Below are 230,686 nucleotides of genomic sequence, written 5' to 3'. Positions count from 1 at the left end.
CAACCGGAATTTTAACGACATCTAATCCCGGATAGTTAACATCAATAAATACTTCAATTCCTTCGGTTTCTTTTACCGGATAAACGATACCAGCGGGTGTGACCTTAACGTACTCAGTATTACTTGAAGTGTAAGTCACACCGGTTCCTCCGCCTGGTAACGGCGTTGGACCTCTAAACTCAAAATCAACAGTTGGTACTATGGCTGCCTTTTCCAGGGCATTACTAAACACAATATTGGATGGATTGGCAGTCAGGGATAGTGCACTTTCGGAAATGTTGTCGCCGGTAAAAGATATTTTGGAGATCGTTCGTTGATTACCAAACGGGTCCAATGCAAACGCGTCGACTAAAACAACGGCATCGCGAGCAATTGCAGCGGCGCTCAATTGGTTGTCTATTGGAATACTAATCTTGAAACGCTTCTGACCATTAGCACTCGGATAAACTAATTCTGTGTTTTCGGTACTTGCAAACGCCAAAGGTGTTGCTTTTTCAATAACACCGCCAACCTGTCTTAAGTCCGATGCTCTGATTCCGACAACTTTAAAACCCACGTGGCGAATGTCGGTATCATCTTCAGCCGAAATTTCAGCAACCAGGAACTGTTTAGACTGGTAGGTTTCGACGCCTACATTAACAAGTTCAACTTCAGGGGAATTTTTCTCGACAACGAAAGCTTCGCTGTGCACAACGCTGGTGCCGTCATTAAAATGAAAGGTAACCGCTGGATTAAACCGGTTAGCTGAAGTGTCTGTTATCTGAAATTGGCAACCGGCGGTGCTAGCCTGATTAACGACCTGATCTTTTGAGGAAAGCGAAATTACCTCACCTGAAGATTGATAGTCAGCTCTAACCAGCGACTGACAATTATTCAGACTGAGCGTATACGAGGTCCGACTGGCACTCTCGGTAAGTTTGTGATTGGCTCTTATATCGACACTGAGGTCCGCGGGCGCTGCAAAAGATGAGTGACAAGCCGCAACAAAAAGGAAAGTAATCGCGGTGCGCAAGAAATCTTTGACTTCCATGAAAAATGATACCTTCAAACTATAACTCAAAAAATGAGCCATATTCCCCAGAAAAAAACGCCGAATATCTCCAGCGCAAATATAATTTTATAAATTTATTGCGTTATTCTAACGCTCGGGATATTAAACGATTTATATCAATAGATCCACTTCAATATCACTCGGAGATATTAAATGTACTGAGTAAATATTACTCAATAATTATTGTGTCGGCGTTTTATTAATTTTGTTTCCGCTGACTCGTTTTTTTGGATGTTTTTCAACGTAAATTTGCAATGAACACAAAATAAACAAAAGATTTTTTTACAACAGTTTTAATCGCCTGATGGAAGCAATCGCCTGGATTAGTATTGGTTGTTTTTTGAACATATTATGACATTTGGTAAATCCTCCCCTGTTAACAAAACAACTGTCATCTCGAGCGCAGTCGAGAGATCTCCCAAAGGTTTAGACAGGTGTAAAAACGATTACTCATTTAAAAGGAGTGACTTTCCTAAATCAACATTGGATCAATTACTCAGTGAGTCGATGTCTGTAGGAGATCTCTCCACGCTAGTCGAGATGACATTTCAACCAAACCATAAAATGTTCTTGTTACCCCCCCCACTGTCATCTCGAGCGCAGTCGAGAGATCTCCCAAAGATTTAGCTGCACGTAAAACAATACACTTATTTAAAACCTTAGACTTTCTTAAAGAAACATCAAACACTGAATTTCTCTACTAATTTATCGCTAAGATAATTTTTATTTGCGATATCGCATTTCGACTAAAATTTTATTAAAAAAATATGAGCAATTATATCTATATCATATAGATCCAAAGAACTATTTTTTACTTTTAAGCCAACATAAAAATGATGATAAACGAACATCAAAAAATAATTTTATCACCAATCATTTCAAATATTTAGCCAATATCTTTTCCTGTTAAAAAATAAAAAAACAAAGCATTAAACACATAACAATTCGAGATTCTGACGACGTTGACTTTACCAATTATTTGGCTATTATAAAATTCTACTTATCTTTATTACGTCAAGCTTTACAAGCTAAAAATAAAGCGCCAGCACCGCCAGACAAAAGTTCAAAAAAAGCAAATCGATGAAAAAGTTTTCGCCGGTTTGCTTTTAGGCTGTTTTGTTCTTTTAGATTATTCAACAATTGAGATTGTATGATTTTTTAGACTAAGGAATTAAAACAGAATGATTGATAAGTGCATGGACATTCTCAAAAATCAAATCCATCAATACTTTAAATCAATCCCTGATCTCAATGTTACCAGTAACGAAACTGTTTCTGTTTCTCCTTTAGTCAAAGAAGATGGTTCAATCGTTATTCCTAAAGACCATCTAGGATTAACCTTGATCAACATTGAAGAAGAGAAGATTCATAAAGCACAAACAGCCGTTCATAAAACGGTTGACGGTCAAATTATGCATATGAACCCTGAGCTAAAAATTAACCTTTATATTTTGTTAGCATCCAACTTTAACACTTATGCAACAGGGTTAAAATTTCTATCAGCCTGCATCAGTTTTTTCCAATCAAAAAATGTTTTCACTGCCGCTAACACCCCTGACTTTGAACCTAAAATAGACAAAATCATTGTTGAGCTGCACACAATGGGGCTCGAACAACAAAACCACCTTTGGGGTTATCTGGGCGCGAAATATCTGCCATCAATTTGCTACAAAGTCCGTATGCTTATTGTTCAGGAAGGTCTCGCTCAGGATCAACAGCCAGGTATTAGCGAAACAAGTTTTGAAGGAATGGGAATAACAGCGGAGGTAAACGAAAGTTAATGAGGAACCTTAATTAATGGAAAGTGCTTATCGTCCTTTATTTACAGTGAAGTTCTTTCACGAGTTTTATAAAAATCAACTCGGGGAATACACTCATCTTGATGAGGATATCAGCATTGTTCCAACAGAAAAATGCCGGCGAGAAATGGCTAAGCAAGGGTTGCTATTTCGCTCAACTAGCGGAGGCTTTACAGTTTTATACACCGCTTATAAAGAAGATAATGTAGAAAAGCCTTTAGTGCCCTTAACCGACCCACGTCAGTTTAGTTTTCAATTATTTTCAAAATCGCCCTATATTATTCATTACTCCTCATTGCCGCTAGACGGAAAAAAGCCAGGCATTTACTACCTCAATAATTTGCAAAATAACACTCAGGAAATTGATGGCGAAGACGAATTATTATTGGTGGAGGATACAGTCGAACCCTATTTATCATCTCAGGATGAATTTATGTTGCGCCCTGCCCATTTTAGTTATGGATTTAAAAAGGCGGCAGACACCGCAACCCTCTCCATTGAAGATCGCAAGGGCAATGCCATTTATTCTAAATTACTTAACAAATTAGACGACGGCGAAGTCGCCGCAGAAAAAAACTTTAGCGCTAACCTTGACTTAACACCATTTGGTACTGGCTTATTTATCGCTAAAGTTGATGGAGTTGAGCAGCAAAAATTTTATCTCGACGGTACTTTAATAGCGCAAAAACCTTTCGGGTTAATCGATATTTTTTATCACAGTGATGTTCCTGCAACTTACCAGTTTGCCGACGCCCAAGGAAACGTGTCAGCAAAAACTTACACGGTGCGAATTGATTGCCGAGAAACCATCTGGAAATACCTGGTCGGGCTAAAATACCGCAAAGACCTTGATCCAACGGATCTTGAAGTAGTCTCGAATATTGTTTCTGCAACATTCACACGACAAAACAGTTACAAACTTGCAGATAATACCACTGTCATTCCTTTTGACTCGGGTAACACAACAATTCCCCTGAAAAAAGAGCCGATAAAAGGAATCAAATTAAAACGCACCATTGCCGGTCAAGGCGGCGGTGGTGGCGGTGGAAATACTTCGACGGAAGAAACGTCGTTGCCTAATCCTGAAATTACTAACATTAAAACCGATAACGGAAAAATTTATTCAGAAGTGTATATCTACCTTTAATTTAAGAAAAGGACGAAAAATATGCCAAGTTATAAAACGCCAGACGTCTACGTCGAAGAAATATCGATCTTCCCTCCCTCCGTTGCACAAGTTGAAACGGCTATTCCAGCTTTCATCGGGTATACGGAAAAAGCGCAAGAGTTTTCGCCGCAAGATTTACACCTGGTGCCGACGAGGGTTAAATCATTGTTGGAATACCAGGAATTGTTTGGCGATGCACCACCGGTCGCGGTTAACTCGGTTAAGCTAGACGAAAACAACGGCGTTTCGAGCACCGATGTGACCTCAAATTTTTATATGTATGACGCATTGCGCATGTTCTTTAAAAACGGCGGCGGTAAGTGTTACATCATTTCTGTCGGACTCTACAAAGATAACACAGGGTCAATCTCTAAAGATCACTTCAACAATGTTGATGGCGGATTGGCAGTTTTAAAGAAACAGGATGAGCCGACCATTATTTTATTTCCTGATGCTGTGTTATTAGAAAGTGATGATTTATATGACTTGCAACAACAAGCGCTAAAACAATGTAATACACTGCAAGACAGAGTCGCAGTGTTCGATCTGCTGGAATCCAAATCAACAGCGCCGACATTCGACTGGGAAGAAGGTTACAACGAGTTCCGCAATAAAATCGGCATTAATTACTTAAAATATGGTGCAGCCTATACCCCCTGGCTGAAAACAAATCTTTCGCTGGACGTTCGCTATCGAGATATCAAAGGAAAAGTCATGCGCGGCGGCGCAGTCGTCAGTATGGATGTGTTAACTGATGATGCCGAAGTCAAAACCACTGTCGCCAATATCGACAAAGCAGTCGCTGATGCAGACACCATTAGCGGCGACCTTGATACATTAAATGGCGCCGAAGAAACACTGAAAGCCAAATACACGACTTTGTTAGATGATTACAAAGGCGCACCTGATACCACTAAGTATAAAGCGCTGTTTACTTTTATTTATAGTGTTGTTGATCAGATTGACGCCTGGTCTGCGGGCGCTGCTGTTTTAACCAATGGTGAACTGGTTACGAATCTCGGCGATCTCATTACCAATTCTTTGAAAGCGACTGTCTCCGATTTAATTTCTTATGACCGAGCCGCAGATACTGCATTGACTGGTAGTTACAATCTTTACACCACTTATGATCCAACCGAATCGGCGAACTGGGGTGATATATTTGGCGCGAGTGCACCCGCCGCCAACGATATCTTTGGTGCAGGAACCAACACCGAAAAACAATTGAATGGCTTATCCAAAATTAATGATATTTTTGAAGCCGTTAACGCTGCGGTGGCTGAAATTGTTGAATCAGCAACGACTTATGAATCAACTTATGAAAATACTTTGTTAGATTCTCACCCTACTTTCAAAAATATTATTAAGAAACTCAGTACATCGTTAACCACCATGCCACCCAGCGGCGCAATCGCCGGTATTTATGCCATGGTCGATTCCACTCGTGGCGTCTGGAAAGCACCGGCCAATGTGAGTGTTAGCGGCGTTGTTGGTTTAACCGAAAATATTGACAGTATCGATCAGGAGGAACTGAATGTTGATGTCAACGGCGGTAAATCAATTAACTGCATTCGCGCATTTACCGGACGAGGAACTTTAGTTTGGGGTGCCAGAACATTAGCAGGCAACGACAACGAATGGCGTTACGTATCAGTTCGTCGATTCTTTAATATGGTTGAAGAATCTGTCAAAAAATCAACTTACTGGGCAGTGTTCGAGCCAAACGACGCCAACACCTGGATCAAAGTTAAAACCATGATTGAGAATTTCTTAACCCTACAATGGCGAGATGGCGCACTTCAGGGCGCGAAACCGAATCAGGCATTTTTCGTCAACGTGGGCCTGGGAACGACCATGACGCCGCAAGATATTCTCGAAGGCCGCATGAATGTAGAAATTGGTATGGCTGTTGTGAGACCGGCTGAATTTATCATCTTGAAGTTCTCTCACAAACTACCGGAAGCTTGATGGCACAGGGTAGCAAAATATAAGACAACGAAAGAATGAATATCTTCAGAAACTATTAACTAAAAGGTGATTTAAGTATGGCTAATTATCCATTACCGGCGTTTCACTACCAGGTTGAGTGGGGCGGCGAAAAAATGTCCTTCTCTGAAGTTTCCGGCTTAAACGTCGAAATACAAATGATTGAATATCGAGACGGCGACAGCAAACAATACGAAGCCTTGAAAATGCCCGGCATCCCAAAGTATGGCAACTTGACAATGAAGAAAGGTATTTTGGCCGCCGACAATAAATTCTTCGACTGGGTTGATACCACGGCGCTGAATACCGTTGAGCGAAAAGACATTATTATCTCGTTGCTCAACGAAGCCCACGAACCAGTCATGACCTGGAAAGCAATTAATGCGTTTCCGGTGAAAGTGGAAGGACCGGGGCTCAAATCCACCGGCAATGAAGTGGCGATTGAATCAATTGAGGTCGCTCATGAAAAACTGACGATTGAAAACGGATAGTCGCCATGGCCGGCTACTATCCGCCGGTGGGATTTCATTTTCGCGTTGAGTTTGGTTTTTTACCCAGCGACATTAACGATGTTCGTTTTCAGGAAGTTTCCGGGCTGGGTGCCGAAGTCAGTACCGAAGAAGTGACAGAAGGCGGTGAAAACCGCTTCACCCACCGACTTCCCACTCGGGCGAAATATTCAAACCTGGTATTGAAACGGGGGCTGTTGGTTGATTCTAAATTAGTTAAATGGATCACTAACGCCATCCAAAATATCGAAGCCAATCCGGGAACGCCGGAGGAATCGCCGACCACCGTTAACGTGACATTGCTTAACGAAGAGCACAAACCGTTAGCAGATACCTATAGTTTCGTGAATGCCTGGCCGATCAAGTGGTCTGTCTCCGATTTTAAAGCGATGGACAATTCAATTGTTGTCGAAACACTAGAGCTCAGCTATCAGTATTTCACCAAAATTAAACTGTGAAAAATGATGCGTTGTTGAAAACATGAGGGTAACAACATGCCTGTCGAAATAAGAGAATTATTAATCAAAGCCTATGTAGAAGACGCCCAGGGAGAAAACGCGAGTTCCTCGGGCGAGGTTTCAGATAAAGAAGAAATTATTGCCGACTGCATGGAACAGATTAGTGAGTTACTCAAAGATCAACTCGAACGGTAAACAGTGTCTGATTTTCGCAATCAAACATTCGGAATCAAAGACTCAGAATCAAACATTTAGAACCAGATAACAAGATAGAAATTATCGATAACCCGGAATTAAAATGACAGAAAACGGCCAGCTAAAAAAACTGAAAATCGAAGCCTACACTAAGCTCGACTACAGCTCAAAAGCAGACTGTGGCGATTTTATCGCAATGTTTAATCCCAATACTTACAAACAAAAGTATGAAGTCGAGTACCAGCCAGTTCAGGGACAAGGAACAACCGGTAGCGCACAAAAATTTGGTAAAATAAAACCCCAGGAATACACTTTCGAATTCTTATTTGATGGAACCGGCGTATCCTCAGAAAAGAAGGAAGTGGCCGACGAAATAGAGCACTTCCTGGTGGTTACCGGCAAGAACAACGGTGATATTCACCGCCCCCACTACTTAAAAATTTCCTGGGGTTCTCTAATTTCTAAATGTGTCTTAAAAAACGCAGAAATATCCTACAACCTTTTCAGACCGGACGGAAAACCTCTGCGCGCAAAAGTTAGCGCCACTTTTGCAGAAAATATCGACGATGCGCTTCGAGTGGCCGAAGAAGGAAATAATTCTCCAGATCTAACTCATATCAGAACCGTAAAAAGCGGTGACACTTTGCCTTTGATGACTTATCGAATTTATGGCGATTCAAAGTATTACCTTGAGGTGGCTAAAGCCAACAACCTTGCCAACTTTCGCAACCTGGAAGTTGGACAGTCGATTTTCTTTCCACCGCTTAATCAAAAAGCAGCCAATAAAGGGAAATCCGCGTGAGTGACGAACGTGTAATTCCCCTACCCGCGACCGGCGATCTGGCCACTTTCACCCTTGAAGTGGACGGCAGCGAAATCAGTCCCGAAACCAATGTCGGCAATATTATTATACGCAAGGAGTACAACAAAATTGCGTCGGCGACCATCATTTTATTGGACGGCGATGTGGCCGAACAAGATTTTGCGGTGAGTAACTCTGAAGTATTTGTTCCCGGAAATGAAGTAGAAGTTTTTGCCGGTTATCACTCGGAAGAGTCTTCAATATTCAAGGGAATCATTATCAGTCAGGGATTAAAAATTCGCAAAAATAAACCATCACAACTGGTAGTGGAATGTAAAGACAAAGCTGTTCATATGACAGGCACACGCAATAGTAGTTACTTTAGCGAAATGAGCGACAGCGACATTATCGACGAAATTGCCGGTACCTATTCCCTGGACACAGAAGTTGAAGCAACTGAAGTGACTCATCCGGAAATGGTCCAATATAATTGCACCGATTGGGATTTTATACTCACGCGCGCCGAAGCAAATAGTCAACTGGTTATCGCCGAAGATGGAACTTTAAAAGTTGGCGCAGCAGACCCAGGACAAGAGCCTGTTCTCAATTTAAATTACGGCTCAACTTTAATGGAGTTCGAAGCCTCAATGGACGCCCGCAATCAAATTCCTACCAGCAAAGGATTTTCATGGGACTATAGCGCGCAAGAAATTATCGAAGAAGAAGGTACTGATCCCGGGCTAGCAGAAGCCGGCAATTTATCAGCTTCCGATCTATCGCAAGTGATTGAGTATGAAGCTGATAACCTGAGGCATTCAGGCAAGGTTGTCGATCAAGAACTCAAGTCCTGGTCAGACGCAAAAATTTTTCGTAGCCGCCTGGCGAAAACTTTAGGCAGAGCTCGTTGCCAGGGATACGGAGAAGTAAAACCAGGCACAGTCGTTGGCTTTTCAGGCGTTGGCGACAGGTACAATGGCAACCACCTTATAACAGCAGTTCGCCACCAACTCGACGTAGAAAACTGGACTACCGATATTCGCTTCGGCATGCCGAAAAACTGGTTTGCAGATAAAGTCGATGTGATGGAACGCCCAGCCGCCGCATTATTACCTGGCGTCCGTGGTTTGCAAGTAGGTATCTGTAAACAAATTGGCGAGGATCCCGATGGAGAAGACCGCATTTTAGTGACGCTACCTATTATCGATCCCGATGGAGATGGCGTATGGGCACGAGTTGCCAGTCTGGACGCAGGAGAAAACCGCGGCGCCTTTTTTCGCCCGGAAATCGATGACGAAGTCTTAGTGGGGTTTCTAAATGATGACCCCAGAGATCCGATTGTTTTAGGCATGCTCAATAGCAGTGCAAAACCAGCTCCCATTACAGGCTCTGACGACAACCACGAAAAAGGCTTTGTTACCCGCAGTGAAATGAAAATGATTTTTAACGACGACGAAATCAGCTACACGCTCGAAACGCCGAACGGTAACAAAATTGTGTTAAGCGACGACAGTGGTTCGATTTTAATTGAAGATGAAAACAGCAATAAAATTGAAATGACCTCCGACGGGATCACCATTGAAAGTCCCGGTGATATTAATATTACCGCTGGTGGTGACACAAATATTGAGGGCACTAATTGCAGCGTGACCGCATCGGCCGAGTTTAAAGCTGAAGGTTCAGCTGGTGCAGAGGTTTCTTCTAGTGCAGTGGCGAAGGTGAAAGGGTCTTTGGTGCAGATAAATTAAAATTATGAATTATGAATTATGAATTATGAATTATGAATTATGAAAAAGGCTAGCATTTCGTAGGTTGGGTAGACGCAGGAAACCCAACTGTATGGTTAAATTAATTACCAAATTCAAAGGAAAAAAATATGCCACCAGCAGCCAGAGTCGGAGACGTTAGTAACCACGGTGGAACCATTGTGGGTCCCGGTGAAGCGACGGTACTCATTGGCAATATGCCAGCTTCCGTGATCGGCGATATGCACGTCTGCCCTATTCCGCCGCCGCCGCATATTCCATCCAGTCCGTTTCCGATGGGAAGTGCGACAGTTTTAATCGGTGGCAAACCGGCGGTTCGCGTTGGTGACGTTTGTATTTGTGGTGCGTCTGCCGCTGTCGGCGAGCCGACAGTTATTATTGGTTGACTGTTTTGTAGAAGTGACTGGTTTTGATCGAGTGACCGCTTTTTATCGAATCAACAACGTAAGAAAAGTAACGTAGGAAAAGTGATGAGCGAAGACAATCCATTTTTAGGAACCGGCTGGGGATTTCCACCGACATTTCAAAAAGAAACCCAATCAGTCGAAATGATCGCTGGACCGGAAGATATTCAGAGCAGCCTGGAAATCTTACTGTCGACATCCTTGGGCGAACGCGTTATGCAACCAACTTACGGCAGCAATTTAAAAGATTATATTTTTGAACCGCTAGACTCATCACTCGACGCGTTCCTCAAAGACTTGATCAAAACCGCCATTCTCTATTTTGAGCCGAGAATTTTGTTGGATAAAGTGAGCCTGGAATCAGTGCCACTAGAAGGAATGGTGACAATTAGTTTGGATTATCGAATTCGAAGTACGAACTCTCGCTACAATTTTGTGTTGCCTTTTTACCTTAACGAAGGTGCTAGCGCGATACCTTGAAATGATGAAGGCAAAAAATCAAGTTGCCTGATTAAGGGGCAATGATTACTTAAACCACTAACGCTGAGACATTGCATTAACAAATTATGAAAATTGAAATTTGCAATACAAAAAATCCGCTAATACGAGACGGTACCAGTCAGCCTCAGCGACGACTGTCCCAACTGCATCCTCACTATGCGCGTATTGACGAGCACTCACTTTCCGACTTGATGAATTATGCGGCCAGTTACGCAAAAGAGTTACAATACTATGATGGTCAAAATAAAGCTGCGGGCGACTGGCAAGATTTTTTCGACCGAGACATTGCTTCGATCATTTCGATTGTTGCGAACAAGGATAATCGCGACTACAAGAAAATATTTAATCAACTGAAAGCCCAGATCGATGAAGCCGAGACTGAGGATGCTCTGAAAAACTCAGGCGTTTTTGAAATTTTATTTAATTATATCTTTCAACTTTCTAGTGAATTCAACAGCTGGGTTTTAAAGATCTTATCAGACGATGGATTTAAACGGCATCTTTATCGACTGGTTTCATCGCAACTCAAAGATATTCTAGTAAGAACAATCGGCGCTTACCGTTACGCACAGGATTACGTATGGTTTGATGACAATGCAGTCATGCCGGAAGCATTAGGTTTTGATCAAGAAGCAGTATTCGCTCAACCTTATTCATCACTTTGGGACGACACAAACAGTGGTACTCTTTTTACGCTGGGTGATTGGATAAACGGAGCAGACAAAGACAACACTATTTTTGATTATGCGGGAAATGTGGCTCTGATCCGGTTTAAGAAAGCCGCCGAAACATTGCTCTCCTGGGCAGGTAGCTTCCTTCAGTCGCAAAATCAGCTAATCAATGACGCCCCGACTTATTTATGTGAAGCCATTCATCACTGGCCCAATCATAAACCACATATGGCGCTGTACATTGCTTTTATCCGACTATTTAAATTTGCGCAGATTCATCTCAATTCATTAACAGGGAAACATCTGGATCACTATTACCAAACCATACTGGGTTTTACCCCGCTCCCCAGCACCGAAGACAGGGTTCACGTGTTATTTGAACTTGCGAAACAGTCTAAGCATCACTTGTTAAATGAGGACACCTTGTTAAAAGCGGGCTTTGACCAATCAGGTCTCCCTGTTCAATATAAACTAAACCGCGAGCTTGTCGTTAACAAAGCAAAAATAAAAGACATCGGCGATATTAAATCTGTTTACATTGATCGAAACGAGGGACAGGGTTATCGAATCTACAGTGCACCGATTGCCAATTCCAAAGACGGCAAAGGCCTGGAATTTAGCGAAACAGAACCCAAATGGAAACCCTTCGCCGAAGATCAGTTAAACAATGGTTCGTTAATAGATCCAGAAAACAGAACAGCTGAATTGGCCGAAATTGGATTTGCAGTCAGCTCCGCATTACTCGATCTACGCGAAGGAAAAAGAACGATTACACTTAAAATTTACACCGATGCTAAGCCTGAAGAAAGCTTGAGTACCGATCAAATAGAGGTCAGGCTCAGCGGAGAAAAAGACTGGATTGATGCTGAAGTATTATCTTTCACTTACACGTCCAATTATGTCTTATTAAAAGTTGAGCTTAACTCAACACAACCGCCGGTGTTTCCTTTTTACGACGAAGTGCTCAATATCCAACCATTTACACCGAGAAATTTTTATACTCGCACAGGCACTCAAAGTTCAACTAGCCAAAGCACGCCGGTTATGCAAGTGATCCTGCTCCACGACCTGGAAAACAACCAGCCTTTTCCCTACAAAAACCTGAAAGATCTCACGGTTGACTCGATCGATTTAAAAGTGGAAGTCGAGGAACTAAAAAGTCTGGTTGTACAAAGTGACTTAGGTACATTGGATGCAAACAAACCTTTCCAGGCATTCGGACCGCGCCCGGTTTTAGGCAACACTTTTTACGTCGGTAGCGACGAAGCGTTTCGCAAACCTGTTACCAGCATGACGCTCACCGGTGAATGGTTAGACGCTCCCGCCGATTTCAATCAACACTATGAACACTACTTCGATTTTACCGAACTGGTTAAACTCAATGAATCCTTTTTAAAAGATGTGATTGACAAGTCGGGACGTAAAGATGTCACTATTGATGGGTTGAGTAAACTAGAGTCATTCGATCAGATATCAGCCACCTTCGGCACCAAGCTCATATTTGAAACACCGATTAACGAAGAGACATTGGTTGCCGACGTCAGTCTGCTCAACAAAAAAGCCTGGGAACCTCAGTCAACTGATCCGCTATTTAATGTGTCAGACTCACAACTGGAAATTAATTTTGAAACATCGACCGACAATTCTGGAAAGAATATCCCCTACTTCGACCTCAACAGCGAAATTTCTGAGTTAAAGCAATACAAAAATGACACACAGCAAGGCTTTATTAAATTAGAGTTATCTGGTCCGTCTGATGTGTTCGGTCACAAACTTTATTCCCAGGTTTACGCGAAAAAAATAGTACAGCTGATCAAGGCCCCTGATACGACTATTTTGCCGAACGAACCTTACACGCCAGTACTCAATAATCTTAGCTTAAGTTATACTGCTGAAGTAACGCTGAATCTATCGGAAGCAGCTGATCTGGCGGCAGGCGCTTTCCATCATATTTACCCATTTGGTACGCTAAATTTAAGCGCGGCTTCACAGTCAGTTTCAACTCCGACTAACAATCAAACGGTTACCTCTAGTTTAGCAGACAGTGGGACGCCAACAATACCGACGGTACCAGCAACAACATTGGTCCCGCCCGCTGTTAATATCAGCCAGATCAAAAAAACCAGTTTGCTTCCTCAGTTTAGGACTGATGTTGATGAAGTTTCTCAGGAAAACAACGGTGAACTTTATATTGGTTTAACCGATGCTACGCCACCACAGATGGTCACCCTATTTTTCCAGGTAGCAGAAGGTAGCGCTAATCCTGAACTCAACAAAGAAACTATTCATTGGTCTGTTCTTCAGGATAACCAATGGGTGACTCTAAATACCAAACAAATCAGCTATAACAGTACCAATGAACTCAATCAATCAGGAATTATCTCGATTACACTTGCAGATACCATTAACAACACCGCGTCTATGTTGCCCGATGGGAAAATCTGGTTAAAGGCATCTGTACTGAAAAATACTGATGCTGTATCCCAACTCATTGAGGTGGCAACACAAGTCGGCGAGGCCTCCTTCAAAAATGAAAGTAATGATGATCAGTTTCTAGCTAGTAGCCTGCCCGGCGGTTCGATAACAAAACTAACCGTTAAACAATCACAAATTAAGAAAATTAACCAGCCTTATGCTTCGGTTGATGGGAAAGCCGCCGAGTCCCCCTCAATTTTTAATACGCGGGTTAGTGAAAGATTACGTCATAAAGATCGCGCAATAACGATCTGGGATTACGAGAAAATTGTGTTGCAGGAGTTCCCTGATATTTTTAAAGTCAAATGCATCAATCACAGCACCTATCTTTATGAACGCGGCGAAAATGATTTTTTCACCTCTGAGTTTGCGCCGGGATACGTCACTGTCATAGTGATACCGGACCTGACCAACCAAAATGCCATCAACCCGCTAGAGCCGAAAACCAGTCTCGACAAACTCGATGTGATTAAAAGTTTTTTAAAAAAACGAATGACGCCATTTGCTGCGCGAAAACTAAGAGTGGTTAATCCTTTGTATGAAACGATTCAACTCGAATTTACCGTGGCGTTTCATCCCGAATTTGATCCGGCAATGTACCTTGAGATCCTTAACCAGGACATCATGGAATTTTTATCTCCTTGGGCATTCTTTAATACTAAGCACAAAGAAATCAATTTTGGCGGTAAGGTGCACCGATCAATTCTGGTTAACTTCGCCGAAGAGCGGGACTATGTCGATTACATTACTAACTTTAAAATGAATCAACTCACCATCACCAAAGATGAAAAAGGAGAAGAAAAAGAAACAGGTCAATATGATATTGAAGAAGCGACTCCTACATCGGCACGCTCTATATTCGTGTCGCATGCTCAGCACCTTATTAAAGCGGGAGACAATTGCTAATGTCAGTTCAAGCGTTCATCGAAAAATTCCCAGAATTTGTTCATAGCAAAGTCTATGAATATTTGAGAACCAAAGGCATTACCTACATACAACAACTCGCATCGGAAAAATGGACCGACCATAACATTCACGATCCTGGTATTACCTGCCTGGAAATGATTTGTTATGCGATTACCGATCTTGGCTATAAAACCGACTATGCGATAGAAGATATCTTAGCTGAAGCCTCAACACTAGATTTCAAAACACAAGATAATAAAAACATCGATACCATCGTTCAATCGCTCACAGGTTCTCAAACTAACTCTGACACTTTTTTCACCCCCAGGCAGATATTACCCTGTAATGCGCTCACTTTAGCAGACTGGCGAAAAGTCATTGTTGACGTGCATCAAGTCAGAAACGCCTGGTTATTAATGCTGGAGGAATCAGAGCCGCCCATTTATAGCGATCCGAAAGCGTCGGAATTAAGTTTCACTCCCAACAAAAGAACCAGACGTTTAAACTTGGATGGTCTTTACGAAGTTAACCTTGAATTTGAAGTTGATGAAACTTTAGGCGACCTCAATTCATGGGAGTACAGTTTCCCGCTGTCCAATAGCGGCTTGAAACTTCTCTCGCTATATTTCAAACCCCACTGGCAGGTATTCTTCGAAAACGATCTCGACCCAGGCACATTTGACCATTCCTATATGGGCAATTTTACATCTATCGAAGACACCGCAATTTATAGCGGCATATTTTATCTTAAGCGTGCTGGTTTAACCGTTCCCTTTGAAGTCAACATAGAGTCTCCGTTATCAAAAACAGATTCAAATAAAGCCTTTATCGATTCAAGAATTATTAATGAGCTGGACGAAATTGGTGCATTTCTTAAAGAGCGTATCAGCAAATGTGTTAAAACCGTCAAGCTTATCGAAAGTCGAGTCCACCAACAGCGTAACCTCTGCGAAGATTTTGTTCGCTTTAAACAATCAGAAGTTGAGGAAGTGGCAATTTGTACAGATATTGAAATCCGACCTGATTCCGACACCGAACAGGTCCTGGCCAATATTTATTATGCGCTTGAAAACTTCTTTTCTCCTCTTATCCCATTTTATTCCTTATTGGAAATGCAGGAAATGGGATACACATTAGATGCCATTTTTAATGGGCCAGCTCTCCAACATGGTTTTGTAAAAGAAGAAGACATAGAAGCTGCCGATTACCGACCAATGGTTCACGTTTCCGATATTATCCAGGTCTTAATGGATATTGACGGTATTGTGGCGATCAAAAATATTCAACTCAGTAAATATTTACGAGGACTAGTGTTAAATGAAGGTGAGGATTGGTGTTTGTCGATTACAGAAAACCGTGCGCTGAAGTTTAATACTAAGAATTCAAAAATAGTATTTTATAAAGGACTAATTCCCTACAAAGCGAGACAAAGTGAAACACTCGAAATTCTCGAAGATCTGCGCGCTCTGGACTATCGCTCTCGCTTACAAGCAGAAGAGTACGACCTAGAACCACCTCAGGGAAAGGATCATAAACTTCGCCATTACCATTCAATACAAAATGATTTCCCGCTAGTTTACGGCGTCGGCAGCGAAGGTTTGGCCCCCTCATCTACTGATTTGCGCAAGGCTCAAGCAAAACAACTAAAAGCATTTCTGAAATTAGTTGATCAAATTCTGGCGAATTATTGCGCTCAACTCGCCAATATTAAAAATTTATTCAGTTTAAATACAGAAATCAAACGAACTTATTTTTCTCAACTATTATTTTCGTTACCGGTGACATTTAAAATCACTCAATCAACCTTGGAACTGTTAGCGGAGGAAGGCTGGAGTGTTGGACAAATCAATTTACTGCAACCCTTATTAAACCAGCCCGGTATTGAAGAAGAAGCATTTACTATTGAGTTACAGAGTTTGCTTGGCAATAGTTTGTATCAGCAATACAAATCGCTACTGCTTGATATTTGCAAAATTCCAGAAATTGAGGTTCCCAACTTGCCGAATGGTTCAAACCTGGTGAGGGAATTTGTGGTTAAACACCAGGGAAAAGAAATCGAATGGGATAGGCCTTCGGGCTATCAAGCAGAATGGCAGCAATATTTACTCGACAAAAAAGAGAGTTACTGGAATCGCTTGTGTCAGCACGATGAATTACTGGAAAACAGTAAAACATATGAAGACCGAAAAAATCAATTTCTCGACCATCTACTCGCGCGATTCGGCGAGCAATTTACCGACTATGTGCTACTCAGCACTCACATGGACAGCGCCAAATCAAATGAAGATTTAATTATTGATAAAATCAATTTTCTGAAGGATTACCCTCGCCTCAGCAGAGACAGAGGCAAAGGATTCGACTGCAAAGTATACGGTGATCCGACTAACGTGAGCGGTCTTGAAATCAGAGGCTCTCGATTGGTTGGAATTGACAATTGGTATCGCAGTCGGTTGATTCCTGACTATACCAATATATTTGAGACCTTTGAGGAACTTGACACCGATGGCATTCCCGAATCACGATTTCGTTTACGGGATATGGAAGGTAATATTCTTTTCTCCAGCACACGGCACTACCTTGATGCAAACAGCTTACAAGTCGCCATGGAAACAGCGCTAGAGTGCGGAACGGATCGAGAACAATATGTAATAAAGGCTAATAAAAATGGTGAATATCACTTCATATTGCTCGATAAAGATAAGGAAATTATCACGCGTCGTCGCAAATATTTTCGCACTAAATTTGAAGTTGAGCAGGCGATTCAAAAAATCATCCATATTCTAAAATATAAAGCGACCCGTCTCGAAGGTTTTCACCTGGTAGAACATATTTTGCTACGACCGATTTCAGAGTTGAGTCACTTGTTTAAGGTGTCACTTAAAAGCGATTGTTCGCCGGGTTATCAAGATCCTTACTCGTTTCGCGCTACAGCGGTTGTCCCCTACTGGCCACAACGCTTCCAGGATATGGACTTTCGTCGTTTTTTCGAAGATACATTGCGTAAGGAAGTACCGGCCCATATTCATCTGAAAATTTGCTGGGTCGATCAGGAAGCGATGGACAATTTCGAAGATGTTTTTTTTCGTTGGTTGAAATTAAAAACCACAACACTTTACACGCACCCGATGTTTTTAGATAAAAACCAGGCATTGATTGATGAGCAGGATAAATTACTCCACTTGCTGGAAAACTTTAACAGTATTTATCCAGAAGCTCACTTGTTCGATTGCACTAAAGAAAGCGATTCTAAATCCATCTTGTTAAATCATTCCAAATTAGGTTCAAATAAAGGAAACTAAAATGGACATTTGCAGAGCATATCCAAAATTTGAAGCCGATCAGGTTTTAACCGCTGATCAACTCAACAAGTTATTTAGTTACCTGGATTTACAAAACCGGTGGACACGAAAGTGTTTTATCGGCGCGGGTATCGCCTGCGGATTACGCCTGGAAATAAATGAAGCGAATAGCACCGTTTTTATTTCTGCTGGTTGTGGATTAACCACTCACGGTTATCAGATTAGCTATCCAGACTCTATCTGTACTCACTATGCAGAATATACCGACCCGGTGCAATACAGCTATTTTCGTCGCAATGATGCACAAGTTAAGCTTTGGGAATTATTGCCTAAAGGCTCATTTGATACAGAGGATCCAGACAACAAACCCATTCCAATAAGTTTTCTTAAAGATAAAGTCGCCCTGCTTTATCTGGAAGTAAGAGATGTCGATCTGGATACCTGTACCGGCAGTGACTGCGATGAAAAAGGCATGGAGAGTACCTTATGTGTCAGATTTCTGCTCATCGAAAAGTCGGTTCTCGATTTACTCATTAAACAAAACAGTTCGACACAAGTAGAGCCGCTTTATGATATGTATCTGAAAAAGTACGACCTCCCCTGCTTGAATGTGGGTCGTCTGCATTGGCTTGGCGACGAAGATACTTTGTTGGAACTCGAAGATATTCAACTGTCATATGCTTACTTGCTCAGCAGCGGCACGCTACTTCAGATGGAACAAGCTTTCCGTGAGGCTTACCAGATTTATTTACCACTATTGCAAGATGATTACGCGGTTAATCCATTTAAAAGTTGGGTTCCCAAACTTAACCATCCCTTAGGTATTCAATATTTCTACGACCATATAAAAGACTTAATTCTCGCTTATCAGGAGTTTATTGAGTACGCTTTCGATGTTTTTGTCAGTTGCTGTGTACCTGAAAATGCTTTTCCCAAACATTTAATGGTACGAGAACTTTACCCTACCGAAGATTGCAAACCTAGCGCCTATCGTCACTACTTTATTACTGCAATGGAACCTACCGCCGGGGAATACAAAGTCAGAAAAGTGAAGTCGCTATTCAAGCGTCTGGTTTTACTCAGCCAGTCATTCAGGATTCCAGATTTAAAATCCAGCCTTATCAAGATCACGCCAAGTCACGAGAAAGAAACCCCACTTGGTCAACGAAGCATTCCCTATTATTACGACCTGAATAAATATCCTCAGCTCCGTTCTGTCTGGAATTTTGATTTAGCAGAAAGATGTTTGTCCGATAAAGTGTTGAGTTATCACGATAACGAATGTATTCCTGTTTGTGAATCAAAATTAAAAAGAAAGAGCTTTGGCTTTTTAAAAACCGTAAAATCAACGAAAAGTATTCGCAACTCTTATAAAGAGCTTGATTATTTTTATTCAAAACATGCGGAAGGGTTCCTACCAAAGAAATCGATAACAAACACACCGTTACTCGCTACGCTAATCGACAAGCACGCTCAGTACAAAAACTTCAGTCGCGTGCGCTTTCCGCTAGATGGTGATTTGAACGAATTTCCCTTTTATCGAATTGAAGGTCCACTAGGTAAGGATTACAACGAAGCATCCCTTGAGGTGTTACAGTGGATTAAGTGCTACAACCTTCCAATTAAGCTAATGGGTTTGAAAGTCGGTAAGATTTCTGACGACATTAACTTAACTATCGATTGTCGATTTGAAGATATTGAGCTTGTTTACCTGTCACAGCGAGAGAAAATCAATTGCTATTTTAATCAAACTTTAGAATTAGTTCGTTCGATTAAGTTTGATGCACCAGAAGATGACTTGGAGGAAAGTCCGGTTTCTAAAGTTGTTGGCCGATTTATTGATGGCAGAAGAAAAACACCGTTAGCCGGCGTCTATTACGGCATTCAAAAGTTGAAACTGGTTGGCGAAACGGATACTTCCGGCGTGATGGAGCTTTCAAATCTACCGCCAGGCAAATACTCTTTAGAAACCTTTTTTAAAGGCTATGGTTCAAAATCGGTCAAAATCTCTGTTAAACAGGGTAAGACACTAAAGCTTGGTGACATGGAATTATTTCAGGATGCTTTGCTTGATGAAAAAGAAATTTTCTACAAAGATAAAACCTCAGAAAAAGAGGCACGTAGAAAAGTAGAAGAACTAGAGTTTGAAGAAAAAGCACCATTTGAAGTAAAAGTCGAGTCTGGGCGTGAGAAAGAAGATTCTGGCAAATTTCCCATTTCTTACCGTTACGATGAATTCGCAGGAGAACGGGCGGGAGAGTCTAAATACCTGACAACCCGTTCAGCCGGAGAAAACATAAAGTTCACCGAAAAAGGTTACGCTGCAGAGGTTGCAGAAGAGTCCCCTTATGAAATCGGCACAATTTTCGAAGATTTTAAAATATCCGAATCAAAAGATATCTACACTTCAGCCAAACTTTATCTCTATCGAAATTTCGCCAAGACCAACGTCAAGGAAACCGACGACATATTAGATAAGATTTACCAACCACTGCAAATCGTCACAACTTTAAATACATTAATCAGCGAGTTAAAAAAGCCTTTATTACAATTTGATAAAACCTACTTCACCAGCAAATATGAGCAGCTTCTTTCGCAAGTAGAAAAATTTAAAGACATCATTACCGGCAATAAATACGGCGAGCTTTTTTCACAAACTGATAAAGAAAATATCATTCGTTATTTTAATTTGTTACGGCAGGAAAATTGTTTTAATCAATTTCAGTCCTTGATGGAAGCTTACGATGCCCGTACTAATAAAATTCAACTATTACATTTGTTGTCTGCTTATTCAGGAAAAACCCCCGGTATGTTTCACGTTGGAGGTTGTTGGGCCGGCGGCACCTACTTTCTGATTTATGATAACACACGGCGAATCGTGCTAGACTTTGCGTTACCGTTCATCTGTTGTTCAGATTGCCCTCCCATTCAGTTTTGTAGCGGTTATCCAGTCATATTCAAGTTACCCCAAACCCATTTCTGCAAAACCGATGCGCGTTTGTTTAAGTTTATTACTAACTACCCAGGCGGCCAGACAGTTGGTAAAGGTGTGATTACTGATGAGACAACCGGGGAGCATTTCTTCAAACCAAGCGCTGACGATGTGACCGCCGGAACAATTCTGTTCAGCTATTTCATTAATGAAGCCCGCTACGATTTTTCAGTGTCGGTGGCCGACCCACAAGTGGCAATCAACTATAACTTGATCGAAGTTGATAACGACGCGCAAACTGCAACGGTTCAATTTAGTTCTGATCCCAAAGAAGCACAAGAATATCTATGGGACTTTGGCGATGGTGATATTTCTGACAATAGCACCTCAAAAGAACCTTCGCCGGTTAAAACTTATGATCTGTCTCAAGTCACCGCTTATACCGTGACATTACAGGCAAAACAGGGACAATGCTTTGCTCACGCCTCTCATGAACTCACCTTCGAAATGTGTAATGCCACATTCACTTACCGAGAAATTGAGCGTTCACTAAATAGCATCACTTATCAATTTACTCATCCACAAGCCTCATTGACCCGTGTGTGGGAAATGGGCGACGGCAACACAGTGAACGAGCTGGAAACCTTTACTCATATTTATGAACTTGGAGAAGCTGAACAAGAAATTACTGTCACCTTAACCATGACTCAGGAAACCTGTTCTGATACCAAGTCAGTGACTTTTACCATTCCTGCTTATCGCGAAGTCACTATCTTTATGGATAGTTATTCCTTATGTCGCAACGGCACCCCGGCTAAAGTTACCTTCGATCCTAAAAATGGTACTTATACTGGCAATGGTCTGGTGGTTGAAGATGGTGAAGTTCACTTCCACCCTGGACATCCAGATGTCGTTGTCGGTAGTAACGAGATTACTTACGAATTTGAAGGAGAAAAAGTCAGTCAGATAGTTACCGTCAGTACCATCGAGGGAGAGTTTGCTGCAACAGTGAAGTTAATTAACGGTGAAGCAATGAAGGCCGATGTTCAGTTCTCTGCCCCTGAAAATCTTGACAGTTATTCTTATGATCTTGGCGATGGTAATTCGTCAACTGAGCCTTCCTTCTTACATACCTATGATCTGAATGCACAAACTAATTTCGACGTTCAGGTTAGACTCATCAACGGTGCTTGCGATGTAACCCAGTCAACTTCATTGGATCTTACACCTTGCAGTGCAGAGTTTACTTATCGCGAATTAACGAATGACGGCGAGACCATCGTTATTGAATATACAATGTTGGATAGAAATGGAAAACTCTATCAGCTTGAAGACGAACTCGGCGTAGTGAAATCGAGCGTTAATATTATCAGACGAACTTATAAATTGGGCGGCGCAGAACGAGAAATGCCCGTCACCATGCGGTTGAACAAACCACCTTGCATTAATTCATTCTCTAGCATGGTAACAATTCCAGCTTCGATACCACTCAACATTTCAATGGAAGTAACCCAGTTTGTCTGGTGCGACAAAAACCGATACCCAATTACCATCAGTCCGAAAGGAACCAAAGGCATTGCCAGCGGTCCGGGTGTGCGAACAGAAGGCAATGAAATCTTCTTTATTCCAGCACTGGCTAATATCGGCGGCGATGTCACTATCACTTTCACCGCAGAAAATCGTAGTGCGAGTTTAACGGTTAACGTCAAGAAACCAACTGCTTCCCTGGAAATTAAGTCGATTAAGAAAGTTGATAACGGAATTTACGATGTCGCAGTCATTAATAATTCGACCGATTATAATCTTTCAAAATGGGTATTTACACCCGGCGGAACCAGCCTTGAAAACGAGCCAACATTCAGGTTGGTAGAAGTTAAACCTAACCAACCAATAACGGTGACTGTAACTGTGAGCTGGGATGAGCAATGTCCGAATACATCTCCGGTAAAAACATTCCGAATACCTGTTGATATTATTGCTATTGATGACCTGGGTATCAGAGTCGATCGCGTTATCGATGATTTTAATGGCGTCAGAAATGATACAGGATTTATTAAAGTATTCCCTGAAGATAATACACTGACCAAAAATACTGCTAGCGTTTACGATAAACTCCGAACTGATTTGAGTGATCCTGATACGAGTAAAGAGTACGTTGCCGGCCTTCGCAATCAAGAAATCAGCGAAACCTTCGACCCTTTAATTACCAAAACCCGGGATCAATTATCAACCACGATATTAGAAGCCGATGCGGAAACAGCGCAAGCAGGATATCCAATGCTACTTTCCCAAATTTCACAGGTTACAGAATTAGTGAATGTGATGGAAAAAGACCTGAAAGATTCCGATCCTATGTCTAACACGCTGAATGTGATTACACAATCTTTAGCAGCACTGTCAGAGTCTGGAATTGAAATCAATCCAGACGATCAATTGAGAAAAGTCATTGATACAGCAATGGAGGCAAATGCCAATAAACCAAACACAGTGAAGTCACTTAGCAGGATTAATCAGCTACTAGGTTAAACAGTAAACCGGGAGTTATTTTATTAACAAAACACGAGACTAACGGCAATTATGCAACAACATATTATCGACAAAGTGACCATGGAGATTGGCCTGAAAAGGTCACGAGAGGCTTTTGACTTCCAGAATAAGTGTAGTCACCTCATGCATGAATCACTAATGACGGTAATAGAAAATATTTGTGATCAAATTTCAGATAATAATGAACATGTCACGATTGACAAACTCGAAGTGAGTCTTGGTGGATTATCCAGAAGTAATTTCGAGTGGGACTTGGTTGAAAAGTTTCAACAAGAGTTTAGTTCCACTTTGACTGAGCACGCAAAACGGACAGAGAGCAATGTGTTATCTGGCAATATTTTGTCCGACAGGGATTTATCAAATCACCGCTCAGAGTACCATAAAGATAGCTTGAATCACGAACAAAATAGCGTCGAAATACAAAACTATTACTGGCAAATTATTGAGCACTATTTGACTAGTGGAATGCTTCCCTGGTTTGCTAAAGTAGAAAACTTTCCAGGAATAGAAAAAGCACTGTCGGCGGTTTTAAATGATGATATTCTTCAGAATACGAGCACAAACGAAAAACTGACAACGCAAAATGTCGATCACAAAAACTCGTACAAGCCGTTAATCGATTTGAGTAAGGCTAAACTTTCACCGCGAAATATTGAGAAAAGGCTAAAACAACTATTACTCTCCTCTAATAATTTAAACCGCTTCCTGTCGCAAGTGAACGAAGCCTCTGTTAGTCAAATTTATTTAACATTATTTCGTTCTGATCTCGATTTAGTGGCACTTTTCGACCTTTTTGACAAAATTGATATGACAGCTTCTGGTTTGAAAAACGAACCACCAGAGTTGGCGTCAACCACCTCACCGATTTCTGGCATCTCCATTCGTATTCCTGCCAGAATAGATTTATGGAACATCGTCTGGCAACAAAGCCTGCAAACAACGGCTCAAAAAAACCACATTCAAGAAACCAGCACGCAAGAAATGCTCTTTGTTCAACTATGGCACTCACTCGTTAAACAAAACAACCTTCAGCCTTTACTTGTAATCAATGGACTGATTCAAAACCAGGCGGAATTCGCTAAAGTGAAAGGTGTCAATAAATCAGCGATGGAAAATAGCCTTGAGCAAGTTAAAGCGAACTATTTGGATGTCGGCACGACCTTAAAAAAACCTCCCTACTCTATTCTGGAGGACATGAGTTCTATCGAAAATCAGTCGACTCTATCAACTAACGGCGAAAAAGATAGTCACTTAAAAGAAAGACAAAACAGACAACTATCAGATAAATTTCTATCAGACAAACACCCACATCAAACTAACAATGACTTAAATAGACACCAGAAAGAAGAGAGAAAAGAATCAGAAATAGAAAATGATATTGAGTCAGACTCTAAAGTACCAAAATCAGGACAAATCTCTGAGGAGAAAGATAAGGAAAATAAACAACATTTACAAGGAGTCACTCAAGATCCAGAGAAGCAATATCTAGAGAGGCAAGATATAGAGAAGCGAGACATAGATAAGGTCAAAATCGTTTCTTCTCAACACTCAAAACCAAATCTCTCTAATCAAATTACCAGAGAAGAAAAGCCTATTGATGCAGAGACACATCAACTAAAAGACAAAGACGAAAAACCGCCTAAACTGAGTGCGACAGAAGATATTTCGCCAGAAATTTTCCTGGAACGAATACCAGTATCAAACGCTGGCCTGATTATTTTCTGGCCATACCTGCAAATTTACTTTAATGATCTCGGCCTGTTAGACAAGCAGTCATTTAAGAATGAGCAAGCTCAGCAAAAAGCTTTACATTTATTGCAATATCTTGCCACTGGTGAAGAACAAACAGAAGAGTTCAACTTTGTTTTAAATAAGTTGCTATGTAACTGGGATCTGACCAAACCGGTCAATCGTTTTATTTCGCTGAGTAAGCGAGATAAACAAGAATCAGACAAGTTGATTAATGCTGTCATTGAAAACTGGGCGATACTGGGAAAAACTTCGCCTCATAACCTGAGACAAACTTTTGTTTTGAGAAAAGGAATTTTACAGAAAGATGGTGGTGATTGGTTGTTGCGGGTGGAAAAAGGACCTTATGACGTTTTGATAGAACAAATCCCCTGGGGCTTATCGATGATCAAGCTATCCTGGATGGATACGTTGTTGCGAGTGGAGTGGTAAATGCAAAATAGACCGAAAATAGAGCCAGCAAATGATTTCATTACCCAGACGGCTGCAGTTCTCAACAAAGAGCTCGATTGGTTTTACCGAATTCTTGACACTCGCATTAAACTTCACTTCGGTCATGAATGTGAATATCAAGATATCTTCGAGATCGAACCGCCAAAACTAGAGACAGGAAATCAAATATTATACAACCAATTTATCGAGCATTATCAAATCAACTTTGCAGAAAGAGTCGTGCTCATACTGGCATTGATAAGCCACATTAAGCCACAAATGCTCGACGTATTCTTTACTAAAAATGCGACTTTCGATAAAGAGTTCACTGAATTTGGAGGAAGGACCGATCGACAGGGGAAAACATTCTCTCCTACTGGAGAAACCGCCTTATTCATACTGGCCGGTACCGATCTTGAAAAACGCTTTTTATTTTCCTATCTATTCGATGCTGAACATTTTTTTAATAAACACAACTTGATTACATTAGAATCAAATCAGCCTCAAGACCCTTATTTATCCAGAGTTTTAACATTATCTAATGAAGCATTAGATTTAATTACCCGCGGACATGCCAGAAAGCCAGCTTTTAGTTCGGAGTTCCCAGCGAAACTAATTGAAACTCAACTAGAGTGGGATGATTTAGTACTCGACCCCTACACGCTGGATCAGGTTTACGAAATTAAAGCCTGGATCGATCATGGCGAAACCTTGTTGAGTGACACAGAACTGGCGCGTAAGATAAAACCTGGTTATCGAAGTTTGTTTTTTGGCCCTTCCGGCACAGGCAAAACGCTGACCGCATCGCTACTCGGAAAAGTCACCGAGCGTGATGTTTATCATATTGATCTCTCCTTAGTCATCAGTAAATACATAGGGGAAACCGAAAAAAATCTCGAAAAGGTTTTTAAACAGGCAGAGAATAAAAACTGGATCCTGTTTTTCGATGAAGCTGACGCCCTATTCGGAAAACGCACCAATGTTAATGATGCCCATGATCGTTTTGCCAATCAGGAAGTTTCTTATTTGCTCCAACGAATGGAGGACTATGCTGGAGTGGTAATTCTGGCCTCGAATTTCAAAAGTAACTTAGACGACGCATTTACCAGGCGTTTTCAGTCGATTATCCACTTCCCTATTCCAAAACATTCAGAGCGGACTAAGCTTTGGACTTCCGCGTTTTCCAGCCAGTTTAAACTCGATGAAAATGTCGATCTGGACGCAGTTGCCGGTGAATATGAAATGTCCGGCGGCTCAATTATTAATGTAGTTCGATACGCCAGTTTAATGACGCTGGTTCAGCAAAAAAACAATATCGCGCTTCATCATATTAAAGAAGGTATCCGTAAAGAATTCCAGAAAGAAGGTAAAACTTTCTAAGGAGGTAACATGTCAGAGTTTTCACAAGGACGCCGTTATACACGACGTGCCAGGAAACTAAGAAACCGAAAAGGCCTTCAACTGCAGCGAGCCGAAGGACTCTATGACATTGAAGGTCTCTCTCAGACCATCAGCAATAGTCCTGGTGATAAGAAAGCTAACCTTATCAGCCAGAATATTCAAAAGAAGTTAACGATGGGTTCCCCTGACGACGCCTATGAAAAAGAGGCCGATCGAACTGCTGACAAGATTGTTGATGCGTCTGAAACTGAGACAGCCGGTCAAAAGGTTCAAAAACAAGAGGAAGAAGAAGCGCAGGCTAAACCGCTATTGCAGAAACAGGAAGAAGAAGAGGAAGAAGCGCAGGCTAAACCGCTGTTGCAGAAACAGGAAGAAGAAGAGGAAGAAGCGCAGGCTAAACCGCTGTTGCAGAAACAGGAAGAAGAAGAGGAAGAAGCGCAGGCTAAACCACTGTTGCAGAAACAGGAAGAAGAAGAGGAAGAAGCGCAAGCTAAACCGCTGTTGCAGAAACAGGAAGAAGAAGAGGAAGCGCAAGCTAAACCGCTGTTGCAGAAACAGGAAGAAGAAGAGGAAGAAGCTCAGGCAAAACCGCTATTGCAGAAACAGGAAGAAGAAGAGGAAGAAGCGCAGGCTAAACCGCTATTGCAGAGAAAGCAATCGTCTCAAAATAATACGGTTGCAGAGAGTACCACTACACGACTCAGCTCGCGCAAAGGAATGGGCCATTCCCTCCCCGGCAAAACTAAAAACTTTATGGAGTCTCATTTCAAAAAAGACTTTAGCGGTGTTCGAATTCACACAGACAATGAAGCCAACAATATTAGTCAAAAACTCAATGCTCAGGCTTTCACCCTGGGAAAACACATCTACTTTAACGCAGGAAAGTTCAACCCGGAAAGCAAACAAGGCAAGCATTTGTTAGCCCATGAGCTTACCCATGTTGTACAACAAAATCGCTCATTAAATAAAAAAGAAATCAATCAAACCATTCAGAGAAAGTGCAAGCCAGCGCCCAAAACAGTTAGTCCCAAAGTAAAGTTTAAATTGCGCGCGATAATTAAGAACAACTCTGGAATTAGTGGATGGGGTTCAACTCATAGCAATAAGGTTAAAGTGGTGGGCAATAGAATGCGTTTTTATGAACGCCGAATTTGCGGAATCTGCGGCCCTAAAAATCAAACCAAATCTTATGTCATCTACCCGAAGGCAGCGAAATTGAAAGCGACCATCCCGGTCAGCATCAATAAAACCAAAATTAATAAGCTGGGCGCCAAAGGAGAACGCTACTATATTGATAAGAAAGATGTCAGACACACTGGTTTCTACACAGCAGCAGACGCAAAAAAGTTGATGAAAGTCCCGGTAATAATCACCTACGGCATGACTAAGCGACACGAACTATTTCATGTTGCGCACATCGAAGGCTTGATCATGACAAACCTGAAATCAAGGCATTCTGATATCGGTCAGTTTTGCCCCTATAAAGTCGTCGATGGAAAAACCTGGAAAAAATTGATGAAAAGTAAATGGAGCGGCGCAGTGGTATTAGTGGCTACCAATGCGACCAATACATTGGCACATGAACTAGCGGCTCGACGACATGCATTTTAGTCAACAGCTCTACCTCCCCCTAACCTTCTCCTTGCAAATGAGAGGGAATAAACAACGGCGGAATACATAAGGTTTCTTCATGGCGATAAAAGCAATTGCTGAAGGCAACAAATCCCAAACTTCGAGGATTAATACCTCGAAGCCTAAGGGAACTCAGCCCCAATTGCAGGCCAAAGCCTCAGAAAAAACATCAAATTTAAGTTCGCTCATTACCGGTGCATTGACTGACGATGTTAACGCCGAATCTCCGGTGACTTCCGACAATAGATTTGATAGCAACTTAGCCACGCCCGATCACACAGTTGAAAGCAACGCAAATAAAAACTCAATTAGTCGGAAAAAAACCAATCACGAAGATATCAGTTCAGAATCACCGAAAAAAAATAACGACAACGGGAATATCAGTTCGTTAAGTCACCTTATTCGTTCATCGGGTGTTCAAGCAAAGCTAAAAATCGGCGCCCCAAACGACAAATTCGAACAAGAAGCCGATCGAGTTGCAGATAAAGTTGTCAGCATCTCTTCACAGTCTCCAGCTCAATCGCCTTCTCCCGCGGCCCCCCAAAACCAGGGAAAAGGAAACTCGGTACAAAGCCTGTCTCAAGGACAAGCGACTCAGTCTAAACAGAATTCTTCCGCCACGGCTGGCAAACCTTCAACACAAGCTCGAACAAAAATTCAAACATTACCTTCGTCGAAGCCGAACTTGTCAAAGTCGCCACAGCAACAGGGTAATCAAAACGCAGAACGTAACCAGGAACAAAACGATGAAGCAGAACCAACGCTGCAAACCAAATTAATGGTGCAACGTGGATTCATGGACTTAAATGACGAGCTCGGAAGCCAGTTTAGCGGTGGCCTGCTCACCAGGTTAATTCAATCGAAATCTAATCGAGGAGATTCAGACTCGTCCGCTGAGAATACTGCGAGCGCATCTTTTGAGTCCAGCTTATCTCAATCGAAAGGTGGAGGTTCACCACTGCCCGATAACACGCGATCTGAAATGGAATCTGGAATTGGGGCAGACTTTAGCAATGTGCGCGTGCACACTGACAGCAACGCCGCCCAGATGAGCCAAAATATTAATGCCAAGGCATTCACCCACGGTAGTGATATTTATTTTAATCAAGGACAGTACAATCCTTCGTCAACTGGTGGAAAACACCTACTCGCCCATGAATTGACTCATACCGTTCAACAAGGGGCATCGGCGCAAAAGTCACAACAGTCAAATCGGTCAAATCAATCAAACCAGTCGGGTGATATTCAGTCTAAACCCGACACGCACGCAGAAAAGGCAGAGCCAGAAGTTTTACCGGCGCAAACTTCTGCCGAGGCTAACAACCCACAAATAAGCACTCAAAGTGTCCAACCGAAAATTCAGCGTGGTTGGCTGGGTGATGCCTGGGATGCTGTTTCTGGCGCAGCAAGTGCAGCAGTGGATTGGGCCGCCGATCAATTGAATGCCGCTTTAGATTGGGCAAAAGAAAAGTTCGCTGACTTCGTTCAGGAAATTCCTGGCTATAAATTAGTGTCGGTGGTTTTGGGACAAGATCCAATTACCGGCACACCAGTGGCTAGAAACGGCCGCAACTTTATTGAAGCCGGTTTAGATATCATTCCCTTTGGCGATAAATTCCAGCGCAAACTGGAAGAAACCGGCGCGATGGAGGAAGCCGCAACATGGCTTGATGGGCAAATCGCGCTAGTTGATATTAGTCTAAGCTCGATCACAAATTCCATCAGCCGATTTTGGGACAGTTTGTCGATTACCGACTTAGGCAACGTGCCGGCGGTGCTCAATCGCGCCGCCAATATTGTGCGAGCGCCGGTTGCTCGGGTAGTTACTTTTGCTACCAATATTGCATCGAAGTTACTCGAAATCGTCAAGAACGCGGTGCTGGATGCGCTAGTCACTTTTGTAAAAGATCACACACGTGGTTATCCGCTTCTAACCGTCATTCTTGGTAAAGACCCAATTACCGAGGAAGTGGTTGAACGCAACGGTATGAACCTTATCAGAGGATTTATGCTGCTGTCCGAGTCGGGCGAAGAACAATTAAGACAAATGGAGGAAACCGGTTCTCTGCAAAGAGCTGCTGACTGGATTGATGGTGCGGTAGCGCGCCTCGATTTGAGTTGGGAAGCAATCCAGAATATGTTCAGCCGTGCCTGGGATTTAGTGAGTATTGAAAGCTTGATGAATCCTATTGCTGCATTTCAAGAGTTGGCTAATATTTTTCTCGAACCAGCCGGACGCATTCTCAGATTCCTGGTTGAAGTTGCCATCAAGATTTTACAGCTTATTAAGGACGCGCTGATTAGTCGATTGGTTGCTTACGCTCGCACTGTAAGAGGCTATCCGTTGCTGACCGTTATTCTTGGTAGAGATCCATTTTCTGGTGATCCGGTACTACGCAATACAGAAAATATTATTCATGGATTTATGAGTTTAATGGAAGGCGGCGAAGCGCAATTCCAGGAAATGAAATCTTCCGGGGCAATTGGTCGATTAAGCGCCCGTGTGGAAGCGGCAATGGGCCGACTAAACTTCACCTGGGAATATATCCGCGGACTATTCACCACTGCCTGGGAATCTTTCTCACTTGCCGATCTGGCAGCGCCGCTAGAAGCCTTCGCAAGATTACTCGGAATTTTTGGCGATCCTTTGATGCGGTTAATCGCATTTGTGTGGGAAATAATCAAAATTGTCGTCGAAGTCTTGCTCATTATGATGAATTTCCCCTTCGACTTAATCAACAATATTATCACTCGTGCCATGGAGGCGATTGAAGATATAAAAAGAGATCCTATCGGTTTCCTCAAAAACTTGATACGCGCAGTTAAGCAAGGCTTTGTACAATTTTTCGATAATATTTTAACCCATTTACTCAATGGGGTGACTGACTGGTTATTCGGCGAATTGGGAGACGCCGGTATCACACCGCCACCCGATTTAAGTTTCGGTTCCATTTTAGGATTAGTGCTGGAAATTCTCGGTATTACCGTTGATCGTATCTGGGCTAAATTAGCAGAGAGAATTGGTCAAGAAAGAGTTGATCGGGTTCGCTCAATGATTGATCGACTGACCGGAATTTGGACCTTTGTCAAAGACGTGATGGAACGTGGTGTGGTTGCAATTTGGGAATACATTCAAGAGCGGTTGTCCAACCTTTGGAACACGGTGCTTGACGCAATCAAAAACTGGATTGTTACTCGCATAATTCAACGGGTCACCGCAAAACTATTGAGTATGTTAGACCCCACCGGAATCATGGCTGTCATCAACGGCGCAATCGCATTTTATAACGCGGTGCAATCGTTTATTCGGTATTTGCGAGAACTGTTAGAAATCGTTAATTCTTTTGTCGTCGGTGTTGCGGAAATTGCCCGTGGCGATGTTAGTCGCGCTGCGAATTTCCTTGAAGGCGCGTTAGCGAGTGGTATTCCAGTAGCGATAGGCTTTCTCGCCAATCAAGTGGGACTAAGCGGACTCGGACGGCGTATCGGAGAGATGATCGAAACTGTGCGTGGCATGGTGGATACTGCGCTTGATTGGTTGATTGATCGGGCTGTCGCCGCGGGCACCGCGCTATTTGAAATGGGTAGAAATGCTGTGGGTGCAGTTAGAAGTGCGATATCAAACTGGTGGTCGGCCAGAGACGAATTTACCAGCGAAGACGGAGAAAGCCACTCCGTTTACATTACTGGTTCAGGATCTAATGCACGCTTAATGGTGGCAAGTGATCCAAAAACTTATCGAGAATTTCTTGATACCGTCACTGTTCCAGCCAATAAGCAGGCCGATAAAACTGAAGCTGAAGGCATAGCTGATGAGTTAGATACAGCCATACAACAAGCAGCAGTTGAAGGCTCATCCCCTGCTGCTGCGCCTGGTTCGAGTGCCGCCCCCGCAGCTGATCATGCAACTAACATTCAGACTCTGGTAACAAGACTCGGTGATGTTACTGCGCGATTTATGCCGGTTAGTGCAACCACTCAATCAACGCCGACAATCTACGGGGGACACGTGCATGGATTTGGTAGCTCTGCTTCAGTGATGCGCCTCACTTCGCTGCACCCAACCGGCAGCTCACCATCCAGCAGCCTTACCAACCCGCCTTGGAGCGCTTTGCGCAGACGAATGGACGGTGGTGGAACTTATTATGTTCGCGGCCATTTACTTAATGACAACCTCGGCGGACCGGGTAATACCTGGGACAACTTAACGCCGCTGACTCAAACAGCGAATAACCGTTCAAGTGCCTCTCACCTGCACGGCTTTGAAACTCCTGTAAAAGACGCCATCGATGCTGGCAAAATAGCAAACTTCGTGGTTCATGCTAACTATGGCAGACCATCCCGCTCGGCAGATGCGACTTATTTTAGGGCACAAGGTAACCCGGATGACGATGTCAGAGCAGATATTGTTGAAGCCGAGGAAAAAATACCGAACAACTTAGATTGCAGAGCCCATGAAGTTGATCCTACTACCGGCGCTACCGGCGCAGAGATCAAAGTATTCCAGGTGGACAACAGCATCGACACTAACCGTAATAACTATTCTCTCAGTCCAACGCCAAAAGAAACTGTTTATTTAAACGATATGAGTAAGTCAGAGTTAATGGGACTGAGTGGCATTGGTGATGCATTGGCGCAAGGTATTATCGATAATCGCCCATTCAGAACTAAAGCGCAACTGCAATCAAAAGTGCATATTGCAGAAGGAAGATGGGCACAAATGCAAAGAACGCCAGGAAAATCAGTTCGAATTTATCGTGCATAATTTTTCTTTAATTTGATCGTCATTTCGTTAACAATGTAACTAAATACGACTGTAAGAATAATCAAAAGATAGACAACAGGTAGGCTTATGAAAGGTATCGGTTTTGTTTTAGCTCTAATCGTTTTTATCGCAATTATATCTGGCGTCGGTTATGCGCTCTATGAAGGTTGGGGCTTTTTAAGTCACCAATGGACAATGTTAGATACCACTAGAAAACCTGTTGTAGCCCTACTGTCTTCAGCAATCGTCATCTCCGCTCTACTCGTTATTTTGTTTACTCATTCAAGTTTTAAAAAGTCACTAAATTCATCGAGTGGCAAAACCATGGCTTACAATAACTTTATGAATTGGTATGTCAACGCTCACGAAAATAAATACACCAATATTAATATTGAAACCATCAAAACCATTCGCAACGAGATTCTGTTATGGGCTGGAAACCATGTGGTCAAACAGTTTAATAAACTTTATGACGAATTAAAAAATCAGAACCAAAACTCAGAAAACATTGAAAAATATGCACGTCATATTTATATCGAAATTCAGCGAGATTTAGGGCGTAGAGGAAGTATGAAGTTGCGGCAAATTTAGATAATTCGAAATCACCTTCATCAATATAAAAACGACTGGAACCTTTATTCGTAACGGTTGTTTATTCTTAACTAAAGCGCGTAGGTTGGGTTGCAAAACCCAACATTTTGGTCGAGTCGAATGACGGCTTTTAATTTTATGGAGAAATTTAGAAAAATATTGAACTCATGTTTTTATTATTTTAGCCCAAATGCCGGGTTTCCTTCGTCTACCCAGCCTACAGAGCAACCCATAAGAGCCAATACCAAAAACTATTCACATAAACTTTGTCAATTTTTCAGACACACCACTCATAATCCTTTCAAATAAAAGGACCAACAATAAACTTACTCAAAACACTTCGCTTTTTCATAAAGCTTTACCAAACACTCTTTTAATTCATCCAAACGATAAGGTTTAGCCAGAAAATCGTGAATCAATCCGTTGTCCTTCATCCCTTCGAAATCCTGTAAAACATTGGCAGAGCAAAGAACAATCAACAAATGCTGCTCGAAATAATGTTGATTAATTTGTTCAACAAGACCTAATCCATCCAAATTGGGCATTTGTAAATCGGCAAATAACACGTCATAGCGTTTATTTGTAATAGCAATGAGAGCTTCTTTTCCATCTGAAACCGTGTCGACTTGGTAACCCAACTTGTTCATACACATTTGAAATACTTTCTGATTAACAACATTGTCTTCCGCGAGAAGAATTTTAAGCGGATGGGCTAAGCTGAATTGCTCATTCGACGCTGCTTTTTCTTCGGGTTGTTCATCATTTCCTCCAAACAGCGCTTCCAACCGTCTTATCATTTGGGCGAGTTTAATCGGTTTATAAGTGATCTGATTAAATTCAGTAAGGTGCTTATGCTGATAGTTCTTTGCGTAATTTGGCGAAGAAATTAAGACTTTGGGGCAACTCAACAAACGAGTTTCGGCATCTGACTGAATCCAATCTAAAAACTTATCGGCAGCAGTATTGTTGCTATTTTTTTCCAATAACAGCACATCTGGGTTTGAAGACAGTTCGCTTCCTTCCTTAACTTTTCCTTGACGAACGATTGAGCTGTCTCCGATTACCTGGTTGACACTCTTAAAGTAAACGCTCATTCCAACACTAATAGAAAGGTTAGAAATTATTTTTTTGGTGAACTCGTTACAACCAACAGCTAGCATCACTTTATTATTTAGAATCCCTGTATGAGTTACTGCGTAAATCCCTTGACTGTCCGTCGGCACGCCAACCTTAATTTCAAACGAAAATATTGTCCCTTTGCCCTGCTCGCTTTTAACGCTAATTTCTCCTCCCATCAATTTTACAATACGTTGACAAATGGATAGACCTAATCCTGTACCACCATACTTTCGTGAGGTGCTCGCCTTGGCTTGGGTGAATTCTTCAAAAATATGCACTTGCTCAAGCTTAGACATACCAACACCACTATCCTCAACCATAAACCGCAGATTCACATCGTCATCATTATGCCGTTCACCACATTGAATTACGACATTAACAAAACCATGTTGAGTGAACTTTATCCCATTACTTACCAGGTTTGTGACAACTTGTTTTAACCGCATTGCATCAGAAATAATTTCTCCGGGTATGTTTTCATCAACCACAAAACTTAATTCGATATTTTTCTCATCGACAGCACTAGTAAATAGGTCTAACGTGTTCTCTATGCACTCCCTCAAATTGAATTGGCGAGCTTCCAGCTCGAGCTTACCCGACTCAATTTTAGACAGATCCAGAATATCGTTAACCAACAACAGCAAACTCTCTGCACTATGCTTAATGACCTGAGAATAAGACTTTGACTCTTTTTCAAGCTTACATTCCGACAGTAAAGAAGCAGCACCTATCACACCATTTAACGGCGTCCGAATCTCATGACTCATTGACGCCAAGAATAGTGACTTCGCCTGGTTAGCAGTCTCTGCAAAGCGACGCCTTTCTATCGCTAGCGACGTTTTATACCTTTGGTTATAGAGCAGCGCGAGCAATATTAGAAAAGCAACAGCATACAAAGTATATGCCCACCAGGTTCTCCAGGGCGCCGGCAGAATTTCAACATTAATTTTAGTGATTTGGTTACTTAAATCATCATTCAAACCAATAGTGGTTACTTTAAAGGTATAATTCCCCGCATCAAGATTAGTATAAACCGCACGGCGATTAGAATAATTCGTGCGTGTCCATTCGTCGTCAAAACCTTCCATTTTGTAAGCAAAGCGTACGCGTTCTTTATAACGATGATCTAACGATGAAAATTCGAAACCGAATACAGACTCTTCATAATCGAGTTGAATCGCTTCTGCATAACTAACGTGATAATCCTGATCAATCTGTGCACCTTTCTGAGAAACTTTTGAACTTTTATTGGCAAGTAAAAAATCGGTTAAGACAACCTTCTCCAGATGTTTAGGCGCTTTAATCTTCAACGGGTCAAAATAAGTTACCCCGTGAGGACCACCGAAATAGATGATCCCCTGTTCATCCATATGGTGACTACCAATTGTATATCCCCTAAGTACACCTTCCGACAAGGCAAAGTTATAAAATGATTTGTTTGCATAGTCAAACCGGCTCACACCTCGTGTCGTACTCATCCATACTTTTCCATCGCTGGACTCATACACACCACCAATGGCGTCAGCAATTAATCCATCTTTGCTGTTAAAACTTTCTATTTTTAATTCATCTTTATTTTTCACGACTCGGTTAATACCACCACCTTGAGTACCCACCCACAATGCGCCTGATGGGCTGATTGAAACGCTGGTGACAGTTGCGTGGCTCAACTTAGTTTTTCCAGTTAATGGAATACGTTCAAATTGTTCGCTCCCCTTGGGTAAAAAATTTAATCCACCGCCGGAAGTCGCTATCCACAAATTATCCTCGCTATCGACTAACAAACCATTCATTGAAATCGCATTATAGGAAAGACTAGTCGCATCATCGGGCTTATTCTGAAATTGCTTAGCCTCTCCGGTTGAAGGGTTAAAACGAATAAGTCCTCGCCCCCGACTACCGAACCACAATGTGCCATCTGAAGATTCAGCAAAGCCGTTGATATGATATTTCTCTACATCGGTAATTTCATCGTTATATTGAAAAGTCTGCTTGTTCTGAATGCCTTCGATATGGGGAAATAATCCAAGTTTATAATGACTTATCCATATCTGATTTTTGCTATCGATAAATATTCGCTTCACCCGATCCATGTCGGCATTATCAAGCAATGACTGAGGTTTGGTGATTTCAATCGTTTTTTTCTTTTTATTAAATTTTGCTAGCCCGCCGAAACTATTGCCAAAGTAGATTAGATCACCCGATGACTTGATCATGGAGACACTTTGATCAGCAAGCGATATCTGATCAGTTTTTGATAATCTTAACTTATTAAATTGCCGACTTGATAAGTCAGTTTTTCCAATACCGAAACGCCAACTACCGGCCCACAAAATATCGTTATCCAACAACAGACTATAAAGACTAATTCCATGCAGGCTATTGCTGTCATCAGTTGTTTTTTGGTGCGCTCTGAAAACTTCAAGCTCTTTATCAAACTCATACAGCCCTTGGAATCCTGAGGCTATCCACAAGGTATTATTTTTGCCGGCAATGATTCTATGAATTAAACGAGGTTTTGTCTCACCATCGGTGTCATAGTCGTAATATCGCTTAAAAATTCCGGTGGCAGGGTCAAGTCGACTGAGACCTCGGCCATACGAACTAATCCAGATGTAACCAAGTTGATCAATATTAATCGCGTTAACATGATCACCGCTCAGACTAAAATTATCTGCTGGATCATATCGAAAGTGTTGAAAGGACTGTGTTTTAACATTAAATCGGTCTAATCCCGCGCTCGGAAAGTGTCTTAAAGGAGTGTGACTCAACCCTAACCAAAGATCACCGGATTGATCTTCGGTGATAACTTTTACTGCGTTACCGCCGATACTATTAATATCTTCAGGATCATGAAGATAACGCTTAAAAGTGTTTTGTTTGCGATCAAAAAGATTGAGTCCGCCGTTGGCAGTCCCCACCCAAAACTGATTACGGCTATCGATAAATAGAGCTGTCACCTGGTCAGAAGCAATACTGAGCTCATTATCCGGATCGTGTCGAAAAGTGGTGAAGGTTTCTGTCTTGGGGTCAAATTTATTGAGTCCTCCATTTCTAGTTCCTATCCAGATAAGACCGTCGCTGTCTTCAATTAATGCCCAGATGTAATTGTCGGATATTGAGGTTGCATCATTACTATCATGTTTAAAGACGGTAATATTATAACCATCGTAGCGGTTAAGTCCGTCCTGGGTTGCAAACCAAAGATAACCTTCTCTGTCCTTTAAAATATCAATCACAGAGTATTGAGACAAACCTTGGTCAACAGATATGCTTTCAAAATGCAGCGGAGCAGAATGATAAAAACTGTCATGACTCCCTGCGTTTGCTAATCTATGAGCGACCAGTGATGTCAATATGAGAACAACACAAGTATTAATAAAGTACTTCATAAACCTACGACAGGAAAACCTTTTACTTAATTGAGCATAGCTTATGAGTGCCCAACCTGCACTGAATATGCTTCGGTTAGCAAACTGTATCAGTCAATTAGGCCGTGCCAATTAATACTTTAAAAGGCCGCCGGCGTTTCGATAACGGGAGTTCAATCATGAATGTCAACACAGATAATAGTAATTTCTTTGAATCGCATTTTTTATCGGCGACAACGAGTCGGTATTTGTTATACTCTTTTATAAGCAACTAACAACTTTATTTCGATCTTTTCATTCCGCAAATTAACAGCCGAGTTTTCAATGAACAATAGTCAACAACTGGATCGTATTGACATCGCCATACTGGCCGAGCTTCAGCGCAATGGCCGAATTAAAAATGTTGATCTCGCTGAAAAAGTTGCTTTGTCTGCCAGCCCTTGCTTACAACGAGTTAAACGACTGGAAAAAATGGGCTTTATTACCCGCTACTGCGCCGAGATAGAAATTAACAAAATAACCGAGGTGGTTGAGGTTTTCACACAGATAACAATATCTAAACATACTCTTGAAGACCACAGCTATTTTGAAAGAGAAATTACTAAAATACCGGAAGTCATGGAGTGTTATCTGGTGAGTGGTGGCTATGATTACCTGGTTAAGTTTACTTGCCGCAGCATTATCCATTATCAAAATACTATTCAACAACTGCTAGACTCAGAGCTCGGTATTTTTAAATACCATAGCTATGTGGTGATGAAAACAATCGCTTCTAAAAGAGAATACCCTATTTCTCATTTAACCAAAAACCTCCCTGCCTCCAGCAGCTGACTGCGCCAAATAACCGGGATCAGTCAACGCTTGTTTACAAGTGTCCAGACCTTAGAATGTTGTTAAAATCTAAATTTTTTAGCGAAAGAAATTTTCTGCTTCTGCACTAAACCTGGACGGCATTTTCTGCTTTCGCAGGATCTAAATTCAAAAGCCTATTTTTCAACTTTGCGCGTATTATTTTCTTATTGAAGATTAATACGAGAGTTGAAAACGATGTTAAATTTAACCGACCAAAGTTTGCTAAAAACTGACGCCTATATTGATGGTGAGTGGGTAAGTTCAAGAAATACCATAAATGTGTTGAATCCCTGTAACCACGAGACCGTAGCCAAAGTCGCTAAACTCGGTGCTGAGCAAACCGAAGCAGCCATAGATGCCGCTCACAACGCCTTAAAATCCTGGCGTTCAATGCCAGCTAAGGAGCGTTCTCAATTATTGCGCCGATGGTATCAACTGGTCCTCGAAAACCAGGAAGATCTGGCGCAAATTCTGACTGCTGAACAAGGCAAAGTGCTGGCCGAAGCGCGTGCCGAAATCGCTTACGGTGCAAGTTACATCGAATGGTTTGCCGAGGAAGCCAAACGCGTTTATGGAGACACGATTCCGGCGCCTTCTGACGACAAACGTATTGTCTGCATTAAACAACCGGTTGGCGTGGTTGCTTGCATTACGCCATGGAACTTTCCGAACGCAATGCTCACTCGAAAAATCGGCCCGGCGCTTGCTGCCGGTTGCACCGTTGTGTGTAAGCCTGCTTCTGAAACACCACTATCGGCACTCGCGCTTGCTGAACTTGCTGATCGTAGCGGCATACCTAAAGGCGTCATTAACATCGTGACCGGTAATGCCCACGACATAGGTACTCGTTTATTGTCGAGTACACGAGTCAGAAAGCTTACCTTTACCGGGTCAACCGAAGTTGGCAAGAAACTGGTCTCACAATGTAGCGAAACACTTAAAAAAATGACTATGGAACTCGGCGGCAACGCACCTTTCATCGTTTTTCCCGATGCCGATCTTGATGCTGCAATTGACGGTGTAATGGCCTCAAAATTTCGTAACAGCGGGCAAACCTGTGTGTGCACCAATCGAGTTTTAGTTCACTCAGATATCTACCAGGAATTTGCAGACAAATTAGTGAGCGCCGTAAAACAACGACTGGTACTTGGCTCAGGAGATGATGAAAAAGCGACTAACGGCCCACTCATTACTAAGTCTGCCTGTGACGCCGTTGATCGATTGGTCCAAACTTCAATCGCCAAAGGTGCTGTGGTTAAGTTGGGCGGACAACCGAGCACTTTAGGTTCATGTTTTTACCCACCGACTGTATTAACCAATGTGACTAACGATATGCCTGTCGCGCGTGAAGAAGTATTCGGCCCTGTTGCTCCGCTAATCTCATTTGACAACGAAGAGCAGGCAATTGCGATTGCGAATGATACCAATGTTGGGCTGGCTGCCTATTTTTATACCCGCGATATCGGTCGAGTATGGCGTATTGCCGAAGAACTGGAATACGGCATTGTCGGCATCAACGAAGGGATCACCTCAAACGAAATGGCCCCGTTTGGCGGGATTAAAGAATCGGGTTCTGGTCGAGAGGGTTCCAAGTATGGCCTGGATGATTACCTGGAAATTAAATACATGTGCATGGGCGGAATTTAACCCATGTTCAGTTGACCCTTAGTTCAGTTGATTCTTAGTTCAGTTGATTTTTAATTCAATTGATACTTGGTTCGGTTTGATATCCCATTGGCTCAAAAATCGTTTAACTCATAGCCATCTCGGTTTTAAGTTAAGAGTCCCTTGATCAAACTGACAAATCACTAAAACACGAAATAATCTGTCGGAAGATCGGGAGTAAAGTAATGACAAGCAACTCACAAATGCAACAACGAAAAGAGAAAGTAATCGCCAAAGGACAGGGAAATCTCACTTCTATTTATGTAAAACGAGCAAAAAATGCCGAGCTTTGGGATATTGAAAACAACCGGTATATCGATTTCGGTAGTGGTATTGCAGTCTCTAATACAGGACACAGCCACCCTCAAATCGTTGAAGCAGTAAAGCAACAACTCGATAATTTTAGCCATACTTGCGTAATGGTAACACCTTATGAAAATGCAGTAGCGTTAGCAGAAAGATTAACCGAAATTGCACCGGGGCAAACACCGAAGAAAGCGATATTTGTAACCACCGGCGCCGAAGCCGTCGAAAACTGTGTCAAAATTGCCCGCGCTCACACCCGACGTCGTGGCATTATCGCTTTTAACGGCGGCTTTCACGGTCGCACAAATATGACAATGGGACTCACTGGAAAAATAACCCCTTATAAAAATTTGTTCGGCCCATTCCCAAATGAAATTTACCATATCCCCTTCCCTATTGCCTATCACGGGATCAGCGAGCAACAAAGTCTTGGCGCCTTGCAAACATTATTCAAAGTCGACATAGATCCCAGTGACGTCGCTGCTATTATCATTGAACCTGTCCAGGGCGAAGGTGGTTTCTATGCTGCATCAACCAGTTTTTTAAAAGCATTACGAGCGATCTGTGATCAACACGGTATTGTTATGATCGCCGATGAAATTCAAACCGGCTTTGCCAGAACCGGCAAAATGTTTTGCATGGATCACCATGATATTGAACCAGACTTAATAACAATGGCGAAAGGAATCGCCGGTGGTTTTCCACTAGCGGCAGTTGTCGGTAAGCAGGAGATTATGGATTCTTCATTACCAGGTGGTCTCGGTGGAACCTACGGAGGCTCACCGGTCGGCTGTGCCGCGGCGCTAGCGGTACTAGACGTTATTGAGCAGGAAAAACTGGTTCAAAGAGCTGTTTTGATCGGCCAACAATTTGCTGCCAGATTAGAAATTTTAAGACGAGAGTTTAGCCAAACGGTCGGAGAAATTCGCGTTTGTGGCGCAATGATTGCGATCGAGTTGATCGTTGACGGCGATGCAAACCAACCCAACGCAGAGATGACCAGGAAACTGGTACAACAAGCCAGTCAACAGGGGCTTATTTTGTTGAGTTGTGGAAGCCGAAGTAATGTGATCCGCTTTTTACCACCCTTGACAATCAGTGACGAACTCATTGATGAAGGAATGGCGATTTTAACAGAGTGCTTTAACATACTTCATAAGGACGGATAAATATCTGAAAACCCATAATCCAAACGCCAAAAGTTAACTTTTAGACACAAGACTCAGCAAAATAGGCTTGCAAAAGGTTTCATCGCAGAACACAATGATATTGTAAGATATCTGCCTGTCTTCAAGGTTTTCAAAACACCTTGGATGGTTTTAATCAGGGCAGTATCAACCAACAGCTATTGATGTTTTGCGATTGAACCTATTTGCCGATGAAAACTTCCGATTCACAATTTTCCAAGCCTCAATTTTCCGACCTCCAGTTTTCCAACTCCCCTTTCTGGGTATCTGAATTTGCAGCAGAACTCATTCGTTCACTCAATCAACCTGACTTTGGTCAAAAACTATTTCAAATTTTGAAAGCGAACTTAACTTTCGATAGTTTCGTCATTATGCTTTACACCAATGAGTCTGCCCCGGAAATTCTTCATGACGAAATTAAAGAAAAAAATGACGTGTTTTATGACATTTATCTCGGCGGCGCTTTTTTAATAAGCCCAATATACAGCGCTTATAAACGGGGTGACTATGGTTTTTTTCCAATTAGAGAAATTGTTCCCGATGATTTTTACAATAGCGAATACTACTTAAGTTATTATTCTAAGAGTGGCCTGCAAGATCAACTGATTATGATTTCCCAGATTAATGAAACCAAAGCGGTCGCTATTTCTATCGGTCTGTTAAGTGGAGAATTTAGTCAGGATGATATCACTATGACGAGACAACTCTACCCAATCATAAACGCCGCTGTAAACAAACAGTGGTCGACACTGACCAAACAAAATAATGATTTGTCTAATCAATTACAACGCGCGTTTGATCTATTTGCCAGCTCAGTTTTAACAGAAAGAGAAAGAACCGTTATTCAAAAGCTGATGCAGGGACACTCATCGAAATCCGCAGCCAAAATCCTGGGGATCAGTGTCGATACTGAACGCTCATATCGAAAATCCGCTTATGGAAAACTCAACATAAACTCACAATCTGAATTATTCAATCTGCTTTTTTCTTGTCTGGGATACGCTGATAATGAACTTGACTGCGATCCGCTTGTTTTGTTTCTCAATCAATAATTTTCGCTATTTATTTTTGAGATCACCCACAAATGTGGGTAGTTCTCCTCTCTCTATTTTTATATGCTGGTTAAAACATCAAGTCCGGCTGACAATGAGTCTTAAATTAATACAAATTTGAAGTCTCATGGGAGCAGCCGCTCAACCAATGAGTAACAATCGAGCATACAATGTCAGAGCATTCTTCCCTACACATCAACCAACAAAGGCTTTGGAATTCGTTAATGGAAATGGCGGAAATCGGAGCAACAAATAAAGGTGGGTGTAATCGTCAAGCATTAACCGAACTCGATAAGTTGGGACGCGATCTTTTTGTGAGTTGGTGCATCAGTGCAGGCTGCGAAATTATGATCGATGAAATCGGAAATATTTTCGCTCGTCGCTCCGGGGATGCCGAGGAAGAATCAGCCATACTCACCGGTAGCCACCTGGATACTCAGCCAACCGGCGGTAAATTTGACGGTGTTTATGGCGTACTGGCAGGACTGGAAGTTATCAGAACCCTCAACGACAATCATATTTCTACTAGTCATCCCATTGAAATCGTTGTCTGGACCAACGAAGAAGGTGCAAGGTTTTCGCCCGCTTGCATGGGTTCAGGAGTTTGGAGTGGTGAATTTAAATTAGAGGATATCTATCAGATAACGGATAACGACGGGCAGAGCGTGTTAGACGAGCTCACTAAAATTGAGTATAAAGGTCTGCTCCCTGCAAAGCCGCGGCCTGCGAAAGCGGCGATAGAACTTCATATCGAACAAGGCCCTATTCTCGAAAACGAGGCTAAACAAATTGGCGTGGTCACGGGCATTCAAGGATTACGATGGTTTGACTTAAGCCTGAAAGGTGAACCTTGTCATGCTGGACCTACACCGATGTCATCACGCCGTGATCCTGTTCAGAGCATGTTACCTATTCTGGCATGCTGTTATGACCTGGCTGAAAAATTTAGTCCATGGGGTCGAGCCACAATTGGATGCATTGAAGCAATTCCCGGTTCTCGAAACACGGTTCCAGAAGAATTGAAAATTAGCATCGACTTACGTCACCCGGATGCTGGCACACTCGACGAAATAGATGAAATATTTCGCGTCTATGTTGATGAAGTTTGTAAGGCAAATCAGATTGAATACACGTTAGAGGAAACCTGGCGGATGGAAGTGACTCAGTTCGATGATCTTTGTGTTAATACGATAAAAAACGCGACTGAAAACCTCGATTATCAACACATGGAAATCTACAGTGGTGCCGGCCATGACTCCCTTTATGTATCACAAAAAGTGCCGACCGGGATGATTTTTATTCCTTGTGAAAACGGACTATCACATAACGAAGCCGAAAATGCGAAATCCGAAGACCTGGCCGCTGGGGCTAACGTGTTACTTCATTCTATTTTAGAACTTGCAATCGTTAAGTAAGTTGAGAATTAACCGTTCAGGCACTCATGAAATATTAACGCTATTTGAAACATGCTAACTCACCAACAACACACAGAATTTGTCATGGCTCCTACTTCGTGGAAGAGCTTGTTGGGGAGACTTAACCGTCTCCCATTTTTTTTATTGTTCATTGCTGGCTTAAGTCATGTCGAGCTGCAAGCACACGACACCATAGCTGGCTCTCGCCATCACTTCGATAATCATTCGAATAACACCAAGGACAACACCAAGGATAATAATAAGACTTCAAAGTCCGATAGTTCAATTTCAGGCGACTCTAATTTAGATAATCCGCGCGGAATAAAAACATTAAATTGGACAAGAGAATCTATCAATCGGGTTCTCACTGCAGGCTATCCAGAATCTTTTGGAACCTTTGCGTTTACTCGCAGGCAAAACCCAGAATATCAATCGATCAACGGAAATAACTGTGTCAAAGCGAATTATCTTGCATTCGATATTGATGATAATTTTGCTTTTGACATCGATGAAAAAATCCAACTGAAATTGTTGGTCAAATCTTCTAATAGCAACTCCCTGGTTTACGGCTATGACCGTCATGGAAGAGCCGATGCAAACGCAACAGTTTCTTTAGACAACACGCGTGAAAACCTTAATGACAATCAACTTTTCTGGCTTAGTCTGGATTTAGACCGAGCCAGATTTATCAACCGAGGTATCGGTGGTACAGATTTTGTTTTAACTACACTGGAAACGATGTTGCCTTTAGCCGAGCTCGGCCCAAAGACCCAGACAACTTTTACCCTTTGTGATATCAAAATAACTCGGCCACAACCGAATCAAACGCAAACGTCTCGTCAAACCATTACTTTTAAATTTATTGACCATAACACTGACTCCAAAACTCCTGTGAGGCTTGGTATTTACAACAGTCGTGGTTCTTCTGTGCTAGCGTCTGAAAGCGCAGTCCCAATTAAATACTACGAACGTGAAGTCAAACACCTGAACTTAAAGTCCTACTTCGCACCTTACCAATACTGGCCTCATGCTAATCGTTACTTCGTGTACTCCGATGGCGAGTACCAGGTCGAATTATCTGCAGGCACTTACACCATCATAGCGACCAAGGGTCCTGAATATAAAATTGCTCAAAAAGAGATTACTGTCTCTGCAGGAAAACCGATCAATCAAATTGTTGAAATCGATATGAAACGCTGGATTAACCTGCCTGAAAAAGGTTGGTTTTCAGGTGATGTTCACATTCATATGCAACGCGGACAAAAAGATCACCGTTCTATTTTTTCTATATTAAAAGCCGAAGATATTCATGTGTCCAACTTGCTGGAAATGACGAATACAGAGCAAACTCACTTTCGCCAGTTTGCGATGGGCGAAAAAGGCAAAATTCAGATAGATAATAACGCCATAGTTCCCGGTACAGAAGGACCAAGAACAGCTCACCGAGGCCACATTCTTGCGCTCAATGTCGCTAATACTTTACTGGCTAGCGAACAGTACTTTCTCTATCACAAATACCTGGCATTTTATCAACAGCAAAACGCGCTGACCGGGTACGCGCACGTCGGCTCTGGTGAGTTTAATGCAGCATGGGGACTGGCGCTGGATGCACCATTTGGTTTAGTCGACTTTGTGGAAATTATGCAAGCTAATCGGTTACGCACCAAACTCTGGTATGAGCTGCTCAACCTTGGCTTTAGAATTTCTCCAGCAGCAGGGTCCGACTTCCCCTACTTTGATCAACCTGGCGCGGTCAGAAGTTACGTTAAAATTGAAAATACAACGGAAAAATCGAAACCATTTCTTTCTACTCAAAAATGGTTTGATGGTCTAAAACGAGGTCGAACACTGATAACTAATGGCCCTTTCATTCAACTTTCAGTTAACAATAATGAACCAGGTAGTATCCTTGAGATTACAGACCAATCCCCATTGAAAATTGAAGGCAAAGTCAGTATTAATTCTGATTTTGATTCGATTGATAGATTAGAACTCATTCGCTGTGGCAAAGTCATTAAAACGATAACACCTGATACTGCAGACAACAAAACCCAGTTGAGTTTGAATTACCAATTGTCAACCCGGGACAGCGGCTGGATCGCGCTAAGAGCCTATGGAAAAAACTATACCTTTGCCCATACCGGCGCAGTTTACCTGAAAAACCACTCAGCGCTAAGTGCCTGTAAAAATCAGGCAAGTGCAACAATTGCGACTATGATGACCCGTTTAGATCAAATGGAAAACTCAACGGTTAGTTTAAGTAAAGAACTGGAGTTCTGGGAAAGTGAAAAAATAAAAAACCTTTATTCTCAGCAGCTTCCTTTGTTAAAAAAACGCATTAATATGGCGAGAGATTTCTACCGCCATCTTCAGTCGCAAATTAAACCACCTCTCTAAGGCATGTTTACCTTTCTTTCTTTGTTTGAATCTGTTTTTTCCTGCCGTATGAATTCAAACAGTGTATTGAAGATCGAACTTTGTGGATTGGGTTTTGGATGTTAAAGATCAGCTAATAACGCGAATTGTCAATCATAATCAACTACGAAATTGTTCTTAGATACATAACGAAACCTGGTTACTTAACAAAACCCACATTACCCTATCAAGATAAGCTATATTTATTTTAATAATTCAATAAAACTCCCATTAGGCTGCTTAAGGGGCCCTCACGATGTCTAATAGAAATTGGTTTAAGAAAACGACAGCAATTATCTGTATCTTTCTTTACCCACAATTAAACAATCTGGCAGGCGCTCAAGCGCAGTTAAAAATGGCCGATCTCGCTTTAATCGATGCGGTGATTTATACCGTTAATGAAAAGCAACCTTTCGCAACGGCAGTTGCCATTGCCGACGGCACGATTATCTACGTTGGCGAAAACGACGGGCTAGAAGATTTTATCGATGACCAAACCAAAGTTATCTCATTAAGACAGCAAATGTTGTTACCCGGCTTTATCGATACGCACAGTCATATTTTTGAAGGTGCTTCACAAGTTGGCGGAAATTGCCAGTTAGAGAAAAACGCTAATCTCAAGGAGCAGATCCCCAGTCTGAAAATCTGCCGACAAAATATATCCAAAAAAGGTGCATGGGTCATTGGACACGGTTTCCAACTCGACGCATTAATGGATCATCAATTAAAAATTACGCCAATCCGATTACTCGATGAAGTATTTCCAAACAACCCTGTGGTTATCATGGAAGAGTCTTCCCATGCGATGTTAGTCAATTCCTATGCACTTCACCTGGCAAAATTAAATTCAAGTGCTACACCACCACCTGGTGGGAGAATCATGATAGACCCTGACACAAGAGAGCCTAACGGTATCTTATTTGACAATGCCGGCGATATCGTCATGGAAATAGCCTGGAATAGCGCGCCTGACGTGTTTAATCAAAGCTATGCTGGGTTGCTTGCCGGTATGAACGAAGTCATCGCGAACGGTATTACCACCATAGGCGATGGAAGAATGTACTGGCGCCGCAATTGGTATGAAGTTTGGCAACAGGCGTTAAAAGATGATCAAGTCAAAGTCAGAACGTCGATTCGTCCATGGATTTATCCAGAACTATCCATGAGCAAACAACTGAAATTTTTGGAGGAAATTTATCAACCTGATCCCGAAGAACTGCTAATCGTTAATCAAGTTAAAATGTATGCCGATGGCGTACTTCATTTTGGTACTGCCAAACTAAGCCAACCTTACCAGACGTCGTGGCAAACAGATATACCATCGGGCCTCAATTATATCCCACCGGATCAGCTTTCTGCGTGGTTGAAACAATTGAATAAGATTGGCTACGGCGCCCATATTCATGCGGTGGGTGACGCAGGTATCAATGAAGCGTTGAACGCAATCGAGCAATCAAGAAAACAAGGCAGTCAACAAAAATACGCATTGACTCATCTCGAAATGGTTAACGACAAAGATATTGCTCGTTTCAAGTCACTGAATGTCGATGCAGACTTCCAGGCCGGTGCAGAATTTTTTGGCGACCACAGTTGGGTTTATAACCTAATTGGAAAAAAGCGAGCGAGCAAACTTTTACCTATGCGAAAAATATTTGATACCGGCGCAAACGTCACTTTTAGCAGCGACTGGACAGTTAACCCGTTAAATCCCCTTGTCGCCATTGCTAATTCCACCAGACTCAAGCATACATCTGGGTTGCCAAACATTCATGACGCGATCAAAGCGGCAACTATTAATGGAGCCAAAGCATTAGGAATCGACAAAATTACTGGGTCAATTGAAGTTGGAAAATCTGCAGATCTGGTTGTACTAAGCGATGACATCACGCAACTTTCTCCGCAACAAATTTTGGAAACGGAAATTGTCATTACTATTTTACAAGGAGAAGTCGTCTATGTATCAGTTGATGAATAGCAAAGTTTAAAAAGTTCATCGCAAACCGGAATAAAGCGACTAATTAAGTCGCTTGTGCATTGTTGATTTTAATAGCCTAAAAATTCTTAGCTCCCATCACTGCCTTCACTTCCTGGAACTCCTCAAGACCAAACTTTCCCCACTCGCGACCATTGCCCGATTGTTTGTAACCACCAAATGGTGCCGCTGGATCGGTCCAGGCGTTATTAATGTGGATCATTCCCGAACGAATTTTTTTGGCTACCTTTAAAGCGCGCTGTGGATCGGTTGAAGAAACATATCCCGATAATCCATACAAAGAATCATTAGCAATTTCGATCGCCTGCTCTTCATTCTGATAAGCGATCAATACCAGCACCGGACCAAACACTTCTTGCTGTGCAATACACATACCATTGGTCACTTCGGCAAAAATCGTTGGTTTAACAAAAAAACCCTGTTCAAGCCCTTGCGGTTTGCCAAGTCCGCCGCAAACCAGTTCAGCCCCCTCTTCAATCGCATCCTGAATCATGCCTTGAATTTTATTATATTGTTGCTGGCTAATGACCGGCCCAACAAATGCTTCGGGATCATCAGCATGCCCCACTTTCATTTTCGCAACGGTTTCTTGTGCAACGGCAATCGCCTGTTGATACAAATTCTCAGGAATTAACATTCTGGTTGGCGCATTACAGGATTGCCCGGTATTATGCATGCATGCCTTGACACCTTCACTGACCGCCATTTCTAAATCAACATCGTCCAACAATATATTGGCTGACTTTCCACCCAGTTCCTGGGAGACTCTTTTCACTGTATCAGCTGCAGCCTTAGCAACTGCCACCCCGGCCCGAGTCGACCCGGTAAAAGAAACCATATCAATATCAGGATGACGAGAAAGTTGCGAACCTACATTTGGGCCATCACCGTTAATCATATTAAAAACACCGGCAGGAACGCCGGCCTCATCGAGGATCTGGGTAAACAGGTAAGCACTTAGCGGTGCAATTTCACTGGGTTTTAACACCATTGTACAACCCGCTGCTAATGCAGGCGCAACCTTGCAGGCAATCTGATTAACCGGCCAATTCCACGGTGTGATTAACGCGCATACACCGACAGGTTCGTGAAACAATAAACTATCGCCAATTTCCTGTTGTGCTTTGGACTCTTTTAGCGCAATCAGAGTCTGCTCAAGATGTGCTAAGCCAGAACCTGTTTGGGCCCCTTCTGCCAGCCACATGGGCGCTCCCATCTCATCAGAAATGTGGCGAGCCATTAAAGAAAACTTATCTTTATAAATCCGAATAATGTTTTCCAGCAGCTCAACTCTCTCATCAATACTGGTTTGAGAAAAACTTGTAAATGCGTTTTTAGCTGCCTCTACCGCAAGATTAACAACTGGAGAGTTGGCCAGAGTAATACAACCAATTTCTCTTTCCGTCGCCGGTTGAATCACCTTGAAAGATTCTCCCCCCTCAATGGTTTGCCAACGTCCGTTGATGTAAGCCATGTGGTAATTGTAATAGGTTTCGCCAGGTAATTTATCGCCGTGCAGGTGTCCGTTTGTCATCGCATATTCCAACTATTAATCATCTGTTAAATTCTCATTTTATTGTGCCTTTCGCACAATCAATCTGCAATGGCGTAAGTGCCGCAAAATATTCATGGAATTGATAAACAATTTTCATCGATTAAAATTGAAGGAAGCAGGAGGCCTCCAAAAAATTGGAAAGCGTTTGAATTTTAGCAATCAACCTAACCTACTTATTATTCATTCGGCGTCATCAATTATTTTTTCAGGTACAAAGCACGAATCAATATTAAATTCAGCCAAAATCCAGCGTCTAAATCGCTCAACATTTTCAAACTCAACTTTTTCCTTTCGGTATACCAGGTAATAATCTAGCTCGGTATTTAAATATGAGTCGAAAGGTTTTATCAATTCACCGGACTCGATCAAATCCTTTGCTAAAATGGTGCTACCCAACACAACTCCCTGTCCCGAAACTGCGTAGTCTAGTGCTAAACTTGAATCATTAAAGTTATATCCGAGTACCGTTGAAACCTCGCCTAAACCCAACATAGAAAACCAGGCCTGCCAATCTTCTCGGCGCTCTACCTGCTCGACGTGAATTAACGGAAAATTTTTAAGATCTTCCGGCTCACTAATTTGTTGTTCACCCGTTAATAGTTTTGGCGAATAAAGCGGCGTCACTTTATCATCAAAAAGTTTTATTTTTTCGACGCCGGTCCATTCTCCGGTACCATGCCAAATAGCCAGATCAACCTCTGCATGTTCCAGTTCTTCTTGTGAATATTTTGTATAAACCCAGACGTTTAAATCTGGATTTTGAGAATTAAATTCATGCAACCGGCTCATCAACCACTTATTGGCGAAAGATGGCGGCGTCGTAAGAACAACTAACCCTGGCTTGTTAAAAAACTCTAATCGAATCGCGCCTTTTTGTAACTGCCCTAATACCAACTGAGTCGTTTTTAAAAAATCGATCCCGGCATCAGTCACTTCAACGGTTCGGTTCACTCGTTTAAACAATGGCTGACCGAAATAGTCTTCTAATAATTTCACCTGATGACTAATTGCCGATTGCGTCATAAACAATTCGCTGGATGCTTTCGAAAAACTATTCAACCTGGCCGCCGCTTCAAATCCTCTTAGAGCTGATAAGGGAGGTAGCCGATTAAATCCTCGTTTTTGGGACATTATTTTACTCCGGGTCAATCTTTTGTATTCGCTCTTTAAAAGATAACACATTAAAAATTTTAAGCAATATTTTGAAAATAACCGTTCAATCCCGCTGTTAGTGTATCAATTCATTAAAATTACTAATCAAAACACTGAATTTTTATCCTTTGTAACCTTACGCATTTATCGCTAAATTCTGTAGCTGTAACTTCTATCTTTGCCACAGAACAAACCGTTCTCGCAAAGCATTTGATAACAAATTAACCAGGTGAGTTGAATATTTATGAAATCATATTCTCCAGAACAAATTTGGGAAATGGATAAAAACCATTTTATTCATCCTTATACCGACTTCGCGACTTTTAAAGACGAAGGTAGTCAAGTTGTGACCGGTGCAAAAGGAACTTCTATCACAGATTCAAGCGGGAAAAGTTATCTCGATGGTATCGCAGGTCTTTGGTGTGTCAATATTGGACATGGCCGGGAAGAAATGGCAAATGCAATTGCCGATCAGGTGATGCAAATGGAGTACTTTAATCCATTCGGGCACAGTACCAATACACCGGGTTCAATACTCGCCGCTAAGTTAGCTGAGCTTGCGCCCGGCGATCTCAATCATGTGTTTTACACTTGTGGTGGTTCTACCGCAATTGATTCAACCATCCGGCTGATTCATTTTTACAACAACGTGCGCGGAAAACCAGATAAGAAAAAAATTATTTCTCGAAATGACGCTTATCATGGCTCAACTTATGTTGCCGCAAACCTCACAGGCATTCACGCAACCAAATACAGTTTTGATCGAATTGCCAACGACTGGATTAATCATGTTTCTGCAGCCAATCTATATCGTCGGCCACTCGGTGCAGAAAACCTCAGCGAAGCGGAATACACGCAATTTCTGGTGAATGAATTTGAAAATAGAATTATACAGCTGGGTGCTGATAGTGTTGCCGCTTTCATTGCAGAACCCATTATGGGAGCCGGTGGAGTGCTGGTCGCGCCTGAAGGCTACCATAAGGCCATGAAAGCAATATGCGAGAAGTACGATATTCTCTATATCGCGGATGAGGTGGTCACCGGTTTTGGTCGGTTAGGTCACTTTTTCGCGTCAAAAGCCATCTATGACATGCAACCAGATATTATTATTTCCGCCAAAGGAATCACCTCAGGTTACATCCCCCTGGGTGCTGCAATTATTTCAGAAAAAATTTACCAGGTTATCAGCAAGCCACAATGCGAAGGTGGGCTTTTTAGCATGGGCTTCACCTATACAGGCCACCCGGTAGCTTGTTCCGCTGCACTAAAAAATATTGAAATTATGGAGCGTGAAAACATTTGCGAACACGTTCAGCAAGTCGGCGCTTATTTTCAAGAGCAAATCTGCTCGCTTGCTGACTTACCAATTGTCGGTGATTGTCGTGGGAGTCACTTGATGATGGGAGTCGAGTTTGTCGCTGATAAAACGAATAAAACGCCGTTCCCAATGGAGGCGGAAATTTCCAAAAGACTATTTGAGCATTGCGCAAAACTGGGGCTCATAGTGAGACCTATCGGAAACATTATTGTAATGTCACCACCATTGACAATCAGTCGTGAAGAATCAGACTTCGCCACGAAAACTTTTCGAACCAGCATCGAAAAAACGATGGATGATTTAAAACGAGACGGTTTTCTTTAGTCACTAACTTTTGAAAACCCTCAAGTTGTTTGCAACCATTATCAATAACATTCCCATTTAGGACTTGCTCTCCCCGACAAGTCCACTTTTTTATTGTAGCAAAATGATTCAAGCCAAATGATTCAAGCAAAATCCAATAAGAAACTGCCTCAATTACATCCTTTGATGAGTCATTTGGCTAATGAGATTCACAGTCGAAGTTTCCCAAGAATTCAAGGAGCGGTGATTGTTTCTCAAGCGACCATGTTACATTATAACAGCGATAAACAAGCACAAATTAATCACCTCAAACTTCTTGCAGAAAAGTACGATGCTAACCTGCCTAACCAGGAGACATCCTGCTACTATGCCGATCTGGGAGAGTTAGATATTCGTTGGGAACATCACTCTGAATTTTCCACTTACACCGTTATTCGGCTTAACAATAATGAGCAGGCATTCGAATGTCCACCATGGCATTTGCTACCGCTTAACTGGCGTCAATCACTCCCGGGACAATTGATCGCAGCTATCCATCTGGATGTAAGGGAAAATTTACCCGAAGCCAGTGGTTTACAAAAAATATTTCTCGGCCACTCCCTTTTGGCCAGTGTAGTCGCAGAAAATAATGCACAAGTCTGGACTTCTTTTAAAACCAGCGATGATGGTTTCGAGCGACTTTTAATAATCGACCAGGGGCTCACTCAGAGTCAAACTGGACGCCTGCTGCGCTGCTTGTTAGAACTTTCCAGTTATCGTATGGTGGCGCTGTTATCGCTACCGGTGAGCCGAGAACTGATGCCCCAGGTCGCAGAAATGGAAAGCGAACTTGCCAGGATAACGCTTTTGTTAAGCCGTCTGGACGAAGAAGAGTGCGGTGAGAAAAACTTACTGAGCCAGTTATCTGCCTTATCCGCTAGACTAGAAAGTATCATTGCCGATAACCAATTTCGCTTTGATGCATCTAATGCTTATTTTGAGCTGGTAACCAATCGTATCGCCGAGTTAAATGAAACTGAAATTCCCGGTAAAGAAATGCTCAGTGACTTTCTAAATCGGCGAATGATTCCTGCCTTTCGAACCGGAAAAAGTGTCACTCAACGGACGCTGAACATTTCAAATCGCATCGATAAAGCCAGCGATCTGTTACAAACCAGGATTAACCTTGATTTGGAAGAACAAAATCAAGACCTGTTAAAAGCCATTAACCGTCGCAGTCACATTCAGCTAAAACTCCATCAGCTTGTTGAAAGTGTGTCTATGTTTGCGATCAGTTATTACATCATTCAACTCATTAGTTACACATTAGTTTTGCCGCAACATTGGCAGGAGAAAGTGAGTAAAGAATTAGTTGTCGCCGCCAGCGTCCCCCTGGTTATTTTCGGTGTCTGGTTTTTGCTTCATAAATTGAAGCGGCGCTGGTGGGGGTTAAGAGATCAAAACGAGATTCTATAAGTCACGAATCCATCTGTGCCGCCTGTCAGGCGATCATATAACTCCCTGGCATTATGATTATCATGTTGCGTATGCCAATAAACGTATTCCCAGCTTTGCTCTTTGGCATAATTAATCACCGCTTGAATTAATGCTCGCCCAACACCATTGCCGCGGTAAGTTGAATCCACATACAGGTCTTCAAGATAACAAACCTGTCCCGCTTTCCAGGTGTTGGTGTGCGGAAAAAAGTGAACTAAACCCGATAACTGATTTCGTGTAATGTCTTCCGAAACAAAACACTGAATAGGATGTTGCAGATCATGAATACGAGACCACAATAAATCAGTGAGCTCGGGCGAGAAATTCTTTGCCTGGTAAAATTGGAGATAACCTTCCCAAAGCCTCTGCCATTGTGATTGTTCATTTAAGGCTGGGCGTCTAATAATTTGACTCATAATACGGCTCCTTGAGTTTATTTGTTGGTTAACTATTTTTATTATCTATGTTTTTAACCATCTATGTTTTTAACCATCTATGCTTTTAACTATCTATAGTTTATTGAGTTCCAAATATAAAATAGAAGTTTAAATCTTCAATGTCACATCGCCCTTAGGTTGAGCACAGCATAATAGTACTTGCTCTTTTGCAACAGCGACATTGGGACGGCGTGTATAAACAACTTCACCATCAACCAGATCAACACTACACAAACCACAAATTCCCTGACGACAACTGAACACAGGAGTCATCTCATTTTCTTCTGCGTGCTCAAGTAGTGTCAAGTTATCGTGACAAACCCAACGAGTCTTTCGGTCACCAAAAAAAACATTGGCGTCGCGAGTTAATTGATTATTCACTTTAATATCGCCAGCTGAAAAAGACTCGAAAAAAATATGGTTTGAAGGAACGTGCAGGTTAACCAGCATTTTTTTGACATCAACAATAAATGGCTCGGGTCCGCATATGTAATACTCACACTCACCAGGCGCCATCTCGACCCATTTATTGGCAAACCAACTGCCCATGTTTTCCAGTAAATTTTTTAGTTGTTCCTGGCTCAATCGGTGACGGCTATCGTAGTCAATTCCTTGCTTACTCCCTGCATCAGCTCGGGTATAAATGTAATGTGAGTGAAACTGAGCATGTTTTTCAATAAGGCGCTCAACCTCATTATGAAAAGCATGAGTACGCGCATTATGTGTTGAGTGAATAAAATAAAGTGTCGGCAACTTTTTATCCAGTCTAGCAGCGTGAGCTTGTAACATACTAATCATCGGTGTGATGCCGATACCTGCACTAATTAAAACCACAGGCGTAGCGACACTTGCCCGATTCAAAGTAAACTGGCCGTTAGGCGGCAGCACTTCGACTTGATCACCAATTTCTACCTGATCATGCATAAATCTTGAAGCTTTTCCGTTTGGTTCTCGCTTAATCGTAATCCGATACCGAGACAAGTTTTCGTCGTAGCTTGAAATACTCCAGCAACGCACCATCACTTCTCCACCGGCAAGCCTTAGCCTGACGCTTAGAAATTGACCGGCTCGATAACCCGCTACTGGTTCCAGCCCTTTCGCAGGCTTGAGGAAAAAAGATTTAACATCTCTTGTTTCTTGCACGATGTTACTAATAAAAAATGGCTTCCAACCAGACCAGCGGTTGCGGCTAATCAAGAGTTTATCTTTTTGCCTGTTGCGTATGGCGACCAACATGCTCAACATTTGCTGTCCCATTTCAGGCAGCTCAATTAGACGTTGCAGCTCCGACTCATCAACTGTAGCAGCCTGAAAAAAGCGCGCTAAATCTGGTATTGAAATACTCTTAACGCTCGTCGGTAAATGAGTAACCGTATCGCCCGCTTTAACAGTTCCCGTTTGCAAAACTTCCAGGTAAAATCCAGTTCGACCTGACTGTTCAAAAAGTTGTAAAAATTCATTAGGCATCTTCACTCGCCACAACAAATTTTTACACGGTGTACGGCAACCAGATACCACCAGTAATACTTCACCGATTTGAATTCGATCACCGACACTGATCTGTTTTTCATCCAGCCCGAGAAAAGTTAAATTTTCGCCAAGCAATCCATGTTTCCATCGCGCTTTTGAATGCAAGGTGTCATTCCAATAATCATAATTTTCTGCACAATAGCCATAAATCGCATTTTTATGATTAGCAACTTCATTTCCTTCCAACCCACGTTTAGTCACTTTAACCGGAGTCTCAATTGACTGTTGGCAAATCGCAGTTTGAAAGCGCCCTCCCTGCTCTTCATAAGTGCGAATCTTACCCGTGTGAATTGATGCAATTGTTGCCACTTAAATGATTCCTTTAGAGCCAATAGTCTTTTTTATCGATACTCTTTGGCTCGATAAGTTTCATTGCCGGATAGTAATGTCAACAAAACCTTCGCCTGTTTAATTTTTTGTTTAGGTAATTCAAATAAGTTGCTATCCAACACAACCAGATCAGCATATTTACCGACTTCGATCGATCCAGTCATATCATCGTGCCGCATGATGTAGGCTGGATTTAAGGTATACCCTTTAATTGCAGTTGCAATAGCCTCATCTTTTGACATTTTGCCATCCAATATATTCACCGCATTTTGAATACTAACGATTGGATCAATACTGGAAACATCCCAGTCACTACTAAAAACCATTCGTCCGCCAGATTCGATAATCGGATGTACGGGAGAAAACTCTACGTCCACATCGCCAACAATTTTGAACCAGTAATCCGGGTCGTCAATGTGAACATGCTTGTAATCAATTTTCTTATCCAGCTCAACGCCGGTACCATAATCACCAGTATCGTGATTAATCTGAATGTTGGCTGTCACATTAAGTTTCGCAAAACGTGGAATATCTTCTTTTCTGGCGAGCGCAACATGTGTGATTTGGTGACGAGTTTGGAGTTTAAGTTTTGAGTTCGCTTTTTGTGCACTTTCAATAGCATTTAATGATTCTTTGACTGCTCTGTCTCCCAAACCGTGAATATGCGCATCGAAACCAACTTTTTCTAATTCAGTGATATATTTCGCTAATCTTTTTTCGGTGAAATAATTCAAGCCAAAGGGTTTTGCAAATGGATGAATTAAATGATTATAGGCTTCTACCACTGCTGCGGAGTTATTAATCACCACGCCATCGGAATAAAATTTAATTTGTGAAAGCCTTAATAAACTGTCGCGATCATCTCGGTACATGGACTTCAATTTCGGCAATTGAAAATCATCCTGTAAGTGAGGATAGGCCCACAATGCCATAATACTTCGCGCTTTTAGCGTACCTTCTTTTTCAGCCCTAAGCCAGGGTTCTAAATTGCCTCTTTCCCAATAAACACGACCATTGGTGATCGAAGTTAATCCGTATTTTGCCATAAAATCCTGTGATAACATCAAAGCTTCGTATCTTGCCTGTTGCAGCTTAGGCGAGCGTTGCAACGCCTTATGCATAAGTTCATCACCAGCGCTATCAGATAATAATCCTGTCGGTTCGCCCGTTTGAGGATCTTTGAAAATAAGTCCCCCTTGTGGATCAGGCGTATCTTTGGTGATGCCAACAATTTCAAGCGCTTTACTATTGACCCACATAGAGTGAGAAGACTTTTCCATAAACGCGGCGGGTTTATCTGGAAATGCTTCATCGAGTACCAATTTGGGCATACGTTTTAGTTTGAGCACATCTTGTATCGCGTGACCGCCGCCTAATATCCAGTCGTGTGGAAAATCGATTTTATTGCACTTTTTTAACTCGTCAATCCAGGTTTCTGGATTAGTTTCTGTATCACTTAACGGAATCAAGTCGCATCCCATAAAAGTTGTCAGGCTAACCCCCTCCAAAGGATGGACATGCGCATCCTGAAAACCGGGAACAACCATACGACCTTGAAGATCGATCACTTTAGTTTGCTTGGCAATATAATCTTGTGCTTCCCGATTGGAGCCGACAAAAATTATTTTTCCGTTCTTAACTGCAACAGCCTCGGCCCATGGATTATTCACATCAACAGTGTAAACTCGAGCTTTTATCAGTACCTTATCTGCTGTAACTTTTTGAGTATTCTGTTCTGCACAGGAAATGCCTGAAAATAAAAAAAGAAACAAACAACCCAATTTTAAATGACGTTTAATATCGTGCGTAATACTCATAGTTTTACCTTAATTATTCAATATAAATTATTTTAATATGTCTTTTTCAAAATGCATTTCTCAAGTCGCGTTAATACTCACAGAAAATGATTGAAATAGAAGTTAAAATCTTAAATCGCCCAAATTAACCAACCGATAATTGCGATAGCCGCACTGATGAATACGTAAGGCAATTGCGTTAACGCATGTTCCATCACACCAACCTCGCTTGCTTGAGCTGCCAGCACAGTTGAATCACTGTAAAAGCATGCGTGACTACCGAAAGCCGCTGCTGACATCATCGCGCCGACCACCACTGGAATCGGTGTGCCCACTTCAATGGCTAAAGGCAAAATAATAGGAACGGATATCGCTAATACTCCCCAAAAAGCGGCTGTCGAAAATGCGACAAGTGCAATTGCTATAAAGGCAACTATCGGTAACATGCTGGCTGTCATTAAGGGTTTTACGGACTCTATTACAAATGCTGAAAGCCCTAACTGCTCACTCACATCTTTCAGCATAAAACTGGTAAAAACTACCGCCAGCGCAGGCACCATTAAACGAATTCCATCAAACACTGCGTCAAAAAGTTCTGCCCATTTCATCACGCCCTGTACACCAAACATTAAAACCGTGATCGCCACCGCACAGATTACGCCAATCAGCACATTAATATCGTAAAACCAGGAAATCCCGAGCAAACTCAGCATCGGAATTAAAAAGCTCCACACATTCACTTTAGCTGATTGCTCGATTAATTCGGGCTCTGCTTTATCAGCTATTTTTTGTTGATATTCGGCTAGACCTTCTGCCGCTCTACGCTCTGCTTTTTTCATCGGCCCGATCACAGGAAAGATCCCTGCAGCAACCAGCGGCACAATAATCACAGCAGCCCAGGCGTAAAACATGTAAGGGATGGATTCGATGTAAAGAGACATCCCCTGCCCTTTTTCAACGATACTATTAGACTCAAGCACGCCGACGAAAAATATCGCCCAGGTTGAAACGGGTAGCAAAATACAAATAGGTGCGGCAGTTGAGTCAACAACGTAAGACAACATTTCTCGAGACACTTTGTATTTGTCAGTGATTTTGCGCATTGAAGTGCCTACCGCAAGCGCATTTAGATAATCATCAATGAAGATTACCAGCCCCAAAAACCAGGTACTTAACAATGCAACCCTTCTATTTTTGGCACGACTAGAAACGATGATGCTAAACGCTAACGCTGCGCCACTTCTTAACAAAAGTACTATTAAGCTACCCATAAAACCGCACACCAGAATAATCCAGCCAATGGTTTCATCCAGAATTGTTTTTTGCACCAGCTCTGAAAATTTTGTCACCAAGTCAGTGGGATACAACATCAACAACCCGGCCACACTACCAGCAACTAAAGATTCAATTGGTCTACGCGTAAAAATTGCTAAAGAAATAACAACAGCGGCAGGTATTAAACTCAGTACACCAAATTCTTGCATAGTTTCACTTCTCGTTACTTTTATTTTTATCAATAAGCTTCTATTTTTAACAACAGCGTCGCTTATTTTTAAATACCAAGTTTAATATTAGTCAGGTAACAGTCAGGTAACAACTCGACGGTAACTAGTAAACTGTTATAACTGGCCGCCCTGCCGAAACCAAATAAGGTAACGTTCAATGAGCGTACTTAAAAAATTAACATTGAAAGGTAAACTTTCACAATTGAAATATTTTGGCTACTTTCATTAACATTTTTAATACACACACCGCACGCCACGGGATTTACGGTGTAATAAAAATTTTCATCAATTTAATGAAAAAACTTTGTTTTAACTCATTTCATAAACCTTGTAGGGTAAGTTATCTCAAAATATAAAAATCGATACGACTAACCAGGTAGCAACGAGTAACAACATAAAAACCGTTAGTCGTACCAATAATATTGATAAATTACTCATGAGAAGGGGCAATAATGAAAAGAGGTAATAGTATGAAACAAGTGAGTCCTCGATTTAAATTGACGTTGATAGCAACGGCAATTTCGTTGGCGTGCAGTAACAATGTCGTTGCAGATCAACAGGTGGAAAAAAACCAGGCGCCGCAAGACTCTCAGTCAACAACAGACAGCGGCTCCAGTTCTACTTCTGAGCAGCAGCAACCTGATTCGCCGGAACAAGAAGAGCAACGAATTCTGGTTACCGCTAACCGCCGCTCTCAATCAATAGAAAGTGTTCCCTATAATATTTCGGCTATCGGTGGTGGTGATCTAAAACAGATTGGTATTTCAAACCTCGGCGAACTCACACAAAGAATTCCAGGTGTTTCCTACACCGATAAAGGGGCGCGTACCGGCGCATTTTCTACCAGTATTGCAATGCGCGGTCTTAGTCTTGAGGATGGGCGTGTTTCTGGTCCACTCTATACTGCACCTGGTGTCTCCACCTATGTTGGTGAAACTCCGCTATTTTCAAATATTCGATTCTATGACATTGACCGAGTTGAAATTTTACGTGGCCCACAAGGGACGCTTTATGGTTCTGGTTCTTTAGGTGGGACTCTCAGGTTTATTCCAAATCGTCCTGATTTAATGGGAACTGACGGCGAAATATCCTATAAACTCGGACAAACTGACAATGGCGATGGCCTGAACTCTGAACTAAACCTGGTTTATAACCTGCCAATTAGTGATACTGTCGCCCTCAGAGCAAACGTCGGTCGGTCCGAATCGGCAGGCTGGATCGATCAACCTCGCGCTTATCAACTAGATGCACAAGGCATTCCTGTTGCCGCAGACACAACCGACGCACTCAACAGTCCATCAGTATTTCAGCGATTTGAAGGCACCAACGACGAAGAGTCGACTTATGGCCGAGTATCGCTGCTATGGGAAGCCACCAGTGATGTTGAAGTTCTGCTCGCCTATAACAGCCAGAAAGATGATTCAGGTGGTAACCCATCTCGTGCAGTAGACTACCTGGATCTGGGAGAATACGAGTCGGCGGCTTTATCACGAGAGCCATACGCCGGTGATACCGATCTGCTTTCACTCGACGTAGAAGTCGACCTGGGATTCGCAACATTTACCGCGTCAGCTTCAAACTATGAATCTGAGCAAGAATTACAAAGCGACCAGACCGGTGCTTACCAGGCTTTTGATTTCTATGCTGCCAGCTATGGCGCTATGCCGCGCCCTTATATTGCTGACTTTGCGACAAATAATGACTCTGCCAATATATTGGAAATGCGATTGGTTTCCCAAGATGATGGTGATTTCAGCTGGGTCGTTGGTGCATTTTATATGGAACAAGATATTGAAATTAGCAACTTTCAATTTTTCCGCGGGTATGCTGACTGGGCTGACGCCTGCGCCGCGGCAGGTCGTGACGATTGCGGTCTGGGAACAACAACCGGCGCCTTCAGCCTGATTTTTGACCCTGGTACTCACCCAGTTGCTGACGCAGCTGGCTTACCGGTTCTCAAGGATCAAAACTTCTTAAGCGGATCAACAGCCAAGTTTACCGACAGAGCCATATTCGGAGAACTCACTTGGCATGTTAGCGATGACTGGCAAATTACCGGTGGCATACGTGCTTTTGATCAGGAATTTGACAATGAACAAGTCAACGCGGCCTTCTTCGTCGACACCGCCTCTCGTTCCAGACAAGTTTCAAGCGAGGATGATGTACTGTTTAAATTCAATACCTCGTATCAAATTGGTGAAGACTCAATGATTTACTTCACCAACTCAGAAGGATTCCGTCGAGGCGGCGCGAACGCACTCCCCGACTCAGTTACCGTGTTCGATGATCTGGGCAATGCTACCGTGGTACAGACCAACCCGAACCTGCTAAGTTATGCACCAGATCAAGTAACCAACCGCGAGCTCGGTCTTAAAGGAAGGATCGGTGATTTCCGCTACAGTACAGCATTGTTCGATATAGAATGGGACAAAGTACAATTAGACAGTCTGGTTACACCGTTTTTATTGAACGCAGTGGTCAATGCAGGAACAGCGAAAAGTCAGGGCCTTGAAGCAGAATTAAATACCGTGTTTAATGACGAGCTAGAGATCACCTTCGGGTATAGTTACGTCGACGCAACGCTGGACAAACCCGATACTTTTGGCTTAACCGAAGCGGCAATTGATCCAGCAACCGTTAGAGGTCAGCGTTTACCTGGCGTCCCCAAACATACGGCGTCTATCGATGTGAGTTATCTGACGGAAGTGGGCAATTGGTTTGTGATTTACGGTGTTAATGGTAATTATCGCAGCGATTCACGTTCTCAACTTAATCCGGCGACGAGTACTACGACGGAAGGTTTTTCCATGTGGAATAGCTATGTCAGTTTCGAAAATGATAACTGGGCTATCAGGTTGTTTGTTAATAACCTGGCCAACGAAGAAGGCATTATTAACACGCCTAGCCTTGGGCCAAATGGTCCCAGACGTAACGAGTTAATTTCTCGCCCCAGAACGATTGGTGTCAATGTGCAATATGTTTTTGAATAAGATTTTGTTTTTAATCTTTTAGAAAAACATCAACCGCTTGAATCCAACCCTCCTTAATTAAGGAGGGTATTAAAGTTGTTAAGGAGAACTTAAACATTTCTCAAACCATATCCATCGATGCCATAAAAGTGTTGGTGCGACAAAAAAAGTTGAGGGAAGCCCAAAAGGTTAGTTACCAATTCACTCAACAACAACCCGAGAATTTGATCGGCTGGTTTATGCTTGCCGATATTAGCTTGCAGTTAAAACAATATCAGAGCGCGTTAGAAAGTGCTTTGCAAGCTGAAAAAATTGATGGCAAACAACCTCAAATTCAGATCTTAAAAAGCCGATGTTATTTATTCTCGGGTGATAGCCAGTCCGCCCTCAAAAACGCTATAGCGCTAATGGATACTCAACCTGAGTTGTTAGCAAAAGACTGGTATCAACTTGGTATAATACTTCATCAACTTAACGCATATGACCAATCTCATTACTGTTTGAAACAAGCGGTCTTGTTAAATCCACAAAACGCTCACTTCAAATATAGCTTGGCGACTAGCTATCGAAACCGGGGAGAAATTAACAAAGCCTACGCAAAACTCAACGAGACTTTAGCAATAAACCCGACTGACTGGGATGCTTATTTGGCTCGTTCACTATTAAAAACAGCCACCGCAAAAAATAATCATCTACCCCAACTGAATCAACAAGCCAAAACAAACTCCGAGAATATCGCCGCGCAAATCAAGCTGTATTTTTCCATCGCAAAAGAACAGGAAGATTGTGCTGAGTACGAAGCATCTTTCACCTCGCTGAAAAAAGCCAACGAGCTGCGTTTGCAAGTAAGTCGGTATCAAGTTGAACATGATCTCGAAGCAATGAAACATTTACAAGCAACTTTTGACATCTCCAAAGCAGCAAAAGAAGCTGGCGATTTTACAAATAATGAAGCTATTTTTATTGTTGGGTTACCTAGAACAGGCACCACTCTGCTAGAGAGAATTATGACTAATCACCCCGAGGTTTATTCAGCGGGAGAACTTTACAACTTTTCGAATTGTTTAACTCGATTGGCTAATTCTAAATTCGCCGGAAAAATAAACAACAAACTCGAATTAATCAAAAAATCTGCTGAACTTGACTTCGACCAATTGGGTTTTGATTATATCGAGAGTACTCGACCTTTAACTGGTCATAGCAAATATTTTATCGATAAACTGCCACTCAATTTCCTCAACATCGGGCTCATTCAACGAGCACTCCCCAATGCAAAAATCATTCACCTCACACGTGCACCAATGGCAGCCTGTTACGCCATGTATAAAACTTACTTTGAACAAGCTTACCCGTTTTCTTATAGTTTGGAGCAAATTGGTCAATATTACATTGCCTACAGAAAGCTGATGGCTCATTGGCATCGCCAAAATAAAAGTCAACTAATTGAAGTCAATTACGAACAGCTAGTCACTGAGCCGGCAATAACTGCTAAACAAGTATTTGAGTTTTGTGGACTTACCTGGAAGCCGGATTTTTTACAAATCAATAAAAACGAATCTAGCACTGCAACCGCAAGTGCTGCCCAGGTCAGGGGAAATATTTATCAAACATCCATTAATCGTTGGCGTCATTATGAAAAGCAATTGGAAGGTTTGTCAGAAACATTAACCCGAGCCGGAATCGAACCAACCATCTGGTGATATCATTTTATCGCGATGCATTCGATAACAAACTTCAATTTCAATCAATAAAAAATTTCAATGTGAGATTAAAGCTCTCGGTAAAAATCAGCAACAAAATGGCTAGTAATGATTATTGAAAAGTAGCTCATTCAGTCGACTCATTGACCATTCAAGTTCTCAATAATTAAGATTGATTATTGCGATATCATGGTAATAAGAACAAGGTAGTTTCTCTAAGCAAATTTCAGTGGTATGCTTGGCGCTATTAGAAAAATAGCGAATAAAGTTTCATTGGAATATTAATGGCACTCTCAAACTGGTTCTTACGTCCAAGGCCCCGGCCAAACGCAAAGATCAAGTTACTTTGTTTTCCTTACGCTGGTGGAAACGCATCAACTTATTTATCTTGGGTAAACTATCTGCCCGATACAATAGACTTGATCGCCGTACAACCGCCCGGTCGCTCCTCTCGAATGTTAGAGGCGCCCTACAGCGAAATGACTCCGTTAATCGACGATCTAGTCATTGATTTTTCACAAATGATTGATCGCCCTTACCTGGTATTCGGTCACAGCTTAGGCAGTAAAATAGCCTTTGAGTTGATGCTCAGATGTCAAGCGATGAACATTCGGCTACCTGAACATTTTATTGCATCTGGAAGCCGTGCTGCTTACTTATCCAGCCGAGAAGACGCTATTTACGACTTGCCAGATAATGAGCTAGTAGCGGAACTCAAATCACTCAATGGTACACCGAAGGAGATACTTGAGAACGACGAATTAATGGAGCTGTGTTTACCATTACTAAGAGCTGATTTTAAGATAGCAGACACCTACTGTGCTTCAAGGAAAATACTGAACACCAAAATAACTGTACTAGGTGGTAGTGAGGATCATTTAATTACTTTGTCAGACTTACAATGCTGGGAAAATTTATTTACTCACTCTGCTAACGTCTATATGATTTCCGGCGATCATTTTTTTATTGAAAGTAATAAGCCCGCTGTATTACGTCAAGTCATAAAAGTTGCAAAATCAGTATTGGATAATCTTGAGATGCAAGATGCCTCTTCAATGCTTCGAGTGGTATAACTGGATCCTTCTCAAATAAAAATCATGCTTAAAACCGGCGATAATTTAGACAACACCGATAACAAACCAAATGTCGATAACAAACCAGACAGCGAGTTAAAACCAACAAAAATGTTCATCAAGGCTCGCGAAGTTATCGCTTTCCGAAATCCAGGAAAGATAGCCACTTATTGTTGCGAATTTGATAAAGAACATTTTCACGAGAACCTGTTTCATCAACTCGGTATACAACGCCCTTCCGCTTTAAACAAGGCAGTAGTAAAACGTCAAGCTGAATTTTTAGCTGGTCGATATGCCGCAGCGACGGCACTGGGAAAGTTAGGCATTAACGCGACTCACATTCCTATTGGAAATCATCGCTCGCCGGTGTGGCCGAAAGGCGTTAACGGCTCAATCACTCATACGAATAACACGGCCCTTTCGGTGGTCGGATTAAGTCAATATATTACTTTCCTCGGAGTCGACAGAGAAGACTGGATAAAGCCCGATACCGTTGAGCAAGTCAAAGAAATTGTGATCAAGGGATCTGAAGAAAAACGATTAAGACAAAATTCAATTGATTTTAACAAAGCGTTAACCCTGACGTTTTCTGCAAAAGAGTGTCTGTTTAAAGCGCTATATCCCAATACCGGATTTTATTTTGACTTTACTGCGGCGGAAATCACACAAATTTCACCGGAAAGTAAACGCTTTGAGTTAACGCTAGTCGAAGATCTGACTGAAGACCTGACAGCTGGTTGTCGATTTGATGGACAATTTGTGCTGGAAAAAAATAGCGTAACAACCCTGATTGCAATTTAAGTTCATCAAATAATAGTTCTTGGTCGTTTGGCTTTTCGTTTTGTTTTTACAAGAATCGACTTGAGTATTTTTCGATTGAGCGACCACTCTTTTAGCCCGAATAAATAAGGCGCTATTAAAATAAAGAGAATCTCACTAACACGCTTGCAGATGATTTACTTTTACACTAATTAAATATTTACTCAATAAATTGTCCCAAAGAATTGTCATATGCCTTTAACCAAAACACTGCAAACTGCCGCTAACATCAAACACGAAATCACCCTGGAAAATTTTTAACTGGCCACGATAACGGTGTCGAGAATAACTCTCAAAACAAAAGCTTATTATCAGAGTATTTTTGATAAATAATTAGATTCTACTACTATTAGAACTAAAACATATATTCATTCCAAAGCTCAATCGATTGAAAACAATAACAAGTTTACTAATGCAGTGCACGACTAATGCGTTATTAGCGACAGCCCTCTATTGCCTCTCGTCGATACCAGCGCACTGTGCCGAACAACAGAAAGTTAATCTGTTGGATATGAGCCTTGAAGAGTTAATGAATATTAAAATAAACACTGCGACAAAAAATACCCAGGAAGCAACTAAGACACCCGCCATCGTATCGGTGATTACCCATGAAGATATCCTTGCCTGGGGTTATCAATCTGTGGCAGAGGCTTTACAACAGGTTCCGGGACTTTACGGAATAAATGACTATGCTCGTTATAATTATGGCGTAAGAGGAATTAACGGCGGGCAAAGGGCTTATAACAAAATATTGAAAGTCATGATCAACGGAACGGCAGTATCATTTCGCTCAGATTCAACAAACTTTCTCGGGCCGGAACTGTTGCCGATAGAGATTGTTGAGCGTATTGAAGTTGTCAGGGGGCCGGGCTCTGCGCTCTATGGAGAGAACGCCTTTATGGGAATAGTTAACATTATCACAAGGCCAGCGGAAAAGAATGCCCAACAGCAATATCGCTTACGGCTCGGGAAAAACCAACACATGTCAGTCTCCGCCGTGTTGAGCGAAAAACAACAAAATTGGTCTTTTATTATTGCGGCAAACGGGGAGAAAGCAAACAATGACGGACTAACTCTACCTTCAACCTCGCCAAAAGCCGATGACTTTACCGGCCTCAGCTCGGATAATTCTGAAACCTTACCGGAATCATTTTTTTCTCAGTGGATTTACCAGTCCGGCGACTTTACTCATGAACTGCTTATTAATTACTCACATCTAGATACCGTCGCTGAATTTCTCGATTTTGGTACACTGAGCCATGAAAACCGAATTGCACTTAACCAACAGTTAACTAACTATAAACTTGCCTGGAAATACAGCCAGAATCTCGAGGCTCATCTGAATTTTTCTTTTACTCGTGGTAAACCAAGTAGCGACGAAAAACTCAGTTTAAACTCTCCGGTGAGTTTTCCGAAAAGAGAGTTTGAGTTCGAAGTATTTGATTTTTCTTCTGAGATCCATTACCAGTCTAACAATCAAAGCGCCTACATTTTTGGCGTTGATTTTGCCAATGATCAAGAATCGCTAATTCAAATATCGAGCGTCGATTCAACCACCGGTGATATAACTCTGTTGAGTACGCCCACAGGTAAAGTGACCTTAAAAAATGTTGGTGCTTATGTTCAATATTTGAATTCAATCAACAAAGACACACTGCTGACTCTTAATCTGCGTAGTGACGATCATAATATATACGGAACTAACACTAACTACCGGTTCGGTTTGGTTAAACAGTTTTCAAAACCAATCTCAGCTAAATTTTTATTTGGCAGCTCATACAAAGCGCCTGCAGCAATGCAACTTTATGCACAACCACTTTATCCCGGAGAAATCATTGGTAACGCCAATTTATCTGCAGAAAAAGCAGATACCGTAGAAGCGGAAGTGAGCTGGTTAATCTCTGCGAAGTTTGCACTGAATTTGAGTCTATGGCTGAACCAGATCGATAATAAAGTGGAGTTACTCCCGCAAGGTGCAAATGTTCAACCGACTAATTCAGGTAAACAAGAAGGTAAAGGGCTAGAATCGGAATTGAAGTGGATTGACCGAGACTTCTCACTAATTGCCAACTTTGCCTATCAGAACACCGATAACAAGACTAATACTTTATTTCAAGGAACACAGGTTGCACCAACAGCGATGTACCCTCGCCTGACAAGTCATATCAGGTTTCAATATCAATTCAGCAACGGAGACACCATCGGCATTTCAACGAAATATGCTTCGGAACGTAGAGCGACCAATTCAAACATTAGAGAAAATTTGTTACAACCTTATCAATTAGAAGCATACTCACTGTTTAATTTCAGTTATCTTACCACCTGGAACGCTCTCTCGTTGCAGCTAAACATTAATAATCTCTTCGATGAAGACTATGCTGAACCAGGTTTTGTTGGCATCGACATTCCTGGCAAATCTAGATCCTGGTATCTAAACTTACGTTATGAACTTTAGAAAACGACGCAGTCTGACGACTACCAGCCTGACATCGACCATTGCGCTGGTTTTCTCGCTGGTTTTCCTCGCTAGCTGCGATACAAGCGTTGATGACAAAATACCCGAGGTCACTAACGACCAAATCAAAATTGGACTTCTAGCACCGGTTACAGGCCCGTTAGCGGGCTTTGCGCAAGATATGGAAGCAACTGCAAGACTAGCGGCTCAGGAAATCAATCGCGCCGGCGGTGTCAACGGTAAGGAAATCGGATTTCTGGTTCGTGATACTCGGCTTGGATTGGACGACTCAGAGACCGTTAGTGTGTTAATGGCCCAACAGCTTATCGATGAAGGGGTCGTCGGTATTATCGGCCCGGCCGGCAGCGGAACAACCATTGCCATTACACCAACAATCACCGCCAGCAATATTCCAATAATTTCACCGTCAGCAACCTCTCCTGCGATTTCTGCTCTGGATGATAATAACCTGGTTTGGCGCTCTGTTGCCTCTGACGCATTCCAGGGAATTTTTCTGGCTGATCAATTAGTTCAGGAACAAGTTAACAGCATTGGTATTATCTATCGTGATGATGCTTACGGTGATGGATTACAACAAGCAGTTACGCAGCGTTTTCAACAAGCCGGCGGACAGGTAATGTCTGCTATCAGTTACCCTGCAGATAAATCTAGCGAGTTCGATTTTGAGGTTAACCAACTCTTTGTCAGCGGCGTACCCGACGCAATCGTTGTTATTAGTTTTATCATTGACGGCGCCAATATCATGGTCTCGCTGGCCAATGCGAACCTGCCGACTTTACCCAGGTTATATGGCGTCGATGGTAACAATCGCACTGAATTTATTGGCAACTCGCCAGCCCAGGTCATTTTAGGTATGCGAGGCAGTTCGCCGACGGCACCTAGCACTTTCGAAAATTATATTAACTTCAGCGAAACTTACCGGGCTTTGTTTAATAAACCGCCACCAGTCTTTACTGAATCAGTTTATGATGCGGTTTACCTGATTGCGTTAGCAATGAGTGTTGGCGGTGAAAACTCTGCTTTAGCGATAAAAAATAACTTAAGTTCACTCTCTAATGCAGATTCTGCAAACGCAGTTATTGTGAATGTTGGGCCACAAGGTTACGCAACGGCTTTACAAAACCTGGGAGCCGATCTCAACCTGGAAGGGGCTGCCGGCAGCATTGATTTTGATGAAAACGGCGACGTTACTTCAGGCAACTATATTTTTTGGGAAATAGTTGAACAAGATGGCCAATTAGTTTTTCAAACGATCAGAGAGTCTTCATTTCCCTGATCGTTTTTTCTTGGGAAGAATTTTTATTCCGTTCAAACCAGGACAGTAAAGTCTTCGTCCGACAATGACTGAATTTGATTTCCTACAGCAGATGACGGCTCAAGTTCGTTTAAAATACTGACGCCTTGCTGGCGCTTTTCTTGATCGAGTGGTAAATAAGGTAATCGAAAAACAGGTTGAACTGCGCCTGTCATTGCAAGAGCAGTATTGATACAGATCGGATTGGGTTCGCAAAACAGCCATTGCATCAGAGGAACTAACTGTTGGTTTAGTGCTTCCTGATTCTCGTCCATCAACCGACGCATTAGCGCGGGGACTATGTTTGACGTCACCGAAATAACGCCATGACTGCCGTATTGATGGCGTCCAGCAAAAGATTCGTCGTCATTGCCAGACCAACATGCAATCCCCCGCTCTTCATAGTATTTAATTCGTTCATTACCAGCGCATTCTTTCACACCGACAAAATTCTGGTGTTTGGCCAGATTTTCCATAACGAATGGTTCAATATCTTGTCCCGTCCGGCCTTCCACGTTATAGATAAACGCGGGACCGATTGCTAAAACAGTTTCCAGGTGTTTTTGTACGCCTTGTTGCGTTGTTTTACCGTAGTAAGGATTAATTTGTAATGCGGCATGCATCCCCGAGGCAAACCCATACTCAGTCGCTTTAACCGCTTCTCTTGTGTTATTGCTACCGGTGTTGCCGATAACTAATAGTCGATCACCGTATTTGCTAGCGGTATGCGCAATCAACATTAAATGCTCTTCCCAATCGAGCAAGTGCCCTTCCCCTGTAGTGCCGCCAACAACGAGCCCGTCAACACCAGCTTTTAACTGTTGCTCGACCAAATAGTCATAGGCTTTGAGGTCTATTTTTCCTTGCTGATCGAAAGGCGTCTTAATCGCAGTAATTAGGCTTTTTTTACGAATTGCTGATACTTGCATGTAAAAATTCTTTGTTGTTTCTATGGTTGAGTGTGAATTCTATGGTTTGGCTTTCATTGATACCAAATAATTTGAGGTTATACCAATGAGAGTAGCGAACTTTAAAAATTATCTCACCGTTTCAGATGACTTTCCTTACCCCAAGAAAAACCTTATATTTTATACCAAATAAAATATATAGAGTGCAATATATCTCTTGAAATCATAGACAAAATAAGTCTATTTACCGTCATGATTTCATGCCCTGAAGCCTTCTATACTGGGTTTACTATTAATACTGGAGGATAAGAAAATGAAAGCAGTACACCTGTTTTTCGTCAATGCTCTACACCTGGTCTTGGCAATCTCAATTAACCTCGAAGCGACTAACCTTCCAGTTCGATCGACTCAGACGACTCCTGTCGCACATTCTTATCCCGCCTTAGCTCACTTTGATAAAATTTTAATTAACTCGGGTGTTTATCTGTTCAATCCCCAAAATATGATTGGTTTACCCAAATTGGTAAAATGCACTTTAAGAAACAAAGTCGAATCATGGTGCATGGAAGTTGGGGTAATTAGTACGCCCATTGAAGACGGTCCCTATTGTCCCGCAACCGTCAATGATGTCGGCGGGCTTTATCCATATGACGGAAAAACCAACCCGGGATTGAGAGTACTCAACCGCTCTCTATTTGAAGATATGGAAGCTGACGGATACGATATTATTGATGATGAAGGAAATGTTCATTTTGTATTAGCCGCTCCCCCTGAACCACCTCAAATGGATCCAGACCTGGCATATTGTATCGAAACCCAAAAAGAACCGGGCTTGAAACTTTTTTATCGCATACCTTTATTCCCGAGCTTTGCAGATAAACCGACTGACTTAAAGGACGCTTCGCAAATTGTCGGCTTGTCCTTTTTTGGGTTGCCAATCAACGGCTTGCCGCCATCAGTTGCTAAAGGAATCCCAGGGGCTCCGACCGCACCAGGTAGCATGCCAGCTTTGGATTGGTGCGGCGGGCATTTAAATGAAGGGTTTTATCACTCTCATATCATCGCCGACGTTATTAATGAAGTTTTGAAAAAGAATAATATTCACGAAGTCACTTGCGAAAATGTTCCTCAAAAGTCAGATCGGGAACTCATTGGGTATGCAATGGATGGCTTTCCTATTTATGGCAGCGATGAATTTTACGGTGTTCCAGCCTTCAATTTAGATTCTTGTAATGGACATTTTGGTCCGACACTATTCCACCACTGGAGTGAATACCACTATCATGCCGACGCTAATAATCCAGTGAATATCCCTAAATGCCTTCGTGGTGAGCTCGCTCTAGAGCAATTGCGCGTTGAGTGACTAATTGTTTAACGAAAAAATAAAGAATATGAAAGCTCAATTAAATATAAGATGCTTGATGATAGTTTCCTGTTTATTGATATTGTCAGTTGCCCCTGCTGAAGCACACAATAGTTTTTTATCATTCTTTACGCTACAACAAAAAGAATCCGGGTATTTGTTAACAGTGAACTTATCGCAAGCAACAGTTCAATCGGCGTACGAGTCTTATTCAGAAAAAATGCCTGGCGATCAGAATAACTTATTAACTTCTAATGTTAACGATCAAGAAAAATGGCTCGCGCAATACCTCGAAAACACTATCTCTTTAGTCGCTAAAGGAAAAAGAATTCCATTGTCATTAGAGTCTGTTTTTTTAGGTTCTCATGAAAGTAAAGTGACTTTTAATCTGCTCGGTTTGACGAGTGATATAGAGCGGCTAAAAATTAACATTCGAAGCTTTGAAGACAACCCAAGTCACCATAATATTTTTTTGCTGAAGTCCAGGTTCAAATCAGTCCGTAAAATTCTTGCAAAGCGGAATAGTTTTTCTTCAGAAATTTATTTCCATAAAAATGAGCCTCTAACCAATTAACAATATCCATTTAACAATATCCAATTAACAATATTGCGAGTAAACTTTTATCGTTATCGATAACAAGGTCTATTTTTAGTCTGTTTTCGGCAGGGAGTTATTGATGTGAATTGAGATAAAAAAAGGGGCTGTCTGCCCCTTTTTTATGACTTATTATTCAAGTCCGCGTATTTATTAGTTTGCTGGAGAATGACATAGTCGAGCAAAATATTAGCAGCTTCTTGAAGCTTACTGTCATCGGGCTCTGTCAACTCAGTATTTTCGTCAATTTGTAGAATTGGCTTCAACCCCTTCACCACGCGTCTTTCATTCTCGCGATCAAGTTGCTTTTGCTTATCCATTTTGCGTCTTTGCTTACGCTCTTCAATATTAAGGCTAACGGTTTTCTTGGCACGGCGCTTATTCAGCTCAGCAATATCTTCGATCAAGTATTGAAACTCACGATCATTTTCAATTCTTTGCTCATGCTTCTTTTGTAGCGCTGCCAGGTAATCACTGAAATCGCCAACCTTGTCATAGTCCACAGGATTAATCACATCCCACTTCAGTGCAGAATCGTAGCTTTGTTCGCCAAAATCTTTTCTTGAGTAAGGGTCAGGAAAATTAATATCCGGCATAACGCCTTTCATCTGAGTGCTTTTGCCGGTAATTCGGTAGAATTTGTTCACGGTAAGTTTTAACGCACCAAACCCATTGTCTTCGGACCTGACTCGTTGGTTGAGATCTAACACCGTTTGAACAGTACCTTTACCAAAGGTTTGTTCACCGATAATAAGTCCGCGTCCATAATCTTGGATGGCGCCGGCGAAAATTTCCGACGCTGAAGCACTTGAACCATTAACCAATACAGCTAGCGCACCATCCCAACTAGTACCGGCATCGGTATCACCCAGTATTTCTACCTGACCGCGACGATTACGATCTTGAACCACAGGTCCTTTATCGATAAATAGACCGGTTAACGCGGTTGCTTCATCAAGTGCACCACCACCGTTCGATCGAAGGTCGATAATCAGTGCATCGATACCTTTATCTGCTTTCATTTCTTCGATGAGACGACGCACATCTCTGGTGGTGCTGCGATAATCTTTCTTGCCTTCATAGCGCGCTTTAAAATCCACATAAAACTTGGGTAAGTCAATCACACCCACACGCTGTGTTTTACCGCCATTTTCGATTTCAATGACTTCTGACTTAGCCGCCTGCTCTTCTAACTTTACTTTTTCTCTAACGATAGAAACAATTTTCGTTTTCCCGGAAACAGTGCTGTTAGCTGGCTCCACTTCAAGACGAACCACACTTCCAGCATCACCGCGGATCAGATCCACCACATCGTCCAATCGCCAACCAACCACATCAACCATGGGTTCTTTATCTTGACCGACGGCAATGATTTTATCATCTACTGAAATCTCGCCCGACTTATCTGCAGGGCCGGCTTCAACGATGCGATTAATTTTGGTGTAAACATCGTCAGCCTGCAGTACCGCACCAATGCCTTCTAACGAAAGCTTCATATCAATATTGAAGTTTTCCGCTGTTCGCGGTGAAAAATAAGAAGTATGTGGGTCTACAGTGTTGGTGTAAGCATTCATAAAATAACTGAAAACATCTTCGCTATTAATTTGCGAAACGCGCCGCATGGCGACTTTATATCTTTTTGTCAGTATCTCTTTAGCTTCTTCCCATTTTTTATCGGCCAGAACCAGATTGAGCGCATCATTTTTTACCCGCTTTTGCCAGTAATCATCCAATTCTTCTTTATTAACTGCCCAGTTAGCCTCTTCTCGGTCAATCTGAAACTCGTCTTTGGTGGTGAAATCCATTTTTTTATTCAGCAAAGACATCGCATATTCATTTCGCTCTGCCCAGCGCTTTTGAAACACCGCATAAATATCAAAAGACGGGTTCAATAAGCCGTAAGAAATTGAATCATCCATTTTATAGCGATACTTTTGGAATCCTCGAATATCACTGGCAAGAAAATAGCTTTTGTTCGGATCAAGCATTTCGATGTATTGTTCGAGGATTTTAGCCGACTCGTTATCCCTAAGCTTTGGCTTGGCGTAATGATAGTCATGAATAAACCAGGAAATGTACCGGCTCGCCTGGTGATGAACCGCCTTTGGCGAAATATCCAACATTTGCGGATCTTCCACTGAAGCGATTGTCGGATTTGGATTGGGGTTGGGATTTGCTATTAGCTGGCATGTGGTCGACAACGAAATAGCGATAATGCTGGTTTTAACTACTGATTTAATCGATACCATTACATCTGGGTCCTAATTCACGTGATTATTGCAATACCTGATTTCTTAAATAGTAGCCCTTTTTAATTGATTGGGCTTTAACTTCTTGCTTTGACAGGTTGCTCGATGGAATTGTTCCTTCCGTAAGTAAATAAATAACCTTAAATTACGGAAAACTCAAGAAAAACAGCGTTTCTAGAGTAACTCAATGTAAAATAATGTGTAACTGGTTGTTTTTTTGTTGAATGATATTGAATTAATGTCCATTGGTACAAAATTTGCGCTCGCTGCCCAGAGACTTTATCGGTCGAAATGTTAATTACTTAACATTTATCTCAGAAAGAAAAACGGCCTTTCGTTAAAGGCCGTTTGTCATAAGCTAATTGAGCACTATCCGTAACATCAATTGACGTTATGGCCAAACCCTATTTGAACGCTTGAATACCTGTTTGCGCTCTTCCAAGAATAAGCGCATGAATGTCATGAGTACCTTCGTAAGTGTTGACTGCTTCCAGATTAAGCATGTGCCGAACCACATGGAATTCGTCACTGATACCGTTACCACCATGCATATCCCTGGAAGTTCTGGCAATGTCCAATGCCTTACCGCATGAATTTCGCTTAATTAACGAAATCATCTCTGGTTTAAATGCTTTAGCATCAATTAATTGCCCTACTCGTATCGCCCCTTGTAGGGCAAGTGTGATTTCCGTCTGCATATCGGCGAGTTTTTTCTGAAACAATTGAGTTGCAGCGAGCGGACGGTCGAACTGTTTTCGATCAAGACCATAACTACGTGCCGCATGCCAGCAGAACTCCGCAGCCCCCATCGCTCCCCACGCAATACCATAACGAGCCATATTCAAACATCCGAATGGACCTGCTAATCCGCGGATTTCTGGAAACATATTCTCTTCTGGAACAAATACTTCGTCCATAACAATCTCGCCTGTCACCGATGCTCTTAGGGAGAATTTGCCTTCAATTTTAGGTGCACTAAGCCCTTCCATGCCTTTTTCTAATACAAAGCCGCAGATTCGATTATCTTCTGCTTCATTTTTTGCCCAAACGACGAAGACATCAGCAACCGGAGAATTGGTTATCCACATTTTAGTACCGGTTAACTTATAACCACCGTCAACTTTCTTTGCGCGGGTTTTCATACTTGCAGGATCTGAACCACTGTCAGGCTCAGTCAGGCCAAAACAGCCAATCCACTCACCGGTGGCCAGCTTGGGTAAATACTTTTCTTTTTGTGCTTCAGTTCCATAGGCATTAATTGGATGCATCACCAAACTCGATTGCACGCTGAGTGCGGAACGATAGCCACTATCCACTCGCTCAATCTCTCTAGCAACCAGGCCGTAGGAAACATAGCTCACACCAGCACAACCATATCCGTTAATGGTTGACCCAAGTAAACCGAGTTCGCCCATTTCGCGCATGATTTCAGTATCGAAAATTTCATTTCGATTGGCCTCTTGCACTCTCGGCATGAGTTTTTCCTGTGCATAGCCTCTGGCCATGTCACGTACCATTCTTTCGTCTTCGTTCAATTGTTGATCGAGTAAAAATAAATCGTCCCAAATATCAAGAGTCATAATCGTCGCCGTTTATCAATAGTTGTCGCCTAAAAAGTGGCGCCTAGTCTAGCCAAAATCTCATTAATTAACCAGTGTCAAAGACTAATATGTCCTTAACTATTGATACTTGTCAATCTGAATTCATCTCACCAGGTAAGCCACCGACCACAACTCCCGGCGCTTTGACTTTTAAAATTGCTAAACTGTGCCCTTATGCAAGAATTTGATTATCGTATAATTGCCACTCAAGTCGATTTACGCACTCAATCTACCATCAAAAAGATTACTAGCTTAAAGTATTTATATCGTTATAATTTAACTAGTTGAAAATAAAACATAATTTACCTTCCAAACTATTAATGTTCGTCAAACAAAAATGTCCATACGTAATAAATTAGAAAACTGGCTAAACCGCGAAACACCACCGGCAAAATTCCCAATTTGCGACTTTGAGAAATTAAGCTATGGCATTCGACCTGGAGATGTTGTTTTAGTTGAGGGCCGCAGTCGCGTCTCTGACGTGATTCGAATTATTACCCAAAGCCGCTGGTCACATTCGGCTTTATATATTGGCCGTCTTCACGATATTCAGAATGAAGAACAACGACAGAGACTTCAACAACATTATTCGGCGGAACCCGATCAACATCTGCTTATTGAAGGAATTTTAGGTAAAGGGATGATTGTGACGCCGTTAGAAGAATACGCAAAAGACAATTTAAGAATTTGTCGTCCCTCTGCACTCTCAGCGCAGGACGCGCAAAATGTTATTAATTATGCGATAGAAAAACTCGGCGTTGGTTATAACATTCGCCAACTGTTTGATCTGGCCCGTTTTATTTTTCCCTGGCGAATTTTACCGAGGCGTTGGCGCTCAAGTTTATTTACACGAAACCCTGATGAAATGACTAAAGCGGTTTGCTCCTCAATGATTGCAGAAGCATTCTATTCCGTCAGATATCCAGTGCTTCCCTTGTTTCGAAGAATAGGTAAAGATGGCGTTGAACTCATCCCGAGAAACACGCGTCTTTATACTCCCGCCGACTTCGATTACTCCCCTTATTTTGATATAAAAAAATATCCTTTTATGGGCGCTCCTGGCAGTAGTCCTTATCGTGATTTACCCTGGAATAAAGACGGAGTCGTAGGACACGGGGATCAAGATTTTGATGTTTATCATCAAAAATAACTGACAAAAATTACACATAGAGATTATTTATATCGATTGCTGTTATCTAGCAAAAAATAATCTAAAAATATCTCAAAAAAACTGGCAATTATTAGAAACTCTACTAGATTTAATTACAGGAACTCAATTTAAAGTGATTTACCGAATTACGAAGATCTGACATTCTTCTTCTACTTCCCCTACCCCAGGTAATCTGTGAAAGAGCCTGGGATTTTTTTTGTTTGTTATTTATCAAATTGGCAACTTTTTACGTCGATTAATTTTTTTCAAGTGATATTTTTAATTAAACTTATTAAAAAATATCACATAAAAAAATCAATAAATCACTTTTACTTCCATCGAAATTTTCTTGCAAACATACAGAAGAAAATTTTCCATTCACGCCATTCAAATTGTTCTTAATTGCAGCTTTAACTCTTCGCTATCTGTACTGATAAAACATCACAATTAATATTATCCAGAATTTTTTCTGCAGTACTTCCAACTAGACCAGAATGATAAGTCGTACCAAGAACCAGCAAATCAATTTTCATTTGTTTAACTAGTTCCGGTAATAAAGTTTCTGGATACCCTTCAACCAGATGTAATTGTTCTTTATCAAATTGAAACTCTCTAACGGTTTTATCAAACTTTTCTTCCTGATTTTTTTTCAACTGTTGAAGATAAGAATCATAATTTTCTTCGCCCATTGCAAAGTCGGTTGGTCCCATTCCAACGCCCATTCCTAGTCCGATATCACTCCACAATTGAAAGCTTATCGGATCATAACAATGAGTCACATGACAATCACTATCGAGCACCTTACAAACGTCTTTACCTGTCTGCAAAATCTTAGGGTCAAGTGTTTCGGGTTTTCCATGAGCATGACTTGGGTCAATAGCACAAAGCACTTTATTGTATTGAGAACTCGTTTCTGCCTTAGCAAGAATAAGTGGGACTGGACAAGACTTCAGTAGTTGCCAATCGTTTGGTGTGAAAAAAACTTTGTTGATAGTTGGGTGTTCATGAGTCGATTTAATGACTAAATCAGCTTTCATTTCTTCTGCTTTTTGAAGAACCGCTTCATAAAGCGGTTTATGCCATATCACTTCAGAACGACAACTGATATCAGCTTTCTCAACTTCTTTTAAATACCCATTCACCCACTTTTTTTGTGAACGAACATACCCTTGTTTTGCCAGCTCGAATTGTTCCGAGCTAAAAAAAAGATTATTGACTAAACTTCGTTTATAAACGACCAATAACAGGTCTATTTCTGCTTGGTAGATTTTTGCCAGGTAAATGGCTTTTTGCAAAGCAGGCTGTTGTTCTCTGTCTGGATCAAGACACACCAGAATTCGATTAATTGATTGCATAGTCCTCACCTTTCTATCTGTTGATAAGAAGTTTATGGAAATACAATAACCAAGAAGGTTAACAGCAGGTACAGTATTTATTATAAACAAATAGACCGATAATTTAATGACTTAAATCATGTCAGGCTTAAATATTTTTATAACTTTTAAAAATAATCAAAAGATGACCATTATAGTGAAGGTAGGAATTGGGCAAAACTATCGAGCTGCAGAATTATGTCGCGCAGCTCATCGTTAATCTACTCGGAGAAAAATAGTCGCCGATAATTATTGGTGGTTTGCCGACAAAACGCTTCATAAGGAACGTCGCGCAACTCAGCCAGGCATTTAGCCACATCGGAAACATACATTGGAGAGTTTGGTTTACCTCGATGCGGAACCGGCGTCAGATAAGGGCTATCGGTTTCAACCAATATTCTGTCGTCCGGAATTTTTGCAGCAACTTGACGTAATTCCGAGGCATTTTTAAAAGTGACTATCCCCGAAAATGAAACATAAAACCCCATTTCCATGGCTTCTTCCGCCATTGCCAGAGACTCGGTAAAGCAATGTAATACGCCGCCGACCTTTTCCGCGCCTTCGTGTCTGAGGATTTCCAGCGTATCTTTTCTCGCATCTCTGGTATGAATAATTAATGGCAATTCAGACTTAACGGCAGCCTGCACGTGGGTTCGGAATAACTTTTGCTGTTTTTCGGCTGATTCTTCTGCATAAAAATAATCAAGGCCAGTTTCACCTATAGCAACAACTTTGGGATGCTTTGCCTGTTCGCAGAGATATTCAAAGTCAATTTCCTGACCTTCGGTATAAAGCGGATGGATGCCAGCAGAGGCATGTATTTCTTCATGAGCTTCGGCTATTTTTAGAACTTCAGGTTGGTTCTCAGCGTTAATTGCAACACACAAAAACTGCTCAACGCCGGCTTCTTTCGCAGCACTGATAGCGTTTTCTAGTTGCCCGTCAAAGGGTGCTAAATCTATTCGATCAAGATGGCAATGGGAATCTACTAGCATTTTTTAATAATCAGATTTCGATAGTGAGTTAAGAAAAGAAAAAATTTGAATAACAGGTCAGAATAAAATTGAAAAATGGCCAGTTTTACATGGTATGGGTAATCCGATCAGATTCGAGAATTCCGGCAAGGTGCGTTTCAATTTTTCCACGCGTCACACCTTTATCCTGTTCGCTAAACTGAACGCCGATACCTCTTGCTTTGTTACCTTGAGCACCTTTTGGCGTCACCCAGATAATTTTACCAGCCACGGGTAAGCGCTCTTTTTCATCCATTAAAGTCAACAGCATAAAAACTTCGTCGCCAATAGAGCATTGTTTATTCGTTGGAATAAATAATCCGCCATTTTTAACAAACGGCATATAAGCTGCGTATAGCGCACCCTTATCTTTAATCGTTAATTGTAGTATGCCGTGTTTTGGAGAACTTGGTGTTGCCATGGATTATTGATTTCGCTCTGCAATTTGAAATGATAAGTCGGGCTTTGGACAATCATTGTTTGAACAGCTTAAATACGCGTTGAATTTTTATCCTTTTTATCAGCCCGGCTATTTTGCAGAACTGACGTAAACCCAACAATGCACGCCCGATTATTCGAATAGTAGAAACTATCCTATTCGCCGACTAAATGCAACCTCAACCTTAGGACAAATGACATTAAGATAATTTGTTAAGCCTTTGATATATTGATTATTTTTCTGCCAGCTTCAAACCATTGTATAAGTATAGCCTGTAATTGTAATTTTGACTGTAAATTACTGCCAGAAAACTGTGCGCGCTTGTAGTCGACTATTTTTGAATAGAGATTGAATATCAGCTTGTCTGGGAGCTGTTGATAATTTGCTCGATTCAACTGCTCTTTATTCGTGCCCATAGCTAAAAGGCTCGCAGAGTAAAAATAATTGCCCAACGCATCCCACATTTCATTATCGGAAACCGGAACCGACTGAAGAAACTCTGAAGGCGTTAATTGATTTTGCAAAACCTGATCAAGGCTTTGATAAAGCGACTGTTGAGTCGAATGGCCATCTTGTTGAATATAATTTAGCGCACTCAAAGGCGCGTTATAACAATTTCTCAGGGCTTCGGAAACGACAGCTTCAGATTCGCCGGCTTTTTCCATTATCCATGGTTTACTGATACTGGTTTTTAGTTCCGGTTGTAAAATCTGGCACCGACTTCGAATTGTCGCCGGCACTTTTTGCAGATTATCACATAACAAAATCAGTAATGTTTTATCACCCGGTTCCTCCAAAGTTTTCAGTAATGCATTAAACGACGCCGTAGTCATCGCTGACACAGAAGTAATCAGCGCTACTCGCCAGCCGTCCAGCTGAGCCTGGTCTGTTAGTTTCGCAGTGAGTTGACGGATTTGATCAATACCGATAGAACTTTTTTGTTTCCCTTTATTATCAACTAACCTTTCCACTAAATGAAAATCTGGGTGGGTACCAGCGTCGATTAAATGACAGGATTTACACTGGTTACAAGGCGATGCTAATTGCGAATGGCTTTCACGGCAAAATAAACTTTTAACTAAAGTTTCTGCGAAAATTGTCTTGCCCGAACCATCAGGAGCGGCAACTAAAATACCATGCGCCAGCCGACCGGACCGATAGGACGACTCAATGTGCTCGAAACAATGTTTAAACCAGGGCAAGTCTGCGGTTAGCATCGTATCTGTTAACAACTTTCATGGGCTGTTTCGCGGAAGTTCTCTCGCAATGTCTGCTGTAAAAGCTGCTTAAGAGAACGCTGCACAGTTTCAATATCGGGGGAAGCATCGACAATATGAATACGTTCTGAATCTTGCCGTGCTCTTTGAAGGTAAGCTTTGCGAATTTTTTCATAAAAAGCCATTTTTTCGGTCTCAAACCTGTCAGGCGCGCCTCTTGAGCGGGTTCGAGTCATTCCGTCTTCCACCGACATATCGAGCAAAATAGTCATATCTGGGCCGAAACCATTAAGACTCCAATCCTCGAGCTGTTTTATACGCTCAAAACCAAGCCCTCTTCCACCTCCCTGATAGGCATAACTGGCGTCCACGAAACGGTCACAAACCACCCAGGTTCCACTAGCTAAAGCCGGTTTAATCACTTGATTAACGTGTTGGCAGCGTGCCGCAAACATTAATAATAACTCAGTATCCGGCTCTACCTTTTCCACGCGATTGGTCAATAACGTCGCTCTCAGGTCTTCCGCTAAAGGTGTTCCACCAGGCTCACGAGTCACCAAAACTTTATGGCCTGCAGACTCGATAAATGACTGGATAAACTTCAGGCTGGTTGTCTTACCGACTCCCTCACTTCCTTCAAGGGTTATAAATTTTCCGGCACTCGCGATTTTCTTATCGTTGATTTTGTCATCGCTCCCTATATCAGGGACAGTATTATGTAGGATGGTCATATTTTGAGATGCGTTTTTCCAAATTTTTCTAAAGAAATAGTATTCACTAAAAAATATTCATTCAATATGAAATGCAAGTTTACGTTAAAGCCCTTCGCTCTGTCGAGTTAAACCACGCGCAGTAAACCTCCTTAGCTAGTTGTTTTTTTGCCGTAGTTTTCTCAGGTATTCTTTAAGGGCCTTATTATGCTCTTCAAGTGTCGCGCTAAATTTATGACCGCCGTCTCCAGTGGCCACGAAGTAAAGTGCATCTCCATCTGCCGGGTTGAGCGCCGCGTGAATGGATGCTTGCCCCGCCATTGCGATGGGAGTTGGCGGTAATCCTTTAATCACGTATGTGTTGTATGGCGTTCTGGTCCTCAAATCTTTATAGGTAATATCTCCATTAAAGCTGGGGCCGATTCCATAGATTACTGTCGGATCGGTTTGAAGTCGCATATTTTTCTGCAAGCGCCGCACAAACACGCCGGCGATTTGCTCCCGCTCAGATTCAATTCCAGTCTCTTTTTCAATGATTGACGCCATTATCAAAGCCTCGTACTCGTTTTGATAAGGCAACCCAGGCGCTCGGTTACTCCATTCTTCTTTTAATATCTTTCTCATTCGCGCCACTGAGCGTTTTAGCAGTTCCATCGCGCTGGTGTTTTTACCGTAATGGTAAGTATCAGGAAACAACCAGCCTTCCAATTTTGGATGCTCAATTTTTAATTCGATAAGTAATGCCTGTTCGTCAAATGGTTGTTGATTTGATTCTGCGCTACTTAATTCGTTCTGGCTTTCTGTTGTACGCTTCCCTTTTCCGACTTTGGGCCAATCTTTTTTGATCTCGCTGGTATTATTTAACTGCTTAAATATGTCAAAACTGGTGGTTCCCTCAACAATAGTAAAAGGATACTGTATAACCATCCCTTCACTGAGTTTCTGCATAAGGCTAATTGGCGTTTCATTACCTTCTAATTCATATTCACCGACTTTGATATTCTTATATTCAGGATTTAACCAACAAAGAAAGCGCAGATAATATTGATTGTCGATTACGCCCTGTTGCTGCCATTGATAAGCTAACCAGTTAATTCCATGACCTGGCTTTACGACTAGTGTGTTTTGTTCTTGAGCAAAATTTAACCGCGTTTGCAAAAACGCTTTATAAGCCGACCAATGCCAGTAAGTTGTTAAAAACAATGCAAACAGGACTGCGCCGAATAAAAAGCGAATTGAAATAATTTTCTTCAGGTTCATGGCCAACTTATCGAACAAAATTGAGCTGCGATTGTAGTTGTTCGACTAAATCTGTTGCAAGCGCTTTGTTCTCAATTTTACAGACAGGCCAAATTCCCAACAGGCTGTTGGTGACAAATGCCGCTTCGCAGTTTAAGACTGTCTTCTTGTCGAGGTTTCTTTCTTCGATTGGTATATTAGCCGCTCGTAGCGCCGTTATTAACCGCAATCGCGTGATTCCGTGGATACCGGCTTTATCTAGCGTCGGCGTGAACCACTGGCCAGCCTGGTGGATAAAAAGATTGGTGCGACTACCACAAATAACGGTTTCTCCATCACACAACAAAGATTCCTGATAAACCTCAGATACTTCGCTTGCCGCCAAAACATTATCAAGCCTGTTCAAGTGTTTGAGTCCAGCCAGAAAAGAGTTAACTGAAATTGGCGTTGAGGCAAAAAGTAGCTCACAATCAAAATCTGGAATTCCCGGTAAGGGTGACAACTGAATCACCACGGTAACTTGTTCTTCGGAGGGTATGCGATAACCCCTTTGCGATTGCCGTCGACTAATAGTTATACGAATACAAGCATTAGTAGAGCGCTCACACAACGGCTCTAATCTCGATTTTAACTTAGCTAAATCAAAAGACTTAAAACCGAGCTTATGTGCACTATCCGCTAGCCTTTTCAAATGGAGTTTCAGATGAAGAAAATCGCCTTGAACAATTAAACCGGTGGTAAAAAAGCCATCGCCAAATAAAAAACCGCGTTCAAGATTTAACGCGGAATCATCTGGATTAACAGTATTGTCAAATAGGTAGAATTCCAAAAGAGCATTACTTTTCAAATTTAGAAAATAAGAGCGATCCGTTGGTTCCGCCAAAGCCAAAGGAATTGCACAGCACATTGTCTATGGCTGTTTCTTGCGCAGTGTGTGGAACGTAATTCAGATCACAGCCCTCATCAGGGTTGTCCAGATTAATCGTTGGCGGTGCCACTTGATCACGCAATGCCAATAAAGAAAATATTGCTTCAACGCTTCCTGCAGCGCCAAGTAAGTGACCTGTCATCGATTTGGTTGAGCTGACCTTTACAGATTTAGCATCATCACCAAAAATCGATTTAACGGCTTCAGTTTCAGCAATATCGCCAGTCGGAGTCGAGGTTCCGTGAGCATTGATGTACTGGACTTGAGCAGGTGATATCTGCCCATCATTTAACGCGTTTTGCATCGCCGCTGCAGCCCCTTCTCCATTATTGGGCGGAGAAGTCATATGATAGGCATCGCCGCTCATACCAAAACCAGTCAACTCAGCATAAATATTAGCACCGCGAGCTGTCGCACTTTCTAGTGATTCCAGAACAACGACACCTGCACCGTCGCCCAATACAAAACCATCTCTATCACGATCCCACGGTCGACTGGCGAGCTCCGGCGCGTCATTACGCGTAGACAGCGCTTTCGCAGAAGCAAAACCAGCAATAACCAGTGGGGTTGTTGCCATTTCAGCGCCACCGGCGACCATCACATCTGCATCACCGTAGGCAATCATTCTCGCCGCATGACCGATATTGTGCACCCCGGTAGTACAGGCGGTCACGATCGATATATTCGGGCCTTTCATACCATACATAATCGATAATTGACCGGCGACCATATTAATGATCGAGCCAGGAATTAGAAAAGGGGACACTCTGCGCGGTCCGCGCTGTAATAATTGGTTGTGGTTATTTTCGATGGTTTGCATTCCGCCCAGACCAGACGCGATACAAACGCCTACTCGATGGGCATTTTCATCCGTGATTTCGATCTCTGAATCTTGAATAGCCTGTACCGAAGCCGCAATACCGTATTGAATAAAGCTATCAAATTTGCGAGCTTCTTTTTTAGACATATAGGTTTCTACGTCAAAGTTTTTAACGCTGGCAGCAAAGGTTGTTGCCAAACCCTCAGTCTCGAAAGCGTCAATCTGAGCAGCGCCGCTTTGGCCGGCGAGTACAGCTTGCCATGAAGTCTCAACATCATTTCCGACCGGAGAAACCATTCCTAAACCGGTGACTACGACTCTGTTTTTCATAGCAGATTTTTCCATCGCAGTTTTACTCATTACAGCTAATACCTTTTTATAAAATTAACCACTCAAAAAAAAAGCTGCGATAGAGATATCTATCGCAGCTTTTATTAAACCTAATCAGCGAGCCTGATTACGCGCCTTCCACGTTCGCCTTAATATAATCAACGGCTGCTTGAACAGTGTTGATTTTTTCAGCTTCATCATCGGGGATTTCAGTATCAAATTCTTCTTCTAGTAGCATGACCAACTCAACGGTATCTAGTGAGTCTGCTCCAAGATCATCAACAAAAGACGCTTCCATTGTAACTTGTTCTTCATTAACGCCTAGTTGTTCGACAACGATCTTCTTAACGCGGTCTTCTATAGTGCTCATGATATATATTTTCCTCTAAAAATTAATCCAGCAAACGCTGAGGCGTGTAGTTTATTCATTTTATGGAAAGTTGCAAGTTGCGAACTGCCCTTTTCATATGGTCAGACCACTATATATCAATAAAGTCTAAACCGAATTTCAATAAAATCTAAACTCAAAACGCCGGAATTTGGCGAAGCCATATTAAACACAAAAATCACTTAAAAATAAAGGTTTAATCTCGCTTCACCACGTGAATAACAATTTCTTATTACGCCGATGGCTGTTAAGCCATATGCATACCGCCATTAACATGTAATGTTTCGCCGGTAATATAATCAGCCCCGTTAGATGCCAAAAAACCTACCGCCGATGCGATCTCTTCTGGCTTACCCAGCCGATTCAGCGGAATTGTCGCCGATAACTTCTCTTTTTGACCGTCATCAAGCGCTTGCGTCATATCTGTGTCGATAAAACCCGGGGCAACCACATTAACGGTGATTCCTCTAGCCCCAATTTCTTTCGCCAGAGATTTACTAAAACCAATGAGTGCCGCTTTCGCTGCCGAATAATTAGCCTGTCCCGGATTGCCGGTGGTTCCAACAACCGAACCAATATTAATAATTCTGCCCCATCGCGCTTTCATCATGCCTCTTAAGCATACTTTTGACAGGCGGAATACAGAAGTTAGATTAGTATTTAAGATGGAATCCCACTCGTCTTCACTCATTCTCATCAGCAAGTTATCGCGAGTGATGCCGGCATTATTGACCAACACTTCAGGTGTTTTACCGAATTCTGCTTTTAATTCAGTCATTAAGCGGTCAATCGATTCAGGATCTGAGACATCAACAACAAAACCCTTACCTTGCAAATCAGCGTCTGCAAATGCCTGGGTGATATTATCTGCGCCAGCTTGAGAAGTCGCAGTCCCCGCTAGAATAAAACCTGATTTTCCCAAGTTTTCCGCAATTGCTTTACCGATGCCACGAGAAGCACCGGTGATTAGTGCTAATCTTGCTTCACTCATTTTGGTCTCCAAAATTACGATTTAGGCGGCATGTTAGCTCAAGCTATTCGACATCGACATAATACCGAGTTCCGAAACGCAATTAACTATTCATGCCTCAATTTGAATGTTGGTTAATATAAAATATTGGGGCGTATATTAATGTAAAATTTTAACAAAGAGCTCCAACCACTTGATCGAATGTGCCTTTTTTACCCATTTGATAACTTGTCAAACTGCGATCAATACGTTTCGCCAATCCACTAAGAACATTTCCTGGCCCACATTCCACCAAAATTTCAATACCTTCAGATGCAACATGTTGAATTGTCTCGGTCCAACGAACCGGGCTATAAAGCTGACGAACCAAAGCATCTTTGATACGCGATTGTTCTACTTCTGCTGCCACGTCAACATTATTTATTAGCTTAATCTCAGGCGCTTTTATTGTTATTTCACTTAGAACCTCACTAAGCGCCTCCGCCGCTGGTATCATCAGCGAGCAGTGGGACGGCGCGCTTACAGGCAGTGGTAGCGCCCTTTTCGCCCCTTTTTCTTTGCATAGAACCATCGCTCTTTCAACGGCATCCGCGTTACCGGCAATAACGACCTGGCCAGGTGAGTTGTAATTCACCGGCGACACAACCTGTGTTTGAGCTGCTTCTTCACAAGCTTGCACAATTAAGTCATCTGCCAATCCTATGATTGCAGCCATTTTACCTGTACCGGAAGGAACTGCTTGTTGCATAAATTCGCCACGACGCTCTACCAATTTAACGCCAGTGCTGAAATCTAGCGCATTTGCCGCAACTAACGCGGAGTACTCACCCAAGCTATGTCCGGCGACTACTGAAGGAGTTTCATTATTTTGCAGCCATAGTCGCCATAAGGCTGTACTTGCGGTGAGCAAAGCGGGTTGAGTTTTTTCTGTTTCATTCAGCTTTTCTGCTGGACCTTGCGAAACTAACTGCCACATATCGTAACCTAACGAGTCAGACGCTTCTTCAAATGTCTGTTTTACAATAGCATCTTCTGCGAACTCGGATAGCATCCCCACCACTTGCGAACCTTGGCCGGGGAAAACAAATGCAACTTGAGATTTGGACATTATTCGTTCCTTTTTATCACTTTTAATATTGATCTGGTTTATCGTTGACCTGCCAATTTTAGCACCCGGCCAACTTTGCCATCTTAAATTCTATTCCGAACCCTGAAATATTTTTAATTCAAACACCACATCCGGCATCGAAGACTCATTTCAGTTATCAATCTGTTGATAAACTCAATTGGTATCAAAAGTCCGTTTTCGTTATGACCAACATCTAAGCCTATCGGTTCATATTTGTTTTATTATTCGGTATCGTTTGTTCACCAAATTTATTTCACCTGGTGCAATTTTAGTTAAAATTTTAAATTGTTTTTTCTGATTACAACTCATTAACCAGCTGTGAATTTCACTAGCTCCGCTGAGTAAGTTTTCCTATGCCGAAGCATCAGACAGTTTGCCACTCGCTCGCTCTAGCTGATCGCGAATTTTCTGCGGTAACTTCTCATGAGATTGTTGCACAGCCTCTTCAATGGCGCAAAATGTGGCATTAATATTAGCACTACCATGGCTTTTAATGACAATTCCCCGCAGGCCAATTAAACAGGCACCGTTATATTTTTCCGGATTAATTTCAGCTTTAAATGCGCCAATGACTGGTTTGGCTAACAAACCGCACAACCTTGTCCACCAATTTCTTTCAAATGCTTTCTTAATTTTAATGCTCAAGTAATGGCTCAACCCTTCCGACGCTTTCAAAACATTATTTCCAGTAAAGCCATCGGTGACGACCACTTGGTAATCACCGCTAAAAATTTTGTTTCCTTCGACAAATCCAGCATAATTCATCGAATCTAAAGACCCTATCAGCTCAGACGCTTTGCGTAGCTTTTCATGCCCTTTAATTTCTTCTTCACCAACGTTTAATAGTCCAACAGTGGGTTCTTCGATATTGTCCAGGCACTTAGCTAGTTCATTTCCCATAATGGCAAACTGTGCCAGTCGTTTCTCATCACATTCAACATTAGCGCCCAGGTCCAACAGATATACATGATCATTAATCAGCGTTGGGATCGCTGAAATAATAGCCGGCCGGTCAATTCCTGGAAGCATTTTTAAAATAAAACGCGAAATGCCCATTAGTGCCCCGGTGTTACCCGCACTAACGCAGGCGTTGGCACGCCCGTCTCTGACGGCTTCTAAAGCCAGTCGCATGGATGATTTCTTTTTATTTTTCAGTGCAAGCGCAGGCGGATCATCCATCTTGACATCATCTTCCGATTGAAAAATTTGTATTTGAGATTGGGATTTAACGCGGTGGTGATTAAGTTCTTGGTTAATTAATTGGCTATCGCCAAACAACTGAAAGCTGACTTTCGGATGCGCCAAAAGCGCCTTTTTTACGGCAGGAATTGTAACAGAGGGGCCGAAATCGCCCCCCATACAATCTATTGCGATAATGACTTGAGTCAAAATCGGGTCAAATGTTTAATGAAAGTAACATCGGTTATCAGCAATTCTTTGAAATGAACTAAATATCAATCGACAATCTAATGCATTTCTTGAAATTAAACGCTTTTAACCAGTGATACTTAAAATTTAAACGACTTTGCGACCGCGATAGTAACCGTCTTCAGTCATGTGATGACGACGGTGGATTTCACCGGTTGTTTCATCTTCTGACAATGATGATGTGTTGTCGACCAGTGCGTCATGCGAACGTCGCATATCACGCTTTGAACGGGTCTTTTTGTTTTTTTGAACAGCCATTTTATTACTCCTAAACTTAAGTTTTCTTTAAATTCTTCAATACGGCAAACGGATTGCTTGCCTTTTTCTCAATTTCAATGGCGACTTCATCTAACTCGCCAAAGGACATTTTCTGATCAAGTTCTTCACTGGGCTTATTAGCCACAATAGGTACTGACAAAATCAGTTCATCTTCGATGACCTGTTTTAAGTCCAACCAACCGTCTTCCATCAGCACCGGTTCAAATTCTTCCTCAACATCTGCGAAATAATCTTCTGAAACAACTGCACAATAGACTACTTCGCGATTAATTTTATAGCCTATCGGCTCGAAACTAGTTTGACATTCCAGGGTCAAATCGGCCTCTATTTTGGTATCCAGTAAACATCGTCGGCGATGATCGTTATGGCCTTTAACCAATATATCGATCTTTCCTGCGTCTGAGTACAGCATTTCGCACAATCGCTGAAAATCACTAACCGGCCAACTAAACCTTACCTCGCCATTTTTAGTCGCAAGTTTGTAAGGTTGAATGCTAGTATTTAGCTGATTTTTTTCTTCGGAACCACGCATAGGCGCGCGATTCTACCCAAATGTTTGATAAAACGCAAAATAATTCGATTTTAATCGCCCATATATCCAGTTTCAGCGATTCAATTAAGGCATCTACAACTAAAAAGTCACTCCAGGGCAAAATCAACTGCAGCGAGTGCATGGATCTCCGTCGTGTCATAAATTGGGATATCCACATCTTCAGTGGAAATCAACAAGCCTATTTCGGTACATCCCAATATGATCGCCTCTGCTCCCTGTTCAGCTAACTTATTGATAATATTGCGATACTGGTTCCTTGAAGCCTCACTAATGACACCCAGGCATAACTCTTCATAAATAACTCGATGAACCAGCTGTCGGTCTAACTGGTCAGGAATAAGAACTTGTAAGTTAAATGTTTCGCTAAGTCGCTGTTTGTAAAAGTCCTGTTCCATAGTAAACGCTGTTCCGAGCAGCCCCACCTTGGTAACGCCCTGATCTATTAAGCATTTTCCTGTTGTATCCGCAATATGTAATAAAGGAATACTAATCGCCTCTTCTACCTGTTGATATACTTTATGCATGGTATTGGTACAAATCAGTAAGCAATCAGCCCCGGATGCCTCAACCTTTTTCGCACTATCAGCCAGTATATTGCCCGCCTCAGTCCAATTGCCCTGCCTCTGACACTGTTCAATCAATTCAAAGTCGACACTAAATAAAGCAATTTGCGCCGAATGCATCTTGCCGAGACGCTGCCGAATTTCCTGATTAATTATTCGATAATAGGTTTGAGTGCTCTCCCAACTCATACCACCTAACAAGCCGATCGTTTTTAATGGCCTGTTTTTTAATGTCTCAACGCTCATTCACCTTCCAATAAATCTTCGATCAGCATTAACGGTTCTATTTCTACCCCAACTAATTCTCGATTCCAATTAATGCCTGCTAACACTTCATCTTCATGCATACCGTGTAACCAGTCATCAATAAACTCATCCATTCGAAGAGGTGTAGGTTTATAGTCCTGCCAGTCATCACAACAGGCAGCTGCTGCATTTTTCTCATCAGACCAAAAAGGGATAACCGATCGCCCTTCAAAATCGTGAGACTCACAACTCGCCCATCCGTCTTCGTGACTAAGCCCCCAAATAATTTCAGTCGCAATGGCTTCATCGATAAATCGATCATAATCTTCTCTAACAGAATGTAGAGCTTGTTCGGTCATGGTGGTTACTCAGGTGATACGGTTAAGTTTGGAAAATATCTGTTTAAGTACCGATTGTCTATCACTAATGCTTTTTTAATTGCACCTTCTAATCGGTGAGCTTATTCTAGCATAAGATAATTAATCACCTTTCAAGGTACGCAATTCAATGAGAAGTAGCGGTCAGGTCGTCGATCAACAAGTCACCATAAAATGGTCAATTCTTAAACAGCTATTACCTTACCTGGGCGAATTTAAATCGCGCATAATTCTGGCGCTAATTTGTTTGGTTTTGGCAAAATTATCAACTGTTATATTGCCTTTTATTTTAAAGGAAATCGTTGACTCATTGAGCGCGACAGATAAGATTGCCGCAAATACCGAGACTTTCTCCTCTTTACCTTTGTGGGTCTTGACACCGACAGCCCTGGTAGTTGCCTACGGACTACTTCGCTTCGCCAACTCGGTCTTTAGTGAGTTAAGAGACACACTTTTTAGCCGAGTGACAGAGCGCGCAATTCGCCGCATTAGCTTAAAAGTATTTCAGCATTTACACGCGTTGGATGTCAATTTTCACCTTAATCGCCGCACCGGTGGATTAGCCAGAGATATCGAGCGTGGCACACATGGCATCAATTTCTTGATGCGTTTTATGGTGTTTAACATAGTGCCGACGCTCATCGAAATATCATTGGTCATCGGTATACTGCTTACTAACTATGGAATGATTTTCGGTGTATTAACCTTTTTATCGGTCGCAGTTTATATTACCTTTTCAGTGATCATCACAAACTGGCGAAATAAATATATTCGTGCAGCAAACGATGCTGATTCGGCAAGTAGCACCCGGGCAATTGACAGTCTGCTCAACTACGAAACCGTGAAATTTTTTACTAATGAAAACTACGAATCTAACCGTTACGACAAAGATCTTAGCACCTGGGAAAAAGCCAAATTAAAAAACAGGCTCAGTTTATTTGCGCTCAACAGCGGACAGGCATTTATCATCAGCACCGCGATTGCAGCTTTATTGTATCTGGCGGCAGATCGTGTTTCTGACAATCAGATGACCGTCGGCGATTTTGTATTGGTTAATGCTTTTATGATGCAACTCTTTATGCCGCTGAATTTCCTTGGTTTCGTTTATCGAGAAATTCGTGCGGCGTTGGTCAATATTGAGCAGATGTTCGGATTACTGGCCACGAAACCCAAGGTAGAAGACCAGCAAAACGCGGCATCTCTTCAGCTGGATGATTCAACCTCAGAGAATAATAAAATAGAATTCATCGATCTTCGTTTTGGCTACCAGCCAGATCGAGAAATATTAAAAGGACTCAACTTTACCATAGAGTCAAAACAAACTGTCGCAATTGTCGGTGGTAGTGGCGCAGGCAAATCAACGGTAGCCCGTTTGCTACTGAGATTTTACGACCCTACTGAAGGTAAAATTTTAATTGGTGGCCAAAATATCAAAGATGTGACTCAAGGTTCTTTGAGACAGGCGATTGGTATTGTTCCTCAAGACACAGTGTTATTCAACGACTCTATATTTGAAAACATTCGTTATGGCAACCCAGACGCTGACGACTCTGAAGTTCAAAATGCCATAAATCTGGCGCATCTGGATGAGTTTATCTCTCAGTTACCCAACGGCTCAGACACTCTGGTTGGAGAGCGAGGATTAAAATTATCCGGCGGCGAAAAACAAAGAGTCGCCATCGCTCGCGCTTTATTAAAGCGACCGCCGATAATGATTTTTGATGAAGCCACCTCTTCGCTGGACAGTCATTCAGAGGCTGCTATTTTGGAAGCCATTGAAGAAATTTCCGGTCACTACACCAGTTTGGTGATTGCTCATCGATTATCAACCATAGTCAACGCCGATGTTATTCTGGTTTTAGAAGACGGGCAACTTGTCGAGTCTGGCAGCCATCAAGAACTGCTAGACAAGCAAGGCATGTACGCAAGTCTTTGGCAAAGACAGAATCAGGGTTCTTCAAAGGAAAAGAACCAGAGAAATTGAGCGGCTAACAACGATAACAATTAAGTGAAATAATCATGACTCAAAAATTAATACTCGCATCCAGTTCGAAGTACCGGGCTAATTTATTATCGAGACTGAACACTAATTTTAGCGCCATAGCGCCGGAAATTGATGAGAGTCAGCAAAACAAAGAAAGACCTGAAGATTACGTGAAACGACTCAGTATTGAAAAAGCTAACATAATTGCTAATGAGCACGAAAGTAGTTGGGTGATCGGCTCGGATCAAATTGCGGAATTCGAAGGTAAAATGCTTGGTAAACCTGGAAACTTTGACAAAGCATTACAACAGCTAATAAGTTTTTCAGGTAAACAAGTATTATTTAGGACAGGGCTCGCTCTAGTCAATATTTCTGAGAATGTTTGTCACTATAAAGAAAGCAAAACTTCAGTTCACTTTAAAACACTCAATCAACAAAAAATAACCGAATATCTTCAGCATGATAAACCTTACGATTGCGCAGGCAGTTTTAAGATTGAATCTAGAGGTGCAACTTTATTTGAAAAAGTTCAGAGCGACGATCCAACTTCCCTGGAAGGGCTTCCCCTAATTGAACTTTGTTTGTTATTCGATCGGTGCAACTTAAACCCATTAGTCGACTTTTAATCTAAATAAGTATTTCTAACCTGTAGGCAGTTTCCCTCTCCCTATTCGTAACCGTCATCTCGAGCGCAGCCGAGATGACAAGAGCCGTTTACCTCGACAGTCTTTAGGAATACTTATTTAGACAACATAGATTGGTTTCGTCTTGCGAAATTCAACATTGAACTTAAGACATAGAACCGAAAATTTAGTGAAACAATATCACTTCACATTTTTGTAAAATTGAACTAAAGCAATGCCGGTAATCATTAATAACACACCAACTATTTCATGAAGCTCTAAATAATCACCCAATATCGGCATCGCAAATATTGCAGTAAAAATAACACCGCTAGTCGCTAGTATGCTCGCCTCATACGCCCTTAATACTTTCATCACTTGATTAAAAACAACCATCACCAGACCTATGGCAATTAGTCCGTTTAGAATAATGACAAGCCAGTCTCTCGCGCCAATTGAAGGTAACGGGTAATCAATGATTGCCCCCAAAATGACTAATGGAAAAGCGCCTACGCAGATTGATAAAGTGGCCACCATATTATTGGAAACATATTGTGTCTCAAGTAAATGTAACTGCCTCATTAATATGTTAGTTGCCGCTAAACACAACACAGCAATGGAAAGCCAAATAATCCCTTCGATTTCATTTCCGCCTGGTAACTGATAAAAATAAAAACGAATACCAACTAGCGCAATGACAGCACCAACAATCTGAACAAAGCCTGGCCTTTCACGCAACAACAAGGCACTCAAAACCATAGTCACAATGCCGACAAAGTTCATGATGTAGGCATGAGTGTTCACTGGCAATACGTCAAGAGCATAGATAAATATTGTTCGAACAATGGCAAAGTTTAGTACACCAATGCCCAAAATAATTAGCCACACCTGTCGTGGGAGATTTTTAGGAAATTTTTCTTTTTTGAGAATAAATGTATAAATTATCATGGCGATGCTCGCCGATAATAATTGCAACCAGATAAAAGTGAAAAAGCTCACTTGCTTAAGTGTGCTTTTTGCAAATACTGTAATCAAAGCAACTAGCGCTATCGAGAAAACGAGCTTAATCGCGGCGCTAGTACGTTCACTCATTAGCGAGGATAATTTGTTTAACAAGCATTCTTTCGTTGCTGCGACAAAGAAAGCCTATCACTGCTCTAACCACTGGCGAAGATCACACACTCGGGGCAATATCGATACGGGGTTGTGCTCACTCAACTGTTCAGACTGGTTGGCACCGCTAGTCACCGCAACAGCATCGACACCAGCATTATTCGCCATTTTCATATCGTGAATGCTATCGCCAATGACCAGCGTTTCCTGCTTTGATTTATTCGCGTCAACAACAAGTCTTTCGACCATTTCCGGGTGCGGTTTTGACTCTGCCTCATCAGCACAAATAGTGTGATCGAAAAAGTCGATTAAATTAACTTCGTTGAGCACACGAGTTAACCCATGACGAGCCTTTCCCGTTGCCACGGCGATAGGAATATTAATTTGTTTTAACCAGTTTAATAACGGTAGCGAACCTTGAAATAATGGAGATGGTGTATCATCGCCCTCAACATATTGATGGCGATAAATTTCGAATAGTTTTTCTCTTAAAGAACCATTGGCAGAAGGAAACATAGTATCCATTACCGCGTCCATACTCAGCCCAATGATTGACTTTACTGACTCTTCACTAGGAATAGGTAAGTCTGCTATTTTTGCTGTTGACTGCATCGAAGACACAATTCGCCCGGTGGAATCCATTAAGGTTCCATCCCAGTCAAAAATAATAAAGGAATAACGATTTCTTAAAACACTCATTGCTATTTTCTCTGCCTCAAATACTCAATGGTATTCTCAAAAGTTTGTGAAAGCGGCGCTTCGAAAGTGACTATTTTATCAGAGTCTGGTGTCGTGAATGATAACTTTTGAGCATGCAGTAAAAATGTTTTCAATTTCAATGAACCTAATAACTCACGATGTTCATTCGTTTCGCTATATTTATCATCACCTAATAAAGGACAACCTGCAAATTGTGCGTGGACTCTAATTTGATGAGTTCTTCCAGTCATTGGCATAGCTTTTATCAGACTATAGTCGCCAAACCTTTTCAAACATTTAAATCCGGTTTCAGAAGCTTTACCTTCATTGTCGACGGTCACATATCTTTCCCCAGATTTTGGCTGATTTTTCTTTAATGGCGCGGTTACACGGTTTTGATGATTGTCCCAGTCGCCACAAACTATCGCGATGTATTCTTTGCGCATTTTTTTGGTACGAAGCAATTCATGAAAATGAGTCAGGTAACTCCGCCGTTTCGCAATCAATAAGCAACCAGATGTGTCTCGATCCAGTCGATGAACGAGTTCCAAAAATTTTTCTTTCGGCCTCAGCGCTCTTAACGCCTCAATAACGCCAAAAGATAATCCGCTGCCACCGTGAACAGCCATTCCTGATGGTTTGTTTAGTAAAATATATTGATTGGTTTCATGAAGGATTTGCGCTTCAAGTTCTTTGACTCGCTCAAATTTGTGGATATTTTCATCCGCAGTTTTCTCGGCAACTTTAATTGGCGGAATTCTGAGGCTATCACCGTTTTGTAGTTTATATTCTGCTTTAACCCGCTTTTTGTTAACTCGCACTTCACCTTTACGAAGAATACGATATACGCGGCTTTTAGGCACACCTTTTAATTGACTAAAGAGATAATTGTCAATGCGCTGCCCTTCATGGGCCGCGTCTATCTCGCGAAACTGAACTTTATCAAACTCTGACACTGGAATAATTTTTGAACAATGAGTAAAAACAAAAGTATAACAGAACTAATCTTATTGTCTTGCGCTGATATTATCTTTCTCGACTCTGGCGTGACTAAAATAAATTAGATCTTGAAGTGGCTTTAGCGGTTTTATCAAAATAAAAAATTAACAACTGTTCAAAAAAGCAACAACCTGCCAATAACCAACAGAATTACTATTAATGAAAATTATCGGCTCGATACAAATTAAACGAGTACTTATCGAAGTTTCGCAGCTGAACTAAGCTATTTTTTTTGAGAAGTATCTACTTAAATAAGAATCTACGCGTCGGTTCAACCAGTGGGAAACACTCTCTCCCTGACTTTGCGCGGCTTTAATTACTTTATCCTGTTTATCCGTCGACAAGCAGATGGTAAAATTACCAACAAAAGGTGTTGGACTCACTCCTATCATTTCTTTTTGAAAGTCTAAATATTCATCAACACATCGCTGAAAATTGAGTTTGATTTCTTCGGCACTATTACCGTCAAATTCTAACAAGTCAACTGAGTTAACTACCTCCCCAACCAGTCGATGTGTTTCACTGTCATAATCAATTTGCCCAATAAAACCTTTATAGATCAGCATGCATTTACACCTAAATCAATTAAGATGTTTCCTGAATATCTAATCTAAATATAGCAGTGGAATCCACTTCTCTCATTAATATTTAAAAATAAATTGTCATTAACGGCGTTACTTTTAGCGGAAAGCTAACTAAAAAAGGGGCAAGTGCCCCTTTATTGTTAATTATTTCACAAAAATCAGATTTTTGCGGCGAGTTCTGCACCTTGACGAATGGCCCTTTTTGCGTCAAGTTCCGCCGCGACATCAGCACCACCGATTAAATGAACGGGTTTTGATTGCGCAGCCAATTCATCGTAAAGTTTACGTAAAGGTGTTTGTCCAGCACAAATAATCACATTATCTACTTCCAAACACTCAGGCTTGTCCTTCACATTAATATGCAAACCCTGATCGCTGATTTTGACATATTCAACACCGTTCAATGTTTTTACATTTTTATTTTTTAAACTGCTTCGATGAATCCAGCCCGTTGTTTTTCCCAGACCGGCTCCTAGTTTAGAAGTCTTTCTTTGTAAAAGGTAAACCTCTCTGGGAGATTCTTCAATATTCGCTTTTGCGAGTAAGCCGCCACGATTTTCATAGTTCAAATCGACTTTCCATTCATTGGCCCAGGCGCCAGGTCTTTCTGTGAGAGAATCACCGGAATGAGTCAAATATTCAGCAACGTCAAATCCAATTCCACCGGCACCGACAATAGCGACTTTACGACCAACATCCTTTTTAAATTTTAAAACGTCTAAATAGTTAAGAACTTTTTCGTGCTCTACACCATCAATTGGTGGCAGTCGGGGTTCAATTCCTGTAGCGATTACAATTTCATCAAAATCGGCACTACCGAGTTGCTGACTTTCCACAAAAGTTTCGAGTTCTAGTTTTACACCAGTATCTTCTATTCGTTGTTTAAAATATCGAATAGTTTCATAAAATTCTTCTTTGCCCGGAATTTGATTAGCAACATTAAGTTGCCCGCCGATTTTATCAGCAGCGTCAAACAAAGTAACCTGGTGACCTCTTTCTGCCGCATAAGTCGCAAAAGATAATCCTGCAGGTCCTGCGCCAACTACCGCAAGTTTTTTTGTATTCTGTGCTTTTTCAAAATTGAGCTCGGTCTCATAACAGGCACGTGGATTAACCAGACAGGTAACGCGTTTATGCTCAAAAATATGATCAAGACATGCCTGGTTACAAGCGATGCACGTATTAATTTTTTCCGCCTGACCAGCCTTTGCTTTTTTCATAAAATCAGGATCAGCTAAAAAAGGCCTCGCCATAGAAACCATGTCGCTTTTGCCCTGCTCAATAATTGAATTGGCAACATCAGGTGTGTTAATTCGATTGGTGGTAACTACCGGAATTTTAATATGCGGTTTGATTTTTTCAGTCACCCAGACAAAGTTAGCCCTTGGCACTGAAGTGGCGATCGTTGGTACCCGCGCTTCATGCCAGCCAATGCCGGTATTAATGATTGACGCACCTGCTTCTTCAATTGCCTGACCCAGTTTGACGACCTCTTCCCAATTGCTTCCCTTCTCGACTAAATCTAACATTGATAAACGGAAAATAATGATAAAATTATCACCAGTCTCACGCCGAATACTTTTTACAATTTCTATCGCCAGCCGAATTCTATTTTCAAAACTACCGCCCCAGCGATCATTTCGTTTGTTGGTTTTACTCACGATAAACTGATTAATTAGATAACCTTCAGACCCCATTACTTCAACACCATCGTAACCAGCTTGTTGTGCTTTTTTTGCACAATTAACAAAATCACGAATCGTTTTTTGAATACCTCTTTCACTGAGCGCTTTTGGTTTAAAAGGAGTGATTGGCGCTTTAATCGCCGAAGGTGCCACCGAAAACGGGTGATAAGCGTAACGCCCTGTATGAAGAATTTGCATCGCTATTTTTCCACCGACAGAGTGAACGGCATCGGTAATTTTTCGATGTTTAGCGACTTGCCAGAAAAAGCTCAGCTGACTACCTAACGGCGAAACGCGGCCTGCAAGATTTGGGGCAATTCCTCCGGTCACAATTAAGCCAACACCACCCTCGGCTCTTTCTTTGTAATATTGGGCCAATTTGTCAAAACCACCACGCATTTCTTCAAGCCCCGTATGCATGGACCCCATAATCACCCGATTAGGCAATGTATGCTGATGTATCTCTAACGGCTCAAAGAGTGCTTTATAATGTTGGTTTTCTGACATTGAGTACTTTCCACTTAACATTGGCTCGAATTGGGCCTTATTTATAACAGATTAGACCAGTTGATGGAATCCTTAGAGTGACATTAAACCATTCTGAGTGAAAACATCGCCAAGAAAAATCTGTTAACACTTTAAAAAACTAAATAAAACCTTATATTTCAATAGGATATACACTACACCGGCGCTCATGGTCTATTATTGGTGATTTGTACTAACACTTGAGAGTAGCTTAGTTTAAAATATATACGGTGCGGCGTAAGTGCTTAAATCTATTGAATTTACTATTAAGGAATACGATGACTAAGCTGATTAAGAATTTGTGGTACGGGCTGGATCTAACCCGTAAAATTATTTTGAACCTGGTATTTTTTCTACTGTTGTTCTGGATGATCGCAATGATCGCCAGTACCGGCGACAAGCCCTCCGTTGAAAAAGGGGTGGCACTGGTACTGCAACCTCAGGGATATATTGTTGAACAACTAACCTACCGCGATCCCATCGAAGTCGCAACTCAGGAAGCGACCGGCAGAGAAGAGCCACCGGAAACTTCACTTTATGACTTAATTGACGCGATTGAAAATGCTAAGGATGACAATCGAATTACCACGCTCGTGATTTCGACACGATACCTTTGGGGAAGTGGTGTTACAAAACTGCAAGATTTGGCAGTAGCAATCAAAGACTTTAAAGAAAGCGGTAAAAAAGTCATTGCCTATGACGATAACTACACACAGGGGCAATATTACTTTGCTTCACTAGCGGACGAAGTTTATATGGGACATCAGGGCGGCGTATTCCTGACTGGCTTTTCTCGTATTGGCACCTATTTCAAGTCGTTATTGGATTTAGTTGGCGTCAATGTCCACGTATTTAAAGTAGGTACTTATAAATCAGCCGTAGAACCTTATATTCGAGACAATATGTCAGAGGAAGCGAAAGAAGCGAATAAAGCCTGGTTAGGCGATTTATGGGGCGACTTTACTCAAAATATTGCCACTCACCGCTCTTTAGAGGTTGATGACATATCCGCTTATATCAATGATTACAAAGAATCACTTAGTACTTACAAAGGCGACTCTGCGAAATTGGCCCTGGAAAAAGGGTTTGTCGACAAATTGATGAGCCGAATCGAATTTCGAGATTATATGATTGATCTGGTCGGCAAAGACGATGACTTAAGAAGTTTTAAACAAATTTCTCATAAATCCTACTTAAAGGCCATCCGTGGACCTTTCCCATATGTCAATCCCAGAACTGATAAGGTTGCCGTCATTATTGCGAAAGGTACCATTGTTAACGGTAACCAAAAAGAAGGCAGTATTGGTGGCGATACTGTTTCTAATTTAATCCGAAAAGCGCGTTTAAACGACAAGGTTAAAGCGATTGTATTACGGGTAGACAGTGGCGGCGGTAGCGCTTTTGCTTCAGAAATCATTCGTGAAGAGTTGGTAAAAGCCCAGCAAGATGGAATAAAAGTGGTTGCTTCCATGGGGGATGTTGCAGCTTCCGGCGGTTACTGGATTTCAGCTACTGCCGATGAAATTTGGGCTCGTCCTTCCACAATTACAGGGTCAATTGGCATTTTCGGTATGCTTCCGACCTTTGAGAAGCCACTTAACAAATATGGAATCTTCCGCGACGGCGTAGGTACAACCAAGTACTCGAACCCTGTCGATACCGGGTTACCACTGAGCCAGGATGTTGCAGATATCATTCAAACCGGCATTGACGCAGGCTACGAGAAGTTTCTGCAAATCGTTGGCGAAGGCCGTGGCATGAGTCGTGATCAAGTCGATGCCGTCGCACAAGGGCGAGTCTGGTCGGGCGCTCAGGCCCATAAGCTTGGTTTGGTTGACCAACTTGGATCACTTAATGATGCCGTTAAGTCAGCTGCCGCGCTCGCTGGTATTGAAAAATATGATACCTGGTACGTTAAAAGAAAACTTTCCGAACAAGAGCGTTTGTTGACTGAGCTTTTTGGCAACGGCGACGCCAAAGAACAGCTCGCCGGTTATGTTAACGCGCCGAAACAGCCAGGGTTGAAAAGCAAAATGCTTGAGCAGATTAATGCTTCTTTAAGAGAGCTTGATATTTGGAATGATCCAAAACATGCCTATGCCAATTGCTTCTGTAGCTTTCAATAACCATCAAAAATATTGATAAAAAAGCGGTGTTTACACCGCTTTTTTTTGTTTTCAAATTCGCTTTAGATTATGCTTAGCCTTCTTTAGAAGTATTAGATTTCAGATCTCGAACGCAAAACTCGAATACAGAACTCCAACACAAACCGCGGATAATCAGCAGAAGTTATGAATAATAAGAAAGTGTATGTCGCCTACACTGGCGGAACAATCGGTATGAAACCCAGTGATAAAGGCTTTGTTCCTGAATCAGGTTATTTTTCAGAACAAATTTCATCACTGCCGGAGTTCGACTCACCTGATATGCCGAATATCGAAGTGCACGAATATGATAACTTGATAGATTCCTCCAATATTACACCTGAGGACTGGTACAGGATCTCTCAAGACATTAAATCACGTTTCGATGAGTTTGATGGTTTTGTGGTACTTCACGGAACCGACACTATGGCCTATACCGCTTCAGCACTTTCATTTATGCTGGAAGACTTGTCAAAACCCGTCATCGTCACTGGCTCGCAAATCCCCTGGTCACAAATGCGAACTGACGCCAGAGACAACTTAATTACTTCGCTTATTTTAGCTGGTAACTACGACATTCCTGAAGTAGGTCTCTACTTTCACAATCGACTTTACCGCGGTAATCGTTCACGAAAATTAGATGCGAGTGGTTTCCACGCTTTTCAATCACCGAACTTTCCGGCAATTGCTGAGGTGGGCACAAAAATAACCGTGCGTGACGAGCTACTGTTAACCGAACCAGCGCAAAAGCTTAAAATCCAGAAAATAATTCCACCTAAAGTCGTTATTTTATCGTTGTTTCCTGGTTTCCCTGCGGAGCTGCTTGAAAGTGTGCTTTCAACTTCGATCAAAGGATTGGTTCTGATGACTTACGGGATGGGTAATGCGCCCTGTAGCGACGGAGAATTATTGCGTTTACTAAAACAGGCCTCCGATAACGGTGTCGTTATTGTTAACTGTACCCAATGTTATAAAGGTGCAGTCGATATGAAAGGCTACGAAACCGGCCATAGACTCTTAGACATCGGTATTGTTAGTGGCTACGATATGACCCCTGAAGCCACATTAACGAAGTTAAGTTACTTACTTAGTAGTAATTGCACTGTCGAACAGATAAAACAAAAAATGCAGTTAAATTTACGAGGCGAACTGAGTAATTAGCGGAAGCGCAGATTTATTTACAGAGTCCAATTCGAGGAGTAAAGTCACTAGTTTTTTGGCAATAGCGCTTCTGTTTAGCACTTAAATGTTTACTATCTAAATGTTTAGTAATTAAATATCTTGTCGATTGGCCAGTGACAGCGACAGTGTTGATTGGTCAATATAACCGAGCTCTCCACCAATTGGAACACCTTGCGCCAAACGAGTGACTCTGATTGGTTCACTCCCTTCTACGCGATCAATATTAGTGAGCATCGCTTTAATATAATGAGCGGTCGCCTCCCCTTCTACCGTCGCAGAGGTCGCAATAATAACTTCCTGGCATTGTTGTTCAGAAACAAGCCGCGCCAGCGATGTCAAACCAATTTCGTCAGGTCCAATACCATCTAAAGGCGATAAGTTCCCCATCAAAACGAAATAACGTCCAGAGTAACCAGCGGTTGATTCAATCGCTGCAATATCCGCCGGAGACTCAACAATACACAACATTTGCGCGTCACGTTTCTCATTAGAACAAATGGTGCACAACCTCGTTTCAGTATAATCACGACACATTTCACAATTGCCGATGCTTCGCATCGACTCTTGTAACACATCGGCCAAACGCAAAGCACCGTTTCGATTACGTTCAAGAAGTTGATAAGCCATACGTTGAGCTGACTTTTTTCCAACTCCAGGTAAACACTGTAATGATTCAACGAGCTGGTGAAGTAAAGGTTTTGCACTCATTAATTTTTAATCCAAACTAAAAAGGCATTTTAAAACCAGGAGGTAATGACATTCCCGATGTGACTGACGCCATTTTTTCTTTACTTTCGGCCTCTACCTTTCTTACCGCATCATTGACCGCCGCCGCAATCAGATCTTCCAAAATTTCTTTTTCATCAGATAATAACCCATCATCGATTTCGATCTTAGTCACATCGTGTCGACCGGTCATAGATACTTTGACCAAACCAGCACCTGACTCGCCGACCACTTCAAGACTAGCGACATCTTCTTGCGCTTTTTGCATTTTTTCCTGCATTTGTTGGGCTTGTTTCATTAAGCCGCCAAGATTATTCATATCTACCTCTAATTAATACTATGTCGTTAAACTGTTTAAACACTTAAATATATGTAGCAATGTTAAAACTGTATTTTAATTGTTCTTTCTAGCTTTTATTATTTTTTATTGTTCCATCATTTTCTTACGCACTAAAAACCGAAAAGTAAATGGTTTCTTATCGTCCTAGCTTTTTAGTGAAATAGACTCTCTCGGAAGCGTCGCACCGAGAGTATCCATCAAATAACTAATTTGTGGATCAGATAACAACTTTTGTTGAGCTTCATCAATCGCAAGTTCACGTAGTCGAGTTTGCCGTTCTCTCGGATTTTCACTCGTTTCGCTGACCGTATTTAATTCAATAATCAGTTGTTGGTTAGCAAAATATTCTTTCAATTGTGCTTGAATCAACTTAAGTGCATTGCTCGTTAATAATGGTTCCATCTTACTAAGATAATTGACAACAAGTTTACCTTGTTGGTTCTCAGCGATCGAGTTAAGCAATACTTGTAATCCATTCCCTTCCAGCGTCAATGCTTCTACTACATTATACCAGTTAGCTGCATTAACTTTTTCTAACGAAAGCCATTCAAGATTTTTTCTCGCAGCTCGCTCCGCCATGGTTTCAGGCTTTTCCAACTCACTTTTCGGCTGATGACCAGGAGGTTCGCCAGAGGCTTCTAAAAGCTGATTAGATAATGAACCTGAATCAATAGATTGAACAACACCGGCTTGAGAAATATCGGTGTTAGAAGCTTCATTAGATACTTTATTTTTATTACTCGATAAATCTTCCGAGCGGCCATTGAGCGTATTTTTATCGCCAACATTACCGAGGTCATTATTACTAATATCGGCAGTGTTGCTGGTATTGTTAACAATGACACGTAACGGAGGTGATGACTCTCCTTCTTTTTCAGCTACGCCAGAATCAGCTTCAGTTTGCTGCCAAATTTTTCTAGCGACAGATTCATTGTTCGATTCAAATGAGTTTTTGCCAGCCTCAGTTGATGGCTGAAGGTTATTCGAAATTGCATGCTGATCAATCCCATTGTTTTCCACACTCGCTACAGTAGGTCTGTCAACAGAGGGTTGTTGTGGTTGTGGCCGCTCAACTTTTCTCACTGTATTTGGCGATGAACTCAACTCAGTTTGATTAATTTTTTTTTTATTATCTCCAGGCAGGGTTGGTTTTGTCTGCGGTTTAAAAGCCAGAATTCGCAACATCGCCATTTCAAACCCCTGACGTGGATGTGACGCGAAAGGCAAATCTCTACGAGCATGTAATGACAATTGATAAAATAACTGCAAATCTGCCGGCGTTACTTCCTGAGCCATCGCATTTATTTGGGAGTCGTCAGAGACCCCCGTCGCCTGGACCACTGCAATCTGATGGAGTAATGATAACCAGTCAGCCAATAATTCATCATAGTCAGGTGCATACTCAGAAATTTCGTCGATGGCCGCCATCAAAGCGGTGACATCATTCGACTTTATCGCGTTCAACAATTTAACGGCATAGGCACGATCAATCGTTCCGAGCATATCCAGCACGGTTTTTTTATCAAGTTGCTCGCCACAAAATGCGATCGCCTGATCTAATAAGCTAAGCGCATCTCGCATGCTTCCGTCAGCCCCTTTAGCGATAGGCTCAAGCGCACCTTCTTCAAAGCGAATGTCTTCTGATTTTAATATCATGCTCAGATGATTCACAATTTCCGGCTCCTCCATTCGGCGCAGATGGAATTGTAAACAACGTGACAAAACTGTCACCGGCATCTTCTGAGGATCTGTGGTCGCTAAAAGAAAAATAACGTGAGGCGGAGGCTCTTCAAGTGTCTTTAGCAACGCGTTAAAACTGTGCCCGCTTAGCATATGAACTTCGTCAATCAGGTAAACTTTATAACGACCACGGGTAGGTCGGTATTGGACGTTATCTAATAACTCGCGAGTGTCTTCGACTTTGGTTTTGGATGCCGCGTCAATTTCTAGTAAATCAACAAAATTGCCCTGAGAAATTTCTACACAACTCGAACACTCACCGCAAGGCTGCGAGGTAATTCCTTTCTCGCAATTTAGACTTTTAGCCAATATTCTCGCTATTGTTGTTTTACCAACCCCGCGAGTCCCGGTAAATAGATACGCGTGATGAAGCCTTTGGCTTTCAAGAGCGTTAATCAGTGCTTGCGATGTTTGTCGCTGACCCACTAATTCATTGAAGTTAGCAGGACGCCACTTTCGGGCTAACACATGATAGCTCATTAAAACTCTCAACATCTGTTCATCGGATAATGTGCATTATAAGCGAAGCAAAGCTGCTGTCACAAAATTATTTAAATTTTGGTGTAATTGGCTACGAGACTTCAATTAATCTGAAAGTCATTGGAAGAATAAACAGATAATACAAGAAGTAGAATATAAGAAAGGATGGAGGCGATCCTATCAGCCACATCCCGGCACACGAGTCAATTGCTACCGTTGCTCCCTTCCGGGCCTGGCGGAGTTCACAACCTATCGTTGCGAGAGGACCAATAGGACCACCATAATTTGAATGCGGTATTGTATACAGTCAGTCAGATTTGGCTGTGACAGCTTAGTAAATCTTCAATTTGAGGCAGGAGTGTACCACCTATGTGTATCACTTTGGAAAGTTTTCTATTAACCAGTTTTATTTCTTTAATCAGGAATTAGCCATCTCCAGCACTAACACTCCTAATTACTACTACGAAGTTTGCTAAGCGTTGCTGGCAGGCCGCCACCGCGACCCCTCCTCTGACACTGCTTGGTATCGATAGACCTTTATCCAATAAGTATTCACCACGCTCAATACCCAATTGAACACAGCGGTAGTTCATTCCTTTTGATACGCATTCTCTTGTAATCAAGCCACGTACTCGTCGCTTTAGTGGTTCCATTCTCTCTCCTTTGTCCATCGTTTGTTAGAACTTGTGGAGGATATCAGCTGATTATTTAACCAGAAATAGTCGCTTTCTTAACTCCTTGTGAGATTAAGCTTATATTGAACTCAGAATATGTAGTTTGTGATTGTAAATCCTTGATTAATAAGTTATATCTTTAGTGATAAAACTTATTATAAATTTTAATTCTTATGATAAAACCAGACTTTTTCAGTTTCTTACCAGATTTATCAAGATTCATTGAACCGCTCACGATTAATGCAATTGTCGCAATATTTTTCTACTACTTGGGAATACGTACATCAAAACCCAAAATTGTAAATTCAGGTTCTGGTAGGAGTTCAAGAACTATTGGCGATAAAAATGTATCACAATTACACGTTACATTTAGAAACTTACCATCAAAGTTTTTACTAGGTGGAATGAGACATGATGCAAAAATAAGCAATGTTTATTTATTTGATAGAGAGAAAGGAAAAGCAGTGGGACCGGTTTTCTGGCAACAATCAGGTACAACAGAGTTGTCGAAAGAAACGGTCATAGAAGTTGGAAGAAGCGCCACTTTAGTGCTCTTCACTACAATCAAAGACAAGACAAATAATTCAAGCAATAAGGAATACTTTGTCCACAACTTATTTGATTTGAATGCAGAAAAAACTGAAAACTGCAAAACCTATACTGATGAATACAAAGAGTTCGATATCGTAATTCAGTTTTTGAACATGGAACTCGTAAAGAGATTCCATATTATCGTTGAAAATGAAAAGAACTTATCTGTCCGATTTAAGTTTACAGCTCGTGATCGTTGGTTTTTAGTGAAGCATGCATTGAGAGACCTTGTCTTTGCGTTATTTCATAAATCATGAAGGTATCCATTAATACTCAGCATCATCTAACCATTGGTTAGTATCTGACCAACCCACGCCTTGATTTAACTGCATTGGTTGGCTGCTGATTTGTTCAATAGCACCTAGTTCAACAGTATCATCGTCTCCGTAGCTCCAGAATCGTTGACCATCAAAATAGAGGATGCTGAATGGTTCATCACAATCAACGAACTTTACTTGATAAAAACCTTTTTCCTTTGCCATTGATTTAACCACAATAGATATCACTTTTTAGAGATTCTAGTCTATCATTTGGTGATGCTCAATAATTTACTGACTGGTTTATGTGTGGAAGATACAACGTAACTGACAATCTGTACGTGCGAGAACTGATGAAAAGTTTAGGGATGCCTCTTTATCCGCAAGATCGATTGAATGTAGCCCCATTGTCAGCTATGGAGTTCGTTTATCAAGACCAAAATGGACGTCATTTAATTGATGGTTTCTGGTCTGTACTTATCGAACACAACCCAAATACTGGTAACTATCGACAAATTAAAAATGCTCAAGGTAGGCCCCTAAGCACCTTTAACGCTGCTTCTCGAAATCTTCGTACTAGTAGGCTCTGGAAGCCACTGTTCAAGAACAAACGCTCAATAATCCCCATCAGTGGATTTCACGAGTGGTCAATGTGGAATGGTAATAAGACCTGCTTTAACATCGAATCAGCTGACGGCTCAGCAATTGCAATGGGGGGTCTATATGACTTCAAAAGCATTGAAGGTGAAGCAGTACCCGTCACAGCTAGTATCACTCTACCATCCCATGATAAGTTCATGCACATTCATAAAAAATCAATCCCGTTAATGCTTCAACCGGATGATTTTGAGATGTGGTTAGACCATGAATTCACTAATACAAAGGCATTCGAAGACCTACTTCAGTCGACGATTAAGTTTGACTGGAAAGTTACACCAGTGGATTCCCCTGCTACATTAACTCCAATCGGCGAAAGTGAAATCATAAAAGCCGATTGAAAAACACTACTTATTTAACTAGTATTGGTATCTATGCTAGAGATACGATACGTACACAATCACACCTACAAAGTCCTGAAAGCAAATAGCCATGAAATCATTGGAGTATATACTCGTCAAAATGATATAGAGTTTGTTAAATGGCTCGGATTTATTGAACTAGGTTCTGCTAAACATCTACAACACCAAGGGCTTGCAAAACCAGTCAGACTGGAGGTTTCTGCTTATGCTAAGGTAGAGCCCAACTACTCTATGAAATGGGTAGATATTAATGGTGGCGATTACCTACAAGGTTGTTATCTTCTGCACTGTCGAGCTGCTTTTGCTGTAGTTGATGATTGGCGTCCTAGATTGGTCCGTCGGGCCAGTCTTTTAGATGCGCCAGTATCACGAAGTAGAAGACCTCAGCACTACTGAGGCACCTGTATTTCATCTGATTTAAATTGGTCTTTAATTAGATTTGCTGTTGCAACCAAAGCGACAATTATACCCACGCCTCGTATCAGCTCTGCTAAGGTAACTGTAAAAGAATAATCAAGCATTGCACACACCAGTAGTAGAGGACTTAGCTTGCTGTGTTGATGCAGTAGCTTTTATCAGCTGCAAGGCTCTTTCTACATAATCTATGTTAGGTTTGCTATTAGCTGCATCGCGAGCCTTTTTAACTTTGTTGTAGGCATCCGCAGCTAATTCTGGACTCCTATATGATCCAAGGTATCGAACTTTATTGTTGATAGAAATTTGAGCCCTAAAGGGATTTCTTTTGCTATCAGGTATATGGCTAACACCTTGGGGTAGTTCTCGTTCAGATGAATTGTTCATAGTAAATTACTCCTCTTAAATTTGGTTTGAGTTTTGATATTTAATAGACATGCGCAACCCTCAAGTTGGACTTGATTAAGTCTAAAATTGGCTTTTGGAAGTACTTTGTGGTTAGTTCGTCGTAGTTGCTAGACTGCTACTTTACTTAACTCTTTCTCAACGAAGATAGCGGAATCTACAAGGTCTTTTTGCTGATTCGTTGCAGTACCATTTTTTACAGCGTCTTGGGCGAGTTTTAACTCTCCAGCTGCTTTTTCAGCTTCTTTGATGATGTATTGGTGCATAGTCGTCGCATCACCATTTGCCAATGCTTTTTTTGCTTCTGCCACTTGCTTTGCCCTTTTAAGAGCATTAACACGACGCATTTTAATCACATAGTTTTGCGTTGCTTTCTGATCGGGTGTTAGTTCAAGTTCCGCTTTAGTAGCCACTTGTTTTGCTGGCTCGTCTACAACCACAGGCTCAACCTTCGCAGGAGCTTTCTCAGACCGCTTAACTGGTCCTTTTCGCTTACCGTTACCACTACCACGTTTCTCAATAGTTGGTGCTGTTGCTCTACCGTCCATAACCTTAACTAGGTTTCTTACATTTAACCAAACAGTCCATGGTTGTCGGTTATTTGTACGAGTCCTAAATATGTAACCAAATTCATCCAATCTATCCATAATTGGTGCCACTGTTTTAATGTCTAAACCAGTAGCAAATTGAATGTCTGTGTTAGTAACATTGGTAAGCAATCCTCTTCGCGCGTCTGCTGTTGTTGAACTGTTGTAGTTGTCACTCAGAAATCTTAAAACTAATCTGTAGTCTTTGGGTAGACCTTGTAAGCCAACGCCTGAACCAATCCACTTAGATAGATTAAAGGCATTAATCTTTTCTTCCGGCTCACCCCAAGATGGCTTTACCACTGTTTCGTCTTTTTTCCCCCTAGACATGTACTACCCCTAGAGCAAACGATTTTTATTTTCTTCAACAAGTAAGTTAGCAAACTTCATAAATCGTTCATGGCTCAAACCTAGTTCTTTTCGCAATTCTTTATTTCTGCTAATAGTTCGTTCAGTCATGAGAATTTGAAACCGGATTAATTCGCTATCTGTGGATGTACTTCTGGTAGTCATGGAGTTCCCCTTTAAATACTAATAAATGTGTTTTTTCTCTACTTGTATAAATGGTAACACTGGTTTTTTGTGAGGTGTCACTTATGTGGCTGGATACTGAAAAAAATGTGGTAGAAACTTTCAAGAATTAGGTAACTCATTGTAATTTATAAGAAAATAATCTTAAATTATTTTTTAGGAGCTGAACATACAGAAGTATATAGGTCGATAACCTTCCACGGGTATCAGTGATAACCTTCAACGGGTAACAGCGATAACCTTCCGCGGGTATCAGTGATAACCTTCAACGGGTAACAATGATAACCTTCCACGGGTATCGCAGCCTAAAGAAGATACTCTAAATAGAGTAGATTCTTTTTATGAGTGTTGAGGTAGAGTCCTGCAAAGTGACTGAAAAGGTATACAGTAAATTCTAGCAAAGGCATGTGTAATGGTCTAAGCCGATGCAATGCGTTTAGGTGAGACAACCATTCTCTGCTAGTCTGTGAGAGTACTTTGAAGCGAGTTAAGGCGGAAGCAATAAATTGAGCGGACGAGCGAGAAAATTATCTAGTACGAAATACACTTATACACTGCTATCAAGTGGTAAGGTTGAAACCGGTTAAAAATTTTTTAGTTGTGATTCTAGCAGTATAGCTACTTTGCAAAAAGCGAAGCTTCGCTTTAATCACTATTCTTATGAATAATCTAATGTTAAAGGTACTTAAAAATCTGATTTGGTTCGGAGCAAATGCTATCAAATAACTCAGGGAATCTTTAAAAGTATGTAAGGGTATATTTGATAATACCTGCTCAATATTAAACAGAAACTCTTAGGGTCCTTAAGGGGGAGATGATTTTATATAATAAAATAAATCATCTTGTTTAAAATGTTCTTTAAAGGTCTCTCTATATTAATCTGAAATGATGGATTGTTTTTGTAGTGTGATTCTCTGTCCAACGGGATTCCAAGTACAACACGATCAAGTAATTTATAAAATTCTTAGAAGTTTCGTAGAGATGATTGATATCACCAGTACAATACATTTTATCCCTCATCACTAATTAGAGATGATGTTGCTATTAGTGTTTACACGCTCTTCTAATTGCCAACTGGTCCCCAATTAAATCGGTCTGTAAACATTACAATTCGTGTGGATTTTCTAAAAAGGAACACAGGGACATGGCAGAAGAATTCGTTAATGGTGTAAGGGTTAAACAACACTACGCAGAGATGACCCCCCTCGATAGGGCAATTGATGCATACACCAAACAGGCTGAGCGATACTTTGATGCAAGAAATAGGTTAGAAAACGCTCCAGAAGATGTTAGGGAAAAGCGAAAGAAAGAATTTGAAAGCATTAAAGCTGGATTAGAAGCTCAACGAATGAATGCTTTTACTATGGCTGATTTACAATCACAATTAGACCAGTATCGCGATAACGTCCGTAAAGCTGACATCAATACCTTAGAGAATGAAAAACACCACCCCACTGAAATGCTAGAACGATTCATGAGAGCAGCTGGAGTACCAAAGCCTGATGATAACTGTACCGCGCATCATATTGTGCCCGGTAAAGGAAGGCTTAGGGTGAACTACTTCACAAGGGTACATCTACATATAAATTATATAGGAATTAATGATCCTGATAATGGAGTCTATTTGCCTGAAAAGAAACGATACACACCTCATTGGCACATGCCAGATTCTTTGGGCCACAAGGAGTATCATACAGAGGGTTATGAACGGTTTATAAATCGCAGACTAGTATTGATGCGTACTGAAAGTACAATTAGGATGGAACTCAATTTAATTGGTAAAATGCTCCAAGACAACAACTTACCTCCGGAAGCTAGAAAGAAGTAATGGAAATTTACGCGATAAGAGAAGATGGATTTAAGTATCAAGAGTTAGATTTATTGGTAACCGATATTCTTGATATTTTTCCCCCTAAATATACTCCGGCTGACGCAGTCCACTTTAGCTATAACAATATTGCTTTGAGTGAGTTTTGGGTATTGAAGAAGACTGGTTGGAGTAAGATTGAAGGAAGAGAGAATTTAATCCCAGATATCACCAAGTGGTTAAATGCCACACTATTATTGTCACCAAAAGCTCATCGCTACTTAAGTGATTTAATGTCACCTTATGGCGAGTTTTTACCAATACAAATAGAAGATGAAGAGAATCCTCATTATATTTTCAATTGTCTCACAACTGTTGACGTTGACGAGTCTAAAAGCAGTATTCAAGAAAGTAGAATTGTTTTTTTAGAAGAATCTATTGGAGACAAATTATTCTTCAAAGCACCTTTTCAATCTTGCCAAGATGTTTATTGTACAGGAAGAGCGAAAGAGCAAATTGAGTCATTGGGATTCTCGGGTATCGTATTTGATGACAGGTTATTCTCACCATTCGAATAATTAGTAGTACCTATTTTAAGATCCCCCCCACAAGCGCTTGAAAGGGTTTAGGTATACAACTGGATCAGGTCAACTAAACGCCTCTTAGAATGTCACACAGGATCTAGTTGTACATTATTTGATCGTCGAAGTCTGTAAAATTAATTTTCCCCAAAATTCGGGGTAGCTGCTGTTTGAGTTCCTTACTAATTCTTAGGTAGAAATATCATGGGGGGTCTGTTCAGGTTCTTGGTTTGGTTTTCAAATTTATAAAGTTGATGTGTCGAGACTTAACCCATTACATCAGAGTTTTTGGAAAACTTTTTATAAAATAAAAATATCCAACCTATTGATTTATAATGAATTAATTGTTTATAGGTAGATCTCTGAAAAGGTAGGGGCTTTATGACAGATAGTCAGCCCCATAATCATTGGTCGCAGTTAAGCTGCTTTGATATGTCTATAGTAGCTCGCCTTACCTATACCAACTTTTTTGCATGCCTGAGTAACACTTTTACCAGATTCAACTAACTCATTCACAGCTATAATCTTCTCCTCTGACAGCGGCTTACGTCCCTTATAAACCCCCTTAGCCTTAGCAATTTCAATTCCTGCTAATTGCCTTTCCTTTCTTAAGTCAGTCTCAAACTGAGCTACAGCGCCTAGAATGGTGAACATCATTTTTCCAGTTGAAGTTGTGGTGTCTAAATCAGGGTTGTCCATAATAATTAAATCAACACCCTTCTTCTCAAGTTTACCCACAATCTTTAACAAATCAGATGTACTACGAGCCAATCTGTCAAGTCTCTGAACGTATAGCAAGTCGCCAGACCTTAGAGTGTTATCAATTAGATTGTTAAAGTTAGGTCTGCCAGTTGTATTAGTTCCTGATGCTTTCTCAGTGACTATATTCTGCTCGCTGCAAACAGTTCGAAGTTCTTTCAGTTGTGAGTCTAAATTCTGCTCTGCGGTGCTTACACGTGCGTAGGCAAAGATTTGATTTATTGTTCTATCAGTAGTCATAGCAATTGTCTCAATAGGATATGTCTCTAATTAGATCATCTCTAAATGCTCTGGTCAACCCTAATGAGACGGTTTTAACTACTTTTTAGAAGTCCCAATAAGGTACACCCCTGTGAGACAGTCCGTGTAATTGATTAATCCTGACATTGACTGATTTTTATACAGCGCATTGATTTTGGGTATATTCCAAATTTAGATTAATCACAGATACTGTGATTTTGAAGATTTAAAGTAATGGAAAAAGCGCCTAGCGTCTAACCCCAACAGCGAACAGCCGGCGCTTAGCCCTTGTAAATCAAAGGAGTTAGCTTGATTGAATTATCATGCAGTGACCGATTAAAAACGGTAATCACTATGGTCTGCCCTTAAAGAGTTCAATAAATCTTAATAGATCGAGGATAAATTAACATTTATTTAAAGTTTATTTGAATAAATTCTTGTATTAATTTTGGATGTCATGAGCTGAACTAGAGTTACCTACTTTAACGTCTAAGTACATTTCCAAAGCCTTGCTATTGATTTCTCCGATGGTATTAAAACCAAAGCTTTCGTACAACCCCATTGCTCTCGAAGTTTTGTACACCATCAATGTTAGTTTATCGAACGTTGGGTGATGTGATACATAATCGATAGCAGCTCTTAGCAACATTTTACCAATTCCTTTACCTCTAAAATCTCTTTTAACAAATAATTCAAATTCCGCTTCGTTTTCAGGTTTAAATTGGCTTCGCTCATGTACAGTAATATAACCCGTGGAAATATTTTCGTCATTTGTTACTATGAAGGTTATTTGTCTATCAGTCTTCATAATTGAGTCCGCTGAGTCCTCTGGTCTAACTTCGTGATCAGTTGTCTTATCATGATATATGTCAGCCCTAATACTGTTTACTGCATCTAAATCTTCAACTGTAGCTATAGAAATGATCATTTAATGCTCTTTGTTGTTTTTAATGAATTAAGCTTTATTATAAAAGAATAATCTAGAGTTACGGTATCAAAAACATGAATCTAAACGCACCAAAACAACTAGAAAGAGATGTCGCGATAACAGGCTACAATCGTCCACTTAAAATTGCGTTTATAGTACATCTTGAAGAAAATGAGAGATCTCATAAAATCTTAGATAGTATATTCGCATTTTCATACTTGTGCTGGTGCGGTACGAGATTTCTGATAATACCTTCGACCTCTGACTCATTAATAAGTGATGACTATTTAAAATGGTTGGATATTCTAGATCCTGATATCGTGTACAGTTATGTTGAGTTAAGTGATGTTCTTATTTCTAGAATCGAAGACATTAACTCTCCTGCTGAACTAATCGAGCACAATTATGGACCGCAAGACAGAGAACTTTTAAAACCTTATTTAAACGGAGTGTGTTCTCCATTAGGCTCAGTCTCAACAGTGCACAGCCCGTTTGTATCTACGGCACTAAGAATTGGCTCAGAAGTACGTAAAACGAAAATCATATGTGAACAATTATTTGATGGGGATACGAGTTTTGTGCACGATAATTTTGGTAATCAACTCGTCGAACATAGTGTCTTATATGAGGTGCCTGAATTATTTGAAACACTATGTCTAACGTCTTCTGAGACACCGGAAAATCATATTGTAGGTACTGAAAGAACTCACTCTATTTCTGAATTATTAGAAAAACTTGCTGATAAAGAAGCGATTACAGTTTCCAGACTTGCCACGATTCATAGTGGAGCAATAGGTGAAATAACAGGATCAAATTTAAATGAGAGCTTCATAATATTTCTAGGCAGGACAGTACTAGATAGAATAGCTTTTTGGAATTCTAGATTGTTTTACAATGAAAGAAATGACTCCCTTTGTAGTTTAATAGTTAGCGAGCAAGATTTTGAAGATGAAAACTTCGTGACTGCTTTAGGAAAGTACCTAAATCAAAATAACTTTATTGGTTCTGGACATAATAAAGTAGCTATTAGAAGCAAATCTGAAACGGTAGATAAGTTGAATGACGCGAGGAATTTGCTTGCTGAAAAAACGCATAACTTTGTTTTTGTACCAGAAGACTTTAGTCGAGAAATATGTCCCACTGAGGAAGAGGTTCGGCATTGTTATACTGGGCTTAATGATGATTCATTTAACTTCAAAATGACAGAGAATTATTCCACTAATAATGTGGAGAAACCTGATCACCTCAGATACATTATGCCTAAATTTTCTTCTCATGAAGTAGGTGATTGGTGTATTGAAGCGTCAATAGATAGACATAACAATCTTTCAAGATACTCAAACGTTGTTGACTATTGGGAGATTCCAAGGAGAAAGTATGTAGCAGAAATTTTCGGAAAAGCATGTGTTAGAATTTCGAGACACAAGTTACCTGTGTTTTTAGTAGGTACGAAGCAAGGTTTTCCTCGCGACTTACGTAATAAAAGCAAGGTTGAGTTATTCATTGACTTGCCAGATGATGAATATGTACTTTCTAGACTTATTACCGGACGCGGAGATTATCATCGATTAGATAAACGTTCCGTTTTAGAAAATTCGAAAGTTGAATTTATAAGAGTTTCCGACAAAGGGAAAGGAATAAATGGAATAATATCGATGTTCGATAGTTTAAACCATGCTTCATCACTATTAGCTAATAAGTTATGGAGAAATGTTATTTCGTCGGTTGAAAACATGTTTAATGAGGATGAATACATTTTTGAATGGAATAGGATTTATGGTTTTTTCCCCCGTGACAATAGTATTAAACTCAAAGTGCAAGAGGGCTTAAGGCTTAGTTCGCCTAAAAAAGCGACTGAGTATTTGAATGCCTGTTTCAGGGATGCACTAGAGTCGCTTGTTGAGAGAGAGGTTTTCTATCCAGTTCATCGGTGGACGTGCGAGTTTTGTGGTCATAAAAATTACAGGACGGCTGATTCTGTCAAAAAGTCAAATACTTGTGATATATGTAATACTACACACACGTTACCTATTGGAAATAGGTTTGAATGGAAGTACTTATTGAATAAGTTTATTTGGAACACCCTTTATACAAATTATGGTCTTCCAGTATTGTGGGGACTAAGTGAGATTCAGTATTCGGCAAGAAACAACTCATTTTATTACTTGCCAGAAGTTGATCTTTTTTATGATTGGAAAGACAGAAGTAATAAAAATGAAATCGATTTAGTTGGCGTTGTTGACGGTAAGTTGTTTATTGGAGAAGCAAAGCGCAGCGCTGATTATTTTATAAATGACGATGAAGAAGTCGAAAAGTTTAAATGCCTAATCAGAGAGATTAAACCAGATGTCGCAATTTTAGTTTTTGAACAGTATGCAGAAAACTCTGATTTAATTGATACGACAAAAACTTCACTAGAACAATTTAAAGTTACTCTTGTCGACGAGATACAATTTAAGATTGATTTACGGATTATGATATCGAGTGACTATGAGAATTACGCGGAATTTGGTTTCGATTTCGGGGAGACAGGAAGTAATGTAATGCGCTTCAATATTAAACTAGAAAAGGAAGCAAGCCAAAAGAAAGACTAATTAGTAGATTGTTAGTCCTAATAGAACCCCAAAAATCATGTTACATATGAACTACCAGATTGTGCAAATGTTATGCTAATGCAAGGGTGACAAGCATGGGAAATTTTGACAAAGAGTGGATATTATTTGGGCCCCAAACAGGGTATTCAGTAATTGAGGAACCTGTAGAAGGTCTTTACCTCATTTATTGCGAAGAGCCAAAGTCTATAAAAATTGGAATTTCTACCAACCCTCTAAGCCGTCTTTCGAATCTGAATACAGGTTCACCTAGTCAGTTGCACCTAGTGTTCTATTCGAAGTTGTTAGGAAAAGTGGCTGAAGAAAACTTACATCAAAAACTAGATTGTCACCGACGTTCAGGAGAGTGGTTTAATTGGAATTCGGAAGTTCAAGGGTTCCTACAAGGGGTTATGTTTGCTGTATCTGGTACGATTCAAGTTTCGTGGCCATTTTCAGGAAGTTCTGAGCATTCAATGTTTATCGATGGAGTTGATTGGACTCATAGGTTTCTAGATCCTGACAATAGATGGACTCTAGAACCCATCACTGGAATGAGTGGGAATGATGCTTTTAAGTTGTTTCAGAGTTGGAGTAAGGTGGCTCTGGCTAGATTAAAAGAAAAGAAAAACTAATTGATGAGTTACAAAGGTTTAAATTATTGAAAATCTAAATTAGTTAGTGATGACGGTGTATTCTTACGCTCCTATTTAACCGTATAATCTGAATCATGCCATCATCTAATATCACTGTAACAGCTACCCCATTCCCCCACGTCACAGAGTAGGGCTTAAACTTCACAAATGGCCCTGTTAATGTTTGTTGAAGCTCAGAGACGGTACATGGGAGATTACTCAGTTGAATCATTGTTTCCTTCGGTAACGTAGCCCAATCCTTAAGAATCTTTAAAGCAGTTTGACAGGTCTTAATCTTGGTCCAGTGGCTATTGATATGGATTCCTTTGTATCTGTAATTATCTGCGGAAGATGCAAGGTTAATAATCAAGGTGACCAAGATTAAAGTGCGTGAAAACTTCTCCATGATAGTAGTTATTTTTATTTTGTGTTGAAGTGCTGAACTTATAGAACAGTCATAGTGAGTGGCTATTAGTCATTATCAGTGGGAGGCTTAATCACAATGAACAGTATTACTGAAACAGCTATCAAGATTATTGCAGATACTATCCACGCTAAAACCATGTGCATCCCTGCGAGTTTGTTATTAACTCGTTGCAATAACGCTTTGCTGATTACTGTTAATAATCATATTAAGACTTGAAAATTCTTCCTCAGACAACGGTGCAATTTCTGTCTTATCCAATAACTACATCTTTTCCCGCAGTTTCTTGTACTCCTCAGGTGTAAAGATGCTCTTAGCATTCGATTTTAAACACTCACGGTAATACCTGTTCTCAAACTCGGTAATCTCATAGTCTTGAAATTCTTTTAGAGTTTGACGAGGAATTTCAAAAGCTTTCAGCGTCATTGATTTCCTTAATTTGTATACAAGCGGTTCAACATCCTTAGGAAGATTGTCCATGGCCTTTTTAAGTGTAGCGCCGCCCTGCCTAATCATCATTGTGCCTTTAGCCATCTTTCTGACACCATTACAAATTTGCTCAATACTCGCCTGAACTTCTTCGCTAGGTGTTTTTGTGAAGACTAAGAAAGAGGTTAAAACAAGCGTTGTGCTTATCACTAGTAATAGTAATTGGCTGTTAATTCTCAATTGCATAGCTGCGAATACCTTAAGTTTCTAAATATACACATTGTGTCACATGTGTAACAAGCAATCAATTACAGTTCACACATGAAACAGCACGAACTTAGAAAACGACTGGCAAAATTCCTAAAACTCAAGAGGGGAACCACTCCTTTAAGAAATTTTGCAAAGCAACACGGAATGTCTTTTGCCTCTGTATCTAGAATCGAAAAACTCGAGCAAAATGTTACTTTGGATACTCTCGAGCACATGTGTAAAGCTTTTAAATGTGATATCGAAGATCTGTTTCCCAAGTAACCCTAATCTAAACAATTAATTGCTTCTGACAATTTTTCGATGGCTATGGAATGACCATATCTGTCAAAAGTAATGTTTCCGTTAATATGACCCAAAATCGCCGCTGAAAACTGTGCAGGCACTCCAGAAGACTTCATTTCGGTAGCCACCGTATGCCTTAAAGAATGGTAATCAGGTAAGCCATTTCGATTTCTAAAGTTCGAGTACCACTTTGTAGGCATCGCCGCAAATGAGCGTTTTGAAGCCTTCCAATGTTCCATTAATCTTTCAGATCTTGTATCTAGAAATTTACAGAGTCCCAATTCTAGAAGTCTAGGGTGAATAGGTATTACACGATTTGAAGTTTTAGTTTTTAGCACTTCTCCACGTACATAGAACACATTCAAATCCAAATCCACATCAGAAGGTTTCAATTGACAAACCTCGTTAGCCCTCATGCCGGTATACCTGCCAATCATTAGAAACCAAAAGTGCGACTCCATGCCCTTCTCTCGTAATTGAATAGCGAGATTGTAGAATTTTACTAACTCATCCTTTGTGTATGCCTTTCGAGATTTTTCTACGTGACCTTTAAGTTTCACTTTACCAAAAAGATTTTCGATGCCGTCGTATTCAGCTTGTAACCATTTGTAAAACATCGAACAATAACCTAAGCATTTGTTGACTGTGGCTATGGATTTAGTACGGAGCCATTTGTTTTTTAATTTTGATACATCGGCTCTTTCTAAGTGAAGCTTAGGTAATTGTTTAAGAATTCCTTCGATTCGGAATTTGTGCCGTTCTTGCCAAAGATGTGAATTCTCTCTTAAGTAATTACTAATACATATTTCCAATGATGGGATTTTGTCTTGTGTAATTATATTGGTTGCAATTTGACCAATCTCAGCGCTGTGTGAAAGTGAAAATAATTTAGCGGCAAGTATTTTTGCCTCCCTTTTGCTACGAGTGCCTAAACTTTTTCGAATTTCTTTACGCTTGCCTGATGCTAACGAATAGGACTTCCGGTAATACCATATTCCATGGCGGGACAACATTAGATGCATTGAAACACTCCAAAGTGATACGCGCAAGTGATACACGTAATTAAAAACTTTGAAGATTAACTTTGCTGAACACCTTTAAAATAAAGGCTTAGCTAGAACTGGAGGCGATCCTATCAGCCACATCCCGGCACACGAGTCAATTGCTACCGTTGCTCCCTTCCGGGCCTGGCGGAGTTTACAACCTATCGTTGCGGGAGGACCAATAGGACCACCATTATGAACAAAAACTTTTCTGGTAAAGCTCTGGCGGTGAGAGAGGGATTCGAACCCTCGATAGGTGTTAACCTATACACGCTTTCCAGGCGTGCTCCTTCAACCACTCGGACACCTCACCTATTACGAGAATTAATTAAACCTTCTAATCCTCGTTCAATCTTTAGCCACAAATACAGGCTTTCGCCTACTTATTTGCAAGGCGCGTAGATTATACAAATTTCTTTTAAATGGCAATGCTTTATAAAAGATTAATTTCGGTCTATGATTGTGGCAGGCGCTCCGTGAAATTTCTATTCACTGCCATAGAATAAAAACTAACCAAATTAAACAATGTTTTACTTAAGGATCCCTAATGGATATTAAATTACTGTTGCGGCTGATGGCAGAAAAAAACGCCTCGGACCTGTTTTTTAGTACCGGCGCACCACCCCACATGAAAATAGAAGGGGTTTCAACACCGATGGGACAAGGCGCCATGCCTCCTGGCGCAATAAAAGATATTGCTTACGGATTGATGGACGAAAAGCAAATAAAGGAGTTTGAAGAAGAATGGGAGCAAAATTTCGCCATCTCAGTCGGTGATATCGGACGATTTCGTGTGAATGTATTCCTTCAGCGAGGTGAAGTAGGTATGGTAATGCGGCATATCAAATCAGATATCGCTAGCATAGAACAACTTAAACTCCCCAAAGCTACCGCTGAGCTCGTGATGGAGCGTTCGGGACTGGTGCTCGTTTGCGGACCAACCGGCAGTGGTAAATCAACGACATTGGCGGCGATGATAGATTATCGAAATCGCCGCGACACTAGCCACATTCTCACCATAGAAGACCCCATTGAATTTCTTCACGAGCATAAAATGTCGATTATCGACCAACGTGAAATTGGCGTAGACACTAAAAATTATCAAAACGGTCTCAAAAATGCGATGCGAGAAGCGCCTGATGTGATTCTTATTGGTGAAATACGAGACGAGGAAGCCATGCATTACGCGATTAGTTATGCGCAAACCGGCCATTTATGTCTGGCAACCATACACGGAAATAATGCGAAACAAGTTTTAGAGCGTATTCGTAACCTTATTCCGACAGAGCAAAGAGCTTCTGTAATGAAAGAACTATCCAGTGTTCTGAAAGGCATCGTTTCTCAGCGATTAGTCATGAGCCAACAAGGAAAACGCGTTGCCGCGCTGGAAATCCTGAAAAAAGCCCCCGATATTCAGGAAATTATACAAAAAGGCAACCTGGAAGAGCTTAAGAAAGCAATCGAGAAACATCACATGGATGGAATGATGTCATTTGATCAATCTCTGTTTAAGTTGTATAAGTCGAACACTATTACGCGTGAAGATGCGCTGAGATTCGCAGAGTCAAGAACCGATCTGAACTTACAAATGAGATTATCGGAAAGTGGCCAAAAAACCGCGAATATGGATGCTATCAAACCTCAATCAAAGGGACCGAGTTTTTCCACCAAATTATAGATTTTCGACTCAGCCAAAAATGCAAAATCAGAAAAGCCGGTTAAACTACAACCGGCTTTTTTGGTAGTGTTCAAAAACTTGTGTTATTTCTTAAAACTAACCATTCGCTCCAGCGGAACAAGTGCTCTTTTTATCAGGTCTGGTTCGACAAATATTTCATTATCATCATGGTTAAAAACACCCGCAAGATTAGTCAATTCGTTCATTTTCATCCATGGACATTGCGCACAACTGCGACAGGTTGCGCCCTCTCCCGCTGTCGGTGCGATGATCAAATCTTTATCAGGCGCGGCTTGCTGCATTTTGTGGAAGATGCCTTTATCAGTTGCAACAATCACTTGCTCTTCCGGAATATCTCGTGCGGCTTTTATCAGCTGAGAGGTAGAGCCAACGTGGTCAGCAAGGGCTATCACAGAATCGGGAGACTCCGGATGAACCAGGACAGCGGCTTCAGGGTACATTTTGATGGTTTTTTCCAATGCAATGTGTTTAAACTCATCATGTACCACGCAATGACCTTGCCATAAAATCATATCGGCGCCGGTTTTCTTTTGAATGTATCCTCCCAAATGTCGATCTGGTCCCCATAATATTTTTTCGCCTTTAGCATCGAGATGTTCAATGACGTCTACCGCGATACTGCTGGTAATGACCCAATCCGCAAGGGCTTTTACCTCTGCAGAGGTATTTGCGTAAACAACAACTGTTCGATCAGGATGCTCATCGATAAATTGCTTAAACTCCTTTGCCGGACAACCGAGATCAAGTGAGCAAGTAGCCTCCAAAGTCGGCATGATAACTCGCTTTTCTGGGCTCAGCATTTTCGAGGTTTCGCCCATAAATTTAACACCCGCCACAACCAGAGTGTCTGCTTTATGTGCCGCGCCAAATTTCGCCATCTCTAACGAATCTCCGACAAATCCCCCCGTTTTCTCGGCAAGTTTCTGAATGGCTGGATCAGTATAATAATGGGCAATCAATACAGCGTTATGCTTCTCAAGCTCTTCAGCGCATAGATCTTCGAGCTTTTCGGCTTCGTTTTCAGATAATTGTTTCGGCGGTCTGGGAAAAGGGAATTCCGTCACGGGAACTGCTAACATAGAATTTACTTCAAATATTAAAGGTCCGGGTATTATACCAACCCCATTCCTTCCAGTGGTAGTCTAAAGCGACAAAACGTCCGCGAAAACTCTCGAAAATGGCTAATCTTGCTCTAACTAAATGTTATTTAGCGCAGTTTATTTTGAAATTTGCGGGAGTGTATCTTGGTATTGGCGGGCAAAACAGCGCTAAAGCATTTACAAAAATGGCCTTACAGAAATTAAAAAGCCTTCAGGTGTGAAGGCTTTAGGAGATTCTTAGATTATGGTTCAAGTGGGCTATTCACAATTATTCTTTAACATTAACCCCTAGCACTACCTTTTGAATTAATGTGATTTTTCAATCAATTCTATTATTAGTCGTTTTTAGTCTGGTTATATTTGGCTGATCAGTTGATTCCACTAGATGAAAATCGAATGAAATAACCAACCTAAAAACTGAATAAATTTCGATTAAACCGTAAAGAAGTGTGGCCTACTTCATGTCCTGCTTCAAGTAAAATACCCTTTTCCCATTTCTGCCCTGGCTTCTCGCCATCCTCCGAGCCACTGCTCTTTCACTTCGGAAGTTGTAAATGGACAAGCTTCACTTGATTTCCCGCTAATACCCGCCGTAAATCCTTTATGGTGAGCCCTTTCAAATCGGTCACGCTTCTGTCTTTTCATATATGCAGTTACCTCTAGGTTAGTAGGTTCCTCGACTAAAAACACAAGTGTTTTTTCCAAGATAGGGAAAACCCTAATTTTTCCCTACCTAAGCTAGACCTTAGGTTGATTAACTTTGTTCCGCAAATAAAATTTCGCTATTAAAATGACGGTATCGATTTCAATTTATGACTAAAGTTCAGGTAAAGCATTAAAACTAGCGCATATCCCTTTGAATTATAATTAAATTTATTTTCAAATAATTTTCTCAATTTTAGCTATTTCAGCGCTTTTTCCCTCATCAGCCCGCTTAATGGAAAACTAAAATTGTTGCCTTTATCACACTTATTTCAGCAATTTTACTGCACTGCGCAGTTTATGAACTATTCTTTTACCCAATTGAGATTGACAGCACATTTTCATGGTGTACTATTCGCGCCCGAAACTCGCCTCTTCGCATATAGAGAACCCGCTGTGTTTAATTTAAATAGTGAAACACCTTTTAGTGTTAAAAATGACATTTTGTCTGGGCTTACCGTCGCACTCGCACTAGTACCGGAAGCGGTCGCATTTGCTTTTGTCGCCGGTGTTGATCCAATGGTGGGTTTATATGCAGCATTTATGGTAGGACTTATCACTTCTGTGGTTGGTGGACGACCAGGAATGATTTCTGGAGCCACTGGTGCAATGGCAGTAGTAATGGTTGCCCTGGTTGCCCAACATGGAGTTCAATATTTATTTGCCGCCGTGGTTCTCACCGGCATTATTCAAATACTTGCCGGCGTATTTAAACTGGGGATGTTTATCCGAATGGTCCCCTACCCGGTAATGCTCGGGTTTGTTAATGGTCTTGCAATCGTTATTTTTCTGGCTCAGCTCGGCCAATTTAAAGTGATTGATGACGATCAGATAGCACAATGGATGCAAGGTGACATGCTTGTCTGGATGGTTTCAATGGTCGCTTTAACCATGCTGATCATTCACTTTCTGCCCAAATTAACCAAAGCAGTACCTGCTTCTCTGGTAGCAATACTCGTGGTCACTGGTATCGTTATTGGGTTTGACTTACCTATTCCTAATGTCATTGACTACGTAAAATCAAATTCTGGAGACCCGGAAGCCTCATTGGCTGGTGGCCTACCAAGTTTTGCCATTCCAGAAATACCGCTAACCTGGGAAACATTCAGAATTATACTTCCCTACTCCCTGATTCTGGCAGCAGTCGGTTTGATCGAATCATTATTAACAATGACTTTAATTGACGAAATTACCGAAACTCGCGGTCAAGGTAATAGAGAGTGCATTGGTCAGGGAACCGCAAATATGGTTAATGGTTTCTTTGGCGGCATGGGTGGTTGCGCCATGATCGGTCAAAGTATGATCAATATAAATTCTGGCGGTCGTGGTCGGCTTTCGGGTATCACTGGTGCGTTGGCACTACTCGCATTCATTTTGGTCGGCTCGGAGTGGATTGAGTTAATTCCATTAGCGGCATTAGTCGGCGTTATGTTTATGGTCGTGCTGGGTACTTTCGAATGGGCTTCTCTGCGTATGTTTAATAAAGTTCAGAAGTCTGAGATATTTATTATTGTACTGGTGTCCGCGGTGACCGTTATCGCAGATTTAGCTATCGCAGTGATTATCGGCGTGATCGTCTCAGCGTTGGTTTTCGCATGGAAACACGCTAAACAAATCTATGCGGTCAAGTCAGTTGATGAGAAGGGTTCGAAAATTTATACGGTACATGGTCCGCTGTTTTTCGGCTCTGCCCGTAATTTTCAAGATATCTTCACACCAAAAGATGATCCCGACGACATCATTGTCGATTTCCTCGACGCCCGAGTGTATGACCACTCAGGTATTGAAGCCATCGATGCCCTGGCAGACCGTTACGAGCGCCGTGGTAAAACACTTCATTATCGGCACTTAAGTCCAGAGTGTAAGTTGTTATTGCAAAAAGCCGGTAATTTGGTTGAAGTGAACTTGATTGAAGATCCTAACTATCATGTTGCCGACAGCTCACTTGCATAAACTCCAGCACTAACGGCGATTGAGCCTGCTACCCGGCGGGCGATAAATTGATTTCTGGTTATGACTGAGTGACACTGGTGAAATTGCTCCTTATAATCTTGGCAGACTCAATCAAATTATAGAAACTTATCAAATGCTTACAGCGCCTCGTTATTTGTTGTGGATGTTTTCGTAATGATGACTTCAAGCTCCGTTTTACCATTGTCTTATTTTTTCAAACGACCAAAGTATTGGTTGGGACTGCTATTTTTCGGATTGGCCTGGTTAGTCGCCAAACTGCCAATCACAGCACAACTCAAATTGGCTGACATTTTAGGCTGGCTTTTACTCAAACTGGCAAAACGGCGCAAGAATATCGCGAAAACAAACTTAAATCTCTGCTTTCCAGATTTAACCGATGAAGAGAGAGAGTCTTTACTCAGAAAAAACTTTCAACAAACCGCACTAGCCATCATTGAGACGGCTGCCTGTTGGCTATCAGATCTCCAATCTCGCCATAAGAACACGCACATCATTGGTCAGGAATACCTTGAACAGGCTCAGGCGGAAGGAAATGGCGTTATCGTATTGTTCTTTCATCTCACCACCATGGAGATCGCAGGCTGTTTGCTGGGTCATCACTTCGACTTTAACGCCATGTATAAGCCGAACAAAAACAAGCTCATTGAACGCATGATGTGCAACGGACGCTTAAGACACCTCCGTGCCCTGCTAACGCAAAATGACGCCAGAAGTACCATCAAAGCCTTAAAAAAGAATCAGACAGTCTGGTATTCAACCGATCAAAACTACGGCACAAAGAAAGGTGTATTTGCACCGTTTTTTGGTATTCAGGCGTCAACCATAACCGCCACCACTAAATTTGCCAAAATTAGCGGCGCCAAAGTGGTTCCGTTTACCAGTAAACGAATCGATGACGGCAAGGGATTTGAGCTAGCTTTCCATCCTGCGCTGGAAAATTTTCCGGGAGATTCGCCAGAAGACGATGCGAAAAGAATTAATCTCTTCCTGGAAAACTACCTTAAAGATAACCCTGTCGATTATATGTGGTTACATCAACGCTTCAGAACTCGCCCGCCTGGAGAGCCTAGAATTTATCCCAAGCGAAAATAATCGGAAACAGGGATACATTTCTAACTGAAACTAACAAAATCAGCTCAATTTTTTTGCACTGGTAAAAATCTATCGACGCCGAAAAACGAATATGTTCTTTAGAAATATTATTTTATTTTTTTGAGAAGCTGGTGCTAATTAGAAAAAGATAACAGGTTGAGAAAAAGAAGAGAAATAGACTAATAAATTGGTTTGTAGAAATATTCAGGCCTGCCGCATATCTGCCACAGGCCATGTTCTAAAGCTTACTTACAGAGCAACGATGTTCTCTGCTTGTGGGCCTTTTTGATTGTCGACAACAGTAAATTCGACTTTCTGGCCTTCAGTTAAAGTTTTGAAGCCACTGCCAGTGATTGCACTGAAGTGTGCAAAAACGTCTGGTCCAGACTCTTGCTCGATAAAACCAAAGCCTTTAGATTCGTTGAACCATTTAACGGTGCCGGTAGTAGTAGACATATTCGTATCCTATAATTTTTAATCGTAATTGGTGCCTTAATCAGGCGGTGGTGCTAGAAGTGGTGCTATTACTTATGTGGAACTGGACGAGGTACTAAAACAGACATCGATTGGGCGTGCATAAATATGAGACTTACTTTCAAGCTAAGCGAATTATATACGGGTTTTAATAAGAGTCAACGAATATTGTATAATAGTTAACCGATTCCAGCATTATTAAATAAAAACGAGATTCGATTTAGCGCAAACTATCTCGTAACTTCCTGGTTAACGAAGCCACCACCAGATCATAGGAGTTATCAATCATTCTTTTCACTTCTCCTTCAGGCACGTCTCCTTCCATAGTGATAGTATTCCAGTGCTTCTTATTCATATGATATCCCGCCGCAACGCTTTCAAATACGTCCCTGAGCGCCATCGCCTCATCAGGATCACACTTCAAATTTATTTTAAGTGGATCGTCGGATTCTGATATCAGGCCGAACATTTTTCCAGCCACTTTAAACACTCTGATGTCATCGCCAAAAGGATAACTTTCACTTGCGCCAGTTTTCGACATAAAGTAATTAATCAGAGCTTGGTGTTCCATCGTTATTCGCGACAACCATTAACCCTGATTGGCTTTGGTCACCATGACCGCAACACGCTGACCAACAGGCACATTGGTGTTAGGAAAAACGACAGACTCTTCTTCAAATGCAACCCGATAATTGTAATCAACATCTTCGGCAATCAGATAACCTTGCGGATACGCGGTAAAGTTTTCAACATCATCAGGAACGTAGAATTTAAAGTCATCACTGTTACGAATAATTTCTGCAACGACTTTATATTCAATCAAAGCGCCAACATCCGGCTCCTCAACGGCTTCGCCTTTAATTAGATTTTGGAGACAGTTAATTGCCGCTGCGAAATCTTCTGGATTGTTTTCACCAAAAGGTTTCACCTTGCCAAGTTCTAATGTATAAGCTTCGGCGTAAAATCTCTTAACTGAGAAATACGAAAATGTGGTTGACGGCTTATTGTGCTGTAATACAGCCTCGATTCCCATCGCAACTAACAACTTTCTTGAGTCATCTGTTATTGGGCTATTTTCAAATGGCCTGATGGCAAAAGTTTTATGGAAAGAAGGTTTTATCGCTGTGTGCAAATCGAGATGCATTCGACAATTACCCTGATGCTCACCATAAAAGCTCGTCACCAACGATTCTAATCGTTCAGCTCGTTCTAACTCGTAACGGTTCTCTTCGTTCAACTCGTAGTTAGCGTGGGCGCCATCAAATAATCGGTTCATATTGATGGAAACAAATCGCTCGGAGATTTTCATCGATTCAGGGTTACCGAGAATGAACAATAAATTAACTTTCGGTTCAATTGCACCGGTGACTATCTGACTAATTAACCCCGAAACAATCTCAATGGGGGCCGTTTCGTTTCCGTGAATTCCACAGGAAATCACCATATCAGAGTGAGATTGAGCAGCCGGTTTCACCTGTAAAACGCCAACATCAAGCATTCTCAACCTGACGTTATTGGGTAACGGCGTCCACTCAGTGGAAAAGGACTGCCCGGTTAATTTGGAAATTTCTATAAACCCGTTTTCAACTTCTAGATAACTTAACACGGTATCGCCTGCTTACTGGTTTAATTTGATCAGTGATATTTTCAGACAATAACATTTTCGCGCTGAAAAATGATTGATCAATTTCATGATTAATTAAGTTGCATACAACCAACTAGTTTGCGCCGCCAATTAATAGCTGCGGGTCTAATCGAGTTTGAAACCAATTGAGTCGCCAGTCCAGATGCGGACCGGTCGCTCGACCTGATGAGCCTATGGTTCCAATTAAGTCGCCCTGCAACACTTTTTGTCCTTGCTTTACTGATATAGAATTCAGGTGGATGTAGGTTGAGCTGATCCCGAAACCGTGATCAATCACCAATGTTCCACCAGAGTAGTACATATCCGGGTGAGTCAACGATACTGTTCCGTTGGCCGGCGCGATTACCGGAGTACCTGTTTTGTTAGCGACATCCAAGCCATAATGTGGTCGCTTAGGCTGACCGTTTAAAACTCGCTGACTACCATATACGCCTGAAATTCGGCCTTCCGCGGGCATAATAAATGCCATCGTAAAGAAAGTACTGTCTGACTCGAGCGTTCTTGCAGATTTCACTAATTTTGCTTCTCTAGAAATACGAGCCAGTACGTCTTTCGATTTTGGCGTGACTTTGCTTGGCGGTAATCCATCAATTCGCTCTATCTTCCACTCTCGAGATTTGACCTTAATCGGAACGACATTACTCTTATTCGATTTTTTAACTATCAGCTCAATCGATGAAGGCGCATCGCGACCGACACCGAATACGAATAAACCCTCTTTTGTCAGTGGTAATTTTTTCTGTTTGTAAAAGACCTCGCCTTCACCCTTGAGGCGCGCCAGAATCATACTTCCTTGTTGCGGCCCGCCATTGAGGATTTCGATATCACCATAAGCATTCTTAAGACCAGATACTACGTCACCTGAATTAGTAGAAGCTTTGTTAACCACAGCGGAGCCAGCCGCGCTAAAGTTTGACGCACTGGTTGTGATAAAGATAATACTTAAACTGTATAACCACTTATGAAACATCATTTTCCCTGGGTTTTGTTAATACTAAAAAATCACGAATGATTTACTCGGCTTGCTCTCGTTGAGTAATAAACTCCAAAGCCATTTGAATTCTCTGCAAGCATCGACTTTGACCGATCCAGTTAAGTGTCACATCCAGAGCCGGCGACATCCCAGCTCCGGTAACAGCAACTCTCAATGGCATTCCTACCTTGCCCATTCCGACTTCTAATTCTTCAACAGTCTCATTGATAACCTGTTGAATAGCATCAGGCTGCCAATTATCTAAAGCACGCAACTTTTGCTCAACTAATTCAAGTGGTTGTCTTGCAACCGGCCTTAAATGTTTTTTGGCTGCTTTCTCGTCAAATTTATCAAAATTAGAATAATAAGGTTTAATGGCAGCCACTAAATCCTTCAGCGTTTGAACTCTTTCTGCAAACTCCGGAATTAATTCAGCAATATCGGGTCCGCCCTCAAGCGAGAGCCCTTCTTGCTCGAGGTGCCAGTTCAAATGAGGCAATATCTCTTCGACAGGTAAAGACTTGATATATTGTTGGTTAAGCCAATTTAACTTCTGAGTATTAAAGGCAGAAGGCGCTTTATTAATGTTGTTAATATCAAACAGCTCTATCATTTGCTCTACGCTGAAAATTTCCTGATCGCCATGAGACCAGCCCAATCTCACCAAATAATTGAGAACGGCCTGAGGTAAGTAACCGTCATCACGATATTGCATCACGCTAACCGCCCCGTGGCGTTTTGATAACTTTTTACCGTCATCTCCCAAAATCATCGGCACATGGCCAAACTCAGGCACCTGTGCATTGAGCGCTTTGAAAATATTGATCTGGCGTGGCGTGTTGTTGATGTGATCATCACCGCGAACCACCTGAGTAATTCCCATATCCCAGTCATCAACAACAACGGTAAAATTATAAGTGGGAGAGCCATCAGTACGGGCAATAATCAAGTCATCCAATTCCTGATTAGAAATAGTGATTTCACCTTTAACAACATCTTTAAAAGTGACAGCGCCTTCTTCCGGATTCTTAAAGCGAATAACGTGGTCTTGCTCCAAATCGATTTCATCTGCATTCAAATTGCGACATTTTCCGTCATAACGCGGCTTCTGTTTATCGGCCATTTGTTGTTCACGCAAATCATCCAGACGCTGCTTACTGCAAAAGCAAGGATAGGCTTTGTTTTCGTCAACTAGCTGCTGAATTACTTCTTTATAACGATCAAATCGGTGGGTCTGAAAAATAGGTCCTTCGTTCCAATCAAGCTCCAACCAGCGCATGCCATCCATAATCGCCTCTACCGCTTCAGGTGTTGAACGTTCGAGATCGGTATCTTCAATTCTGAGAACAAACTTTCCATCATTTGCTTTAGCGTGCAGCCAGGAATAAAGTGCGGTTCGAGCGCCTCCAACATGAAGGTAACCTGTTGGCGAAGGTGCAAATCTTGTTTTTACTGACATCAGAAATTCACTTGTTAAATACATTAAAATTATAGACAAATATTTTATCAAAATGTTGGCTTAAAAAAATATTTAATTTAGGTGTTGACCAACCAACAATTTGTCACTAGAATGCGCCCCAGATTTGAGAGAGTCAATCGACATGGGCGCTTAGCTCAGTTGGGAGAGCATCGCCCTTACAAGGCGAGGGTCAGTGGTTCGAGCCCACTAGCGCCCACCATGTCGCTTCTTTTTATTCTTTCAAATTATATTTCTTAACACACCATTCGTTTCTATAATCCTCCTGAAATATTTTTCCGTTTTTCAAAGTATTTTTAGCGATGTGAACAGTTTTTGCACAAGGTGTCCAGAACTTACTCACAATTAATACACAGTTATATTCAACTGATATATTCTTAGTTACTCTATTTTCCAACAACACGTTCAATCAATTAACTTGAATTATCTTGATGACTTTGTAGCACTCGCATAAATCGAAGTCATCGACTGTTCGCGCATTTCCGCTCCGACTGAAATTTGCCATATCAAATTTCTGCAAATTTTAGCTATGTCGTTATTTTTTCAATAGTTATTCTGATACAATTTCTCCTACCAGAGGTGCCGATAAGAGTATCAATTCACCATGTCATTAAAAAAGCGTCCTATCTTTGGAGAACTTGGCAGCAAACCTCGTCGCCGTTTCAAAGCCTTATCAATAAAATCCTTAGTCTATTCTCTGTTCACTCTACTGCTTATTATTTTCGGTTATGCCTATTTTGCACTCAGGGCCAGTTTGCCGATTTTAGATGGTGAACAAAAAATCCCCGGCCTAGCTGACACAGTGACAATAAAAAGAGACGCTACCGGTGTAGTCGATATCAACGCAAAAAACCGCCTTGATTTAGCGCAAGCCCTCGGTTACCTCCATGGACAGGAGCGTTTTTTCCAACTCGATCTATCGCGTAGAAACTCGGCGGGCGAACTTGCTGAGTTATTTGGAGAAAAAGCGGTTAACTACGACAAATCAATCCGCATTCATCAATTCAGGCAAACAGCCCAAAAAGTTCTCTCCAATCTCAGCAAGCATGAAAAAGCCATACTCACTCGGTATACCCTCGGCGTTAATCAAGGTTTAGCCGATCTGAAAGAAAGCCCGTTTGAATATCTGTTATTGCGCCAACCCCCTCGTCCCTGGAAAGCAGAAGATTCATTACTGGTTGTTTATTCGATGTATTTAACCCTTCAATCTAGAAACGGATATCGAGAACACCTTCAAGGCTTAATTTATAAAAATCTGCCACAGGAGATTGCCGAATTCTTGTTGCCTGCAGGCACAGAGTGGGATGCGCCGATAAAGGGAAATGCAATGTTACCACCGCCCCTCCCGGAGTCTTCAAAATGGGGAAAAGTGCTGGCTCAACCAAATATGAAAAAACCATCTCCCCCCGAACAAATCACGACACTCAACACAAAAAAAACCATTAGTAGACAGTCACCTGTTTTCAATAACGCCCATCATAAAAAAGCCTTTCAAAACGCAGAGAGTGGTACGCCCTGTTTTATCAATTGTGAGGTCTATGGGAATTCCCAAATAGGCAGCAATAATTGGGCAGTATCTGGTGAGTTGAGCGTCCACCAGTCAGCAATGCTCGCTGGCGATATGCATTTAGGAATAAGAGTACCCAACACCTGGTTTAGAGCCCAAATGCATTATCAATCTGACGGGAAAACAGTGAATCTTTATGGCTTGACCCTGCCAGGTACACCACTACTAGTTGCGGGAAGCAACACACAAGTAGCCTGGACTTTCACCAATTCATACGGTGACTGGAGCGATCTGGTTGAATTAACTTTTAATGACGCAGGTACGCATTACCAAACCTCAACGGGTGAAAAACCACTTGAAATCATTAAGCAGATCATCATTTCTTCAGACAATCAAATCCACGAAATAGAAATTGCGAAAACGATTTGGGGTCCAGTGATTAAGCACCACGGAATAAATTATGCTTACCGTTGGGTTGCACACGATCTTGAAGGGTTGAACCTGAAGCTTCTCGACCTTGAAAAAGCGTCGTCAGTCAATCAGGCGTTAATAATCGGCAATCGGGCGGGAATACCAGCCCAAAACCTGTTAGTGGTAGACAACAAAGGAAGTTTAGGCTGGACCATTGCGGGGCCGATTCCCAAAAGACAGACCGAGAATGACAGCAGACTTCCTACCAACGGTGCTGAAAATAGCCAACTTTGGACTGAGTATTTATCTCCCGATGAATACCCGAGGGTCATTAATCCTGACAACCAGTTTTTGTGGACAGCCAATGCCAGAGTCGTTTCCGACAATGATTTTGAAAAACTGGGAGACGGTGGTCTGGCGAATGGTGCCAGGGCAAAACAGATAAAACAAAATCTGAGTGAACTTACCGCGGCCAGTGAAAGAGATTTGTTCAAAATTCAACTGGATGACAGGGCCTTGTTTCTCGCCAGATGGCGTAAGCTCATGTTGCAACATCTCGAAAATGTAACCAAGAAGTCCGCTGAGAAAGCAAATGAACAAAAACTCAATACCACTGAACTCAACCAGATAAAGCAGTTAGTCGCTAACTGGTCTGGTCACGCAGATAAGGATGATGTCGGTTACTGGCTGGTCAAACGATTCCGCCAAAATGTGGCGGCGAAACTGCTAAACCCGATTTATCAGACAGGTATGGGTAGTCTCCAACCGGTCGAGAGCACCGAACCTCTGCCCGCTTATGATAGTTTCACGACACAATATGAAGCGCCGCTGTGGCAAATTGTTAATCAACAACCGCTATTTTTATTACCAGGTGGATACTCCGATTGGCACGACTTTTTCGTCGCCCAGATACGGCGCGAATCCGATCGAATAAATAAAAGCCAAAAGAAGCTTGAAGACTCGAGCTGGGGCAGTCACAATACCGCCCAAATTCAACATCCAATCAGCAGAGCAGTTCCATTGTTAGGATATTTTCTTGATATGCCGAAAAATCCCTTATCGGGAGATGAGGATATGCCAAGAGTGCAAGGGAAAAACTTTGGTGCCTCGCAAAGAATGGTCGTTGCGCCAGGAAATGAAGAAAATGGTATATTACATATGCCCACAGGCCAATCAGGTCATCCCCTTAGTCCATTTTACCGCGCAGGACATCAAGATTGGGTTGATGGAGTCCCTACTCCCTTTACGATGCAACAGCCTGTTCACCAATTAATATTAACGCCAAAATAAAACAACCAGCAGATCTCCCCATGACAGATTTTACTCAACAACTCAACGCAATTGTCGGCGAAAGCTATGTGCTTACCAGCAAAGAAGATCTTGACACCTACGGGCAAGACTGGAGTCGACTTTACTCGCCTAATCCACTCATTGTGGTTAAACCCGGAAACACCGAAGAAGTTTCAGAGATTGTTAAACTCTGCCTCCAACATCAGGTTGCAATTGTGCCATCGGGCGGACGTACCGGCTTAAGCGGCGGCGCTGTTGCAACTAACCAGGAGCTCGTTCTTTCTCTTGATCGGCTTAACCAAATTACAGACTTTAATCCGGTCGACCGCACTGTTAGATGTGGCGCAGGCGTCATTACCGAACAGTTACAGAATTTTGCGGAAGAGCAAGGACTCTATTACCCTGTCGATTTTGCATCAGCCGGTTCCAGCCAGATAGGTGGAAACATCGCTACCAATGCGGGCGGAATCAAAGTGCTTAAATACGGACTAACTCGAGATTGGGTGGCAGGCTTAACATTAGTAACCCCTTCTGGTGAAGTTGTCAGTATGAATAATGGGTTGGTTAAAAATGCTACCGGGTACGACTTACGCCACTTAATGATTGGCAGCGAAGGTACTCTGGGCATCATTACAGAAGCCGAGATGCGACTGACTACGCCGCCGAAAGAGCCCACAGTCATGTTGTTAGCCGTGGAAAGCCTGACTGACATTTCAAACCTGCTCAACCACTTCCAGGCACAAATCGACTTGATGGCATTTGAGTTTTTCTCCCATGCGGCACTAGAAAAAGTGCTAGCCCATCGCGAGCTAAAAGCACCGTTTGGTGACCCCGCTAACTACTATGTTTTGATTGAATTTGAATGTGGTGACGAATCTGCAATGGACGGCGCGTTTGCCGCGTTTGAATCTGCCGCCGAAAATGGCTGGTTAGTCGATGGCGTCGTTAGCCAAAGCAACCAACAAGCTGAGGAACTATGGCAATACCGCGAAGGAATTTCTGAATCAATTTCTCACTACCCACCATACAAAAACGACATCGCGGTGAAACCTTCTCAAGTTGGAGAATTTCTCGAGGCCGTCGATCAATTCGTCAGCGCCAACTATCCCGATTTTGAAAATATCTGGTTTGGGCATATCGGTGACGGCAATCTTCATTTGAATATTCTTAAACCTGCCGACTTACCACTAGAAGATTTTAAAGCCCAGTGTGCTAAAGCCAACCCTGAAATCTTCAAAATACTCCAATCATTTAATGGCAGCATTAGTGCTGAACACGGCGTTGGATTGCTGAAACGAGATTACCTGAGCTTTTCTCGTTCACCTGCTGAAATTGAGATGATGCGTGCGATTAAGAATGTTGTCGACCCGAACAACTTGATGAACCCGGGTAAACTCTTTCAATGATTGCATTAATCGCGAGCTTTTTTTCGCTATGTGTCGGTCCGCTGGTTTATCAAACTTTTGGGCCATTGCGAAGAACAGATAAAATCGTCAGTGGAATCGTATTAATTGTTGTTGCCGGTATCATCGTTTTCGAAGTGATTCCGCAAACTTATCAAATAATCGGCTGGTTAAGTCTGCTGGTTGGCGCTATTGGCTTTGCAGGCCCCACATTAATCGAAAAAGCCTTTCGTCACGCCGCCGATACCACCCATAAAGTCACCATTTACCTGGGCATTTCTGGTTTGTTGGTGCACGCATTACTTGACGGTGCAGCACTACAAACGGATCAAGGCAATCAGGCTAGCGGGCTCACACTGGCCATCATATTGCACCGTGTACCGGTGGGGCTCACTATCTGGTGGTTACTAAAACCATTGATCGGAGAAAGATACGCATTAGTCAGTTTGTTACTAATGGGTTTAACCACCGTAGCCGGTTTCATGCTTAACCAAATGATCAGTAACTATCACGACAATTATTTCTTTGCGTTAGTACAAGCCCTAATTGCAGGCTCGTTGCTTCATGTGGCTATTCATAAACCTCATTCTGATGGCTGTATGCATACCAGCGAATCACATCATAACCACGTCCCCCCTAAACCAAGCAAAACCCATTCGATTAAAAACTTTCTGTTAAGGTGGGAAAGCTTAGGTGTAGTAATTGGTCTGCTAATTTTAGCGATTGTCCATTCGCAGCACTAACTTCAATTTTCTAAATAGCACTTTTCTACCGATAAAGTGTCCAGCCGGATAACGGGTCATACTTTGACCCGTAAAGGCGCATGTTCAAACCAAGTTGAAAGCACCAATAACGTCAATTATCATAAACCTCTCACTGGTTGATTAGCGCCTTTATGTCAACGCGCTTTATATTATTACCATTATCTTAAGTAACCCCAACTTGGGATAAGTATTACCGCCTGAATACGGAACATATCAATAGCCCTTGTACGCTAGTTGGAGACAAGAGCAGATTGGCAAAAGGCCTATTGGCATGATCCCTGCTTTGTGGAATAAGCAAACTGAATTCGAGATTAGTATATTGGCACCCCAGGAATAAATATGTCCTTTAGAAACTTAAGTTTAATTTTTATCACAGTATTATTGACCAGCATCCTGCTACTCCAATGGTGGTCAATCACTCGCTTTACCGAAAATGTTTCAAGACAAATTGGAGAGTCCGCTTTTGAGGTTAGCCGTTCAACTGCCGAGACGCTGATTTTTGATCAACCAAAAATAGAATTTCACTCTTTCGCGGTGACAATGACCGAAGGCAGACTCACCCGACAAGCCTTAGAGCAATTACTGCCCAGGGTTAAACAAGATGTGACGATTGAACTCATCAACGAGCAGAAAGACGATTTTATTCTGCTGAACGCCGACGGCTCTGACTATCAAATACCAATTCCACGCACCGGGATTCATCAATCATTAGAAGATTTTTCCAATAACGTGCTTTATTCAACTGTCAGCTTCCTGGCATTCGGAATTTTATTGGCCATTTATTTCACCAGTAAATTAGCTTCCCCACTTAAAAGACTTCAAGATGCTTCAGTAAAAATTGGAGAAGGAAATCTGGGTGTGCAAATTGAAAAAGATACGCAATGGCACAGTACCGAAATTGACACCACTGTCGATTCGTTCAATCGAATGTCCACTCAAATTCAACAACTACAGCAACAAAATGAAACCTTACAAAATAAAGCCCATTTAGCCGAGCTCGCTGAAATCGCAAGGGGGCTAGCTCACACCATTAGAAACCCGCTTAACACTTTAAACCTGGCAATTGATCAATTGAGCACGATTGACAATCAGGAAGAACAACAGAAACTTTCCAAAATAGCCAAGCACCAGATAACGCGAATTGATAAGTGGGTACGCTCGCTGATGGACGTTATGGGCAATGATACAGATCTGGTTGCACCGGTAAATCTGGAGCAGTCTATTCACTCGGTTATCCAGGATATAAAATTATCGACTGACAAAAACGTCGCGATTGACTTCCAATCGAATGCAGAACAGGCCCAACTCAGTATCATTGAGTCGGAATTTAAAAGTTTAATGCAAAGTGTCATTACAAATGCTGTGGAAGCCTCTCCAGAAGGAACTAAAGTAGCGATAAATTTAACACCGAATGAAAGTGGCTATCAGATTAAAATAACCGACCAGGGACCAGGTTTTTCAAAACAAGTTCTGGATAAATTATTTACGCCACACAATACCAATAAAACTTATGGCGCCGGCATGGGATTGTTCTTAGCTGAGCGAGTTATCAGGCACAAGTATCACGGAAAAATTATGATCAATAATAACCTTAACGATAAAGGTGCAAATGTTATCATCTGGATTAACAATCGGGGCTGAGAAATTGAAAAAGACCGCTAAAACAACTAAAACCAGCATTCTTCTGGTAGAGGATGAAAAGGATCAAAGGGCGTTAATCAAGGCAATTCTTGAGGCAGAATCCTATCAGGTAACAGAAGTTGAAACCGCAGAAGATGCGATTGAAAAACTGAGAGTAGATAACTTCGAGATTGTGATTTCCGACTGGAAACTGCCGGGACTAAATGGCGACGAACTACTGGCCGAAATCAGAGAAAACCACCCACAAACAGGCTTTATTTTGATCACAGCTCACAGCGACGCTTCTCACGCTATCAGTATCATTCGAGCCGGTGCAGATGACTATCTTCCCAAACCATTTGATCGAGCCAGCTTATTATTTACAGTTAGCAAGCTAGTTTATACCCGACAAATAGAAAACGAAAACAAAGAACTTAAAACGCAATCGAAACATCGCAACAAATTGCTTGATATGATTGGTAATTCCTCTGCAATGAATCGACTGTTTTTACGCATCGAAAAAACGGCTCCAACCAATGCAACCATCTTAATTACCGGCGAAAGCGGTACAGGAAAAGAATTAGCCGCGCGTGCCATCCATCAATTGTCTTCGAGAAAAGAAAAGCTTTTCCTGCCGGTAAACTGCGCTGCCATTCCAGAATCGCTGGCAGAATCAGAACTTTTTGGCGCCGAGAAAGGCGCTTACACCGGCTCAAATAAAAATCGCGTCGGTAAATTGGAAGCGGCTAGCGAAGGAACTATATTTCTTGACGAAATTGGCGAACTCCCGCTGATTTTGCAAAGCAAGTTGCTTCGCTTTTTACAGGAAGGAACTATTACGCGAGTCGGCTCTAATCAAGAAATATCTCTAGATGTCAGAGTTGTTACTGCAACAAACCGGGATTTATTGGAAGAAGTTAAACAAGGGAATTTCCGTGAGGATCTTTTTTATCGGCTGAACGTAATTCCAGTCACGATTCCCCCACTACGTAATCGTCAAGACGACCTCCTGCCTCTCATCAAGCACTTTATTACAATATTTACTGAAGAGCATGGTGTTGGTGAAAAACAACTTTCTTCTGCGGCCTTGAAATACTTGCTGGCCTACAGCTGGCCCGGTAATGTCCGCCAACTAAGGAACTCAATTGAAAGGCTGGTATTGCTATCTTATGAAGACGTTATTTCTTTGCAAGACGTCGAGGAACTAGAATTACATCAACGCGGTTCCAATAAGGATTATGTACTCCCCTCCCAAGGAATCAGTTGGGAGTCACATGAAAAAGATTGTCTATTACAAGCCTTGAGTCATTGCAATAACAATAGAACACAAGCTGCAAAATTACTCGGGCTCAGTTACAAGGCTTTTTTGTACCGACTGGAAAAGCACAATATTAATTAACTAGAGTTTGAAAATGCGATCGACGGGAAAACTCTCCTTAATAAGCCTAATATTTATGCCCCCGATTTAAGGACAGTTATCCCCATATGAGGAAAAAAATAGAGTTAAACGAAGCAACACAGCCTTATTTTAGCCCGCTTCCAGCCAAATACCGGAAAATTATAGGTTGGCATACTTATTGATTGCTGTGTTTGTTGAAAATCACGTTTATTAAAAACATCCTGGTGAAATAACTTAAACTGGAGCTAAAAATGAAAAATATCAAACAGACTTTGACTGCGCTCACCCTGGGGGCAATTGCCATGACCAGTGTTGCTATTAGCGCAGCCGATACGGAGAAACGTCATATCATGGTCAAAGTCGACAAATCCGGCGATCACGACGCACTCGTCGATTTAAAAGTTGATGGCGACGCTGAGGCATTTACTATGCCTGAACTGGAAGTGGGCGAATCGAAAACCATTACCACCAAGTCTGGCAAAACCATTTTTATTTCAAAAACTGAAGAAGGACTGACATTAGATGTCGAAGGCAAGCAAGTTAAACTGCCAAGTTTTGACGGCCATCTCGGTGCTCGCATTCATAGCTCGTTACCACTTCATCAATCCTTTAAAAACACAGTTCAAATTAGCGGCGTGAAGTTGGACGATAATCAAAAGCAAATTATCAAAGACGCATTTGCAGCTGCAGGCATTGATAAAAAAATTAACTTTTCAGAGCACAACTTGATGGTATTTTCCACTGATGATATGGAATTTGGAAAAGGCGGTAAACATATGAAATGGTTTGGCGAAAGTGACGCGCAATTTGAGTTTATTGTTGACGATGAATCAGAAGTAATCATCGACAAAAAAATTATTCACATTGAAGAAAAATAAATCCAGTCTCTCAAACTAAAAAAGCAGCTTGCGCTGCTTTTTTAGTTCTTATCCCTAATTACTTTTACCAAAATAACCTTTCGCTAATGCCCCCGGTCTTCTGGGATCAGCGAAACCAAAGAAGACGCCATCTTGCAGTTCTATCGATTGCAAACTTCCCCAGGGTTTTCTCATTTCGACATTATGGCCTTTTTGCTTCAACAGGCTTATCGTATCAATCGGAAATCCTTTCTCCACTTGCAGTTTATCGGGATACCACTGATGATGAATTCTCGGTGCCATCGTTGCTTCTGCGATATTCATTCCATGAGCCAGGCGATTTAGCAGAAAATTAAATACAATGGTAATAATCCGACTTCCACCTGGACTACCAGTTGCCAACCAGGGCTCACCTTTATTAAGTGCAATGACCGGTGTCATTGAACTGAGTGGCCTTTTCTGAGGTTGGATTGCATTAGCCTCGCCGCCTAATAATCCAAAAGCGTTAGGAACACCAGGTTTAGCAGAAAAATCATCCATTTCATTGTTAAGTAACATTCCAGTGCCAGGAACAGTTATCCCCGACCCAAAACTAAAATTTAACGTATAAGTATTTGAGACAATATTCCCATCACCATCTATCACAGAAAAGTGGGTTGTCTGCGGACTTTCTTGATCAAAATATTGTCCCGGCTTTATTTCTTGTGGCGACAAAACTTTATTGAGGTCGATTCTTTTCGCAATGCGCTCAGCATAACTATCATCGGTTAAACTTTTTACTGGTACTTTGACAAAGTCTGGGTCGCCCAGGTATTTGCTCCTATCCGCATAGGCAAATTTCATGGCTTCAGTTTTTATGTGCGTGGTGTAAGCCGTATTCGGACCACTTTTACTCACCGGAAACTGACGCACAATGTTGAGTAATTGAACCAGATGAACACCACCGGAACTCGGTGGCGGCATAGCAAATATTTGATAATCGCCAAGGGTCGTTGAAATAGGATCACGCCATACGGCTCGATAGTCCTGCAGATCTTTTGCCGTGATTAACCCGCCAGATTCTTTGAAAAACTTGACTATTTTTTTTGCCGTTTTACCACGGTAAAAATCATCGCCGTTAGATTTTGCAATTAAAGAGAGTGTATTGGCCAAGTCCTGTTGCTTGAAATCCTCTCCTACTGACCACGAATCTCCTTTTCCTTTAACAAATATCCGTTTCGTTTCAGGGTCTCGGCTCAAATATTCTGCACGGGCATTAAGTGACTGGGCAATAGATAGTGTTACTGGGAGTCGTCTCGCCAATTCAATCGCAGGCTGAACTACTTTTTCAAAGGGCAAACGCCCAAATTTTCGATGCGCTTCGACCAGACCGGCGACAGTTCCAGGTACGCCCGACGACAATATTGAATATCGTGATTTTCTTTTATCGACATTAAGTTCCTCGTCAAGAAACATATCTCTGTGCGACTGGTAAGGTGCCTTCTCACGATAATCCAATGCATTTACTTTTTTTGACTGATTATCATAAATCAACATAAAACCGCCGCCACCAATATTACCGGCTCTTGGCAGTGTGACAGCAAGGGCAAAACCAACGGCAACGGCTGCATCAACCGCATTGCCACCCTGCTCTAAAACTTTAACGCCGGCTTGAGTGGCTCGGCTTTCTTGCGAAACGACCATACCATTGGTTGCGACCTCAGGAAATATACGCGAGTTAAACTCTAGCAAAGGAACGTTTTTAGCGCTGGCATTATTTCTTATCTGAGTTTTTTCGCCGGCAATTGCACTTGAAACTAGCAAAGTCACAGATACGAGTGAAAAAAATAAACTTTTAATCGCGAGTAAAATTCTTGTGTTCATAAGAAGCATTCCAATATTTTTTGATTATTCATTTATTCGCCTTTCATTGTCACCAGACACCTATAAAAAGTGTAACGTAACATCATTGAGTTCAACTAATTCTGCTATTTGGCTCGACCGTAGCCCGTCATTACTTTGACTGTACCCGCTGTAACTATTAATCGGTTTATTGAGATCTACTCGCATTAATTTTGCGACTTCGCCGGTATTATTTTTATTATGCAAACTAATCAGCAATGTCGCTAAATCAACCAGGTCTTTTAAATTATTAATTTTGTCCGGGTAAATTTCAAAGTAAGACGCTGCGACGCGGGTTTGTACAAAAACATCGTTAGCAATGGCAATTTGGCTACGCTCAATTTTATTTCTTACTGCGAACAATGTTGAACTGAGATTTTTGTGTTGAATCGAGTTCCCCATAACCACAAAAGCGTCTTTATCTAAAGCACTAATATGCAAATTCGCCGGCGTCATCTTTCTTAATTCTGTTGCAACGTGGGAACACATCTCTGCAGCACAAATTACTCCATTGTTACTTTCTACTTTTTGAAGATCGCTCAACTGAATAACCATTACCAGGTTGAAACTGTGCGGCAAACCATTCTCTGTTGTCTCCTGAGACAGCATTTTGGCAATGCTCTGAAAGCGGTAAAAACCGGTGATAGGATCACGAAAATTATGGCTTTCCAATTTTTTCGATGACGTATCGATTTCTTCAGTCATCGCGCTAATAAGGTTTTGCTTCTCATTTAATTCTGATTTTAGTGTACTATTTCTTTTCTTTAAGTCTTTAAGCCGAATCGTTTCCATTTTCAGCCTGTTTTCCACCTTGTGAACTTGACGCAAAAAATGACGCTTAATCAATAAAAAAATGACAAATGCTAAAATGACCGAGCTGGCGACAACCAGATAAATGGCATTACGCCCTTTCCAGAAATCAGCCTGAACCAGTAAAGTTAATCTCAAAGTTTTAGAGGACCAGTCGCCATTGCCTATTTTTGATTGAATGTCGAGTAAGTATTTTCCTTCAGATAAACCAGCTAAAACAAAGCTCCTTTCTTTTCCGGTGTAAACCCATTTATCTTCCAGGCCAAGAATTCGGTAGCGGTAAGATGGTGCGCCAAGTTTACGATAGTAAAGTTCTGCCACCGAAATTTTGATGGTTGCTTCGTTATCATATTGATAAATAACCGGTGACTTCGAATGGTTTAGTGCATAGACATCTACTTCTCTCTGCCCTACCGTCACTTCGGTTAGTTTTAGCGCTTCATTTTTTTCAACTTTTGCATTAAAGCGGCTATCAATAATCGTAATGCCATTGATACTTCCAAAATACAACAAACCTTCATCGTCAATAAAAGCAGAACCGAAATTAAATTCGTCGCTCGACAAACCATCATCCCGCTGAAAAGTATGCATAGTGTCACTATATTCGGAGTAACGAACCAGGTTGAATGTTGTAGAAATCCAGATTTGTTTTTGCCGATCTTCTAATATTCCATAAATTCCGTTACTGGGTAGTCCTTCCTCTTTGGTGATTCTCTCAAAATAGATTTCATCCTCATTATCACGATGAACTTTGTTAAGCCCATTAGCGGTCCCAACCCACAAAATTCCTCGGCTATCTTCAAATATTACCTGAATGTAGTCACTGGAAATCGATTGCGGGTTTTCAGCTTCAAACTCGAAATGAATCCACTTCTTTTTTTGAGTTGAATATTTTAACAAGCCTGTATTACCACCAACCCAGTAGCTACCATCTCGTGTCTGCAAAAAGCAGAGCACTTCGCTACTTCGGTCTTTAAAGCTATAGGGTAGTTCATGTTGCTTATTAATCACATGTAACTCTATTAAACCTTCTTTCGTCACAAGTCGGTCAACCAGGTACAATCCAGAGCTGGTCGCTAGCCATAATTGACCAGAATGATCTTCGTAGATGCCATGGATAAAATGTCTGGAGTATATTTTTTCGCCTTGCGCAAATAATTGTGTGCCATAAGCTTTTTCTGTTTTTAAATCGACGATGGCTAATCCACTCATCGTTCCCACCCATAAAAGTTCCTGGGAATCGATAGTCAGGCTATAAATATGATCGGGCGTTACTTCAAGTTCAGCAAGCTGTTCGCGGTATGGCAGTGAAGTTTCACCAGTCATCAAATCAAGCTTTATCAAACCTGCGCCAAAGGTCGCGGCCCAAATATTTTCGTTTCTATCTTTAGCCATTCCGAAGACAGAATTATCCATATGAAACTCGGCTAAATCGGATCGAGTGAGTATGTGCTCAAACTGCTTTTTCTCCGGCACAAGAATATCAACGCCTTTAGTATGAGTGCCAATCCAGATTAATCCGGTGTTATCGATGAGTAATGAAAGGACATCGTGAGTTGATAATCCATCTGCGTCATAAACTTTATGCTCATAGCGGGTAATCGTTGATTCTTCGGTGTCGAATAAATTTAACCCGCGAGTTGTTGCAACCCAAAGGTTTCCAGCTTCGTCGAAGGCCAGGTCCTGAACAAAGTTTGCGCTTAAGGAGTTTGAATTATTTTCTTCGTGTTGAAAATATTTCCATTCCAGGCTATCAGGTGATAATTTATATAAACCATCACTTTTACCAAGCCAAATTGCTCCATTGTTGTTAGCTAACGCAATAACAACGCCGGTATCAAAAACAGCCGCTAAAGTTTTATCACAAAAGCTTTTCATCTTGAAATTTTCAAGTGATATTTGGTAAAGACAAGTAGAACTAGCAACCCAGAGTTGATCGCCGGCACGACTAAAGGCTCTGACCTCCTCGTCAATTATTTTTCCGGATTGTGAAGTAAACTCACTAATGCCCGATGTTTCTCTATCAAGTAAAAACAGACCATTGTCCGAGCCGATAAAAACCTGGTTATCTTTACCATGAGCGAGCGCATAAATCGAAGCGAGACGGTCAACTTTTCCTGAAGAATAGTTGGTAAATTTTCGACTTGCAGAGTCAAAAAAACTTAAGCCATTTTTAGTGCCCATCCAAACGCCGCCACGGGGATCTTCTAGTAAAGCAGTCACGTAGTTTTCGTGCAATGAGTAAGGGTCACTATGGATGTTCTGGAAAACGTCGAACTCGTAACCGTTAAACCGATTCACACCGTCTTCTGTTGCTATCCAGATGTAACCATCAGCATCCTGGACGATGTCGATGGCCACACTTTGCGACAATCCATTTTCTATGGAAAGATTTTGAATTTTAAATGCTTTATTAACTCGGTGATCAAATGAATTAGCTTTCGCCCAGCCGCAAGCCAGACTTATGACAAGAATAATGAGATAAATCAGACGATACTTTGTAAGCAATTAGTTATCCCTGAATTTTGTTATTGTTGCGCGTTTCCTAACCGTCGATAAATCGAGAGCAACCTATTCTATCTAGTTTTATGCCGTTGTTTTGCCTCTCAAAAAACGGCATTCAAATTAGTTCACCTGATCCAACAATTCAGAACAGATCCTGACTTACTTAAATTGGATCTGACTGAACAACTCGGGTTTAATCCCCTTTTTATTATGGTAAATTTCCTGAAACTCGTCTAAATCTTTACTTTTATCACCGGTCAATGTAACCAAAGGCCCAAAACCTATTTGCTTTTTAGTCGTATCCAAAAAGCAAGTCTGTACCGGCACCCCTGCACTTAGGGCAATATGATAAAAACCAGATTTCCAATGATCTTTATAGCTACGCGTTCCTTCGGGAGAAATCGCAAATATCATTTTTTCGTTCTGGTTAAAAGCTTCAACAATAGTGTCAACAACATTATGTTTCGCCGAACGATTAACTGGAATTCCGCCTAGTCTTCTTAAAGCCCAACCGATAGGCCAGACAAAAATAGTATGCTTACCAATAAAGCTGACTTTCAGACGAAATGAAAATTTCATCAATAAAAATAAAAAAAAGTCCCAGTTAGATGTATGCGGCGCAACAATAGCAACATATTGATTTAATGCGGGAGGTTGACCGATTAAAGTCCAACCTCTCAACACTAAAATTTTACGTGACAACCAGGCAAGCACTTAAGCGCCACCGACGTTATGAAGACCAATAATCGAGTCGTCACTCTGGTCCATATCGTCGTCAACTTTTTCAATTCCACTGGAATTTTTCGCTAAATCATTTCTTTTGTTATCGAGCGCTTCGAGGTAAGCGCCGTCGATATCACCTGTAATATACTGACCATCGAATACCGATGTATCAAAGCGGTTAATTTTTGGATTACCTTCTCGGCAGGTTTCTACCAAATCTTCTAAGTCCTGGTAGATCAATTTATCCGCACCTATCAATTGCTCAACCTCTTTTTCAGTTCTATCGTGTGCAATCAACTCTTTGGCAGAAGGCATATCAATACCATAAACATTAGGGTATCTAACCGCCGGTGCTGCTGAAGCAAAATAAACCTTTTTCGCCCCTGCTTCTCGCGCCATTTCGACAATTTGTTGGCTGGTGGTTCCGCGCACGATGGAGTCATCCATCAATAAAACATTTTTTCCCTTGAACTCAAGTCCTATCGCATTGAGTTTTTGTTTTACCGACTTTTTACGCATTTGCTGGCCCGGCATAATAAAAGTTCGGCCAATATAGCGATTTTTCACAAATCCATGACGTAGTTTTACGTTGAGGTTTGAAGCAAGCTCAATTGCACTGGTGGTTGAAGTATCGGGGATAGGAATAACCACATCAATATCATGATCAGGCCAAACTCGCATGATCTTGTCAGCCAGTTTTTCACCCATTCTTAAGCGTGCACGATAGACAGAGACATCATCCATTATTGAATCAGGTCGCGCCAGGTAGACATGCTCGAAAATACAAGGGCTTAGTTCATGGGCTTCGGTGCACTGTTCAGTATGAAGCTCTCCATTCTCATCGATATAAATCGCTTCACCGGGGTTAACATCACGTACCAGATCAAACTCTAATGTATCTAAGGCAACACTCTCAGACGCGACCATATACTCTGTTTTCCCGCCGGTTTCTCTCTTGCCGAAAACAATTGGGCGTATACCGTTAGGGTCGCGAAAACAAACCATTCCGTGCCCGGTAATTAAAGCCACCGCAGCAAATCCACCTTTGCAACGTTGATATACCTTTTTAATGGCGTTAAATATGACCTCAGGGGTAAGTTTGTCTTGTGAAGTCTTCTGTAACTCGTGGGCAAATACATTTAATAAAATTTCAGAGTCAGAACTGGTGTTAATGTGGCGTCGATCAGTGCGGTAAAGCTCTTTTTTGAGTTGCTCTTGATTAGTCAGGTTTCCGTTATGCGCTAGCACGATACCATAGGGCGAGTTAACATAAAGCGGTTGAGCTTCAGCAGAACTGGCGCATCCAGCGGTTGGATAACGCACATGGCCAACGCCTATGTTACCTTGCAACCGACGCATATGCCGGGTATGAAAAACATCTTTGACTAGTCCATTAGCTTTACGAAGATACATTTTCCCTTCTTTTTCAGTGACAATTCCTGCGGCGTCCTGGCCTCTGTGTTGTAACACAGTTAATGCATCATATAATCCTTGATTAACGGGGGAAGAAGCGTAAATACCGACAATACCGCACATAACTATAAACCTTTGTTTAAGAGTCAGGATTCATTTCCGAAAGGTAGTTCAGGATTAACCTTAGGAATGGAATCTTTAAAATGATCGTAGAACCAATTACCAATGATTTCAACGTGAGGAATCAATTGAGACTGTCGCCACCAGGGATCTTGTTCAACCGGCGTAAACACGCGTAACCCAATGACAACAAGGGATACCACTAGCACGCCGCGCAATGCGCCAAACGCCATGCCCATAATTCGATCCATTCCACTCAAACCTGCTTTTTCAACTAATTGACCAATAATATAATTGACCAGACCAGTCGCGGTTAAAGTGATGATGAAAAGACTTGCCCAGGCTACCGCGTAACGCAAACTTGGTGTTTCAATATGGTCATTAAGTAAGACTGAAAAGTCCTGATAAAAGCCTTTGGCGACAAAAAATGCAATGACCCAGCCAGCTAACGAAAGCGCTTCTCTGACAAATCCTCGCATCAAGCTAATACCAGCCGATAGCCCTATTACTATCAGAATCGCCCAGTCGACCCACTGCATATTGTAAATATCTCAATAACTTTGGTAGGCGAATTCTATCAAATTAGTTCAGGGTAAGTCAGCAAGCAAATTAGTAAATCAGTTTATCAGACGGAAAATATGTGAATTATCGGTAATCTGGCGTTAAACTCTGCAAAAATGCGCTATCGATCATCAAGATCATCGGCCCTTTTTTCAACAATAGGACCGAATTCAACGTCATTCTGGGTAAAAGAAGTGCTAATGTCTGGTTGGATCAAATGGGAGTAAAATGCCTTTATTGTCAGTGACCTTCGCCACTTTATCTAAATCTTTGGCAGCGCGAGACTTTTCGATGAAAGGACCGACAAAAATTCGGTAGATCGACTTATTTCGACCGTTGGTGCCTTTCCTGCGGTAAGCTTTGTGACCGGCCTTTTTCAGTTTTTCGACCATTCTTACAGCGTTATCTTTACTCGAAAAACTCGCCACCTGAATAACCCAGGCGGCATCTTTGAATTGAGGCCCTATGGTTTCAGCTGCAGCGGTTTTAACCTTTTGATTTTCAGGGCTTTGTTTAACAATTTTTTTAGGGACTACTTTAGCTGGAACAGTCTTATCTACATCCGACTTGACAGTTTTTATTTCTGTTTTAGTCGATTTTGACAGTTCAGTATTAGGTTCTACCGCTTTTTCCTGCGAAGCACTTGTCGAACTGTTTGATTGATTATCTGCGAGGGATTTCTGATCGGTCGTTTTTGATTTCCTTTGACTATTTTCTAACTTATCCAGGGTTTTGCGCGTTTGCTGAATGTCATCCACAACTTCGTCTGGAACTTTATTTTCAACCAATGAGGCTGGCTTATCCGGAATTTGAGTTTGAAAAGGCTCAGTCTTAGATTTTTCTTTTAGTATCGAAGGTAAAAAAATGACTGCCAATGCAATTAATACAATGGCACCTACTATTCGCTGTTTTAAACTATTTTCCACTTTATTCTCTACCCTGAACGATACAATTTATTAGCAGGTCTCTCAAAATATCTTTTGAGATGACTTTGATCAACCCCGTAATTTCGATCAAGCCTGCAATTTTGATCAACTCTGCAAATACGCGATTTATGTCTATTTTTTCTGTGCATACCTGAGCATATTGGCAACAGTAATAAAAGAACCAAATACCAACACCAGCTCATCAGCTTTATTCATAGTTTGACCAGAATTAACCTCGCTATCAAGCGACGACTTAACAATAGAATCAAACGCTTCTTTAACACTGATAAATATTGCCGCAGATGATTTCAACTGTAATTCTCGATGAAGCGTGAGCAGTTGCGATGATTCCATGGCTCTCGGCATATCGAGATCAACAAAACACCAGTGATTAATCTGCGAAGACAAAGTTTCTAAGACGTCACTGACAGCTTTATCAGCCATCATGCCACAAATTGCTGTGACTCGACTAATGTTGTTACTTTGAACAAATCGTTCCAACTGCTTCGCCAGGTTACCAGCAGCTTGCGCGTTATGGGCCACATCAACAATAACCGGGCCGATATTATTGTTCATTACGTCATTAGTACCAACATCAACTTGCTGAAAGCGTCCATTAATCTTGATAGACCTGAGCGCATTGAAAAAGTTCTGGTCATTCAGCTCAACACCAAGCACGGACTCGAATGCGGTTTTCGCTAAAAGCAGGTTCTGTGGTAATAATTGATAGGGATTATCTTGTTCTGAAGTTAATTTTTTTGCTAGCTCGTGATGTGCGTTCTCGACCACATGAGCCTGATGACAAAACTCCGGCACAACCTTATTCAACAGCGCATAGCTTTTCTGATCACCAACCAGTGTAGTTTTATCCATGCGCATAATGCCCGCTTTTTCATAGGCAATTCGGTCGATGTCATTACTCAACCAGTCCGTATGATCGATATCAATTGTTGTAATGACTGACAAATCGGGTTCAACAAAATTAGTGGCATCCTGCCGACCACCCAATCCCACTTCCAATACGATTAAATCTAAAGGAAATTGCCGAAATACCACTAGCGCAGCTAACGTCGTAAATTCAAAAAATGTCAGCGCAACCTGTTGTCTTTTCTGCTCAATCGATTTGAAAGCCTCAACCAGAACATCATCAGTGACCATCTGTCCATTGATTCTAATTCTCTCATTAAAATCCAGTAGATGCGGCGATGTATAACACCCAACCGAATAATTATTAGTCAAACATAAAGACTCGAGCATCGCGACACAGCTTCCCTTGCCGTTCGTGCCACCGACAATAATTATTTTAGGTTGTTTCTCTGCTGCTTGAGCGGCTGATGAAGTACCGTTAAATTCACCGCCTGCTTCTCTGCTTTCGCTGCCAGTACTTGCGAAAAGACCAGCATTTGTGAAAAGACCGATTTGCTCAGCAACCAGCTTGATCCTGTCCAAACCAAGTTTGATATCAGCCGGATGAAAGCTTTCAATATGCTGCAACCAAAATTTCAAGCTGTCTTCAGAAGGATTTTCTTCTTCAGTCATGCACAGATTTCCTTTAATGAGTGTTTATTCGTCTGAATCGACATTCAAACGATTTCAATAAAAAAAGCACTCCGAAGAGTGCTTTTAAGGTGAAACTCAAGATTTGTTAACCAACATAAACCTTATTTTGCACCGGTAGCGTTATTTGCGCCGCAGATTTTTTGAAATCTTCGATTTCATGGAAGTTGAGGTAACGATAGATATCATCAGCCATAGTATCGAGATCGGCAGCATAACTCATATATTCTTCAACCGTCGGCAATTTACCCAAAATTGATGCAACTGCCGCAAGTTCAGCAGATGCCAGGTAAACATTCGCTCCATTACCTAATCGGTTCGGGAAGTTACGAGTTGAAGTGGAAACAACTGTCGAATTAGCAGCTACCCTCGCCTGATTTCCCATACAGAGTGAACAACCCGGCATTTCAGTACGAGCGCCCGCCGTGGCGAAAATATTATAGTAACCTTCCTGCATCAATTGATGTTCGTCCATTTTGGTTGGTGGCGCAATCCAAAGACGTGTTGGAATAGAATCCGTTTTTTGCAACAATTTACCTGCTGCACGGTAGTGGCCGATATTGGTCATACAGCTACCGATAAATACTTCATCAATTTTGTCGCCCTGAACTTCAGATAGCGGTTTAACATCATCAGGATCATTAGGACACGCCAGAATAGGCTCCTTGATTTCGTTTAAATCGATTTCAATGACCGCAGCATATTCAGCGTCTGCGTCCCCTTCCATTAATTCTGGATTAGCTAACCAGTTTTCCATACTCTCAATTCTGCGGCTAATTGTGCGCGCATCACCGTAGCCTTCCTTGATCATCCACTTGAGCATCGTGATGTTTGAATTAAGGTATTCAACGATCGGTTCTTGATCGAGTTTAATCGTACAGCCCGCGGCACTTCGCTCAGCAGATGCGTCGGATAATTCAAACGCTTGCTCTACTTTTAAGTGTGGCAAACCTTCAATTTCGAGGATACGACCAGAGAAGATATTCTTTTTACCTTCTTTTTCCACCGTCAATAATCCTTCCTGGATTGCGGCGTAAGGTATTGCATTCACCAAGTCACGTAATGTAACGCCTTGCTGCATTTCCCCTTTAAAGCGAACCAGAACAGATTCAGGCATATCCAGCGGCATCACACCTGTAGCGGCCGCGAAAGCAACCAATCCGGAACCAGCCGGAAAGGAAATACCGATAGGAAATCTAGTGTGCGAGTCACCACCTGTACCAACAGTGTCAGGTAACAACATGCGATTTAACCAGCTATGAATAATACCATCGCCCGGTCGCAACGAAACTCCGCCACGGTTCATAATAAAATCAGGTAGGGTGTGCTGGGTGTCGATGTCAACAGGCTTAGGATAAGCCGCGGTGTGACAGAAGGATTGCATCGTCAAATCAGCTGAAAAGCCTAAACATGCCAGATCTTTCAACTCGTCACGTGTCATTGGGCCGGTAGTATCTTGTGATCCAACTGTCGTCATCGTTGGCTCGCAGTATTGTCCTGGACGAATACCTGCAACGCCGCACGCTTTACCAACCATTTTTTGACCAAGAGAGAAACCTTTACCAGAATCTTCAATTAACGCAGGTTTGCGGAAAAATTCAGCAGGTTCCAAGCCAAGGAAATCTCTCGCTTTCGCGGTCAGGCCTCTGCCGATAATAAGAGGAATTCTGCCACCAGCCTGAACTTCATCAAGCAAAACGTCAGTCTTCAACTGAAACTCTGCAATTTGCTCACCGGCTTTTTCGATTTTTCCAGCATAAGGATAAATATCAATGACATCGCCCATTTCAAGCTGAGAAACATCCACTTCAACTGGGAGCGCGCCCGCGTCTTCCATGGTATTGAAGAAAATCGGTGCAATTTTGCTGCCTAGAACAAAACCACCATCACGCTTATTCGGAATATGAGGAATATCGTCTCCCATTAGCCAAAGTACAGAGTTAGTCGCTGACTTTCGCGATGATCCAGTACCAACAACATCACCGACGTAAGCTACCGGGTGTCCTTTCTTTTTAAGCTCTTCAATAACTTCTAGCGGATTACCTTCTAAACCCTCACGTGGATTTTTAAGCATTGCCAAAGCGTGTAATGGGATATCCGGGCGTGACCATGCATCTTGTGCCGGAGAAAGGTCATCGGTATTGGTTTCACCAGGTACTTTAAATACGGTTAGCGTGATTTTCTCAGCCAGCGGATCCCGTGACTTAAACCATTCTGCATCAGCCCAGCTCTGGATAACCGATTTTGCATTTTCATTTCCTGCTTTCGCCTTGTCTGCGACATCATGAAATGCATCAAACATTAACAAAGTGCCTTTAAGCTGCTCCGCGGCAACTTCGGCTAAATCAGCAGAATCAAGCAATTCGACCAAAGTAGCGATGTTATAACCACCTAACATGGTCCCCAACAATTTTGTCGCATGAGTCTTATCAACAATTGGCGACGATACATCACCTTTAGTAACTGCGGTCAAAAAGCCTGCCTTAATATAGGCTGCTTCATCTACTCCCGCAGGAACACGGTTAGTTAACAAATCAAGTAGAAACTCTTCTTCACCGGTAGGTGGCGCTTTTAATAATTCGACAAGGTCAGCCATTTGCTCAGCTGACAGGGGCTTGGGGACGATGCCTTGCTCGGCTCTTTCACGGACATGTTCACGGTACGCTTGTAACACTCTCTGAATCCTCGTTTTTTAATGATTTCAGACCAGGGTATTTCGGTTGCGGCTATTTTTTATCTGGTGCCTGGATTTTCTCTGTTAAACACCACTGCCAGCTATTATTATTGTTTAACCCGGCTCTCTCAAACCCGGTTAGGCTTAAAATTGAAACACCTCAATCTTTTAAATCCTATAGAATAAGATTAGCACTCTCACAGCTATTTTGACTAATTCTCCGGTGATTAAGTATGATTCTCAGGGATGAAAAAACCATATCTCAAAATACTTAAGCTTGTGCCAAAGCACTCAATGAACCATGAACCACCGTCGATCAGCCCAAAGTTACCTTTTTTGATCGAATTATTTTTAATCAGCTATTTTAAGCTTCTAATCCGAGCGGCTTTTTAGGTCTGGTACTGGAGACGGCGCGAATTATACAGATATTTGTCTCAGGAATAAATCCACAGATAGTCTGAAATCTAACAAAATGAGCGACTTATGCCGCTAGTTGCCACGATAACACGCCTAATTGGCGTTATATTGAGCGAACATTCGCAAAAGATATAACAGGTCATTGCATCGACTGGATTTCACCATTATCTGCTCAGTGACTAAACTGGCAAGGATACCGGTTAAAAACCATCCAGTTTCATGACACATTACAACCTAACCGAAGTGCATTTTATGTGACTAATCATGGCCTCTTTTTCCTTTGGCCCCTAGCCTCTTCTCCTGAAAAATATTGGAAGTTATTGCCCTTTCCCTTACAACTCGCCATCTGGCGTAAAAATGTTAGAATGCCGCAGACTAATCATTAATATAGCGACAAACAACGGCCTGATGGCGATACAACTTCCTCAAGGGTATTATTTAACCAACTTTGTTGAGTTAATTGATTTTGTTTTCGAACAGTATCAAGACTTGCTATCTGCTCAAGAACAAAACTTTCATCACACATTTAAATCGCTTTCATCAGTCGCTCAAAAACTCTATGTGCGTATGCTCACTCGCAAGGGAGATATTTTTCGTTGCAGTAAACTGAATTACCAGGAAATTCCAGACACAACCGCTGCTGCAGAAGAATTAGCCAATGTTCAGTTAATTCACATTGATCCCGAACTCCAGTTAAGCGAAGTCACGCCTTTATTTAGTAAACCGGAGTTACTCAAAATACTAACCAGCTTTCAATTTGATAAAAACTTGATTGCAGAATTAAAAAAACTCAAACGTGCCGAACTGGAAGCAACTTTATTAGAGTTTGAACAACTTGAAGCAGAAGTCGCACAATTGCTGGTTCAACAAATTGAAGAAAATTTTTATGAGATAAGCCAGCCGCAATTATTTGACAGCTACAAGTTGTTATTTTTCGGTAACCTCAATCAGGATCTCACCGACTTTGTGTTAAGAGACTTAGGATTGTATCAATTTGAAAACTACCTGATTGATAAAAACTCTCGTTTGTTTAATGACAGAAAAGAAATTGACAATTACCTGAGTTACTACGAAAAAATTCAAGAACTCGATGAGATTATGAGTCGAGAAAAAGGCGCTATTTTAAACCTCCATCAACAACTTCCCCGATCGGATAAAGTCGACAATATTCTCGCGCGGCGAATAGAACGAGTTAACCTGGCTTTAGCGCGTCAATTAGAGAGGCTTGAAGAATGGGATGACGCATTACAGCTTTACGCAAAATGTCAATTACCGCCTGCAAGAGAGCGCACTGCCAGAATCCTGGTAAAAAAAGAAGAGATTAAGCCGGCGTTAACAATCTGTGAGCAAATCATCGATTCTCCAATTGATGAAAGTGAGTTAATTTTCGCCAAAGAGTTTGGCTATCGAACGGCTAAAAAACACCAGGTTAAGTGGGCCAAACCAGAACAATACCAACCTCACGCTGAAACGATTTCTATTGGACAAGGCGACGAGTGTGTAGAGCTTGACGTTGTCGACTATTTTTCATCTCAGGGTGACTGCTTTTACGTGGAGAACGCATTATTTTGTGGCTTATTCGGACTCCATTTCTGGGATGTTATTTTCGCGCCAGTAAAAGGTGCTTTCACTCATCCCTTTCAATCCAGGCCTCACGATCTGTATGAATCTGATTTTCTGCTAAACCGAAAAACGCCGTATGAGAAAGCCGTTAGCCAATTAAAAGATATCAATCAAAATATCGATGAAATTTTGGCACTTTGGCGAGATAAATCGACTATCGTTTCACCATTTATTTACACTCAATCACTCGACACACCGTTAATTAAAAAAGCCCTAACTGAAATTCCAAACCATCACTGGCAGGCGGTTTTCCAGCGACTTTGGAGTGACTTAAGGGCTAATCGTTCGGGTTTTCCTGACTTGATATTTTTTCCTGAAGGTGGTGGCTATGAGCTCATTGAAGTAAAAGGTCCCGGTGACAGGCTGCAAAAAAATCAAATCCGTTGGATGCAGTTTTTTCACCAGCATCATATTCCTCACAGAGTAATCCACGTTGAGTGGCGATAACAGAAATAAGCTTCGTCTTAGTGTACGAGAACTTGTGGAGTTCAGCGCCCGTACCGGCGATCTTCTATTTGAAAGTATCGCCGGCCCATCTAGTCTTGAAGGGATTATCGGTCATCAAAAGATTCAAAAATCCCGTGGTGAAGATTGGCAGCCAGAGTTTCGTTTGAAGCAAATCATAGCGATGCACGGTTTTGAGGTGACTATCCAAGGTCGATTAGATCTACTTTACCATCACAACGACCACATCATCATTGAAGAAATAAAAACCAGTTATCACTCACCAGAAAAAATTCCAGAAACTAAACAGCTGCTTCACTGGGCGCAAGCAAAAGTGTATGCATACCTTTACTGGTTGCATCTGGGAAACCACTCGGTAGAACAGCATATTCAGACACAATCTCTAGCTAGTCAAGAAACAGTTAGCAAAGAAACAGATAACCAAGACAACCTAAAGGACCAACTTCCAGATAAACTTGATGTCAAAGTGACCTGGTATAACCTGGCAGAAAAAGAGACATTTAGCGAAATCCAGATCTGTACGATAAGCGAGTTGGAAAATTTCACTTTTCACTTATTGAGTATTTATCTTGATTGGTATAAGAAGCTACAGACCCACAAACTGAAGGTTATCAAAACTTCAAAAAAACTCGCGTTTCCTTTTGAGCAATACCGCGATGGCCAACATCATTTTGCTCGTCAGGTTTATCGAAGTATTCGAGATAAAACACAACTCATTGTCGAAGCACCGACTGGTATTGGAAAAACTATCAGCACTATTTTTCCATCGGTTAAAGCGATGGGAGAAGAAATTGCTGAACAAATTGTGTATTTAACCGCGAAAGGTTCAACTCAAAATGTCGCCACAAAGACTATCGAGCAACTTCAAAATCATGGGCTCAACATTGATTACCTGATTATTCAGGCAAAAGATAAAAGTTGCCCCTGTCGCTCCAGTGATATAAACCAACAACGCGCCTGTCTGAACGAACAAGGTATTTGTCGCAAAACTGTCGGCTTTTATGATCGTCTCCCTCGCGCACGACTCGAATGCTTGCAAAAACGAAACTTAAAGCCTGAAAATATTCAGGTGATCGCTGCTGATAACAATTTGTGCCCATTTGAATTGAGCCTTCAGATGATTCCCTGGGCCAGCATAGTCATCTGTGATTTTAATTATTATTTCGACCCTATGACGCGACTCAGCGTATTTGATCATAAAGGCACGAGTAGAGTTATTCTCATAGACGAACTTCATAACCTGCAGGAACGAGCTCGTGAAATGTATTCTGCTAGTTTATCAATGGCGCTGACAAAGTCGATAGCAAAACAACTGCAGAGTTATCCCGATCTAAAACGGCGGGTACAGAAGTTGACGCGAAGTCTGGCAACAATCGCTGATGAAAACCAGGTACTCGAAGCTCCACCGACCAAAATTTTAAAGTCTTTGGAGATGGTCATTCACTTACTTGGAGAACTAAAACTACAAGATAGCGAGCAAGAACCTTCCTCATCTCAACGTCAGTTACCCGTTGAGGTCAATCTTCGCCCCAACGAAAGTGACATGTTTAATAATGAACCTGAAGGACTGAGTGAATGGATAAAACAAGTTTACCGTACCTATATTATTAGTGAACTTTACACTGAGTCTCATGTGAGTCTGGCCAAAGTTCAGCACGGATATGGTGGAAGGAAATCACTAGAAAAAAAACTGCGCATCATGTGTTTAGACGCATCTGAATTTCTAAAGCTGAAACTGAAAACGGCCCGAACGGTTATTGGCTTTTCTGCCACGCTTAATCCAATTTCATACTATCAACAATTGACAGGGTTCAAGGACAGCACATCAGCATTAAGTCTCCCTGCTATCTTTCCACCAGAAAACCAATTAACTTTACGCTGTGATTACATTGACACGCGTTGGCGAAATCGGGACACCTCACTCAGTCAGTTGATAAAAATGATTGCTCAGGTTTATTCTAGCTCACCAGGTAAATATCTCGCTTTTTTCCCCTCTTATGACTACCTCAATAAATCCATTGATTTATTTCAGAAAAATTATCCCGACATTCATATTGTTAAACAAGTCGTTAATAGTGACGACAAACAACGGGAAGATTTTCTGCACACCTTTTTTCAATCAGAGCAGCCTGCAATTGGTTTCGCTATAATGGGCGGGATATTTGCCGAAGGCGTCGACTATCAAGGTGATAGTCTCAACGGCACTATTGTTATCGGCACTGGCATGCCCCAGCCCAGCGAAGAACAAAAACAAATTGACCAACACTTCAATAATCGTGGGCTTAACGGCTATCAGTACGCTTATCAGTTTCCTGGTTTTACCCGGGTACAACAAACTGCAGGTCGTGTAATCCGTTCAGAAAACGATCGCGGCGTTGTCGTTCTGGTTGATCCCCGATTCAGGCGGCACGACTATCAAAAACTAATGCCTGAGCACTGGCGAATTACACCTTGTCGTTCAATTAGCGATATCACCAATCAACTTAGGGAGTTTTGGAATAATGGCGCGCGCTTGGTGTGAGGCGATGTTTATGAATTATCAATTATGAGTTATGAATTGATTTGGCCTTTGCCATTTCAACTCGGTTGCGTCCGTTGGTTTTTGCTTGATATAGCGCTTCGTCAGCTTGTCTAAGATGTTCTTCATAAGTCTCTCCTTCAGGAATCTCACAGCAGAGACCAATGCTCACGGTAACGGGAATGATTTGTTCATTAAACATAAATTCCATTTGCTCTACGTTATTTCTGATTTTTTCCGCAAATGTTACTCCCTGATCCGCATGAGTTTCAGGTGCGAAAACACAAAATTCTTCCCCCCCGTAACGAGCGACGAAATCACTGGTTCTTTGTGCTGACTGCAGTAACACCTGCGCTACCAAAGTTAGACAGGCATCGCCAGCCTGATGCCCATAATTATCATTCACTTTTTTAAAATAGTCGATATCAATCATCAATACCGACAAATTATGCTTAAATCGGCGACAGCGAGCATACTCTTCTTTAAAGGCTTTTTCGAAATAACGCCGATTATTTATTAGAGTGAGTGCATCGGTGTTGTTAGCTTCTTTCAGCTTTCGGTTAAGAGACTCCAGGTCTTCAGTGCGCTCTTTCACCCTTTTTTCTAATTCCTGACTATTTCTTCGGTGAAAATGCAATAACGTATTTTGAGCCTTAAAACGCATACGTCTTTCTTGCATCACACGTTCAGCAATGGCAATGGATAGGCAAGCAACCTCAAATGAAATCCCAATCATCGCTGCATGTTCGGTAAACCAGTTATTCGGCAGCAAAACGAATTTATTAGCGGCCAAAATAATGCCACCGACTAACACAGCTGCCCAGGCGAAAGTATAATAGCGAGCAAGTGGATAGCCATCAAACAATCGAATAATGCCACTCACTAAACCAAGCAGGCAAACGAACACTGCCAAGTAAATCGTAATGCGAATTAACAGCTGATATGGTAACAGAGTACATAAAATCAGGCACACCAGAGCAGCAGAAATAGCAAATGAGAAGACTTTATCCAGCTGAGGGTGACTTCGGCGAATCGCGAGTAGTTTTCGCGAAAAAAAAGTACCGAACAAAATTGCAAAATTCAGAAAAACAGCTATCAAATGGTCATTCCACACAGTATTGTTCGGCCATAAATATTGGAATGACAATCCAGTCAAAGAACAAAAAAACATGCCAATTGAAAAAACGTAAAGAACATAATAGAGATAATTATTATCTTTAATTTTGTAGTAAACAAATAGATTATAAAGTCCCATAACCAATATTATGCCAAGAAAAACGCCCAAAATAATTGAGCGAAACTGATCTTCATCGTAAAACTTTTCTTTAGGCCATAAGTTTAAAGGTACTTGTAGCGCACTAGTAGATTTTACACGAATAAAAACGGTTACCTGCTCCCTGGATTTGACATTAATAGGAATCAGAAAATTGTAGTGCTGAACGACTCTATTGTTAAAGGGGTATTTATCACCCAGTTGATAATGTTTTTGCGAATCGGAATTAATAACATAGATATCAAGAAAATCTAACACCGGATAGGCAATTTCAAGGAAATAAGCGCTAGTTTGTTCTTCGGAATTATAGAAAGAGGTTCGTAGCCAATAGGAAGAGTCAGTGTAGCCGAAATTTATGTTTTGAGTATTATTCTTTTTCCACTGAGAATGACTAAGCTTCACTACTTCGTTGAGACCTAACGGACTAGCTTCTTGATAAAAATAAACATAATTACTTAAGTTAGTCGCATCGGTTTCACTTGCAAGTGTTTTTGTCTCATAATCAACAGCTAAAACGACTTTGATCCAGCAACCAGTGAGAAGAATGCCAATTAACTTTAGTATTTTCATATCCTTCGAATATTATTTGAAATTAACTGCCTTTTCAGAATAGTCGCCAATGAACACTTTAGCAAACCCGAAAACCCGCCAAATTTGTCACGAGTAAACAACAACACGAATCTTGGCGCGAAAATCAACACCTCCAATAAAGTTGTCATAATTGACAATAAATCATTACCGCCCCTAACATGAGACATTGATTAACCTGAAGTATAAATATAATATCATTTATCTACCGGCAATTTTTGATGTTGGCGGCAATTGCATGCATAATATCGTCAAAATTCTAATTATTTACCCCATTGAAAAAACCGCAACTTATCAAGCTAGCTGGAATACTGGCATTTCTGGTGTTATTGCTCTTCGCGTTTGAAGTCAGCGGGTTACGCGACAATTTTAATTTATCTTTTTTGCGAAACACGATTGAAAACAATGTTTTCTGGGGACTGCTAATCTTTGTTGTGTTATTTTCTGTTGGAAACCTGATCCAAATCCCCGGTTGGATATTTTTAGCCGCTGCAGTCATTACACTTGGTAAATTTGCGGGAGGTCTTGCCACTTATGTCGCAGCTGTTTCATCTTGCCTGGTAACCTACGGCATCATTCGTTTTCTTGGGCAAGACGCTCTCAGAGGGCTGGAAAGTCCAATTGCCCAAAGGCTCTTTCAACGTCTTGACAGGTATCCGATTTCTAGCATCGTGTTTTTACGAATGATTTTTCAGACTGTCCCTATTTTGAATTATGCACTGGCTCTATCCGCCGTGAAATTTAGACACTACGTTATTGGCACATTGCTTGGCTTACCAATTCCTATATTTATCTATTGTCTTTTTTTCGATTTTCTCGCGCTGCACGTGTTTGCACTCGCCCCTCAATAACTCAATCACTCAAAAACTAAATCACCCAATAAAATTTATTAGTGGAATTAACAGTCAACTTTATCAATAAATCTCATTTACCTATCTTTAATTTTTAAACGGAGGCAATAACAATAACTCCAAGACCCTGTTCTTCATTTTTAGCATTTGCAATATTAATATCTCTTTACCTGTCTAACGCCATATGTAATGATTAGGCAAAATCAATAAAAATTAAGCAAGGTTATTATTATTGCTTCCAAGTCTATAAAAGCTTACGGGATATTAATTGCGTTAATATTTGCCGGAGAAATTATCTTCAGCCTCCCCTTTCATATCCCTCGCTTCTTTCGACCCAGTCTGCTCGAAGTTTTCCAGTTAACCAATACACAGCTAGGCGACATATTCGCTGTTTATGGAGTTGTTGGCATGTTGGCTTACTTTCCTGGCGGCGTTATCGCAGACTACTTCTCTGCTCGGAAATTAATGGCTGTCTCGTTAGTCGCCACCGCACTTGGCGGATTTTACTTATATTTCATTCCTTCTATTGTTGGACTTTACTTTTTATTCGCTTACTGGGGAATAACCACAATTTTGTTATTCTGGGCGGCAATGATTAAAGCGACTCGAGAATGGGGTGGCACTCAATCACAGGGAGTCGCTTTCGGCTTTCTTGATGGCGGCCGAGGGTTAACGGCAAGTATTTTTGCAAGCATTGCTGTGGTTATCTTTAGTTTTTTTCTCGCCGATCAACTCGATAATCCCACTACAAAAACGCAAGCTTTCCAATCAATCATTTTATTTTATAGCTTAGTCACTTTATTAGCAGCACTGGTTATCTGGTTAATTATTCCAGATAATCGCAATGGCGTCTCTGATATTAATTCTTTGAGCTCTCAGAATATTTTTCAGGTTATTAAAAATACGAATGTCTGGTTACAAGGCGGTATCATTATCGCCGCTTACTGCGGTTTTAAATCGCTAGATAACTACGGTATTTATGCTGTCCAGGTACTTGGGATGAACGATGTTGAATCGGCCGAATTCACCACAATTGCCAGTTATACCCGCCCAGTCGCAGCAGTCGCAGCAGGCCTTTTAGCTGATCGCTGGCTATCAAGTAAATTAACAGCAACGCTATTTACCATCACAGCGTTTGCATTTCTGCTAGTCAGTCAACTAACACCAACCGAAGTTTCGCTTCAATTGGTGTTAGGCAACCTTCTCATCACTTTTATTGCTGTTTATGCGCTACGCGGTATCTACTTTACTTTAATAGAAGAATCTAAAATAAAATCAGCATTAACAGGTACTGCGGTTGGATTAATTTCCGTCATTGGCTACACACCGGATATTTTCTTTTCCCCGATAACAGGCCGAATTTTAGACGCAAACCCGGGCCTACAAGGTTTCCAACACTATTTTATTTTATTGACATTCATCTCCGCGCTGGGCCTATTATGCACTTACTTTCTTGGCAGACGTATCAGAAGCAATCAAATAAGTTAGCCTCCGGGGAAAAACTATCAACATTTTATTAATCGACATTTAGTACAAAGAATTGCATTTTATAGGGATTATCTTCGGCGCTTATTCCTACATCCACTTTCGCAGGATTAGTTGCAAAAAATGCCTCGTATTCATCCTTAGGTAAATCGACCAAACCGACTCCCGCTAACTTCCCATCAGGCAAAACACATAGAGTTTGCAAATAAATAATATCGAGCCCTTGATCAGTTACCATATAACCCAAATCAGAACTTTCATTTGAACGTAAATCATATTTCAGCAATCGTTTTCGTACTTTCGGGCAACTTTCATCACCCTGCAATTCCGTGCCAATGTGAAATAACTCATGTTCATCTCTGCAAGTCAGTGTGAGAGATGTACTGGTACCAATATCATAACGACCTAGAAGCTCGGGTAAACAAAACTGGGTGACGAGCTCCACTTTGTCGTCTCTCGGCCAAATCCTGATCAAACAAGAACTGGTATTGGTAATTGCCAAAAGCGATGGAGCGCCGGGTTCATGAATGGAAGGTTGCCATAAGTTACCCCATTCTGGATTTTGTTTGAGCATACTGCAATAATCATCTAGAGACAGACCTTGCTCTATTTCTGCCGGAAGCTGCCAGTTATTCTCAAGGCCTTCTTCAAGAATTACCCGTGGAATTTCTTGACTCAGCTGCGAGAACTTACCATTTTCTAAATGGTAAGTTTGAATGACTCCGTCGCCGGTGCAAAATATCAAATGTTCGTCAACAATCCCCGGCGATCGACAAACAGTATCTCCTTTATCTCCTCGCCTGAAACCGCCTAAATGTGTTTTTTCGCCGCTATCGATTTCATAACATACAAGTTGAGCGTTAGGCCAGGTTAATGCGTAAAGTCGATTTCTTGATTGATCAAGCGACAGGCTGGTAATTCCTTCTCCCGGAAACATCACGCCAAAGTCAGTCAGCGCCAATGTCTTTAAATTTATTCCAAATAATCGTCCCCCTTCATAGGCCCTAACGCCGTGAAGCTCCTTTTTGTAATACCCAATGTGCGTCCCAAAATAAGCAACATCGCCAACCACCAAAAACTGAGTATGTATTTTCCCATGTCCGATGGCCTCTTGGTGATCGCCTAATAAAGCTTGAAACTCTTCAAGCTCTTTAATTTCTCCAGTCGAATGATCGTACATACATAACTTTGCGTGCTCAGTAAGCTTGTGGGTGCACAAACCAAAAAAAACACGATTTCCAATAGAAGTTAAACCGCCCCAGCATCCTGACGAATATTGGTGAGGTACCTGAAAAGATCTTGCGTTAATGATATTTTTCATAAAAAGCCTATTTAGTAAAAGAAGTAATTTTTTTTAACTCGAAAAAGCAGAATGAATAACTCGCTTGCATTCAGGCCACAGAACGAATAATCGTTTGCCAGTCTTCGGTTAACATGCGCCTGGTTAATGCCAACTGGTGTTTGTTGTGAATGTAATGGCAATTATCATGGCTGGTTTGTGGCGTTGCAGACTCTACCTTTTGGTGAGGGATGTGGTAGGCTAACGCATCCTCTAATAGGGAAAAGCGATGCCCTTCGCGATAGAGACGCAATCCCAGTTCAACATCTTCCCCTCCCCAACGAGTGAATTTTTCATCAAAACCGTCGACACTCTTAAGCAATTCAGTGCTGCAGGATAAATGCCCTCCCCAAAACATTAGCCATGGATGGGCGATAAATCCGTTTTTGTGTCCTATTTCTTTCAGTAATCTTTGGCGACAATCAACGGCATCACGAGCCCCCGATAATCGCTTGAACACAGTAACAAAGTCGAGTAACTCGATGAGTTTCAAATACTCATTTTCAGTTGATTCAAATTCTTCAAAGCCATGACAAAAACCAATATTAATATCATGACTTTGTGAGCTTAAAGCGGTAGCGTGCTGCTGTAATGCGGCTCGCTCTAAGATAACTCCGCTATCGAGAAAAAAAATATTTTTCCCGACAGCCTTATTTAGTCCCATGTTTCTGGCTCTGGCCGCTCTGAAGCCTTTGTCTTCCTGAAATAAATAATGAATATCAAGTTGGCTCCGATAACTTTTGACACACTCCTTAGTGTTATCAGACGAACCATCATCGCAAACAATCACTTCAAATTGATTAACATCAAGTGATTGCTGAATAAGCGACTCCAAGGTATAGCTTAAGATTTTTTCGCTATTGTATGTCGGAATAACAACGCTAAATACTTTCACAATATCGCTCCTAAAAAGATTTATAAATTTTTTCCAATCTGTTTTAAACAATTCAATGTCAATCCACCACTAATAACCTAGCTATTTACCACTACTGGTTGTTGCCAGTGTTTTCTAGAAACTTTAGTCAGTAACATTGATAAGATAGTGATCGCCAGTCCACATCCAGCAACAAAATAAAAACTGACTTTTAATCCAAAATATTCAGAGCCGAATCCAATTAATGGCGGCCCGAGCAAGCCACCTGATGAACCTAACATTGTCACGAGTGATAAACAGGCTGGCCCCTGATTGGCAGACAGCGCATAAATACTTGGTGTAACGATCGCAATCGTTAAACCAACTGCAGCAAAGGAAACAATCGACGCCCACAATCCACCGATAAAAACTCCGATAGACAAAGAAAAGAAAACTAATAGTCCGGCGATAGTTATCAATAAGAGATCATTCGTTTTTTCGCGCAGGCCATCTGCGAGTAAACGACCAACAAACATTGCAAAGGAAAAAGTTAACATGCCGACAGGAATTAACGTATGAGCAACACCGATCACGTCATTAAGATACAAACCACTCCAATCAAACATGCCGCCTTCTATAATCGTGCTGAAAAAAACGGTCACGCCTAAAAGGACAAAAACACCGCTGACGTTCGATTTTTTTTCTTCGGTATTTTTCTCTGTCTGTGCGCTGACATCAATTAAGCGGTGAGTAATTTTCAAAATGCAGAAAATGGAAAAAAGCGAAACGCTTGAAAAGTGAATAAAAAGTGGTAATTCCGCCCACAAGAAAAACATCGACAGTAAGGCAGACGCCCCGACACCTAAGCTGAATATTGCATGTAACCTGGAAATCACCCGGCGCTTTGTTTTTTTCTCTAATTGCGAACCTAACATATTCATTGATGCATTGATCACCGCACAAATGACCCCTTCAAAAAACATGATGATTACAGAAAGAATGTAATTGGTTGAAACCGCTAACAAGGGAAGTAAAACTGCTGCGCAACAGATAGCAATAACTGCGGTACGACGCGCACCAACCTGCGTCAACATGCGTAAAGTAACTGGGTATGCGCAGACAGCCCCGACACTACACCCGAGCAGCATAAGGCCTAATTGCGAATCAGTAATTGCCAGAATAATCTTAAAATCTGCCAGTCGTGATACCCAGGTACCAACATTTAAACCTAGCAATAAAAATAGTAACGCGACTGGGCCAACCAGTCTTAGAGGAAGCTGCTGATTCCGCATCCCTTTAGCAATAAAATTTACCATGACTCTAACCCAACCAGGCGTCGCCCTAACTCAGTCAAGGGTTGAGGTGCAAAAGGTTCTTGAGCAAGTTGTCCATTCCAACCAGTCAACCAGGAAGGCGGAAGTGACTTAAGATAACATTCAACCCGATCAGCTTGCTGTTGAAATAAAACATCCGGCACTCCATACCTTGAATTCGCCTTAAACATACTGATAAATTGAACAAAACGCGGCTTATTATGGTGGGTAGCAACATTCCCATGGGGAAGCCTGCTATCAAATATAATTAAGCTACCAGCAGGCGCTGCTACCTTAACAATTTCTGATTCTTGGCAATCATATACGTCGTGTAAAAAAAGCCCATTGATTTGAAACTGACTAAACCCTTGAGAGTTTTCAAATCTGTCTTCAACGATTTCTCGGTATAATGAAGGAACACAGGCAAATGCCCCCTGCTCCGACTCAGTATCCGTTAAATAGACAAGCCCCTGGTAAACTTCTCCATCGACTTTTCTAAAATCATAATCCCAATGCAATGGATTCTGATCATCACCATATTGCTCAAGATCGTATCGGCATGGCGGCTTGAATGATGCACGATCCATTGTCACCCATAACTCCTTTTCTTCGAGCATCTCACAAAAGGCACGGTAAACATCGGGATCTTGTCTGACTTGCCAGAACGCAGGATGATGATGCATGGGAACTGAGCCAGTTCCATTCAGGGGATTTTCTTTATACCAGGTGGAAGAATCAAACTGCTTAACTTCCATAAAATCACAGATCGCATCGATTGACTGCTGACACAGAGCTTGACTGAGTATAGACTCAAACACCACGTAACCATTTTCCCGCAACGCTGACTTTTTTTGCTCCCAGTAACTTAGATCTCGTACAATTGGTGTTTCTGACTCATTCATAATAGTTATTCCATGTTAATTGTTTGGTGCTAGTTGTGTGATGTTAGTCATCATTGACTGAATGTCTAAGTATTCAGTAAGTAGCCGACCTCTTAGTAATCAGCCATGGGCATCAATGACGTTAAGGTGTCCATCAAGGCTTTTGCACAGTGTTCTATATGTTCCTGATTCCAGTTAGGATGAAGCATCAAGCAAACGGTTCGTTGCGATAAGAGACGAGCCACAGGGCAGATTTTTTCGTCGTAGTTAACTGACTCGGAACAGGTGTACTCAGCAGAATTGAAAGGAAAATTGACCTTGCCAAAACCGACGTGCTGCCTGAACGCTTTCTCCAGATAAGCTTCTGGCCATAACACTTTTGTGAAAGGAACTCCCTGTTGCGTCAGTTGTTGATACAAACGATTGGTATCGTCCAGAGAAAAGCATTCTGAAAGCACAACCGGGTAAATCCAATAGGCATTACGACGGCAGGTGTCATTCAAAGGTAGCTTTAATATGTGGGGGCTAGCTGATAATATTTCATCGTAAATGGCTGCATGCCGGTGCCTGTTTTTCAGATTCCATTCATTGAACCTTCTGACTTCATTGATCCCAATAATCGACTGAATTTCTGTCATTCGATAGTTGAATCCAACTCTATTGTGGATATAGTTTTCTTTTAATTCCATATCGAGCAAATCGAGTTTTTGTTGCGTATCGAATCCATGATCTCGAAATGAACGACACTCCCACGCTAATGAAGTATCATTCGTTGTTACCATGCCTCCCTCACCACCGGTAGTGAAATGTTTGCTTTGGCAAAAACTAAATGCCGCGGCGTCACCCAGTGTTCCAACCTTTCGACCTTTGTAAATGCCACCTAAACATTGCGCGGCATCTTCAATGACCCGCAAGTCATACCTTTGTGCTATTTCTCGAATTGGATCCATATCACAAACAACACCATAAAGGTGGACGACTATTATGGCTTTGGTGCGGCGATTAACTAGCGCTTCTATCCGATTCGGATCAATTGTGTGATCCATTGTCACATCACAAAACACCGGGATCGCGCCTGCCTGTAACACAGCGAAAGCTGTGGCAATAAAACTATAAGACGGAACAATGACTTCATCCCCTGGACCAATTTCCAGGGCACTGACTATAGTGTGCAATGCCGATGTTCCTGAAGAACAACTAATGCCATACTCACTTTCTACCAAGTGGGCAAAACTTTGTTCAAACTCTCGCCCTTTATCACCTGTCCAATAATTAACTTTTCCACTTTTTAGAGGCCGTACAATGTCTTCATAAGTATCGCTATGAAAACTTGGCCAATTGGGGAAGTCTAGTTTATGATTTTTTTTACTCATCGAATTCAATCCTTTCAAAAATTTAAACTAAATGTTCTAATTCTTCACAATTAACGCGAGGCATGGTTTCGTTTTTTCGTTGTAAACTAGTGGCCACTTTCATTTGACTTCTGATAGCCCGATTAATCCGCGTTAATCCATGTTGCAGCTCAAGCCCTTGCATTTTATTTCGCATTTCGAGTCTCTTTTGAAAATTACTCGAAAGCACCAGTAGCTTGTTGAGAATTTGTTGATCGGTAATTAACTCGCAGTTACCACAGTAGAAAAAACCTGCCTCACGGTAAAAAGTATTCAGGCATTCACGAGCATGGGCGGAAATTACAACAGTCGGAACCCCCATCGCGGCGAGTTCAAAGGTTGTTCTTCCGTTTGCTGCGATCGCCATATCAACCTCGCCCATGATTTTAGCGAGGTCGACATCAACTAAAATATTCGCAGTCAGCCTCAACTCAGCCAATTGCTTTACTATCTGTTTTTTCCAACGATATCCGCAGCCCAAAACAACCTGATAACAATATCTTCTAAGCGCAGAATGGGAGCCGACAATATCGATTACTCTTCTGGTCAGATTTGCAGGGTCTTCACCACCAAAAGTTATAAGAATTGTTTTGACTTTAGGAGACAGCTTTTTTTTATTGGCTAAAAAATACTTTGACTTAACGTCGACATACCGGCTGCCATACAGGCAACGAGCAGTATTATTTCCGTCATAAACGGAATTTATTACCAGGTTTGCCATAAAACTTCCGGGACCGATATCATCGATATTGACCGACGAAAGCCCTGACTTTCTCAGCGCTACCATATAGTCTTCCCTCGAATTTAAAATATCGTTTACGACGACGTCTGGCTGGTACTCAATCAATCTCTCGACAATTTCGGAATAACTGTCACAAATCTGAAACCGATTAATATTTTTTGATTCCATAAACGTGCGACCGGCGAAACTACCAGGCGTAAGAATAAAGTTTTTTTCGACATCATCAGCAAATGTTTCCGCGATAGAAAGTGCTCGATAGCAGTGCCCAAGCCCTACGCCAAAACCGCCTTCTACGACGAAACATATTTTTTTTGGAGACAAATCATCCACGCATAACATATCCAGCAACCTTTTAATAAAAATCACTTAAGAATGAAATTGTTTATTTATTTTTCTTTCGCGTGAAATCACAAAAAAATCACGCCACAAACATTATTAAATTTTCATTTTTCGTTTCCTTCCATTTTTAATTTATTTGTTTTTTTGTCATTTTCTTTTTTAATCTAATTTATAGTTGACAGCGCTGTCAATAATAAATTAGATTAAAAATGAACAAGCAAAAAGCATTACAAAAAATTACATTTTGAACTCAAAAATTAACAACTGAGGCGCAGTCATCATGACTACTCAACAGATAAAGTATTTTGTGAAAAATGGTTTACTTGGCAGAAAGACAGTCACAGCAAAAACCAACATAAATTATTCGAATGTAACCAATCGAGTTGTAATGGTAACCGGTAGAATGAAAGCAAATGGAAATGTATTTGTTCTGGATATGGACGAACCGATAAAAATTTATGAACTCGCCAAAAAATCTCATAAAGCTATTTGGATTTGTATCAAAAAATACTTCAAACCAGTCAATGACATTGCTGATATCTTATGGATACAAAATACAACAGAGCAACTATCACCCTCTTGGGAAACTAAGTTACCAGCAAAGGAAAAAGTCAATGAGAATGCAGGCTAACCCGACGACAGTCCACAAAGAAAGAAACTGTCAACTAGTCCAACAAGATTACTATTAGTAAATATGAATAAAACAAGGTCGATAAAAAAGGACAAATAATGAGAAAGAATAGTATTTTACGTGCATGCTTTCCTGTAACAGTTTTATTAATGGCGAGCTGTAACTCAAATCCCAAATTCATGCAAATGGAACCCAAGTCGTCCGATATTTTCTTTGATGACTTAAGTTACACTAACCTCCAATCGTTTTACCACAACAATTGGAAAATAAGAACACAACCTGGGCATCCCGGTATGGAAGGAGCAACTTGGTCGACTGAAGGCGTTTCATTTCATCAAGTCGACGAGAATGAAAAGAATACTTTTCTAAGAATGACTTCAATAACTGATGGCAGTGGAGAAAATACTCGTCATACACAAATTTGTCATGCCAGGAAATACCGAGAAGGCACTTATGCGGCCAGAGTTTACTTTCGTGACGAGCCAACTTTTGGCCCCGATGGTGATGAAGTCATTCAAACCTTCTATACAATTAGTCCGCTGAAATCTCCGATGCATCCAGACTATAGCGAAGCTGACTTTGAATATCTTGGCAATGGCGGTTGGGAAGAAGGTAAAGCACCGGCGATATGGTCGGTGTCATGGGAAACATTTCAATTAGAACCCTGGACAAAGGTGAATGAATATACTCGCACCGAGGGCAGTTTGTCTGGCTGGCATACCTTGGTTTTAACCGTAGCCGACGACAAGCTCAGCTATTATGTCGACGGGAAGCCAATTGGTAAGCATAGTGAAAAAGTTTATCCAGAAGTGGCCATGTCAATTAACTTTAACCTGTGGTTTATGATTAAATCTGAAGAAGAAGCAGAGGGGCGCCCTTACGACTCAACAGAATTGCGACAATACCAGCAAGATATTGATTGGGTGTTTCATCAAAGCAATGTAGCGCTGACCACAAAGGAAGTCGAAAAGCGCGTCGCTCAATTCAGGCAAAACAATATTAACTTCATTGACGAAGTAAAGGAGCACACACCTCCCTTGCCTTCTCCTTGCGGCTTGTAAGACGGGCTGAAAGCCATTTGGAATTTTATCAAAAAAAATTAAACTGGTTGCAATCAAATTCGGCGTCCACTCGTTTATTAGATAGTAGTGACAATCAACTAACGATAGGAAACCATCATGAAACAATCGGTATTAACGGCAATCGCCAGTGTTGCAGCCCTGACTGGCACAATGAGTGTTCAAGCAGTTCCGGATCAGCCAACTCACTGGGAAAAGTGTGCAGGTATTGCTAAAGCAGGAAAAAACGACTGCGGTGCACTTAACGGCAAGCATGACTGCGCAGGGCAAGCGACCATCGATAACTCGAAACATGAATGGGTGTACGTTCCACTGGGAACCTGTGAAAAAATAGTCGGCGGCAAGGTTGCCAAAATAAAACCCGCAAAGGCAAAGTCTGCATCGGCAAAACCTGACAAAACAAAAAGCTAGTCATGAAGATAGCAATTGATTCTCGAAAACAAGATGAGTTCAATGAATCTTTACCAATGAGTTCGCGGTATTTAGCGAACTCAATCGCCTCAGGTAGTGTTGGCTTAGGTTTGCGCGAAGTCCATATCAATCAGATTATTCACCAGGAACATCCCGTTCCCTGGTTTGAGTTGCTGGTAGATAATTGGTTTGCCCGCGGCGGCTTTGTGAATGCAGCACTAATAGGGATCGCAGAGCGATACCCGCTAACTTTACATGGCGTAGGTTTGTCACTGGGTTCAGTTAATCCCCTTAATTGGGATTATCTTGCCAAAGTGAAATACGTATTAGAAACAACAAACGCCTGTTGGTATTCAGAACATTGCAGCTTTTCCAGCTTCGCGAACCAACAAGTCCCCGACCTATTGCCAATCCCCTACACAGAGGAAGCGCTCAATCACCTCGCCTCACGAATTTCCCAGGTACAAGATTATCTACAACAACCGATCTTAATTGAAAATGCCTCATCGTATATTCAATGCTCCTCCAATGAAATGAGCGAACCCACTTTTCTGAAACAGCTAGTTGAATTGACAGGGTGTTATTTACTTTTAGATATCAATAACGTGTATGTTTCCAGCCAGAATCATGGCTGGTGCGCTCATCGATATCTTGAAGAAATTCCCAATGACAAAGTAAGAGAAATTCATCTCGGGGGATACTACCAGCATCACTCAGTGTTAATTGACTCTCACAGCTGCGCACCTAGTGACTCCGTTTGGGCGCTTTACCAGTATTACCTGGCGAATTTCAGAAATGATGTTCCTACTTTAATTGAGTGGGATAACGACCTTCCGACTTTTTCAGCGCTAGTCGCCATTCAACAAAAAGCACTAGGCATGATTAAACAAGCCCAATCAAAGGTTGAACCTAAAATATGCGACTAGCGCAATGGCAAGCAACGCTATTTAATCAAATCGTTTCACCTAACGAGGATTTGTTACAACCTGATTTTCCCGGCTCTGATATCGTTCCTGATAATGCCTTCAATGAATCGCGAATTAGCATTTACCGAAATAATGTCATCGGCGGACTTGAGTCCTGGATACGAAACATTTATTCCAACACACATTCATTACTTGGCGATTACTACTTTTCCGTCCTATGTCGATGTTATATCAGCGAAGTTGAACCGGTAGCAAAACTCGATAACAATTTTGCCGAAAAACTTCCTGAGTATATTGGCCAATTTACTCAGAAAAAAATTTACACTTTGGAAATATCAGCAAAGACAGACAAAACAAAAATGAAACAGCGACTGAAATCTCTTCCCCAACTAATGGATGTGGCGCGATTAGATTGGATTTTACAGAAAAGCTACTATGCGGACAAAAGAAAGACCTGGCCTCAGAACGACTTCTTAAAACTGAGCCCCAAGCAACAAGCCCACCTTACATTTAATCTGTCTCCAGATATCAATTGGCTAAGCTCAGCCTGGGATTTACCATCACTGCTAAGGCTGAATGTGGAACAAACGCTTTCGCCGGAAACCGATCCGTCTATACAATCAGTTCAAAGTAAGTCTTCACGGATGTTTTTGTTAGTGGAGCGCCCGCAGATTAAAGTTAAAATAAAGCAAGTTTCACAAGCAGAATTCGACTTGCTAAACTTAATCAAACAAAATTATTCTTTATCAGATATTGCCTTGCAAGCTGATCATCTCTCAACATTTGTAGCACGATTAATTGAACATGGGTGGATTGACGGGTTTACCCCCAGGTTGCCAGACATTGAAACTAGATTTCGAAGCAATCAATAAAATCAAGGTCTATTAACGATGATGTTGCCATGAACAAAGAAATGCTCAATCAATTATACCGCTATGGCATCTCGTTAACTAATAACGAGGCCAATGCCTTTGATCTGGTGCAATCTGCCATCGAAAAATATCTGATAAAAAAACCGGGAGAACCGGTATCGTTAAAGTACATTCGAAAAATAATGCGCAACCAGTTTATTGATCAATGTCGGCGCAATAATATTATTCCATTCGAGCCCCTCGATGACCATGCGCCATTACTTTCAACAACACACGAATTAGAATCAATGGTCATTGACCATGTTTATATTCATCAGGTAATGGATGAACTCACGACGCTTGAGCGTGAGGTTTTGTTTTTATGGGCTGTCGAAGAACACACCGCACAAGAAATCGCCGATGAACTTCAAGCGCCTCGGAACACTATATTGTCGCGCCTGTTTCGAGTTAAACGAAAAGCCAGGGATATTATAACGCGCCTGGATCGAAATTCCGGCGTCAAGGAGGCAGAGTCATGACTAAAAATGTCAAACAGTCCGTAAAAGACTTTTACTGTGAGTTTGAGCTCAACGACGCTCAAATTAAACAACTGCAAAACCTCACTAATATAGAATCAAGCAATAATAGCGAAAAAGCGGAGATTACTGACGTTCCACAAAATACAGGAAAACTAACTTGGCTTAAGTCCTGTGCAGCGGTGTTACTGGTAGGTGTCTTGACCCTTAGTTTCTATTTTCCGCAATATCAACAGGAAAAAATGGTCTCAGCGATTGTCAGCGAGGTCGCTAAAAATCATTTAAAAATGAAACCACTGGACATAAGCAGCAATCAGTACGCTCAACTTAGAAAGTCACTTGATAAACTTGATTTTTCTATTACCAACTCAAGTTATTTTACTAGTGAACAAGATTCTCTGTTAGGTGCAAGGTATTGCTCTATCCAAACAGTGACCGCCGCACAACTTCGTTTCATTAAGTCCACTGACCAGTTAATCACCTTGTATCAAGTACCCTACGATCATCAGAAACACGCAGATATTCCTGACGTAGAAAATGGCGAACAACCATTGGTTAGATTTAAGTTAGGTTTAAGGGTTGAACTTTGGCAAGAAAAAGGATTGTTGATGGTGTCAACTCAAGCAATCGAAAATGGCTCAGAGAAAGCGCAAATAACACCTTCAAAAGATTAGTTTAGAAACACCAACTTGCATGGATAATAATTGAAAAATAGACGCAAACTTACCAGGGTAACTCCTTGCCCAGGTAATCATAAAATCCACCAGATTTAAATCCGTTACTCCCGGTCAATAACTTAAATATTCCAGCCGCGGACTGTTGCGGAGAAACCTTTGCGTCAGGCCCTCCCAAATCTGTCAACACCCACCCCGGATGAATAGCGATAGTTTTTACGCCTCGTTCAGCCAAGTCAATGGACATACTTTTAACAACTGAGTTCAATGCAGCTTTTGAACTTCGATAAAGATAAGCATTGCCGTATTGATTGGTTGTCATAGAGCCCATTTCGCTACTAATTGCCGCAATTATTTTTTTATCGCTACTGGCGACCGACTCAATCAAGGCTTCGCTAAGCTTGAGCGTGGCAATAGTATTCACTCGAAACACTTCAAGCCAGGGTTCAACTGGCGTATTTCCAAAACGCAATCCACTCGGGCCGTAAATACCGGCAACATTCAGTAACAAATCAATTTTTTGATTTGCGTAAAATTCGCCTAATTGATTGACTTCAGTTTGGTCGGTGACATCCAGGTGATGAATATCAATCCGATTTCCTTCGCTGCCAAAATCAGTCTCAACTTGCTTCGGCTCTCGGCTACAAGCGATAACTCGCCATTTTTGTAGCAGAAATTTTTCCACCAGTGCCTTTCCTATCCCACGGTTAGCGCCTGTAATCAATACGGTCGACATAATTGGCCTATTCAGTTACTTGAGTTTAGAAACACTTAGAAAAGCAAACAAAACTCAAACTAGTTAACGCGAGTTGAATACTAATTAGTGTAGCTCAATTAGCTTTAACACAGAAATTACAGCATAAAATCTAACCTTTAAAAACTTTAATTTTAGTATTCCTAAAAAATGCAATGAAATAGTACCAATAAAAACATTGAATTTTTAATGAACCGAGCTCGTACATATTCACACTTACGTTCACATTATTTTTTGCCTTACGTATAATCTCGCCACGAGAATAAGCTGAACTTATCAGCCCGTTGGTTTTCGATAGCTAACGCTAGAACAAACAATTAATCGTGGGAAATTTATATTGTCTAAGGCTAAAAAAACAACAGTGTTCAGTCGCATATTATTGTGCCTGCTTTCGCTTTACATTGCGGGGTGTACAAATCCCGAACAAACAAAAAAAGAAACTCCTTCCGGTGATAAAAAACCAATTGCGGCTATAGAAAATAAAACTATCAAAGAAAGCACTTCAGGAGAAGCTTCCGCGATGGACAAAACAAGTAGTGATGCGAACCAACTCATTGGCGTCACCGGAATAACCAAGATGGAAAAAGCTTGTGGCTCACTGCCAACAGTAGATCAGAGTAGCTGTAGTGGTGAAGAACTGACTGCAATGCGCCTTACTATTACCCATGAACAATCCAGTCAGGAGTTTAATTTAACGACAGACAAAAATGGCCAGGTAAAACTCAAATTACCAGCTGGTCGATATCGAGTTAACGTGCACAAACTATTGAGCGTCAACCCTGAGCATTTCGAAATATCAGAACAACAAAATGAGTTTAGTTTAACTTTTACTGCACGATTGCCTTAACAACCAGACGTTAATCAGACAATAAAAAATTTGCAAATCAATATTTGCAACGGGCACTGCTGCGCCAGTTATTCCTGTTCTTGTTAATTTCAAGATGGTCGTTCATGAAAAATGATTAAGAAAAACGATGAAGCAATACAAAATTTTTTTTCGAAGGTGAGAAAAAGTAGCCAGCATTCTAATAAAAATAAAATTAAACACTTAATATTATTAACTACTTAACAAGGAAATACATCATGCATAAGTTCTTTAACCGCACGACTGTCGCGGTTTGCGTTTCGACCGCTTTGGTCGCGGGCGCTTCAGGGCTCTACTTTTCAGCTGACAAAACGAACAGTTATGAAAACTTTGTGAATAAGCGCGCTTTCCTGGAACAGAAAAAAGCCAGCAAAGTCGCCAATCCTAAACGATATGACAAACCACAGGAAGCGCTTGACTTTTACGTTAAACAACGCGCGCCAATCGGTTCAAAAGCACTACCGGCTGAAAAATACAGTCACGGATTGCGTCACATGGCCAACATGAATCAGTACTCGATTCGTGCCGACAAGATGATGCCAAGTCGCAATCAGCTGAAGGCTTCTGGTCTGCTCAATAAGGCAACGCCGACCGAGCCAGGTGTAGTTGGAGATTGGGACAACATCGGCCCGGGCAACATTGGCGGTCGTACTCGAACTTTAGTTATTCACCCTGAAACTCCAGAGATTATGTATAGCGCCGGTGTCGCCGGTGGCGTTTGGAAAACCATTGACGCAGGACAAAACTGGTTGCCCCTTGACGACATGATGCTCAACCTGGCGATTACGGGATTAGTCATGTCCCCTACCGAACCAGATACACTTTATGCGGCAACTGGTGAAGGTTTTTTTAATGCTGATTCTCTACGCGGAGATGGTATTTTCAAATCAACGGATGCCGGTGCAACTTGGTCTCAATTAAGCAGCACCGGCGGCAATGTTGATTTCCGCTATGTGAACAAAATTGAAGCTAGCACCGTTACTGAAAACCGTTTATTTGCAGCGACTCGTGCCGGTCTTTTCCGTTCAGATGACGCCGGTGAAACCTGGACAAAACTGATGGACGCGCCCAATAGTGATGGTTGTATGGATGTTAAAGTTCGTACCGACAAAGATAACGATGAGTTATTGGTTTCTTGCGGTTCATTTTCAGGTGCGACCGTTTACCGCAGTACTAATGGCGGTGATGATTTAACTCCAGTAATTGAAGATGAATTTCTTGGGCGTACCACGCTCGCATTTGCTCCCTCAAATCAGGACATTGCTTACGCTTTAAGTGCAGCCAATAGTAGCGACCAAACCGCCTATCGAAATGGTTTTTATAAACTATTCCGCACCGAAGATGGCGGCGCTACCTGGGAAGTAAAAAATTCAAATCAAAATGCCGAAATCGTTAACACCCTGCTACTTTCAAACCCGGTATTTGGATTATTCCCCGAGTGTGGTGGTCCTAATCGTAGCTTTTTCAATCAAGGCTGGTACGACAACATCGTAAAGGTTGATCCTGTTAATCCCGATGTCGTTTGGGCCGGTGGTGTTGATCTTTGGCGTTCCGATGATGCGGGAGAAAATTGGAGCACGGTTAGCCGATGGTGGACCAATTCAAATGACTCTAGTTACGCTCACGCGGATCAACATGAAATTGTCTTTCATCCTGACTACGACGGCGATACGAATAAAACACTATTCGTTGGAAATGACGGCGGTATTCAACGAACCGACAATGCTGACGGAAACACTCTCGGATTACCGGGCATTTGCGGTGCTAATGTCGCCGATGCGGTCAGTTGGACTGGCTTGAATAATAATTTTGGAATTACACAATTTTATCATGGCGCACTATTTCCTGACGGTTCAGTTTACATTGGTGGCACACAAGACAATGGAACCAATTTAGGTCAGGACGCAACAGGTCCACAAGCCTGGTTCGAAATTAACGGCGGCGACGGCGGCTGGGTTGCAGTTGATCCGCGTAACCCTTTAAATGTTTTCACCGAAAACACTCGACTGTCATTGACACGTCAAAACCTTGGGGACGGTAGTTCAACACGCATAACCACCGGTATCGAAGACGGACAGTTATTTCCATTCATCACGCCATTTATGATGGACTCGAATAACCCCGACCGACTTTGGATTGGTAACAATCGTTTATGGCGTACCGAAGATCAAGGTGACACTTGGACTCAGGCGAGCGCACCGACAATCGATAATTCTATTGTTTCTGAATGGGCAGTCGCACCGGGCAACTCAGATAGAGTAATCGCTGGTACTGATTCTGGTACTTTATTAATTAGCACGGCCGCGACTCAGACCACAGCGACCACACAATGGTTAACAGTTCAGCCATCACAAGGTTATGTTTCGGATATTGCGATTCACCCAAATAACAACAATATCACCTACGTGACCTATTCTACCTTTGGCGTACCACACATCTGGAAAACTTTAGATGGCGGTGTCACCTGGAACGCCATTGACAACCAGGGTCAACCGAACGGATTACCAGATGTACCGGTAAACACCATTGTTATTGATCCAACCAACACCGCGCGTATTTTTGTTGGTACTGATTTAGGTATATTTGTTTCTGTTGACGCCGGTCAGAATTGGTCAATTGATGGTAGCGGATTTGCAAATACCGCTGTTGCACATCTTGAGATCAATAATGGCAATTTGTTTGCATTCACCCATGGGCGAAGTGCTTATAAAGTTGAGTTATCGACCTTACCCTCTGCGTTGCCAACCAGCGCTTCAACAGATGAAGATACTCCGTTAGCATTCAGTGCAGATATGTTCAATGCTTTTTATCCAACAACGCCAGAGATTGAAACCGTTGTACTAAGTGCTTTACCAACCAATGGCACGTTAACATTGAATGGTGAAAATGTTACCGAACTAGCACCGGTTGCCATTGCTGAAATCGCTAATCTCTCTTTCGTTCCTGCCAGCAATTTTAATGGCGAAGTGAGTATTGGCTGGCATGTTGAGGCAAGTGATGTTGCAACTTCAACCAGGAATGATTTAAACATCACCGTCAACCCTGTTAATGACGCACCAGTGTTCGCTATCTCACAGCAAGAAACTGAAGTGCAGATAAATCACAGGGGGCTGATTAACGTGTCAACTGTCACTCCAGCTGAAATTCCAACGGACGAAGCCACACAAACGGTAACTTACAGTATCTCTCCGACAACATCAGATATTCTAGGTATTGAGTTTGATGAGAATACCGGTAGTTTACAAGTTAGAGCGATTCCAGACATGGATGGAACTGTGACTTTCACAATTACTGCAGATGATGGCCAAGCAGCTAATTCAACCCACAGTGAGACGGTTAGCTTTAAAGTAACCAGACCACCAAAAGGAAGCGGTAGCTTCGGTTGGCTATCTTTGTTGATACTTCCACTAGTTGCGATGCGACGTAAACTGCGTGGCTAACAACACAGCAATTTGAAGTTAAAAAAGCATGTCAATTGACATGCTTTTTTTATTGCAAACAATTTAAATCACGAACCCTACTTTCGCGACAACTTCAAATTTCATTCTGAAAAAGTTCAAAATAGATTTATTAACGACTTAATAAAAACAACCAACACTTCGAAACAAAACATTGTTTCGTGTTTTTATTTTCTTGAAAAAACATCACTCTTCCTCGTGTTAAGTCATGCGTAACACAGCCTCAAAATCGCCTCAAGAGATAGTCGTTGAATTTTGGTTGAATCGGCTTCAGGATTATTTAAATTAATTTTTTTCTGTTTAATATTACTCGTGCTTGCAAGCATCATTAACACTTATTGACGTATTTAATTTCTCTAACTCAAAAAGGAAAAAAAATGTTTTTGAAAAAAATATTGCTTGTAACTTCGTTTTCATTATTCACAATTTCAAATGTCGCAGTAGCCGACTCTCGCTCTTCAGCCGGCGACAACTTATCCGGCGCAGAGCAAAAGATCACTTCTGCCGATGGCGAGCTGAAATTTTCGGGTTATCTCAATTTAACTTGCGCATCACCGGAAACCTGCGGAACTTATTCTTCGGGTTGGCACAAAGCGAAAGTCTATTCAAAGTTTACGCCCGGCATTCCGCCAAGTTTAGAAATGCGAATCTATTGGAAAAAAAATGTGCCGGCTGGCATAGCAGCAGGTCGTCATGTTGCCAAAGCCATTGGTGATGGCTGCCCCGACGGTTCCAACATGACTGCAACCTGGTTATTGGACTCTAACGGTACGCCGATCTATGCAGTATCAAAAGATTGCAATGGTTTAAGGCACGAGTTCAATGTTAGTCAGTTACCTTAATTCACAAAATAATTTCAGACATGACTTTTAACCGACAGAATAGTCTGGAAAAAACTCACATAAGAGAGGTTTTAAAAAAATGGCCAAATCGAGAACTTTATTGTTAACCGCTGCTATTTTGTTTGTAGCGACAGCGGCAACATTTTCAAACAATGAGACAAACTCTCCAAATGTCGCTATGCGTGATATTAGAGCTTGTAATGACGCTTATGATTTGTGCATAAGCAATGCCGGCCCAAGACCAGGTAGATTAGCGAAGTGCGAAGCTCGCTATGAACGTTGCCTTGGGATCGCGATGTAATTATTTGATGTGACTATTTGATAGTGACTATTTGATGTAGTAATCGCGAGACTATTATAGAGAGTTTGTTGGTATGACAAGTTGGGTTTTATGCATTTTAGATCTGCATAAAACCCACCATCGACTTTCTATTTCAACCGGAAAATCATGTCACCGGTTTCGCAATTGTACGACCTTATCAACGACACAAAGGTAATCGAGGATAATCTCTGCACACTGCGCCAAGGTCATAGTAACAAGACTCTTTTTCTACTTCTTCAGAATGACTAAATGGGACAGAAGCGACGCAAGAAACGCTACCGTGTACCCATTCACCATCCACATAAGCACTCACAGGTTGAGAAAGGTAAACTGAAGAGTTCGTTGTTAAACCAACATTTTGTGATAAGAACCTCCCACTACCGGGCGGTAAGTTCGAGCCTCCCGTCGGCGTCGCATAACAACTCGCATTTCCTTGAAAGTAACTCACCGTCTCGAAATAAGTTCGACATATTTTATAATCCTCCCAGGGAACAGCCTGAACTGCAGCTGAAAAAGAACCAAACAACAAAACTGCCCAAATTGATTTTACTAATTTCATGTTTTTTTCCTTTTGTTATTAAGTATGATTTGCCTGCAAACACCACAAATAAACAGACGAAAAAAATATACACCCGCCTCCCTGTACTGACAATGACAAACAGAGTCAACTTCAAACATGTAATTTAGCAGTCACAATTTCTTTTATTAGCCCTTAACTAAAAACATTATTATTAATTAATCTTAAACGCCAATTTATCAAGAAAAATTAGGTAAAAAGCCCAATTAACAAAAATAAACAATGAACATCAAAAAACAGCAAAATAAATATTAATTTATTTTTTATCTCGCACAGAAATTTTAACAGCAAAAAGCTATTACAAAGAAAAAAATATCGTTTTGAAGACACTACTAAAAAAGTTGAGATAATCTCAATTCGTTTATTTTTTATTTGAGATTTTATTAGCTACAAAATTTAAACATCAGCAGGCTCAAGCAATAAGTTTTTGACTAGAGAGCATACCAGCCTACCTGTTTTAGCGTCTCTATACTGATGTTCAGGCGCAAACATCTCGCTTCCCTTTTTATCCTCAACTGAGTGACATTTAGCGGAAACCAGTAAGTCATCCTGTTGACGGACGCCTTTAAACTTAACGTCAACTTTCGAACTGGGAGTCAAAGTTTCTGACGGAGTAACATTGCTTTTATGAATGTTGAAACTATTTATTTCCGCGCTCACCATGGCTGTTTGATTCGTCATCTTTATCTCTTTCTAGTATTTAAGCGTGAATACTACAACGTAAAATTCAAACTACTGGCTGAAAATCGTGACGAGTGTATATCATTTAAATATTGAGCGATGAGTTATTTGGAAATTTATCACAATAAAACGATAAATATTATTCGTTAAAATCTCACAAGGTTAATACCGATAAGGTTTCGTTCTAAAAATGGTGTAATTGACAACAGCTCTCCAGGCAAAGATTACATCATGCACTTAGAAAAATAATTTACGGCAATAAAAATAGCTGTATATTCAATAAGCAGCAGGACTTTTTAAAATGCCAAGTATCACACTTTGTGAGTCACCAGCAGTGACTTGATGTTCACTTCCCTTTGGCTTGAATACAATATCGCCGGGATAGTAAAGATTATTTGAATTTTCAAAAACCTCCCCTTGCAAAACCATAACTGTTTCATCTTCACGGTGAATATGGCGTGGAATTTTGGTTCCCACTTTCATGTACACCAATCCGCACTCAGCTTGTTTAACTTTTGGGCCACCATCAAAATGCATAAAAAAGATACCTTCAGGTTTAAACAACTTCCAGACAGTTCGATTGAGTTCATTTATATCACAACTCAGGTGCTCAAACAGCGATTCAACTTCACTAACCGAAAGGTCAAACAAACGTCCAAAACGAGCCCGATAAGCCACCAGCCGCTCAGGGCACTCTATTGAGCTGAGCAAGTTTTGTTTAAGTCTTTCAGAAGGTTTTAAAGGCGAAGGTAGTGCGAACTTCCGCCCGTTAAACTCCAGCATCTCAAATAGTTTATTTTTCATCGCTGGGTTAATCTTATTCTCGCTTATAGACCTGTCTTTTGATTTTAGCGGTTGATTATTGATTATCTCTTTTTTCATAATTTAACCTCAGCAGGCTTTACTAACAATTGACGTAACTTGTTAACCGCAGAAAATAAACGGGATTTGACGGTGCCAATTGGAATATCGCACTGTTCTGCAATTTCCTGGTAGGTCAAGCCTTTCCTGTAACCTAAATCCAATACCAGTTTTTGCGTATCTGTCAGTTTAGCAACCGCTCGTTCTACGCTCCGATAATCGAGGAGTCGTTGATGATTTTCGCCAGCTTCTAGTTCAATTGTATGATCACTGCAACTTGAGCGCCATTTAATGGCTCGCAAAGCGCGCAGCCGATCAATTGCCCGTGACTTGGTCATTATCGATAACCACGAATACAAACTGCCACGTTCACAATCATAAAGATGCACTTTGTGCCAGGCTTCCAGAAACACATCGTGGAGAAGATCTTCCGCATCTGCTTTGTCTTGTAAAATTTTGATAGCTACTCTTAGTAACCGCGATGCATAAAGATCATAAAGCAAACTCAATCCCTCGGTCTCTTTATTAAGTAGCTTATAAACTATCGGTTTTTCATCTTCCTTTGATATCATCCATTTCCTCCAGTACTGCCTGACATTTATCAACTCGCGTCCAGACTAATAGCACGGCCGACACTCTTTCCCTACCGAGTTTTCTTTCGAATACTTCTCCGGGCTAGCTTTCGAGAAAAGCAAATTTATTTATTAGTTGTATACGAGAGTCATCAAGAATTGGTTCGATTTAATTGATAAATTTTTTTTGAACAATTTTTCAGAACATTGCGTAGTACAAGATAGCGAATCAAATATTAAAAATGGTTGGCCCCTCTTAGTTAATATTTTGCTTCGCTAAAAAGCATATTAAAGCTAAGTCAATACAACGATTAATTACTTTAAGGAGAACACTCAATGGAATCATCATGCTGCAATACCAAAACTGTAATGCCGGAAGTTAAAACAGTGTCGATTCCCGTGAAAGACATCATGCAAGATCTGTCAGCGGACTTACCCAACTTTAGTTGGGGAGGAAATACTGTTTTTGAAGATACCGATCCGGTAATTCATCGACTGGTCGGAAACGTAAACAATGTTCCTTTTGAACATTTTAAAATGATTTCTTTTCGCGAGAATGCAATGACTGAGGAGTGGGACGAAAGAAAATTTATCGGGAAAATTTCGAACGAACCTTTCGACTATACCTTGTCCGTCAAAAAACATGATTCACTATTTGATATCAGCGCAACCATTCGCGAACCAGCAATTCCTGATATGCCAAATATATCAATCACGCTTGATCCACAAAGTGGAAAAGTGATATCAACCTGTCCTAATATTCTCGACTTACCCGAAGATAACGATAGTTTTCTCGATCCAGTTTCCACGATGGTATTCCTGGCGTCAAACAGGCAGCAAGAATACAATAAAACCTGCTTAATAACGGTGCTTGGTTTTACCTTTCTATCTTGTGGACCGTTGTTGCTAGCTCCCGGGGTTGGGACTGCGGCCTTTGTGTTATGTGCCGGGCCAGCACTCGCTGCGGCTGTCATTGGTTGTAAGAAAAAGCCTTAATCTTTCCGGAAAATACTGAGGCGGTAGCCGCCTCAGTAAGACTTCTATTTATCCTCTATGCATTTGTTACATTTGTTATCCCTTACCATCAATCAGGTGAAAAACTAACTCCGCTCTTAGATTCTTGGTATACTGGCCACTTAACAAATAGAAAAGTTTAGGGCTAATGGTACGAACAATTTTATTTATTTTGGTCAGCGTTCTTATCGGTTGGATTATCGGCAGCCAGACCGCAAAACAAAACCAGCTTGATTCATCATTAGCAGCAGAAGTCTGCCCTCAATTTGCTAGTCAGGCAGAAGATTTTCCAAACGACGATCTTACTCTCCCTGAACCTGGTAACACTTTTACCGAATGTCCCTCAGTTAATTCACCGGTAACAGCAAACCGTGACACTGACGTGCTGATATCAAAGCTTTTAAAAAATAGAAGCATTCTTCCTGAAGATCTTTTTACTCTCGATCATTGGAATTTGCTTGAGGAATTTATCGATTACATCACTGAACTCGATCTTTCTACCAGCGACATTCACCGACTTAGAGCAAAAGCTTTTGTCTATTTTGATCGAAATTACCCTCTGGCGCTGGAGGAACTTTATTCTGCTAAACAGTCGGCAATTAACCAACATGTGACTAACATTATTCAAGGTGAAATTAACGCGTTAACCAATTACGTAATCCGAGATTTTTTCTCTATTGCACCGACAGTTTCCGCAAAAAGTTTTATGGAAACAATGAACCTGGTCCACGAAAAACAACCAAACTATATACCGGTGATTTCAGCGTTAGTAAAACACCATCTTTTAACCGGAGATTTATCTCTTGCCGAAACCTATGTTAATAATATTCCGCCCAATGAAGAAAACCAGATAGCCATTGATATCCTGAAAGGCCGGCTTGATGCAGCCATTAACAACGCTGAACCCACCAAACCAGGAATTCCACTACAAAAACACGGTAATCATTATATGGTGAAAGCGACTATCAATGGAGATATTACTTTGAGTCTGTTGCTGGACACAGGAGCCAGCGCCACCGCGGTTTCCTATCAAACCATGCGAGCAATGTTAAGGGCGTCAAGTCAAATACGAAATTTAAACATCTCTCGCTACATTAACACCGCTAATGGAAGAAACAGAGTCCATCTATTTCAAGCAAAAGAATTAGATGTTGGTGGTTTTACTTTAACCAATCCGCTAATCATCCCGACCAACCTTGGCGAAGATAATCAAATTCATGGCTTGCTCGGCATGGATTTTTTGGGGCAATTTCAATTCAGAATCGATCATGAGAATTCGCTTTTGTATCTTATTAATTAACCTGAGGTTAATTAGTTATATTACCGCCCTCATCTGTTGAGTTCTTTCAATCACATTATCTCAACAGTATATTGTACCGTTCTCAATCACAGCAGAGGTCCCTACCAATCCGTGTTTTCGACTCACAAATTGCTGCTATAATCCTTACTTATCATTGCTTTACCTTTAGCGCAGATAATCCTGTAGACTAAAGTTTAATAGGACATAACAAGAAATGTTGTTAGGGTGTAATTAACATGAGATATAGACCATAAGAAAGACTCAGAAGTCCTGTATGGTTGTTAAATACTCATCCTGATTAACGATTAAGAAAAACAAATATCAAAACTTCCGGGAGGACACCGTGGAAAACAATCATTCCTACTGGCGAGAAAATCTTCGCTTAATATTCATCTGCCTTGCTATCTGGTTTGTTGTTTCATTTGGCTTTGGGTTGCTGCTGGTTGAACCACTCAACGAAATTCGCCTTGGGGGATACAAATTAGGTTTCTGGTTTGCTCAGCAAGGTTCTATTTATACTTTTGTCGCCCTTATTTTCTGGTATTCACATCAGATGAACAAACTTGATAAAAAACACAATGTGGAGGAGTCGTAATGGACGAGTTACAACTCTACACCTACATCGCGGTTTTCGGATCATTTGCTATGTATTTTGCGATTGCCTGGTGGGCAAGAGCGGGGTCTACCAGTGACTTCTATGTCGCCGGCGGTGGTGTCACTCCTGTTCAAAATGGGATGGCGATCGGTGCCGACTGGATGAGCGCGGCATCATTTATTTCTATGGCCGGATTAATTGCATTTTTAGGATATGGCGGATCGGTCTTTTTAATGGGCTGGACCGGCGGTTACGTGCTGCTGGCAATGTTACTCGCACCTTACATGCGTAAACACGGTAAATTTACCGTGCCAGAGTTTATTTCAGATCGTTATTATTCAAAAACCGCCAGAATCGTCGCAGTGGTCTGCCTGATCATTGCTTCACTGACTTATATCATCGGTCAGATGAAAGGCGTCGGTGTCGCTTTTTCTCGATTTCTTGAAGTGGACTATGGTCTCGGTTTAGGCATTGGTATGGCAGTGGTTTGGGTGTACGCGGTTTTAGGCGGCATGAAAGGAATTACTTACACTCAAATTGCACAATACTGTGTATTAATATTTGCTTATACCATTCCCGCAGTTTTTATCTCATTACAGTTAACCGGAAATCCAATTCCCCAATTGGGATTAGGTAGTACACTTGCCGATGGTAGCGGTGTTTATCTGTTAGACAAACTCGACCAGGTAGTCACAGATCTCGGCTTTAAAGAATACACCACAGATAATCTTGGCGGCACCTTAAATATGTTCGCCTATACCCTGTCACTGATGATTGGTACCGCTGGATTACCTCACGTCATCATGCGTTTCTTCACCGTACCGAATGTTCAGGCAGCCCGTTCGTCTGCCGGTTATGCGCTGGTATTTATCGCGCTGTTATACACAGTTGCCCCAGCCGTCGGCGCAATGGCGAGGTTGAACTTAATGAACACAATAGTTCCTGCCGCTGGCGAAAATCTTGACTACGCGGAACGACCTCAATGGTTTAAGGACTGGGAAAAAACCGGCCTGCTAACCTTTGAAGATAAAAACGGTGACGGCAAAATCCAGTACACTTCAGATAAAGCGACCAACGAGATGGTTAAGGTGGACCGCGATATCATGGTGTTAGCAAACCCGGCTATCGCTAACTTGCCTAACTGGGTAATCGCGCTGGTTGCTGCAGGTGGTTTGGCCGCTGCACTATCTACCGCCGCAGGGCTTTTATTAGCAATTTCCTCCTCGGTTTCTCACGACTTAATGAAAGGTGTATTGACGCCTGATTTAAGCGAGAAAAACGAATTGTTAGCCAGTCGAATCGTGATGACAATTTCAATTTTAGTCGCCGGATACCTCGGGCTTAATCCGCCAGGCTTTGCCGCCGGAACGGTAGCGCTGGCATTTGGCCTGGCAGCCTCCTCTATCTTTCCGGCATTGATGATGGGCATTTTCTCCAAAACAATGAGTGGTCGCGCCGCTATCTGGGGTATGGTCGCGGGTATTGGTATCACCATGCTTTATGTGTTCCAACATAAAGGAATCATGTTTATTCCTGGAACCTCCTTTTTAGGTGGCATGGAAGCGAACTGGTTCTTTGGCATATCACCTAACGCTTTCGGCGCGGTTGGTGCTTTGGTTAACTTCGCTGTTGCCTTCGCGGTGCTGAAAGTAACCGGTCCAGCGCCAAGTAACATTCAGCAATTGGTTGAGAACTTTCGCATTCCACGTGGCGCAGGTGTCGCTCACGAACATTAATAAGCCAATATTACTTCAAATAAAAGGCTCCTTAACGGGGCCTTTTCTTACGAAATCTGAAAATACTCGTCATCATATACAACGCTGAGGAAAGTTATGAACAGGCACACCAAACTCGCAATTTTTGTCGCCCCATTCCTGATGGTGATTGGTTACATTGGTTCTGATTATTTTCTTGAGTATCAAGCCGAACAAACGCAATTATATCAATTAGAACCAGACGGCCCTTGTTACGTACTGGCAGAAGAATGCGTTTTGAAATCGAACGAGTTTAAAATTAATGTGCTCGACAAAAACGGAACCACAATCGTTAACTCAACCTTTCCCCTAGACGCGGCAATTCTCTTTCTGGTGGATGAAAATGACGTCAGCGACGCCTACGCTTTGTCAATGGGAGAAAACCCTTACTACTGGCAAAGTGAAACGCCGTTACGTCAACGGCATTTAGCTTCAAAAGAAAAGCAAAAGCTACGTATTATTGCGACAATAAAAGGGGGAAAATATATTAGCGAGTTTTACAGTCAGAGATAGCCTGTTGCGGATGGTCTAAGGCAACAGGTCTTATACAATCAGCCTAATTCAATCGGTCTAGCGCGATTTCGATTTCATCTAAAATTTTAGGATCATCAATCGTTGCCGGTATCGAGTATGCTTGCTTTTGAGCAATCTGCTTCATTGTCGCACGCAAAACTTTACCTGAACGTGTCTTCGGCAAAGCTCTCACAGGAACTGATGTTTTAAAACTGTAAACAGCGCCCAATTTTTCTCTTACCATTTGAACACAAGCGCGTTGAATCTGTTCGAGTGGATTCTGCGTCTGACAGTTAAGGACAATCAACGCTAAAGGGATCTCGCCTTTTAGTGCACAAGACTTACCTATCACCGCACACTCTGCAATATCTTCATGGCCGGCAATCACCTGTTCGATTGCGCCGGTTGATAATCGATGGCCCGCAACATTGATAATGTCATCGGTTCTAGACATGACAAATACGTACCCATTTTCATCAATATAGCCCGCATCGCCAGTTTCATAATAACCAGGATAACTGGAAAAATAACTCTCTTCAAAACGCTTTTCGTCATTCCATAAACCGGTAAAGGTACCCGGAGGTAAAGGCGTTTTTATTACCAGCGCACCGACGCTTCCCTTTGATAGTTTTTGCCCGCCTTTATCAACCACAAAAAGTTCATAACCAGGAACCGGCATAGTGGGCGATCCGTCAACGACTGGTAGCGCTTCAACTCCCAGACAATTTGCGCAAATAGACCAACCGGTTTCAGTTTGCCACCAATGGTCGATCACCGGAACATTTAATTGTGTTTGCGCCCAGTGTAGCGTATCCGGATCCGAGCGCTCTCCAGCTAGAAACAGCGCTGATAATGAAGTTAAATCAAAATCCCCCTGTCGCACCAAATCACCGGCCGGATCTTCTTTTTTAATCGCTCGAATAGCCGTCGGCGCAGTGAATAAAACCTTAACTCGATGCTTTGCGATAATCCGCCAGAAGGCGCTGGCATCAGGAGTTCCTACTGGTTTGCCTTCGTATAAAATCGTTGTGTTACGGTTTAGTAGCGGCCCGTAAACAATATAAGAATGACCCACCACCCAACCTATATCCGAAGCGGCCCAATAAACATCTCCCGGGACAACATTGTAAATTGCGCGCATACTCCACTGAAGGGCCACACAATAGCCACCGGTGTCTCTGATCACGCCTTTCGGTTTTCCTGTAGTGCCTGATGTGTATAAAATATACAAGGGGTCCGTCGATTTGACTGGCACACAATCAGCACTTTCTGCCTTATCGATAAAATCATTCCAGTCAATATCTCTAGGTTGATCAAGTTTCGCCGTTTGTTGCGGTCGTTGATAAATCACCTGAAATTCTGGAGTGTGTTGCGATAACTTTAAAGCTTTGTTCAATAAAGCTTTGTAGTCAATAATACGCTTTACCTCAACACCACAAGACGCGGCAATAACCGCTTTCGGTTCGGCATCATCAATTCGAGTGGCTAATTCATTTGCGGCAAAACCGCCGAACACAACCGAGTGAATAAGACCCAGTCTGGCACAAGCCAACATAGCCACAACAGCCTGTGGAATCATCGGCATATAAATCAGTACGCGATCGCCTTTAGTTAAACCTTTAGCAGCTAACGCACCGGCAAACTGGCTCACGTGAAATAGTAAATTGGCGTAGGTAATTTTTTGCGAAACGCCAGTCACCGGGCTCTCATAAATAATCGCAGTCTGTTCACCATGGCCTTGTTCAACGTGGTAATCGAGAGCACTATAACAAGCATTCAGTTGACCATCAGCAAACCAATCTGCCGTGTGTCTCTTTTCTGTTTGTTCTGAGCCCTCAGACTCCACCTTCCCGGGTTTTGATAGCGCGTAGCTCGGCGGTTTAAACCAGTGCACCTGGCTGGCAGCTTCAAGCCAGAATTTTTCGGGATCTCGAATAGCTTCTTGATAAAGCGCACTTATGCCGGTTGAAGAATTTTGTTTTGCCATCATCTAATTTGCCTCGTTACATCCCGTATTACCCTATCACTACCGGTATTGCCCTATCCCTCATAGAAACGATAGATCTGCAGACTTTTTATGCATAAAACAAAACCGTTACCATCAACTTACTGAATTTTGCACAAGAATTCTTTTCGACTTTAGTCTAAACCGGAGCAATTTCTCCATGATACGAAGGCTCCGCGATTGACTCCAAAGGCAATAACCCATATCTTTGATCAATAAAAACTTAACTCAATCAGGACAGGCTTTCTGTGATCTCCACTCTACAAATAATCGTGATTGCATTTGCCTACGTTTGCCTGCTGTTTTTGATTGCTTACACCAGCGACAAAAACAAACCAAGACAAATATCATCAAAAAGAAAAGCGCTGGTTTACAGCTTTTCACTCGCTATTTATTGTACCTCATGGACTTTTTACGGCGCGGTCGGTAGTGCAGCAAAAACAGGTTGGGGCTATTTGCCAATTTACCTGGGCCCAATATTAGTTTACACCTTGGGCTGGCCGCTGCTAGAAAGATTCGTGCGCGTTGGACACGAACAGAATACCACTTCAATTTCAGACTTTATTGCCTCAAGATTCGGAAAATCACAGAGCATCGCAGCGATTGTGACCGTGATCGCGATAATCGCGATTTTGCCTTATATTGCATTGCAACTCAAAGCCATCACCATGAGTATTCAAGTATTTGATGCGCAACAGGACCTGTTTTCCAATCATCATTTCAATGCACTTTTAATCACATTTTTACTGATTATCTTTTCGATATTGTTCGGCACCCGAAACCTGGACGTCACTGAACATCAATATGGCATGATGAACGCAATTGCTTTTGAATCGATCGTTAAGCTGATTGCATTTTGTGCGGTAGGTCTGTTTGCATTGTTCTCGATTTTTGACGGCCCAACATCATTGCTTAATGCAATCACGAATGACGTGCAACTTAGCCAGTTATGGTTAAATGGTATTGATACCGAAAACTTCTTAACCCAAATGCTGCTTGCCAGTGCTGCAATATTTTGCCTGCCAAGGCAATTTCATGTATCGGTGGTTGAGTACCACCAGCCGGATGATCTTCGTTATGCCCGTTGGATTTTCCCTACTTATCTGCTGCTGATCTCTCTGTTTGTGATCCCCATTGTTGTTGCAGGAAGCCAATATTTCTCATCGGCAGCCTATGTCAATTCACCGGTCAATGCAGACACCTTTATTCTCGCTTTACCCCTCGCCGAAAAACAAAGTCTATTAAGCGCAATTGTGTTTATCGGCGGACTATCAGCTGCCACAGGTATGGTTATCGTTGCAACGGTAGCGCTGAGTACCATGATTAGCAATGACCTGGTTTTGCCGGTAATTCTGAAAAATACCAATTCGCACCATTTTAAAGATAAGCAATTCAGTCAGAAAATGTTACGCATCAGACGCGTAGCAATAGCCTCTTGCTTAATACTATCTTATGGCTTTTATCGGCTGCTTGATAAGAGCCAGTCATTGGCGTCCATTGGTTACCTGTCTTTTACCGCCGTGCTCCAATTTATGCCTGCATTGCTCTGCGCACTCTTCTGGAGTAAAGCAACCAAGCTCGGCGCAATTGCGGGTCTACTAAGCGGCACAGCTTGCTGGTTTGTGCTCACCTGGCTACCTAGCATAAGAGGCGAGTATTTGCTGTCTTCGGAAACCAGTTTTTCGGGTTTTTCTATTCTGACAGAATCACTAGTGATTTCACTAACCTGCAATTTTTTCGCATTGATAATGGTCTCCAGATTTTCCAGGCAGTCTCTAACAGAAAAGATTCAGGCTTATGCTTATGTTTATGGCTCGCGCAAAGAAATTAATCTGAAAAGCTCTCCGCGAAAATCGCCGCAAGTTTTGGTCAAAGATTTAAAGTCCCTTTCTGCGGCCATCGTCGGAAACGAAAGAATGGTGACCTCTTTCGAAACATTTTCCGATCAATATGACGATAACGACATTGCTGATGAAACGCTGCTAAAACATACCGAAAATATTCTTTCCGCTTCAATTGGCGCCTCTTCCGCGCGCGTGGTTATTCTTTCAGCATTTAAAGACAAAGGAATTAATGTTGAAGATGTTATCAATTTATTGAGCTCGACTTCACAGGCATTAAGATTCAATCGGCGTCTGGTTGAAGTAACGATGGACAATATCACCCAGGGGATCAGCGTGAGTGACGCTGACAAAAATATTATCGGGTGGAATCATAGTTATGAAAAATTGATGAATTATCCAAAAGACTTTTTGAAAGTCGGTTTACCAATTGCCGAAATAATTCGCTTTAACGCGGAGCGTGGTTTTTGCGGCGAAGGCGACGTGCAACAACACATTGATAAACGCCTTGCGCATATTGACTCAGGGCTTAGCTATCGGTTTGAGCGTGTTCGAAACGATGGCATTGTGCTTGATATCGTTGGCAACCCTTTGCCTCAGGGGGGCTATGTAACGACTTATACCGACGTATCAGATTATAAAAAAATTGAATCTGCGTTAAAGGAAAATGAACGTCAGATCAGTATCTACACTGATAACTCGCCCGCCCTCCTTGCCTATTTTGATTCCGAGCTGATTTTTCGCTTTGCTAATAAAGCTTTTGCAAACAGCCTCTACCTGCAAAAAGAAGATATTCTCGGAAAACCTATCGGCGACGTTCTTTCACCTGCAGAAATTGGTTACAAAAGACAGTACATTGAAAAGGCCTTAAGCAATCAAAAACAACATTTTGAATACGCTAACCAGGAAAATGACCGTTACTATCTGGTTACCTATATTCCTAATCTAGACGCCGCTGGAAAAGTCGTTGGTATTTATACGATTTCTCAGGACATTTCGCATCGTCGTAAAGCGGAATTAGCACTCAAGGAAATCAATATTACTCTGGAACAACGTGTCGCCATGCGCACCGAAGAACTTCACACAACGGTTAAAGCTTTAGAGTCAGCAAAAGCTGAAGCTGAGCAAGCCAACCAAAGTAAATCAAAATTCCTCGCCGCTGCAAGTCATGATCTACTGCAGCCATTTAACGCGGCCAGACTTTTTAGTGAAATGTTAAAAGCAGAATCCAACACTATGACCGGAAGTCAGGCTGAGCTGGTAGATAAAACCGATCAAAGTTTAACTGTCGCAGAAAATATCATTCGATCACTCGTCGACATATCGAAACTTGATAGTGGGACCGTTTATCCTTCGGTGCGCGTATTTAATATCTTTGATACCCTCGACTCTTTAGAAAAACAATTTTCGGGGTTTGCACAAAATAAAAATCTTAAATTTAAGTCGCTGAAACGAAACTTCCAGGTAGAAAGTGATCCTGAGCTACTTTATCGCGTGTTACAAAACTTTGTGAGCAATGCTATTCGCTATACACATAATGGTGGTGTTTTTATCAGTTGCCAAAAAAGAAGCGAGTACATTCGAGTATCCGTTTGGGATACCGGGATCGGAATTAAAGCCGACGACCAGGAAGAAATTTTTAGTGAGTTTAAACAACTTTCCGACCCAGCCATTAGCGCGACCGAATCAGGACTGGGATTGGGCCTTGCTATTAGCGAACGAATTTCCGCTATTTTAAACCACCCAATAACACTTCGCTCAGAGTATGGTCGAGGAACAGTATTTCACTTACTGATAAAAAGCGCAGGGCTTGAAATACAACATTCGCCAGAAAAGATAAAACGAACACCACGCCAAAACTCGGCCCTTGCAGACGTAAAAGTATTATGCGTCGATAATGAAATTCAAATCACTGATGCCATGTCAATGTTACTCGAGCGCTGGGGGTGTGATGTGAAGGCGAATCAAGCTGAAACTCAAATCGACGAGTTATTAAACTCTGGCTTCATTCCTGATATTTTGATTGTTGACTATCAACTCGATCAAGGGAAAACCGGGCTGGATTATATCCAGAAAATAAGACACAAAACAGGCTTGGAAATACCGGCGGTTATTGTGACCGCAGACTACTCGCAAACTGTGGAAAATAAAATACAAGAATTTGGTTTGAAGCTATTACATAAGCCAGTTAAACCTGCTGTTTTAAGAGCTACCATGAATAATGAACTTCGATAATTGACCTGGAACAGACACCAACCAATAATCTTTCAAACTTTATTGGCGATCAACACAACTTGAGTTCGGTTATTTACTTTGAGCTTACGCATTATCGCCGTAACATGGGCTTTGACTGTCGCTTCTGTGATATTCAACTCATAGCCAATTTGTTTATTGAGCAATCCGTCAGCTAATAAACTAAAAACAGCAAACTGTTTTGGCGTTAGCTGTTCAACTTGTTCGTTTACAATATTCTTTGATGCATCAGAATTTACTTGAGCAGTTTGAGCTAAACGCTCTAACTCTGAAGGAAAACTTAGTTCGCCCATTAACACAGTTTCTATCGCCAGTGAAATTTGACTAATACTCGCAGACTTTGAAACAAATCCCAAGGCTCCGTTCCGCTGCGCCTCAAGCATAACTGAAAGGTTTTCATCAGCAGAAATAATAATGACCGGCAGCTGTGAATAACATTGCGTAATGTTTCTCAACCCTGAAAAACCATCAGCGCCAGGCATATGCAAGTCCATCAAAAGTAAATCTGCACCACAGCAATCCATCAGCAGTCGTTCCAACTGCGAAACACTATCTGCCTGCAAAAATTCTGCGGCAGGCATTATCGATGCTAACACTTGCTTTAAGGCGGCGCGGAAAAGCGGATGATCATCAGCAATAATAATTTTTTTAACTGAATGTAGATTAATAACCTCGCTCCCTTTTCGTTTACCTTTTTATTCTAAACAACCCAGTTACCATTGACCACTCTATTTAGATTAGACTTTAGTCTATACACGAACGATTTAGACTAATAGCTAATAGTCAACTGAGGTTGCTTAGGTGCAAACTCGTTGTTCTTCATAAGAAAAAACAGGCGAGTGAAGGACAATGACAAACCCGATAAAAAAACTAACTAAGACGATTGGCGCACCACTATTATTTCTCCCCGTATTATTCACAACCAGTTTAACAGCATCGGCTGAAACCGTTGATGAACGAATTAGCAAACTTGAATTACTTGTCAAACAGTTGAAACAGGAAGTTAATCGAGAAAAGCAGGCTAAAAGTGAAAAACAACATCAGCAACCAGCCTCATTAAAAAAGTTAAAAACAAAACCTCAAAATAGTTATTCCTTTGGCGGCTTTATTAAAGCGACTGCTTCCATCACCGATTACAGCGATGGAGATTTGGCATCGGGGAGTGCAGGCAGAGATTTCTACATTCCAGCAACCATTCCCGTCGGTGGCCAAAGTGAAGGTGAGGATTTCGACTTCTCAGCGAAAGAAACGCGTATTAATTTTAAATCCAAACATTACCTTGATAATGGTGAAGCTATAACAACCAATATTGAAATGGATTTTCTATTACCACCTGGCGGAAATGAACGCGTGAGTAACTCGTATAATCCACGCATGCGGCACGCTTATTTCACTTACGGCAACTGGTTGTTCGGACAAACCTGGTCAACATTTCAAGATGTTGGTGCATTGCCCGAGTCGGTAGATTTTCTGGCGGCATCAGACGGCATTGTATTTGAACGTCAACCCATGGTTCGTTACACCAAAGGGCCATGGCAATTCGCGCTGGAAAACCCTGAAACAACGATTACGCCATTTGGCGGCGGTGGGCGCATTGTTGCTGATGACAATGGTACACCAGACATCGTTGCACGTTATAATCATCGCGCCAACTGGGGACATATCAGCCTCGCCGCACTATTCAGAGAATTAGCTTATGATACCGGCTCAATTGATAATTCTACTTCATCCACAGGTTTTAGTTTAACAGGCAAGTTGAAAGTCGGATCGAAAGACGATATTCGATTTAATTTTGCTTCAGGTTCAGGTATGGGTCGGTACGTTGGTCTTAATACTGCTAATAGTGCTGTGTTGGATGCAAATGGCGACTTGGAAGCGATTGATTCGACTTTAGGTGCGGTGGCTTATCGGCATTTTTGGAATGCGCAGTGGCGATCTAATTTTGTTTTTTCTGCGATGAGTATTGATAACGATGTTAATTTAACTGGTGTTGGGGTGACAGAGTCGGTTGAGAGTTTTCAGGTTAACTTGTTGTTTAGTCCGGTGAAAAAATTGACATTTGGGGTTGGGGTTTTGAGTGCGGAGCGAGAGCTTGAAAGTGGTTTGGATGGGGATTTTCGGCGGCTTATGTTTAGTGCTAAGTATGGGTTTTAGTTTTTTAAAGTCAAGGGCGTTTCGCACCGCTTTGCTTGCGTGCGACCTTCTTTTTTCAAGAGCTAAAAAAGAAGGCAAAAAAGCCCGTGACGCTCGCGCTGAGCATGGATTGACAGATATGCTTGTTGTGAGTAAATCCAAACTCGTACCATCTTCGTTTGCTATTAGATTTACACACCAATCAATTAGTTCTCGGTATGGGCAAATAGTAATGAGAACTAAATTCGAGATACGTCAATTATTAATTTGCTAATCATACATAACTAGACAATGCTTTCTTAGGTAGTCTCGAACTTAGTGCATATTAGTTAATTGCCAATCGTTATTCTTCTCGACAGGTGTTTAAATATTAAAGCGAATGAAAGAGGTCTGTGTTTGGACAAAATCAAAACAAGAGGCTCTGTCAATAAATGGCCCAGTGCAAACGTAAACGGCTTTTTTGCTTACTTTTGCAGCTGTTGGCAAAAGTAAGTCGCACGCAAGCAAAGCGGTGCGAAACGCCCTTAACCTAAAAAGCAACTGATCAAAATCAACATTAAACAACAAACTACAAGCTATACTTACTCAACACCCCACTAGCTATTGCAGCTATCAAAGGTCAAAACCAAAAATTTGGAAAACTCTGTATGGAAATCGAAAACCTGGAAATATTCCAATACCTCACAAATTGCGAACCAATCAGCCAACTCGACTCAAAAACACAAAAAAAACTCGCACTAAGCATTGAAATAGTTTATTTCAAAAGAGGATCAATTATTCTTCAGCCTGGTTCCATCAACCAGTGGCTTTATATCATTCGAAGCGGCGCTGTCGAACGCACCCAAACCGACGGTAGTATCGTCGCCCAATTTGCAGAAAAAGATATTTTCGGTCAAGCCTCCTTAAAACGAGGAGGTACTGTAGAACGGAAAATACAAGCTATCGAAGACACATTGCTATACCGATTTCCAAAAGAGATTTTTTTCGAACTCATTCAGACAAACTCTTACGTTAAATTTTACTTCGAAGGCTTTCAAACCAACGAACAAACAGACAATCAATCGAACCACCAATCGAACGCGGTAACCCTCGATAGCCATGTTCAATCAGCTGACTTCAATCGTACCCAGGTAAAAACATTAATTCACGAAAAAGCGCAAACGGTAGACCATAAAATCAGCGTCGCAGAATGTGCCAGGATAATGCAAACTACCGGCTCGACTTCCCTGCTGATTACCCAAAATGAAAAAGTGTTAGGTATTGTTACCGATAGAGCATTTTGTACAAAAGTCGTTGCTCAGGGACTTTCCCATGAAAGCCCGGTCGGACTGATAATGAGTGATAACCTGTTAACCATCGACGCACAGAATAGTGCTTCTGAAGCTTTACTCACTATGGCAAGACACAATATTCGCCATTTGCCGGTAACTTCTCACAACGATATTCTGGGAGTGCTAACCGCCACCGACTTGATCCATAGACAAAGCAATAATCCGATTTACCTGATTAATGAAATTCATAAAGCAAAAACGCTAGAACAATTGGTAAGACACTCTCGGCAAATTCCAAAAGCTTTAATTCAAATGGTCAAAAATGGGCATAACGCTAAAGATACGAGTTATTCCATCAGTTCAATTGGTCGAGCAATTAACCAGCGTCTAATTAAACTTGCCGAAGAAAAGTTTGGGCCGCCGCCAGTTAAATATGCCTGGATAATTGCTGGTTCGTTAGCTAGAAATGAGCAAACCATCCACACAGATCAAGACAATGGATTAATTCTGGACGACTGCTATGATGAAGATAAGCACGGCAAATATTTTAGGCAACTTGCGCACTTTGTTTGCGACGGACTAAACGACTGTGGATATATCTATTGTCCCGGCGATGTGATGGCAACCAATAAAAAATGGCGACAGCCACTTTCCCAATGGAAAAGCTATTTCCAACAGTGGATAGTAAAACCGGAACCTAAAGCTTTAATGTACGCCAGCATATTTTTTGATCTGAGATGCATTTACGGAGAAACGAGTTTTTTGATGGCGCTAAACAAGCAAGTTAACCAATTAATCGCCAGCAATAAAAAGATGCTCAATTACATGGCCTCAAACGCACTTCACAATACACCACCACTCGGGTTGTTCAGGAGTTTCGTTCTTGAAAAACATGGTTCAGAAGAAAAAGCACTCAACATGAAAAAACGCGGTGTTGTGCCAATAACCGATCTGGCGCGCGTTTATGCCCTATCCTGTGAAGCAAGCCCTATCAATACCCAGGAAAGGTTACAAACAGCATTTGATAATAACGCTTTAAGCCAATCAGGGTTAATGGATCTTTGTGACGCTTTCGAATTTTTAAGCTTCATCAGGCTTTGTCATCAGGCAAAACAAGTGGAAAAAGGTGTTGATGCCAACAATTACTTACTACCGGAAGAATTGTCTTCTCTTGAGAGACGCCATTTGAAAGATACCTTTGAAATTATCAGAACTTACCAGAAAGCTTTAGAAAGTCGATATCAAGCAAGTTTGATAGCATAGCTTTGGACGAACAGAAAATGTTCTGCCCCCTAAGAAGGTGAAATAACCTGTGAATTTATTTTTTAAGAAAATTCGAAATAGAAACAAAATAAATGAAAACCTCAGCGCAACCACGCGTTCCAATTACGAACAATATCTTGCGAGCCACCCTGCAACTTGCAATGCTAATAATCATGAAGAAAAACTGTCTGAGAAAGAACTCGGTGATACACCACTAATTGCTGTCGACTTTGAAACCACAGGTTTAAACGAGACTTATGATGAAATTATCAGTATGGGATTTTGCCCCATTGTTGATAATAAAATTCGCCTTGCCGATTGCTTACATATCGTCATAAAACCCGAGCAGGCACTGAGTAGCGAAAATGTCGCAATCCATGGACTCACCGACGACCAGGTGAACGCGGGCCTGTCTCCAGAACTTGGATTATCAAAATTTTTAGAACTCACAAAAGGCAAGGTCATTGTCGCCCACTATCATCAAATAGAGCGAACTTTTATACAGAATTTAGCGAAAAAAATACTAGGGCGTCCTATCCCACTCAGTATCATCGATACATTTGAAGTAGCCAAAACCATCAAACGCCAAAACCAGCAGCCAATCACTTCAAATTCTTTGAGGTTGTTTAACTTAAGGAATGAAATCGGCTTACCTCATTACAAAGCACATAATGCACTTGAAGATGCAATTTCAACTGCCGAATTGCTTTTGGCGCAACAAGCGTTATTAGATTTACCAAATGAAAAAATTTTCCTGAAACAATTAGGATTAATCAACTACAAAAAATAATCACTAATCAACATAAAAAAGATCTCACCGGTTATCCCCCTGCCAAGTAGGTTGGGTAGACGAAGGAAACCCAACAATTCTCACAGGTAGCTATAATCTGAAAATAAATTAGACAGCCCCTTAACTTCAAACCCCATTGTTGGGTTTCGCTCGCTCAACCCAACCTACCTGAGATCAACTTTCTATGCCGAAATACCTAAAGATGAAGATAAGATTCTCGCACTCATAAACGATTCAACCCATTCAAGGCGGCTACACGATATGCCTCAGCCATCGTTGGATAGTTAAAAGTATGGGTCACGAAATACTCAATGGTATTGCCCTCACCTTTCTGAGCCATTATTGCCTGACCGATATGCAAAATTTCCGCTGATTGATCGCCAAAGCAATGAATCCCCAATAGCGCGAGTGTTTCTCGATGGAACAATAACTTCAATACGCCAACATCTTCTCCAGTAATTTGAGCGCGCGCAGTATCTTTAAAATAAGCTTTCCCCACTTCATAGGGAACTTTTGCCGCAGTGAGTTCACTTTCAGTTTTGCCGACGCTACTGATTTCAGGGATGGTGTATATGCCGGTTGGAATATCTTCAATAAGCAGCGGATGTTCTTTATCAACAATTCTAGAGGAAGCACATCTTCCCTGGTCGTAAGAAGCACTGGCAAGCGCCGGCGCACCGATAACATCGCCTACCGCATAAATGTTTTTAACATCAGTTCGATAGTAGGTATCAACTTCCAGCTGTCCCCTTTTATTCGCTTCCAGTCCCACCGCCTGCAAATTGAGTTGTTCAGTATTTCCTGCGCGACCGTTAGCCCACAAAAACAGGTCACCTTTCAGTATCTTGCCACTTTTCAGACTAACTATTATTTTGTCAGGTTCAGTTTTTAATGAATCAAAAGTCTCACTGTGTCTAATTAATACACCCAGACTTCTCAGATGGTAACTCAGTGCATCGGAAATTTCATCGTCCATATAACTCAGTAATTTATCGCCAGGATTCACCAAATCGACTTTACAGCCCAAGCCATTAAATATCGACGCATATTCACATCCAATCACGCCGGCACCATAAATAATGACACGTTTAGGCGTTTCTTTTAGCGTCAGGATTTTGTCTGAGTCGAACACTCTTGGGTGGGAAAAGTCGACATTACTCGGTCGATAAGGTCGTGAGCCAGTTGCGATGATGAACTGTTTTGCAGTAAGCTCAAAATTGCCTTCTTCATCGTTTTCAATCGAAATGGTGTTGTCATTTTTAAAACTGGCAGTACCGTGAAAAATTGGAATGTCATTGCGACTATAAAATCGACTTCGCATACTAACCTGTTTTTTAATCGTATCTTCTGCAGACTGCATCACTTGTTGAAAAGTGAGTAATTTGGGTTCACTGATAGCTCGAAAAAGCGGATTTCGATTAAACTTCATTACAGAATGTACCGAGTGCCGCAAGGTTTTCGACGGAATGGTTCCCTGATGAGTACAGTTCCCTCCCACAATTTTTCGGGAGTCTACCAAAGCTACTGACAAACCGTGTTTACTGGCATTAATGGCGGCACTTTCACCGGAGGGACCGGTACCGATGATTATCAGATCAAAATTTTCACTGTTCATTTTTCATTCACAAAGGCTGGAGTTGCTAGTATTTGATACTAGTACTTAATTTCTAGTCGACTTTCTATACGAGCTTTTAATTATTATAGACCGTTATTTCAGGCGCGTATTATGAGCAAAATGCGACACATAATCCAGTTGAAATGAGTTTTTTAGCGGGCATTTGCGAATCAATTGCAAACACGGACAAAAGCCCACTGTGTTCTAACCATAATCTCAATACTAACCATAATCTCAATAGTAGTCAGCGAGCGCAGTACGAATTTCCATTTTACCGTGTAGCGTTTTATGAACCGGGCATCGATCAGCGATCTCTAATAAGCGTTGCCGCTGCTCCTCGCTCAAATCGCCGGCAAGCTGGATCTTTTTCTCCAGCACCTCAAGTTGAGCAGTCGACTTCTCACAGTCTTCACAATCTTTAATATGCTCTCGACTATGCTGCAGTTCAACTACGACATCTTTCAAAGGAATTTTTTTGCGGTTAGCGTACATGCGAATAGTCATCGAAGTACAAGTGCCTAGTGCGGCTAACAGATGTTCATAAGGATCCGGCCCCAAATCATTACCGCCCACTTCCGTCGGTTCATCGGCTAACCAGAGATGACTGTCTGAAATAACCGCTCTGGTAAATTGTTTATTTTTCTCGATGATGTGAACGTGTCCTTTTTTAACCTTAGAGTCTTCCGCAACAATTTCATCTTTGTCATCCAGGTATCTGCTAACCCATGCTGCAATGGTTGAAGCGACGTACTCGGCATCCTTCGCTTTTGTCAGCAAATGATCAGCATCATCCAGGCTGACAAAACTTTTTGGATGCTTAGCACTGCGATAAATTTTTTCGGCCTCATTGATAGAAACCGTTTGATCCAGCGGCGAATGAAAAATAAGTAATGCCTTTTTCATTTTTCCAATTTCTTCTGACTGGTGATGACTGGTCAAATCGTCCAGAAACTGTTTTTTGATCGTAAATTTACGCCCGGCTAAATTCACTTCAGCTTTTCCCTGATGTTGAATGGTATCAATGTCACAGGCAAATTGTTTGACCACATGTTGAGGGTCAGAAGGCGCACCAATCGTCACCACACCAACAGCTTCGGGCACGCTGTTAGCCGCCGCAAGAACCGCCGCTCCTCCTAAACTGTGGCCAATTAAAATCGAAGGGGCTTTATAGTTTTCTCGCAAAAACTCGACCGCATGTATTAAGTCCTGAACATTGGTAGAAAAATTTGAGTTAGCAAAATCACCATCACTGCTCCCCAGGCCAGTGAAATCAAATCTTAAAACCGCGTATCCTCTGGCAACTAAGGCACGAGCAATTCTAGATGCGGCAACAATATCTTTTCCACAAGTAAAACAGTGAGCAAACAGTGCAAATGCTTTCGGTGATTTATCTGGCGTCTCTAACAGCCCAGCCACTTTAAGACCGTCAGCACCCGGAAATTCGAGTTTCGTTCTGCGTTTACCCATGGGACTCTCCATTTATTCAGACAATTTACTTTTCTTCGATATCAATTCAGCTCGAAGCATCTATACAAACCAGTTACTTTTTTAAACGGGTTACTATTTAAACGGGTTACTATTTAAAATCATTACTCTCTATTCTAGTCGCAATTCGGCGTGTTTTAGTTTATGACGTTAAAAGTCTGGGCATTGTTACGGCTAATCAAGAGTCCTTTCACTGATATTTCTCTTAAACCCGCGAAAATAGCCCGCAGATCATTCGATTCCTAACAAACCAAAACTTTAATATTGCACGCTAAATATAACCTCATATTAATTACACTGCCTATTTTTATTGGTCCATAACTAACTTTTATTATACTTACAGGCTGATTCACCTCACTTTCTTATGACATTTACTCATTTTGTGTAACATTGTAAATATCGCTTTATTGGACTAGATTTTAAAGTATGACAATAAATAATAGCGCCACTTGCAGTTGATTTTTTGATGAAAGTGAAACGAATCTGGTGGGTTAATGGTGTCGTCGCTTCGTTGTATTTTATTCTTGGACACGGGGCTTTCTCGATCGCCGTTTCTCATCAAAATATTACTAGCGTCATTTTTGCCCCGGAAGGCGTTTCACTAGCCTTCGCCATTTTATATGGCCGACGAGTATGGATCGGTGTTTTTGTCGGCCAGCTGTTGCTAGCATTATCCACTGCATTACCCTTGCTTATCGCATTGAGCATCAGTCTTTCCAATAGTTTGGAAGTCATTATCGCCGCCGTTATTTTTCAAAAAATAAAAATTTCGCCAGAACTTAATCGCATCCACCACCTGGTATGGTTACTTTGTATTGTCGCTTTGGTGTTACAACCTTTTAGTGCAACCTTTGGTTTATTGCCTTTTTGGCTGACAAATCGAATTGCGGAAGATCAACTAGCATCAGCCTGGATCTATTGGTGGTATGGTAACAGTTTAGGTCAATGTCTGGTGGCCCCTTTAATTTTAAGTTGGAGTCAATTTCCCTGGAAAAAAACTTTCGGAAACTCTCAGTTCGGAGAAGTTTTTGCGATAACTCTGTTAATGAGTATTATCACTCTAATCGTGTTCGAAAGGTTTCCCGGACTAAAATTTGATCACCCTCTTTCAATTTTTGCCGTTCTTTTCCCGTTGTTTTGTTTAGGCGCCATTCGTTACGGAATGAGAGGTGCAACAGCCATGAGTGTGGTTACAACCATTATTGCTGCTGATTCTACAGCAAAACAACTCGGTCCATTTACCATTGGTTCTGGGCTCGATAGTATCGTTTACCTGAACAATTTTATCGCTGGCGCAACCGTCACCGGATTAACGATTGCGGCTATTTTTAGCGAGCGAAAATTGTTGCTCGACAAATTAACTGAGTTAGCTTATACCGATAGTTTGACGTGTATCGCTAATCGACGCGCGTTTATGGAAAAGGCGCAAGATGAGTTTAATCGCTGCCAACGCTTTAATGATGATATGTCAATCATTCTAATTGACGTTGATAAGTTTAAACAAATTAATGACCGTTTTGGTCACAATGTGGGCGACAAAGCCCTAAAGTCAATAGCTAACCTGATTAATCAATCTCGACGCTCAATTGATACTGTCGGAAGAATGGGCGGCGATGAATTCGCCGTGATAATGCCGAAAACTAACAGTGCTTCGCGACAGGCATTTCTTGAGCGACTCATTGAAACATTTGAAAAAACCGCTTTTATCGTTATTAACAATACAAAAGTAAAAGTGACAGTAAGTATCGGAATGGCTTCTTTTAGAAAAGAAGACGCGAGTGTTGAAGCTATTATTCATCGAGCCGACCAAAGAATGTATCAATACAAAAATAACACCGCCATTAATGCATCTGCGTGAATTATTTTTTGGTCGCCAATTCTGCTCACCAATATGGTCTTCTCAACCCGTTATTAAATAACTCAGTCGTTTGATTATTTTTCCAGTAGGCCCGATAATGAATTACCGTAAAAAATTAACAAGCGATCTAAGTTAGGTAAACAACAACCAGCGCTGAGACATAGAAGATTCGAAATGAATAAAAGCCAATCTCCCCCATTAATTGTCATTGTAGAAGATGATTTAGAAATATCCCGGCTTACCACGCTATTGTTAGAATCGGAAGGATTTCATTGTCAAAGCGTTAACAATGGCAAAGACGCTGAAGCTCTGATCAAAAAATGTGATCCTGCATTAGTCATTCTTGATGTTATGCTTCCCGGCCAATCTGGCATAGAAGTTTGTAAAAGCGTAAGACCTTTTTATCAAGGCGCTATTTTAATGCTAACGGGCTGTGACGACGACATTACTCAATTGAGTTCGTTTAAGCAAGGTGCTGACGATTATGTTATCAAACCGATAAAACCCCATTTACTTTTGGCAAGAATCAACGCACTGTTAAATCGTACATTGCCCCGTTCTAAAGAAAAAATGAAACGCTATGATTTTGGCTCGTTAACAATCGACTGTAAACGCAGAGAGGTCAGTATTGCAGGCGAAATTATAGACGTGCCCAGTTCCGAATTCGATATCCTGGCACTGCTCTCACAAAAAGCCGGAGAGGTCGTTAGCAGAACAGAATGCTGTGAAAACTTGCGTGGCCTGGCTTATGACGGGCTTGATCGATCAATTGATATGCGTATTTCTTCACTGCGAAAAAAACTTGCCAAGTTTCCTGAGCACGAAAAACGAATTATCACTGTTCGCACCCGTGGATATATGCTGGTACAAGATTAATTTAAAAAATAACAATAAAAGGGTTAATCAGGCATGTTCAAGAAAAAAAGTCTATTTTGGCAACTCTATTTTAGCGTCTTAGGCGCAATAGCTTCGATCGCCCTGCTTTTCATCGTCATTTGGGCTTACCTCAATCAACAGTCGGACACAGATGACTTTTATCGAGATACCCAATACGCTGCAGCACCAATTCTCGCGGCATGGAATAAACAACCTGTTTCTTCGAAAACGAATCTAAGCCAACAAGATTCACTAAAAAAAATCATTCGACAACAAATTAATGACTACAGCTTTAGAATAGAAATTATCGGTTCTTCTGAACTGGAGACCCGGCTTGAACATTTCAAATTTCTGAACACGATAGGTCAATCTCGAATCTACCAACACAGTGAAGACGATACACTTGCCTCTGTTCAAAGACTCAATAATAGTCAGTTTTGGCTGGTCATTGCAGATCTGGACGTCGACCCTGAAGCTGAAGAATTAACGCCGATATTACGCGCTCAATTTGAGCAGGAAATAAGAGAGGATGAGTTATCGGCGTTTACAGTGAATATTGTAGCACTTAGTTTATGTGCCATTATCGCTATTGTCCTCTTCTTACAAATTAATGGTATTAAGAAGCACCTGAGTAAATTAGTTGTTGCGAGCGAACAATGGGCTAAGGGTAATTTATCAGCGCGCGTAGACGATGCTCTACCGATCCCCCTCGATAATCTTGCGAATAGTTACAATTCAATGGCGAAAGAACTTGAACGTTCCATTGCAGAACAAAAAGTCATGGCCCATGCAATTTCTCACGAATTAAGAACTCCACTTAGTAAAATACAATTAGCCATGTCGTTACTAGAAAGAAAATTTAACTTTCTTACCGAGGAGGAACTTCACCACGATTTACTTAAGTATGTCGATGAACTTGAAAACCTCGTCTCGAAAACCTTGACCCTGGCGAAACTTAACCATTCAGTGGTTAATAAAAAGCTAGAATCATTTGATATAAACCAGTTGGTCGCCGATCGAATTAATGAGCAGAAAAGACTTCACCCTACTAAGTCAATTCAACTGACATCGACAAAGCCTGTTCAGTTTGAGGGTGATCAATTTCTACTACAAATGGCCATCGACAACCTATTAAAAAATGCGTTTAAATATGCGAATAAAAAAATTAATGCCTCAGCTAACATCGACGGTAACGATATTAAAATTACGATTGAAGACGACGGAAAAGGAATTTCTCCCGAGTCACAAGAGATAATCTTGATGCCCTTCTCCAGAGTCGATGAGAGTCGCGGACGAGATAGCGGTGGATTTGGACTGGGACTAGCAATAGTGGACTCAATTGTTCGTCAACATTCTGGACAAATTGATTTTTCCAACAGCTCGTCAGGCGGGCTTTCAGTCTCTATAACACTGCCATTAATCTAGCTGCTTACAAACCCTTACATTCCATGACATACGCTGACCAACTCAGCGCGAATTTTACCTGATAATTCAAGTCACAACCGCTACCAAATTCAATCAGTAAAAATTATTTTGGAGCCCTGATGACTCAGATAAAAACATCCTATTTTACCAAGTTCGTGCGTAAGCCAGTTTCCATTTTGAGTAGCTTACTCGTACTTTTTCTAATCGCATGCAATAACAGTTCAAATAATAACTCCAGCACAAATACCGTAACCGGCACACCTCCACCTTTGGCTAATATTTTCAAAAAATACACGAATGTTTTCGGAATCACGATTTACGCCACATCACAAACACCGAATGATAAGATCCTTCACGCGGCGAACATCATGGCGGAATACCTCGACAACAATGAAGATGGTGTCGTCGACAATCAGCAAGTTGTCGACCGCCTGAAAGCAGACGGTGCAGCACTTTTAATGGCAAGCAATCAAAATGAATTAGAATCATTAATGAATCAGATCCCTGAGAGCGATGCCTATCAAGACCTTTACGCCAGTGAAGTGTTTCCAAATGGTGCCTCTCAAGGTAACTTCGACGCCTCGCTAGAGGAAGTGCTGCACTTGATCACCCATGTTGGATTTTCCAAAGTTTATCCGACAGACTTTGGTGAACAAGCTGGCTCGAAAATCGCTGATGCGATGGATGTAGCCAGAGGCGGCCACTTTCAGAGCATACCCGCCAACTATCCTGATTCTGCCTGGTACACTTATGATGATACTACTTGCAATTATTCCTGTATGATCACCGAGTACACCTACTGGGCGCTAACTTCAATTTTAGGCGCGCAGGAATTTCCTGGAAGATTAGAAGAAATTCAAAACGAGTGGAAACTCAATACTAGAGAAAAAGTCGCATCACAAGACGCCCTGGTTTTTGAGTTATTGACCGATCAAAAGTTCTTGCTTCCAACTTTATTACCTGATGGTAATTACTCCGCGCATAATTTTGAAATCACAGATAACTCAGACACAACGAGCGGCAACACCAATAATGTTTTACAAGCCGTACAAAATGCGAACCCCGGTTTTAAGATTGCCTTTGGGGATACCACAAAAATTTACATGATGGACCCCGATGGTTCAAATGTCGAAGAATTAGCCGATGGTTCTCCAATTTCCGGTTATGTCGCCTGGGGTCCCCAAGCCAAATATGTTTACTTTGCAAGCGCGAAAGGCGAACCGGAAAGTGCCTGGGAAGCATTTCGCGTAAATACACAAACCAAAGCGCTGACTCAACTTTCAAATTTTGATCAGGATGTGCGCTCACTGGGAGTTTCTCCTGATGGAAAATATATCGCCATATCAGTAATGACAGGAAATTCCAATATAGGTAATAACAATGATAATCTGACTCAGTTTTCCACCAACTTGTACATTATGAAAATGGCCGATGCCGAATCGATCTGGTCTTCCGGCGGACAAATTACCCTCGATGACATGAATACATTAGTCAGTTCACCGTCCGCCGATCAATTTTGGTACGAAGAGCTACATTGGAATCCAGCATCACCTGATGACGACGAAGAACCACTACTGTCTTATACACAAACCTGGCGTTATGATGAAGACGATGTTTCTTACACCCATGCTTTTACCATTCGAGCCGATGGAACGGAACAACAATTGGTAGCAGAAAATAAAGACCAGCCTATCTGGAACTTTGCCGGAGACACATTGTGTTTTCTTGATTTATCTTGCATTAACCTAACCACAAATCAATCACTACAGCTAGCAGTAAGTGGCATCAATGAAGAAATATCAACGGTTGCCACCTCCCCTGACGGCACTTTCATATTATTTGAAGTGGGTGACGAAAACCGTAAAGCCGGTATCGCTAAATTTAGTGAAAGTACAGATAATCCAGGGATGGTTATTGAGAACGTGAATGTCTATGAACCAAGATGGTCTCCAGTTCCACTTAATTAACCTGAGTTTGATTAGCTAACTAACTTGAGCGGGCTTTTTCACTTCGACCCAGGAATTTATCTCCCCAGTTGAATAGGATTAATCCCAAAATAACAAAGCCCGCTCCAGCGACTAGCTTATAGCTGATAGTTTCATCGTTAAAATACGCGCCTATGGCAAGTGCCAGTACAGGTGTCATTAGCGTAATCAGCGCAACAACACTCGCCGCCAGTTTTTGTAAAATATAATAGTAAGCGACAAAACCAATCAGTGAACCAAATATTCCAAGGTAAATAATTGCTATTATGGCTCTGCTCTGCCATTCGGAAATCGGTAGTTCTCCATCAAGTAATAACCAGGCTAAAACAAAAAATGGAATCGTCACCCACAACGCACCAACAGTGGTAGCGATCGGATTAATTTTTATTTGAACAGTTTTAACTAAGACCGCGCTATAACTGAATAAAATCACAGCTAATAAAATATAAATTAAACCCGGCCAGCTTTCAGCACTAACCGCGAGCCCATCAGAGAAAACGATGGTAAGCCCCACCAAAGACAGTGCAAGTGAAATTTTCCTGATACTGGAATGCTTTGCTTCGCCCAGAATCTTTTGTGCAAATAAACTGGAAAAGATCGGCGCTAACCCAAAGATTAACGAAATCACACCGGAAGGTAGATAAGTCGCAGACAAATAGGTGAAAAACATACCACCGAAAATACCGAAACCAGAATAACAATAAAGCCGACGCGCATTAGCTGTTGTCGGCCAGTCGATTCCTCGGATCTTAATAATCAAAGTGCCTAATACCGCAGCAATTAACATGCGCAATAACACTGCCATGGTGGGATCGACTGATTCACTACTCCAGACAATACCAAGCGGTGTTGTTGACCAGATCAACACCACTAGAAGATAGGATGCTGATACAGAAAAATCGGTTTTCATGTTTACTTATTTCGATCCTGCTTCATTCGCCATCACCTGCTATTGGTTTTTAACCCTTCGCCTGAAAGTCATTAGCGTCCCCAGTAACGCGAGTATAACAACGACAGTTAAGCCTATGATTCCCAATACTCTGTCAATTGTTTCTATGCCGGTCCATTGCAAATAATGAATTTTATACATACGATTAATAAAGTGTGTGTCAGGCCCTTTTTGATAAAACTTCAGTTGTGACCAATTAAGGTTAATTACCACACCGGTATCCATAGTCACCTTTAAATCTTCGATAGTCTGAATATTTCCATATCGTTGCGGATTCATTTGAACCGCATCATCTACCAGACGACGAACCTGTCGCATTGTTGGTGTATCATTCACCTGCATTGTTTGCGGATCAATATGATGCCACTTATCACTTTCTCGAACTAACAAGTGTAACCCCAGAATTGATCGCACCCAACGCATCTCCTGCCAGCCCGGTTCAGTAGCAACCTCTGGTAATTGTGCTAATGAGTATGTCTGGATTGAAAGTTTCTCATAAGCCTGTTTATAGCCAGGCTTAACAAAGAAAAATACACCTGTGACCGCCCAGGCCAAAAAAGGTAACAACATTAATAAACCAAGATATTGATGAATTTTTTTCATTTTCAATTGATTGTTAATTCTAGCTTTCTTTTGCAAAAAATGATTATACGCCAGGCAAGGCATTAATTAACCTATATTTTAGTTATGGTTTGTGTGAGAGTGCTTAGTATTAGTGAAACGAGAAACGAAAGCTAAGCTATCAGCTAACTAACCTTTGGTCAAAATACGATCCATCGCTCTGGCTGAGAGCAGTCGCTTAAGCACAGCAAATAACTTGGTTGGAAAAGTAATCCGATATCTTAGCTTGGGGCGTTTACTTTCAAGTGCATGAAGCAAGCATTTGGTTACCGCTTCCGGGCCTAAAGTAAAAGCAGTGGTTGCTCCCTTTTTTTCAAGGCGTTCCAGTTGCAACTGATAATTTTCGGTGTGATAACTATTTTCCCAATCAATGTTTTGTCTAAATTTTAATGCAGCGGTTTTGCGAAAATTTGATGTAATCGGGCCTGGCTCCAGCAATGAAATATGAATTGGCGAATCAGAAAGTTCTAACCTGAGTGTATCAGTTAATCCTTCAATTGCGTACTTTGATGCGTTGTAAGCACCTCGGTATGGCATACAAACGACGCCCAACACCGAACTATTCTGCACGATTCGACCGTGGCCTTGCTGGCGCATCACTTTGATCGCTAATCGGGTTAAATGATGCCAACCAAATACATTAGTCTCGAATTGTTGGCGGAGTACATCGGTTGATAAATCTTCGACAGCACCGGCCTGGCCATATGCACCATTATTAAATAAATAATCCAGCGTACCACCTGTTTTCTCTAAGATCAGTTTAAAACACGCTTCAATACTCTCGGCATTATCCAGGTCAAGTGGTAAGCTTTCTAACCCAGCCTCGGTTAACGCAGCAACATCTTTCTGCTGCCTAGCGGTGGCAAACACGCGGTAGCCTCTTTCGTGCAATGCTTTAGCTGCATGTAACCCAATTCCGGTTGAACAACCTGTGATAAGTATTGATTTTGAAGTCATTAAAATTAAAACCTGAGTATTTTTCTACTTGTTGAAACACTGTTTAAAAACGATTGGCAGCAAACTCAACGCCGGACTTCCATTTCCACCGACATGTCCATTTCCGGCTTGGCAAAAATCGGCAATGAGAGCAATTCTAAATTTGCCATGGTGATGGCTCTCTTAGCAAACTTTCTTAGCAAACTGTCTTAGCACACTTGCTTGAAGTTAATTTTTAATATCGTCATATATCATCTAGCGCTCTTAAGGTGTTTACCATATTTCTGGCTCGCTGATGAACCTGTCTGGCCCATTTAGAATCAAGATGTTCATCGGCAGCATGGCTATAAGTATACTCTCCGGTCCGATTAACTGCCGCTGTTAATTTCCTTAAACCGTTTTTGAATTTTGAGTAACCACCGTGACCAATGTTAAAACAAAGCTCAGTCATAAATCGTTGCACGACATAGTTTCCGCCAATATTCATTCCATACTGACGAGTCAGTTTTTTGGCCGAACCCAAATGCTGCTCGACATCTTGCGAAAGTTGCATCATCACATCTTGATCAGAAACACCAGCATAACAATCATAAGGTTCATTACCGGTAATCAAATGGCCAATTCCCACGGTATCGAGCCCTTCAGAATCAATGTAGGCAGGCCAGGTGTTATTGTTCATGCAATATTGCGCGTCACAATTTTTCGCAGCCTTTAGTCGGCCGTCTCTGAGCTGGGCGTATATCGCTGCTTTATTACCCTCATGCTTTTCAATCGATGCTAATAGTTCGTCGTCGCTTGCCAAAATCCAATCTTCATTATTCATCACTATTCTCCTTTCTCCTTGATTACTCTACTAAAACCGAATTCATTCGGGGTCCGCTATCAAAACAACCCCATTTGCGCGTCGACAATCTCACTAAACGAGAGTCCGACAAATGGTAAAATAGCATCGGCCACCGGTTGAATCTGTTTATCAATGTAATGTTGATAATCTATTTTAGCAGAAATATATTCGACCGGCTGTGGGCCGCTAACAGTCATGACATAAGTTATCCAGCCTTTCCCCTGGTATCTTAAAGGCTTATCCTGTTTGCGATTTTCTTCATCGGCGAGTCGCGCGGCTTTCACGTGAGGCGGTATATTCTTAACGTAACTGTCTAATCGTCTTCGTAGCCGCTTTCGATAGGCCAGCTCACCGTCTTTTTCTCCGTTTAAAGTCTGCTCAACAACACGGCGAATAAAATCTTGCGGGTCTCTATCATGAAATATCAGTTCATAAAGATTTTCCTGAAAAGACTTGGCTAAAACCGTCCAATCTGTTCGCACATTTTCCAGCCCTTTAAAGACCAGTTTTTCTGTCGAGCCCGTTTTAATAAGCCCCGCATAGCGTTTTTTACTTCCCTTTTCGGAACCTCTGATAGTTGGCATGAGGAAACGGCTAAAATGGGATTCAAATTCCATCTCCAGGCAACTCTCGATCCCAAATTCAGAAGCCAACTTTAGTCGCCATTCACAATTAATATACTCGGCTAAAGAACGGCCAATTTCACAGGCTTGTTGATCAGAAACATTTTCACTCAATAAAACAAAAGTTGAATCTGTGTCGCCATAAATCACTTCCAATCCTTGTGATTCAATCCATTTCGCAGTCTGCTGCATGATAGCGTGTCCACGCAAAGTAATTGAGCTCGCTAAACGAGTATCATAAAATGGGCACCCACCGGATCCGAGCACACCGTAAAAGGAGTTCATCAAAATTTTAATCGCTTGAGAACGCGCTCCATCCTGTTCTTTTTTGGCTTGATCACGTTGTTGCCAAAGCTCGGTGATAATATCCGGCAACAAATGTTTGTCTCGAGAAAAACACCCGCCTCTAAATCCTTCGATCGCTTCGTCAGGAGCCTTGAGCCCTTCAACTAACCCTAGCGGATCAATTTTAAAAGTTCGAATAATTGAAGGATAAAGACTCTTAAAATCGAGCACTAGAACATGTTGATAAAGCCCTGGTTTTGAATTCATCACGTAACCACCAGGACTTGCTAAACCGCCACCGTCCGGCAAGTTAGGAGACACATACCCCTGACGGTGGAGCTTTGGCAAGTAGAGATTAACAAATGCAGCAACCGACCCGCCCGCTCGATCAAGTTCTAACCCCGTGAGCTGACTACGAAAAATGAGAAACTCAAGCAGCTTAGCTTTCTTAAAGATGTCCCAAACCAATACACAGTCTTGTAAGTTATAATTGGCGAGTTTTTGTTTATTATATTTAAAATCGTGATTGATTGTTTCCATTCGATTATCAACGTCTTCAGTGGATTTTCCACGGCCAAGAAAATGTTGCGACATGGCTTCCAAACTGAAACTTGGAAAAAAATAAGACTCAGCTTTAAGCGCCGCGATACCGTCAATAACAACTCGTCCATCAAGTGCCAAAAATCCCTGGTTCATTTCGGTGCGACTTTCTCGCCAACGGGCATAGCTTTGGTTTCGTCCTAACCGAAGTTGCATACCATGTAACTTGGCGCGTTTGATCAACAATCGAAAATCAAAATTGACGACACTCCATCCAATAATAATATCTGGATCATAATCACCAATAATTTCCTCTAATACATGTAAAAGCGCGACTTCATTTTCGACCCACTTGATGTAATCAATATCTTCGTCAACAGGTTGTTGTTCTCCAATCATAACGACTCGGTTAAAGTCTGCCCCATATTTCTTACCATAAAAACCAATACTATATAGCTCTCCTCTTTCCGAACACTCGATATCCAGGGAAATCACTCGAAGTTCAGGAACATACTCACAGGGTTTTACCTTGACATTTTTATATTCAATATACCCAGAACAGCCATCTCCGCGACGGTCGATCACATCACCGATAAACTCGACACCGCCATACACGAACCTTTCCATCAGATAACGATCTTCCAGGCGGATTCCCCCTTCATAAAAAACAATATTGTTTTCGTTGAGAATAGAACGAGCTTCATAAAAGGACTTTAATTGATTGAAATATAATCCAGATACCGCTTGGTGAGAAAATGTTTTAAGTGAGAGTGCTTTTACTTCAAACTGAGTGCTCAGGGGTTCAAGTAGTTCTTCCACAACGGCTTGTTGCGAGTGCTCTACGAAGAACACTGGACGCTCCCCGGAAAGACAAAGCTTGGCAGGGCCTTTTTCTGTGGATAACCACAACTCAATTTCAGTTCTTCCCTTGCGGTCAAAACTATTACGAGTGAGTAGAAAACCTTTTTCGGTTACCATTCAGTACAACCTTAAAACAATTGAGTCACTAGCGAGTAATTATGAGATAGCTATTATACTTAATTTTCGTATTCCTCGGTGATTTATACTTTCGTTACTTTAAAAATGTACCGAGCCGCCAGGAAGCCTGACAATTTTTAATTACAGTGACTTTAAATACCATGCTATATTTCTGCTTAGCATATTTTTTTATCAACTTTATTTACCGTCAAATTTGAAAAGCTGAATAATGAAAGCTATCGTTTACGAAAATTTTAAACAGCTGCCGAGCCTTCAAACGGTTGCCGATCCCACACCATCACCCCATGGTGCAGTCGTAAAAGTTGCGGCCAGCGGTGTTTGCAGAAGCGACTGGCACGGATGGATGGGCCATGACTCTGACATCCAATTGCCCCATGTCCCGGGACATGAACTAGCAGGTACTATCGAGGCAATTGGAAAAAACGTCTCACAATGGAAAATTGGAGACAGAGTCACAGTGCCATTTATCGCCGGATGTGGCAAATGCGGTGAATGCACTAGTGGCAACCAGCAGGTTTGCGCTAACCAAACCCAGCCAGGTTTCACTCACTGGGGTTCCTTCGCTGAATACGTTGCGATTGATTATGTCGATAGTAACCTGGTAGCCCTCCCTCATTCGATAGATTTTGTGACTGCAGCAAGCTTAGGTTGTCGTTTTGCCACTTCTTTTCGCGCAGTTGTTGCCCAAGGAAAAGTGCGTGGCGGACACTGGGTAGCAGTTCATGGGTGCGGTGGAGTGGGAATATCTGCGGTGATGATTGCAAGCGCGCTCGGCGCGTCAGTCATCGCTATCGATATTAACGAGGATAAGTTGAAGTTTGCTCAATCTCTCGGTGCAATTGCTAGCATTAACGCCAGTAATCACATAGATGTTATTGAAGCAATAAAATCGATTAGCGGCGGCGGGGTTGACGTTTCTCTTGATGCGTTGGGTAGTCGCGAAACAAGTTTTAATTCTGTCGCCAGTCTTAGAGCACAAGGAAAACATATTCAAGTTGGTTTAATGGTTGGAGAAAATCGTCACTCTCCACTACCGATGGATTTGATATTAGCCAAAGAACTAGAAGTTATCGGTAGTCATGGAATGCAAGCTCACGCCTATCCAGCGATGATGCAAATGATTGCCCAGAGAAAGTTAGCGCCACAAAAACTGGTGAGTGAAAAAATTAACTTGCAACGGGCAATTCACGCATTGACCAATATGGATAAATTTGAATCTCTGGGAGTAACGGTTATTAACGAGTTTTAGTCAGTTCACCGACTTTGTAAATACAGAAAATAAATTAAGCCTGGTAGTATGTTTCTTAAAGCATTTCTACCGGGCTCTCTAGTTTTTCAATAAATCAATGGCCTGAGTAATAAAGTCCAATGGACTTGACTGTTAGCGGACTAAACCAAACTGTTCTACATAACGAGGCCATAATTCATCAAACCGCCGTTTCGCATATTTTTCTGCAAACTCCTCGCCACCGTTCATCACTTTTTGGTTTTTACTTCTCAACCGATCAACATGATGACCTAGCTCATGTAGAAAAACATGCATTAACATAAAAGCTTTCGCTTGCGCTTGAGTGAAATAACAAAGCCAACTCTCTTCCTTTTCTTCGCATACAACACCAATACATTTAAAATAGTGATGGTGCGCCTGAAAGTAGGACTTATTTAGCTCCACCCACATTTCCCGGCGCCATGCAGAAAGCCAGATTATCCCCGTGCCTTCCCGGTTAAAATGTTCGTATAATCCGTCAAAATCATCATTTCCCGAGTCGAGAATAATTGATTCTATTCCGACAGAAATTTCACACCAATCTGGAATAATTTCAACAAAATCGTGGATATCTTTTTTGGTTAACACGTGTGTAAACCCTTTAGCCGGTCGAACTCGATCAACCACGTAGCCGAGCCGCGCTGTTTTAACATGATTATTTTTTCTTTGGACCAGACCACCGATAACTTTCGGCGAAGTTTTTCTATTATATTTTGCTCGCATCATTATTTTCCTTTTCCCATTACTCCGCGCACAACTAACCAACCCAATTTTTGGGCTAACTAAAGTGCGCACAGTTTTATTTACCGTCCAGTAATAATTGAACGGTATTTTTTAATCGAATGAAGTTTATTCCCTGAAATAATGATCCCGTTGCGAACCATCGAGCCGACCAGATTTAAGACAGCACGCCTTAAAATCTGCGGCCGGAACCACAGGGGCAAGGATCATTTCTTCCGAGTTTTTCAGAAAGTTCTTTATTGCCGTGAACTACTCTATCACCGCGTTTAACTTGTGTTTCTGAGGGATAACCTTTTTTTCGCTTGCTAGTCGCTTCAAAAGAAAAAGTTATGAATTGAATTGTTGAATCGCATGACGCACCTCCTAGTAACTTTCAAATTATTTGAGTGCGGGAGGAATTCTATTTTAATTTAAATTAATTTTCCAGTCCTTTTAAAATTTAATTAAAATTTTTATTAGCAATCAACTGCGTAAGGTAATCATACTTCGCCTGGTACATGGAAGTGGTTTCTTTTTTGTGTGTGTTTTCAATCGCTTTTTTAATTGCCTGTCGTGCTGACTTCAATTTACCCAGAGAAAATTGAGCGCGGGCAATACCTTCATAGGGCTCGTGTAAATAATCAGCCATCTTCGCTGCTTTTTTATAGTAGTAGATTGCTGTCGAATAATCTTCTGCTTCATAGGCAATATTCCCCAGGCTAACCCATTTATAAGGATCGGGATCATCATACTCACTTAGTTCCGCCGCAATTTTGGCTGCGTCTTCGGTGCGTTCCAGGCGAACTAATAAAAGATGATAGTTGTGTAATAGTTCAAAACGCTCGTTGCCATATTGAAGACCATACTGATAAATCCTTTCAGCATAATCAGGGTATCCTGCACGACTATGAATAATCGCCAGCATATTAATCACATGGGGGTCATTCTTATTTAACTCCAACCCTTTTTTTAAATACCAGAATGCAAGATTATCGTTATCTTTAGTTAAAGCTTCAGCAGCTTTATTGCGGTAGTACATGGTATAGAACTCAATTTCATCGACATTTCGTAGTGCCCGTGTTCCCGCCGATGGAAAATAATCCACTCGAATAAAGCCACGCCAAAAAAGCTGACGCTCTTCATATTCACCGATTCTTGGTTCAAATAATAGTGTTCGAACATGCTGGGCACTTAATACAAAATCACCTTCTTTTTGATAAATCGGCGGTGTCGAAACCAATTCATACCCGACTTCGACATTAACAACATCGGCGAGTGCTTTGGTCACTATTGCTAATGACAAACAATTGCCGAGATTTTGTGAAAGTGCGTCATGTGCCGTTAAAGTATCAGAATAAAAGTTAAATTGATCGAGCTTATCGCGCAAATAGCGTGAGATTTTTCTGTTGGGTAATAATGAGCGATAACGGAGACTGTTGAAGTGTCTAAGAAAATCTTTTTTCTGCTCAGCAGTTAACTCAAAAATACTGTCAACGGATTCAATCGGTGGAACAGGTCCAAAATGAGAATCGTCAAGCATAGGAAGGTCTGGCTGCGTACTCAACCCGGTTAAGGGTCCCCTTGTCGGTTGAGTACCACAAGCTGTCAGCAAAACAACTAGCAAAACAAGTAACCGCATACTTTAATATTAGCTTAAAATTCGCAATTAATCAGGAAAACCGTGTGGAATAAAGTTGAATTTCGACTTTTTGATCAAGTCATATTAGTGCTCATACTAAAGCTCATTTCTTTTGATTATTAAGATTATTCTTTAAAAAATATTTATTTATAGCCGAATTTATAGCCGAATTAATACCCATTACCATTTGCGCACATTTTAGTAAACCACAATTAAACCTTGGCTTGACTATTCACTTTGTTCGCCCTTTTCTCGATGAATATGATTCTCTTCAGGCGCGTTCCTTTGTTCGTTTTTTTTCAGAATATCTGATTTTTCTTCATATCGATAAGTCACATCCAGGTGTTTTGATAACATTTCAAAAATACGCTGCGCGCGGTAGGGTTTGCGCATAAAATCATCGCAGCCCGTCGCCAGGATACTTGAGCGCTCTTGTTCAAATACACTTGCAGTTAATGCAATAACAATAGTGTTTTGTCCTTGTACCGTACTTTTTATTTTTTTTGTCGTTTCATAACCATCTAGAACCGGCATGCGCATATCCATCCAGATTAAATGTGGACTCCACGACCGCCAGGTTATCAGTGCCTCTTCGCCATTTTTTGCGCTGCGAACGTCAAAACCAACATCGACTAATAACTTCGTCAGCAAGTCATTATTTTCCTGGCTGTCATCAACAACTAGTATACGAAATGAAGGCTGCCCTTCCGCTAAGCCAACTATTCGATCAGTGTCGGCGTCTAACGTAGCGATTTCATCAGCCTCGATAATATCAATCTCAAACCAGAACCGCGTGCCGATACCGATTTCACTGGCAACTTTGATGTAGCCGCCCATCATGTTGACAAACTCCTGACTGATAGTCAGTCCCAGCCCAGTTCCTTCTCTAGCTTGACGGCCAACTTCGGTTTGGCCAAATGGTTTAAACAACAATTTCATTTCAGATTCATCGATGCCTGGTCCCGAATCTTCAACTTCAAAGCTGAGCCTCGGCGTTGGCCGCCGGTTATATATCATTCTAAGTGTGACATGCCCTTGTTGAGTAAACTTAACCGCGTTCGATAAGAGGTTCGTTAACACCTGCCTTAACTTCCTTTCGTCAGTTCTGATAGAACTGGGCACTTGTTTAGTGCCTTCAATTTTCAATTGAATACCTTTTTCCTTTGCTCTTAAACTAAAAATATCTTCGAGGTTTTTTAACAACTCAGGTAATTCGAATGACTTGAGATCAAGCGTGGTTCGCCCTGCTTCTATCTTAGCCATATCAAGAATATCGTTGATCAATTCAAGCAAGTGTTCGCCACTGCGATGAATTGTCGTCTGAAATTCGATAATCTCTTCCGGCAGTCCAGGGGTCAACGAAGAAAGTTCGGAAAATCCAAGAATAGCATTTAAAGGGGTACGCAACTCATGGCTCATATTGGCGAGAAAAATACTTTTCGTTTTATTGGCCGACTCAGCTGTTTCTTTGGCTTGCAACAAAGCTTCATTGGTATGTTCCAGCTCTCTGGTGCGACGTTCCAATGCCCTTGTTCTTTTTCTTACGGCCAGTGACAATTCCCTGTTATGGGCTCGCAGTCCTCGCATTCTTAGCTGGTACCCTCCCCAGATCAAAACAAAGACTATCAAACTGTAGAGAGTCCAGGCCCACCAGGTTCGATACCAGGGAGGTAATATTTCGAAAGAGTAAGAGTCTTGCAGGCTGATGATACCGTAGGCGTCTTTGGCTTTAACATGAAAGACATAGCGGCCTTCAGGCAAATTGGTGTAATCTTTATCTGTCTCTTCACTCCATTTTGACCAGTTATCAAAACCTTCTAAACGAGTTTGGTATAAATTCTTTTTCGGTACATCATATCTCGGTGTCGCGAAAGTAAAACGCAACGCATTGTTCTCATAGGGCCAAATTGCTTTTTCGTTGCGCGAATCTCGATAACCGTCAAATATGATCTTATCGCCGGAAGTGGAGATGCGACGGATCCAGACCGGATACTGAATATCTATATTGAAAGATTGTGAGGTATCCAGGCGGATCAGCCCCCCTCGACTGCCATACCATAAATAGCGCCCCTTATCCCTGAAAGCCATATGAGTCGGCGCCTGAAATCTTCTTAATACGGTTGGTTCCCAGGTATAATCACCATCCCCTGCAGGTTTGGCAACGCCCGATTCGATGCCCGCATCTATCCATACATTTCCATCAGTATCTTCCAGCACATAGTCCATCTTCGTTCCGGGCGTTAAAAATTTATCAAACGTGGTATCGCGCACGAATTTAGTCGATTCGCTCAATTTATCAGTACGAGTCAGCTCATCTGCCCGGATTAAACTACCCTCTCGATTTGACTGTTCTGATAGGTCTGTTGGGCGCATCAATCCTCCGTTCGACAAGGCTGCTATTTTGCCGCCGATACCACGCACGTCGGTCCAGCCACGCGCTAATCCATGCTCGTGATTAAAATGCGTAATGACTGGCTTACTGGTAGAATCATTAAAGTTTTCAAGTCTGATCACACCTTCATGGGAGGTTCCCAGCCATAATTGATCGCGGGCCTCCTGGTAAACGGTTCTCACATTTTGGGTAATCCCTGGTATTTGGCCGTCATACTGCCACTCCCCCTGGCGAAACGTCAGTTTCCCTAACCCATTTGATAAACCGACATAAATACTATCTTTGTCAAATCTTGACCGGTATAGAAAAAATGCGTGTTCACCAAGCAGATTCGCTATTATTCGCTGCGAATCAAGGTTTATTACGTGCCTGGAACAAGCCGCGAGTAACCCGGTTTCTGTGGAGAGCAAAGACCAACATGCGTCGGTGATATCCGAGACGCTTTCAAACCGGCCGACTTCTCCAGACAAGGGTTTCATCTTTAGCGCGCCTAACATAGTCGAAACATAGAGTTCTCCTCGGTGACGCTTCATGCTAGTAACAAATGACTTCAAGCCGCTGGATTTATCAAAAAAAGAAAAATACTTTTTCACGTCAACGCGTGCTAGCCCATTCCCCAGCCCCAACCAAAGCCCCCCCTGATTATCGACAAATGCCGATAGCACCATATTGTTACGTAACCCCGCAGTTTCATTAATAACTCGCACAAGTCGCCCGCTACTATCCAGCAAAAAAGCGCCATTGCGAATTGTGTTGATGACTAACATACCATTCGGTAAAGCCAGCCCTCGATGGGGTCTGGCTTTTAGTATCCGATCACCCAGAGCAGGATTGAAAGTTGCGCAAGCTTCCTCCAACGGCAAGTTGTTTTCACACCGAATAAGGCCGTGATTAATTGTCACGATAAGGTAGGCATCGTTTTCCATCGGCAGTAGCGCTGTAATGGTATAAGCGGGATCTCCAGCTTTAGGTCCACCAGCAACCAACATTAGCTCATCATCAATCACTCGAAACAAGCCGCGCTCTCTTTCTTGAATCAGTAAGTGACCGTCAATCTCAAACGAATTGGCAAAACTTGAATTTTTCGGTTTAAAGACTTTCATTTTGCCGTCATGCCATCGAAACAGATGAGTGTAAGAGCTAAAATAGATACCTTCATCCAGAGAAATAACCTGCCATATATCATTAAAGTTACGCGCTTGTGCTGGAATGTGCTCAACCAAGGATACATACTCGGTTGTGCCTTTATCATTTGGTGCCAAATAACCCAATTCCGTCGCGGCTCCAACGTAAACTCGTCCCTGTTTGTCCGCAGCCAGCGATCGAACAACACCTTTATTTGGCGTTGATATCAATCTCCAGGTGACGCCATCGTGTTCCAAAATCCCTTCGCTATTGGCGACGTAAATAAAACCTCTATTGTCTTGCGTAATACCCCAGTTTTGCATATGGGCACCGTAATCTTCAGCTGAGTAGTTATTAATTGTAAAAAGGCCTACTTCAGAAAAGTCATTCTCAATCACTTTGTCAGGTTGACTTGAGGAAAGGCTGTTATTGGTATTTTGAGATTGAGTGAGCTTTGAGGAATCTTGATGTGACGTTGAGGCACGAGCAGATAGGTGGTGAGTAAAAGCGCCGAGAAAGAATAAAGTAAAAAATAAAGTTTTGGTCCATCCCGCAATGATTACTCGAGCTTTGCTGTCCTGGTTCCTAAAATAAATATTTATTCTTTTAAACTCAAACATTTATCTTTGGTCACTCATGTTCAACCTGCCGAGTTGTCGAGTAGAAAACTTTCAGAAAATTTGATTTCCCACATAGTAAAATAGAAATTCCTTCGATATCAATCTCGCCGATTTTTATTAATGCGCCGTTTTACGCGATGAGAAATAACCAAACCAAATAAAAACATGCCTTAAGTGTGCTTTTCTCGCTTTAAAAAATCTCACCCACCAATAAAAAATACGTCAAAAATAACAATTTGTCCACTACACACGAAATTAAAATCAGCCATCCTGATAATTCCTCGAAACCCACTAAGGTCGGCGATTCAAACTCGACAACATTCTCACCAAAGTCATCGATTCAAAACGATTCTGGTTCTCATTTAACTTCAAATATTGTTGTTGAGTTTAACGAGCTAAACATCAAAAAACCGGATAAAAATAACAATCGATAATTTGAATCAGTTAAACCACGTGTTATTTTACTGGAAATCAAATATTTTGTTCGCACACTCGTGGAATCAGTATGCAAGAACTGGACGATAAAAAATTCACAATAACCATCTTTACCAATATATTTCTTGGTGTACTAACGCTCATTTGCTGCCTGTTGGCATTCAATCTGACTGTGACTTCAGTTAACCTTTCGATGCTTGGTGTCGTCATAAATGCACTCGCATTAGTGGTCGCTCTTTCATCCTATATGCTGACTAAGTATCACCAGGTGCGTGCTGTTGTTAGAATTGCTATCGCTGTTGAGCTGGTTTGTTTATTTGTACTTGCGCCAACAATTTAATCATTACTTTCTTTGAGTCAAACCTGCTAAACCTGCTACAAGAAAAGATCCCAAAAACCACCCCGCTATTTTATGAAAATAAAAGTAGATTAATAGCCAGTAAGGTTGCGCTTTAACAGGTGGATTGGCCAGCGCATCACCAAATATATATTTGTCGTGTGCTTTATCAAGAGAAATAACTGGCAACAGTTGATCCAGACTGGCAAATGACATGTGTAAAAAATTAGTTAATGAAAATGCACTATTACTCATTAACAACAGCGTTCCCAGAAAAGTAAAACCAACAACCCACCATAACACGCGAAAATAACGATTTCCTAAACCATAACCGATGGTCACTTTCAGCGCAAAAAGTCCGAAACTATAGGTATACTCTCTCGGCTTTGGCCGCCCATGCTCATTCGTTTTTGACCAAGCCTTACGTCTTTGCCTTTCCCTTGCCGCGTATAATATGTCGGCTTGTTTATAAGACTCACCCGCCTCAAAAAACAAATTAGCAAGGCGTTCGTACGGCTGTGAAGAAGCACCGGTATCTTTACCCAGCCATTCAACAAAAGCACTAATAGGTCGATCAAATAAATCAGCTTCATCATCACTGCTGACAGAGCCCAGTCTTTCATAAGTAAATCCTTCCAGTTCATAGTTGTCCGGCCAGGAATTATCTTCAACGCTTTGCCACCAATCTTGAAAAGCATTGACATGGGTGTTACGCAATATTAAAGCCGCTTTACTTTGCCATTGTGTTGAAGTGGCTTCGGAAAAACCGAGTAATAATTCACCTTCTACACGGCTTCCGGTTAAGTCTAATTGACCTCCAAATGAAGAACCCTGAACTTGCAGACTCGCGCCCAATTTGGAGTAAGCTAAATCAACATCCTGTTGGAATGAAGCACCATCGTCCAGAAAGAGAGTTCCGGATATTTCTGCTCGATTTAAGCTGACCATTTTTTCAAAAGTTGAGTTACGCATGACTAAGGCAGAATCAATTTTTACCGAACCAATATTAACTTCCCCCTTAAATACAGCGCCTTCGTCAAGAAAAACAGAGCTATTGATTAATGCACTGTTTAAACAGACTAAATCATGAAAAGTCGCGGCGCGCATCTCCAACCTTGCATTAAGCTTTGCAGTCGTCAGGTCGACCTCCCCATAAAAAACAGCACCATGATCCAGATACGCATTTCCTTCAATTTGTGCGCGATTTAAACTCACATTCTTTTTAAATGTCGATCCCCGCATCAACAATTCTGAACCAATTTTGGAAGAATTCAGATTGATAAAATCATGAAAAACTGACGCCTTATCCATTAGCACAGAGCCTTCTACCGAAGTTCGATTCAGGTTAACTTTCCCTTCAAATACAGCGCCCCTCATTTGTAAATTAGAGCCGATATGAGAAGCCCCTAAATCAATGTCTTGCTTAAAAACGGAGCCAGCATCAAGAAAAGCAGAACTGCCGACAGTAATACTATTAAGATTAACTTCTCCATTAAAGTTAGAGCCCTGCATTTCGAGGTTTGACTTCACCCTGGCGGAAACCAGGTCGACTTCACCTTCGAATACAGAGCCTTCAGTTAGAAACGCAGAACCTTTGATATCGGCGCTATTTAACCTCAGCCTCCCTTCGAAAACCGTATTTTCAATTTGTAAGTGCGCGCCGATACTCACACTATTGAGGTTCATTGCCGATTTGAAAAGCGCTTTGTTTATCTCAAGAGTTCCATCAATTTTCATGGAACTAAAATCAGCTTCCGCGTTAAATACAGCTTTCTCTCCCACAAAACAGGAGCTATTAAAAACCGCGCTGTTTAAATTGAACTCTCCATCAAAGATGACATCACTAACGAGCAATTTCGAACCCAATATTGCCGACCCCAAATCGACCATACCTTTAAATTTCGCGCCTCTGTCCAAAAAGCACGATCCCTCGATTTTCGCACTATTTAAATTGACTTCATCTTCAAACAAAACACTTTGCATTTCGAGGTTTCCACCAACTTCTAACGCACCGAAATCTGCCTTGCCTTTGAACACAGAATGGTTACCCATAAAAACAGAGCTAAAAACTCTAGAGCTGTTTAAGTTCGCTTGCTTATCGATAACAACGGCCTGCATTAACAAGTTAGACGCAATTCCTGCGGCACCTAAATCAAAAGAACCTTTGACGATAGCGCCGCTGATATTGAGTTCTTCCTGAATATCTGCGCAATATAGATCGAGCATGCCGGCAAAATAACTATCTTCCAACGACAACTCGCCATCAACTCGTAAGTTATTGCCTAAAAAATCTTTTAGTATTCTCGATTTTTTTAGCCAGAAGACGCGCTTTAAACGGGCATGCTCCAAATTGATCGGCGCATCGTCGAATAACGCTCCGATAATCCGCACACCGCTGTAGGGAGTGTTTTCGATGAAAGCCTTTTCGGTTAATATGGTTTGTAAAAATGAATAGCTGAGTCGCCGTCGTTGAGTCCACCCTTTTTTCTCCTTGGGTTTTAACTCGATTTCCTGAGGATCTTTGACGCTTAAGTCTGCAACATTACCAGCAGCGATTTGCTGCCAAACCCACTTTTCGATTTCCGTCCACTGTTTTGGAATTTTGACCGCTATCATTACGATATCTGCCTCTTTTAGGTTTCCTTAATTGTAGTTCAATAACCTGAACTTGGTAGAGGAATGGAAGAGAACAACGGCTTGTGATTAGTAACAGTTCAACTATTTATCGATGAATATAGAACAGTTATTGACGATAAAATTCCAGGTGAAACGCGCTGTCAAACACTTGGCTAGGTGGAACACCTTTGATTGCGGGGTAATAAAACCGTACGACTTTATTGTTATTTTTAACTGCGTCGTAAAACTTTTTCAGGTTGTTAATTGAAGAAGGAGCGATATCAACGGCTACTAACCGGTTTTTAATTTCAGGGAGCACAACATGATTCATACAAGTTCTGCGGCTGCCGAGTTCCACTAAATCAGCGCGTAATGCTCGGGCGATTTTAGCCACATTATTTTCCCTTGACTGATTTGGGTCAAACAGAGACAAAGCACGATTGCAATCTGGATGGTAAGTTTTTTTCGCCAGTTCGACACCACAATTTTTTCGATGGCATAAAATGTAATAGTCGAGCATCACCTCGACCTGTTTCTCAACACTACGTGACTTGCTGGTTATTTTTATTCTTGTATCTCCAGCTTCGAATGCGATTTTTGAAATTTCATTTTTTATATAGTTTGGGAGGTTTTCGCTATTTTCTATGACAACTTGTCGGTCTGTTACTGATTGGCCTGAAACATTAAAAACAGCAAATAACGTACACAAAGCTACGAGAAAAATGTGGTTTAAAACTCTCATTGTTTTTTACTCGCAGCGGACTCCCGCGATGCAGGCTTTCTTTTAGAGGCATTTTGTATTTGGCTTCTCGATTTTGTGCCACTATTTGATCGAGTTCGATCTTTTGTTTTGACTTTATTTTTACTCGCCTTAGGTTTGTTATTGCGGCTTTTTGCTGGTTTTGACGCGCTCGTTTTCTTGCCTGCTGCTAATAACTTAGCTTTAGCTAATTTTTTCTTATGTGGCTTTTTCTTCTTAACTACTTTCAAATAGGTCTCTGGAACCGTGTGCGAAGGTTCAAAGCCATCGATTTGTTTTCTTGGTAGCAACTGTCGAATGAGATTTTCAATGTCACTTAAATTATCGACCTCGTCAGCACTCACCAGCGACACCGCTTTACCACTTTCGCCGGCTCGTCCGGTGCGACCTATTCTGTGGATATAGTCTTCCGCCACAGTCGGTAAATCAAAGTTGATCACCAAGGGTAACTGTTCGATATCTAATCCGCGTGCAGCAATATCAGTGGCCACTAAAACCCGGATTTCATCATTTTTAAATGCCGCTAGCGCTCGGGTTCTCGCTCCCTGACTTTTATCGCCATGAATGGCAGCTGCCTCCAGACCACTTTTCTGCAGGTCATAGGTAAGTTTATTCGCGCCTCTGCGCGTGCGTACAAACACGAGCACTTTTTGCCAGCGATGGTGACCAATAAGAAAACTGAGTAATTTTGATTTGCGCTTTTTATCCACCGGATGCATCCACTGCTTAACGGTTTTGGCAGTGGAATTCGCCGGACTGGTTTCGACGGAAACCGGCTCATTCAGTAATTTTTGACCGAGCTGCTTGATATCACTGGAAAACGTCGCGGAAAATAGCAAAGTTTGTCTTTTTTGTGGTAATTGCGAAATGATCTTTTTGATATCGGGAAGAAAACCCATATCAAGCATTCTGTCTGCCTCATCTAAAACCAGGAATTCAATTGACTTAAAATGGAACGCATTTTGACCAAACAAATCTAACAAACGACCGGGAGTTGCCACCAATACATCAACACCACGTCGCA

Annotated in this window: 173 protein-coding genes, 2 tRNA genes and 2 other RNA genes (2 of these 177 only partly in view); 88 read left to right on the top strand and 89 right to left on the bottom strand. The window is 41.6% G+C overall.

Going from position 1 to position 230,686, the window contains the following annotated elements; genetic code table 11:
• Window positions 1–1,030 carry the beginning of an Ig-like domain-containing protein gene (locus FLL46_RS13430; RefSeq protein WP_142894168.1) on the bottom strand. 38,027 nt of this gene lie to the left of the window's left edge, so the window shows 1,030 of its 39,057 coding nt (coding positions 1–1,030); its start codon is at window positions 1,028–1,030; its stop codon lies off the left edge, out of view.
• A 1,202-nt stretch (window positions 1,031–2,232) separates the two neighbouring features.
• Between FLL46_RS13430 and FLL46_RS13425 the strand changes: the two genes are divergently transcribed.
• From FLL46_RS13425 to FLL46_RS13345, 18 genes are all read left to right on the top strand, one after another.
• On the top strand, window positions 2,233–2,832 hold the full coding sequence (locus FLL46_RS13425) for a Pvc16 family protein (RefSeq protein ID WP_142894167.1): 600 nt from the start codon (window positions 2,233–2,235) through the stop codon (window positions 2,830–2,832).
• A 16-nt stretch (window positions 2,833–2,848) separates the two neighbouring features.
• Window positions 2,849–3,997 (top strand): hypothetical protein, encoded by a 1,149-nt coding sequence (locus FLL46_RS13420; RefSeq protein WP_142894166.1) that lies wholly within the window; start codon window positions 2,849–2,851, stop codon window positions 3,995–3,997.
• A gap of 21 nt (window positions 3,998–4,018) precedes the next feature.
• Complete coding sequence (locus tag FLL46_RS27630) at window positions 4,019–5,986, top strand: phage tail sheath family protein (RefSeq protein WP_142894164.1); 1,968 nt, start codon at window positions 4,019–4,021, stop codon at window positions 5,984–5,986.
• 77 nt (window positions 5,987–6,063) lie between these two features.
• Complete coding sequence (locus FLL46_RS13410; protein ID WP_142894163.1) at window positions 6,064–6,495, top strand: phage tail protein; 432 nt, start codon at window positions 6,064–6,066, stop codon at window positions 6,493–6,495.
• Between the two features lie 5 nt (window positions 6,496–6,500).
• The gene (locus FLL46_RS13405) at window positions 6,501–6,971 is read left to right on the top strand and encodes a phage tail protein (protein ID WP_142894162.1); all 471 of its coding nucleotides are present in this window, start codon (window positions 6,501–6,503) and stop codon (window positions 6,969–6,971) included.
• 36 nt (window positions 6,972–7,007) lie between these two features.
• Complete coding sequence (locus tag FLL46_RS26995) at window positions 7,008–7,166, top strand: DUF5908 family protein (protein ID WP_168204152.1); 159 nt, start codon at window positions 7,008–7,010, stop codon at window positions 7,164–7,166.
• A gap of 103 nt (window positions 7,167–7,269) precedes the next feature.
• Window positions 7,270–7,968 carry a CIS tube protein gene (locus FLL46_RS13400; protein ID WP_142894160.1) on the top strand — a complete coding sequence of 233 codons (699 nt, stop codon included), beginning with the start codon at window positions 7,270–7,272 and terminating at the stop codon, window positions 7,966–7,968.
• Window positions 7,965–9,713: a type VI secretion system tip protein VgrG gene (gene vgrG / locus FLL46_RS13395; protein WP_142894159.1), complete on the top strand. Its 1,749-nt coding sequence runs from the start codon at window positions 7,965–7,967 to the stop codon at window positions 9,711–9,713. Before FLL46_RS13400 ends, vgrG begins: the two co-directional genes overlap by 4 nt.
• A gap of 128 nt (window positions 9,714–9,841) precedes the next feature.
• Window positions 9,842–10,117 carry a PAAR domain-containing protein gene (locus FLL46_RS13390; protein WP_142894158.1) on the top strand — a complete coding sequence of 92 codons (276 nt, stop codon included), beginning with the start codon at window positions 9,842–9,844 and terminating at the stop codon, window positions 10,115–10,117.
• Between the two features lie 84 nt (window positions 10,118–10,201).
• Window positions 10,202–10,615, top strand: a complete 414-nt coding sequence (locus FLL46_RS13385) for a GPW/gp25 family protein (RefSeq protein WP_142894156.1) — start codon at window positions 10,202–10,204, stop codon at window positions 10,613–10,615.
• An 86-nt stretch (window positions 10,616–10,701) separates the two neighbouring features.
• Window positions 10,702–14,688, top strand: coding sequence for a hypothetical protein (locus FLL46_RS13380; RefSeq protein ID WP_142894155.1), 3,987 nt, complete (start codon window positions 10,702–10,704; stop codon window positions 14,686–14,688).
• On the top strand, window positions 14,688–17,987 hold the full coding sequence (locus FLL46_RS13375) for a hypothetical protein (RefSeq protein WP_142894154.1): 3,300 nt from the start codon (window positions 14,688–14,690) through the stop codon (window positions 17,985–17,987). Before FLL46_RS13380 ends, FLL46_RS13375 begins: the two co-directional genes overlap by 1 nt.
• Before the next feature lies 1 nt (window position 17,988).
• The gene (locus FLL46_RS13370) at window positions 17,989–23,445 is read left to right on the top strand and encodes a hypothetical protein (RefSeq protein ID WP_142894152.1); all 5,457 of its coding nucleotides are present in this window, start codon (window positions 17,989–17,991) and stop codon (window positions 23,443–23,445) included.
• Between the two features lie 51 nt (window positions 23,446–23,496).
• A complete protein-coding gene (locus FLL46_RS13365) occupies window positions 23,497–25,647 on the top strand; it encodes a contractile injection system tape measure protein (RefSeq protein WP_142894150.1) in 2,151 nt (716 codons plus the stop codon).
• Window positions 25,648–27,027 carry an ATP-binding protein gene (locus FLL46_RS13360; RefSeq protein WP_142894148.1) on the top strand — a complete coding sequence of 460 codons (1,380 nt, stop codon included), beginning with the start codon at window positions 25,648–25,650 and terminating at the stop codon, window positions 27,025–27,027.
• Window positions 27,028–27,036: 9 nt separating this feature from the next.
• Entirely contained in the window at window positions 27,037–28,659 is a 1,623-nt protein-coding gene (locus FLL46_RS27410; RefSeq protein ID WP_142894147.1) for an eCIS core domain-containing protein, read from the top strand.
• 79 nt (window positions 28,660–28,738) lie between these two features.
• Complete coding sequence (locus tag FLL46_RS13350) at window positions 28,739–33,445, top strand: eCIS core domain-containing protein (RefSeq protein WP_142894145.1); 4,707 nt, start codon at window positions 28,739–28,741, stop codon at window positions 33,443–33,445.
• 87 nt (window positions 33,446–33,532) lie between these two features.
• Window positions 33,533–34,036: a hypothetical protein gene (locus FLL46_RS13345; protein ID WP_142894144.1), complete on the top strand. Its 504-nt coding sequence runs from the start codon at window positions 33,533–33,535 to the stop codon at window positions 34,034–34,036.
• Window positions 34,037–34,362: 326 nt separating this feature from the next.
• Here FLL46_RS13345 and FLL46_RS13340 read toward each other — a convergent pair whose 3' ends face one another.
• Complete coding sequence (locus tag FLL46_RS13340) at window positions 34,363–38,547, bottom strand: hybrid sensor histidine kinase/response regulator (protein WP_142894143.1); 4,185 nt, start codon at window positions 38,545–38,547, stop codon at window positions 34,363–34,365.
• A gap of 303 nt (window positions 38,548–38,850) precedes the next feature.
• Here FLL46_RS13340 and FLL46_RS13335 point away from each other — a divergent pair, with 303 nt between their 5' ends.
• The 7 genes from FLL46_RS13335 (at window position 38,851) to FLL46_RS13305 (ending at window position 49,393) form a co-directional block, all read left to right on the top strand.
• Window positions 38,851–39,357: an Lrp/AsnC family transcriptional regulator gene (locus tag FLL46_RS13335; protein ID WP_142894141.1), complete on the top strand. Its 507-nt coding sequence runs from the start codon at window positions 38,851–38,853 to the stop codon at window positions 39,355–39,357.
• Between the two features lie 216 nt (window positions 39,358–39,573).
• On the top strand, window positions 39,574–41,025 hold the full coding sequence (locus FLL46_RS13330; RefSeq protein ID WP_142894140.1) for an NAD-dependent succinate-semialdehyde dehydrogenase: 1,452 nt from the start codon (window positions 39,574–39,576) through the stop codon (window positions 41,023–41,025).
• Between the two features lie 203 nt (window positions 41,026–41,228).
• Window positions 41,229–42,518, top strand: a complete 1,290-nt coding sequence (gene gabT / locus FLL46_RS13325; RefSeq protein ID WP_142894138.1) for a 4-aminobutyrate--2-oxoglutarate transaminase — start codon at window positions 41,229–41,231, stop codon at window positions 42,516–42,518.
• A gap of 209 nt (window positions 42,519–42,727) precedes the next feature.
• A complete protein-coding gene (locus tag FLL46_RS13320; RefSeq protein WP_142894137.1) occupies window positions 42,728–43,588 on the top strand; it encodes a helix-turn-helix transcriptional regulator in 861 nt (286 codons plus the stop codon).
• A gap of 170 nt (window positions 43,589–43,758) precedes the next feature.
• Window positions 43,759–45,003 carry a Zn-dependent hydrolase gene (locus FLL46_RS13315; protein WP_142894135.1) on the top strand — a complete coding sequence of 415 codons (1,245 nt, stop codon included), beginning with the start codon at window positions 43,759–43,761 and terminating at the stop codon, window positions 45,001–45,003.
• A gap of 84 nt (window positions 45,004–45,087) precedes the next feature.
• A complete protein-coding gene (locus FLL46_RS13310) occupies window positions 45,088–47,400 on the top strand; it encodes a CehA/McbA family metallohydrolase (RefSeq protein WP_142894134.1) in 2,313 nt (770 codons plus the stop codon).
• Window positions 47,401–47,674: 274 nt separating this feature from the next.
• Window positions 47,675–49,393, top strand: a complete 1,719-nt coding sequence (locus tag FLL46_RS13305) for an amidohydrolase (protein WP_142894133.1) — start codon at window positions 47,675–47,677, stop codon at window positions 49,391–49,393.
• Between the two features lie 76 nt (window positions 49,394–49,469).
• Here the strand turns inward: FLL46_RS13305 and FLL46_RS13300 are convergent, their stop codons facing one another.
• Both FLL46_RS13300 and gcvA read right to left on the bottom strand, forming a co-directional pair.
• On the bottom strand, window positions 49,470–50,945 hold the full coding sequence (locus FLL46_RS13300) for an aldehyde dehydrogenase family protein (protein ID WP_246119312.1): 1,476 nt from the start codon (window positions 50,943–50,945) through the stop codon (window positions 49,470–49,472).
• A gap of 201 nt (window positions 50,946–51,146) precedes the next feature.
• Window positions 51,147–52,097 carry a transcriptional regulator GcvA gene (gene gcvA, locus FLL46_RS13295; protein WP_168204151.1) on the bottom strand — a complete coding sequence of 317 codons (951 nt, stop codon included), beginning with the start codon at window positions 52,095–52,097 and terminating at the stop codon, window positions 51,147–51,149.
• A 265-nt stretch (window positions 52,098–52,362) separates the two neighbouring features.
• On the opposite strand from gcvA, the gene FLL46_RS13290 reads away from it, so the two are divergent.
• Together FLL46_RS13290 and FLL46_RS13285 are read left to right on the top strand one after the other, a co-directional pair.
• Window positions 52,363–53,760 carry an aminotransferase gene (locus FLL46_RS13290; protein ID WP_142894129.1) on the top strand — a complete coding sequence of 466 codons (1,398 nt, stop codon included), beginning with the start codon at window positions 52,363–52,365 and terminating at the stop codon, window positions 53,758–53,760.
• Window positions 53,761–53,877: 117 nt separating this feature from the next.
• The gene (locus tag FLL46_RS13285; RefSeq protein WP_142894127.1) at window positions 53,878–55,194 is read left to right on the top strand and encodes a DUF3422 family protein; all 1,317 of its coding nucleotides are present in this window, start codon (window positions 53,878–53,880) and stop codon (window positions 55,192–55,194) included.
• Here FLL46_RS13285 and FLL46_RS13280 read toward each other — a convergent pair.
• From FLL46_RS13280 to FLL46_RS13265, 4 genes are all read right to left on the bottom strand, one after another.
• Window positions 55,176–55,631 carry a GNAT family N-acetyltransferase gene (locus tag FLL46_RS13280; protein WP_142894125.1) on the bottom strand — a complete coding sequence of 152 codons (456 nt, stop codon included), beginning with the start codon at window positions 55,629–55,631 and terminating at the stop codon, window positions 55,176–55,178. The two genes, FLL46_RS13285 and FLL46_RS13280, sit on opposite strands and share 19 nt — an antisense overlap.
• 129 nt (window positions 55,632–55,760) lie before the next feature.
• Entirely contained in the window at window positions 55,761–57,491 is a 1,731-nt protein-coding gene (locus FLL46_RS13275) for an MOSC and FAD-binding oxidoreductase domain-containing protein (RefSeq protein ID WP_142894124.1), read from the bottom strand.
• Window positions 57,492–57,523: 32 nt separating this feature from the next.
• Window positions 57,524–59,329 carry an amidohydrolase gene (locus FLL46_RS13270; protein ID WP_142894122.1) on the bottom strand — a complete coding sequence of 602 codons (1,806 nt, stop codon included), beginning with the start codon at window positions 59,327–59,329 and terminating at the stop codon, window positions 57,524–57,526.
• A 110-nt stretch (window positions 59,330–59,439) separates the two neighbouring features.
• Window positions 59,440–60,792: a Na+/H+ antiporter NhaC family protein gene (locus FLL46_RS13265; RefSeq protein WP_142894120.1), complete on the bottom strand. Its 1,353-nt coding sequence runs from the start codon at window positions 60,790–60,792 to the stop codon at window positions 59,440–59,442.
• Window positions 60,793–61,265: 473 nt separating this feature from the next.
• Here FLL46_RS13265 and FLL46_RS13260 point away from each other — a divergent pair, with 473 nt between their 5' ends.
• The 6 genes from FLL46_RS13260 (at window position 61,266) to FLL46_RS13235 (ending at window position 71,126) form a co-directional block, all read left to right on the top strand.
• Window positions 61,266–63,803 carry a TonB-dependent receptor gene (locus FLL46_RS13260; RefSeq protein WP_142894118.1) on the top strand — a complete coding sequence of 846 codons (2,538 nt, stop codon included), beginning with the start codon at window positions 61,266–61,268 and terminating at the stop codon, window positions 63,801–63,803.
• Between the two features lie 134 nt (window positions 63,804–63,937).
• Entirely contained in the window at window positions 63,938–65,482 is a 1,545-nt protein-coding gene (locus tag FLL46_RS13255; protein WP_142894116.1) for a tetratricopeptide repeat-containing sulfotransferase family protein, read from the top strand.
• A 284-nt stretch (window positions 65,483–65,766) separates the two neighbouring features.
• Window positions 65,767–66,555: a thioesterase II family protein gene (locus FLL46_RS13250; protein WP_142894114.1), complete on the top strand. Its 789-nt coding sequence runs from the start codon at window positions 65,767–65,769 to the stop codon at window positions 66,553–66,555.
• Window positions 66,556–66,579: 24 nt separating this feature from the next.
• Window positions 66,580–67,356, top strand: coding sequence for a 4'-phosphopantetheinyl transferase family protein (locus tag FLL46_RS13245; RefSeq protein WP_142894112.1), 777 nt, complete (start codon window positions 66,580–66,582; stop codon window positions 67,354–67,356).
• Between the two features lie 430 nt (window positions 67,357–67,786).
• A complete protein-coding gene (locus FLL46_RS13240; RefSeq protein WP_142894110.1) occupies window positions 67,787–69,829 on the top strand; it encodes a TonB-dependent receptor plug domain-containing protein in 2,043 nt (680 codons plus the stop codon).
• A complete protein-coding gene (locus FLL46_RS13235) occupies window positions 69,819–71,126 on the top strand; it encodes an ABC transporter substrate-binding protein (RefSeq protein WP_142894108.1) in 1,308 nt (435 codons plus the stop codon). The genes FLL46_RS13240 and FLL46_RS13235 overlap by 11 nt, the downstream gene beginning before the upstream one ends.
• Before the next feature lie 32 nt (window positions 71,127–71,158).
• Here the strand turns inward: FLL46_RS13235 and dapA are convergent, their stop codons facing one another.
• Window positions 71,159–72,073, bottom strand: coding sequence for a 4-hydroxy-tetrahydrodipicolinate synthase (dapA, locus tag FLL46_RS13230; RefSeq protein WP_142894106.1), 915 nt, complete (start codon window positions 72,071–72,073; stop codon window positions 71,159–71,161).
• Between the two features lie 292 nt (window positions 72,074–72,365).
• Between dapA and FLL46_RS13225 the strand changes: the two genes are divergently transcribed.
• Together FLL46_RS13225 and FLL46_RS13220 are read left to right on the top strand one after the other, a co-directional pair.
• Entirely contained in the window at window positions 72,366–73,415 is a 1,050-nt protein-coding gene (locus FLL46_RS13225; protein WP_246119311.1) for a YHYH protein, read from the top strand.
• A 58-nt stretch (window positions 73,416–73,473) separates the two neighbouring features.
• Window positions 73,474–73,989 (top strand): hypothetical protein, encoded by a 516-nt coding sequence (locus tag FLL46_RS13220; protein ID WP_142894104.1) that lies wholly within the window; start codon window positions 73,474–73,476, stop codon window positions 73,987–73,989.
• A 143-nt stretch (window positions 73,990–74,132) separates the two neighbouring features.
• Here the strand turns inward: FLL46_RS13220 and FLL46_RS13215 are convergent, their stop codons facing one another.
• Window positions 74,133–76,259: a carboxy terminal-processing peptidase gene (locus FLL46_RS13215; RefSeq protein WP_142894102.1), complete on the bottom strand. Its 2,127-nt coding sequence runs from the start codon at window positions 76,257–76,259 to the stop codon at window positions 74,133–74,135.
• 404 nt (window positions 76,260–76,663) lie between these two features.
• Window positions 76,664–77,839, bottom strand: a complete 1,176-nt coding sequence (locus FLL46_RS13210; RefSeq protein WP_142894100.1) for an acyl-CoA dehydrogenase — start codon at window positions 77,837–77,839, stop codon at window positions 76,664–76,666.
• A gap of 358 nt (window positions 77,840–78,197) precedes the next feature.
• On the opposite strand from FLL46_RS13210, the gene FLL46_RS13205 reads away from it, so the two are divergent.
• Window positions 78,198–79,010, top strand: a complete 813-nt coding sequence (locus tag FLL46_RS13205) for a YiiX/YebB-like N1pC/P60 family cysteine hydrolase (RefSeq protein WP_142894098.1) — start codon at window positions 78,198–78,200, stop codon at window positions 79,008–79,010.
• Window positions 79,011–79,420: 410 nt separating this feature from the next.
• On the opposite strand, the gene FLL46_RS13200 is transcribed toward FLL46_RS13205, so the two are convergent.
• From FLL46_RS13200 to FLL46_RS13125, 16 genes are all read right to left on the bottom strand, one after another.
• Complete coding sequence (locus FLL46_RS13200; protein WP_142894096.1) at window positions 79,421–80,365, bottom strand: universal stress protein; 945 nt, start codon at window positions 80,363–80,365, stop codon at window positions 79,421–79,423.
• A 239-nt stretch (window positions 80,366–80,604) separates the two neighbouring features.
• Window positions 80,605–81,378 carry a TatD family hydrolase gene (locus FLL46_RS13195; protein ID WP_142894094.1) on the bottom strand — a complete coding sequence of 258 codons (774 nt, stop codon included), beginning with the start codon at window positions 81,376–81,378 and terminating at the stop codon, window positions 80,605–80,607.
• 85 nt (window positions 81,379–81,463) lie between these two features.
• Window positions 81,464–81,817 (bottom strand): PilZ domain-containing protein, encoded by a 354-nt coding sequence (locus FLL46_RS13190; RefSeq protein WP_142894092.1) that lies wholly within the window; start codon window positions 81,815–81,817, stop codon window positions 81,464–81,466.
• Window positions 81,818–82,047: 230 nt separating this feature from the next.
• Window positions 82,048–83,052, bottom strand: a complete 1,005-nt coding sequence (locus FLL46_RS13185; protein ID WP_142894090.1) for a hypothetical protein — start codon at window positions 83,050–83,052, stop codon at window positions 82,048–82,050.
• 8 nt (window positions 83,053–83,060) lie between these two features.
• Window positions 83,061–83,783, bottom strand: a complete 723-nt coding sequence (gene tmk, locus FLL46_RS13180; RefSeq protein ID WP_142894088.1) for a dTMP kinase — start codon at window positions 83,781–83,783, stop codon at window positions 83,061–83,063.
• A gap of 135 nt (window positions 83,784–83,918) precedes the next feature.
• Window positions 83,919–85,022 carry an endolytic transglycosylase MltG gene (mltG, locus tag FLL46_RS13175; protein ID WP_142894086.1) on the bottom strand — a complete coding sequence of 368 codons (1,104 nt, stop codon included), beginning with the start codon at window positions 85,020–85,022 and terminating at the stop codon, window positions 83,919–83,921.
• 7 nt (window positions 85,023–85,029) lie between these two features.
• A complete protein-coding gene (gene pabC / locus FLL46_RS13170; RefSeq protein WP_168204150.1) occupies window positions 85,030–85,830 on the bottom strand; it encodes an aminodeoxychorismate lyase in 801 nt (266 codons plus the stop codon).
• Between the two features lie 7 nt (window positions 85,831–85,837).
• Window positions 85,838–87,109 carry a beta-ketoacyl-ACP synthase II gene (gene fabF / locus FLL46_RS13165; protein WP_246119310.1) on the bottom strand — a complete coding sequence of 424 codons (1,272 nt, stop codon included), beginning with the start codon at window positions 87,107–87,109 and terminating at the stop codon, window positions 85,838–85,840.
• A gap of 97 nt (window positions 87,110–87,206) precedes the next feature.
• On the bottom strand, window positions 87,207–87,449 hold the full coding sequence (gene acpP, locus FLL46_RS13160; RefSeq protein WP_142894082.1) for an acyl carrier protein: 243 nt from the start codon (window positions 87,447–87,449) through the stop codon (window positions 87,207–87,209).
• Window positions 87,450–87,714: 265 nt separating this feature from the next.
• Complete coding sequence (fabG, locus tag FLL46_RS13155; RefSeq protein WP_142894080.1) at window positions 87,715–88,458, bottom strand: 3-oxoacyl-ACP reductase FabG; 744 nt, start codon at window positions 88,456–88,458, stop codon at window positions 87,715–87,717.
• Window positions 88,459–88,609: 151 nt separating this feature from the next.
• Window positions 88,610–89,545, bottom strand: a complete 936-nt coding sequence (fabD, locus tag FLL46_RS13150) for an ACP S-malonyltransferase (RefSeq protein ID WP_142894078.1) — start codon at window positions 89,543–89,545, stop codon at window positions 88,610–88,612.
• Window positions 89,546–89,917: 372 nt separating this feature from the next.
• Window positions 89,918–90,955 carry a phosphate acyltransferase PlsX gene (gene plsX / locus FLL46_RS13145; RefSeq protein ID WP_210418694.1) on the bottom strand — a complete coding sequence of 346 codons (1,038 nt, stop codon included), beginning with the start codon at window positions 90,953–90,955 and terminating at the stop codon, window positions 89,918–89,920.
• Window positions 90,956–91,081: 126 nt separating this feature from the next.
• Window positions 91,082–91,252 (bottom strand): 50S ribosomal protein L32, encoded by a 171-nt coding sequence (gene rpmF / locus FLL46_RS13140; RefSeq protein WP_142894076.1) that lies wholly within the window; start codon window positions 91,250–91,252, stop codon window positions 91,082–91,084.
• Window positions 91,253–91,268: 16 nt separating this feature from the next.
• A complete protein-coding gene (locus tag FLL46_RS13135; RefSeq protein WP_142894074.1) occupies window positions 91,269–91,805 on the bottom strand; it encodes a YceD family protein in 537 nt (178 codons plus the stop codon).
• A gap of 107 nt (window positions 91,806–91,912) precedes the next feature.
• Window positions 91,913–92,635, bottom strand: a complete 723-nt coding sequence (locus tag FLL46_RS13130; protein ID WP_142894072.1) for an aspartate/glutamate racemase family protein — start codon at window positions 92,633–92,635, stop codon at window positions 91,913–91,915.
• Entirely contained in the window at window positions 92,632–92,994 is a 363-nt protein-coding gene (locus tag FLL46_RS13125) for a DUF2750 domain-containing protein (RefSeq protein ID WP_142894070.1), read from the bottom strand. Before FLL46_RS13125 ends, FLL46_RS13130 begins: the two co-directional genes overlap by 4 nt.
• 148 nt (window positions 92,995–93,142) lie before the next feature.
• Here FLL46_RS13125 and FLL46_RS13120 point away from each other — a divergent pair, with 148 nt between their 5' ends.
• Together FLL46_RS13120 and FLL46_RS13115 are read left to right on the top strand one after the other, a co-directional pair.
• Entirely contained in the window at window positions 93,143–94,996 is a 1,854-nt protein-coding gene (locus FLL46_RS13120) for an ABCB family ABC transporter ATP-binding protein/permease (RefSeq protein ID WP_142894068.1), read from the top strand.
• A gap of 35 nt (window positions 94,997–95,031) precedes the next feature.
• Window positions 95,032–95,622, top strand: coding sequence for a Maf family protein (locus tag FLL46_RS13115; RefSeq protein WP_142894066.1), 591 nt, complete (start codon window positions 95,032–95,034; stop codon window positions 95,620–95,622).
• A 198-nt stretch (window positions 95,623–95,820) separates the two neighbouring features.
• On the opposite strand, the gene FLL46_RS13110 is transcribed toward FLL46_RS13115, so the two are convergent.
• The 5 genes from FLL46_RS13110 to FLL46_RS13090 all read right to left on the bottom strand — a co-directional run bounded on the left by FLL46_RS13110 (window position 95,821) and on the right by FLL46_RS13090 (window position 101,206).
• Window positions 95,821–96,711: a DMT family transporter gene (locus tag FLL46_RS13110; RefSeq protein WP_142894064.1), complete on the bottom strand. Its 891-nt coding sequence runs from the start codon at window positions 96,709–96,711 to the stop codon at window positions 95,821–95,823.
• A 57-nt stretch (window positions 96,712–96,768) separates the two neighbouring features.
• Window positions 96,769–97,431, bottom strand: coding sequence for an HAD family hydrolase (locus FLL46_RS13105; RefSeq protein ID WP_142894062.1), 663 nt, complete (start codon window positions 97,429–97,431; stop codon window positions 96,769–96,771).
• Between the two features lie 2 nt (window positions 97,432–97,433).
• Complete coding sequence (gene rluC, locus FLL46_RS13100; RefSeq protein ID WP_210418693.1) at window positions 97,434–98,387, bottom strand: 23S rRNA pseudouridine(955/2504/2580) synthase RluC; 954 nt, start codon at window positions 98,385–98,387, stop codon at window positions 97,434–97,436.
• A 261-nt stretch (window positions 98,388–98,648) separates the two neighbouring features.
• Complete coding sequence (locus FLL46_RS13095) at window positions 98,649–98,996, bottom strand: hypothetical protein (protein ID WP_142894057.1); 348 nt, start codon at window positions 98,994–98,996, stop codon at window positions 98,649–98,651.
• Between the two features lie 176 nt (window positions 98,997–99,172).
• On the bottom strand, window positions 99,173–101,206 hold the full coding sequence (locus FLL46_RS13090; RefSeq protein WP_142894055.1) for an NADPH-dependent 2,4-dienoyl-CoA reductase: 2,034 nt from the start codon (window positions 101,204–101,206) through the stop codon (window positions 99,173–99,175).
• Window positions 101,207–101,502: 296 nt separating this feature from the next.
• On the opposite strand from FLL46_RS13090, the gene sppA reads away from it, so the two are divergent.
• The gene (sppA, locus tag FLL46_RS13085) at window positions 101,503–103,350 is read left to right on the top strand and encodes a signal peptide peptidase SppA (protein WP_142894054.1); all 1,848 of its coding nucleotides are present in this window, start codon (window positions 101,503–101,505) and stop codon (window positions 103,348–103,350) included.
• Between the two features lie 165 nt (window positions 103,351–103,515).
• Window positions 103,516–104,529 carry an asparaginase gene (gene ansA / locus FLL46_RS13080; RefSeq protein WP_142894052.1) on the top strand — a complete coding sequence of 338 codons (1,014 nt, stop codon included), beginning with the start codon at window positions 103,516–103,518 and terminating at the stop codon, window positions 104,527–104,529.
• Window positions 104,530–104,640: 111 nt separating this feature from the next.
• Here the strand turns inward: ansA and recR are convergent, their stop codons facing one another.
• From recR to ffs (FLL46_RS13060), 4 genes are all read right to left on the bottom strand, one after another.
• Window positions 104,641–105,258, bottom strand: coding sequence for a recombination mediator RecR (gene recR / locus FLL46_RS13075; RefSeq protein ID WP_142894050.1), 618 nt, complete (start codon window positions 105,256–105,258; stop codon window positions 104,641–104,643).
• 16 nt (window positions 105,259–105,274) lie between these two features.
• On the bottom strand, window positions 105,275–105,595 hold the full coding sequence (locus FLL46_RS13070) for a YbaB/EbfC family nucleoid-associated protein (RefSeq protein ID WP_142894048.1): 321 nt from the start codon (window positions 105,593–105,595) through the stop codon (window positions 105,275–105,277).
• 165 nt (window positions 105,596–105,760) lie between these two features.
• Entirely contained in the window at window positions 105,761–107,836 is a 2,076-nt protein-coding gene (gene dnaX / locus FLL46_RS13065; RefSeq protein ID WP_142894046.1) for a DNA polymerase III subunit gamma/tau, read from the bottom strand.
• Window positions 107,837–108,011: 175 nt separating this feature from the next.
• Window positions 108,012–108,108: signal recognition particle sRNA small type (gene ffs, locus FLL46_RS13060), an RNA gene on the bottom strand.
• Window positions 108,109–108,683: 575 nt separating this feature from the next.
• Between ffs (FLL46_RS13060) and FLL46_RS13055 the strand changes: the two genes are divergently transcribed.
• Window positions 108,684–109,358, top strand: a complete 675-nt coding sequence (locus FLL46_RS13055; protein ID WP_142894044.1) for a hypothetical protein — start codon at window positions 108,684–108,686, stop codon at window positions 109,356–109,358.
• A 9-nt stretch (window positions 109,359–109,367) separates the two neighbouring features.
• Here the strand turns inward: FLL46_RS13055 and FLL46_RS13050 are convergent, their stop codons facing one another.
• The gene (locus FLL46_RS13050) at window positions 109,368–109,583 is read right to left on the bottom strand and encodes a hypothetical protein (RefSeq protein WP_142894042.1); all 216 of its coding nucleotides are present in this window, start codon (window positions 109,581–109,583) and stop codon (window positions 109,368–109,370) included.
• A gap of 80 nt (window positions 109,584–109,663) precedes the next feature.
• Here FLL46_RS13050 and FLL46_RS13045 point away from each other — a divergent pair, with 80 nt between their 5' ends.
• Entirely contained in the window at window positions 109,664–110,356 is a 693-nt protein-coding gene (locus tag FLL46_RS13045; protein ID WP_142894040.1) for an SOS response-associated peptidase family protein, read from the top strand.
• Between the two features lie 534 nt (window positions 110,357–110,890).
• Here FLL46_RS13045 and FLL46_RS13040 read toward each other — a convergent pair.
• The 3 genes from FLL46_RS13040 to FLL46_RS26985 form a co-directional block, all read right to left on the bottom strand.
• Window positions 110,891–111,178 (bottom strand): hypothetical protein, encoded by a 288-nt coding sequence (locus FLL46_RS13040; RefSeq protein ID WP_142894038.1) that lies wholly within the window; start codon window positions 111,176–111,178, stop codon window positions 110,891–110,893.
• Window positions 111,179–111,306: 128 nt separating this feature from the next.
• A complete protein-coding gene (locus FLL46_RS13035; protein ID WP_142894036.1) occupies window positions 111,307–112,113 on the bottom strand; it encodes a hypothetical protein in 807 nt (268 codons plus the stop codon).
• Between the two features lie 9 nt (window positions 112,114–112,122).
• Complete coding sequence (locus tag FLL46_RS26985; protein WP_168204148.1) at window positions 112,123–112,296, bottom strand: hypothetical protein; 174 nt, start codon at window positions 112,294–112,296, stop codon at window positions 112,123–112,125.
• A 1,162-nt stretch (window positions 112,297–113,458) separates the two neighbouring features.
• On the opposite strand from FLL46_RS26985, the gene FLL46_RS13030 reads away from it, so the two are divergent.
• Window positions 113,459–114,142, top strand: a complete 684-nt coding sequence (locus FLL46_RS13030; protein WP_142894034.1) for an AHH domain-containing protein — start codon at window positions 113,459–113,461, stop codon at window positions 114,140–114,142.
• Entirely contained in the window at window positions 114,142–114,699 is a 558-nt protein-coding gene (locus FLL46_RS13025) for a response regulator receiver protein (RefSeq protein ID WP_142894032.1), read from the top strand. Before FLL46_RS13030 ends, FLL46_RS13025 begins: the two co-directional genes overlap by 1 nt.
• A gap of 420 nt (window positions 114,700–115,119) precedes the next feature.
• Here FLL46_RS13025 and FLL46_RS13020 read toward each other — a convergent pair whose 3' ends face one another.
• Window positions 115,120–115,701 (bottom strand): recombinase family protein, encoded by a 582-nt coding sequence (locus FLL46_RS13020; RefSeq protein ID WP_142894030.1) that lies wholly within the window; start codon window positions 115,699–115,701, stop codon window positions 115,120–115,122.
• A gap of 442 nt (window positions 115,702–116,143) precedes the next feature.
• Entirely contained in the window at window positions 116,144–116,629 is a 486-nt protein-coding gene (locus FLL46_RS13015; protein ID WP_142894028.1) for a GNAT family N-acetyltransferase, read from the bottom strand.
• Between the two features lie 74 nt (window positions 116,630–116,703).
• Between FLL46_RS13015 and FLL46_RS13010 the strand changes: the two genes are divergently transcribed.
• From FLL46_RS13010 to FLL46_RS26980, 3 genes are all read left to right on the top strand, one after another.
• Window positions 116,704–119,223: a hypothetical protein gene (locus FLL46_RS13010; protein WP_142894026.1), complete on the top strand. Its 2,520-nt coding sequence runs from the start codon at window positions 116,704–116,706 to the stop codon at window positions 119,221–119,223.
• A 95-nt stretch (window positions 119,224–119,318) separates the two neighbouring features.
• A complete protein-coding gene (locus FLL46_RS13005) occupies window positions 119,319–119,855 on the top strand; it encodes a GIY-YIG nuclease family protein (protein ID WP_142894024.1) in 537 nt (178 codons plus the stop codon).
• Window positions 119,856–120,357: 502 nt separating this feature from the next.
• Window positions 120,358–120,498 carry a hypothetical protein gene (locus FLL46_RS26980; RefSeq protein ID WP_168204147.1) on the top strand — a complete coding sequence of 47 codons (141 nt, stop codon included), beginning with the start codon at window positions 120,358–120,360 and terminating at the stop codon, window positions 120,496–120,498.
• Between the two features lie 45 nt (window positions 120,499–120,543).
• Here the strand turns inward: FLL46_RS26980 and FLL46_RS13000 are convergent, their stop codons facing one another.
• The gene (locus tag FLL46_RS13000; RefSeq protein WP_142894022.1) at window positions 120,544–120,954 is read right to left on the bottom strand and encodes a hypothetical protein; all 411 of its coding nucleotides are present in this window, start codon (window positions 120,952–120,954) and stop codon (window positions 120,544–120,546) included.
• A gap of 75 nt (window positions 120,955–121,029) precedes the next feature.
• On the opposite strand from FLL46_RS13000, the gene FLL46_RS27955 reads away from it, so the two are divergent.
• Window positions 121,030–121,239 (top strand): helix-turn-helix domain-containing protein, encoded by a 210-nt coding sequence (locus tag FLL46_RS27955; RefSeq protein ID WP_142894020.1) that lies wholly within the window; start codon window positions 121,030–121,032, stop codon window positions 121,237–121,239.
• A 2-nt stretch (window positions 121,240–121,241) separates the two neighbouring features.
• Here FLL46_RS27955 and FLL46_RS12990 read toward each other — a convergent pair whose 3' ends face one another.
• The 3 genes from FLL46_RS12990 to FLL46_RS12980 all read right to left on the bottom strand — a co-directional run bounded on the left by FLL46_RS12990 (window position 121,242) and on the right by FLL46_RS12980 (window position 122,616).
• Window positions 121,242–122,282, bottom strand: coding sequence for a site-specific integrase (locus tag FLL46_RS12990; protein ID WP_142894018.1), 1,041 nt, complete (start codon window positions 122,280–122,282; stop codon window positions 121,242–121,244).
• A gap of 108 nt (window positions 122,283–122,390) precedes the next feature.
• An RNA gene (gene ffs / locus FLL46_RS12985) (signal recognition particle sRNA small type) lies at window positions 122,391–122,487 on the bottom strand.
• 39 nt (window positions 122,488–122,526) lie between these two features.
• Window positions 122,527–122,616, bottom strand: a tRNA-Ser gene (locus FLL46_RS12980).
• Window positions 122,617–122,850: 234 nt separating this feature from the next.
• Between FLL46_RS12980 and FLL46_RS12975 the strand changes: the two genes are divergently transcribed.
• On the top strand, window positions 122,851–123,981 hold the full coding sequence (locus tag FLL46_RS12975; RefSeq protein WP_142894016.1) for a PilT/PilU family type 4a pilus ATPase: 1,131 nt from the start codon (window positions 122,851–122,853) through the stop codon (window positions 123,979–123,981).
• Between the two features lie 83 nt (window positions 123,982–124,064).
• Here FLL46_RS12975 and nadA read toward each other — a convergent pair whose 3' ends face one another.
• Window positions 124,065–125,081 carry a quinolinate synthase NadA gene (gene nadA / locus FLL46_RS12970; RefSeq protein WP_142894014.1) on the bottom strand — a complete coding sequence of 339 codons (1,017 nt, stop codon included), beginning with the start codon at window positions 125,079–125,081 and terminating at the stop codon, window positions 124,065–124,067.
• A 492-nt stretch (window positions 125,082–125,573) separates the two neighbouring features.
• Complete coding sequence (rmf, locus tag FLL46_RS12965) at window positions 125,574–125,747, bottom strand: ribosome modulation factor (protein ID WP_142894012.1); 174 nt, start codon at window positions 125,745–125,747, stop codon at window positions 125,574–125,576.
• A gap of 453 nt (window positions 125,748–126,200) precedes the next feature.
• Between rmf and FLL46_RS12960 the strand changes: the two genes are divergently transcribed.
• Window positions 126,201–127,757 (top strand): SulP family inorganic anion transporter, encoded by a 1,557-nt coding sequence (locus FLL46_RS12960; protein ID WP_142894010.1) that lies wholly within the window; start codon window positions 126,201–126,203, stop codon window positions 127,755–127,757.
• 174 nt (window positions 127,758–127,931) lie between these two features.
• The gene (lpxL, locus tag FLL46_RS12955) at window positions 127,932–128,870 is read left to right on the top strand and encodes an LpxL/LpxP family Kdo(2)-lipid IV(A) lauroyl/palmitoleoyl acyltransferase (RefSeq protein ID WP_142894008.1); all 939 of its coding nucleotides are present in this window, start codon (window positions 127,932–127,934) and stop codon (window positions 128,868–128,870) included.
• Window positions 128,871–129,119: 249 nt separating this feature from the next.
• Here the strand turns inward: lpxL and FLL46_RS12950 are convergent, their stop codons facing one another.
• The 5 genes from FLL46_RS12950 to gltX all read right to left on the bottom strand — a co-directional run bounded on the left by FLL46_RS12950 (window position 129,120) and on the right by gltX (window position 133,421).
• Window positions 129,120–129,326 carry a cold-shock protein gene (locus tag FLL46_RS12950; RefSeq protein WP_142894006.1) on the bottom strand — a complete coding sequence of 69 codons (207 nt, stop codon included), beginning with the start codon at window positions 129,324–129,326 and terminating at the stop codon, window positions 129,120–129,122.
• Between the two features lie 238 nt (window positions 129,327–129,564).
• The gene (locus FLL46_RS12945; RefSeq protein WP_142894004.1) at window positions 129,565–129,915 is read right to left on the bottom strand and encodes an MmcQ/YjbR family DNA-binding protein; all 351 of its coding nucleotides are present in this window, start codon (window positions 129,913–129,915) and stop codon (window positions 129,565–129,567) included.
• A gap of 18 nt (window positions 129,916–129,933) precedes the next feature.
• Window positions 129,934–130,950 (bottom strand): succinylglutamate desuccinylase, encoded by a 1,017-nt coding sequence (gene astE / locus FLL46_RS12940; protein WP_142894002.1) that lies wholly within the window; start codon window positions 130,948–130,950, stop codon window positions 129,934–129,936.
• A gap of 112 nt (window positions 130,951–131,062) precedes the next feature.
• Window positions 131,063–131,962, bottom strand: coding sequence for a M23 family metallopeptidase (locus FLL46_RS12935; protein ID WP_142894000.1), 900 nt, complete (start codon window positions 131,960–131,962; stop codon window positions 131,063–131,065).
• Between the two features lie 40 nt (window positions 131,963–132,002).
• Window positions 132,003–133,421, bottom strand: a complete 1,419-nt coding sequence (gene gltX / locus FLL46_RS12930) for a glutamate--tRNA ligase (protein ID WP_142893998.1) — start codon at window positions 133,419–133,421, stop codon at window positions 132,003–132,005.
• A 144-nt stretch (window positions 133,422–133,565) separates the two neighbouring features.
• On the opposite strand from gltX, the gene FLL46_RS12925 reads away from it, so the two are divergent.
• From FLL46_RS12925 to FLL46_RS12895, 7 genes are all read left to right on the top strand, one after another.
• A tRNA-Val gene (locus tag FLL46_RS12925) sits at window positions 133,566–133,641 on the top strand.
• 402 nt (window positions 133,642–134,043) lie between these two features.
• Window positions 134,044–136,647, top strand: a complete 2,604-nt coding sequence (locus FLL46_RS12920; protein ID WP_142893996.1) for a penicillin acylase family protein — start codon at window positions 134,044–134,046, stop codon at window positions 136,645–136,647.
• Window positions 136,648–136,667: 20 nt separating this feature from the next.
• Complete coding sequence (locus tag FLL46_RS12915) at window positions 136,668–138,053, top strand: FAD-binding oxidoreductase (RefSeq protein ID WP_142893994.1); 1,386 nt, start codon at window positions 136,668–136,670, stop codon at window positions 138,051–138,053.
• A complete protein-coding gene (locus FLL46_RS12910; protein WP_142893992.1) occupies window positions 138,050–138,793 on the top strand; it encodes a ZIP family metal transporter in 744 nt (247 codons plus the stop codon). Before FLL46_RS12915 ends, FLL46_RS12910 begins: the two co-directional genes overlap by 4 nt.
• A 360-nt stretch (window positions 138,794–139,153) precedes the next feature.
• The gene (locus FLL46_RS12905; RefSeq protein ID WP_142893990.1) at window positions 139,154–140,455 is read left to right on the top strand and encodes a HAMP domain-containing sensor histidine kinase; all 1,302 of its coding nucleotides are present in this window, start codon (window positions 139,154–139,156) and stop codon (window positions 140,453–140,455) included.
• Window positions 140,424–141,833: a sigma-54-dependent transcriptional regulator gene (locus FLL46_RS12900; RefSeq protein WP_142893988.1), complete on the top strand. Its 1,410-nt coding sequence runs from the start codon at window positions 140,424–140,426 to the stop codon at window positions 141,831–141,833. The genes FLL46_RS12905 and FLL46_RS12900 overlap by 32 nt, the downstream gene beginning before the upstream one ends.
• Before the next feature lie 251 nt (window positions 141,834–142,084).
• The gene (locus tag FLL46_RS12895) at window positions 142,085–142,711 is read left to right on the top strand and encodes a hypothetical protein (protein WP_142893986.1); all 627 of its coding nucleotides are present in this window, start codon (window positions 142,085–142,087) and stop codon (window positions 142,709–142,711) included.
• A 54-nt stretch (window positions 142,712–142,765) separates the two neighbouring features.
• On the opposite strand, the gene ggt is transcribed toward FLL46_RS12895, so the two are convergent.
• The 8 genes from ggt to acnB form a co-directional block, all read right to left on the bottom strand.
• A complete protein-coding gene (gene ggt, locus FLL46_RS12890) occupies window positions 142,766–144,553 on the bottom strand; it encodes a gamma-glutamyltransferase (protein WP_142893984.1) in 1,788 nt (595 codons plus the stop codon).
• 60 nt (window positions 144,554–144,613) lie between these two features.
• Window positions 144,614–147,889 carry a ligand-binding sensor domain-containing protein gene (locus FLL46_RS12885; RefSeq protein WP_142893982.1) on the bottom strand — a complete coding sequence of 1,092 codons (3,276 nt, stop codon included), beginning with the start codon at window positions 147,887–147,889 and terminating at the stop codon, window positions 144,614–144,616.
• 156 nt (window positions 147,890–148,045) lie between these two features.
• Window positions 148,046–148,600 (bottom strand): lysophospholipid acyltransferase family protein, encoded by a 555-nt coding sequence (locus tag FLL46_RS12880; protein WP_142893980.1) that lies wholly within the window; start codon window positions 148,598–148,600, stop codon window positions 148,046–148,048.
• Window positions 148,601–150,145: an amidophosphoribosyltransferase gene (purF, locus tag FLL46_RS12875; protein WP_142893978.1), complete on the bottom strand. Its 1,545-nt coding sequence runs from the start codon at window positions 150,143–150,145 to the stop codon at window positions 148,601–148,603.
• 23 nt (window positions 150,146–150,168) lie between these two features.
• The gene (locus FLL46_RS12870; protein ID WP_142893976.1) at window positions 150,169–150,681 is read right to left on the bottom strand and encodes a CvpA family protein; all 513 of its coding nucleotides are present in this window, start codon (window positions 150,679–150,681) and stop codon (window positions 150,169–150,171) included.
• 219 nt (window positions 150,682–150,900) lie between these two features.
• Window positions 150,901–151,629 (bottom strand): SPOR domain-containing protein, encoded by a 729-nt coding sequence (locus FLL46_RS12865; protein WP_168204146.1) that lies wholly within the window; start codon window positions 151,627–151,629, stop codon window positions 150,901–150,903.
• A 132-nt stretch (window positions 151,630–151,761) separates the two neighbouring features.
• Window positions 151,762–153,168: a bifunctional folylpolyglutamate synthase/dihydrofolate synthase gene (locus tag FLL46_RS12860; protein ID WP_142893972.1), complete on the bottom strand. Its 1,407-nt coding sequence runs from the start codon at window positions 153,166–153,168 to the stop codon at window positions 151,762–151,764.
• 106 nt (window positions 153,169–153,274) lie between these two features.
• The gene (gene acnB, locus FLL46_RS12855) at window positions 153,275–155,860 is read right to left on the bottom strand and encodes a bifunctional aconitate hydratase 2/2-methylisocitrate dehydratase (RefSeq protein WP_142893970.1); all 2,586 of its coding nucleotides are present in this window, start codon (window positions 155,858–155,860) and stop codon (window positions 153,275–153,277) included.
• 774 nt (window positions 155,861–156,634) lie between these two features.
• Here acnB and FLL46_RS12850 point away from each other — a divergent pair.
• On the top strand, window positions 156,635–158,347 hold the full coding sequence (locus FLL46_RS12850; protein ID WP_142893968.1) for a VRR-NUC domain-containing protein: 1,713 nt from the start codon (window positions 156,635–156,637) through the stop codon (window positions 158,345–158,347).
• Window positions 158,348–158,381: 34 nt separating this feature from the next.
• Entirely contained in the window at window positions 158,382–160,886 is a 2,505-nt protein-coding gene (locus FLL46_RS12845) for an ATP-dependent DNA helicase (RefSeq protein WP_142893966.1), read from the top strand.
• A gap of 22 nt (window positions 160,887–160,908) precedes the next feature.
• Here the strand turns inward: FLL46_RS12845 and FLL46_RS12840 are convergent, their stop codons facing one another.
• Window positions 160,909–162,726, bottom strand: coding sequence for a sensor domain-containing diguanylate cyclase (locus FLL46_RS12840; RefSeq protein ID WP_142893964.1), 1,818 nt, complete (start codon window positions 162,724–162,726; stop codon window positions 160,909–160,911).
• 293 nt (window positions 162,727–163,019) lie between these two features.
• Here FLL46_RS12840 and FLL46_RS12835 point away from each other — a divergent pair, with 293 nt between their 5' ends.
• Window positions 163,020–163,595 carry a TVP38/TMEM64 family protein gene (locus tag FLL46_RS12835; RefSeq protein WP_142893962.1) on the top strand — a complete coding sequence of 192 codons (576 nt, stop codon included), beginning with the start codon at window positions 163,020–163,022 and terminating at the stop codon, window positions 163,593–163,595.
• A 225-nt stretch (window positions 163,596–163,820) separates the two neighbouring features.
• Window positions 163,821–165,083, top strand: a complete 1,263-nt coding sequence (locus tag FLL46_RS12830; RefSeq protein WP_142893960.1) for an MFS transporter — start codon at window positions 163,821–163,823, stop codon at window positions 165,081–165,083.
• 28 nt (window positions 165,084–165,111) lie between these two features.
• Here the strand turns inward: FLL46_RS12830 and FLL46_RS12825 are convergent, their stop codons facing one another.
• The 6 genes from FLL46_RS12825 to FLL46_RS12800 form a co-directional block, all read right to left on the bottom strand.
• Window positions 165,112–166,401 carry a hypothetical protein gene (locus tag FLL46_RS12825; protein WP_142893958.1) on the bottom strand — a complete coding sequence of 430 codons (1,290 nt, stop codon included), beginning with the start codon at window positions 166,399–166,401 and terminating at the stop codon, window positions 165,112–165,114.
• A gap of 70 nt (window positions 166,402–166,471) precedes the next feature.
• Entirely contained in the window at window positions 166,472–167,314 is an 843-nt protein-coding gene (locus FLL46_RS12820; RefSeq protein WP_142893956.1) for a glycosyltransferase, read from the bottom strand.
• A 77-nt stretch (window positions 167,315–167,391) separates the two neighbouring features.
• Window positions 167,392–168,588 (bottom strand): MFS transporter, encoded by a 1,197-nt coding sequence (locus tag FLL46_RS12815; RefSeq protein WP_142893954.1) that lies wholly within the window; start codon window positions 168,586–168,588, stop codon window positions 167,392–167,394.
• Entirely contained in the window at window positions 168,582–169,487 is a 906-nt protein-coding gene (locus FLL46_RS12810; RefSeq protein ID WP_142893952.1) for a phytanoyl-CoA dioxygenase family protein, read from the bottom strand. Before FLL46_RS12810 ends, FLL46_RS12815 begins: the two co-directional genes overlap by 7 nt.
• Window positions 169,488–169,579: 92 nt before the next feature.
• Window positions 169,580–170,839: a DegT/DnrJ/EryC1/StrS family aminotransferase gene (locus tag FLL46_RS12805; RefSeq protein ID WP_142893950.1), complete on the bottom strand. Its 1,260-nt coding sequence runs from the start codon at window positions 170,837–170,839 to the stop codon at window positions 169,580–169,582.
• A 22-nt stretch (window positions 170,840–170,861) separates the two neighbouring features.
• Window positions 170,862–171,938, bottom strand: a complete 1,077-nt coding sequence (locus FLL46_RS12800; RefSeq protein WP_142893948.1) for a PseG/SpsG family protein — start codon at window positions 171,936–171,938, stop codon at window positions 170,862–170,864.
• Window positions 171,939–172,218: 280 nt separating this feature from the next.
• Here FLL46_RS12800 and FLL46_RS12795 point away from each other — a divergent pair, with 280 nt between their 5' ends.
• The 7 genes from FLL46_RS12795 (at window position 172,219) to FLL46_RS12765 (ending at window position 177,046) form a co-directional block, all read left to right on the top strand.
• Entirely contained in the window at window positions 172,219–172,569 is a 351-nt protein-coding gene (locus FLL46_RS12795; RefSeq protein ID WP_142893946.1) for a polysaccharide biosynthesis protein, read from the top strand.
• A 98-nt stretch (window positions 172,570–172,667) separates the two neighbouring features.
• Entirely contained in the window at window positions 172,668–173,630 is a 963-nt protein-coding gene (locus tag FLL46_RS12790; protein ID WP_142893944.1) for a glycoside hydrolase family 16 protein, read from the top strand.
• A gap of 117 nt (window positions 173,631–173,747) precedes the next feature.
• Entirely contained in the window at window positions 173,748–174,059 is a 312-nt protein-coding gene (locus tag FLL46_RS12785; RefSeq protein ID WP_142893942.1) for a BufA1 family periplasmic bufferin-type metallophore, read from the top strand.
• A gap of 2 nt (window positions 174,060–174,061) precedes the next feature.
• Complete coding sequence (bufB, locus tag FLL46_RS12780; RefSeq protein WP_142893940.1) at window positions 174,062–174,985, top strand: MNIO family bufferin maturase; 924 nt, start codon at window positions 174,062–174,064, stop codon at window positions 174,983–174,985.
• On the top strand, window positions 174,976–175,857 hold the full coding sequence (locus FLL46_RS12775; protein WP_142893938.1) for an HvfC/BufC family peptide modification chaperone: 882 nt from the start codon (window positions 174,976–174,978) through the stop codon (window positions 175,855–175,857). Before bufB ends, FLL46_RS12775 begins: the two co-directional genes overlap by 10 nt.
• Before the next feature lie 29 nt (window positions 175,858–175,886).
• Window positions 175,887–176,375 carry a sigma-70 family RNA polymerase sigma factor gene (locus FLL46_RS12770; protein WP_142893936.1) on the top strand — a complete coding sequence of 163 codons (489 nt, stop codon included), beginning with the start codon at window positions 175,887–175,889 and terminating at the stop codon, window positions 176,373–176,375.
• Window positions 176,372–177,046, top strand: coding sequence for a hypothetical protein (locus FLL46_RS12765; RefSeq protein ID WP_142893934.1), 675 nt, complete (start codon window positions 176,372–176,374; stop codon window positions 177,044–177,046). Before FLL46_RS12770 ends, FLL46_RS12765 begins: the two co-directional genes overlap by 4 nt.
• A 49-nt stretch (window positions 177,047–177,095) precedes the next feature.
• Here FLL46_RS12765 and FLL46_RS12760 read toward each other — a convergent pair whose 3' ends face one another.
• Entirely contained in the window at window positions 177,096–177,782 is a 687-nt protein-coding gene (locus FLL46_RS12760; protein ID WP_142893932.1) for an SDR family oxidoreductase, read from the bottom strand.
• Window positions 177,783–178,137: 355 nt separating this feature from the next.
• On the opposite strand from FLL46_RS12760, the gene FLL46_RS12755 reads away from it, so the two are divergent.
• From FLL46_RS12755 to FLL46_RS12740, 4 genes are all read left to right on the top strand, one after another.
• Window positions 178,138–178,647 (top strand): hypothetical protein, encoded by a 510-nt coding sequence (locus tag FLL46_RS12755; protein ID WP_142893930.1) that lies wholly within the window; start codon window positions 178,138–178,140, stop codon window positions 178,645–178,647.
• A 236-nt stretch (window positions 178,648–178,883) separates the two neighbouring features.
• Window positions 178,884–182,105, top strand: a complete 3,222-nt coding sequence (locus tag FLL46_RS12750; protein WP_142893928.1) for a GlyGly-CTERM sorting domain-containing protein — start codon at window positions 178,884–178,886, stop codon at window positions 182,103–182,105.
• A 395-nt stretch (window positions 182,106–182,500) separates the two neighbouring features.
• The gene (locus FLL46_RS12745; protein WP_142893926.1) at window positions 182,501–182,965 is read left to right on the top strand and encodes a hypothetical protein; all 465 of its coding nucleotides are present in this window, start codon (window positions 182,501–182,503) and stop codon (window positions 182,963–182,965) included.
• Between the two features lie 79 nt (window positions 182,966–183,044).
• Window positions 183,045–183,266 (top strand): hypothetical protein, encoded by a 222-nt coding sequence (locus FLL46_RS12740; protein ID WP_142893924.1) that lies wholly within the window; start codon window positions 183,045–183,047, stop codon window positions 183,264–183,266.
• Between the two features lie 178 nt (window positions 183,267–183,444).
• Here the strand turns inward: FLL46_RS12740 and FLL46_RS12735 are convergent, their stop codons facing one another.
• The 4 genes from FLL46_RS12735 to FLL46_RS12720 form a co-directional block, all read right to left on the bottom strand.
• The gene (locus FLL46_RS12735; protein WP_142893922.1) at window positions 183,445–183,846 is read right to left on the bottom strand and encodes a hypothetical protein; all 402 of its coding nucleotides are present in this window, start codon (window positions 183,844–183,846) and stop codon (window positions 183,445–183,447) included.
• A 414-nt stretch (window positions 183,847–184,260) separates the two neighbouring features.
• Window positions 184,261–184,545 carry a hypothetical protein gene (locus tag FLL46_RS12730; RefSeq protein WP_142893920.1) on the bottom strand — a complete coding sequence of 95 codons (285 nt, stop codon included), beginning with the start codon at window positions 184,543–184,545 and terminating at the stop codon, window positions 184,261–184,263.
• Window positions 184,546–184,821: 276 nt separating this feature from the next.
• Window positions 184,822–185,427 (bottom strand): cupin domain-containing protein, encoded by a 606-nt coding sequence (locus FLL46_RS12725; protein WP_142893918.1) that lies wholly within the window; start codon window positions 185,425–185,427, stop codon window positions 184,822–184,824.
• Entirely contained in the window at window positions 185,424–185,978 is a 555-nt protein-coding gene (locus tag FLL46_RS12720) for a sigma-70 family RNA polymerase sigma factor (RefSeq protein ID WP_142893916.1), read from the bottom strand. The genes FLL46_RS12725 and FLL46_RS12720 overlap by 4 nt, the downstream gene beginning before the upstream one ends.
• Window positions 185,979–186,314: 336 nt before the next feature.
• On the opposite strand from FLL46_RS12720, the gene FLL46_RS12715 reads away from it, so the two are divergent.
• The 5 genes from FLL46_RS12715 to FLL46_RS12695 all read left to right on the top strand — a co-directional run bounded on the left by FLL46_RS12715 (window position 186,315) and on the right by FLL46_RS12695 (window position 191,154).
• Entirely contained in the window at window positions 186,315–186,974 is a 660-nt protein-coding gene (locus tag FLL46_RS12715; protein ID WP_142893914.1) for a hypothetical protein, read from the top strand.
• Window positions 186,975–187,140: 166 nt separating this feature from the next.
• Window positions 187,141–188,292: a retropepsin-like aspartic protease family protein gene (locus FLL46_RS12710; RefSeq protein WP_142893912.1), complete on the top strand. Its 1,152-nt coding sequence runs from the start codon at window positions 187,141–187,143 to the stop codon at window positions 188,290–188,292.
• 343 nt (window positions 188,293–188,635) lie between these two features.
• Window positions 188,636–188,887, top strand: a complete 252-nt coding sequence (locus FLL46_RS12705; RefSeq protein WP_142893910.1) for a DUF4212 domain-containing protein — start codon at window positions 188,636–188,638, stop codon at window positions 188,885–188,887.
• A complete protein-coding gene (locus FLL46_RS12700) occupies window positions 188,887–190,623 on the top strand; it encodes a sodium:solute symporter family protein (protein ID WP_142893908.1) in 1,737 nt (578 codons plus the stop codon). Before FLL46_RS12705 ends, FLL46_RS12700 begins: the two co-directional genes overlap by 1 nt.
• A gap of 96 nt (window positions 190,624–190,719) precedes the next feature.
• Window positions 190,720–191,154 carry a hypothetical protein gene (locus FLL46_RS12695; RefSeq protein ID WP_142893906.1) on the top strand — a complete coding sequence of 145 codons (435 nt, stop codon included), beginning with the start codon at window positions 190,720–190,722 and terminating at the stop codon, window positions 191,152–191,154.
• Window positions 191,155–191,197: 43 nt separating this feature from the next.
• Here FLL46_RS12695 and FLL46_RS12690 read toward each other — a convergent pair whose 3' ends face one another.
• The gene (locus tag FLL46_RS12690; RefSeq protein ID WP_281281964.1) at window positions 191,198–193,144 is read right to left on the bottom strand and encodes an AMP-binding protein; all 1,947 of its coding nucleotides are present in this window, start codon (window positions 193,142–193,144) and stop codon (window positions 191,198–191,200) included.
• Window positions 193,145–193,407: 263 nt separating this feature from the next.
• Between FLL46_RS12690 and FLL46_RS12685 the strand changes: the two genes are divergently transcribed.
• Window positions 193,408–197,235 (top strand): NahK/ErcS family hybrid sensor histidine kinase/response regulator, encoded by a 3,828-nt coding sequence (locus FLL46_RS12685; protein WP_142893904.1) that lies wholly within the window; start codon window positions 193,408–193,410, stop codon window positions 197,233–197,235.
• A gap of 32 nt (window positions 197,236–197,267) precedes the next feature.
• Here FLL46_RS12685 and FLL46_RS12680 read toward each other — a convergent pair whose 3' ends face one another.
• Window positions 197,268–197,891, bottom strand: coding sequence for a response regulator transcription factor (locus FLL46_RS12680; protein ID WP_281281965.1), 624 nt, complete (start codon window positions 197,889–197,891; stop codon window positions 197,268–197,270).
• Window positions 197,892–198,102: 211 nt separating this feature from the next.
• Between FLL46_RS12680 and FLL46_RS12675 the strand changes: the two genes are divergently transcribed.
• From FLL46_RS12675 to FLL46_RS12665, 3 genes are all read left to right on the top strand, one after another.
• The gene (locus FLL46_RS12675; protein WP_210418690.1) at window positions 198,103–199,407 is read left to right on the top strand and encodes a DcaP family trimeric outer membrane transporter; all 1,305 of its coding nucleotides are present in this window, start codon (window positions 198,103–198,105) and stop codon (window positions 199,405–199,407) included.
• Between the two features lie 626 nt (window positions 199,408–200,033).
• A complete protein-coding gene (locus FLL46_RS12670; protein WP_142893900.1) occupies window positions 200,034–201,920 on the top strand; it encodes a DUF294 nucleotidyltransferase-like domain-containing protein in 1,887 nt (628 codons plus the stop codon).
• A 49-nt stretch (window positions 201,921–201,969) separates the two neighbouring features.
• Window positions 201,970–202,710: an exonuclease domain-containing protein gene (locus FLL46_RS12665; RefSeq protein ID WP_142893898.1), complete on the top strand. Its 741-nt coding sequence runs from the start codon at window positions 201,970–201,972 to the stop codon at window positions 202,708–202,710.
• A 223-nt stretch (window positions 202,711–202,933) separates the two neighbouring features.
• Here the strand turns inward: FLL46_RS12665 and sthA are convergent, their stop codons facing one another.
• Together sthA and FLL46_RS12655 are read right to left on the bottom strand one after the other, a co-directional pair.
• The gene (gene sthA, locus FLL46_RS12660) at window positions 202,934–204,325 is read right to left on the bottom strand and encodes a Si-specific NAD(P)(+) transhydrogenase (protein WP_142893896.1); all 1,392 of its coding nucleotides are present in this window, start codon (window positions 204,323–204,325) and stop codon (window positions 202,934–202,936) included.
• 234 nt (window positions 204,326–204,559) lie between these two features.
• Window positions 204,560–205,792, bottom strand: coding sequence for a bifunctional alpha/beta hydrolase/OsmC family protein (locus FLL46_RS12655; RefSeq protein WP_142893894.1), 1,233 nt, complete (start codon window positions 205,790–205,792; stop codon window positions 204,560–204,562).
• Window positions 205,793–206,276: 484 nt separating this feature from the next.
• On the opposite strand from FLL46_RS12655, the gene FLL46_RS12650 reads away from it, so the two are divergent.
• The 4 genes from FLL46_RS12650 to FLL46_RS12635 all read left to right on the top strand — a co-directional run bounded on the left by FLL46_RS12650 (window position 206,277) and on the right by FLL46_RS12635 (window position 211,936).
• Window positions 206,277–207,668, top strand: a complete 1,392-nt coding sequence (locus FLL46_RS12650; RefSeq protein ID WP_142893892.1) for a sensor domain-containing diguanylate cyclase — start codon at window positions 206,277–206,279, stop codon at window positions 207,666–207,668.
• A 174-nt stretch (window positions 207,669–207,842) separates the two neighbouring features.
• Window positions 207,843–208,544, top strand: coding sequence for a response regulator (locus FLL46_RS12645; RefSeq protein ID WP_142893890.1), 702 nt, complete (start codon window positions 207,843–207,845; stop codon window positions 208,542–208,544).
• Window positions 208,545–208,577: 33 nt separating this feature from the next.
• A complete protein-coding gene (locus tag FLL46_RS12640) occupies window positions 208,578–209,969 on the top strand; it encodes an ATP-binding protein (protein WP_142893888.1) in 1,392 nt (463 codons plus the stop codon).
• A gap of 119 nt (window positions 209,970–210,088) precedes the next feature.
• Window positions 210,089–211,936: a TolB family protein gene (locus FLL46_RS12635; RefSeq protein ID WP_142893886.1), complete on the top strand. Its 1,848-nt coding sequence runs from the start codon at window positions 210,089–210,091 to the stop codon at window positions 211,934–211,936.
• A gap of 19 nt (window positions 211,937–211,955) precedes the next feature.
• Here the strand turns inward: FLL46_RS12635 and FLL46_RS12630 are convergent, their stop codons facing one another.
• The 5 genes from FLL46_RS12630 to FLL46_RS12610 all read right to left on the bottom strand — a co-directional run bounded on the left by FLL46_RS12630 (window position 211,956) and on the right by FLL46_RS12610 (window position 217,730).
• Window positions 211,956–212,864, bottom strand: a complete 909-nt coding sequence (locus tag FLL46_RS12630; protein ID WP_142893884.1) for a DMT family transporter — start codon at window positions 212,862–212,864, stop codon at window positions 211,956–211,958.
• 39 nt (window positions 212,865–212,903) lie between these two features.
• Entirely contained in the window at window positions 212,904–213,569 is a 666-nt protein-coding gene (locus FLL46_RS12625; protein WP_142893882.1) for a PepSY domain-containing protein, read from the bottom strand.
• An 84-nt stretch (window positions 213,570–213,653) separates the two neighbouring features.
• Window positions 213,654–214,481 carry an SDR family oxidoreductase gene (locus tag FLL46_RS12620; RefSeq protein ID WP_142893880.1) on the bottom strand — a complete coding sequence of 276 codons (828 nt, stop codon included), beginning with the start codon at window positions 214,479–214,481 and terminating at the stop codon, window positions 213,654–213,656.
• Window positions 214,482–214,704: 223 nt separating this feature from the next.
• Window positions 214,705–215,283, bottom strand: a complete 579-nt coding sequence (locus FLL46_RS12615; RefSeq protein WP_142893879.1) for a lysozyme family protein — start codon at window positions 215,281–215,283, stop codon at window positions 214,705–214,707.
• 59 nt (window positions 215,284–215,342) lie between these two features.
• Window positions 215,343–217,730 (bottom strand): DNA polymerase II, encoded by a 2,388-nt coding sequence (locus tag FLL46_RS12610; protein WP_142893878.1) that lies wholly within the window; start codon window positions 217,728–217,730, stop codon window positions 215,343–215,345.
• A 229-nt stretch (window positions 217,731–217,959) separates the two neighbouring features.
• On the opposite strand from FLL46_RS12610, the gene FLL46_RS12605 reads away from it, so the two are divergent.
• Window positions 217,960–219,000, top strand: a complete 1,041-nt coding sequence (locus tag FLL46_RS12605; protein WP_142893877.1) for a zinc-dependent alcohol dehydrogenase family protein — start codon at window positions 217,960–217,962, stop codon at window positions 218,998–219,000.
• A 132-nt stretch (window positions 219,001–219,132) separates the two neighbouring features.
• Here FLL46_RS12605 and FLL46_RS12600 read toward each other — a convergent pair whose 3' ends face one another.
• The 4 genes from FLL46_RS12600 to FLL46_RS12585 form a co-directional block, all read right to left on the bottom strand.
• Window positions 219,133–219,744 (bottom strand): hypothetical protein, encoded by a 612-nt coding sequence (locus tag FLL46_RS12600; RefSeq protein ID WP_142893876.1) that lies wholly within the window; start codon window positions 219,742–219,744, stop codon window positions 219,133–219,135.
• 187 nt (window positions 219,745–219,931) lie between these two features.
• Entirely contained in the window at window positions 219,932–220,090 is a 159-nt protein-coding gene (locus FLL46_RS27950) for an SEC-C metal-binding domain-containing protein (protein ID WP_425456740.1), read from the bottom strand.
• A gap of 108 nt (window positions 220,091–220,198) precedes the next feature.
• Window positions 220,199–221,377 (bottom strand): tetratricopeptide repeat protein, encoded by a 1,179-nt coding sequence (locus tag FLL46_RS12590; RefSeq protein WP_142893875.1) that lies wholly within the window; start codon window positions 221,375–221,377, stop codon window positions 220,199–220,201.
• Between the two features lie 228 nt (window positions 221,378–221,605).
• Complete coding sequence (locus FLL46_RS12585; RefSeq protein WP_142893874.1) at window positions 221,606–225,514, bottom strand: ATP-binding protein; 3,909 nt, start codon at window positions 225,512–225,514, stop codon at window positions 221,606–221,608.
• 505 nt (window positions 225,515–226,019) lie between these two features.
• Between FLL46_RS12585 and FLL46_RS12580 the strand changes: the two genes are divergently transcribed.
• On the top strand, window positions 226,020–226,289 hold the full coding sequence (locus tag FLL46_RS12580; protein ID WP_142893873.1) for a hypothetical protein: 270 nt from the start codon (window positions 226,020–226,022) through the stop codon (window positions 226,287–226,289).
• 3 nt (window positions 226,290–226,292) lie between these two features.
• Here FLL46_RS12580 and FLL46_RS12575 read toward each other — a convergent pair whose 3' ends face one another.
• The 3 genes from FLL46_RS12575 to FLL46_RS12565 all read right to left on the bottom strand — a co-directional run.
• Entirely contained in the window at window positions 226,293–228,902 is a 2,610-nt protein-coding gene (locus FLL46_RS12575) for a leucine-rich repeat protein (protein WP_142893872.1), read from the bottom strand.
• A gap of 127 nt (window positions 228,903–229,029) precedes the next feature.
• Complete coding sequence (locus FLL46_RS12570) at window positions 229,030–229,644, bottom strand: hypothetical protein (protein ID WP_142893871.1); 615 nt, start codon at window positions 229,642–229,644, stop codon at window positions 229,030–229,032.
• Window positions 229,641–230,686 carry the 3' portion of a DEAD/DEAH box helicase gene (locus FLL46_RS12565; RefSeq protein WP_142893870.1) on the bottom strand. It continues 358 nt past the right edge of the window, so only the last 1,046 of its 1,404 coding nucleotides appear in the window; the start codon falls outside the window, past its right edge; it ends in the stop codon at window positions 229,641–229,643. Before FLL46_RS12565 ends, FLL46_RS12570 begins: the two co-directional genes overlap by 4 nt.

Source organism: Aliikangiella coralliicola, from assembly GCF_007004725.1.
In the GTDB taxonomy this organism is placed as follows: Bacteria; Pseudomonadota; Gammaproteobacteria; order Enterobacterales; family Kangiellaceae; genus Aliikangiella; species Aliikangiella coralliicola.
The sequence above is the reverse complement of the archived record's forward strand: the minus strand, read 5'-3'. Positions and strand labels throughout refer to the sequence as shown.

Bases quoted from the DNA above. Each gene is read 5' to 3' on its own strand.
- FLL46_RS26985 (WP_168204148.1), bottom strand. From the start codon at position 112,296: ATGACTACCAGAAGTACATCCACAGATAGCGAATTAATCCGGTTTCAA.
- FLL46_RS12710 (WP_142893912.1), top strand. From the start codon at position 187,141: ATGGTACGAACAATTTTATTTATTTTGGTCAGCGTTCTTATCGGTTGG.
- FLL46_RS13315 (WP_142894135.1), top strand. From the start codon at position 43,759: ATGTCAGAGCATTCTTCCCTACACATCAACCAACAAAGGCTTTGGAAT.
- FLL46_RS12570 (WP_142893871.1), bottom strand. From the start codon at position 229,644: ATGAGAGTTTTAAACCACATTTTTCTCGTAGCTTTGTGTACGTTATTT.
- FLL46_RS12730 (WP_142893920.1), bottom strand. From the start codon at position 184,545: ATGACGAATCAAACAGCCATGGTGAGCGCGGAAATAAATAGTTTCAAC.
- FLL46_RS26995 (WP_168204152.1), top strand. From the start codon at position 7,008: ATGCCTGTCGAAATAAGAGAATTATTAATCAAAGCCTATGTAGAAGAC.
- FLL46_RS12630 (WP_142893884.1), bottom strand. From the start codon at position 212,864: ATGAAAACCGATTTTTCTGTATCAGCATCCTATCTTCTAGTGGTGTTG.
- FLL46_RS12635 (WP_142893886.1), top strand. From the start codon at position 210,089: ATGACTCAGATAAAAACATCCTATTTTACCAAGTTCGTGCGTAAGCCA.
- bufB (WP_142893940.1), top strand. From the start codon at position 174,062: ATGAAGATAGCAATTGATTCTCGAAAACAAGATGAGTTCAATGAATCT.
- FLL46_RS26980 (WP_168204147.1), top strand. From the start codon at position 120,358: ATGAACAGTATTACTGAAACAGCTATCAAGATTATTGCAGATACTATC.
- fabF (WP_246119310.1), bottom strand. From the start codon at position 87,109: ATGAGTAAAACTGCGATGGAAAAATCTGCTATGAAAAACAGAGTCGTA.
- FLL46_RS13125 (WP_142894070.1), bottom strand. From the start codon at position 92,994: ATGACCGAACAAGCTCTACATTCTGTTAGAGAAGATTATGATCGATTT.
- FLL46_RS12600 (WP_142893876.1), bottom strand. From the start codon at position 219,744: ATGATGCGAGCAAAATATAATAGAAAAACTTCGCCGAAAGTTATCGGT.
- FLL46_RS13005 (WP_142894024.1), top strand. From the start codon at position 119,319: ATGGGAAATTTTGACAAAGAGTGGATATTATTTGGGCCCCAAACAGGG.
- FLL46_RS13340 (WP_142894143.1), bottom strand. From the start codon at position 38,547: ATGAAGTACTTTATTAATACTTGTGTTGTTCTCATATTGACATCACTG.
- FLL46_RS13120 (WP_142894068.1), top strand. From the start codon at position 93,143: ATGAGAAGTAGCGGTCAGGTCGTCGATCAACAAGTCACCATAAAATGG.
- gltX (WP_142893998.1), bottom strand. From the start codon at position 133,421: ATGTCAGTAAAAACAAGATTTGCACCTTCGCCAACAGGTTACCTTCAT.
- sppA (WP_142894054.1), top strand. From the start codon at position 101,503: ATGACTAAGCTGATTAAGAATTTGTGGTACGGGCTGGATCTAACCCGT.
- FLL46_RS12915 (WP_142893994.1), top strand. From the start codon at position 136,668: ATGACAGATTTTACTCAACAACTCAACGCAATTGTCGGCGAAAGCTAT.
- FLL46_RS13090 (WP_142894055.1), bottom strand. From the start codon at position 101,206: ATGTCAGAAAACCAACATTATAAAGCACTCTTTGAGCCGTTAGAGATA.
- mltG (WP_142894086.1), bottom strand. From the start codon at position 85,022: ATGAACCTGAAGAAAATTATTTCAATTCGCTTTTTATTCGGCGCAGTC.
- FLL46_RS12840 (WP_142893964.1), bottom strand. From the start codon at position 162,726: ATGAAAATACTAAAGTTAATTGGCATTCTTCTCACTGGTTGCTGGATC.
- FLL46_RS12675 (WP_210418690.1), top strand. From the start codon at position 198,103: ATGACAAACCCGATAAAAAAACTAACTAAGACGATTGGCGCACCACTA.
- FLL46_RS12645 (WP_142893890.1), top strand. From the start codon at position 207,843: ATGAATAAAAGCCAATCTCCCCCATTAATTGTCATTGTAGAAGATGAT.
- FLL46_RS12975 (WP_142894016.1), top strand. From the start codon at position 122,851: ATGGATATTAAATTACTGTTGCGGCTGATGGCAGAAAAAAACGCCTCG.
- FLL46_RS13350 (WP_142894145.1), top strand. From the start codon at position 28,739: ATGGCGATAAAAGCAATTGCTGAAGGCAACAAATCCCAAACTTCGAGG.
- FLL46_RS12575 (WP_142893872.1), bottom strand. From the start codon at position 228,902: ATGATAGCGGTCAAAATTCCAAAACAGTGGACGGAAATCGAAAAGTGG.
- FLL46_RS13250 (WP_142894114.1), top strand. From the start codon at position 65,767: ATGGCACTCTCAAACTGGTTCTTACGTCCAAGGCCCCGGCCAAACGCA.
- FLL46_RS13035 (WP_142894036.1), bottom strand. From the start codon at position 112,113: ATGTCTAGGGGGAAAAAAGACGAAACAGTGGTAAAGCCATCTTGGGGT.
- FLL46_RS12935 (WP_142894000.1), bottom strand. From the start codon at position 131,962: ATGATGTTTCATAAGTGGTTATACAGTTTAAGTATTATCTTTATCACA.
- FLL46_RS13045 (WP_142894040.1), top strand. From the start codon at position 109,664: ATGTGTGGAAGATACAACGTAACTGACAATCTGTACGTGCGAGAACTG.
- FLL46_RS12725 (WP_142893918.1), bottom strand. From the start codon at position 185,427: ATGAAAAAAGAGATAATCAATAATCAACCGCTAAAATCAAAAGACAGG.
- FLL46_RS13375 (WP_142894154.1), top strand. From the start codon at position 14,688: ATGTCAGTTCAAGCGTTCATCGAAAAATTCCCAGAATTTGTTCATAGC.
- nadA (WP_142894014.1), bottom strand. From the start codon at position 125,081: ATGTTAGCAGTTCCCGTGACGGAATTCCCTTTTCCCAGACCGCCGAAA.
- FLL46_RS12795 (WP_142893946.1), top strand. From the start codon at position 172,219: ATGACTACTCAACAGATAAAGTATTTTGTGAAAAATGGTTTACTTGGC.
- FLL46_RS13010 (WP_142894026.1), top strand. From the start codon at position 116,704: ATGAATCTAAACGCACCAAAACAACTAGAAAGAGATGTCGCGATAACA.
- FLL46_RS13285 (WP_142894127.1), top strand. From the start codon at position 53,878: ATGATTCAAGCAAAATCCAATAAGAAACTGCCTCAATTACATCCTTTG.
- acpP (WP_142894082.1), bottom strand. From the start codon at position 87,449: ATGAGCACTATAGAAGACCGCGTTAAGAAGATCGTTGTCGAACAACTA.
- FLL46_RS12715 (WP_142893914.1), top strand. From the start codon at position 186,315: ATGGAATCATCATGCTGCAATACCAAAACTGTAATGCCGGAAGTTAAA.
- FLL46_RS13390 (WP_142894158.1), top strand. From the start codon at position 9,842: ATGCCACCAGCAGCCAGAGTCGGAGACGTTAGTAACCACGGTGGAACC.
- FLL46_RS12625 (WP_142893882.1), bottom strand. From the start codon at position 213,569: ATGCCTTGCCTGGCGTATAATCATTTTTTGCAAAAGAAAGCTAGAATT.
- FLL46_RS12720 (WP_142893916.1), bottom strand. From the start codon at position 185,978: ATGATATCAAAGGAAGATGAAAAACCGATAGTTTATAAGCTACTTAAT.
- FLL46_RS13300 (WP_246119312.1), bottom strand. From the start codon at position 50,945: ATGACAAACGGACACCTGCACGGCGATAAATTACCTGGCGAAACCTAT.
- FLL46_RS13055 (WP_142894044.1), top strand. From the start codon at position 108,684: ATGATAAAACCAGACTTTTTCAGTTTCTTACCAGATTTATCAAGATTC.
- FLL46_RS13245 (WP_142894112.1), top strand. From the start codon at position 66,580: ATGCTTAAAACCGGCGATAATTTAGACAACACCGATAACAAACCAAAT.
- FLL46_RS13385 (WP_142894156.1), top strand. From the start codon at position 10,202: ATGAGCGAAGACAATCCATTTTTAGGAACCGGCTGGGGATTTCCACCG.
- recR (WP_142894050.1), bottom strand. From the start codon at position 105,258: ATGAGTGCAAAACCTTTACTTCACCAGCTCGTTGAATCATTACAGTGT.
- FLL46_RS13040 (WP_142894038.1), bottom strand. From the start codon at position 111,178: ATGAACAATTCATCTGAACGAGAACTACCCCAAGGTGTTAGCCATATA.
- FLL46_RS12615 (WP_142893879.1), bottom strand. From the start codon at position 215,283: ATGAATAATGAAGATTGGATTTTGGCAAGCGACGACGAACTATTAGCA.
- FLL46_RS13345 (WP_142894144.1), top strand. From the start codon at position 33,533: ATGAAAGGTATCGGTTTTGTTTTAGCTCTAATCGTTTTTATCGCAATT.
- FLL46_RS13380 (WP_142894155.1), top strand. From the start codon at position 10,702: ATGAAAATTGAAATTTGCAATACAAAAAATCCGCTAATACGAGACGGT.
- lpxL (WP_142894008.1), top strand. From the start codon at position 127,932: ATGATGACTTCAAGCTCCGTTTTACCATTGTCTTATTTTTTCAAACGA.
- dnaX (WP_142894046.1), bottom strand. From the start codon at position 107,836: ATGAGCTATCATGTGTTAGCCCGAAAGTGGCGTCCTGCTAACTTCAAT.
- FLL46_RS12770 (WP_142893936.1), top strand. From the start codon at position 175,887: ATGAACAAAGAAATGCTCAATCAATTATACCGCTATGGCATCTCGTTA.
- FLL46_RS13050 (WP_142894042.1), bottom strand. From the start codon at position 109,583: ATGGCAAAGGAAAAAGGTTTTTATCAAGTAAAGTTCGTTGATTGTGAT.
- FLL46_RS13030 (WP_142894034.1), top strand. From the start codon at position 113,459: ATGGCAGAAGAATTCGTTAATGGTGTAAGGGTTAAACAACACTACGCA.
- rmf (WP_142894012.1), bottom strand. From the start codon at position 125,747: ATGAAAAGACAGAAGCGTGACCGATTTGAAAGGGCTCACCATAAAGGA.
- FLL46_RS12810 (WP_142893952.1), bottom strand. From the start codon at position 169,487: ATGAATGAGTCAGAAACACCAATTGTACGAGATCTAAGTTACTGGGAG.
- FLL46_RS12765 (WP_142893934.1), top strand. From the start codon at position 176,372: ATGACTAAAAATGTCAAACAGTCCGTAAAAGACTTTTACTGTGAGTTT.
- fabG (WP_142894080.1), bottom strand. From the start codon at position 88,458: ATGAGTGAAGCAAGATTAGCACTAATCACCGGTGCTTCTCGTGGCATC.
- FLL46_RS12585 (WP_142893874.1), bottom strand. From the start codon at position 225,514: ATGTTTGAGTTTAAAAGAATAAATATTTATTTTAGGAACCAGGACAGC.
- FLL46_RS13400 (WP_142894160.1), top strand. From the start codon at position 7,270: ATGACAGAAAACGGCCAGCTAAAAAAACTGAAAATCGAAGCCTACACT.
- sthA (WP_142893896.1), bottom strand. From the start codon at position 204,325: ATGAACAGTGAAAATTTTGATCTGATAATCATCGGTACCGGTCCCTCC.
- FLL46_RS12910 (WP_142893992.1), top strand. From the start codon at position 138,050: ATGATTGCATTAATCGCGAGCTTTTTTTCGCTATGTGTCGGTCCGCTG.
- FLL46_RS12610 (WP_142893878.1), bottom strand. From the start codon at position 217,730: ATGGTAACCGAAAAAGGTTTTCTACTCACTCGTAATAGTTTTGACCGC.
- FLL46_RS27630 (WP_142894164.1), top strand. From the start codon at position 4,019: ATGCCAAGTTATAAAACGCCAGACGTCTACGTCGAAGAAATATCGATC.
- FLL46_RS13220 (WP_142894104.1), top strand. From the start codon at position 73,474: ATGATAGTTTCCTGTTTATTGATATTGTCAGTTGCCCCTGCTGAAGCA.
- FLL46_RS12740 (WP_142893924.1), top strand. From the start codon at position 183,045: ATGGCCAAATCGAGAACTTTATTGTTAACCGCTGCTATTTTGTTTGTA.
- FLL46_RS13305 (WP_142894133.1), top strand. From the start codon at position 47,675: ATGTCTAATAGAAATTGGTTTAAGAAAACGACAGCAATTATCTGTATC.
- FLL46_RS12945 (WP_142894004.1), bottom strand. From the start codon at position 129,915: ATGGAACACCAAGCTCTGATTAATTACTTTATGTCGAAAACTGGCGCA.
- FLL46_RS12785 (WP_142893942.1), top strand. From the start codon at position 173,748: ATGAAACAATCGGTATTAACGGCAATCGCCAGTGTTGCAGCCCTGACT.
- gabT (WP_142894138.1), top strand. From the start codon at position 41,229: ATGACAAGCAACTCACAAATGCAACAACGAAAAGAGAAAGTAATCGCC.
- FLL46_RS12695 (WP_142893906.1), top strand. From the start codon at position 190,720: ATGAACAGGCACACCAAACTCGCAATTTTTGTCGCCCCATTCCTGATG.
- FLL46_RS12760 (WP_142893932.1), bottom strand. From the start codon at position 177,782: ATGTCGACCGTATTGATTACAGGCGCTAACCGTGGGATAGGAAAGGCA.
- FLL46_RS12750 (WP_142893928.1), top strand. From the start codon at position 178,884: ATGCATAAGTTCTTTAACCGCACGACTGTCGCGGTTTGCGTTTCGACC.
- FLL46_RS12670 (WP_142893900.1), top strand. From the start codon at position 200,034: ATGGAAATCGAAAACCTGGAAATATTCCAATACCTCACAAATTGCGAA.
- FLL46_RS13425 (WP_142894167.1), top strand. From the start codon at position 2,233: ATGATTGATAAGTGCATGGACATTCTCAAAAATCAAATCCATCAATAC.
- FLL46_RS13360 (WP_142894148.1), top strand. From the start codon at position 25,648: ATGCAAAATAGACCGAAAATAGAGCCAGCAAATGATTTCATTACCCAG.
- FLL46_RS13115 (WP_142894066.1), top strand. From the start codon at position 95,032: ATGACTCAAAAATTAATACTCGCATCCAGTTCGAAGTACCGGGCTAAT.
- FLL46_RS27410 (WP_142894147.1), top strand. From the start codon at position 27,037: ATGTCAGAGTTTTCACAAGGACGCCGTTATACACGACGTGCCAGGAAA.
- FLL46_RS12870 (WP_142893976.1), bottom strand. From the start codon at position 150,681: ATGCAGTGGGTCGACTGGGCGATTCTGATAGTAATAGGGCTATCGGCT.
- FLL46_RS13320 (WP_142894137.1), top strand. From the start codon at position 42,728: ATGAAAACTTCCGATTCACAATTTTCCAAGCCTCAATTTTCCGACCTC.
- FLL46_RS13205 (WP_142894098.1), top strand. From the start codon at position 78,198: ATGTCCATACGTAATAAATTAGAAAACTGGCTAAACCGCGAAACACCA.
- FLL46_RS12805 (WP_142893950.1), bottom strand. From the start codon at position 170,839: ATGAGTAAAAAAAATCATAAACTAGACTTCCCCAATTGGCCAAGTTTT.
- FLL46_RS12920 (WP_142893996.1), top strand. From the start codon at position 134,044: ATGTCATTAAAAAAGCGTCCTATCTTTGGAGAACTTGGCAGCAAACCT.
- FLL46_RS13210 (WP_142894100.1), bottom strand. From the start codon at position 77,839: ATGACTCTTGATATTTGGGACGATTTATTTTTACTCGATCAACAATTG.
- FLL46_RS13270 (WP_142894122.1), bottom strand. From the start codon at position 59,329: ATGAGTATTACGCACGATATTAAACGTCATTTAAAATTGGGTTGTTTG.
- fabD (WP_142894078.1), bottom strand. From the start codon at position 89,545: ATGTCCAAATCTCAAGTTGCATTTGTTTTCCCCGGCCAAGGTTCGCAA.
- FLL46_RS13020 (WP_142894030.1), bottom strand. From the start codon at position 115,701: ATGACTACTGATAGAACAATAAATCAAATCTTTGCCTACGCACGTGTA.
- FLL46_RS13410 (WP_142894163.1), top strand. From the start codon at position 6,064: ATGGCTAATTATCCATTACCGGCGTTTCACTACCAGGTTGAGTGGGGC.
- FLL46_RS13190 (WP_142894092.1), bottom strand. From the start codon at position 81,817: ATGGCAACACCAAGTTCTCCAAAACACGGCATACTACAATTAACGATT.
- FLL46_RS12620 (WP_142893880.1), bottom strand. From the start codon at position 214,481: ATGACTTCAAAATCAATACTTATCACAGGTTGTTCAACCGGAATTGGG.
- FLL46_RS13105 (WP_142894062.1), bottom strand. From the start codon at position 97,431: ATGAGTGTTTTAAGAAATCGTTATTCCTTTATTATTTTTGACTGGGAT.
- tmk (WP_142894088.1), bottom strand. From the start codon at position 83,783: ATGACCATCCTACATAATACTGTCCCTGATATAGGGAGCGATGACAAA.
- FLL46_RS12735 (WP_142893922.1), bottom strand. From the start codon at position 183,846: ATGAAATTAGTAAAATCAATTTGGGCAGTTTTGTTGTTTGGTTCTTTT.
- FLL46_RS12640 (WP_142893888.1), top strand. From the start codon at position 208,578: ATGTTCAAGAAAAAAAGTCTATTTTGGCAACTCTATTTTAGCGTCTTA.
- FLL46_RS13420 (WP_142894166.1), top strand. From the start codon at position 2,849: ATGGAAAGTGCTTATCGTCCTTTATTTACAGTGAAGTTCTTTCACGAG.
- FLL46_RS12815 (WP_142893954.1), bottom strand. From the start codon at position 168,588: ATGGTAAATTTTATTGCTAAAGGGATGCGGAATCAGCAGCTTCCTCTA.
- rpmF (WP_142894076.1), bottom strand. From the start codon at position 91,252: ATGGCTGTTCAAAAAAACAAAAAGACCCGTTCAAAGCGTGATATGCGA.
- FLL46_RS13185 (WP_142894090.1), bottom strand. From the start codon at position 83,052: ATGCTAACCGCAGACTTGCCCTGGTTTAAACATTGTTTCGAGCACATT.
- FLL46_RS13135 (WP_142894074.1), bottom strand. From the start codon at position 91,805: ATGCGTGGTTCCGAAGAAAAAAATCAGCTAAATACTAGCATTCAACCT.
- FLL46_RS12700 (WP_142893908.1), top strand. From the start codon at position 188,887: ATGGACGAGTTACAACTCTACACCTACATCGCGGTTTTCGGATCATTT.
- FLL46_RS27955 (WP_142894020.1), top strand. From the start codon at position 121,030: ATGAAACAGCACGAACTTAGAAAACGACTGGCAAAATTCCTAAAACTC.
- FLL46_RS13095 (WP_142894057.1), bottom strand. From the start codon at position 98,996: ATGCTGATCTATAAAGGTTTTATTGGGCAAATTGATTATGACAGTGAA.
- FLL46_RS12895 (WP_142893986.1), top strand. From the start codon at position 142,085: ATGAAAAATATCAAACAGACTTTGACTGCGCTCACCCTGGGGGCAATT.
- FLL46_RS13200 (WP_142894096.1), bottom strand. From the start codon at position 80,365: ATGCAATCAATTAATCGAATTCTGGTGTGTCTTGATCCAGACAGAGAA.
- FLL46_RS12580 (WP_142893873.1), top strand. From the start codon at position 226,020: ATGCAAGAACTGGACGATAAAAAATTCACAATAACCATCTTTACCAAT.
- ggt (WP_142893984.1), bottom strand. From the start codon at position 144,553: ATGAACACAAGAATTTTACTCGCGATTAAAAGTTTATTTTTTTCACTC.
- FLL46_RS13365 (WP_142894150.1), top strand. From the start codon at position 23,497: ATGCAACAACATATTATCGACAAAGTGACCATGGAGATTGGCCTGAAA.
- FLL46_RS13235 (WP_142894108.1), top strand. From the start codon at position 69,819: ATGAACTTTAGAAAACGACGCAGTCTGACGACTACCAGCCTGACATCG.
- FLL46_RS12860 (WP_142893972.1), bottom strand. From the start codon at position 153,168: ATGACTGAAGAAGAAAATCCTTCTGAAGACAGCTTGAAATTTTGGTTG.
- dapA (WP_142894106.1), bottom strand. From the start codon at position 72,073: ATGCAAGTATCAGCAATTCGTAAAAAAAGCCTAATTACTGCGATTAAG.
- FLL46_RS13330 (WP_142894140.1), top strand. From the start codon at position 39,574: ATGTTAAATTTAACCGACCAAAGTTTGCTAAAAACTGACGCCTATATT.
- FLL46_RS13225 (WP_246119311.1), top strand. From the start codon at position 72,366: ATGAAAGCAGTACACCTGTTTTTCGTCAATGCTCTACACCTGGTCTTG.
- FLL46_RS13335 (WP_142894141.1), top strand. From the start codon at position 38,851: ATGAACAATAGTCAACAACTGGATCGTATTGACATCGCCATACTGGCC.
- FLL46_RS13280 (WP_142894125.1), bottom strand. From the start codon at position 55,631: ATGAGTCAAATTATTAGACGCCCAGCCTTAAATGAACAATCACAATGG.
- FLL46_RS12790 (WP_142893944.1), top strand. From the start codon at position 172,668: ATGAGAAAGAATAGTATTTTACGTGCATGCTTTCCTGTAACAGTTTTA.
- FLL46_RS12800 (WP_142893948.1), bottom strand. From the start codon at position 171,938: ATGTTATGCGTGGATGATTTGTCTCCAAAAAAAATATGTTTCGTCGTA.
- FLL46_RS13215 (WP_142894102.1), bottom strand. From the start codon at position 76,259: ATGGTATCGATTAAATCAGTAGTTAAAACCAGCATTATCGCTATTTCG.
- FLL46_RS13195 (WP_142894094.1), bottom strand. From the start codon at position 81,378: ATGCTAGTAGATTCCCATTGCCATCTTGATCGAATAGATTTAGCACCC.
- FLL46_RS13240 (WP_142894110.1), top strand. From the start codon at position 67,787: ATGCAGTGCACGACTAATGCGTTATTAGCGACAGCCCTCTATTGCCTC.
- FLL46_RS12690 (WP_281281964.1), bottom strand. From the start codon at position 193,144: ATGATGGCAAAACAAAATTCTTCAACCGGCATAAGTGCGCTTTATCAA.
- FLL46_RS13405 (WP_142894162.1), top strand. From the start codon at position 6,501: ATGGCCGGCTACTATCCGCCGGTGGGATTTCATTTTCGCGTTGAGTTT.
- FLL46_RS12900 (WP_142893988.1), top strand. From the start codon at position 140,424: ATGTTATCATCTGGATTAACAATCGGGGCTGAGAAATTGAAAAAGACC.
- gcvA (WP_168204151.1), bottom strand. From the start codon at position 52,097: ATGTCCCAAAAACGAGGATTTAATCGGCTACCTCCCTTATCAGCTCTA.
- FLL46_RS13000 (WP_142894022.1), bottom strand. From the start codon at position 120,954: ATGCAATTGAGAATTAACAGCCAATTACTATTACTAGTGATAAGCACA.
- FLL46_RS12850 (WP_142893968.1), top strand. From the start codon at position 156,635: ATGTTAGAATGCCGCAGACTAATCATTAATATAGCGACAAACAACGGC.
- FLL46_RS12590 (WP_142893875.1), bottom strand. From the start codon at position 221,377: ATGCGGTTACTTGTTTTGCTAGTTGTTTTGCTGACAGCTTGTGGTACT.
- FLL46_RS12775 (WP_142893938.1), top strand. From the start codon at position 174,976: ATGCGACTAGCGCAATGGCAAGCAACGCTATTTAATCAAATCGTTTCA.
- FLL46_RS12950 (WP_142894006.1), bottom strand. From the start codon at position 129,326: ATGTCTACTACTACCGGCACCGTTAAATGGTTCAACGAATCTAAAGGC.
- FLL46_RS13015 (WP_142894028.1), bottom strand. From the start codon at position 116,629: ATGATCATTTCTATAGCTACAGTTGAAGATTTAGATGCAGTAAACAGT.
- FLL46_RS12990 (WP_142894018.1), bottom strand. From the start codon at position 122,282: ATGCATCTAATGTTGTCCCGCCATGGAATATGGTATTACCGGAAGTCC.
- FLL46_RS12825 (WP_142893958.1), bottom strand. From the start codon at position 166,401: ATGAAAAATATCATTAACGCAAGATCTTTTCAGGTACCTCACCAATAT.
- FLL46_RS13070 (WP_142894048.1), bottom strand. From the start codon at position 105,595: ATGAATAATCTTGGCGGCTTAATGAAACAAGCCCAACAAATGCAGGAA.
- FLL46_RS13130 (WP_142894072.1), bottom strand. From the start codon at position 92,635: ATGAGCGTTGAGACATTAAAAAACAGGCCATTAAAAACGATCGGCTTG.
- FLL46_RS13025 (WP_142894032.1), top strand. From the start codon at position 114,142: ATGGAAATTTACGCGATAAGAGAAGATGGATTTAAGTATCAAGAGTTA.
- FLL46_RS13290 (WP_142894129.1), top strand. From the start codon at position 52,363: ATGAAATCATATTCTCCAGAACAAATTTGGGAAATGGATAAAAACCAT.
- FLL46_RS12745 (WP_142893926.1), top strand. From the start codon at position 182,501: ATGTTTTTGAAAAAAATATTGCTTGTAACTTCGTTTTCATTATTCACA.
- FLL46_RS13370 (WP_142894152.1), top strand. From the start codon at position 17,989: ATGGACATTTGCAGAGCATATCCAAAATTTGAAGCCGATCAGGTTTTA.
- FLL46_RS13310 (WP_142894134.1), top strand. From the start codon at position 45,088: ATGGCTCCTACTTCGTGGAAGAGCTTGTTGGGGAGACTTAACCGTCTC.
- purF (WP_142893978.1), bottom strand. From the start codon at position 150,145: ATGTGCGGTATTGTCGGTATTTACGCTTCTTCCCCCGTTAATCAAGGA.
- FLL46_RS12605 (WP_142893877.1), top strand. From the start codon at position 217,960: ATGAAAGCTATCGTTTACGAAAATTTTAAACAGCTGCCGAGCCTTCAA.
- FLL46_RS13260 (WP_142894118.1), top strand. From the start codon at position 61,266: ATGAAAAGAGGTAATAGTATGAAACAAGTGAGTCCTCGATTTAAATTG.
- FLL46_RS13110 (WP_142894064.1), bottom strand. From the start codon at position 96,711: ATGAGTGAACGTACTAGCGCCGCGATTAAGCTCGTTTTCTCGATAGCG.
- FLL46_RS13265 (WP_142894120.1), bottom strand. From the start codon at position 60,792: ATGCAAGAATTTGGTGTACTGAGTTTAATACCTGCCGCTGTTGTTATT.
- FLL46_RS12905 (WP_142893990.1), top strand. From the start codon at position 139,154: ATGTCCTTTAGAAACTTAAGTTTAATTTTTATCACAGTATTATTGACC.
- FLL46_RS12655 (WP_142893894.1), bottom strand. From the start codon at position 205,792: ATGGGTAAACGCAGAACGAAACTCGAATTTCCGGGTGCTGACGGTCTT.
- FLL46_RS12650 (WP_142893892.1), top strand. From the start codon at position 206,277: ATGAAAGTGAAACGAATCTGGTGGGTTAATGGTGTCGTCGCTTCGTTG.
- ansA (WP_142894052.1), top strand. From the start codon at position 103,516: ATGAATAATAAGAAAGTGTATGTCGCCTACACTGGCGGAACAATCGGT.